General features: G+C 63.1%; 174 protein-coding genes, 2 tRNA genes, 1 other RNA gene and 4 pseudogenes (1 of these 181 only partly in view). 66 read left to right on the top strand and 115 right to left on the bottom strand.

What is annotated here, in order from left to right:
* The first annotated feature begins 304 nt into the window (after window positions 1-304).
* The gene (locus tag NKH23_RS04540; RefSeq protein WP_352909872.1) at window positions 305-1789 is read left to right on the top strand and encodes a carboxypeptidase M32; all 1485 of its coding nucleotides are present in this window, start codon (window positions 305-307) and stop codon (window positions 1787-1789) included.
* A 206-nt stretch (window positions 1790-1995) separates the two neighbouring features.
* Window positions 1996-4023: a DUF3857 domain-containing protein gene (locus NKH23_RS04535; RefSeq protein ID WP_353034252.1), complete on the top strand. Its 2028-nt coding sequence runs from the start codon at window positions 1996-1998 to the stop codon at window positions 4021-4023.
* A 138-nt stretch (window positions 4024-4161) separates the two neighbouring features.
* On the opposite strand, the gene NKH23_RS04530 is transcribed toward NKH23_RS04535, so the two are convergent.
* A complete protein-coding gene (locus NKH23_RS04530) occupies window positions 4162-5964 on the bottom strand; it encodes an ABC transporter transmembrane domain-containing protein (protein ID WP_352909869.1) in 1803 nt (600 codons plus the stop codon).
* A 203-nt stretch (window positions 5965-6167) separates the two neighbouring features.
* Between NKH23_RS04530 and rpmE the strand changes: the two genes are divergently transcribed.
* The gene (gene rpmE, locus NKH23_RS04525; protein WP_006327661.1) at window positions 6168-6389 is read left to right on the top strand and encodes a 50S ribosomal protein L31; all 222 of its coding nucleotides are present in this window, start codon (window positions 6168-6170) and stop codon (window positions 6387-6389) included.
* 67 nt (window positions 6390-6456) lie between these two features.
* Here the strand turns inward: rpmE and NKH23_RS04520 are convergent, their stop codons facing one another.
* On the bottom strand, window positions 6457-7098 hold the full coding sequence (locus NKH23_RS04520; RefSeq protein ID WP_352909866.1) for a TetR family transcriptional regulator: 642 nt from the start codon (window positions 7096-7098) through the stop codon (window positions 6457-6459).
* A gap of 112 nt (window positions 7099-7210) precedes the next feature.
* Here NKH23_RS04520 and NKH23_RS04515 point away from each other — a divergent pair, with 112 nt between their 5' ends.
* Both NKH23_RS04515 and NKH23_RS04510 read left to right on the top strand, forming a co-directional pair.
* On the top strand, window positions 7211-8044 hold the full coding sequence (locus tag NKH23_RS04515; RefSeq protein ID WP_353034250.1) for a Rossmann-fold NAD(P)-binding domain-containing protein: 834 nt from the start codon (window positions 7211-7213) through the stop codon (window positions 8042-8044).
* 1 nt (window position 8045) lies between these two features.
* Window positions 8046-8525, top strand: a complete 480-nt coding sequence (locus tag NKH23_RS04510) for an anthrone oxygenase family protein (RefSeq protein ID WP_352909861.1) — start codon at window positions 8046-8048, stop codon at window positions 8523-8525.
* A 27-nt stretch (window positions 8526-8552) separates the two neighbouring features.
* On the opposite strand, the gene NKH23_RS04505 is transcribed toward NKH23_RS04510, so the two are convergent.
* From NKH23_RS04505 to NKH23_RS04495, 3 genes are all read right to left on the bottom strand, one after another.
* Window positions 8553-8864, bottom strand: coding sequence for an Rdx family protein (locus tag NKH23_RS04505; protein WP_352909859.1), 312 nt, complete (start codon window positions 8862-8864; stop codon window positions 8553-8555).
* Window positions 8861-9610 carry a YebC/PmpR family DNA-binding transcriptional regulator gene (locus NKH23_RS04500; protein WP_023678028.1) on the bottom strand — a complete coding sequence of 250 codons (750 nt, stop codon included), beginning with the start codon at window positions 9608-9610 and terminating at the stop codon, window positions 8861-8863. The genes NKH23_RS04505 and NKH23_RS04500 overlap by 4 nt, the downstream gene beginning before the upstream one ends.
* A gap of 234 nt (window positions 9611-9844) precedes the next feature.
* Window positions 9845-10168, bottom strand: coding sequence for an ArsR/SmtB family transcription factor (locus NKH23_RS04495; protein WP_353034248.1), 324 nt, complete (start codon window positions 10166-10168; stop codon window positions 9845-9847).
* Window positions 10169-10219: 51 nt separating this feature from the next.
* Between NKH23_RS04495 and NKH23_RS04490 the strand changes: the two genes are divergently transcribed.
* The 4 genes from NKH23_RS04490 to NKH23_RS04475 are packed head-to-tail and all read left to right on the top strand — an operon-like array spanning window position 10220 to window position 12040.
* Entirely contained in the window at window positions 10220-10702 is a 483-nt protein-coding gene (locus NKH23_RS04490) for an SRPBCC domain-containing protein (protein ID WP_352909854.1), read from the top strand.
* Window positions 10703-10730: 28 nt separating this feature from the next.
* Window positions 10731-11123 (top strand): VOC family protein, encoded by a 393-nt coding sequence (locus NKH23_RS04485; protein ID WP_352640129.1) that lies wholly within the window; start codon window positions 10731-10733, stop codon window positions 11121-11123.
* Window positions 11124-11178: 55 nt separating this feature from the next.
* Window positions 11179-11541 carry a VOC family protein gene (locus NKH23_RS04480; RefSeq protein WP_352909851.1) on the top strand — a complete coding sequence of 121 codons (363 nt, stop codon included), beginning with the start codon at window positions 11179-11181 and terminating at the stop codon, window positions 11539-11541.
* A gap of 31 nt (window positions 11542-11572) precedes the next feature.
* Window positions 11573-12040, top strand: a complete 468-nt coding sequence (locus NKH23_RS04475; RefSeq protein ID WP_352909849.1) for an SRPBCC family protein — start codon at window positions 11573-11575, stop codon at window positions 12038-12040.
* Here NKH23_RS04475 and NKH23_RS04470 read toward each other — a convergent pair.
* The 4 genes from NKH23_RS04470 to ssrS all read right to left on the bottom strand — a co-directional run bounded on the left by NKH23_RS04470 (window position 12037) and on the right by ssrS (window position 14686).
* The gene (locus NKH23_RS04470; protein ID WP_352909848.1) at window positions 12037-12825 is read right to left on the bottom strand and encodes a TerC family protein; all 789 of its coding nucleotides are present in this window, start codon (window positions 12823-12825) and stop codon (window positions 12037-12039) included. The two genes, NKH23_RS04475 and NKH23_RS04470, sit on opposite strands and share 4 nt — an antisense overlap.
* A gap of 70 nt (window positions 12826-12895) precedes the next feature.
* A complete protein-coding gene (locus NKH23_RS04465; protein WP_352909846.1) occupies window positions 12896-13720 on the bottom strand; it encodes a TIGR00282 family metallophosphoesterase in 825 nt (274 codons plus the stop codon).
* An 81-nt stretch (window positions 13721-13801) separates the two neighbouring features.
* On the bottom strand, window positions 13802-14389 hold the full coding sequence (locus NKH23_RS04460) for a 5-formyltetrahydrofolate cyclo-ligase (protein ID WP_352909845.1): 588 nt from the start codon (window positions 14387-14389) through the stop codon (window positions 13802-13804).
* Between the two features lie 141 nt (window positions 14390-14530).
* Window positions 14531-14686, bottom strand: a non-coding RNA gene (gene ssrS, locus NKH23_RS04455) — 6S RNA.
* 176 nt (window positions 14687-14862) lie between these two features.
* On the opposite strand from ssrS, the gene NKH23_RS04450 reads away from it, so the two are divergent.
* The 5 genes from NKH23_RS04450 (at window position 14863) to msrB (ending at window position 18803) form a co-directional block, all read left to right on the top strand.
* Complete coding sequence (locus tag NKH23_RS04450) at window positions 14863-15702, top strand: AAA family ATPase (protein ID WP_352909843.1); 840 nt, start codon at window positions 14863-14865, stop codon at window positions 15700-15702.
* A gap of 118 nt (window positions 15703-15820) precedes the next feature.
* A complete protein-coding gene (locus tag NKH23_RS04445; RefSeq protein WP_352909841.1) occupies window positions 15821-16267 on the top strand; it encodes a GNAT family N-acetyltransferase in 447 nt (148 codons plus the stop codon).
* 8 nt (window positions 16268-16275) lie between these two features.
* A complete protein-coding gene (locus NKH23_RS04440) occupies window positions 16276-17466 on the top strand; it encodes a vWA domain-containing protein (protein WP_352909839.1) in 1191 nt (396 codons plus the stop codon).
* Window positions 17467-18288: an MBL fold metallo-hydrolase gene (locus tag NKH23_RS04435; RefSeq protein WP_353034246.1), complete on the top strand. Its 822-nt coding sequence runs from the start codon at window positions 17467-17469 to the stop codon at window positions 18286-18288.
* Between the two features lie 110 nt (window positions 18289-18398).
* Window positions 18399-18803, top strand: coding sequence for a peptide-methionine (R)-S-oxide reductase MsrB (gene msrB / locus NKH23_RS04430; RefSeq protein WP_352978950.1), 405 nt, complete (start codon window positions 18399-18401; stop codon window positions 18801-18803).
* Window positions 18804-18806: 3 nt separating this feature from the next.
* Here msrB and NKH23_RS04425 read toward each other — a convergent pair whose 3' ends face one another.
* The 13 genes from NKH23_RS04425 to NKH23_RS04365 all read right to left on the bottom strand — a co-directional run bounded on the left by NKH23_RS04425 (window position 18807) and on the right by NKH23_RS04365 (window position 33394).
* Complete coding sequence (locus NKH23_RS04425; protein WP_352714497.1) at window positions 18807-19121, bottom strand: hypothetical protein; 315 nt, start codon at window positions 19119-19121, stop codon at window positions 18807-18809.
* Window positions 19122-19192: 71 nt separating this feature from the next.
* Window positions 19193-19633: a hypothetical protein gene (locus NKH23_RS04420; RefSeq protein WP_292658543.1), complete on the bottom strand. Its 441-nt coding sequence runs from the start codon at window positions 19631-19633 to the stop codon at window positions 19193-19195.
* A gap of 41 nt (window positions 19634-19674) precedes the next feature.
* Window positions 19675-19935, bottom strand: a complete 261-nt coding sequence (locus NKH23_RS04415) for a DUF2312 domain-containing protein (protein WP_023719653.1) — start codon at window positions 19933-19935, stop codon at window positions 19675-19677.
* A 160-nt stretch (window positions 19936-20095) separates the two neighbouring features.
* Window positions 20096-23554, bottom strand: a complete 3459-nt coding sequence (gene pyc, locus NKH23_RS04410; RefSeq protein ID WP_353034244.1) for a pyruvate carboxylase — start codon at window positions 23552-23554, stop codon at window positions 20096-20098.
* Between the two features lie 234 nt (window positions 23555-23788).
* Window positions 23789-24919: a branched-chain amino acid ABC transporter substrate-binding protein gene (locus NKH23_RS04405; protein ID WP_352714501.1), complete on the bottom strand. Its 1131-nt coding sequence runs from the start codon at window positions 24917-24919 to the stop codon at window positions 23789-23791.
* A 138-nt stretch (window positions 24920-25057) separates the two neighbouring features.
* The gene (locus NKH23_RS04400) at window positions 25058-25405 is read right to left on the bottom strand and encodes a DUF6867 family protein (protein WP_254816421.1); all 348 of its coding nucleotides are present in this window, start codon (window positions 25403-25405) and stop codon (window positions 25058-25060) included.
* An 18-nt stretch (window positions 25406-25423) separates the two neighbouring features.
* Complete coding sequence (locus tag NKH23_RS04395) at window positions 25424-26152, bottom strand: ABC transporter ATP-binding protein (RefSeq protein WP_254816420.1); 729 nt, start codon at window positions 26150-26152, stop codon at window positions 25424-25426.
* Entirely contained in the window at window positions 26152-27300 is a 1149-nt protein-coding gene (locus NKH23_RS04390; protein WP_352909829.1) for an ABC transporter ATP-binding protein, read from the bottom strand. Before NKH23_RS04390 ends, NKH23_RS04395 begins: the two co-directional genes overlap by 1 nt.
* On the bottom strand, window positions 27300-28928 hold the full coding sequence (gene livM / locus NKH23_RS04385) for a high-affinity branched-chain amino acid ABC transporter permease LivM (RefSeq protein ID WP_352714504.1): 1629 nt from the start codon (window positions 28926-28928) through the stop codon (window positions 27300-27302). The genes NKH23_RS04390 and livM overlap by 1 nt, the downstream gene beginning before the upstream one ends.
* Window positions 28929-28932: 4 nt before the next feature.
* Complete coding sequence (locus NKH23_RS04380; RefSeq protein ID WP_023678052.1) at window positions 28933-29835, bottom strand: branched-chain amino acid ABC transporter permease; 903 nt, start codon at window positions 29833-29835, stop codon at window positions 28933-28935.
* A 336-nt stretch (window positions 29836-30171) separates the two neighbouring features.
* Window positions 30172-31173, bottom strand: coding sequence for a 4-hydroxyproline epimerase (locus tag NKH23_RS04375; RefSeq protein WP_352714506.1), 1002 nt, complete (start codon window positions 31171-31173; stop codon window positions 30172-30174).
* 28 nt (window positions 31174-31201) lie between these two features.
* Window positions 31202-32452 carry an NAD(P)/FAD-dependent oxidoreductase gene (locus NKH23_RS04370; protein ID WP_352714507.1) on the bottom strand — a complete coding sequence of 417 codons (1251 nt, stop codon included), beginning with the start codon at window positions 32450-32452 and terminating at the stop codon, window positions 31202-31204.
* Between the two features lie 48 nt (window positions 32453-32500).
* A complete protein-coding gene (locus NKH23_RS04365) occupies window positions 32501-33394 on the bottom strand; it encodes a dihydrodipicolinate synthase family protein (protein WP_352714509.1) in 894 nt (297 codons plus the stop codon).
* Window positions 33395-33497: 103 nt separating this feature from the next.
* Between NKH23_RS04365 and NKH23_RS04360 the strand changes: the two genes are divergently transcribed.
* A complete protein-coding gene (locus NKH23_RS04360; RefSeq protein ID WP_352909824.1) occupies window positions 33498-34151 on the top strand; it encodes a GntR family transcriptional regulator in 654 nt (217 codons plus the stop codon).
* 14 nt (window positions 34152-34165) lie between these two features.
* On the opposite strand, the gene NKH23_RS04355 is transcribed toward NKH23_RS04360, so the two are convergent.
* Entirely contained in the window at window positions 34166-34480 is a 315-nt protein-coding gene (locus tag NKH23_RS04355) for a hypothetical protein (protein ID WP_352909821.1), read from the bottom strand.
* Window positions 34481-34784: 304 nt separating this feature from the next.
* Complete coding sequence (locus tag NKH23_RS04350) at window positions 34785-35081, bottom strand: hypothetical protein (RefSeq protein ID WP_352909819.1); 297 nt, start codon at window positions 35079-35081, stop codon at window positions 34785-34787.
* 137 nt (window positions 35082-35218) lie between these two features.
* On the opposite strand from NKH23_RS04350, the gene NKH23_RS04345 reads away from it, so the two are divergent.
* On the top strand, window positions 35219-35407 hold the full coding sequence (locus tag NKH23_RS04345) for a hypothetical protein (RefSeq protein ID WP_352909817.1): 189 nt from the start codon (window positions 35219-35221) through the stop codon (window positions 35405-35407).
* Here the strand turns inward: NKH23_RS04345 and NKH23_RS04340 are convergent.
* Window positions 35388-36884, bottom strand: a complete 1497-nt coding sequence (locus tag NKH23_RS04340; protein ID WP_292658506.1) for a CoA-acylating methylmalonate-semialdehyde dehydrogenase — start codon at window positions 36882-36884, stop codon at window positions 35388-35390. The two genes, NKH23_RS04345 and NKH23_RS04340, sit on opposite strands and share 20 nt — an antisense overlap.
* Before the next feature lie 375 nt (window positions 36885-37259).
* Between NKH23_RS04340 and NKH23_RS04335 the strand changes: the two genes are divergently transcribed.
* A complete protein-coding gene (locus tag NKH23_RS04335; RefSeq protein WP_352666100.1) occupies window positions 37260-38141 on the top strand; it encodes a LysR family transcriptional regulator in 882 nt (293 codons plus the stop codon).
* Window positions 38142-38180: 39 nt separating this feature from the next.
* On the opposite strand, the gene NKH23_RS04330 is transcribed toward NKH23_RS04335, so the two are convergent.
* The 8 genes from NKH23_RS04330 to rsfS all read right to left on the bottom strand — a co-directional run bounded on the left by NKH23_RS04330 (window position 38181) and on the right by rsfS (window position 46430).
* Entirely contained in the window at window positions 38181-39431 is a 1251-nt protein-coding gene (locus NKH23_RS04330) for a D-amino acid dehydrogenase (protein ID WP_352909814.1), read from the bottom strand.
* 138 nt (window positions 39432-39569) lie between these two features.
* Window positions 39570-40739 (bottom strand): alanine racemase, encoded by a 1170-nt coding sequence (alr, locus tag NKH23_RS04325; RefSeq protein ID WP_352909811.1) that lies wholly within the window; start codon window positions 40737-40739, stop codon window positions 39570-39572.
* A gap of 29 nt (window positions 40740-40768) precedes the next feature.
* A complete protein-coding gene (locus NKH23_RS04320; protein WP_352714520.1) occupies window positions 40769-41290 on the bottom strand; it encodes an RNA pyrophosphohydrolase in 522 nt (173 codons plus the stop codon).
* Between the two features lies 1 nt (window position 41291).
* Window positions 41292-42488 (bottom strand): divergent polysaccharide deacetylase family protein, encoded by a 1197-nt coding sequence (locus tag NKH23_RS04315; RefSeq protein WP_352909808.1) that lies wholly within the window; start codon window positions 42486-42488, stop codon window positions 41292-41294.
* Between the two features lie 199 nt (window positions 42489-42687).
* The gene (locus NKH23_RS04310) at window positions 42688-44013 is read right to left on the bottom strand and encodes a S41 family peptidase (protein WP_023719673.1); all 1326 of its coding nucleotides are present in this window, start codon (window positions 44011-44013) and stop codon (window positions 42688-42690) included.
* A complete protein-coding gene (locus tag NKH23_RS04305) occupies window positions 44014-45357 on the bottom strand; it encodes a murein hydrolase activator EnvC family protein (RefSeq protein ID WP_352909806.1) in 1344 nt (447 codons plus the stop codon).
* A 151-nt stretch (window positions 45358-45508) separates the two neighbouring features.
* Entirely contained in the window at window positions 45509-45991 is a 483-nt protein-coding gene (gene rlmH / locus NKH23_RS04300) for a 23S rRNA (pseudouridine(1915)-N(3))-methyltransferase RlmH (RefSeq protein ID WP_352714525.1), read from the bottom strand.
* A 61-nt stretch (window positions 45992-46052) separates the two neighbouring features.
* Complete coding sequence (gene rsfS, locus NKH23_RS04295) at window positions 46053-46430, bottom strand: ribosome silencing factor (RefSeq protein ID WP_023678068.1); 378 nt, start codon at window positions 46428-46430, stop codon at window positions 46053-46055.
* Window positions 46431-46669: 239 nt separating this feature from the next.
* On the opposite strand from rsfS, the gene NKH23_RS04290 reads away from it, so the two are divergent.
* Entirely contained in the window at window positions 46670-47527 is an 858-nt protein-coding gene (locus NKH23_RS04290) for a mechanosensitive ion channel family protein (protein ID WP_352714527.1), read from the top strand.
* Between the two features lie 26 nt (window positions 47528-47553).
* Here NKH23_RS04290 and NKH23_RS04285 read toward each other — a convergent pair whose 3' ends face one another.
* The 5 genes from NKH23_RS04285 to obgE form a co-directional block, all read right to left on the bottom strand.
* On the bottom strand, window positions 47554-48843 hold the full coding sequence (locus NKH23_RS04285; protein WP_352714529.1) for an MFS transporter: 1290 nt from the start codon (window positions 48841-48843) through the stop codon (window positions 47554-47556).
* 74 nt (window positions 48844-48917) lie between these two features.
* Window positions 48918-49505 carry a nicotinate-nucleotide adenylyltransferase gene (locus NKH23_RS04280; protein ID WP_352910771.1) on the bottom strand — a complete coding sequence of 196 codons (588 nt, stop codon included), beginning with the start codon at window positions 49503-49505 and terminating at the stop codon, window positions 48918-48920.
* A gap of 250 nt (window positions 49506-49755) precedes the next feature.
* Complete coding sequence (locus tag NKH23_RS04275; RefSeq protein ID WP_352909801.1) at window positions 49756-51042, bottom strand: glutamate-5-semialdehyde dehydrogenase; 1287 nt, start codon at window positions 51040-51042, stop codon at window positions 49756-49758.
* Between the two features lie 13 nt (window positions 51043-51055).
* Complete coding sequence (gene proB, locus NKH23_RS04270) at window positions 51056-52210, bottom strand: glutamate 5-kinase (RefSeq protein WP_352909799.1); 1155 nt, start codon at window positions 52208-52210, stop codon at window positions 51056-51058.
* A gap of 2 nt (window positions 52211-52212) precedes the next feature.
* The gene (obgE, locus tag NKH23_RS04265; protein WP_352909797.1) at window positions 52213-53244 is read right to left on the bottom strand and encodes a GTPase ObgE; all 1032 of its coding nucleotides are present in this window, start codon (window positions 53242-53244) and stop codon (window positions 52213-52215) included.
* A gap of 189 nt (window positions 53245-53433) precedes the next feature.
* Between obgE and NKH23_RS04260 the strand changes: the two genes are divergently transcribed.
* Window positions 53434-54303: an endonuclease/exonuclease/phosphatase family protein gene (locus NKH23_RS04260; protein ID WP_352909794.1), complete on the top strand. Its 870-nt coding sequence runs from the start codon at window positions 53434-53436 to the stop codon at window positions 54301-54303.
* Window positions 54304-54474: 171 nt separating this feature from the next.
* Here NKH23_RS04260 and NKH23_RS04255 read toward each other — a convergent pair whose 3' ends face one another.
* The 3 genes from NKH23_RS04255 to NKH23_RS04245 all read right to left on the bottom strand — a co-directional run bounded on the left by NKH23_RS04255 (window position 54475) and on the right by NKH23_RS04245 (window position 56255).
* On the bottom strand, window positions 54475-55062 hold the full coding sequence (locus NKH23_RS04255) for a GNAT family N-acetyltransferase (protein WP_254820471.1): 588 nt from the start codon (window positions 55060-55062) through the stop codon (window positions 54475-54477).
* Between the two features lie 117 nt (window positions 55063-55179).
* Window positions 55180-55449 carry a 50S ribosomal protein L27 gene (gene rpmA / locus NKH23_RS04250; protein WP_023678077.1) on the bottom strand — a complete coding sequence of 90 codons (270 nt, stop codon included), beginning with the start codon at window positions 55447-55449 and terminating at the stop codon, window positions 55180-55182.
* Window positions 55450-55547: 98 nt separating this feature from the next.
* A complete protein-coding gene (locus tag NKH23_RS04245; protein ID WP_352909791.1) occupies window positions 55548-56255 on the bottom strand; it encodes a 50S ribosomal protein L21 in 708 nt (235 codons plus the stop codon).
* Between the two features lie 338 nt (window positions 56256-56593).
* On the opposite strand from NKH23_RS04245, the gene NKH23_RS04240 reads away from it, so the two are divergent.
* The 3 genes and pseudogenes from NKH23_RS04240 (at window position 56594) to NKH23_RS04230 (ending at window position 58613) form a co-directional block, all read left to right on the top strand.
* A tRNA-Ser gene (locus NKH23_RS04240) sits at window positions 56594-56683 on the top strand.
* Between the two features lie 432 nt (window positions 56684-57115).
* Window positions 57116-57754 (top strand): annotated as a pseudogene (locus NKH23_RS04235) (DUF1326 domain-containing protein).
* A 61-nt stretch (window positions 57755-57815) separates the two neighbouring features.
* Window positions 57816-58613, top strand: coding sequence for a DUF2182 domain-containing protein (locus tag NKH23_RS04230; RefSeq protein ID WP_352721868.1), 798 nt, complete (start codon window positions 57816-57818; stop codon window positions 58611-58613).
* Window positions 58614-58754: 141 nt separating this feature from the next.
* Here the strand turns inward: NKH23_RS04230 and NKH23_RS04225 are convergent, their stop codons facing one another.
* Complete coding sequence (locus NKH23_RS04225; RefSeq protein WP_352721867.1) at window positions 58755-59330, bottom strand: DUF308 domain-containing protein; 576 nt, start codon at window positions 59328-59330, stop codon at window positions 58755-58757.
* A gap of 76 nt (window positions 59331-59406) precedes the next feature.
* Window positions 59407-60000: a TetR/AcrR family transcriptional regulator gene (locus NKH23_RS04220; protein WP_352978943.1), complete on the bottom strand. Its 594-nt coding sequence runs from the start codon at window positions 59998-60000 to the stop codon at window positions 59407-59409.
* A 727-nt stretch (window positions 60001-60727) separates the two neighbouring features.
* Here NKH23_RS04220 and NKH23_RS04215 point away from each other — a divergent pair.
* Window positions 60728-61646 (top strand): annotated as a pseudogene (locus tag NKH23_RS04215) (alpha/beta fold hydrolase).
* A gap of 174 nt (window positions 61647-61820) precedes the next feature.
* Entirely contained in the window at window positions 61821-62075 is a 255-nt protein-coding gene (locus NKH23_RS04210; RefSeq protein ID WP_352909785.1) for a hypothetical protein, read from the top strand.
* A 21-nt stretch (window positions 62076-62096) separates the two neighbouring features.
* On the opposite strand, the gene recQ is transcribed toward NKH23_RS04210, so the two are convergent.
* The 9 genes from recQ to uxaC all read right to left on the bottom strand — a co-directional run bounded on the left by recQ (window position 62097) and on the right by uxaC (window position 71436).
* Window positions 62097-63932 carry a DNA helicase RecQ gene (gene recQ, locus NKH23_RS04205; protein ID WP_353034240.1) on the bottom strand — a complete coding sequence of 612 codons (1836 nt, stop codon included), beginning with the start codon at window positions 63930-63932 and terminating at the stop codon, window positions 62097-62099.
* 362 nt (window positions 63933-64294) lie between these two features.
* Entirely contained in the window at window positions 64295-64633 is a 339-nt protein-coding gene (locus NKH23_RS04200; protein ID WP_352721859.1) for a cupin domain-containing protein, read from the bottom strand.
* A 24-nt stretch (window positions 64634-64657) separates the two neighbouring features.
* Window positions 64658-65425 (bottom strand): 2-dehydro-3-deoxy-D-gluconate 5-dehydrogenase KduD, encoded by a 768-nt coding sequence (gene kduD / locus NKH23_RS04195; protein WP_352909782.1) that lies wholly within the window; start codon window positions 65423-65425, stop codon window positions 64658-64660.
* Window positions 65422-66279, bottom strand: coding sequence for a 5-dehydro-4-deoxy-D-glucuronate isomerase (gene kduI / locus NKH23_RS04190; RefSeq protein ID WP_352909780.1), 858 nt, complete (start codon window positions 66277-66279; stop codon window positions 65422-65424). Before kduI ends, kduD begins: the two co-directional genes overlap by 4 nt.
* A gap of 28 nt (window positions 66280-66307) precedes the next feature.
* Entirely contained in the window at window positions 66308-67084 is a 777-nt protein-coding gene (locus NKH23_RS04185) for a FadR/GntR family transcriptional regulator (RefSeq protein WP_352909777.1), read from the bottom strand.
* 10 nt (window positions 67085-67094) lie between these two features.
* The gene (locus NKH23_RS04180) at window positions 67095-68375 is read right to left on the bottom strand and encodes a TRAP transporter large permease (RefSeq protein ID WP_292656436.1); all 1281 of its coding nucleotides are present in this window, start codon (window positions 68373-68375) and stop codon (window positions 67095-67097) included.
* Between the two features lie 5 nt (window positions 68376-68380).
* A complete protein-coding gene (locus NKH23_RS04175; protein ID WP_023719697.1) occupies window positions 68381-68908 on the bottom strand; it encodes a TRAP transporter small permease in 528 nt (175 codons plus the stop codon).
* Window positions 68909-69011: 103 nt separating this feature from the next.
* Window positions 69012-69989 (bottom strand): TRAP transporter substrate-binding protein, encoded by a 978-nt coding sequence (locus NKH23_RS04170; RefSeq protein WP_352909774.1) that lies wholly within the window; start codon window positions 69987-69989, stop codon window positions 69012-69014.
* A gap of 37 nt (window positions 69990-70026) precedes the next feature.
* Window positions 70027-71436: a glucuronate isomerase gene (gene uxaC / locus NKH23_RS04165; protein WP_352721853.1), complete on the bottom strand. Its 1410-nt coding sequence runs from the start codon at window positions 71434-71436 to the stop codon at window positions 70027-70029.
* 176 nt (window positions 71437-71612) lie between these two features.
* Here uxaC and NKH23_RS04160 point away from each other — a divergent pair, with 176 nt between their 5' ends.
* Both NKH23_RS04160 and uxuA read left to right on the top strand, forming a co-directional pair.
* The gene (locus tag NKH23_RS04160; protein ID WP_352909771.1) at window positions 71613-73091 is read left to right on the top strand and encodes a mannitol dehydrogenase family protein; all 1479 of its coding nucleotides are present in this window, start codon (window positions 71613-71615) and stop codon (window positions 73089-73091) included.
* Window positions 73088-74266 (top strand): mannonate dehydratase, encoded by a 1179-nt coding sequence (uxuA, locus tag NKH23_RS04155; RefSeq protein ID WP_352721849.1) that lies wholly within the window; start codon window positions 73088-73090, stop codon window positions 74264-74266. Before NKH23_RS04160 ends, uxuA begins: the two co-directional genes overlap by 4 nt.
* A 2-nt stretch (window positions 74267-74268) precedes the next feature.
* On the opposite strand, the gene lepB is transcribed toward uxuA, so the two are convergent.
* The 7 genes from lepB to NKH23_RS04120 all read right to left on the bottom strand — a co-directional run bounded on the left by lepB (window position 74269) and on the right by NKH23_RS04120 (window position 81141).
* Window positions 74269-75012 carry a signal peptidase I gene (gene lepB, locus NKH23_RS04150; RefSeq protein WP_352721879.1) on the bottom strand — a complete coding sequence of 248 codons (744 nt, stop codon included), beginning with the start codon at window positions 75010-75012 and terminating at the stop codon, window positions 74269-74271.
* A 323-nt stretch (window positions 75013-75335) separates the two neighbouring features.
* Complete coding sequence (locus tag NKH23_RS04145) at window positions 75336-75743, bottom strand: F0F1 ATP synthase subunit epsilon (RefSeq protein ID WP_352648928.1); 408 nt, start codon at window positions 75741-75743, stop codon at window positions 75336-75338.
* A gap of 119 nt (window positions 75744-75862) precedes the next feature.
* On the bottom strand, window positions 75863-77428 hold the full coding sequence (gene atpD, locus NKH23_RS04140; protein WP_352718290.1) for a F0F1 ATP synthase subunit beta: 1566 nt from the start codon (window positions 77426-77428) through the stop codon (window positions 75863-75865).
* Between the two features lie 67 nt (window positions 77429-77495).
* Entirely contained in the window at window positions 77496-78380 is an 885-nt protein-coding gene (locus tag NKH23_RS04135) for a F0F1 ATP synthase subunit gamma (protein ID WP_352909767.1), read from the bottom strand.
* Window positions 78381-78408: 28 nt separating this feature from the next.
* Window positions 78409-79938 carry a F0F1 ATP synthase subunit alpha gene (gene atpA / locus NKH23_RS04130; protein WP_352489181.1) on the bottom strand — a complete coding sequence of 510 codons (1530 nt, stop codon included), beginning with the start codon at window positions 79936-79938 and terminating at the stop codon, window positions 78409-78411.
* Window positions 79938-80498 carry a F0F1 ATP synthase subunit delta gene (locus tag NKH23_RS04125; protein WP_352465625.1) on the bottom strand — a complete coding sequence of 187 codons (561 nt, stop codon included), beginning with the start codon at window positions 80496-80498 and terminating at the stop codon, window positions 79938-79940. Before NKH23_RS04125 ends, atpA begins: the two co-directional genes overlap by 1 nt.
* A gap of 247 nt (window positions 80499-80745) precedes the next feature.
* Window positions 80746-81141, bottom strand: a complete 396-nt coding sequence (locus NKH23_RS04120; RefSeq protein WP_352569521.1) for an AGROH133_08824 family phage infection protein — start codon at window positions 81139-81141, stop codon at window positions 80746-80748.
* Window positions 81142-81355: 214 nt separating this feature from the next.
* On the opposite strand from NKH23_RS04120, the gene NKH23_RS04115 reads away from it, so the two are divergent.
* Together NKH23_RS04115 and NKH23_RS04110 are read left to right on the top strand one after the other, a co-directional pair.
* Complete coding sequence (locus NKH23_RS04115; RefSeq protein ID WP_352909762.1) at window positions 81356-81601, top strand: type II toxin-antitoxin system Phd/YefM family antitoxin; 246 nt, start codon at window positions 81356-81358, stop codon at window positions 81599-81601.
* Window positions 81598-82053, top strand: a complete 456-nt coding sequence (locus NKH23_RS04110; RefSeq protein ID WP_352909760.1) for a type II toxin-antitoxin system VapC family toxin — start codon at window positions 81598-81600, stop codon at window positions 82051-82053. The genes NKH23_RS04115 and NKH23_RS04110 overlap by 4 nt, the downstream gene beginning before the upstream one ends.
* Before the next feature lie 9 nt (window positions 82054-82062).
* Here the strand turns inward: NKH23_RS04110 and NKH23_RS04105 are convergent, their stop codons facing one another.
* On the bottom strand, window positions 82063-84246 hold the full coding sequence (locus tag NKH23_RS04105; protein WP_352909757.1) for a primosomal protein N': 2184 nt from the start codon (window positions 84244-84246) through the stop codon (window positions 82063-82065).
* Window positions 84247-84336: 90 nt separating this feature from the next.
* Between NKH23_RS04105 and fsa the strand changes: the two genes are divergently transcribed.
* On the top strand, window positions 84337-84990 hold the full coding sequence (fsa, locus tag NKH23_RS04100; protein ID WP_352465621.1) for a fructose-6-phosphate aldolase: 654 nt from the start codon (window positions 84337-84339) through the stop codon (window positions 84988-84990).
* A gap of 157 nt (window positions 84991-85147) precedes the next feature.
* On the opposite strand, the gene NKH23_RS04095 is transcribed toward fsa, so the two are convergent.
* Together NKH23_RS04095 and leuS are read right to left on the bottom strand one after the other, a co-directional pair.
* On the bottom strand, window positions 85148-85729 hold the full coding sequence (locus NKH23_RS04095) for an LPS assembly lipoprotein LptE (RefSeq protein ID WP_352909754.1): 582 nt from the start codon (window positions 85727-85729) through the stop codon (window positions 85148-85150).
* Window positions 85716-88340, bottom strand: a complete 2625-nt coding sequence (gene leuS / locus NKH23_RS04090) for a leucine--tRNA ligase (RefSeq protein WP_352978941.1) — start codon at window positions 88338-88340, stop codon at window positions 85716-85718. Before leuS ends, NKH23_RS04095 begins: the two co-directional genes overlap by 14 nt.
* A 144-nt stretch (window positions 88341-88484) precedes the next feature.
* Between leuS and NKH23_RS04085 the strand changes: the two genes are divergently transcribed.
* Window positions 88485-89147 carry a YggS family pyridoxal phosphate-dependent enzyme gene (locus NKH23_RS04085; RefSeq protein ID WP_352718302.1) on the top strand — a complete coding sequence of 221 codons (663 nt, stop codon included), beginning with the start codon at window positions 88485-88487 and terminating at the stop codon, window positions 89145-89147.
* Window positions 89148-89256: 109 nt separating this feature from the next.
* Window positions 89257-90306 (top strand): aldo/keto reductase, encoded by a 1050-nt coding sequence (locus tag NKH23_RS04080; protein ID WP_352909748.1) that lies wholly within the window; start codon window positions 89257-89259, stop codon window positions 90304-90306.
* A 58-nt stretch (window positions 90307-90364) separates the two neighbouring features.
* Here NKH23_RS04080 and NKH23_RS04075 read toward each other — a convergent pair whose 3' ends face one another.
* Window positions 90365-91273, bottom strand: coding sequence for a LysR family transcriptional regulator (locus NKH23_RS04075; protein ID WP_352909745.1), 909 nt, complete (start codon window positions 91271-91273; stop codon window positions 90365-90367).
* A 137-nt stretch (window positions 91274-91410) separates the two neighbouring features.
* On the opposite strand from NKH23_RS04075, the gene NKH23_RS04070 reads away from it, so the two are divergent.
* Both NKH23_RS04070 and NKH23_RS04065 read left to right on the top strand, forming a co-directional pair.
* Window positions 91411-92592, top strand: a complete 1182-nt coding sequence (locus NKH23_RS04070) for an MFS transporter (RefSeq protein WP_352909743.1) — start codon at window positions 91411-91413, stop codon at window positions 92590-92592.
* Window positions 92593-92648: 56 nt separating this feature from the next.
* Window positions 92649-93683, top strand: a complete 1035-nt coding sequence (locus NKH23_RS04065) for an aldo/keto reductase (RefSeq protein WP_352909741.1) — start codon at window positions 92649-92651, stop codon at window positions 93681-93683.
* Window positions 93684-93728: 45 nt separating this feature from the next.
* Here the strand turns inward: NKH23_RS04065 and NKH23_RS04060 are convergent, their stop codons facing one another.
* Window positions 93729-94001, bottom strand: coding sequence for an usg protein (locus NKH23_RS04060; protein ID WP_352909739.1), 273 nt, complete (start codon window positions 93999-94001; stop codon window positions 93729-93731).
* A gap of 305 nt (window positions 94002-94306) precedes the next feature.
* On the opposite strand from NKH23_RS04060, the gene acs reads away from it, so the two are divergent.
* Together acs and NKH23_RS04050 are read left to right on the top strand one after the other, a co-directional pair.
* A complete protein-coding gene (gene acs / locus NKH23_RS04055) occupies window positions 94307-96262 on the top strand; it encodes an acetate--CoA ligase (RefSeq protein WP_352909737.1) in 1956 nt (651 codons plus the stop codon).
* 1 nt (window position 96263) lies between these two features.
* Window positions 96264-97010, top strand: a complete 747-nt coding sequence (locus NKH23_RS04050; RefSeq protein WP_352909735.1) for an MOSC domain-containing protein — start codon at window positions 96264-96266, stop codon at window positions 97008-97010.
* On the opposite strand, the gene NKH23_RS04045 is transcribed toward NKH23_RS04050, so the two are convergent.
* The 3 genes from NKH23_RS04045 to NKH23_RS04035 all read right to left on the bottom strand — a co-directional run bounded on the left by NKH23_RS04045 (window position 97011) and on the right by NKH23_RS04035 (window position 101225).
* The gene (locus tag NKH23_RS04045) at window positions 97011-98279 is read right to left on the bottom strand and encodes a class I SAM-dependent methyltransferase (RefSeq protein WP_352978937.1); all 1269 of its coding nucleotides are present in this window, start codon (window positions 98277-98279) and stop codon (window positions 97011-97013) included.
* A 386-nt stretch (window positions 98280-98665) separates the two neighbouring features.
* The gene (locus NKH23_RS04040) at window positions 98666-100027 is read right to left on the bottom strand and encodes a pilus assembly protein TadG-related protein (RefSeq protein ID WP_353034237.1); all 1362 of its coding nucleotides are present in this window, start codon (window positions 100025-100027) and stop codon (window positions 98666-98668) included.
* A gap of 328 nt (window positions 100028-100355) precedes the next feature.
* A complete protein-coding gene (locus tag NKH23_RS04035; RefSeq protein ID WP_352909729.1) occupies window positions 100356-101225 on the bottom strand; it encodes a transglutaminase-like domain-containing protein in 870 nt (289 codons plus the stop codon).
* A gap of 180 nt (window positions 101226-101405) precedes the next feature.
* Here NKH23_RS04035 and NKH23_RS04030 point away from each other — a divergent pair, with 180 nt between their 5' ends.
* Window positions 101406-102077 (top strand): HAD-IA family hydrolase, encoded by a 672-nt coding sequence (locus NKH23_RS04030; RefSeq protein WP_352909726.1) that lies wholly within the window; start codon window positions 101406-101408, stop codon window positions 102075-102077.
* Between the two features lie 17 nt (window positions 102078-102094).
* Here NKH23_RS04030 and NKH23_RS04025 read toward each other — a convergent pair whose 3' ends face one another.
* Window positions 102095-102307: a DUF1674 domain-containing protein gene (locus NKH23_RS04025; protein ID WP_352909723.1), complete on the bottom strand. Its 213-nt coding sequence runs from the start codon at window positions 102305-102307 to the stop codon at window positions 102095-102097.
* Window positions 102308-102424: 117 nt separating this feature from the next.
* On the opposite strand from NKH23_RS04025, the gene htpX reads away from it, so the two are divergent.
* From htpX to purH, 4 genes are all read left to right on the top strand, one after another.
* On the top strand, window positions 102425-103441 hold the full coding sequence (htpX, locus tag NKH23_RS04020) for a zinc metalloprotease HtpX (RefSeq protein WP_352909721.1): 1017 nt from the start codon (window positions 102425-102427) through the stop codon (window positions 103439-103441).
* Window positions 103438-104820: an RsmB/NOP family class I SAM-dependent RNA methyltransferase gene (locus NKH23_RS04015; protein WP_502908372.1), complete on the top strand. Its 1383-nt coding sequence runs from the start codon at window positions 103438-103440 to the stop codon at window positions 104818-104820. Before htpX ends, NKH23_RS04015 begins: the two co-directional genes overlap by 4 nt.
* Before the next feature lie 146 nt (window positions 104821-104966).
* A complete protein-coding gene (locus NKH23_RS04010) occupies window positions 104967-106715 on the top strand; it encodes a heparinase II/III family protein (protein ID WP_352909715.1) in 1749 nt (582 codons plus the stop codon).
* 84 nt (window positions 106716-106799) lie between these two features.
* Window positions 106800-108416 (top strand): bifunctional phosphoribosylaminoimidazolecarboxamide formyltransferase/IMP cyclohydrolase, encoded by a 1617-nt coding sequence (purH, locus tag NKH23_RS04005; protein WP_352909712.1) that lies wholly within the window; start codon window positions 106800-106802, stop codon window positions 108414-108416.
* 125 nt (window positions 108417-108541) lie between these two features.
* Here the strand turns inward: purH and NKH23_RS04000 are convergent, their stop codons facing one another.
* Window positions 108542-109918, bottom strand: a complete 1377-nt coding sequence (locus NKH23_RS04000) for an MFS transporter (RefSeq protein ID WP_352465602.1) — start codon at window positions 109916-109918, stop codon at window positions 108542-108544.
* A 188-nt stretch (window positions 109919-110106) separates the two neighbouring features.
* The gene (locus NKH23_RS03995) at window positions 110107-114891 is read right to left on the bottom strand and encodes an NAD-glutamate dehydrogenase (RefSeq protein WP_352909709.1); all 4785 of its coding nucleotides are present in this window, start codon (window positions 114889-114891) and stop codon (window positions 110107-110109) included.
* A 134-nt stretch (window positions 114892-115025) separates the two neighbouring features.
* Here NKH23_RS03995 and NKH23_RS03990 point away from each other — a divergent pair, with 134 nt between their 5' ends.
* Window positions 115026-115589 carry a peroxidase-related enzyme gene (locus NKH23_RS03990; protein ID WP_352909706.1) on the top strand — a complete coding sequence of 188 codons (564 nt, stop codon included), beginning with the start codon at window positions 115026-115028 and terminating at the stop codon, window positions 115587-115589.
* A gap of 137 nt (window positions 115590-115726) precedes the next feature.
* Window positions 115727-116050 (top strand): YciI family protein, encoded by a 324-nt coding sequence (locus tag NKH23_RS03985; RefSeq protein WP_023678126.1) that lies wholly within the window; start codon window positions 115727-115729, stop codon window positions 116048-116050.
* Window positions 116051-116059: 9 nt separating this feature from the next.
* Here the strand turns inward: NKH23_RS03985 and NKH23_RS03980 are convergent, their stop codons facing one another.
* Window positions 116060-116674 carry a LysE family translocator gene (locus tag NKH23_RS03980; protein WP_352909703.1) on the bottom strand — a complete coding sequence of 205 codons (615 nt, stop codon included), beginning with the start codon at window positions 116672-116674 and terminating at the stop codon, window positions 116060-116062.
* Window positions 116675-117069: 395 nt separating this feature from the next.
* Between NKH23_RS03980 and NKH23_RS03975 the strand changes: the two genes are divergently transcribed.
* Complete coding sequence (locus NKH23_RS03975; RefSeq protein WP_352909700.1) at window positions 117070-117696, top strand: DUF1062 domain-containing protein; 627 nt, start codon at window positions 117070-117072, stop codon at window positions 117694-117696.
* A gap of 59 nt (window positions 117697-117755) precedes the next feature.
* Here the strand turns inward: NKH23_RS03975 and typA are convergent, their stop codons facing one another.
* Window positions 117756-119585, bottom strand: coding sequence for a translational GTPase TypA (gene typA / locus NKH23_RS03970; RefSeq protein WP_352465599.1), 1830 nt, complete (start codon window positions 119583-119585; stop codon window positions 117756-117758).
* 198 nt (window positions 119586-119783) lie between these two features.
* Here typA and NKH23_RS03965 point away from each other — a divergent pair, with 198 nt between their 5' ends.
* The gene (locus NKH23_RS03965) at window positions 119784-120065 is read left to right on the top strand and encodes a hypothetical protein (protein WP_352909698.1); all 282 of its coding nucleotides are present in this window, start codon (window positions 119784-119786) and stop codon (window positions 120063-120065) included.
* A 41-nt stretch (window positions 120066-120106) separates the two neighbouring features.
* Here NKH23_RS03965 and NKH23_RS03960 read toward each other — a convergent pair whose 3' ends face one another.
* Entirely contained in the window at window positions 120107-121681 is a 1575-nt protein-coding gene (locus NKH23_RS03960; RefSeq protein ID WP_352909695.1) for an alkaline phosphatase D family protein, read from the bottom strand.
* 280 nt (window positions 121682-121961) lie between these two features.
* Window positions 121962-123245: an MFS transporter gene (locus NKH23_RS03955; RefSeq protein ID WP_352718341.1), complete on the bottom strand. Its 1284-nt coding sequence runs from the start codon at window positions 123243-123245 to the stop codon at window positions 121962-121964.
* A gap of 82 nt (window positions 123246-123327) precedes the next feature.
* On the opposite strand from NKH23_RS03955, the gene NKH23_RS03950 reads away from it, so the two are divergent.
* Window positions 123328-123933 carry a TetR/AcrR family transcriptional regulator gene (locus NKH23_RS03950; RefSeq protein WP_352718344.1) on the top strand — a complete coding sequence of 202 codons (606 nt, stop codon included), beginning with the start codon at window positions 123328-123330 and terminating at the stop codon, window positions 123931-123933.
* Window positions 123934-124030: 97 nt separating this feature from the next.
* Window positions 124031-124621: a hypothetical protein gene (locus tag NKH23_RS03945; RefSeq protein WP_352718348.1), complete on the top strand. Its 591-nt coding sequence runs from the start codon at window positions 124031-124033 to the stop codon at window positions 124619-124621.
* Window positions 124622-124638: 17 nt separating this feature from the next.
* Here the strand turns inward: NKH23_RS03945 and ppa are convergent, their stop codons facing one another.
* The 6 genes and pseudogenes from ppa to NKH23_RS03915 all read right to left on the bottom strand — a co-directional run bounded on the left by ppa (window position 124639) and on the right by NKH23_RS03915 (window position 129124).
* Entirely contained in the window at window positions 124639-125169 is a 531-nt protein-coding gene (gene ppa / locus NKH23_RS03940; protein WP_023721304.1) for an inorganic diphosphatase, read from the bottom strand.
* Window positions 125170-125285: 116 nt separating this feature from the next.
* Window positions 125286-125792: a GNAT family N-acetyltransferase gene (locus tag NKH23_RS03935; protein WP_023678138.1), complete on the bottom strand. Its 507-nt coding sequence runs from the start codon at window positions 125790-125792 to the stop codon at window positions 125286-125288.
* A gap of 117 nt (window positions 125793-125909) precedes the next feature.
* A complete protein-coding gene (locus tag NKH23_RS03930) occupies window positions 125910-126548 on the bottom strand; it encodes a TPM domain-containing protein (protein WP_352458086.1) in 639 nt (212 codons plus the stop codon).
* A gap of 10 nt (window positions 126549-126558) precedes the next feature.
* Window positions 126559-127402, bottom strand: a pseudogene (locus NKH23_RS03925) (TPM domain-containing protein).
* 52 nt (window positions 127403-127454) lie between these two features.
* On the bottom strand, window positions 127455-128252 hold the full coding sequence (locus tag NKH23_RS03920; protein WP_502909184.1) for a TPM domain-containing protein: 798 nt from the start codon (window positions 128250-128252) through the stop codon (window positions 127455-127457).
* A 233-nt stretch (window positions 128253-128485) separates the two neighbouring features.
* On the bottom strand, window positions 128486-129124 hold the full coding sequence (locus NKH23_RS03915) for a LemA family protein (protein ID WP_352718354.1): 639 nt from the start codon (window positions 129122-129124) through the stop codon (window positions 128486-128488).
* 163 nt (window positions 129125-129287) lie between these two features.
* Here NKH23_RS03915 and NKH23_RS03910 point away from each other — a divergent pair, with 163 nt between their 5' ends.
* The 3 genes and pseudogenes from NKH23_RS03910 (at window position 129288) to NKH23_RS03900 (ending at window position 131292) form a co-directional block, all read left to right on the top strand.
* Window positions 129288-129539: a hypothetical protein gene (locus NKH23_RS03910; RefSeq protein WP_023678142.1), complete on the top strand. Its 252-nt coding sequence runs from the start codon at window positions 129288-129290 to the stop codon at window positions 129537-129539.
* A 9-nt stretch (window positions 129540-129548) separates the two neighbouring features.
* Window positions 129549-130433 (top strand): pyridoxal kinase PdxY, encoded by an 885-nt coding sequence (gene pdxY / locus NKH23_RS03905; protein ID WP_352977070.1) that lies wholly within the window; start codon window positions 129549-129551, stop codon window positions 130431-130433.
* Window positions 130430-131292: pseudogene (locus tag NKH23_RS03900) on the top strand (DUF429 domain-containing protein). Before pdxY ends, NKH23_RS03900 begins: the two are co-directional and overlap by 4 nt.
* Window positions 131293-131323: 31 nt before the next feature.
* Here the strand turns inward: NKH23_RS03900 and NKH23_RS03895 are convergent.
* Complete coding sequence (locus NKH23_RS03895) at window positions 131324-132526, bottom strand: aromatic ring-hydroxylating oxygenase subunit alpha (RefSeq protein ID WP_352909689.1); 1203 nt, start codon at window positions 132524-132526, stop codon at window positions 131324-131326.
* A 420-nt stretch (window positions 132527-132946) separates the two neighbouring features.
* Here NKH23_RS03895 and NKH23_RS03890 point away from each other — a divergent pair, with 420 nt between their 5' ends.
* Complete coding sequence (locus tag NKH23_RS03890) at window positions 132947-133351, top strand: hypothetical protein (RefSeq protein WP_023678146.1); 405 nt, start codon at window positions 132947-132949, stop codon at window positions 133349-133351.
* A 90-nt stretch (window positions 133352-133441) separates the two neighbouring features.
* Here NKH23_RS03890 and NKH23_RS03885 read toward each other — a convergent pair whose 3' ends face one another.
* Together NKH23_RS03885 and NKH23_RS03880 are read right to left on the bottom strand one after the other, a co-directional pair.
* Window positions 133442-135529, bottom strand: a complete 2088-nt coding sequence (locus tag NKH23_RS03885) for a PAS domain S-box protein (RefSeq protein ID WP_352977069.1) — start codon at window positions 135527-135529, stop codon at window positions 133442-133444.
* Between the two features lie 39 nt (window positions 135530-135568).
* A complete protein-coding gene (locus NKH23_RS03880) occupies window positions 135569-136348 on the bottom strand; it encodes a response regulator (protein WP_352492215.1) in 780 nt (259 codons plus the stop codon).
* 46 nt (window positions 136349-136394) lie between these two features.
* Here NKH23_RS03880 and NKH23_RS03875 point away from each other — a divergent pair, with 46 nt between their 5' ends.
* Window positions 136395-137081 (top strand): response regulator transcription factor, encoded by a 687-nt coding sequence (locus NKH23_RS03875; RefSeq protein WP_292663715.1) that lies wholly within the window; start codon window positions 136395-136397, stop codon window positions 137079-137081.
* Window positions 137082-137157: 76 nt separating this feature from the next.
* Here the strand turns inward: NKH23_RS03875 and NKH23_RS03870 are convergent, their stop codons facing one another.
* A complete protein-coding gene (locus tag NKH23_RS03870; protein WP_352909684.1) occupies window positions 137158-137325 on the bottom strand; it encodes a hypothetical protein in 168 nt (55 codons plus the stop codon).
* Window positions 137326-137926: 601 nt separating this feature from the next.
* Here NKH23_RS03870 and NKH23_RS03865 point away from each other — a divergent pair.
* Window positions 137927-138391, top strand: a complete 465-nt coding sequence (locus NKH23_RS03865) for a L,D-transpeptidase (RefSeq protein WP_023721319.1) — start codon at window positions 137927-137929, stop codon at window positions 138389-138391.
* Window positions 138392-138453: 62 nt separating this feature from the next.
* Here NKH23_RS03865 and NKH23_RS03860 read toward each other — a convergent pair whose 3' ends face one another.
* The gene (locus tag NKH23_RS03860) at window positions 138454-141537 is read right to left on the bottom strand and encodes an efflux RND transporter permease subunit (RefSeq protein ID WP_352909682.1); all 3084 of its coding nucleotides are present in this window, start codon (window positions 141535-141537) and stop codon (window positions 138454-138456) included.
* Window positions 141534-142811 (bottom strand): efflux RND transporter periplasmic adaptor subunit, encoded by a 1278-nt coding sequence (locus NKH23_RS03855; protein WP_502908374.1) that lies wholly within the window; start codon window positions 142809-142811, stop codon window positions 141534-141536. Before NKH23_RS03855 ends, NKH23_RS03860 begins: the two co-directional genes overlap by 4 nt.
* 150 nt (window positions 142812-142961) lie before the next feature.
* Here NKH23_RS03855 and NKH23_RS03850 point away from each other — a divergent pair, with 150 nt between their 5' ends.
* The 5 genes from NKH23_RS03850 (at window position 142962) to NKH23_RS03830 (ending at window position 147578) form a co-directional block, all read left to right on the top strand.
* Complete coding sequence (locus tag NKH23_RS03850) at window positions 142962-143498, top strand: TetR/AcrR family transcriptional regulator (RefSeq protein ID WP_292663723.1); 537 nt, start codon at window positions 142962-142964, stop codon at window positions 143496-143498.
* Window positions 143499-143642: 144 nt separating this feature from the next.
* Window positions 143643-145247 carry an inorganic phosphate transporter gene (locus NKH23_RS03845; protein ID WP_353034232.1) on the top strand — a complete coding sequence of 535 codons (1605 nt, stop codon included), beginning with the start codon at window positions 143643-143645 and terminating at the stop codon, window positions 145245-145247.
* A gap of 72 nt (window positions 145248-145319) precedes the next feature.
* Window positions 145320-146345 carry a transporter gene (locus NKH23_RS03840; RefSeq protein WP_352718369.1) on the top strand — a complete coding sequence of 342 codons (1026 nt, stop codon included), beginning with the start codon at window positions 145320-145322 and terminating at the stop codon, window positions 146343-146345.
* 167 nt (window positions 146346-146512) lie between these two features.
* Window positions 146513-147157: a carbonic anhydrase gene (locus tag NKH23_RS03835; RefSeq protein WP_352718371.1), complete on the top strand. Its 645-nt coding sequence runs from the start codon at window positions 146513-146515 to the stop codon at window positions 147155-147157.
* A gap of 10 nt (window positions 147158-147167) precedes the next feature.
* Entirely contained in the window at window positions 147168-147578 is a 411-nt protein-coding gene (locus NKH23_RS03830; RefSeq protein ID WP_352670458.1) for a nuclear transport factor 2 family protein, read from the top strand.
* 117 nt (window positions 147579-147695) lie between these two features.
* Here the strand turns inward: NKH23_RS03830 and NKH23_RS03825 are convergent, their stop codons facing one another.
* Entirely contained in the window at window positions 147696-148124 is a 429-nt protein-coding gene (locus tag NKH23_RS03825) for a hypothetical protein (RefSeq protein WP_353034230.1), read from the bottom strand.
* 216 nt (window positions 148125-148340) lie between these two features.
* Between NKH23_RS03825 and NKH23_RS03820 the strand changes: the two genes are divergently transcribed.
* The gene (locus NKH23_RS03820) at window positions 148341-150389 is read left to right on the top strand and encodes a M3 family metallopeptidase (RefSeq protein ID WP_352977066.1); all 2049 of its coding nucleotides are present in this window, start codon (window positions 148341-148343) and stop codon (window positions 150387-150389) included.
* A 381-nt stretch (window positions 150390-150770) separates the two neighbouring features.
* Here NKH23_RS03820 and NKH23_RS03815 read toward each other — a convergent pair whose 3' ends face one another.
* The 4 genes from NKH23_RS03815 to NKH23_RS03800 form a co-directional block, all read right to left on the bottom strand.
* Window positions 150771-152078: an LGFP repeat-containing protein gene (locus NKH23_RS03815; protein ID WP_353034228.1), complete on the bottom strand. Its 1308-nt coding sequence runs from the start codon at window positions 152076-152078 to the stop codon at window positions 150771-150773.
* 254 nt (window positions 152079-152332) lie between these two features.
* Complete coding sequence (locus tag NKH23_RS03810; protein WP_353034226.1) at window positions 152333-155545, bottom strand: AfsR/SARP family transcriptional regulator; 3213 nt, start codon at window positions 155543-155545, stop codon at window positions 152333-152335.
* Window positions 155546-155666: 121 nt separating this feature from the next.
* Window positions 155667-156125: a hypothetical protein gene (locus tag NKH23_RS03805; RefSeq protein WP_352912936.1), complete on the bottom strand. Its 459-nt coding sequence runs from the start codon at window positions 156123-156125 to the stop codon at window positions 155667-155669.
* A 171-nt stretch (window positions 156126-156296) separates the two neighbouring features.
* A tRNA-Ala gene (locus NKH23_RS03800) sits at window positions 156297-156372 on the bottom strand.
* Window positions 156373-156536: 164 nt separating this feature from the next.
* Here NKH23_RS03800 and NKH23_RS03795 point away from each other — a divergent pair.
* The 3 genes from NKH23_RS03795 to NKH23_RS03785 all read left to right on the top strand — a co-directional run bounded on the left by NKH23_RS03795 (window position 156537) and on the right by NKH23_RS03785 (window position 158165).
* Window positions 156537-156827: a YggT family protein gene (locus tag NKH23_RS03795; protein WP_023678162.1), complete on the top strand. Its 291-nt coding sequence runs from the start codon at window positions 156537-156539 to the stop codon at window positions 156825-156827.
* A gap of 13 nt (window positions 156828-156840) precedes the next feature.
* Window positions 156841-157161: a DUF167 family protein gene (locus NKH23_RS03790; RefSeq protein ID WP_352912937.1), complete on the top strand. Its 321-nt coding sequence runs from the start codon at window positions 156841-156843 to the stop codon at window positions 157159-157161.
* Between the two features lie 611 nt (window positions 157162-157772).
* Window positions 157773-158165: an HAD family hydrolase gene (locus tag NKH23_RS03785; RefSeq protein ID WP_352912938.1), complete on the top strand. Its 393-nt coding sequence runs from the start codon at window positions 157773-157775 to the stop codon at window positions 158163-158165.
* A gap of 16 nt (window positions 158166-158181) precedes the next feature.
* On the opposite strand, the gene NKH23_RS03780 is transcribed toward NKH23_RS03785, so the two are convergent.
* From NKH23_RS03780 to NKH23_RS03750, 7 genes are all read right to left on the bottom strand, one after another.
* Complete coding sequence (locus tag NKH23_RS03780) at window positions 158182-159150, bottom strand: ABC transporter ATP-binding protein (protein WP_352912939.1); 969 nt, start codon at window positions 159148-159150, stop codon at window positions 158182-158184.
* Complete coding sequence (locus NKH23_RS03775; RefSeq protein WP_352718531.1) at window positions 159150-160160, bottom strand: ABC transporter ATP-binding protein; 1011 nt, start codon at window positions 160158-160160, stop codon at window positions 159150-159152. Before NKH23_RS03775 ends, NKH23_RS03780 begins: the two co-directional genes overlap by 1 nt.
* The gene (locus tag NKH23_RS03770) at window positions 160157-161074 is read right to left on the bottom strand and encodes a dihydrodipicolinate synthase family protein (protein WP_352718390.1); all 918 of its coding nucleotides are present in this window, start codon (window positions 161072-161074) and stop codon (window positions 160157-160159) included. The genes NKH23_RS03775 and NKH23_RS03770 overlap by 4 nt, the downstream gene beginning before the upstream one ends.
* An 18-nt stretch (window positions 161075-161092) precedes the next feature.
* Window positions 161093-161995: an ABC transporter permease gene (locus NKH23_RS03765; protein ID WP_352718392.1), complete on the bottom strand. Its 903-nt coding sequence runs from the start codon at window positions 161993-161995 to the stop codon at window positions 161093-161095.
* On the bottom strand, window positions 161995-162954 hold the full coding sequence (locus tag NKH23_RS03760) for an ABC transporter permease (protein ID WP_352718394.1): 960 nt from the start codon (window positions 162952-162954) through the stop codon (window positions 161995-161997). The genes NKH23_RS03765 and NKH23_RS03760 overlap by 1 nt, the downstream gene beginning before the upstream one ends.
* 66 nt (window positions 162955-163020) lie before the next feature.
* Window positions 163021-164601 carry an ABC transporter substrate-binding protein gene (locus tag NKH23_RS03755; protein WP_352718397.1) on the bottom strand — a complete coding sequence of 527 codons (1581 nt, stop codon included), beginning with the start codon at window positions 164599-164601 and terminating at the stop codon, window positions 163021-163023.
* 32 nt (window positions 164602-164633) lie between these two features.
* Window positions 164634-165347 carry a FadR/GntR family transcriptional regulator gene (locus NKH23_RS03750; RefSeq protein WP_352669398.1) on the bottom strand — a complete coding sequence of 238 codons (714 nt, stop codon included), beginning with the start codon at window positions 165345-165347 and terminating at the stop codon, window positions 164634-164636.
* 100 nt (window positions 165348-165447) lie between these two features.
* On the opposite strand from NKH23_RS03750, the gene NKH23_RS03745 reads away from it, so the two are divergent.
* From NKH23_RS03745 to NKH23_RS03735, 3 genes are read left to right on the top strand one after another with little or no spacing between them, the layout of a single operon-like run.
* Window positions 165448-166419 (top strand): Gfo/Idh/MocA family protein, encoded by a 972-nt coding sequence (locus NKH23_RS03745; protein ID WP_352912941.1) that lies wholly within the window; start codon window positions 165448-165450, stop codon window positions 166417-166419.
* Complete coding sequence (locus NKH23_RS03740) at window positions 166416-167411, top strand: Gfo/Idh/MocA family protein (protein WP_352912942.1); 996 nt, start codon at window positions 166416-166418, stop codon at window positions 167409-167411. The genes NKH23_RS03745 and NKH23_RS03740 overlap by 4 nt, the downstream gene beginning before the upstream one ends.
* On the top strand, window positions 167401-168351 hold the full coding sequence (locus NKH23_RS03735; RefSeq protein WP_352912943.1) for a dihydrodipicolinate synthase family protein: 951 nt from the start codon (window positions 167401-167403) through the stop codon (window positions 168349-168351). The genes NKH23_RS03740 and NKH23_RS03735 overlap by 11 nt, the downstream gene beginning before the upstream one ends.
* A gap of 36 nt (window positions 168352-168387) precedes the next feature.
* On the opposite strand, the gene NKH23_RS03730 is transcribed toward NKH23_RS03735, so the two are convergent.
* Together NKH23_RS03730 and NKH23_RS03725 are read right to left on the bottom strand one after the other, a co-directional pair.
* Entirely contained in the window at window positions 168388-169335 is a 948-nt protein-coding gene (locus NKH23_RS03730; RefSeq protein WP_352912944.1) for an LLM class flavin-dependent oxidoreductase, read from the bottom strand.
* A gap of 130 nt (window positions 169336-169465) precedes the next feature.
* Window positions 169466-169621 carry a hypothetical protein gene (locus NKH23_RS03725; protein WP_023678176.1) on the bottom strand — a complete coding sequence of 52 codons (156 nt, stop codon included), beginning with the start codon at window positions 169619-169621 and terminating at the stop codon, window positions 169466-169468.
* Window positions 169622-169888: 267 nt separating this feature from the next.
* Here NKH23_RS03725 and NKH23_RS03720 point away from each other — a divergent pair, with 267 nt between their 5' ends.
* Window positions 169889-170656, top strand: coding sequence for an SDR family NAD(P)-dependent oxidoreductase (locus NKH23_RS03720; RefSeq protein WP_352912945.1), 768 nt, complete (start codon window positions 169889-169891; stop codon window positions 170654-170656).
* Between the two features lie 14 nt (window positions 170657-170670).
* Here NKH23_RS03720 and NKH23_RS03715 read toward each other — a convergent pair whose 3' ends face one another.
* From NKH23_RS03715 to NKH23_RS03670, 10 genes are all read right to left on the bottom strand, one after another.
* Window positions 170671-171615, bottom strand: coding sequence for an ABC transporter permease (locus tag NKH23_RS03715; RefSeq protein WP_352718417.1), 945 nt, complete (start codon window positions 171613-171615; stop codon window positions 170671-170673).
* Window positions 171612-172667, bottom strand: a complete 1056-nt coding sequence (locus NKH23_RS03710) for an ABC transporter permease (protein WP_352912947.1) — start codon at window positions 172665-172667, stop codon at window positions 171612-171614. The genes NKH23_RS03715 and NKH23_RS03710 overlap by 4 nt, the downstream gene beginning before the upstream one ends.
* Complete coding sequence (locus NKH23_RS03705; protein WP_502908311.1) at window positions 172667-174178, bottom strand: ABC transporter ATP-binding protein; 1512 nt, start codon at window positions 174176-174178, stop codon at window positions 172667-172669. Before NKH23_RS03705 ends, NKH23_RS03710 begins: the two co-directional genes overlap by 1 nt.
* 179 nt (window positions 174179-174357) lie before the next feature.
* Window positions 174358-175389: a BMP family protein gene (locus tag NKH23_RS03700; RefSeq protein WP_352912948.1), complete on the bottom strand. Its 1032-nt coding sequence runs from the start codon at window positions 175387-175389 to the stop codon at window positions 174358-174360.
* 152 nt (window positions 175390-175541) lie between these two features.
* Window positions 175542-176747, bottom strand: coding sequence for a 3-oxoadipyl-CoA thiolase (gene pcaF / locus NKH23_RS03695; protein WP_352912949.1), 1206 nt, complete (start codon window positions 176745-176747; stop codon window positions 175542-175544).
* 144 nt (window positions 176748-176891) lie between these two features.
* Window positions 176892-177653 (bottom strand): SDR family NAD(P)-dependent oxidoreductase, encoded by a 762-nt coding sequence (locus NKH23_RS03690; protein WP_352912950.1) that lies wholly within the window; start codon window positions 177651-177653, stop codon window positions 176892-176894.
* 12 nt (window positions 177654-177665) lie between these two features.
* Window positions 177666-178478, bottom strand: a complete 813-nt coding sequence (locus NKH23_RS03685) for an ABC transporter permease (protein WP_352912951.1) — start codon at window positions 178476-178478, stop codon at window positions 177666-177668.
* A complete protein-coding gene (locus tag NKH23_RS03680) occupies window positions 178478-179341 on the bottom strand; it encodes an ABC transporter permease (RefSeq protein ID WP_352912952.1) in 864 nt (287 codons plus the stop codon). Before NKH23_RS03680 ends, NKH23_RS03685 begins: the two co-directional genes overlap by 1 nt.
* Before the next feature lie 77 nt (window positions 179342-179418).
* Complete coding sequence (locus NKH23_RS03675) at window positions 179419-180582, bottom strand: ABC transporter substrate-binding protein (RefSeq protein WP_353024815.1); 1164 nt, start codon at window positions 180580-180582, stop codon at window positions 179419-179421.
* The gene (locus NKH23_RS03670) at window positions 180563-181693 is read right to left on the bottom strand and encodes an ABC transporter ATP-binding protein (protein WP_352912953.1); all 1131 of its coding nucleotides are present in this window, start codon (window positions 181691-181693) and stop codon (window positions 180563-180565) included. The genes NKH23_RS03675 and NKH23_RS03670 overlap by 20 nt, the downstream gene beginning before the upstream one ends.
* A gap of 114 nt (window positions 181694-181807) precedes the next feature.
* Here NKH23_RS03670 and NKH23_RS03665 point away from each other — a divergent pair, with 114 nt between their 5' ends.
* Window positions 181808-182620 (top strand): helix-turn-helix transcriptional regulator, encoded by an 813-nt coding sequence (locus NKH23_RS03665; protein WP_352912954.1) that lies wholly within the window; start codon window positions 181808-181810, stop codon window positions 182618-182620.
* Window positions 182621-182627: 7 nt separating this feature from the next.
* On the opposite strand, the gene NKH23_RS03660 is transcribed toward NKH23_RS03665, so the two are convergent.
* The 5 genes from NKH23_RS03660 to NKH23_RS03640 all read right to left on the bottom strand — a co-directional run.
* Entirely contained in the window at window positions 182628-184697 is a 2070-nt protein-coding gene (locus NKH23_RS03660; RefSeq protein WP_352912955.1) for a 3-hydroxyacyl-CoA dehydrogenase NAD-binding domain-containing protein, read from the bottom strand.
* 122 nt (window positions 184698-184819) lie between these two features.
* Window positions 184820-185767 carry an ABC transporter permease gene (locus NKH23_RS03655; protein WP_023678189.1) on the bottom strand — a complete coding sequence of 316 codons (948 nt, stop codon included), beginning with the start codon at window positions 185765-185767 and terminating at the stop codon, window positions 184820-184822.
* A gap of 2 nt (window positions 185768-185769) precedes the next feature.
* Window positions 185770-186744 (bottom strand): ABC transporter permease, encoded by a 975-nt coding sequence (locus tag NKH23_RS03650; RefSeq protein WP_352912956.1) that lies wholly within the window; start codon window positions 186742-186744, stop codon window positions 185770-185772.
* Between the two features lies 1 nt (window position 186745).
* The gene (locus tag NKH23_RS03645; RefSeq protein ID WP_352977060.1) at window positions 186746-188266 is read right to left on the bottom strand and encodes a sugar ABC transporter ATP-binding protein; all 1521 of its coding nucleotides are present in this window, start codon (window positions 188264-188266) and stop codon (window positions 186746-186748) included.
* A gap of 47 nt (window positions 188267-188313) precedes the next feature.
* Window positions 188314-188551, bottom strand: the 3' end of a protein-coding gene (locus tag NKH23_RS03640; protein WP_352468173.1) for an ABC transporter substrate-binding protein. 776 nt of this gene lie beyond the right edge of the window; the window shows 238 of its 1014 coding nt (coding positions 777-1014); its start codon lies off the right edge, out of view; it ends in the stop codon at window positions 188314-188316.

Below are 188551 nucleotides of genomic sequence, written 5' to 3'. Positions count from 1 at the left end.
AACTTTTTTGTTCTCCTTTTTGTTCCCCCCCCCCCCCCCCCCCAAAACCCCCCCCCCCCCCCCCCCGTTGTCTTTTAATAAATTTTTTTCCCGGCCCCCCGGGCCCCCCCCTTTGGGGCGGCCCCCCGGCGACGCAGATCAGGAAGAAGACTTTGAACTAGAAACCGGCGCACGCCACCGCTTCCGCAAGATGCCTTTCGGCCGTTGCGGCCGGCAGTCAATGCATCGGTCGCGGAGGGCTTCAGGGGTTGCCAACAGTTTTGCATTGGTATCTTTTCCCGCCGTCAAATCAGCGGAACCCACAATGTCCTTTCAAAAACTCGACGACCTCGGCCACAAGCTCGAAGCGCTGGAACATGCGCTCGCCATCCTCGGCGCCGACGAGGCGACCCATATGGCGGTCGGCGGCGGCGAGAAGCGCGCGGAGGCAATGTCGGCGCTTGCCGGCATGCACCATGCCCGGGCGACTGCGCCGGAGATTGCCGACTGGATCGCGGCGGCCGAGCAGGAAACGCTGAACGAAGAGCAGCAGGCCGCGGTCAGGGAATCCCGCCGGCAATACACCAACCTGACCTGCCTGCCGGTCGAGTTCGTCGAGCGTCAGACGACCGCGCGCATGCGCTCCGAGCAGCTCTGGCGCGACCTGCGCGCCAAGAACGACTGGGCCGGCTTCCTGCCGGCGCTGGAAGGCGTCGTGGCGCTGGTCCGCGAGGAGGCGGCACTTCGCGCCGAGGTGCTCGGGCTCGAGCCTTACGACGCGCTGATGGAGCAATATGACCCGGGTAATCGCACCGCCGACATCACGCCTGTGTTTGACGAGTTGAAGGCCTTCCTGAAAGGCTTCGTGCCGGAGGCACTGGCCGTGCAGGAAGAGCGGCTGGCGAAACATCCGCTGAAGCCGCTTTCCGGCAGCTACCCCTTGGACAAGCAGCGCGAGCTTGGCCTCGCCATGATGGCGGCAGTCGGCTTCGACCTCACCCACGGCTCGCTGTCGGTTTCGCACCATCCGTTCTGCGGCGGCGTGCCGAGCGACGTGCGCATCACCACCCGCTACAAGACCTCGGATTTCCTGTCGGCGCTGATGGGCGTGCTGCACGAGACCGGCCATGCGCTGTACGAGCAGAACCTGCCGAAGGCGTGGGCGCACTGGCCGCTCGGCAAAGCGCGCGGCATGGCGGTGCATGAAAGCCAGAGCCTGTTCGTCGAAAAGCAGATCGGCCGCAATCCAGAATTCTGGCGCTGGGCGCTGCCGGTGGTCGAAAGGCACCTCGGCGAGAGCTGGACGATCGACGACATCCTGCCGCATGTGCACCGGGTCGAGCGTGGCCTGATCCGCGTCGATGCCGACGAGGTCACCTATCCGCTGCATGTCATCCTGCGCTACGAGCTGGAGCAGGAGCTTGTCTCGGGACGGCTTGAGGCAGCCGACCTGCCCGAAGCCTGGGATGCCAAGATGCGCGATTATCTCGGCCTGTCGACATCAGACAATCCGGCTGATGGTCCGATGCAGGACGTCCACTGGCCGGGTGCCGCCTTCGGCTATTTCCCCTCCTACACGCTCGGCGCCATGATGGCGGCGCAGCAATGGGCGGCGCTGACCAGGGATCATCCGTCAGCCGACGAAGACCTCGCCAAGGGAGATTTCGCCGCGATCAACGACTGGCGCCGCAAAAGGATCTGGTCGCAAGGCTCGCGCTGGTCGACGCCTGAACTGCTCGAACGCGCCACCGGCGAAAAGCTCAATGCCGTGCATTTCACCGACCATCTGAAGAAGCGGTACGGGAACTGAGGCGCTTCATCTATTTCTGGTCTTTGCCGCAGTGACCGCAGAAATCCGCGAGACTGGCCTTTACTTTGGTGGGAAAGCCTCTGAAAAAGGAGTTCTTCCAAGTTGGGCGAGCGTAGATGTCTGCCTGTTACAGTTTTCATGGGATGAAGTCCTTCTGGCCCCGCTTGGTACTTTTCATCTTATTGATCGGCCTGAGTTCTCCCGCCATGTCCGACGACATGGTTCTCAAGGGTCCGGCAGAAAGCTGGGTAAAGCAGCTTGATATTCCGGCTGCCGATCCCACCCGATCGGATCAAATCAAGAAGGGCGTTTCATGGCTGCTCTCGGACGACCAGATCAAGCATCGCGCCGGCGGCTATGTCGAGTACTCGCGCACCGTCTATAAGATCGTCGACCGTCCCGGCCTGGATCGTGGCGCGAGTATCGATCTGCAGTTCGATCCGTCCCGGCACAAGGTCACGCTCAACCATCTTCACATCATCCGCGATGGCGCCGTTTTGGACCGGCTGGAAGGCGTCGAATTCGACATCTTCCGCAGGGAAAGAGATGCCGAGAAAGGCGTCTTCGACGGCTGGCTGACAGCACATGTCAACATCGATGATGTGCGTACCGGCGACATCGTCGATTACGGGTCGACCTATGAAATAACACCGCTGGTCGGCAAGGATCTCTTCTTCAAGAATTTCTCCACCGAATGGGAAGAGCCGGTAGCGCTTATCCGCACAAGCATCATTTGGCCTTCGGGCCAGCCGCTCGAGATCAAGACCAGGGGAACCCGACTCAGGCCCTCGATCTCCCCGACTGGGCCGGACACCACCTATCTGTGGGAAATTCCAAACCCGAAACCGGTCAATGTCGAGGATAACCTGCCCGTGACCTATCCAGGCTGGGGCTCCATCGATGTCGCGTCTACCGCGAATTGGCAAAGTGTGGTCGAGGCCGTTGCGCCCTATTACAAGCCAGCGACCGTTTTTCCCTCGGCTTTTGCCGCAAAGCTCGACGACATCGCTCTGCGGCATCCGGTGCCCGAAGACCGGATGGTCGAGGCAATGCGGTTGGTGCAGGACCAGATCCGCTATGTAAGCCTGTCGATGGGTGCCGGTTCCTACGTTCCGCGTGATCCCGCGACGGTCATCCTGAGCGGGTTTGGTGACTGCAAGGACAAGGCACTGCTGCTGGTTTCGTCGCTTGTGCGGCTTGGCATTGCTGCAGAGGTCGCCTTGGCCGATCTCGACGAGGGACGGGCCCTGGACCAGCATCTGCCGGCGCTTCGCGATTTCGACCATGCCATCGTCAAGGCAAGGATCGGAGCAAAGACATATTGGCTGGACGCCACGAACTATCTTCAGGGCGGCAAGGCGCACAATCTCGCACAGCCGGACTACGGCTTCGCGCTGCCGCTTTCCAGCACCGGGGGGTTGGAGAAGATGCCGAGTCCTGTGCTTACCAGCCCATCGATCCAGATCGTCGAGGACTTCGACTTTCCGCGGAAACCGGGCGATCCCCTCGTGCTGACGGTCTTCTCGACATATGAGGACGCCGATGCCGATTGGATGCGCGGCAACTTGGCCAGCCGGTCGCTGAGCGAGGTGTCGGACGCCTACCTGAAATATTACAACAAGCAATATCCGGGCATCCAAACCGTCGCCAAGCCGGAAATCGTGGATCGCCGCGACGGCAACATAGTGAGCGTGAAGGAAAGTTATCGCTTGCCGGCGGAGGCGCTGGCGGCCAACGATCTGGCAAAGAATTTCCCGATCCGCGCGGCCGATCTCGGCAACAACTCTCTTCCAACCCCGACAATCGTCGACCGAACCGGGCCCGTCTCCCTCGGCCCCCAGTTCTACCGGCGTCACAAGGTGACCGTGCGCAACCTCAAGGCGAGGTTTTCCGGCGAGTCGATGAAAAACGTCGTGACGCCCTATCTGTCTCTCAAGGCGTCCTGGTCCAACACGCCCACCGAATTTCAAGTTGAATGGAACTTTCAGACGCTGGCAACCGAAGTGCCGGCCAAGGCGATTGCCGACTATCTGAAAACCGTCGATGACGTCGCAGACGAAATTCGGTGGCAGTACGATTTTACCTATGAAGAGCCGCCTGCCGATGTGCAGCTCAGCGATCCGGCAAAGGAGCAGCGACAGACCGTCGCCAGCATGCTTTTGTTGTCGCTGCTTGTCGGCGTTCCCCTGTTCATCGCCTATCGACGCGGCAAACGCCGAGCTTTCGGTGGCTGAAGAATCCCAGCGGCCGCGGGCGGACAATGATGCCGAAAAGCGGATGCCGGTTTTCGGAAAAGATCACGGTCAAATGAGAAGATAGAGCCCGACCCCGATGTCATCGGTATGGAACAGGCTCTGGCTCGGTAGCCGATGCTACTCGGCCGCGCCCCTGAAAGCATTCGCCCCGGTATCGAACTGCAGCTTGGCCAGCCGCGCATAGATGCCGCCCTTGGCGACCAGGCTCTGATGCGTGCCTTCCTCGACGATGCGGCCGCCATCCATGACCAGGATGCGATCGGCCTTCAGCACGGTTGCCAGCCGATGGGCGATGACGATCGTGGTGCGGCCCTGCATCAGCCGGTCCAGCGCCGTCTGCACCAGCGTCTCGCTTTCGGCATCTAGTGCCGAGGTCGCCTCGTCGAGCAGCAGGATCGGCGCATCGCGCAAAATGGCGCGGGCGATGGCCACGCGCTGGCGCTGGCCGCCCGACAGCGTCACACCGCGCTCGCCGACCTGGCTGTCATAGCCCTTTTCGAGTTTTAGGATGAACTCGTCGGCAAGCGCGTCCTTCGCCGCCGCCTCGATCTCGGCCTGGGCGGCCCCCGGCCGGCCAAAGCCGATATTGTCGCGCGCGCTTGCGGCAAAGATGGTGACGTCCTGCGGCACGATGGCGATGCGCGCGCGGATCGCGGCCGGATCGGCCTCGCGCAGATCGACCCCGTCGATGACGATCCTGCCGGCCTCCGGATCGTAGAAGCGCAGAAGCAGCGAAAAGACGGTGCTTTTGCCGGCGCCGGATGGCCCGACGATCGCCACCGTCTCGCCGGGTTTGACCTGAAAGCTGAGGCCGTGGACGGCGGCGCGGTCGGGCCGGGCCGGATAGGAGAAGGAGACATCGTCGAAGCTGATCGCGCCTCTCGCCTTTGCCGGCAGCGGCTTCGGATCGGCGGGCGCCTGGATCGCGGGTTTCTCGGCCAGGATCTCGGTCAGCCGTTCGGCAGCGCCGGCTGCCTGGGCAAGTTCACCCCAGACTTCCGACAGGGCGCCGAGCGCGCCGGCGGCGAACACCGAATAGAGCAGGAATTGGCCAAGCGTCCCTGGCGACAGCGTGCCGTCGAGCACGTCGCGCGAACCGAACCACAGCACCGCCACCACCGAAGAAAAAATCATGAAAATGGCGAAGAAGGTGAGAAAGGAGCGGGCAAGGATCGAGGCCCGCGCCGCTTCGAACGCTGCTTCCACGGCGGATGAAAAATACCCGGTTACAAGCTTCTCGTTGGTGAAGGCCTGCAGCGTGCGCACCGCGCCGATCTGCTCGCTGGCGTAGGCGGTGGCATTGGCCAGAGTATCCTGCGCCAGCCGTGACTTGCGCCGCACCGAGCGGCCGAAGGCGACCAGCGGCAGCACGATTACCGGAATGGCCGCGATGACCAGGCCGGACAGTTTTGGGCTGGTGAAGACCATCATCGCCACGGCGCCAAGGCCGAGGATGACGTTGCGCAGCGCCACCGAGGCGGTAGCACCGACGGCCGATTTGACCTGTGTCGTGTCGGCGGCGAGCCGCGAGACGATCTCGCCCGACTGGGCCGTGTCGAAGAAGGAGGGCGACAGCGTGGTGACGTGGGCAAAGACATCGCGGCGGATATCGGCAACGACGCGCTCGCCAAGCGTGATGACGAAATAGTAGCGGCTGGCTGATGCCGCCGCCAGCACGGCGGCCATCACCACCAGCATGGCGAAATATTCGGCAATGAAGCTGGAGTCGGAAGCGGAAAAGCCGTGATCTATCATCCGCCGCACGGCCAGCGGCAGCGCAAGCGTCGTCGCCGCCGCGACGGCCAACGAGACGATCGCGCCAATGACCATTTTGCGGTAATGGGTGATGTAGGGAAACAGGCGCTGCAGCGGCCTCAGCGAGCGCCTGCGCTCGTCTGCATCGCCGCTGATGTTCGCCATGACCGTTTCCTTTGGCCGTTTGAGGTTTGCGCCATCAATATGCGCTTGCCGCGGCTTGTGATTCAATTCCGGCTGATGTATAGGCTCGCCGACCGTTTTAGAAGCCGTGGCTCCTCAATAGCTGCGGCTTCGAGTTTTAAAAAGGGGCGCATCGACGCAGGCTTCAGCCCGTCGGCAGCACCCGGCAAGCCAGGAACAGAACCATGAAGACCGACATCCATCCCGACTATCACACCATCAAGGTCGTCATGACCGACGGCACCGAATACATGACCCGTTCGACCTGGGGTAAGGAAGGCGATACGATGAACCTCGATATCGACCCGACCACCCATCCGGCCTGGACCGGCGGCCAGCAGACCCTGCTCGACCGCGGTGGCCGCCTGTCGAAGTTCAAGAAGCGCTTCGAAGGTTTCGGCCTCTAAGCCAACGACCTTTCGTACATCGAAAACCCGCCCCTCGTGGCGGGTTTTTTGTTGCCTAGGTGCGGTCCTACCGATCGAGCAACTCCCTGAGCGCCATCCGCTTGTAGGCGGCAACCAGCCTGTCGCCTTCCTGCCGCCCGACCGAGATCGCCAGCCGCATTGCGGCCTCGCCCATCTGCCAGATGAGAAACGCCGTCGTTTCCAGCGCTTCCGGATCGGCGGACGGCCGCAACCGCTTCAGCACCGCAGTGAGGAATTCGGCGTTGGCCCGGCTGTCGGCAAGCTCAAGCTCGCGCAATGCCTTGTCGGCCTGTGTCCCCGACCAGATGTCGCGCATCACCGGCTCGGCCAGGAATAACCGGTAGTAGATATCCACCAGCTCCGAAAATGCGTGGCGCAAGCCGTCGGCGTCACTGACGTCGGCAAGTGCTGCCGCAATGCAGGCCTGGCTTTCGGCGGTGTGGCGTTCGGCCAGCGCCCAGATGATCGCCCGCTTGTCCGGGAAGAACTGGTAGAGCGAGCCGATCGACACGCCGGCCCTCTCGGCCACCTCGCCCATGCGCATCGCATCGCTGCCTTGCTCGGCGATCAGCGCCGACGCGGCGGCCAACATGCGCTCGACCCGCTCGCGGCTGCGCTGCTGGCTCGGTGCCCGGCGCGGCGATGCGATCTGGCCATCCTGTGAATCCGATACGGCAGAGCCTTCCATCACTGTCTCCAGACGAACAATCAACAAATTGGCTTGACTCGCAAAATACGAGGGTTTATCACGTTTTGCAAATGTGAGGATTACTCACATTTGTAAACTGAGGAAAATCGACATGAACCCTACTGTAACGAAACCAACTTTGATCCTCGGCGGCACCGGCAAGACCGGCCGCCGTCTCGCCGAGCGGCTGACGGCGCGGGGCCTGCCGGTGCAGATCGGCTCGCGCTCGGGTACGCCGCCCTTCGACTGGGAAAATAACACGACCTGGGAACCCGCGCTTGATGGTGTCGGCGCCGTCTACATCAGCTACTATCCTGATCTTGCCGTTCCCGGCGCGGCGGAAACGGTCGGCGCCTTCGCTAATCTTGCCGTGGAGTGTGGTGTGCGCCGGCTGGTACTGCTGTCGGGGCGCGGCGAAACGGAAGCACAGCGCGCCGAAGAGATGCTCAAAGGTTCAGGCGCCGATTGGACGATCCTGCGCTGCGCCTGGTTTTCCCAGAACTTCAGTGAAGGCTTCCTCGTCGAATCTTTGCAGGAGGGCGAGGTGGCGTTGCCGGTCGGCAGTGTGGGCGAACCATTTGTGGATGCCGACGATATCGCGGAGGCCGCCTTTGCCGTACTAACCCAGCAAGGACATGTCGGAGAGCTCTATGAGCTGACCGGACCGCGGCTGCTGAGCTTTGCCGACGCGGTCGCCGAGATCGGCAGGGCGGCCGGCCGCGACATCCGTTTTATCAGGATTTCGCATGCCGAATTCACCGCCACCACAGCGGAGCACGAATTGCCGGCCGAATTCGCGTGGCTGCTTAACGAGCTGTTCACCGAAGTGCTTGACGGCCGCAACGAGTCGCTGACCGACGGCGTCCAGCGCGTGCTCGGCCGCGCCCCAAAAGACTTTTCCGCCTACGCAACCGAAACCGCCGCCACGGGCATCTGGAGGAACTGACATGATCATGAAGCTGCTTCCCACCCTCACCTTCGTCGCTGCCATTGGCTCAGGCGTTGTCGGCGGCGTTTTCTTCGCCTTCTCCAACTTTATCATGCCGGCGCTCGCCCGCTTGCCCGCCGGAGGCGGCATCGCCGCCATGAATTCGATCAACATCACCGTGATTACGCCTGCATTCATGACCGCGCTTTTCGGCACCGGGCTGGTCTGCCTTGTCCTTGCCGCCGGCGCTCTTATCGGCTGGAGCCAACCGGGTGCATTCTGGCTCCTCGCCGGTGCCCTAATCTATGTCGTCGGCAACCCGATCGTGACGATGATGTTCAACGTGCCGCTCAACAACGCCCTGGCGGCCATCGATCCGGCAAGCGCCAACGGCACCGCGGTATGGGCCACTTATCTCAGGGACTGGGTGATGTGGAACCACGTCCGCACCATCACCGCCATCGTGGCGCTGGGCTGCTTCATCTTCGCATGGCGGTGAATGCAGGACGGAAGTGTAAAAGGCCGGTCAGGCAGGGTCTTTTGACTTATGGCCCTTGCGGTCGGCGTGGCCGAGATCGCGATCCGGATCGATGACGTCGCGAACCAGTTGCTTGAGCTTTGCGGCGTCGGGAAAACCGCCGTCACGCTTGCGGTCCCAGACCAGCGTGTCATTGCAGGAAATGGTGAAGATGCCGCCGGTGCCGGGCACCAGCGTCACTTCGCCGAGATCGGTACCGAAGGTGGACAACAACTCCTGCGCCATCCAGCCGGCCCTGAGCAGCCATTGGCACTGGGTGCAATAGGTGATGCGGACGGTGGGCAGCGCGTGTTGGGTCATGCCGCGCTGAGCTTCGCCAAGGTCTCCTCGTCGACCTCGAAATTGGCGTAGACGCTCTGCACGTCGTCGTCGTCTTCGAGCGTCGCGACCAGCTTCATCAGCGATTGTGCCCGCTCCTCGTCGACCGCGATATTGGTCTGCGGCTTCCAGATCGGCTTCACCGATTCAGCCTCGCCGAGTGCGCCTTCCAGCGCCTTCGACACTTCGCCAAGATTCTCGAAGGCGCAATAGATCGTGTGGCCTTCCTCGTCCGACTGGACGTCGTCGGCGCCGGCCTCGATCGCTGCGTCCATCACCTTCTCGGCGCTGCCGGCCGATGCCGGATAGTAGATCTCGCCGACGCGGTCCCACATGAACGAAACCGAGCCGGTTTCGCCCATCGCCCCGCCGGCCTTGGTGAAGGCAGCGCGCACATTCGACGCCGAGCGGTTGCGGTTGTCGGTCAGCGCCTCGACGATCAGCGCGACGCCGCCTGGCCCGTAACCTTCGTAGCGAACGGCTTCGTAGGTCTCGGCATCGCCCATCGAGGCCTTGTTGATGGCGCGCTGGATATTGTCCTTTGGCATCGACACCGCCTTGGCGTTCTGCACCGCAAGGCGCAGGCGCGGGTTCATCGATGGATCGGGCGTGCCGCTCTTGGCGGCGACGGTGATTTCGCGCGCCAGCTTGGAAAACATTTTCGACCGCACCGCATCCTGGCGGCCCTTGCGGTGCATGATGTTCTTGAACTGTGAATGGCCAGCCATGGCACCCCTGTCGTCTTCTCGGCTAGAGCATCTGCCGCCTGGTGAACCACCCGGCATCTTGCAAAATGCTCGAATTCAAAATTTCAGAACGTCCTGCTGCGTCCGGACGGACGTACGGCGCTCTCTGTCGGAATGGCCGGCTTATAGATAAATCGGCTCAATTCGTCCAGCCGCGCCATTGCGTCGGCACGCAAGGGTTTCAAGACCCGAAAATCGGCAGGCCTCGGCAACCTTTCATCCCTCAAGATCGGATTTCAGCCGGTCGAGGATGCTGATCGCGTGCGTGGCATATTGGCTGATCCAGCGGTCGTGGATGTGCTTGATCGGCAGCGCGTTGAGATGGTTCCAGCGTTCGCGGCCCTCGCGCCGCGCCACCACCAAGTCGGCCTCCTCCAGCACCTTCAGATGCAGCATGACGGTGCAGCGGTCCATGTCTGGAAAGGCGTCGCTCAACGTGCCGGTGGTCTGCGGCGCATCCTTCAGCCGGTCCAGCAACGCACGCCGGCGCGGATGCGCCAGCGCCTTGAAAACATTGTCGTCTCGCGAATGGCTTGACATGTTATGTTTCTATAACATATCGTTGAGCCATTCAAGGAAGGAGCTGTGGATATGTCGCTTGGATTCAGGGTTTCTGGCCGTATCGGCAAACCGATCGCAGAAGTCTTCGACGCGGTCGTCAATCCGAAGAAGCTTAGCGGCTACTTCACCACGATCGGCGGCGCCAGCGCACCGCTGGTGGCGGGCGCCACCGTCATCTGGTGGGGCAAGGTTCCCGTGGAGGTCGACAAGGTGGAGAAAGACAGCCGCATCGTGCTGCGCTGGGATGCCACCGACGCCGACGGCAAGCCAGCCTACAAGACCCGCATCGAGATGGATTTCGAACCGCTCGACGATGGCGGCACCTTCGTCACCATCGCCGAGACCGGCTGGCACGAGGACGCGGTCGGCCTGAAGAAATCCTACCTCAATTGCGAGGGCTGGTCGCAGATGCTGGCCTGCATGAAGGCCTATGTCGAATACGGCATCAATCTGCGCGACGGCTATTACCGCAGCGAGATGAAGGGCGAGCCGGCCAATGAGAACAACATCTGAAAAACCACCAAGATGACGGAGGCCTGCGATGAAGCAAGTGACGCCATTTCTGATGTTTGAGGGCAAGGCCGAAGAGGCAATGACCTTCTATTGCGAGACGATCCCCGACAGCAGCGTCCTTGACGTCACACGTTACGGCTCCGGCGAAGACGGGCCGGAAGGAACGGTCAAGCTGGCGCGCGTGTCCATAAGCGGTCTGGAAGTGATGGTCTACAACAGCCCCGTGCACCATGCCTTCACGTTCACGCCGTCGGTCTCGCTGTATGTGGATTGCTCCACGGAGGCAGAGCTGAACGGCATTGTCGAGGCGCTGGCCAAGGACGGCAAATTTCTGATGCCGCTGGACAATTATGGTTTCAGCCGCCGGTTTGCATGGCTCAACGACAGGTTCGGAGTCTCCTGGCAAATCAATTTGGCATAGCGAGTTCTGGACCGAACCGGCCAATCGAACCTGAACACGGGAATGGAGCCAGCAAATGACCCCGAAGATCGCCGGCGGCATCAACATCGCCATGAAGGTGCCGCCACATCAATACCAGGCGACGATCGCCTTCTATCGCGACGTCGTCGGCCTGAAGCCATTCACGGCCAAGCCGCCGGCCGTCGGCTTCGAACTCGGTCCCAATCGGCTGTGGATCGACGAGGCGCCGATGATGAGCCAGGCCGAGATCTGGCTGGAACTGTTCACCGATGATTTTCCGGCCGCTGCGGAGCATCTCGCCAAGGCCGGTGTCGTGCGCTGCGACGCCATCGAGGCACTGGGTGAAGGCTTTCGCGGCGGCTGGATCACCAACCCGGCCAACATCATTCACCTGGTGCGCGAACCCGATGCCTGGTGAAAAGGCGTCGGTGCCGTGAAAGGAGGACGCTATGGAAATCTGTGAAACACCGACCGCCGAAGCCGGCATGCTGATAAGGCGGCCGGTCGCCGACGTATTCGAAGCCTTCATCGATCCGGCGATCACGACGAAGTTCTGGTTCACCCATGGCAGCAACAGGTTAGACAGCGGCAAGGAAATCCGTTGGGAATGGCGCATGTATGGCGTCTCGACGACGGTCAATGTCAGTGAGATCGTCGAAAACAAGAAGATCGTCATGCAATGGAGCGATCCGCCGACCACGGTGGTGTGGACTTTTACCGAAATGCCGGGCGGCACGACCTTTGTCGAGGTCCGCAATTTCGGCTTTGTCGGCAGCCCCGATGAGCAGGTCAAGCAGGCGATCGACTCGACCGGCGGTTTTGCGCTGGTGCTCGCCGGCGCCAAGGCGTGGCTCGAGCAAGGCCTGACGCTTGGCCTGACCGGCGACCGCCATCCGAAAGGCGTGCCGGGGCATTAGGTCAGCCGCGGTGGGCCATCCTCAGTGGCCGCCGCCTTTGCCTTCTTCCGCCGCCGCGCCAGCATGTTGAGCCCTTCGACCAGTGCCGAAAAGCCCATGGCAGCGTAGATATAGCCTTTCGGCACATGGTAACCCATGCCGTCGGCGATCAGCGTCATGCCGATCATCAGCAGGAAGCCGAGCGCCAGCATGACGATGCTGGGGTTCTTGGCGATAAAATCCGCCAGCGGCCCGGCCGCCAGCATCATCACGCTCACCGCCACGATCACCGCGATGTACATGATCGCGATTTCGTCGGTCATGCCGACGGCGGTGATGATCGAGTCGATCGAGAAGACGAGGTCGAGCAGCAATATCTGGAAAATGGCGCCGGCCAGCGACAGCTGCAGTGTCTCGCCCATCATCGTGTCCTGGTGATCATCGAGATCGACCGTGTGGTGGATCTCCTTGGTCGCCTTCCAGACGAGAAACAGGCCGCCGGCAATCAGGATCAGGTCGCGCCAGGAAAAGCCATGGCCGAAGGCCGTGAATATCGGCGTCGTCAACTGGACGATGATCGAGATGGTGGCCAATAGGATCAGCCGCATCACCAGCGCGGCGGAGATGCCGAGCCGCCGGGCGCGGGCCCGCTGCGCTACCGGCAATTTGTTGGTCAAAATCGAGATGAAGATCAGATTGTCGATGCCGAGCACGACCTCCAGCACGATCAGTGTCAGCAGCGCGACCCATGCCGTCGGATCGGAGACAAAGGCGAAATGCGGCGCCAGGAATTCGACTAGCTGCATGGAGGTCGTCCCCTCTACGATCTAGAGCAGTTTCGCCGGCAATTGGGTATTGCAAGCGTCTATATCAATGTCATGACCAGAAGGATGGAGCCGTTTCCTCCAGCCGCGGGCCGCGGCGAAACGGCGCGATCCGTTCGGTCAGGCCGCTACGGTCGGAAATGTCGACGCCGACGCCGCACAATGTCGCCGGTCCGGTCGACGCCTCGAAGCGGCCTTTCGGCACTTTGGATAAGAACCGGTTGAGCGGCTCCTCCTTGTCCATGCCCAGCGAGGAATCGTAATCGCCGCACATGCCGGCATCGGAAATATAACCGGTGCCGCCATTGAGGATCTGGTGATCGCCGGTCGGCTGATGCGTATGAGTGCCGACAACAAGGCTGGCACGGCCGTCGACGAAATGGGCGAAGCACATTTTTTCCGAGGTCGCCTCGGCATGGAAATCGATGACGATCGCATCGGCCTGCTCGCCAAGCGGACAAGCGGCAAGTTCGCGCTCGCCGGCCTGGAACGGATCGTCGAGCTCGGGATGCATGAACACCCGGCCCATGATATTGGCGACCAGCACGCGCGCGCCGTTCCTGGCGATGTAGACGCCTGACCCGCGCCCCGGCGTACCCTTGGGGAAATTGGACGGACGCAGGAAGCGCTCTTCGCGCGGCGCGAAAACCAGCGCATCGCGCTGGTCCCAGACATGGTTGCCGGTGGTGACGACATCGGCGCCGGCCGAGATCGTCTCGCGAAAAATCTCCTCGGTGATGCCGAAGCCGCCAGCGGCGTTCTCGCCATTGACGATGACGAAGTCGAGTTTGAAATCCGAGATCAGGCCGGGCAGTTGATCCCATACCGCCGTACGTCCTGTCTTGCCGACCATGTCGCCGAGAAAGAGAAGTCTCATATAAGCGTGATCCTGAACTGAAGGTCAGCGAAGCAAAAAGCTGCATGACTTTCGGAAAAGACCATGCGTCCAGGAACTTATCTACAATTTCGACGCGAACCGGCGCAACCCGCTCTCGGTGAGTATTTCCGGAATGATCATGTCATGCGGCTCGTCCGGCACCAGGGCCACCTCCTGGCAGTCGAAGGCAATGCCGATCAGCCGCGGCTGCTGTCCCTTGTCGACCAGCCGCGCGATAGCCCGGTCGTAATAGCCTGCGCCGTAACCGATACGGTGGCCGCGCGCATCGAAGGCGGCAAGCGGCACCAGCATAACCTGCGGATCGAGCACCTCGGCTTCCTCATGCGGCCCGACGGTGCCGAAGCCCATGTCGATCATCGGGGCGCCGCGCACCAGTTCGCGAAAAACGATGGTGGTCTTGTCCAGGATGGCCGGCAGGCAGAGCCTTGCCCCCTTCTCGCGCAAGGCGAACATCAGCGGCCGGACGTCGACTTCCGAGCGCATCGGCCAGAAACCGGAGACGATCTGGCCCGGCTCGACCGTGATCTGGTCGCGCGTCGTCTCGGCCATTTCGAGTGCTGCCTCCACCCGCCAGAACGGATCGAGCGCGTCGCGGCGCCCGAGGGCTTGGTTGCGGAGATTTTTTTTCAGGTCTTTTGGGGAGGTCATGCGCCGACGGTAGAAAAGGTCAGATTTGGATGGAGTTTTACGAGCGACGTTTTGGAGGAGCGGAGCGAACTTTTCGTTCGTGAGAGCACCGCACAAAGCGGCGCGACGACAAGATCCGCCAGATATGGCCTTTTCGATAGGTGACGATCCACACAACCGGTGGAGAGAGCGATCCCGGGAACCTACAAAGTAGGTGGGCGCCGTATGAGAAAACCCACGGGTCTTCCCAGGGACAGCTCCCTAGGGATCATTAAGGCCCCGGGGAAAATGTTCTCCTGCCGGGAAGCGCAGACCGTCATACCCAATATAGGCTGACGCCAGACCATGCGCCAGAGAGACGACATGTTTCGACGCTTAATTCGACGCAGAACCCCTCGACGAGGTCAGCGCCCGCAAGATCCCCGTTTCGCCAGCGGCGCCTTGCACAGCGAAGGCCGCGTCCTTAGGGTCGCGCGATGAACCCGGGAGCAAAAATGCGTTTCGAAGGCACGGCAGCCTATGTTGCCGACAAGGATCTGATGGTGGCGGTCAACGCGGCGATCGCGCTGGAGCGGCCGTTGCTGGTCAAGGGCGAGCCCGGCACCGGCAAGACCGAACTTGCCTGCCAGGTGGCGGCGGCGCTCGACCTGGATCTGATCGAATGGCACGTCAAATCAACGACACGGGCGCAGCAGGGCCTCTATGAATATGACGCCGTCTCGCGGTTGCGCGACAGCCAGCTCGGCGACGAGCGCTTCAACGACATTCGCAATTACATCAAGCGCGGCAAGCTGTGGGATGCCTTTGCTGCCGGCAAGAAAGTCGTGCTTCTGATCGACGAGATCGACAAGGCCGATATCGAGTTCCCCAACGATCTGTTGCAGGAACTGGATCGGATGGAGTTCTTCGTCTACGAGACCGGCGAGACCATCCGCGCCACCGTCCGGCCGATCGTCATCATCACCTCCAACAACGAAAAAGAGCTGCCGGACGCCTTCCTGCGCCGCTGCTTCTTCCATTACATCCGCTTTCCCAACGTCGAGACGCTGCACAAAATCGTCGACGTGCACTATCCCGGCATCAAGCAGAACCTGGTGCGCGCCGCACTCACGCAATTCTATGAAATCCGCGACGTGCCGGGCCTGAAGAAGAAGCCGTCGACCTCCGAGGCACTCGACTGGATCCGCCTCTTGGTCGCCGACGACATCGCGCCCGAGGACCTGCGCGCCGACCCGAAGAATGCGCTGCCGAAATTGCATGGCGCGTTGCTGAAGAACGAACAGGACGTGCATCTGTTCGAGCGCCTAGCCTTCATGGCGAGACGGCAAGGGTGAAGGGCCGGTCAGTCGGAAGCCGACGAAAGCCCCCGGACAGCGCTTTCCCGTCGCTGGACCGTTGCCCTTGGCCAGGCACGGAGGCAGCTTCGGGTTGCCGACTTCAGAGGGAAACGAAATGACCGAGATCACCGTCCGCCCATTGGCGCAATCCGACCATGCCGACTGGCGACGTCTGTGGACCGCCTATCTCACCTTCTACGAAACCAAGCTGCCGGAAGAGGTTTACGCCGTCACCTGGAAACGGCTGTTCACGGCGGGCGAGTTCGAGCCAAAGGGTTTCATCGCCACCCTCGACGGCAAGGCCGTCGGCCTGACGCACTATCTCTACCATCGCTCCTGCTGGTCGGAGATAAACAACTGTTACCTGCAGGACCTGTTCGCCGACCCCGATGTGCGCGGCAAGGGCGTCGGCGCCGCCCTGATCGAAGCGGTCAAGCAGAAAGCCGGCAAGATCGGCGTCAAGAACGTCTACTGGATGACCCACGAGACCAACACCACCGCACGCAAGCTCTACGACCACGTGGCGCGCAGGACCGGCTTCATCGAGTATGATCTGCTGTAGACCGTGAGATGTTCATCCCCTTCTTCCTCGAACTGAAGGCAGCGCGGGTTCCGGTCTCGCTCCGCGAATATCTGTCGCTGCTGGAGGGGCTGGAGGCCGGGCTGGTCGACTATGATGTCGAGGGCTTTTACTATCTCGCCCGCGCCGCTCTGGTGAAGGACGAGCGCCACATCGACCGCTTCGACCAGGTCTTTTCGCACATCTTCAAAGGTGTCGAGGCGCTGGCCGGCGAAGACCCGGTCGATGTCGCAAACATCCCGGAGGAATGGCTGCGGAGGCTCGCCGAAAAGCACCTGACCGATGAGGAGAAGAAGCTGGTCGAGGCGCTGGGCGGCTTCGAAAAGCTGATGGAGACGCTGAAGAAGCGGTTGGAGGAGCAAAAGGGCCGGCATCAGGGCGGTTCGAAATGGATCGGCACCGGCGGCACTTCGCCCTTTGGCGCCTATGGCTACAATCCCGAAGGTGTGCGCATCGGCCAGCACGAAAGCCGCAACCGCCGCGCGGTAAAAGTCTGGGACAGGCGCGAGTTCAGGAATTTCGATGACGCCGTCGAACTCGGTACCCGCAACATCAAGGTCGCGCTGAAGCGCTTGCGCCGCTGGGTGCGCGAAGGCGCCGAAGAGGAATTCGACCTGCCTGGCACCATCCACGCCACCGCCGAGCACGGTTATCTTGATGTTAAGACACAACCCGAACGTCGCAATGCCGTGAAGCTGCTGATGTTCTTCGATGTCGGCGGCTCGATGGACGACCATATCAGGAGTGTCGAGGAGCTGTTTTCGGCCGCCCGCGCCGAATTCCGCCAGCTCGAGTATTTCTACTTCCACAACTGTCTCTACGAAGGGGTGTGGAGGGACAATCGCCGCCGCCATGCCGAGGTGATTCCGACCTTCGATCTCCTCCATAAATATGGCCCCGACTACAAGGTGATCGTCGTCGGCGACGCCTCGATGAGCCCTTATGAGATCGCCCAACCCGGCGGCTCGGTCGAGCACTGGAACCAGGAGGCCGGCGCCGTCTGGCTCGGCCGGTTGCTGCAGCAATGGCCAAACGCGGTATGGCTCAACCCCGAAGCCGAGAAGAATTGGGGTTTTACCCATTCGATCGCCATGATCCGCGATATCTTTGGCGGCCGCATGTTTCCGCTGACGCTCGCCGGCCTCGAAGCCGCGACGAAGCAACTTTCAAGGAAGCACTGAATGGATCCGCGCAAAACAGGACGGTCGACCTGTTTCCTTTGCCTGCAATGCGGTGTCCAGTTCGCGGCGACAGCGGCGCCGCCGCGACATTGCCCGATCTGCGAGGACGAGCGGCAATATGTGCGCTGGGAGGGCCAGGCCTGGATCACGCCGGAAGAGCTCGCCGCCGGGCATCGGGTCGTGATCAAGGATGATGCCGGCGTGCTCGCCTTCGGCATCGAGCCGCGCTTCGCCATCGGCCAGCGGGCGTTGCTGGCGCAAACGCCGCATGGCAATATGCTGTGGGACTGCATCTCGATGGTCAGCGACGAGGCGGTGGCCGAGATCAACCACCGGGGCGGCCTTGCCGCCATCGCCATTTCGCATTGCCATTATTATTCGGCAATGGTCGAGTGGAGCGAGGCGTTTGGCGGCGTGCCGATTTATCTGCACGCCGATGATCGTCAGTGGATCATGCGGCCGCATCCGGCGATCATCAGCTGGGAAGGCGAGACGCGCGCCATAAACCCGTCGCTGACGCTCATCCGCTGCGGCGGCCACTTTGCCGGTGGCCAGGTGCTGCACTGGAAGCGCGACGGCGGCAATGCCATCCTGGCCGGCGATATCCTGCAGGTGACGCCGACTCGCCGTCATGTCAGCTTCATGTACAGCTATCCGAACTATATCCCGCTCAACGCGACGAAAGTGCACGGCATCAAGGCCGCGCTGGAGCCTTTCGCGTTCGACCATATCTACGGCGCGTGGTGGAACCAGAACGTCATCGGAGATGCAAAGGCGGCATTTTCAGCATCGGTTGCGCGCTATCTCGCTGCCATCGGCTGAGGAATTCTTCGCAGCAGGAATTGGAAATACGGGCAAACGCCGTAACAAATGCCTATTTCAGGCGAAGTTGGGAAGGCAACCCAAATAGCGACATAAGCTAAGAGGAAAAAATGGACAGCCACACCTACCCCGTTACCCGCACCGATGCCGAATGGCGCGCCCGCCTGACGCCTGAGCAATATGCGGTGATGCGCAACCACGGCACCGAGCGGCCGGGAAGCTGCGCACTGCTGCACGAGAAGCGCCCCGGCACCTTCTCCTGCGTCGGCTGCGACCAGCCCTTGTTTGAATCCAAGCTGAAATTCGAGAGCGGCACCGGCTGGCCGAGCTTCAACGATCCCGTGCCGGGCTCGGTCGAGACCACCGTCGACCGCAGCTACGGCATGGTCCGTACCGAGTGCCATTGCGCCCGCTGCGGCAGCCATCTCGGCCACGTCTTCGACGACGGCCCGCCGCCGACCGGTCTGCGCTATTGCATCAACGGCGTGGCGCTCAAATTCGAGCCGGCCGCCTGATCGTCAGGCCACAACCACCAGAATCAGCCACAACGTGGCGCCAAGCGTCATCAGCGAGGCCTTGACACCACTCGATTTTCCGGCAGTTCGCCAAACGGCAAAGGTCAGGAAGATATTGTAGGGCACCGGCGCGAAATGCACCGCCAGGACGAGCGCAAGCGGCAGCTTCAGCCCAAGCAGAATGAGCGCCGCCACCGACGACGCGACGTTGATCGCTGTGCCGACAACGACCAGGTCGCGCCAGAACAGCCGATCGAGCGGCACGCCGCCCAGCCAGCGTGAGCGGAAGAAGGCGGCAACGCGCGACATGATCGTCATCGATCCACCGGCTCCCTCGCTCTGCTCACCAGAGCAATCCTTCCACAAGGATTGCGTCTGGAAACTCTGCTTTATTCCTGACCCAGAACTTCGGCAATCGCACGCTCGAAACGTGAGGCTTCCGTCACCAGCCAGTCGGTCATCGCCGGCCAATTGTCCTCGGCGAAACAATTCACCCGCCACATCGAATTGATGCCGAGGCCGTCGCAACTTTGTTCTGGCCTGAGCTTCAGCCTGTCTTCGATGGCCGGCTGGAACGGCTTCAACCGCGACCAGGCTTGCGTGGCACCGAACTTCTCGTTGCGGCCGAAGAAAACGCCGACATGATTGTGCGCAGGCGCGACATACATTGAAAGGACCAATGCGAAGTCGGGCAGCCCACGCTGCCAGAACCACGGTCCGCGCCTCGCCAGCAGAGCCCTTTCATCCGGATGCCGTTCCGCGAACAGCGTCCAGAAGCTGCGTTGGCGGAATTCAGAGGCGCGGCGGGCGCCAAAATCGAATTCGCTCATGGTTCGATGCCCGCTCCAGCATCAGGCCGAGACTGTTGTCTCTACACCATTCCAAGCGCGGCCTTGTACAGATCGAGAATGGATTCCTCTTCCTGCCGCTCGGCCTGGTCCTTCTTTCGCAGCCGGATGATCGACCGCATCGCCTTGGTGTCGAAGCCGGTGCCCTTGGCCTCAGCGAACACTTCCTTGATGTCGTCGGCAATCGTCTTCTTCTCTTCCTCGAGCCGCTCGATGCGTTCGATGAAGGCGCGCAGCTGGCCGGCGGCAACAGTCTGGCTGGTCTCGGTGATGTCGTCGGCCATAGTCTTCTCTCCGCGTCGTTTCTCGCCGCGACTCGGGGTGACCCGAGCGGCGAATTGCAGCGGTTCGATGCCCGACCGGGCGCGGCGGGTCAAGGTGCTATCGATGCGGCATGAAGGCCTGCTGCCAGGCGCCGACAAGACTCCCTGATGCCGGCCTATTTCAGCCGAACGCGATCAGCAGATCCTTGGCATCGATCTGGTCGCCGGCCTTGACCAGCACTTCGGCTATGGTGCCGTCGCGTTCGGCATGCAACGCCGTTTCCATCTTCATCGCTTCGATCGACAGCAGCACGTCACCAGCCTTCACCGCCTGGCCGGCAGCGACCGCAAGCGCCGAGACGACGCCAGGCATCGGCGCGCCGACATGCGCCTCGTTGCCCGGCTCCGCCTTGCGCCGCGCCTTGGCGGCGGATACGCCATGCGCCCGGTCCGGCACCTTCACGCGGCGCGGCTGGCCATTGAGCTCGAAGAACACGGTGACCATGCCCTTTTCGTCGACATCGCCCAGGGCAAGGCAGCGCACCACCAGCGTCTTGCCTTTTTCGATGTCGACGAAAATTTCATCTTCCGGCTTCATGCCGTAGAAATAGGTCGGCGTCGGCAGCACGCTGACCGGCCCGTAGGTCTCCTGCGCGGCGGCAAAATCGGAAAACACCTTCGGATACATCAGCCACGACGCGAACTCGAACTCACTGAGCTTGCGCTCGAGCTTTTCCTCGACCTCCGCGCGGCTGGCCTTGAGATCCGCCGGCTTGAGCAGCGAACCCGGCCGCACCGTGATCGGCTTTTCGCCCTTCAGCACCTTCTTCTGCAATGGCTTTGGCCAGCCGCCCGGCGACTGGCCGAGATCGCCGCGCAACATCGACACCACCGAATCCGGGAAGGCGATGTCCCTCGCCGGATTCTCGACATCGGCGACGGTCAGGTCCTGGCTCACCATCATCAGCGCCATGTCGCCGACGACCTTGGATGACGGCGTCACCTTGACGATGTCGCCGAACATCAGATTGACGTCGTGATAGGTCTGCGCCACTTCGTGCCAGCGTGTCTCCAGCCCGAGCGAGCGCGCCTGTTCCTTGAGGTTGGTGAACTGCCCGCCCGGCATTTCGTGCAGATAGACCTCCGATGCCGGCCCCTTCAGGTCGCTCTCGAAGGCGGCGTATTGGTTGCGCACCGCCTCCCAGTAGAACGAGATGTTCCTGATCCATTGCGGGTCGAGGCCCGGGTCGCGCTCGGTGCCCTTCAGCGCCTCGACGATCGAACCCAGGCACGGCTGCGAGGTGTTGCCCGATAGCGAATCCATCGCCGCGTCGATGGCGTCGACGCCGCTCTCCACCGCCGCCAGCACGGTTGCCGCCGACAGGCCGGATGTGTCGTGGGTGTGGAAGTGGATCGGCAGGTCCGTCGCCTCGCGCAGTGCCTTGAACAGCACGCGGGCCGCCGCCGGTTTCAAAAGCCCGGCCATATCCTTGACGGCGATGATATGGGCGCCTGCCGCCTGCAATTCCCCGGCCAGGCCGACATAATATTTCAGATCGTATTTGGCCCGCGCCGGATCGAGTATGTCGCCGGTATAACAGATAGCCGCTTCGATCAGTCTGCCCTCGGCGCCGACCGCATCCATGGCGACGCGCATGTTCTCGACCCAGTTCAGGCAGTCGAAGACGCGGAACAGGTCGATGCCGCCGGCCGCAGCCTGCTTGACGAAATGCTGCACGACATTGTCGGGATAGTTGGTATAGCCAACGCCATTGGCACCGCGCAGGAGCATCTGCAGCAGAAGGTTGGGTGCTGCCTCGCGCACCAGCGACAGCCGCTCCCATGGGTCTTCGGTGAGAAAGCGCATGGCGACGTCGAATGTGGCGCCGCCCCAGCATTCGAGCGACAAAAGCTGCGGCAACGCACGCGCATAGGTGCCGGCAATGCCGGCGACGTCATAGGTGCGCACACGCGTCGCGAGCAGGGATTGATGCCCGTCGCGCATTGTCGTGTCGGTGACCAGCACCTCTTTTTGCTCGCGCATCCACGCGGCGAATTTCTCCGGCCCGAGCACGTCGAGCTTCTGCTTGCTGCCTTGAGGCACATTGCCGTTGAGATATGGCACCACTGGTGGCGCCGCATCGGCCTTTGGCTGCGGCCGGCCGCGCGTCTCGGGATGACCATTGACCGAAACGTCGGCAAGATAGTTGAGCAGCTTGGTCGCGCGGTCCTGCCGCTTCACACTGGCGAACAGTTCCGGCGTCGTGTCGATGAACTTGGTGGTGTAGGAATTGTCGGCGAAGCTCGGGTGATTGATGATCGCCTCGAGGAAGGTGAGATTGGTCGCCACGCCGCGGATCCGGAATTCGCGCAGCGCCCGGTTCATGCGGGCGATGGTCTCGGCCGGCGTCGGCGCCCACGCCGTCACCTTTTCCAGCAGCGGATCGTAGAAGCGGGTGATGACCGCGCCCGAATAGGCGGTGCCGCCATCAAGGCGGATACCGAAGCCGGTGGCACCGCGATAGGCGGTGATGCGGCCATAGTCGGGGATGAAATTATGCTCGGGATCTTCAGTGGTGATGCGGCACTGCAGTGCGTGACCGTTGAGCCTGATGTCCTTCTGCGCCGGAACGCCCGATTCCGCCGTGCCGATGGCAAAGCCGTCGACGATATGGATCTGCGCCTTGACGATGTCGATGCCGGTCACCTGTTCGGTGACGGTGTGCTCGACCTGGATACGCGGATTGACCTCGATGAAATAGAATTTTCCGGTATCGGCATCCTGCAAGAACTCGACCGTGCCGGCGCCGATATAGCTGGTTTCGCGCGCGATCCTCAGCGCGTAGCCGCAAAGCTCCTCGCGCTGTGGCATTTCAAGATACGGCGCCGGCGCCCGCTCGACCACTTTCTGGTTGCGGCGCTGGATCGAACAATCGCGCTCGAACAGGTGCACGGCGTTGCCTTGGCGGTCGCCCAGCACCTGCACCTCGACATGGCGTGCGCGCTCGATCAGCTTCTCGAGATAGACCTCGTCCTTGCCGAAAGCCGCCTTCGCCTCACGCTTGCCTTCCATCACCTCGCGGGCGAGATCGGCCTCGGAGCGGATGGCGCGCATGCCGCGGCCGCCGCCGCCCCACGACGCCTTGAGCATCACCGGGTAGCCGATCGTCTTGGCGAGTTCCTTTACCGCCGCCATGTCGTCCGGCAAGGGATCGGTAGCGGGAATTACCGGCACACCGACTTCGATTGCGAGATTGCGGGCGGCGACCTTGTTGCCCAGCCGGCGCATCGTATCGGGCTTTGGTCCGATGAAGATGATGCCGGCCTTGGCACAGGCCTCGGCGAATTCCGGGCTCTCCGACAGCAGCCCGTAACCCGGATGGATGGCATCGGCGCCCGAAAGCCTGGCGACGCGGATAACCTCCTCGATCGACAGATAGCTTTCGATCGGCCCCATATCCCTGGTCAGGTGCGGCCCGCGGCCGACCTGGTAGCTTTCGTCGGCCTTGAAGCGATGCAGCGAGTATTTGTCCTCCTCTGCCCAGATCGCCACAGTTTTGAGGCCGAGCTCATTGGCCGCGCGGAAGACGCGGATGGCTATTTCGGAGCGGTTGGCGACAAGAATCTTCGAGATTGCCAAGGACAAGGCTCCGGACGCGGAGGGTAAGGAAACTGACGACATGATTAACGCGAAAATGCTGCAGTGCAAACAAAATCGAAAAGAGGATTAAATCGATTTAGTTTGATCTATCGCGTCGACGCATTGCGTGTCGATCCGGAGAACGCCTGGGCAGTTCCGATCCAAGCGTTCGGGAAACCCCCATGAAAAATGCCCGGCGCGAGGCGCCGGGCATTTTCATGTAGCAACGTCCGGTTATTTGCCGGGTGCGTTCTCGACATAGGTGTACTTGCCGTCGTCACCCTTCTTCCAGGTGTACATGACGTAGTCCGGACGGGTGATATCGCCCTTTGCGTCGTAGCCGATCTCGCCGATCGCGGTCTTCCAGGGGCCGGCCGACTTGATGGTCTCGGCTACCTTCTGAGCGTCGTCGGCTGAACCGGTCTTGGTGATGGCGGCCGCGATGATTTCCATCGCGGCGTAGGAGTAGAGGGTATAGGCCTCAGGCTCGAAGCCGGCCGCACGGAACTTCTCGACGAGTTCCTTGGCGTTCGGATTCTTGCGCGGATCCGGAGCGAACGTCATCAGCGTGCCCTCGACGGCGTCGCCGGCGATGGAGGCCAATTCGTTCGACACGATGCCGTCGCCGGACATGAAGGTTGCCTTGAGGCCCTGGTCAGCGAGCTGGCGTATGATCAGGCCGGCTTCGGTGTGCAGGCCGCCATAGTAGACGACCGAGACGCCCGCGTCCTTCATCTTGGCGATGAGGGCCGAGAAATCCTTGTCGCCGACATTGATGCCTTCATACATGGCCTCAGTCACGCCGTTGGCTGCGAGCGCCTTCTTGGTTTCGTCGGCGAGGCCCTGGCCATAAGGCGTCTTGTCATGGATGACAGCGATCTTGGCATCCTTGAAGTTCGCGGCGAGATAGTCGCCAGCGACCTTGCCCTGCTGATCGTCGCGTCCGCAGGTGCGGAAGGTGTTCCACATGCCACGTTCGGTGAGCTTCGGATTGGTCGCGGCCGGCGTGATCTCAAGGATGCCGTTCTCGGCGTAGACTTCCGACGCCGGAATCGAGACGCCGGAGTTGAAGTGGCCATCGACGTACTTGACGCCGTCGGCGACGAACTTGTTGGCGACCGAGATGCCTTGCTTGGGATCGGAGACGTCGTCGCCGACTTCAAGCTTCAGCTGCTGGCCAAGAACGCCGCCCGCCGCATTGATATCGGCGACTGCCTGTTCGGCACCCTTCTGAAGCTGGGCGCCGAACGCTGCGTTCGGACCGGTGATCGGACCGGCAACGCCGATCAGGATGTCAGCCCACGCGTTGCCGCTGAACGCGACAAGCGCGGCCAGGGCGACGGCGGACAAAAGTGACTTTTTCATTGAAACGCTCCCATTTACCGAGTGGGCGTGGATGTTGCTTTCATGCGATGCCCACTCTTGCTCGCAGAAAGAGTACTTTGCCGATTTTCAGGCACTTGTCACGCCGATTCATCCCTGAAACGCCGTTAATGATAAATGTCAACCTTTTGGTTTCCAGCTCAAAAGAGAGGCTCTTTCGTAAAGCCAATTATACTGCGTTACCATCTGGTTGGTGCGCGTGTATTGGTAGCCAATGAAGCCCAATATCATCAGCACGATGGTGTCGACCACGTAGTAATGCAGCGAAAACATCGTTCCGCCGAACAGCGCATGATGGATGAATCTTACGCCGATGCCGAGCCCCAGCATATAGGCGAATAGCTGGGCGAAGCTGCGCCATGTTTGGGCACACGCCTTGCCCGTCATCCAGGCCGCCCAGCCACCGAGCAGGCAGGTGACGAAAAAGAACTGCCAAATCGAGGGTTCCTCATAAAGAATGCCCTGCATGATGAAGACTCCTGAAACTCAGTGATGGCCGCCCTCGAGGTAGGCGGCGCGCACTTCCGGATTGGCGAGCAGTTCCTTGCCGGTGCCGCTCATCGTCACATTGCCGTTGACCATGACATAGCCGCGCGTGGCGAGCTTCAGTGCGCCGAAGGCGTTCTGCTCGACCAGGAACACGGTCAGTCCCTGCGTGCGGTTTAGCTCGCGAATGGCGTCGAAGATCTGCTTGACGATCAGCGGCGCCAGGCCTAGCGACGGCTCATCCAGCAAGAGCAGCTTCGGCCTTGCCATCAGCGCGCGGCCGATCGACAGCATCTGCTGCTCGCCGCCCGAAAGCGTGCCGCCACGTTGGCCGACGCGTTCCTTGAGCCGCGGGAACAGCGTGAAGACCCTTTCGACGTCCTCGTCGTAATGCTTGAGACCGTCGAGGCTGGCGCCCATCTGCAGGTTTTCCATCACCGTCATGCGCGGAAAGATGCGCCGGCCCTCCGGCGACTGCGCGATACGCATGCGCGCGATCTCGTGGGTCGGCATCTGGGTGATATCGGTGCCGGCGAAAGTGATAGTGCCGGCACGAGCGCGCGGAGCACCGAAAATGGTCATCATCAGTGTCGACTTGCCGGCGCCGTTGGCGCCGATCAGCGCCACGATCTCGCCCTGTTTGACGGTGACGTCGACGCCGTTTAGCGCCCTGATGTTGCCGTAGTAGGTCTGGACGCCCTTGATATCGAGCAGCGTTGTGCCGGCCATTATTTCCGCCCCCCACGCCGATTAGAGGTGCCGGGAGTTTTCGACTTCGCCGGAGCCTTGCCCGGCTTTGCCGTGGAAGATTTCGCGGCCGATTTGGCTTTGGCCGGCGATCCGGACTTTGCAGCAGCGCTCGACCTTGCATCGATCTGCCCGGCCTTCGAAGCGCCCTTTGACACTGTGACGCGTTCGCCCTCGCTATGGCCGACCGTATCGGCCACCGGTCCGGCAAGATAGGAAGACGATGTGCCCGGTCCATGCGCGGCATCCGGACCGGTATCCAATTGCTCGATGACGTCCTCGTCGCCGACTTCGGTCAGTACCGTCTCGACGTCCTCGTCTTCAACGCCGAGATAGGCGGCGATGACGCGCGGGTCGGTTCGTACCGATTGCGGGTTGCCGTCGGAGATCTTGCGCCCGTATTCGAGCACGACGACATGGTCTGAAATCTGCATAACCACCGCCATGTCGTGCTCGATCAACAGGATCGACGTACCGGTGTTGTCCTTGATGTCCATCAACAGCGCATTGAGCGCCGCCGATTCCTTCGGATTAAGGCCGGCAGCCGGCTCGTCGAGGCACAGAAGCTCAGGGCCGGTGCACATGGCGCGAGCAATTTCGAGCCGTCGCTGCGCGCCATATGGCAGATCGCCGGCAGGATCGTCGGCGCGGTCGACGAGATCGGCCTTCTCCAGCCAGTGCTCGGCCAGTTCAACCGATTCCGCCGAAGCCTGTCTGTATCCGCTATAGCCGAACAGGCCGAGAATAGTATAGCCGGACGCCTTCATCAGCTTGTTGTGCTGGGCGACCAGAAGGTTCTCCAGCAGCGTCATGCCCGAGAACAGGCGGATATTCTGGAAGGTGCGCGCCACCTTGGCACGCGCCGGGATCTCATGGTTCGGCAAGCGTTCGAGCAGGAAGGTCGAGCCGTCGCGCCGGTTGAGCGTGATCATGCCTTCCGACGGCTTGTAGAAACCGGTGATGCAATTGAACACGGTGGTCTTGCCGGCGCCGTTGGGACCGATCAGAGCGGTGATCTCGCCACGTTTGGCCTGGAATGACAAATCGCCGATGGCGACGAGACCGCCGAACTTCATCGACAGATGCTCGACCTGCAGGATGGCATTGTTCACGGAGGGGCTCGCGTTCATCAGCCGTGTCCCTCCTTGGTGAAGGACCCGGACACCGCCCTGCGCACCTTGAGGAAGGCCGTCGGCTCGCGGCTGCCGACGAAGCCACGCGGCTTCCACAGCATGACGATGACCATGGCCATGCCGAACAACAGCATGCGATAAAGTTCCGGCGTGAAGTCGGGGCCAAACCCGGGTATGACCTTGATGTTGCCCCAACTCAGGCCGGTCTTGAGGAAATCCAGTTCGCGCAGGATTTCGGTGCCGCCGATCATCACCATGGCCGCGACGGCAATGCCGACCAGCGAGCCCATGCCGCCAAGCACGACGATGGCAAGGATGATCGCCGATTCCAGGAAGACGAAGGATTCCGGGCTGACGAAGCCTTGCCGCGCGGCGAAGAACGAGCCGGCGAAGCCGCCGAACATCGCGCCCGTGGCAAAGGCCGTGAGCTTGGTGGTGGTGGTGTTGATGCCGAGCGAGCGGCAGGCGATCTCGTCTTCGCGCAGCGCTTCCCAGGCGCGGCCGACCGGCAGCCGCCTGAGCCTCACCGTGACGAAGGCGGTCAGCAGGCAGAGTCCAAGGATTAGGTAGTAGAGGAAGATCTTGTAGTAGGCGCCGGACTGCGCGATGCCGAGCACCTTGGAGATGTAGTTCGGGTCGGAGACGTTGAACGACATCAGGCCGAAGAACGAGACCTTCGGGATGCCGGAAATCCCGGCCGAGCCGTTGGTCAATTCGCGCCAGTTGATGATCACTAGCCTTATGATCTCGCCGAAAGCGAGCGTCACGATCGCCAGATAGTCACCGCGCAGGCGCAGCACCGGGAAGCCCAGCATGACGCCCCAGAATGCAGCCATCATGCCGGCGGCGGGCAGCAGGATCCAGAAGGAAAGGCCGTAATGCGTGCCGAGCAGCGCATAGGCATAGGCACCGACAGCGTAGAAGGCGACATAGCCGAGGTCGAGCAGGCCGGCCAAGCCAATAACGATATTCAACCCCCAGGCCAGCATCACGTAGATCAGGATCTGGATGCCGAAATTGTCGACATACTTCAGCGAACCCTGGAAACCGACCGCCATGGACCCGGCATATAGCGCCAGCACCAACACCACGACGATCGGGTAGAGCGCCAGTGCGGTTATGCCCAATGCCGAGAAATGAGCATGAATGAAGGCCCGGAAACGATAAATCAGCCAGGCCAGCGCATAGATGATTGCAAGCGCCCGCAGGAACCGCACAAAATCGGAAAGTTCCGGCCCTAAGGCCTCGGTCAGGAAGCCGCTGAGCGCCAGCAGAATAACGGCGACGGCGACCGCCACGATGAACGCGGGAAGGCGGAAGAATCGCGAAGCCAGGCTGACCGGCAGCAGGCCGGTGGCGACGTCGATGATCTTCTGGTTCGCCAGGAAAGGTTGGCCATAGGCGACGTAAAGGAAGCGTCCGGCCATAGTGGCGATCACGACGCCGGCGAGCAAGCCCCAGCGCTGCAACAGGATCAGTTCGTTGGAGATGTTCTGGTCGGTCTTCAGGCCGATGAACAGCACGAACAGGCCAAGCGAGATGGCGCCGGCATAGAGCGCTTCGCGAAAAGCGCGCTGGACCGGGGTGGCGACGACGGTGTTTTCCGGAGATACGGTGACCGCCATGAACTCAGACCTTTTCGACTTCTGGCCGGCCGAGAATGCCGGAAGGCAGGAAGATCAGCACGATCGCCAGGATGGAGAAGGCGGCGACGTCCTTGTAATCGATCGAGAAATAAGCCGACCACATGCTTTCGATGAAGCCAATCATCAGCCCGCCGAGCACGGCGCCGGGCAGTGAGCCGATGCCGCCGAGCACCGCGGCAGTAAATGCCTTCACACCGGGCGTAAAGCCGTCGGAAAACACCACCACACCGTAGTACATCAGGAACAACGTGCCGGCGACGGCGGCAAGGGCGGCGCCCATGATGAAGGTGATCGAGATGGTGCGGTCGACGTCGATGCCAAGCAGCGCCGCCATCTTGCGGTCCTGCTCGCAAGCGCGCTGCGCCCGGCCGAGCGAGGTCTTGTTGACCAGGTACCAGAACAGCGCCAGCAGGACTATGGTGACCAGGACGATGATGATCTGCTTCAGCGAGACGCTGATGCCTTCGATGTTGTAGACCTTGGACACCATTGGCGGGACCGGCTTGTTGCGCGGCCCTTGCGTCACCTGAACGAAATTGGACAGCGCAATCGACATGCCAATCGCGGTGATCAGCGGCGCCAGCCGGAATGAACCGCGCAAAGGCCGGTAGGCGACCTTCTCGATCGTCCAATTATACAGGCTGGTCAGCAGCATCGCGACGATCATCATGATCAGCAGCGCAACGACGATCGGCAACGAATAGAACAACGCACCGAGGATAAGGAAAACGATGAGCGCGGTGAAAGCGCCGATCATGAAAATGTCGCCATGGGCGAAATTGATCATGCCGATGATGCCGTAGACCATCGTATAGCCGATCGCGATCAGCCCATAGATCGATCCCAGCGTCAGCCCATTGATAAGCTGCTGGACAAAATACTGCATGCTGTCGTGGCTCCCCTGGAATGTCGCCCATGCAGACGCATTCCTTTTCGTATTTCCCCTAGTCGTAAAGTTTCGAGCCCGGATTGCAACGTGATTTTTCGATGGTTATGCGTGTTTTCGCCGCACGCCATCCGATTGCCCGTTTTGTTCCCGTCCGACCCCTGGACTATCGAGGACCCTACCATTGGCCTAACGCAATGTCTTTGACGATTCAATCGCAGCATGCACTCCATTTCGAAGAAATCGCCGTCAAAATAAGTTGATGAGCGGGATCGTTGCGCCGTTGACGTCAATCCGCTTGCGCTCTCTTTCTTTCCCCTGCGTCAGCGATTTTCCTTATTTGACGACGAAGCCGTGCGCGAACGGGTCGCGGTCGTCGATGAAGATCGTGTTCAATCCGGTCATTCGTGCCCAGCCGCCAATCGACGGAATGATTGCCGGCTTGCCGGCGACGGTGACCTCTTTCTCCACCCTGCCCTTGAACAGCGAACCGATGATCGATTCATGGACGAAGTCGTCGCCTACCCCAAGCTTGCCCTTGGCGTGAAGCTGCGCCATCCGCGCCGAGGTGCCGGTTCCGCAGGGCGAGCGGTCGATTGCCTTGTCGCCGTAGAACACGGCGTTGCGGGCATCGGCTTGCGGGTTGGTCGGCGCACCGGTCCACAATATGTGCGACAGCTTGTCGATGCCGGGATTCTCCGGGTGGACGAAGGAATATTTCTCGTTGAGCCGCTGCCGCACCACCGGGCTCCAGGCGATCAGGTCGCCGGCCGAATGATCGGCCATGTCGCGATAGTTCTTTTGCGGTTCGACGATGGCATAGAAATTGCCGCCATAGGCGACATCGACGCTGATCTCGCCGAGCCCGGGGCATTCGACCGTCAGTCCCTCGGCATAGAGGAACGACGGCACATTGGTGATGCGCACCTCCTCGACATAGTCGCCGACCTGCTTGTACTCGGCGACGACCAGGCCCGCCGGCGTATCCAGCCTGAGCACGCCCGGCGTCTTCGGCTTGATCAATCCATTTTCGACGGCAAAGGTCACAGTGCCGATGGTGCCGTGGCCGCACATCGGCAGACAGCCCGAGGTCTCGATGAACAGGATGGCGATGTCGCAATCTTCACGCGTCGGCGGATAGAGGATCGAGCCGGACATCACGTCATGGCCGCGCGGCTCAAACATCAGGCCGGTGCGGATCCAGTCATATTCGGCCAGGAAATGCGCTCGCCGCTCCATCATCGTCGAGCCGTTGAGCAGCGGTCCGCCGCCGGCGACCAGCCGCACCGGATTGCCGCAGGTGTGGCCGTCTATGCAGAAGAAGGAATTCTTGGCCATGCCGGCTCCCAACTGAATATCGTCGAACTCAAAACCGTTGCGGGCTGAACGGGCCGAGATCGAGCGATGGATTCTGCCCGAGAACGAGCTCGCGGATCAAGCGCCCGGTCGCCGCAGCCTGGGTCAGCCCGAGGTGACCATGGCCGAAACCGTACACCACCGACGGCGTTTGTTGCGAACGTCCGACCACCGGCAGCGAATCCGGCAGCGACGGCCGGAACCCCATCCATTCGCGGCCATTGGCCGGATCCAGTCCCGGCAGGAATTTCTGCGCCTTTTCGAGCAGCGCTTTCGAGCGCGCATAATTGGGCGGCCTCTCAAGGCCGCCGAGTTCGACCGCACCACCGACCCGCAGGCCCGTATCGAGCGGCGTGATGACGAAGCCATGCCCGGAGAAGATCAATTGTCGCTTTACGTCGAAGGCAGTCTTCGGCAACGTCGTGTTGTAGCCACGCTCGGTCTCCAGCGGGATTCCGTCGCCGAGATGTCTCGCCAGCAGATGCGACCAGGCCCCGGCAGCGATGACGAGATGCTTCGCCCCTCGCCGCGTGCCGTCGGCCGTGGTCAGGATCGCGCCGTCCTGTCCCGCCTCGACACGCTCGATCCGGGCCTTTTCGAACCCCGCGCCCAACCCCTCGGCATAGGCCCACAAGGCCTTTCCAAGCAGCTTGGGATCGGCGACGGTTTTCCACCCCGGCACGAACGTTCCCTTGACGAAGCGCGGCGACAGACCGGGCTGCAAGGCGGCGAGAGCGCTGCCCTCGACATGGCTGAAGCCGATGCCGAAGCGCTGTCTTGCCGCCCAGCCGGGCAGCGACGCCTTGAACTCGGCCTCGCTGTCATAGAGTTCGAGCGAGCCGTCCTCGTGCAGCATCGGCCGTGTGCCGGAACGGTCGAGCAAGCCCATCCATTCCGCCTCGGCGAGCTTCATCATCCCGGCCTGCGCAGCAAGGCCGGCTTCATAGCGGTCGCTTCGGCCGGCGCGCCAGAAGCGGACCAGCCAGGGCAACAGCTTCAGCAAATAGGCGGGCGGAATGCTGAGCGGGCCGAGCGGGTCGGCGAGCCATTTCGGCAACTGCCTGATCATGCCCTTGTGAGCCAGCGGCAGCACATCGGAGAAGGCAAAGGCAGCGGCATTGCCGGAGCTGGTTTCCTCGCAGATCCCCGTCCGATCGAAAATCGTGACGTTTCGGCCCGCCTCGGCCAGAAAGGCGGCGGCGCAGATGCCGATAATGCCGCCACCAATGATGGCAACATCGAGCGTAGCATTATCATTCATTGCCATGCGCCGCGCTGCACATCTGCAAATACCCTCGAAGGGACTGGATCAGAATGTCGGCAGCTCTGGCCGCACCGCCAGCGCGTCCCTGACGATCTTTTCGACAGCCTTGCGCCGCTCGCCCGCCAACGGCTGGCGCGGCATGCGCACGCGGTCGTTGGTGTTGATCGCCAAGACTTCGGCGAGCTTGATGTTCTGCACCAGATAGGTCGATACGTCGAGATCGAGCAGCGGCCGGAACCAGCGGTAGATCTTCAGCGCCTCCTCGCGGCGGCCCTGTCTCATCAGCTGGTAGATGGCGACCGTCTCGCGCGGGAACGCGGTGACCAGGCCCGCCACCCAGCCAATGGCGCCGACCGACAGCGCCTCGAAGGCGAGATTGTCGACGCCGGTGAACAGATCGTAGCGGTCGCCGAGGCGGTTGATGATCTCGGTCGAGCGACGGATGTCGTCGGAGGACTCCTTGATGGCAGCGAAGCGCTGGTCCTTCGCCAGCTCCTCCATCTGGTCGACAGTGACGTCGACGCGGTAGGCAAGCCGGTTGGAGTAGATCATCACCGGCAGGTCGCCGGCCGCGGCGACGGCGCTGAGTGCCGCGACTGTCTCCTCGGCATTGGTATGATAGATCGGGCTCGGCACCACCATCAAACCGTTGGCGCCTTCTTTTGCGGCGCGGCGTGCGATCGCCGCCGCCTCGCGTGTGCCGGCTTCGTTGACCGTCAACAGCACCGGTTTGTTGCCGGCGATCTTCTGCGCGGTCTTCAGCACCGCGATCTTTTCGTCATGCGACAGCATCGGTCCTTCGCCAAGCGAGCCACAGACGATGATGCCGTCGCAGCCGGCCTCCATCTGCAGCGCAAAGCAGCGCTCCATCTCGGCATGGTCGAGGCGGTCATCCTCGGTGAACTTGGTCGTAACGGCGGGGAAGACTCCGGCCCACATGTCGGTCGCTCCATCTGATATATCAGCTGTATATTTCTTAAGAAGCCGGCTGTCAACATTGAATCTGATATGATATATCAACAATATATCAGGAGACGCCGCATTGGTATATGACAACCCAGGCTCCGAGCCGGCGACTGCAAAGGCCTACCGCAGGCTCGAGCACATGATCGTAACGCTCGAACTGGCGCCCGCGAGCTTCATCACCGAGGGGGCGCTGATCGACAGGCTCGGCCTCGGCCGCACGCCCGTTCGCGAAGCAATCCAGCGGCTGGCATGGGAGGGGCTGCTTGAGGTCCGGCCGCGTGCCGGCATCGCCATTGCGCCGCTTCACCCTGGCGACTGGCTACGCGTCCTCAACGCCCGCCGTGGCGTCGAGGTCGTGCTTGCCCGCTCGGCCGCCCGCTTCGTCACCCGCGAGGCCGCCGACCTGTTTCATGACGCTGCCCTTGCCATGCAAAAGGCGGTGATTTCGGAAAATGTGTTTTACTTCATCCAGGCCGACAAGGCGCTCGACGAAGCGCTGGCGCTGGCTGCCGACAACCCGTTCGCCGCGCGCCTGGCGGCACCCTTGCAAACCCACAGCCGTCGCTTCTGGTTCCGCTACAAGGCCGACACCGGCTTGGCCGAATCCGCCGAGCACCATGTTGCGCTGATCCGCTCGATCCTCGCCGGCGACGAAGAGGCCGCGGCCAAGGACGCCAAGCGGCTGATGACACTGCTGCGCGGCCATGCCGAGGCGGCCGCGACGCGCTGACGCCGCCCGCTCCCTCATGAGTTTTGGCCGGGCAGGGCCTCCACGCTTTCCCAATTTTCGCCGGCTGCGACAATGCAGCTTCTGCCGGCGACGTCGGTCACGATGACCGTCCAGCTTCCGCTATCGGCGACAAAAACTTCCATGACCGCCTCCTGACCGATCAGTCCGAGAGCAAACTGTTTTTCCTGGAAATTCTCAGTCAGGTGGGCGACGAGGTCGGCATGTTCAACGCAGTATTGATATTGGGCGCTCGCGGCATTCGTACCCACCGCGAATAAGCCAGCAAAAGCTACGGTCTTCACCCATCCTAACAGCGATTTGCGTGCCATAGGGCACCTCCTTTGCCATCACGATCCGGCAAAGGGAGGTGATTGACGGCCTCATTTTGCCGGAGCGATCCAGGCCGGTTCCGACGTCATCATCGCGTCGCTCCTTTCCGTGTTCCGGTCTGCCGTCAGCGATCAATTCTAGATGTTCTCGCTATGTTCCCATATATGGTATCGCTATCGAAAAATAGCAAGCCGTGCGCGCCTCAAGCGGGCGCGGGGAGATCCGTTTCAAAGTCGCCGAGAATAAGGCCGCAGCCCGGCTGCCGTGCCGAGGCTGCGGCCAGGTGAATAGGAAAGGCCTACTTCAGATACCGGGCAGCGCCGCTATCGTCATCGCGCTCTCCCAGCCTTCGCCGACTGAAATCACGCAGCTTTGACCTTTTGTATCGCTGGCGAGGATGGTCCAGGTGCCCTTGTCGGAAACGAAAACTTCAAGCACCACATTCGGATTGACGACGCCGACCGCGCTCGGGTTTTCATGAAACTTCTCGCCGAGCGCCTTGACCATATCGGCGCGTGCCGCACATTGCTCGGCAGCCGTTGCCGGGGCGGCGGAAAGGGCCATTGCCGCGCAAGCTATAGTCGCCATGAGACGTGTCATCTGACACCTCCTTTGCGCCGGACGATATGCCCCGGAGCCGTCACCAGCGCCGTTGGTTGATCTGCCAGCGTCTCCTTCGCGGCAGGACTGGAACCTAAGAAGATTGCTGCCTTCTTGGTTCCATCACATTAGTGTTCATGCCGATGAAGACCGCGACAAAAAAGGCCCGGGTCGAGCCCAGGCCTTCTTTTGCTTTCCGCGATCTGGATCAGTTCATCGTCGGGATGACGAACTCGGCGCCATCCTTCACGCCGGCCCGCGCGCGCGCCGCCGAAGGCGAGGACGCGCAGACAGAAAACCGTCCGGCTAATTCATCGTCGGAATGACGAACTCGGCGCCATCCTTCACGCCGGACGGCCAGCGCGACGTCACCGTCTTGGTCTTGGTGTAGAAGCGGAACGCGTCCGGCCCGTGCTGGTTGAGGTCGCCGAAGGAGGACGCCTTCCAGCCGCCAAAGGTGTAGTAGGCGATCGGCACCGGGATCGGCACGTTGATGCCGACCATGCCGACCTGGACCCGCGAGGCGAAGTCGCGCGCCGCGTCGCCGTCGCGGGTGAAGATGGCGACGCCATTGCCCATCTCGTGCTCGTTGGCGAGCTTGATGGCGTTCTCGTAGGTCGGTGCGCGCACCACCGATAGCACCGGCCCGAAAATCTCTTCCTTGTAGATGCGCATGTCGGCGGTCACATTGTCGAACAGGCAGCCGCCCATATAGTAGCCGTTCTCGTAGCCCTGCATGGAAAAGCCGCGGCCGTCGACGACCAGCTTGGCGCCTTCCTTGACGCCGGTGTCGACATAGGACTTGACCCGCTCCAGCGCCTGCGCCGTGACCAACGGGCCGAAATCGGCGGAAGAATCCGTCGACGGACCGACCTTCAGGCTCTCGACGCGCGGCACCAGTTTTTCCATTAGCCGGTTGGCGGTGTCGTTGCCGACCGGGACGGCCACCGAGATCGCCATGCAGCGCTCGCCGGCCGAGCCGTAGCCGGCGCCGATCAGCGCGTCGACGGTCTGGTCCATGTCGGCATCGGGCATGATGATCATGTGGTTCTTGGCGCCGCCGAAGCACTGCACGCGCTTGCCGGCCGCGCAGCCGCGCGAATAGATGTACTGGGCGATCGGTGTCGAGCCGACGAAACCGATAGCCTTGATGTCGGGATCGTCGAGGATGGCGTCGACCACTTCCTTGTCGCCGTTGACGACATTAAGGATGCCGGCCGGCAGGCCGGCCTCTATGAACAGTTCGGCAATCCGCATCGGCACGCCCGGATCGCGCTCCGACGGCTTGAGGATGTAGGCATTGCCGCAGGCGATGGCCGGCGCGATCTTCCACAACGGGATCATCGCCGGAAAATTGAATGGTGTGATGCCGGCGACGACGCCGAGCGGCTGGCGCATCGAATAGACGTCGATGCCGGGGCCGGCGCCATCGGTGAACTCGCCCTTCATCATATGCGGCGCACCGATGCAGACCTCGACCACTTCGAGGCCACGCTGGATGTCGCCCTTGGCGTCGGCGATGGTCTTGCCGTGTTCGCGCGCCAATATCTCGGCCAGCGCGTCATACTCCTTGGCGACCAGCTCGAGGAATCGCATCAAGACGCGCACGCGCCGCTGCGGGTTGGTCGCCGCCCAGCCGGGCTGTGCCGCCTTGGCGTTTTCGACCGCCGCGCGCAATTCCGCCTGCGAAGCCAACGCCACCGTGCCGCGCACCGTGCCGTCCATCGGCTGCATGACGTCCTGCTTGCGGCCGCTGGTTCCTGCGACACGCTTGCCGCCGATGAAATGACCATATTCGATCATGATCTCTCTCCCTGGTTCGTGATGAGGCATTGTCCGCCTTTGCGGGAGCGATGGCAACGCGAGCGAAAACGCAACCGTTGTGCATAAAATAGAGTGCGAGAGGTGCCTGTGCATCAAATGGCGCAAATGGTAGGGAGTGTACTCCTATCGCTTGGATTGCTGAGTTGAGTTTCTTCACACCCCCCTCTGTCCTGCCGGACATCTCCCCCGCAAGGGGGGAGATTGGCGGCTTCGGCCTTACCGCCCTTTTTGCGACGTTGGAGATTGGCGAAAGCCGACCCGGCATCCGATCTCCCCCCTTGCGGGGGAGATGGCCGGCAGGCCAGAGGGGGGTGGGCGGGAACGCGGCGCTCCCTATCGAAACGGACCATCCCCATGAACTGGGATGACGCTCGCATCTTCCTTGCCGTGGCGCGGGCCGGCCAGATCCTCGGCGCCGCCAGGCGGCTGGAGCTCAATCACGCCACCGTCTCGCGCCGCATTGCCGCCCTCGAGGATGCGCTCAGGACAAAACTGTTTCGCCGGCTTACCACCGGCAGCGAGCTGACGCCGGCAGGCGAGCGTTTCCTCGAGATCGCCGAACGCATGGAGGGCGACATGATCGCCGCGCGCTCGACTGTTTCAGGCGAAGGCGACGACGTCTCGGGCACCGTGCGGATCGGCGCGCCGGACGGTTTTGGCGTCGCCTTCCTGGCCAGGCGCCTCGGCGCGCTGACCGCTCTGCACCGTGAACTCACCATCCAGTTGGTGCCGGTACCGCGCTCCTTCTCGTTATCCCGGCGCGAGGCCGACATTGCCATCACCGTCGAACGGCCGACGGAAGGCCGCCTGGTGGCGGGAAAGCTAGTCGACTACACGCTCGGCCTGTTCGCGTCGCGGGCCTACGCCGACACGCATGGCCTGCCCGGAACCGCCGCCGAGCTAGGGCAGCACACGCTGATCGGCTACGTGCCGGACCTGATCGTCAGTCCCTCGCTCGACTACGCGGCCGAATTCAGCGCCGACTGGCGCACCAGCTTCGCCATTTCCTCAGCGCTCGGCCAGGCCGAAGCGGTGCGTTCCGGCGCCGGCATCGGCATCCTGCACACCTTCGTTGCCCGCTCGATGCCGGAGTTAGTGCCTCTCGATATCGTCGCACCCATCCGCCGCGCCTACTGGCTGGTCTATCATGAATCGGTCAGACCGCTGCGCCGCGTCCAGATCGTCTCAAGCTTCATCACCAAGGCCGTCGAACGGGACAGGGGTTTGTTCGCGTGAAGCGTATCGGCCGTTGGCTGTCTTAAGCTGCTGGGGGTCTTACTTGGCGTATCGTCCCGGCCCGAGATCGCCGACGTCTGGCACCCGGCTGGAGATGATGTCGGCTAGAACCTTGGCCGAGCCGCAGGCCATGGTCCAGCCGAGTGTCCCATGGCCGGTGTTGAGATAGAGATTGGAGAAATCGGTGCGGCCGATCAGCGGCGGCCCGTCCGGTGTCATTGGCCGCAGCCCGCACCAGAAGGTCGCCGATCGCATGTCGCCGCTGCCCGGAAACAGGTCGCCGACCGAATGTTCGAGCGTGCGCCGCCGCGATTCGTGCAGCCGCAGGTCGAAGCCGGAAATCTCCGCCGTGCCGCCGACCCGGATACGGTCGCCGAGCCGGGTGATCGCTACCTTGTAGCTCTCGTCCATGACGGTCGAGACCGGTGCCGCGGCGGCGTCCTTGATCGGCAGGGTGATCGAATAGCCCTTGACCGGATAGACCGGGATGGGCCGCTTCAGCATGCGCATGAACCGCGCCGAATAGCTGCCCATCGCCATCACATAGGCATCAGCGACCATCCAGCCCTTGCTGGTGCTGATGTTGGTGATGCGATCACGCTTCTTGACGACGCGCCGTATCTCCGTGTCGTATTCGAAGGTGACGCCGCGTGCCGCGCAAAGCTCGGCAAGCCTGTCGGTGAACATCTTGCAGTCGCCGGTTTCGTCGCCGGGCAACCGCAGGCCACCGACGAATTTTTCGCGCACGCCGGCCAGCCCAGGCTCGGCCGCAATGCAGCCGTCGGGGTCGAGGACCTCGTAGGGGACGCCATAGGCCTTCAGCACCTCGACATCGCCGCCGACGCCGTCGAGCTGCTTTTGCGTTCGGAAGAGCTGCAGCGTGCCCTTGGCGCGCTCGTCGTAGGCGATGCCGGTCGCCTCGCGCAGCGCCTTCAGCGTGTCGCGGCTGTACTCGGCCAGCGGCACCATGCGCGCCTTGTTCAGCGCGTAGCGTTCAGCCGTGCAATTGCGCAGCATCTTGACCAGCCATATCCACATATGCGGATCGAGCGCCGGCCGCACCACCAGCGGACCGTGCTTCATCAAAAGCCATTTGATGGCCTTCAGCGGAACGCCGGGCCCGGCCCAGGGCGAGGCATACCCGGGCGAGATCTCGCCGGCATTGGCAAAGCTGGTTTCCAGCGCCGGGCCTTTCTGGCGATCGATCACCGTCACCTGATGGCCGGCCTCGGCAAGAAAATAGGCGGAGGTGACCCCGATCACGCCGCCGCCCAGCACGAAGATCTTCATCGTTTGGTTCTCCGCAACGACGTCTCGTCAGGGTCCGAGACCGGGATCATCGCCGCCTTCTGTCTGCCGGATTCTGCGGCGTCAGCCAAGTGCCGATGCTTAGGGAAAAGACATGCGTAAGGACAACAAGCTTGCGTCCTAGCCATTCACATAGCGCCGATGGAAACGGTGGCCGAGGCTGGTCAAGACCTCGTAGCCGATGGTGCCGGCATGGCCGGCTACCTGGTCCACCGTCTGCGACGACGGCCCGATGAGTTCGACGAGGTCGCCGGCCTTCAGCCTGCCGGGCGGCAGCGCGGAAATGTCGAGGATGATCGTATCCATCGAAATCCGGCCGACGAAGGGCAGCCGCACATTTTCGAACCAGGCGGAGGAAGCGGCGCGTCGATGCCAGCCATCGCCATAGCCGAGCGAAATCGTCGCCGCGGCAAGCGGAGCCTTGGCATGGAAAGTGTGACCGTAGCCGACACCGGCGCCGGCCTCCAATATCCGCGTCTGGATGACCTTGGCTTGCAATCGCACCACCGGCAGCATCGGATTGTCCTTCGCCGGCGTCGGATTGATGCCGTAGAGAGCGGCACCCGGACGGACGAGGTCGTAGTGATAGCGCTGCCCGAGAAAAATGCCTGATGAATTGGCAAGGGAAGCCGGCGCTTCCGGCAGCATCCGGCGCAGCCGTTCGAATTCCAGCCGTTGCCGTTCGTTGGCCGGTTGCTCGGGTTCGTCGGCGCAGGCGAGATGGCTCATCACGAAGGTCAGTTCGACACCGTCGAAGGCCTGCGGATCCCGCGCCACCGCTTTCACCTCCGCCGGCGTCATGCCGAGCCGCGACATGCCGCTGTCGACCTGGACGGCGGCCGGCAACTTACGCCCCACCCGCCCGGCCATCTCGCGCCATGCCGCGAGTTGGCTGGCGCTGTTGAGTACGGTGCAAAGCCCTGCCGCAACCGCTTCCCTTTCCGCACCCGGCGGAATGCCGTTCAGCACATAGATGGCCGGGTCTGAGCTGAGCGCCTTGCGCAGCAAGATGCCGCCGGCCAGATGCGCGACAAAGAAGATGTCACAGCCTTCAGCCATCAGCGCCGCCGCCACCGGCGCCGCGCCAATCCCGTAGCCGTCGGCCTTGACCACTCCAGCACAGCTGACGCCGCCCAGCCGCGCCTTCAGCCGCCGGTAATTCTCACGGACGGCGCCGAGATCGATGGTCAGGATCGCCCCCGCCGCCGCTTCGCTGATCGGCTCGCTCGGGGCGCCAGCCTGCGGTACAGAGACGGTCTGCGGAAGAGATTTGCTGGAGATATCGTTCATGCCGACCTGTTTTAGCGGAAGGCCGACGGCTACGCCACCAGGTGCCGGAACGCTGCCACCACGTCTTCGTAAACCTTGCGCTTGAACGGCACGATCAGGCCCGGCAATTCCAGCATCGGCCGCCACGCCCACCGGTCGAACTCGGCCTTGTGGCCACCCGGCGGCGGATTGATCTCGATCTCGCTTTCGTCGCCGTGGAAGCGGAAGGCAAACCATTTCTGCGTCTGGCCGCGATATCGTCCCTTGAAGGCGACACCGACCAGATGGGCCGGCAGGTCGTAGTTGATCCAGTGCGGCGCCTCGGCCAGCAGCGACACCGAGCGCATGCCGGTCTCTTCGTAGAGTTCACGCGCCGCCGCGGGCAGCGGCTCCTCGCCATCGTCGATGCCGCCCTGCGGCATCTGCCAGAGCTGTGTCGTTCCGGCGAACTCGCTGTCCGGCTCGGCAATGCGGTGACCAACCCAGACCAGGCCGTCGCCATTGAGGACCATCACCCCTACGCAGGGCCGGTAGGGCAGTGTCTCGGCGTCAACGAGCTTGTTCTTTGCCATCTCAGCCTTTTTCCGGATCTATCGCCACCGCCGAAACCGGCACGATCTCGATGCCGCGCTTCTTGGCCTCGGTCACCCAGGAAGACACGGTATCCACCGTCAGGTCGAAGGCCGAGCCGATGCCGACGGCAAAGCCTTTCGCTCGCGCCGTCGCTTCCAGCCCATCCAGTTTCTTCAAAATGGCGCCGCGGTCCTGCACCGCGTCGATCGCCGTATCGCCGCCGACGAACGGCACGCCGTCCTTCAGTGCCAGTTCGGGTGCCAAGCTGCGCGCCGAGGAACCGTCATCGACATAGGCGAGACCACGCTTGCCAAGCTCGGCCATCAATGGCCCCATCGCCGTCGCGTCCGCTGAAAAGCGGGCGCCCATATAGTTCATGACGCCGGTGTAGTTGGTCGTTCGCGACAGCGCCCAGCGTAGATTCTTCAAATTCTCGTCCGGCGTCGCAGCCACGGTCAGCGTGTTGCGGCCGGGATTGACGTTCGGATAGTCGAACGGCTCGAGCGGCACCTGCATGATGACCTCATGGCCGCTCTGCCGCGCCATCTGCATCCAGCGGCCAATGCTGTTGCCTTGCGGCGCGAAGGCCAGCGTCACTTCCGCCGGCAGCTTGGCGATGGCTGCCTGCGTGCCGGTCTGCGACACGGCAAGCCCGCCGATGACGAGGGCCACGCGTGCACCGCGTGCGCCCGACCACGGCCGCGCATAGACATCGAACGGGCGCCGGCCGTCGGCGGCGCGGATCGGCAACAAACCGGTTTCGCTGGCCTCGATCAGCGCCTTGTCGGGAATGTGCGCGATCCTGAGGTTCTGGCCGATCGTCGAAGGGTCGCGGATGACGATGGCCGCATTGGGCGGACCGTCGCCCTCTTCGGTCTGGACATGGATGATCTGCGGACCGCCCGTCTTCCCGCTTGTCGTTTGTTCGCTTGCGTTGCTTGGCGCTTCCGTTGCGGGCGTCGCCTTGGCCGGCGCCGCGGCGGTTTCGGCCGCTGCCGGCATCTTCGGCGCCGAAACGGCGACTTCTTGCGGCTTGCGGAATGGCTTGTCGCGCAAAGCGATCGCGCTGGAAACGCCGACCACGGACAGCACGACAAGCGCGGCCGCGACCGCACCGGCGCTGATCCCGCTGCCTGAGCGCGGCGGCCGGATCGCCTGTCCGAGAGGTCGTTCTATGTCCTTGCCGATATCAGCCAAGCCCGCACCCCCGGCGTGCATCCCCGAAGTAAACCTTCTCCGGAGGCGCAAAATCCAAAATGTCGGCGCGTCCCCTTGCTTCACTGACGCGCAGCATGCCGGCCGCAGCCCCGAATCAAACTGCCGGAGCCTCGCGGCCCCGGCAGCATCGCATCGCTTCGCTCAGGCAGCCAGACCTGTTTGGCCCGGCTTGCCGCCCTTACTGGTTCAACACGGCCTTTTGCGGATTCGGCGGGAACGCCGGATCCGTCTTCTGGCCGCGCAGCAGCTGCTCGGCATAGATGAGCTGCAAATCGTCCTTCGGTTCCGGCGGCACATAGGCTGCCGAACCCGAACCGGTCGTGCCTTCGTCGGCGCCCTTGATGTGGCCCTTGAGGTCGGATTCGCCGCGCGTCAGGTCCCTGCCCTGCAGTTCCGCCGGCAGCGGTTGGTCGACCTTGATGTCGGGCGTGATACCCTTGCCCTGGATCGACTTGCCGGACGGCGTGTAATAGAGCGCCGTCGTCAACCGCAGCGCCCCGTTCTCACCAAGTGGGATGATGGTCTGCACTGAACCCTTGCCGAAGGATTGCGTGCCGACCACCGTGGCGCGGCGCAGATCCTGCAGCGCGCCGGCAACGATTTCCGATGCACTGGCCGAGCCGCCATTGACGAGCACGATCAGCGGCTTGCCGCCGATGTCATCGCCGGCGCGCGCGTCGAAGCGGGTGACGTCCTTCGGATCGCGGCCGCGCGTCGAGACGATCTCGCCACGGTCGAGGAAGGCATCCGAAACGCTCACCGCCTGGTCGAGCAAACCGCCCGGATTGAGGCGCAGGTCGAGCACATAGCCCTTGAGCTTGTCGTTCGGCACCTGCTTCTTAATGGTGTCGATGGCATTCTCGAGATCGTCATAGGTCTTTTCGGTAAAGGAGGTGATCTTCATGTATCCGATGTCGTTTTCGACCCGGAACTTGACCGCCTTGACCTTGATGATGTCGCGCACCACCGTCAGTTCGATCGGCTTGTCGGCGCCCTGGCGCAGGATAGTGAGCTTGATCGGCGTGTTGACCAGCCCGCGCATCTTCTCGACGGCGTCGTTGAGCGTCAGGCCGCGGACCTCCTCGCCGTCGATCTTGGCGATATAGTCGCCGGCGAGTACACCAGCCTTGGCGGCCGGCGTATCGTCAATCGGCGTGATCACCTTGACCAGATCGTTTTCCATGGTGACCTCGATGCCGAGGCCGCCGAACTCGCCCTTGGTTTGCACGCGCATGTCCTGCGCTTCTTCGGCGTTCATGTAGGAGGAGTGCGGGTCGAGCGAGGACAGCATGCCGTTAATGGCATTTTCAACCAGCGACTTGTCGTCGGGCGGCGTCACATAATTCGCCCGCACCCGTTCGAAGATATCGCCGAAGATCGCCAGTTGCTTATAGGTCTCGGAGCCCGCAGCCTTCGCCGTCGAGCCGGGCGCGCCATAGACCAGGCTCATCGCCGATGCACCCATCAGCGCACCGGCAAACAGAAGCGACAGTTTCCGCATCATTCACGTCCTTCCAGAAAAACGGTCCGCCCACCATGGGGCCGGATCGACGGGTTTTCCATCCTTGCGGAACTCGACATAGAGCTCCGGCGTGGCATTTCCATTCTTCGATGCCGAGGTGCTCGCCACCCGGGCCTCTCCCATCGCGCCGACCGGCTCTCCTGCGAGCACCGACTGGCCAGACGCGACGCTGATTCTGCTCATCCCCGCCAGGACGACATGATAGCCGTCACCCGCATTCAGGATCAAGAGTTGACCGTAAGAGCGGAAAGGCCCCGCATAAAGCACATTTCCATCCGCCGGCGCTGTGACGATGGCTCCCGATTGTGTCGCAACCATGTCACCGAGCATCACCGCGCCGTTACCGTCGTTGGCGCCGAAGCGCCGCTTGATCCTGCCGGTGACCGGCAGCGCGATCTGCCCTTGAAGCGCGGAAAACGGCGCAGCAGCGGTGAGCCTGTTGCTCTCCGGCACCGGCAGCGAGGCCAATTCCGTCGGGGCCGGGGTTGATGCCGGGCCCTTGTCGGCGTCCGCCGTCTTTTGCTCGGCTGCCTTGGCCGCATCCGCCGCCTTGCGGGCCCTATCGGCCTCGAGCGAGGCGATCAGTTCTTTCAGGCTGCCGGCCTTGGCCGCCAGCGTCGCGGACCGCTGCTTTTCGGCGGCCAGCGCGGTTTGCGTATCGGCGGCGAGCTTCTGCTTGGCTTCGAGCAGCATGCCGAGCCGCTTTTTTTCCGCCGCCTGCTCGCCGACCGCTGCCGTCAGCCGCGCCCGCTCGGCCTCGATCGAGCCCGTCACCCGCGACTGCTCTTTGAGGTCGGCCAGCAACATGTCGGTCTGCTGGCGCAGTTCCGGCACCACGGCACCGAGCAGGATGGCGCTGCGCACCGACGACAATGCGTCCTCCGGCTTGACCAGGATCGCCGGCGGCGGGTTAAGCCCCATGCGCTGCAGAGCGCCGAGCACTTCGGCCAGAACATCGCGTCTAGCCGCCAGTGAGGCGCGGATCTTCTGCTCCTGCGCCTTCAGCCCCTCGAGCTTGCCGCCAATGTCCTCGATGTCCTGGCCGAGCTTCTGCTCGGTCATCGCCGACTGGATCAGCGCGGCTGTGATCGAGGCGTGGTCCTTCTTGACCGCCGCTATGTCGGCGGCGAGCTTGGCCAGCCGCTCGGACGACAGCGTGATCTCTTTCGATACTTTTTCGTATTCGGCGCGGCTCTGGTCCGGGTCGGGCGCCAGGTCGAGCGTGTTCTCGGCCCGCGCGACGCCGAGCGAAAGCGCGATCGTCGCCACGGCGATGCCGCAGCGCACGCGCCAGGAGCCCGTTCGTGATTTCCAGTCTTCAGACATTGAAGCCTAACTCTATGCGCGGCTTCGTTAACGAACCATCAACCATGTTCGAGCCCCGGCCGCCATCCGCAAACCCCGTGAGCCCAAACTGTCGATGAGCATTGGGGCAAAAATCCGGGCGACTGGCGTCAATTCGCCGACCGAGTCGACTTCATGAACGATGGTAGGGGTGGCCGGAAAGGATCGTGGCCGCCCTGTAAAGCTGCTCGCCCAGCATCACGCGGACCAGTTGATGCGGCCAGGTCTGTGCGCCGAGCGACACCGTCAGATCAGCCAGGTCGCGCAGCGACTGGTCATGGCCGTCGGCGCCGCCAATGGCGATCACCAGCGCCTTGCGCCCGCCATCGCGCAGCGAGCCCATGCGGCCGGCGAAATCCTCGGAGGAAAGGTTCTTGCCGCGCTCATCCAGCAGCATCAGCGCCGTGCCCGGTTGCAAGTGCGTCTGCAGCTTCTGGCCTTCCTCGCGCCGGCGCTCATTGGCCGTCTGCGCGCGGCCTTCGGAAATCTCGACGATCCCGGCGAATTCGAGGCCTACGGCAGGGCCGCTCTTGGCAAAACGCTCGAAATAGCGGTCGGCCAACTGCTTCTCGGGGCCGGCTTTCATTCGGCCCACGGCATGAACGGTAATCTTCATCCCTGCCTCGAAGAGCCGCTGATGCATGTCGGACAACGACATGCATCAAGACGAATACGGCTCAGTGGAGGGTCTCCTCCTCGAGATCAGGCGCCTGCCACATCTTTTCGAGATTGTAGAAGTCGCGGACCTCGGGGCGGAAGACATGGACGATGATGTCGCCCGAATCGATCAGGACCCAGTCGGCGCCAGCCAGCCCCTCGACGCGCGCCGTGCCGAGCCCGGCATCCTTGAGCGCCTTGAGGAGATGATCGGCGACAGCCGAGACATGACGGTGCGATCGGCCCGATGCAACGACCATGTAGTCGCCGAGGCTCGATTTTCCCTGGATGTCGATTGAGACGATGTTTTCGGCCTTGGAGTCTTCCAGACTGGCAAGGACTGTCTTGATGGCGCGGGACACGGCGTCGTTTACGCTGATCCCGGCCGGCGAAGGCACGATGTCGGCCTTCTTCCGCAGTGCTGTTCTCAGTGTATTTCCTTTCGCAGCAAGAACAACCAAATCACCTCTGAAATCAGGTGACACTGCTTAGATAGGCAGAGTTAGGTTGCAGTTTCAAGACACCGCTCGCAAGCAGGCGCCCGGCAGCGGCCGAATATCCGGCTTTTCGGGCCAGAAATTCGGAACCGCCTCGCCCCGCAGCGGTTATCGGCTCATCCACGAACCGGAATCCCGACATGCCAATCGATCCCCAGAACGCTCTCCTCACCGTGCAATCCGGCCTTGCGCAGCTCAGCATGCTGATCGTTTCCTACTCGCTTTCGGCGGTCGGCGCCGTCATCCTGCTGGTCATCGGCTACATCGTCGCCGGCCTCGCCGAGCGTTCGATCTATGCCGGCCTCGGCCACGTTCACGGCTTCGACGAAACGCTCCGCCATTTCTTCTCGCAGGTCGTCCGCTACGCCATCCTGGGGCTTGTCGTGATCATGGTTCTCGGCCAGTTCGGCGTGCAGACGGCTTCGATCATTGCCGCTATCGGTGCCGCCGGCCTGGCCATCGGCCTGGCGCTGCAAGGCACGCTGCAGAACATTGCCGCCGGTATCATGCTCCTGGCGCTGCGGCCGTTCCGCATCGGCGAATATGTCGAAGTCGGCGCCATATCCGGTACCGTCGAGGAGATCGGGCTGTTTGCCACAACGCTGAGGACGGTCGAAGGCGTCTACGTGCTTGCACCCAACTCGACCCTGTGGAACCAGCCGGTCCGCAATTTCACCCGCAACGGCGTGCGCCGCGGCGACATCACGCTCAACATCGGCTCGTGGAACGACATCGATTTCGCGCAAAAGACCATGCTTGGCGTCGCCGCCGCCGACCGGCGCGTCAGGCGGCAGCCGGCGCCGATCGCCTTTGTCGCGACCGTCGGCGACAGCACCGTCGCCATCACCTTGCGCTACTGGACGGCGGCCGCCGATTTCTTCGTCGCCCAGATCGACCTCACTAAGAGCGTCAAGCAGGCATTCGATGCCGAAGGCCTTTCAATACCAGCGCCGGCGCCGCAGGCGCCTCAGCCGGATGCCTCAGCCACGCGGCAATAGAGCATTTGAAACCAGCTGGAGGGTGTTCAAAGTCCTTCGCGCCGGCGCTGATCTTCGGGCGCGAAGGCGAGATCGACAGGCAACGGCGCCTGCGCCGTCATTGGCGCGAAACTGCCGGTCTCGGTGGCGGGCACCGGCCGCACCACGACGACGCGCCAGAGAACGAACAGGCAATAGGCGGCGGCAATGACGATCGCCACATAGATGAAGGCTTGCGTGCCGTAGATGGCGGAAAGCCCGGTCACAATGCCGGGCACGACGAAGCCGGATAGCGACCAGGCAAACAAAAGCGAGCTCGACAACGCCACCATGTCGTCCTTGCCGGCGCGGTCGCCGGCATGGGCGCTGGCCAGAGAGTAGATCGATTCCGAGGCGCCGTCCCAGACCACGTAGATGACGAGCAGCGCCGCCAGCGCGCCACCGTCGAAACCGAGGGCAAACAGGCCCGCCGCGGCGGCAAGCGCCGACGCCGCGATCAGCACAAAGCGCCGGTCGGTGCGGTCGGAAATCCAGCCGAGCGGGATCTGCAGGATCAGCGTGCCGACCGGCATTGCCGAAAGCAGCAAGGCGACGTCGGCCTGGCTGTAGCCCTTGGCGGTGGCATGGATTGGCGCAAAACCCGAAATGGTCATCGACAGGCCACCGACGGCAAGCATGCCGGCAACGCCGACCGGTGAGATCCGCCAGGCCCTGCCGAGCGCCACCGACGCCGCTTGCGGCGCCGGCGGCTGCGCGAGCCGCGTCAGCCCGACGGGAAGGATCGACAGCGCGGTGAAGGCAATCCCGATCAGCGGCGCGTCAGCCGCGCGGATATCGATCAACGCCAGTGTCGAGTAGCCGACGCCGAGCCCGGCGACATAGGCAACGTAGAAGATAGCCATGACCCGGCCGCGGATGGCGTTGGCAACGACATCGTTCAGCCAGCTCTGCGCGACGATGAACAGGCCGCATATGGCAAAGCCGTAGAGCGCCCGTGCAGCGATCCATGGCAATGGGTGCGGCCCGGCGCCGACCGCAGCGTTGGACAGCACGATCAGTGCCGACAGCACCATGAACACGCGGGCATGGCCGACACGCCGCACCAGCGGCCCGGTCAGGATACAGCCGGCGAGGCCGCCAGCCGAAAGGCCGGTGACGATCAGCCCCGCCCATGTCGGATCGAAGCCCTCGGCGCCGAGCCGAACTGGGATATAGGCGAACATCAGCCCATTGCCGACGGCGATCAGCGCCATCGACAAGAGGATGCTGGCAATGGCGATCGACGGCGCCGGCTGCCCTAGACCGTTCTTGTCCTGGTCGCGCTCGAGAATCGTCATTACCGAGGATCGCCCATCAAGCAGATCAAGGCAGCGGCAAAAGCGACATCACCGGTCTTGCCTTCCGTGTTGGCTCAGCCCTTTCCCACCTTGCGGATCGCGCTCGACGACAGCGACGAACGCGGGCCGTGAATGAAGGTCCAGGCCGGCGCCGTCATGCGGGCGAGCCGCGGTGCGTCGCCTTCGTCGACGCGGGCATAGTCGAAGGTCTTGGCGACCACCGACGACAGGAACGACAGCGTCGCGCCTGGCCGGTCGACCACCGCGATCGGGAACGTCATGACGATGCGGCGCCAGCGCTGCCAGCGGTGGAAGTCGCGAAGCGAGTCGGCCCCCATGATCCAGACGAAATCGACGCCCGGGTTACGCGCCTTGACCAGCGCCAGCGTGTCGGCGGTGAAGCGGACGCGGTGGGCCGCCTCGAATGCGGTGACCTTGATCTTCGGGTTCTTCGCGATCTTTTCGGATAGCTGCAGCCGCTCGGCCAGCGGCGCCAGGTCTCCGGCATTCTTGAGCGGATTGCCGGGCGTCACCATCCACCACAGCTGGTCGAGCGCAAGGCGTCTGAGCGCGATCTCGGCGACCAGCGCATGGCCGGCATGCGGCGGGTTGAACGAACCGCCAAACAGCCCGACCGCCACGCCTTTCCCGGCATGCGGCATCTTGAGGTAATAAGAGGATATGGCATGTTCGGACAAGGCAAGCATGCGTCAGGCACCCCCCTCTGCCCTGCCGGGCATCTCCCCCTCAAGGGGGGAGATTGTCAGCTTCATCCCTGGCGCCCTTAGTGCGACATCGAAAATTGGCGAAAGTATATGCGACATCCGATCTCCCCCCTTGCGGGGGGGATGTCCGGCAGGACAGAGGGGGGTGGCTGGGCGCACGCCTCTCAGGCTCTGACTGCGAACGGATTCAAGGCCTCACCTGTCCCGACCCGCGTACGCGATATTTGAAGGACGTCAGTTGTTCGACGCCGACCGGCCCGCGTGCATGCATCTTGCCGGTGGCGATGCCGATTTCGGCGCCCATGCCGAACTCGCCGCCATCGGCAAACTGGGTCGAGGCGTTGTGCAGAAGGATCGCCGAATCGATCTCGTTGAAGAACCGTTCGACGGCCTTTGCATCCTCGGCGATGATCGCCTCGGTGTGATGCGAGGAAAACGTCTCGATATGCTCGATGGCGCCGCCAATGCCGTCGACCAGCTTCACCGCAATGATGGCGTCGAGATATTCGGTCACCCAGTCTGCATCGGTCGCCGGCTGGGCATCGGCATAAAGCCTCAGCACCCCGGCATCGGCATGGATCTCGCAGCCTGCCGCCCGTAGGGCCTCGAGGATCGGCACCAGGTGCGTGCCGGCGACGGCACGGTCGACCAGCAGCGTCTCGGCAGCACCGCACACCCCGGTGCGCCGCATCTTGGCATTGACCGCGATCTTGACCGCCATGTCGAGATCAGCCGATCGGTCGATATAGAGATGGCAGATGCCCTCGAGATGCGCGAAGACCGGCACCCGTGCCTCGTTTTGCACACGCTCGACCAGGCTGCGGCCGCCGCGCGGAATGATGACCTCGAGATTGCCGGAAAGCCCTTTCAGCATTTCGCCGACGGCGGCGCGATCGGTGGTCGGCACCAATTGTATGGCATCCTCCGGCAGCCCGGCTGCCTTGAGCCCCTCGACCAGGCAGGCATGGATTGCCGCGGAAGAATTCACCGAATCCGAGCCGCCGCGCAGGATCACCGGATTGCCCGCCTTGAGGCAGAGCGCACCGGCATCGGCGGTCACGTTCGGCCGGCTCTCATAGATGACGCCGACGACGCCGAGTGGCGTGCGCACCCGTTCGATATGCAACCCGTTCGGCCGCTCCCATGCGGCAATGACATCGCCGACCGGATCGCGTAACCCGGCGATCTCGCTGATGCCGTCTGCCATGGCGCGGATGCGAGCGGGATCGAGCTTCAGCCGATCCATCGACGCTGCCGATAGGCCAGCCTCCTCGCCATTTCTGATGTCGATGGCATTGGCGTCGAGGATATCCTGCTCATGTCGAAGGATCGCCTGAGCCATGCCGAGCAGCGCCGTGTGCTTGCGCTCGGCCGCAGCTATGGCCAGCGGTCGGGCTGCGGCACGCGCGCGGCGGCCGATATCGGCCATCAGCGCCACGGTATCATCCCGGGATTTTTCATGCAGCGTCAGCATGGCTCATCCTCCGCTATGTAAGCCGGTCACCGACTATTTGCTCGCCACCGGCATGGCTCACCACAAGGTCATCGCGGTGGATCATCGCCGAACGCGCCTCGTAGCCGAGCACGGTTTCGATCTCGGTCGTCCTTAGGCCAGCGATCCTTACGGCATCGGCGGCATCATAGGCAACCAGTCCGCGCGCTATCTCGCGGCCCTCGGGCGACAGGATCGCCACCGTGTCGCCACGCGCAAAATTGCCGCTGACCAGTTTGACGCCGGCCGGCAGCAGCGACTTGCCGGAGAGCAGCGCGCCGATGGCGCCGGCGTCGACGGTCAGCCGCCCCGCCGGTTCGAGCTGCCCGGCGATCCAGGTCTTATAGCCCTTGACCGGATTGGCGCTCGGCCGGAAGAACGTGGCGCGCTCGCCGCGCTCGATTGCCAGCAGCGGCGACAGCCGCGTGCCCGATGTGATGATCATGGCGGTGCCGGCGGCGGTGGCGATCTTGCCGGCGTCGAGCTTGGTGCGCATGCCGCCGCGAGATAATTCCGAAGCGGCAGCACCCGCCATCGCCTCGATATCGGGGGTGATGCGGTCGACGACCGGAATGAACCGGGCTTGCAGATCGCGCGCTGGCGGTGCCGTGTAGAGCCCGTCAATGTCGGAAAGCAGCACCAAAAGATCGGCGCCCATCATGGTGGCGACACGCGCCGCCAGCCGGTCGTTGTCGCCATAGCGGATTTCCGACGTCGCCACCGTGTCGTTCTCGTTGATGACCGGCACTGCCTTCATCTTGAGCAGCGTCGAGATCGTCGCGCGCGCATTCAGGTAGCGGCGGCGCTCTTCGGTGTCGCCGAGGGTCAACAGGATCTGGCCCGATTTCAAACCATACTTGCCGAGCGCATCCGACCAGCCGCCGGCCAATGCGATCTGCCCGACGGCAGCAGCGGCCTGGCTCTCCTCGAGCTTCAGCGCTCGCTTGCCGAGGCCGAGGATGGTGCGGCCGAGTGCAATCGCCCCGGAAGACACGACGAGAATTTCGGCGCCGCCATTGGCCAGCACGGCGATGTCGTCGGCAAGCGAGGCCAGCCAGTCGCGCTTCAGGCCCGTCGTGCGGTCGACAAGCAGCGCCGAGCCGATCTTGACGGCAATGCGCCGATAATTTTTCAGCGATTGCGCGGCCATGGCTACGTGTTCCAGCGCGTCTCGACCGGCGCAGCGACAGCCTCGCGCGCATCGGCCACCACAGACATCAGCGCGCGCAACACCGCTTCGACGCCTTCGCCGGTGACCGCCGAAAGCAGCATCGGCGCGCGGCCAGCGGCGCGTTTCAGCGAGGCGGTCTTTTTCTTGCGTGCGTCGGCATCGAGTATGTCGACCTGGGAAAGCGCGACGATTTCGACCTTGTCGGTCAGCCCGTTGCCGTAGGCTTCGAGCTCGGCGCGCACGGTCTTGTAGGCCTTGGCCGGATTTTCTTCCTGCGCCGAGACAAGATGCAGAAGGACGCGCGTGCGTTCGACATGGCCGAGGAAGCGGTCGCCGATGCCGACACCTTCATGCGCGCCTTCGATCAGGCCGGGAATGTCGGCGATGACGAATTCACGACCGTCGATGCGGGCCACGCCAAGGCCCGGATGCAGCGTGGTGAAGGGATAGTCGGCGATCTTTGGCTTGGCCGCGGTGACCGCCGCCAGAAAGGTCGACTTGCCGGCATTGGGCAGCCCGACCAGGCCGGCATCGGCGATCAGCTTCAGCCTGAGCCAGATATTAAGCTCTTCGCCCGGCAGTCCGGGATTGGCGCGGCGCGGCGCCTGGTTGGTCGAGGTCTTGAAATGCTGGTTGCCGAAGCCGCCATTGCCGCCCTTGGCCAACAGGAAGCGCTGGCCGACGACCGTCAGATCGCAGATCAGTGTCTCATTGTCCTCGGCAAAGACCTGTGTTCCGGCTGGCACTTTCAGCATCACGTCGGCACCCTTGGCACCGGTCATGTTGCGGCCCATGCCGTGCGTCCCGGTCTTGGCCTTGAAATGCTGCTGGTAGCGATAGTCGATCAGCGTGTTCAGCCCATCGACCGCCTCGACCCAGACATCGCCGCCGCGGCCGCCATCGCCGCCGTCCGGGCCGCCGAACTCGATGAACTTTTCGCGCCGGAACGACACCGAACCGGCGCCGCCGTCGCCGGAGCGGATGTAGACCTTGGCTTGATCGAGAAATTTCATCGGATTGTATGGTTTCTGCTATTGGCTTTGCGGGATTGCTCTAAACCAAGGCGGGTCAAAGGGCGAGGGCCGTTTTTGCTACTGTAACGTCGCGCGTATCTCTGGACGCGTAGCATTTGGTTGACGCGTAGCATTTGGTTGACCCTTGCCGAAAATCGATCTTCGGCTTTCCAAGCGCGAGATGTCGGAATGAAGCTGGTAACTTACAATATCCACTACGGCGTCGGTCTCGACGGCCGCTATGATGTCGGCCGTATCGCCGATGCCGTGCGCGGCGCCGACGTGATCGCGCTGCAGGAGGTCACCCGCGCCAACCCGAAGAATGGCGGCCGCGACATGGTGGCCGAGCTCGGCGAGGCGCTGTCCGAATACTTCTCAGTCTACGGCAGTAATTTCGAGGCCGACGCCGGCTCGCACGTGGAGAACGGCCGCGCCATCACGACCACCTTCCAGCTCGGCAACATGGTGCTGTCGAGAACGCCGATCCACCTGTCGCGCAATCTCCTTTTGCCGCGCAGCCGCAGTTTCGAGGCGATGAACTTCCAGCGCGGCGCGCTGGAGGCGCTGATCGAAACACCGCTTGGCTTCGTCCGCTTCTATTCCACCCATCTCGACCATCGCAGCCCGGTCGAACGCCTGAGCCAGATCCGCTTTCTGCGCCTGCGCCTGTTGAACTACCCGCTCGAGGGCGGCGGGCTCTCCGGCGTCGCCGAGATCGGCTTGCCGGAGCTGCCTTGTCCCGATGCCTTCGTCGTCATGGGCGACTTCAACATGCTGGCCGGATCGCCGGAACATGTCGAACTCGCCGGCCAGCCTGACCATGAATTCGGCATGCCGGTGACCGCCGACCTCGCCGTCGATGCCGCCGCGCGCCTCGGCGCTGCCGGCGCCGATCTCGTCACCTGGGTCGACCCCAAGCGGCCGGACGATGCCAGCCGCCACAAGTGCATCGACTACATCTTCACCAGCGCTTCGCTTGCCAAATCGCTGAGGCGCCTGTGGGTCGACCGGCAAGCGGCCGGTTCGGACCACTTGCCGGTCTGGGTCGAGATAGCGTGACGTCAACGTTGGTCCGCAATCTTTCGCGCCGAGGTGTGTCGAGATTCAGGTCAGACCGTGCCGAGAGTGGTGGCTTCCGAGAACCGGAGCGGAGCGTACTTAAAGTACGTGAGCACCGGAAGCGCAGGAAGCCGCCATTTGCAGGCCGGCATCACCTGAAATCGGCATGCCTCAGAAATGCACCCAGTTCCGCAGGCTGGTCCAGGTCTTGCGATCGAGGCGATAGCGCTCGACCGGCACCTGACCGGCAACGATCGAATTCAGCATGCCCTGGCCGGCATACTGGAAGCCGCATTTGTGGATGACCCGGCGCGAGGCCGGATTGATCACCCGCGTCGAGGCGTGCAGCACCTGGATCGTGGTTCTCTGGAACGCAAGGTCGACCAGTGCGTGCGCCGCTTCCGTCGCGTATCCGCGTTTCCAGTACGGCTCGCCGATCCAGTAGCCGAGCTCCAACCCGCGATCCGTGGTGTTGAGCCCGGCACAGCCGACGAAGGTCTCGGTGCCGGCCAGCGTCAACGCATAGGCAATTCCGGCCCGGCGCGATGCCGTCATGGCCAGGAAAGCGCGTGCCTCCGCCTCGCCATAGGGATGCGGCATGCGAGCCAGCATTTCCGCGACATGGCGGTTGTCGGCGAGCGCCACCAATTGCTCGATGTCGCTTTCACGCGGGGCACGCATGACCAGCCGCTCGGTCGCGAGCACCGGGCAATCTATCGTGTAACTTTCGTCGTCTGAGTCTTCCGCTTCGGCAACCATGTCAAAGTCCTCCAGGCAAGAAAAAAGGGAGATGGAAACCCATCTCCCCTGATCCTTTTCCTGGCTTGGCCAGACACCGGTCCCGAGATGGGTGCCGGTGTTCTCGTGCGGAACCGGCTACTCCGCTGCCTTCGTCATCGGGTTCACCGATACGTAGGTTCGGCCATTGGCTTTTTTGTTGAAGGTGACTGCGCCAGCTTCCAGCGCAAACAGCGTGTGGTCCGTGCCAATGCCGACATTGGTGCCGGGATGCCACGTCGTGCCGCGCTGACGAATGATGATGTTGCCCGGAATCACGGCTTCGCCGCCGAACTTCTTCACGCCGAGCCGCTTGGAATGGGAGTCGCGACCATTGCGCGACGATCCGCCAGCTTTCTTGTGTGCCATCTAACTACTCCGATGCGCCGTGAGGCGCCTAAACGATCTTATGAACGCGTTCGCGTTCCGTTTCAAGTCCGATCCGGCGACGATTGCGCCGGTTCGTTCTACTTCTTCGCCAATTCCTTGGCCTGCTCGCGCCAGTCCTTGATCTGGTCGGCGCTGAACGGCATGTGCTCGTCGATCTTGGCGACATCCTTGTCGGACAGCTTGGCGATCTGGGCGAAGGTGGTGATGCCCTGTTCGTTGAGCTGGCCGGCGGCAACCGGGCCGATGCCCTTGATCACCGTCAGATCGTCCGGCTCGCCCTTCGGCGCCTTGAACAACGGTGCGGCGGCTTCGGCAGTCTTGTCCTCGGTCGTCTCAGCCTTGGCTTCCTTCTTCGGCGCAGCCTCTGCCTTCGCTGCGGCCTTCGGCGCGGCTTCAGCCTTCGCCTCGGTCTTGGCTGCAATCTCGGCCTTCGCTTCGGTCTTGGCCGCGGCCTTCTTCGCTGGCTTGGCGCCAGCCAGCAGGATCTCGGCGATCCTGACGGTGGTCAAAAGCTGGCGATGGCCGATCTTGCGGCGCGAATTCTGCCGGCGGCGCTTCTTGAAGGCGATGACGGTGCGGTTCTTGCCCTGCTCGACGACTTCGGCGGTGACCATCGCACCATCGACGAACGGCGCGCCGAACGTGACGTTCTCGCCCTCGCCATGCGCGAGCACATTACCGATTTCGACGATGTCGCCGACATTGGCTTCGAGTTTTTCGATCTTCAGGAGATCGTTGGCGGCAACGCGATACTGCTTGCCGCCCGTTTTGATGACTGCGAACATTTTTTGCCTTTCGCTGTTCGGTCGGCCTTGATGAACCGCTTCAGGCGGTTCGGCCGTCTTTTTGTCAGTCTGCGGGTTCAAAAAACAAGCGGCGCGGAAGATCCCTCCACGCCGATTGCGCGCTGTCCCTAACCGAAGGTTCGGCTTGAGTCAAGGCAAGCGCCGCGGGCAAGCGGCGAATGAGTTGAGCCCAGTCCGGCAAATATCGAACAGCGGCTACCGGAGCCTTGAAGAAAGCACGAACGGGAACCTGCGGCGCCGGGGCAGATTGGCCCTTGTAACCTGCCTGTCCAGCCGTTATCTAGTGCGCCGCGCCGGCAACGGCGGACCATGACCGCGGAGAGGTGGCAGAGTGGTCGAATGCACCGCACTCGAAATGCGGCATGGGTGCAAGCCCATCGGGGGTTCGAATCCCTCCCTCTCCGCCAGTGATCCTAATTTCATTCTCTTGATTTTTGCCTGCCTAACTCAGCCATAAATGCTCGTGAAGCCGCGGAGCTCAATTGCAGCCGGCGTTAACCCTTGGCCCGCTAGATCGTTGACGAAGCAGCCGAGCGGTGTTGCGGAAGGTTGTCAGTTCGCAGTGTGGGTCAAGCGAGTGTCAGCCGGATCGTGTATTTGGTGATCGACCCGTCGCGAACCTACCCACGACCTCATCGATCACATGGAACGGAGCAAGAAACCACCTCCGTGGTCGCACTGGATGGCGGCTGGGTTCTGTTGCGAGCAGTTGCTGATCAAAACGCGGTGACTTCGGTCTGGGGCGGCAAGTCCACCAAAATCAGCGAGCGATGCACTAACTGCTGGAGTGCGCCCCGCCTTCGACGTATAAATGGCGCTACATTCCGGGAGGAAGAGCCATGAATGCAGTGCCTCAATGGCGGCTCGCAGGCGACTGGTTCGACATCTGCAGCTGCGATATCCCTTGCCCTTGCGAGTTCGCCCAGCGGCCGACCGGCAATCACTGCCAGGGCGTGCTCGCCTAGCATGTACGCGAGGGTCAGTATGGCGACGTGAAGCTCGACGGCCTGTCGCTGGTGGCGCTCGGCGAGTTCGAAGGCAATCTATGGGCCGGCGAGGCAAAGGCCGTGATGGGCATGTACCTCGACGAGAAGGCGAACGAGCGGCAACGTGAAGCCCTGCAGGCGATCTTCGGCGGGCAGGCTGGCGGCTGGCCGGCGGGTTTTGCCGCCAACATCGGCGAGATGCGTGGCATGGAGTTCGTGCCGATCACTTTCGAGGTGGCGGGCGACCTTGCCACCTGGCGGGTCGAGATTCCTGGCCTCGTCGTCGGGCATGCGGAAGCGCTTTCAGGTCCCACGACACCACCCGGCAAGCGGGTGCAGACGATCAACCCGCCGGGCTCGGAGGTCGGCCCGGGCCAGGTTGCCACCTGGGGGCGTTCGGTCGAGGTGAGCACCAAAGGCTTCGGGCTCGACTGGACGGGCACGGCCCGCTCGAGCAAACACATTCCGTTCGACTGGACCGGCCCGAACTAGGGACGTGCCGATGCCTGACGCGTTCCCCGGGAAATCGTGGCGGCTCCGGAATTTGCGTGGCATGCCGCTCGGCCTTCTCGCATCGCTCGTCGTGCTAACAGCGGCGGCGTGGGCGCTGACCCTCAGCATGGATATGCCTATGGGCATTGCGGTGCGCGGCGGGATGGAGGGTATGGAAGGCATGGCCGGCATGGCGACGGCCGGAATTGCCGCCGACGGTTGGTCACTCGCCGGCGCCGCCGCCTTTCTTGCTGTATGGACGGTGATGATGGCTGCTATGATGCTGCCGGCGGCCGCGCCCATGATCTTTATGTTCGCGGCGGCGCAGGCTAGGCGCGAACAGCACGTCGCCATCCCGGCGTGGATATTCGTCGCCGGCTACATGCTCGTCTGGGCGGCGGCGGGCCTTCTTGTGTATGTCCTGGTCCAGCTAGGAAGCGAGTTTGCGTCGAGCCTCGATCCGCCTCAGCGTTCGAAATGGGCGCCGCTCGCGCTCGGTATGACGCTTGGCGTGGCCGGACTCTACCAATTCACGACCCTCAAGCACATTTGCCTCAGCCATTGCCGTTCGCCGCTCGCTTTCGTTGCGCAGCATTGGCGCGACGGGCGGGTTGGCGCACTCGAGATGGGGCTGCGGCACGGACTCTATTGCTTTGGTTGCTGCTGGGCTCTGTTTGCCGTGCTGGTCGCGGTGGGCGTCTTGAGCGTCGCCTGGATGCTGCTGTTGACGCTGGTCGTCTTCGTCGAGAAGCTGCTGCAGCGCGGCCGCCGCTTCGAAGTTGCTTTGGGCATTGCGCTGATGGCCCTCGGGATCGCTGTATCGTTCGGCGCGATCGAGATGCCTTGGATGAGCGGCTAGCCCCAGCCGGGTGGTGAAATTCCAAACACATCGGTCTCATTTTCAGTCCTTAGGGGTAAGGGTGGGTCGTTCTGTTTGGCGAACCGATGCTAGCAGCTGACAGACCTCTGATCGGGCGCGGTGCTGGCTCAAGATGAAGAGCTATGCAGCTTTCCGCCGCAATTGGCTCACGCTCAGCCAAACCGCCGAAACCAGGAAGTAGAGGGCGCCTACTGCGGCATAGCCGGCCACGTTGGTGATGGATGGCGGCATCGGCATCCGCGCCTGCGCGATGAAAAACGTGCCTGCCAGTGCTGATTGCCCTCCGCTCAGGACCATCGCCCACTGCGCACCAGAGCTCTTCCAACGGCGGACTGCGGTGCCGAGTTGAAGCAAGCCAGACAGGATCGCCCATAGACCGAAGACCCCGAGCACCCAATTCATGCTCATCTTCAGCGCAACAACGACCGCAAGCGTTGTCGCCACACTGACCACGACGTTGATGGTCTGCGTGCGATTCCGTCCCAATCCTCCGCTGCGCGATGCGTCGACAAAATTGGCGAGGGCATCCCATGCAGGATAAGTCACGAGCAACACCGCCGCGATCACCCCGGAATTCTGTCCCACCGTAAAGGCAGCCGCCACCCAGACAGCCGAGAACGCCGTCCGAGCGAAGTAATAGAGCTTGAGCCATTGTTCCTGGCTGGCGCGGGAAAGATCGCCACTGTGAACCGTCATTGGATCGTCCTTTCGACTAGTAGGTAGAGGCTCTCGACGAACGTCGCAGAGCGATTGCATTACGGTTATTTGAGATCTAGGGCCGTATCTTGGGGGCGCGGAGCCGCTCCAGTGCCGAGCCTGTCACGACGCCGAATATCTTCGGATCGCCATAGGCCCGTGCCGAAAGCATCGCGCCGTGAACAGTCGCCATGAACGCTTCGGCCTCGGCACGAGGGGTACTCATCAGTTGAAATTGGCCGTGCCGCGCGCCGCGCTCGAGCACGGATGTCAGCCAAGCCGACAGGGAGCGGAAATGCGCCCGGACCTCAAGGCCAACTTCCTCGGGCAGCACGGGGAGCTCGCTTGCCAACAGCGCGCAGATACAAAACGGGGCGCTGGCGTCCGCAATACAGGCTTCCCAATACCCGGCATAGATCCGCAACTGTTCGAGCGGATCGGATTCGTGAAGTTCGACATTTGCCATCCCCGCTTCAGCTTCTTCCCGATACCGCGCAACCAGCGTTCGGACCAGATCGACCTTGCTTGGGAAATGGTGATGGATGCTCGCCTTACGGATCCCGACCACATCAGCGATGTCGGCATAACTGAAACCGTTGTAGCCGCCAGCGACGATCAGTGAACGCGCACAAGCCAGGATGTCGTCAGAGGTGGTAGACAAGTTGCTCATGCCCTTACCTACCTTCTGGTAGGATGGCAGTCAAGCCTCCTTGCGACGCGAGTAGCGTGAAATTGGGTGGCTATGGCGTAGACGGTCATTCGATCTTCATTGTTTTCGGCCCGCCATCCATTCAGAAAGTTCCGGGTGTTTGTCGATCGAGGTAGCCATCCCACTTCGAGGACGAGGCAACACCCGCCGGCCGACCGGACCACCGCTAATCGCCGCGCGGCTCTGGGCGTTTGCACCGACTGCGCTATCTCCCCATCGTTAGCCTTGTTCTATCGCTGGTTGAAGATCGGGAGGTTTCCATGGATCGGCGACTATTTTTGACAGGAATGTTTGGCATTGCCGGGGCTGCGGCCCTTGCAAGCACAGTTCGGCCAATCAACGCAGTGGCCGGCGTTCCAACTGCCAGAAGCGGCATTCTCGATGAACTCGAGGCGCCGGATGTCGAGACCTTCGACGACGACGAAACTCAAGCAGAGTTGCAACCAGTCTATCATCGCCGGTGGCACCGGCCGCGTCGCCGCCGCCGGCGCGGTTGGAGAAGGGTCTGTCGCGTTTACTGGCGAAACGGCTATCGGCGCAGGCGGTGCTTCCGCAGGCGCGCCTGGGTCTGGTTTCGATTCTAGCAACTAGCCGGCTTGAACCCTTGCCATCGCGACCGGGGTTTTCGCCTCAGGCGACCGTTAGCGCCCTTAGAGAGCTTGTCTAAGGACGCCCGAGGAGGCTGACGGTGTTTGCAGGTTTCAGAGCCACCAGCTTGCGACTGGACGATACGACCATTTTCGCAAGGGTCGGTGGCACCGGTCCGCCGCTGCTGCTTCTTCACGGTTTTCCAGAAACGCATCTGATGTGGAGGGATGTCGCCGCAGCCTTGGCGCCCCGCTTCACGGTGGTCGCCGCCGACCTTCGAGGCTATGGGCAAAGCGGATGCCCGGTTTCCTCTGCCGATCATAGCCCATACGCCAAACGCGCCATGGCCGGCGACATGGTTCAAGCCATGAAGCAACTGGGGTTTGAGCGGTTCATGGTTGCCGGGCATGGTCGTGGCGGGCGGGTTTGCCTATCGCCTGGCGCTCGACCATCCCGACAAAGTCCTCAAAATCGCGGTCCTCGACATCATCCCCACCGCCGCAACATGGGATCGGGCGGATGCCAGACTGGCTCTCGGCTTCTGGCCGTGGAGCCTTCTTGCCCAGCCGGAGCCCCTGCCGGAACGTCTGATAGGCGCGGCTCCCGATGCCGTCGTCGACGATGCAATAACGCAATGGGGATCGTCGGCGAAAATGGTCTCCAAAGAGGTCAGGAACGCCTATGTTGATGCGCTTCGCGATCCGGCGCATATTCATGCCATCTGCGAAGAGTATCGCGCCGCTGCGACGATCGATCGTGAACATGACGCGCTGGACCAGGCAAACGGTCGTCGCATCGAGTGTCCGCTACTGGCGCTATGGAGTGGCGAAGGCGCCCTGGAGAACTGGTATGCGCAAGAAGGCGGGCCGCTGGCCATCTGGAGGAAATGGACCGACAGAGTGGAAGGACGCGCTGTCCAAGGCGGGCACTTTTTCCCGGAAGAGCACCCCGAAAGGATCGCAGCGGTTCTCTCGGAATTCTTCGAAGACAAACAGGACGGTCAGCACAGAGTATTGTAGAGGTCACATGCTTCAGTTACGCGGAACCTCGGGAGCGCTTCGCGGCCCGAGATCGAGAGCCCTCCGGAAATCCGCCCGTCCGGCATCAACGTGCCTGATAAGGGAATGAAGGCGATCTCCACGGCCGCGCCTCTGATATGCAGCCTGATGTTTGTCGGAAGTTGCGCATCGCCTTTGCCGGCATCCTTTGGTGCTGCGAAATACGACAAGATGAGTTGCGTCGAGCTTAACGTGGCGATGGGCGCGGTCGCTGACGAAATGTCGGCAACGGCCATTGCTCGCGGCAAAGTCGTCCACACCAACATTCCGGGCTGGCTGTTGGGAGGGCAGCGTGTCGCCTCGACCGTGGCTGCCCGCCAGAGTGCGAAGATCGAGCGCTTGCGGCAGCAGGAGGCTGCGATTGCAGCGGCGAGACGAAGCCGGTGCTGATTGCGTCACTGAAGTGGGTCTTCAGCCCGCCACACCGGATTGATGCGCAGCGATCGCGCCGAGGAATATCTCGCCGAAAACCTTGAGCTTGGCGGCGCCGACGCCGTTGACCGCGGCGAAGGCGTCCAGATCGCGCGGGCAGCGTTCAGCCATATCGATCAGTGTACGATCCGAAAAGATCACGAAGGCCGGCACCTGGCGTTCCCGGGCAAGACGCAGCCGTACAGCCTTGAGCGCGGCCAGCAGCGCCGAATCCAGACCTTCCGTGCCTGCTGCGGTATCCTCAGGACGTATCTTGCCTCGCGATGACTGGCGCGCGTCCAAGCGATACCGGAATGAAGCCTCGCCCCGAGCCAGCGCACGGCCCTTCTCGGCAATGGCGAGGCTGCCATGGCCGGCTGAGTTCAATGTCAGGAACCCTCCCGCGACGAGTTGGCGGAGCAGCGACAGCAAGAAACTCTTTTTATGCACCACACCGGTGCCGAAGCTGGCAAGCCTGTGGTGGTTCCTGTCCAGGACCTTCTCGGTCTCATGGCCGAGCAGGACATCGACGACATGGGCGGCGCCGAAGCGCTCGCCGGTCTGTGCGATCGCCGCCAGGATGATCCGCGCCTCCGCCTCGCCATCCGCATGCGGCGCCTGGTCGAGGCAGTTGTCGCAATTGCCGCAAGGCGAAGCACTTTCGCCGAAATAGCCAAGCAGGATCTGACGGCGGCACTGCGTCGTCTCGCAATAACCGATCAGCGTATCGAGCCGGCCATGCGCGCGCCTTTTGTGCTCAGCCGGCGCATCCTCGTCTTCGATGAAAAGCCGGCGCATGCGTATATCGCCGAGACCGAAGAGCATATGTGCCTCGGCCGCCCGCCCGTCGCGGCCCGCCCGCCCGATTTCCTGATAATAGGCCTCCAAGCTGCCCGGCAGGTCGGTGTGGAAAACATAGGCGACATCCGGCTTGTCGATCCCCATGCCGAAGGCGATGGTCGCCACCATCACCACGCCGGACAAGGTCATGAAAGCATTTTGATTCGCTTCACGCGCGTCCTTGCTCATGCCGGCATGATAGGCGAGCGCGCGTACGCCGTTCCGCTCGAGGAACGCCGCCATCTCTTCGGTCTTTTTGCGCGACAGGCAATAGACGATTCCGCTGCGGCCCGCATGGCGCTGCACGAAACCTAGCAATTGGCGCTTGCTGTCCTGCTTGGGCTCGATGCTTAGCTTGATGTTCGGCCGGTCGAAGCCGAGCACCACGGTATCGACGCGCCCGTCGAACAGTTGCGCGGCAATGTCGGTGCGCGTCGCCTCGTCCGCCGTCGCCGTCAACGCAATGATCGGCACATCGGGGAAGATGCCGCGCAGCCGTGACAATTCTTCGTATTCGCGCCGGAACGCCGGTCCCCATTGCGAGATGCAATGTGCCTCGTCGATGGCGATCAGCCGGACATCGAGCTTGGTCAACGCCTCGAGCATTCGCACCGTCATGAGCCGCTCCGGTGCAAGGTAGAGCAGGCGCGTCTGGCCTGCCGCGACGCGGCGCCATGCAGCGACATTGGCATCGCGGTCGAGTGAGGAATTGATCGTATCGGCCGCCACGCCGGCAAGGCGCAATGCGGCGACCTGATCCTGCATCAGCGCCACCAGCGGCGAAACGACAATGGTGAGCCCGCCCAGGACCAGCGCCGGGACCTGGTAGCAGAGCGATTTGCCGGCGCCGGTCGGCATGACAGCCAGCACATGGCGCTCGGCCAGCAGCGCCTCCATCACGGCCGCCTGGCCGAGACGAAAGTCATCGAAGCCGAACACATCCTTCAGAATGCGCCGCTTGGAATCCTCTGCCGGGATGCTCGCTGCAATCTGCATTACAGAACTTTCGGGGATACGACCTGCCGAAATTCCCCGGCGAATCGCCAGGTGATTGCCTGGACAGCAGATTCGAACATTTATCGACCCCTCTGGTCCCGCCCTCGGCACCGCCTGAAGCGACCTTCTCTCTCATTGGCCGATATCGGACCGCCGTTCCAGCCCCTATTCGCCTTGACTGTGAATATCGCGCCGCCTCGGAGCGGTTAATCCTATCTTCACCATCATTCGGCAGGTTCAGGTTCTGCGGTGATGTTTTGAGTACCGCGGCGCCACAAGCGCCCAGGCAACACGCCCGCGTCTCTCCGGAGGCGCGGGTTTTTCGTTATGAGAACCGGCTGCCTGATCTTCGGGCCCGCAGCTCAGTCGAGGAAATCCGCGCGGTACGGCGTAAAGCTGTCGACCAGTCGTCCCGCCTCCAGCGCCTTGACGCCATGGACAAGGTTGGAAGGAACGATGAAGCTGCTGCCGGTCTCCAGGACCTCGGTCCTGCCGTCGATGGTGACCTCGAAGCGACCTTCGGCGACGTAGCTCGCCTGGACGTGCGGGTGTGAGTGCAGCGCGCCGACGCCGCCCTTGTCGAAACCGAACTCGACCATCATAAGTTCATCCGTGTGCAGGAGCACGCGTCTGCGGTTGCCATCCGGCGTCGGCGTCCACGCACCCTCGCCGGCATGCGAGAAGATTTTGGTTCCGGTCATCGCCAAACTCTTATCATTTGCTGCTTATCGCGCCAGCCAGCCGCCATCCACCGGCACCACCGCGCCATGCATGTAGTTCGACGCCGGCGCCAGCAGGAATACGGCTGCGTCGCCGATGTCTTCCGGCGCACCCCAGCGTCCGGCCGGAATACGCGCCAGGATCGAAGCGCTGCGGTCGGGATCGGCGCGCAGCGCCTCGGTGTTGTTGGTCTCGATATAACCGGGCGCAATACCGTTGACGTTGATGCCCTTTGCCGCCCACTCGCAGGCAAGCAGCCGGGTGATGCCGAGCACGCCATGTTTGGAGGCGGTGTAGGAGGCAACGCGGATGCCGCCCTGGAAACTCAGTACCGAGGCGATGTTGACGATCTTGCCGCGCCGTTCCGGATCGGCAAGCACGCGCCTGGCAAAACTCTGGCTGAGGAAGAATACCGTCTTGAGATTGACGTCGATGACGTCGTCCCAGTCGGCTTCGGTGAGGTCGACCGCATCGGCACGCCGGATGATGCCGGCATTGTTGACCAGGCCGTCGAGCGGCCCCGTATCGTCCCAGACGCGGTCAAGCATCGCTTGGGCGGCTGCATCATCGCCAAGATCGCAGCGGACCGCCTCGAAGCGGCCGCCGGCCGCCGCAATCTTCTCCGCCGTCTCGTCCATCGCCGAGCGGCCGACGCCGACGACCGCGCCGCCGGCGCGCGCGATCGACACGGCGATGCCCTGGCCGATGCCGGTATTGGCGCCGGTGACGAGGATACGCTTGCCAGCAAGGCTGAAGGCCGAGAGGTCGCTCACTTGAGCTCCTCCATCGTTACTAGGTCGACGTCGGTATAATCGACATTGTCGCCGGCCATCGCCCAGATGAAGGCGTAGTTCGAGGTGCCGGCGCCCGAATGGATCGACCATCCCGGCGACAGCACCGCCTCCTCGTTGCGCATGACGAGATGGCGCGTTTCGTCCGGTTCGCCCATGAAGTGAAACACCCGCGCCGCCTCCGGCAGGTCAAAATAGAGATAGGCCTCCATGCGCCGGTCATGCACATGGCATGGCATGGTGTTCCAGACCGAACCGGAGGCAAGCTGGGTCATGCCGACGACAAGCTGACAAGTCTTTACGCCGTCGGCATGGATGAACTGGAAGATCGAGCGCTCGTTGGAGGTTGCGTGGCTGCCGAGATCGAGCCGCTTGGCATCGCCGATGCGGATCAGCCGGTTGGGATGGCTCTGATGCGCCGGCGCGCTGAGCAGGTAGAATTTAGCCGGCTCATCCGGATCGGTCGCAGCGAACGATACCTCATCCGTGCCCATGCCGAAATAGAGCATGTCGCGCGCCTGCAGCTCGTAGGATTGACCGCCGGCTGTCACGATGCCCGCGCCGCCGATGTTGACGATGATCATCTCACGGCGGTCGAGAAAATTCTTGGTCCCGGTCGGCTTGATCGCCTGCAGCGGCAGCGGTGTGCCGGCGGGCATGGCGCCGCCGACGATCATGCGGTCGTAATGGGTGTAGGTCAGGCTGATGCGGCCGGGCTGGAACAAGTCCTCGATCAGGAAATTGTGACGCAGTTCGTCCGTTCCCATAGCTGCGGCAGAAACAGGATCGACGGCGAACCGGGAGGTGAAATCCGTATGATTGTCAGTGTGATTCATTGCTGTCCCATGGGGCTGCCTCAATTGCTTATTCAGTTGCCGCGGCCTTGACCGAGTCGGCATAAAAAACCTGGCGCGCGTGCAGGCGCTCGCGATAGCGCTGCTGGCTGGCACCGAGATGCGCGCGCATCGCCTCCCGGGCCGCCTCGGCATCGCCTGCCGAGATGGCATTGAGGATCACCAGATGCTCACGCTGCAGGCCGCGCTGATAGGCGTCCGATTGGGCGATCTCGGTCGACCAGGGCGAGGTCACATCGCAAGGGATGGCGCGGCGGCCGAGCACGTCGAGCATCTCGACATAGAATGGATTGTTGGTGGCGCTGGCGATTGCGCGGTGGAAGGCAAGGTCGGCCGGTCCTGTCGGCTCGCTGTTGAGGAGCAGCCGTTCGAATTCGAAGAAGGCTTCCTGGATCGCCGCTTCCTGCGCGGCGTTGCGGCGGATGGCAGCGAGCCCGGCGGATTCGATCTCGATCGCCAACCTGACTTCGAGCACGTTGAGGGCGATCGAATCCTTGCTGCCCATCTCTGCTGCCAGCGCACCGAACGCTGTCGAGATATGCTCGGTGACGAAGACGCCCGCGCCTTGGCGCGGTTCGACCAGGCCGTCCGCGGCAAGCTTGGCCAGCGCCTCGCGTATTACGGTGCGGCTAACCCCGAAGGTCTCGGTCAACTGACCCTCGGTCGGCAGCTTTTGCCCCGGCTGGATCTCGCCCGCCTGCAGCTGTTTGCGGATCGCCGCGACGACGACTTCCGAAAGCTTCGGTCTTCGTTCGACACGGAGGTCGACTGCGGTGTCCGAGGCCATGTCGCACCCCCTATTTGAAGACGCTCGGCAGCCATAGCGAAATGGCCGGAATGTAAGTGACGAGCGCAAGCACAACGAGACCTGCCGCATAGAACGGCCAGATCGAGCGCATCGATTCCCAGACGGATATCTTGCCCACTGCACACGCCACGAACTGCACTGCGCCCACCGGCGGCGTGTTCAGCCCGATGCCGAAATTGAGGATCATGATGACACCGAAATGCACCGGGTCGACGCCGTAGGCCTGCGCCACGGGCAGGAAGATCGGCGTGCAAATGATGATCGTCGGCCCCATGTCCATGAACGTGCCGAGGAACAGCATCAAGAGGTTGAGCAGGAGAAGCACGACCAGCGGATCGTCCGAGATCGCGTTCATGGAGGCGATGAGCGCTGCCGGCACTTTCAGGAAGGCCATCAGCCACGAGAACGCCGCCGCCATGCCGATGATGAGCAGCACCATGGCCGTGGTGCGCACGGCGCCATGGGTGGCATGAACGAACCCTTCCCAGGTCATCTGCCGGTAAACGAAGACGGTCACGAGCAACGCATAGATGACGGCGATACAGGAACTCTCGGTGGCGGTGAAGACGCCCGATCGCACGCCGCCGAAGATGATCGCGATCAGCAGCAGGCCGGGCACCGCAACGGCGAAAAGATGCGCGACGGCGGTGAAGCCCGGAAACGCCTCGGTCGGATAGCCGCGGGAGCGCGCCACGATATAGGCGGTGACCATCAGCGACAGGGCCAGTAGCAGGCCCGGGATGATACCGGCCGTGAACAGATCGGCGATGGAGATCTTTCCGCCTGCCGAGATCGAGTAGATGATCATGTTGTGCGACGGCGGCAGCAGCAGTGCGATCAGTGCCGCCATCGACGTGACGTTGACGGCGTAGTCCGCTCCATATCCACGCGCCTTCATCTGCGGGATCATCAGGCCGCCTACCGCCGCCGCCTCCGCAACGGCTGAGCCGGAGATGCCGCCGAACAGTGTAGCGGTCGCGATGTTGACCTGGCCGAGGCCGCCGCGCAAATGGCCGACGAGCGAGCCGGCGAAGGCAACGATCTTGCTGGCGATGCCGCCGCGCACCATCAAGTCGCCGGCATAGATGAAAAACGGAATGGCCAGCAGCGAAAAGACGCTCATGCCGGAATTCAGGCGCTGGAATACGATGAGCGGAGGCAGGCCCATATAGAGGACGGTGGCAAGGCTTGCGACGCCGAGGCAGAAAGCGATCGGCGTGCCGATAAGCATCAGCAGGGTGAAGACGCCGAAGAGAATCCACAGTTCCATGGGCGTCAGACCTTCACGTTGGCAGTGTCGAGTTCGGCTGCTACTTCGGCCGGCGGCAATTCATCGAGGGCATCGTCGATCGGCGCGCCGGAGAGGCGAAGCACGATGCGCTCCAGCGTGAAGAGCACGATGAGCGCGCCTCCGGCGACAAGCGGGACGTAATCCCAGCCCCCCGATATGCCGAGTGACGGCAAGACGGAGCCCCACGTCAATGCGACCAGCTGGCTGCCATACCAGATCATGCCGATGCCGAAGGCGAGCGCGACGAGGTCCGAAATCATCCGCAGCCAGCGCTTGCCGCCTTTCGGCAGCACGTAGAGCAGGACGTCGAAGCCAAGATGGTAGTTCTCGCGCACACCGACGGCCGCGCCGAGGAAAATGAACCAGCTCATCAGCATCACCGAGCCCGGCTCGGTCCAGCTCGGCGAGCGGTTCAGAACATAGCGGCCGAACACCTGCCAGGCGACGAAGGCGGTCATCAGCACCAGCCCGATGCCGGCGATCGACAGTGCCGCCGTGCTGACGCGCGACATCACTTGCGCGACGCCGGACAGGAGCGGTGTTGGTTTTGGGCTGGAAGTCACCGGTTTTCTCCCCAGGAGGATGGCGGCGCGGAATGTCCGCGCCGCCGCTTGATCACTGCACGGCCTTGATGGCTTCGACCATGGCCTTCAGCTTGTCGTCCTTGACGTGCTTGTCGTAGACTGGCCCCATCGCGTCGATGAAGGGCTGCTTGTCCGGCGTCGTGATCTGCGAACCGGCCGCCTCGACCTTGGCGCGCGATTCCTTGACCTTGGCGGTCCACAGCTCGCGCTGCTTGGCGACGCTTTCCTTGGCGGCCGCCTTGAAGATCGCCTGGTCTTCCGGCGTCAGCTTGTCCCAGCTCGACTTCGCCATGACGAAGGCTTCCGGCACCATCGTGTGCTCGTCGAGCGAATAGTACTTGGCGACTTCCGCGTGCTTGGCGGTGTCGTAGCTCGGAAAATTGTTCTCCGCGCCGTCGATGACCCCGGTCTCGATCGCCGAATACACCTCGCCATACGGCATCGGCGTCGCGTTGGCGCCGAGTGCCGCCACCATGTCGACGAAGATGTCGGACTGGATGACGCGGAACTTCATCCCGGCCATATCGGCGACGGTGTTGATCGGCTTCTTCGAATTGTAGAAGGAGCGCGAGCCGCCGTCGTAAAAGGCGAGCAGCACCAGCCCGACCTGGTCGAACGCCGCCGCGATCTGGTCGCCGATCGCCCCGTCCATGACCTTGTGCATATGCTCTTCAGAACGGAAGATGTAGGGCAGCGAGGGCACGGTGGTCTCCGGGATGAGCCCGTTGAACGGCGCCATCGAGACGCGGTTGAGATCGATCACGCCGGTGCGCACCTGCTCGATCGTGTCCTTTTCCTCGCCGAGTTGCGCGGAAGGATAGATCTCGACCACATAGCGGCCGGCCGTGCGCTCTTTCACGAGCTCGCCGAAATATTTGACCGCCTCGACCGTCGGATAGCCGTCCGGGTGTGTGTCGGACGAGCGCAGAACCGTCTGGGCGCTTGCCGTTCCGGCCAGCAGTGCGGCGGCAAGTAGCGTAGCTCCCGCCAGTCTTGAAAAATGCAGCATTGGTTTCCTCCCGTTTGAACGATGGCGGCAAGCGCCGTTAGAGCCGGTACGCCTTTTTCGCGAGCGTATAGGCAAGTTCCTGCGCCAGCTCGTGCGCCTCGTCTTCGCCGAGTCGATGCTCGGCGACGAGACGCGCCAGATATGCGCAATCGACCCGGCGCGCCACATCATGGCGGGCCGGTATGGATGGAAAGGCGCGGGTGTCGTCGTTGAAACCGACGGTGTTGTAGAAACCGGCCGTTTCGGTGGTCATCTCACGGAACCGGCGCATCCCTTCGGGGCTGTCGTGGAACCACCAGGCCGGCCCGAGCTTCAATGCCGGGTAGACGCCGGCGAGCGGCGCTAGCTCGCGCGCATAGCTGGTCTCGTCGAGGGTGAAGAGGATGATGGTGAGGTCGCGCTCCAGCCCGACACAGTCGAGCAGTGGCTTCAGCGCCGTCACATAATCGGTCCGCGTCGGAATATCGAAGCCTTTGTCCCTGCCGAACTTTTGAAAGATAGCCGGCGAATGATTGCGCCAGGAGCCGGGATGGATCTGCAGGACCAGCCCGTCGTCGCGGCTCATCTTGGCCATCTCGGTCAGCATCTGGGCGCGAAACAGTTTTCGCTCCCGCTCGTCGTCCGAGCCACGGCGGATGCGGTTGAACAACTCCTCGGCGGCGGCATCCGAGAGATTGGCGGTTTCGGCCGTCGGATGGCCGTGATCGGAGGAAGTCGCACCAAAGCTCTTGAAGAAGGCGCGCCGCTGACGGTGCGCCTCGAGATAGCCGGTCCAATTGCCGGTATCGCACCCGGTTATCTCGCCAAGCCGGTCGAGATTGGCCGAGAACCCTTCGAAATCGGGATCGACGACCGCGTCCGGCCGATAGGCGGTGACGACGCGGCCCTCCCAGCCGCTGTCGCGGATCATCTGGTGCCATCTGAGATCGTCGAGCGCACCTTCGGTCGTCGCGATGACCTCAATGTTGAAGCGCTCGAACAGCGCTCGGGGGCGAAAATTCTCCCACTGCAGCAAGGTCGAGATCGTGTCGTAATGACGGTCGGCGGTTGCGGCCGTCAGCGGCTCTTCGATGCCGAACAGATGGGCAAGAATATGGTCGAACCACAGCCTGGTCGGCGTGCCGCGGAACAGGTAATAATGCTCGGCGAAGCGCCGCCAGATCGTCCTGCCGTCGGTCTCCACCGGCGAGCTATCAAGCGTCGGTACGCCAAGCTCCTCAAGGCGAACGCCCTGGCTGAACAGCATGCGGAAAATGTAGTGGTCCGGCACGATCAGCAATTGCGCCGGATCCGGAAACGCCTCGTTGAGCGCATACCAGCGCGGGTCGGTGTGGCCGTGCGGGCTGACGATCGGCAGGTCCTTGACCGCGGCATAGAGATCGCGGGCCAGCGAAAGCGGGCGCGCCTCGGCGGGAAACAGCAAATCCGGATCCGTCAATGCGGCCACGTAAATCCTCCCAATCCGGACATCGGTAGGGTTGGAAAGAAATAATGTCAACATACAAAAACTGGGTTGTTGTATGATGACTTTTCGTCGGTCATTGCCCATTGTGCATGACGGCATCGGGTGTTACGCCGCCTGCCAGCAGCGACCCAACAATCTCGTCAGACACGCGTGGCGCAATGACCAATAGACGCCTTTCCAACAGCACGCTGAAGGCACTGCCGGCTTCGGTCGCGGTTCCGCGTTATGCCCGCAGCGGCATCGCACCGGGCATCGTCCATCTCGGCGTCGGCGCGTTCCATCGCGCCCACCAGGCGGCCTATGTCGATGACTGCCTGGCGGCGGGAGAGGCGGACTGGGGCATTGTCGGCGTGTCCTTGCGCAGTCCAGACACGCGCGACGCACTAGCGCCGCAGGATGGCCTCTACACGCTGGCGATCAGGAGCAGCATGGGCGAAGAGCTGCGCGTCGTCGGTTCGATCCTGACGCTGCTGGTGGCGCCGGAAGATCCGGCTGCCGTGCTCGCCGCCCTGACCGATCAGCGCACCCGCATCGTCACGCTCACGATCACCGAAAAGGCTTATCTGAGAGCAGCCGGCGGCGGTCTGGACAGCACCCATCCGGACATCGCCCATGATTTGGCTAACCCACAAATGCCACGGACGGCGCATGGTTTCCTGACCGAAGCGCTGTCGCGCCGCCGTGCCGCCGGCATCCAGCCTTTCACCGTGCTCTGCTGCGACAACCTTCCGGCCAATGGCGCCACCCTGCACCGCCTGCTGGTCGAATTCGCAGCACTGCGCGATCCGAGCCTCGCGGGGCACATCGCCGACGGCGTCGCCTTTCCGTCGAGCATGGTCGACCGAATCGTACCGGCGACCACCGATGCCGACCGGGCGCGTATCGCCGTCGAGCTCGGCGTCGAGGATGCCTGGCCGGTGATGACCGAGCCGTTCTGCCAATGGGTGGTCGAAGACGATTTCCCGGCTGGCAGGCCGGCCTGGGAAAAGTTCGGCGTCACCATGGTCGGCGACGTCGGGCCCTTCGAGGACATGAAGCTGCGGCTGCTCAACGGCTCGCATTCCGCAATCGCCTATCTAGGCCTGCTCAGCGGCTACGACACGGTCGACCGCGCCTTCGCCGATCCGGCGATCCGGCAATTCGTCGACGGGCTATGGGCCGAGGCCATCCCGACGCTGCCGCAGGACGCCGGGCTCGATACGGCCGGCTACACGGCCCAGCTCGCCGAACGCTACTCGAACACCGCGCTCGCCCATCGCACGGCGCAGATCGCCAATGACGGCAGCCAGAAGCTACCGCAGCGCATCGTCGCCTCGGCCCTCGAGCGGCTGGGTGCCGGTGACCCGCCCGCCCATCTCATGGCGGTAGTGGCCGCCTGGATCGCCGCTTGCGAAGCGCGCGGCAAAACCTTGCCGGAAGCCCATTTCACCGACCCGATCGACACTCGGCTTACGGAGCTCGGCAGCCGGCCGGCTGTCGAAACGGTGACGGCGATGTTCGATCTCGCCGGCTTCGCCAAGGACCATTCACATCGCATGACACTGATCGATCTGACGGCAGCCCATCTCGAGCGCCTGCGGCGGGGCGGGCCTGCCGCCGCCTTCGCGGCGCTTGGCATAGGGAGTGAGAAGCCATGAGACAGACCTGGCGCTGGTTCGGGCCCGACGATCCGGTGACGCTCGCCCATGTCCATCAGGCCGGCGCCGTTGGCATCGTCAGCGCGCTGCATCACCTCAATGACGGCCGCGCCTGGCCGGCGGACGAGATCGCCAGGCGCAAAGCCGAGATCGAGGCAGCAGGCCTGACCTGGGACGTGGTCGAGAGCATCGTCGTCCATGAGGACATCAAGACCCGCAGCGGCGACTGGCGGACCCTGATCGACAATTACAAGGCCTCGATCCGCGCCGTCGCCGCCGCCGGCATCAACACCGTCTGCTATAATTTCATGGCGATCACCGACTGGACGCGAACCGACCTCGATTATCCGATGCCGCATGGCGGCACGGCGCTGCGCTTCGATGTCGTCGAGCTCTGCGCCTATGACGTCTTCATCCTCGAGCGAGAAGGGGCGGAGGCCGATCACCCGCCGGCCCGCGTCGAGGCCGCGCGGGCGCGGCTGCAAGGGATGAGCGAAAGTGACAAGGCAAGGCTGGAGCGCAACCTGATCGGCTGGGTGCCGGCGCGCGAATTCATCTTCGACCGGGCAAGCTTCCGCCGCGCCCTCGACCTCTACAAGGACGTCTCCACCGAAGGCCTGCGCGAAAACCTGTTTGCCTTCCTGCGCGAGATCGTGCCGGTGGCCGAAGAGGCCGGCGTCAGGATAGCGATCCACCCCGACGATCCGCCCTTTTCGTTGTTCGGCCTGCCGCGCATCGTTTCCAGCGCCAATGATGCCCGCGCGCTGCTCGACGCTATCGCTTCGCCGGCTAACGGGTTGACGCTGTGCACCGGCTCCTATGGCGCGGGCGCGCAGAACGATCTGCCGGCAATGGCGAAGGCTTTCGCCGAGAACATCCATTTCGCCCATCTGCGCAATGTCACCAAGGAGCCGGACGGCTCCTTCCACGAAGCCGAGCACCTCGACGGCGACACCGACATGGTGGCGGTCGTGTCGGCGCTGATTGGCGAAGAGCGGCGGCGCAAGGCGGCAGGCAGGGCGGACTGGCAGATTCCGATGCGTCCGGACCATGGCCATGCCATTGTCGACGACATCGGCAAGAAGGTGAACCCCGGCTATTCCTGCATCGGCCGCCTGAAGGGCCTCGCCGAACTGCGCGGCGTCATGCGCGCAGTAGAAATGCTGACGAGCTGAGGCTATCTGCTCGCCTGGCCGTTCAGCGTCTGTCGAGATGAATAATCGGTGCCCTTGGAATTCCAGAACAACCGCACAGCCTTGCCGACCAGATTTTCATAGGGAACAAACCCGACACTGAACCGGCTGTCGGAGGCATTGTCGCGATTGTCACCAAGCACGAAGTAGTGGCCTTCGGGCACCTCAAACACGCGCGTATTGTCACCAATCGAGTTGTCGGTAAGGTCGAGGACGGAATGGGTGACGCCCCCCGGCAGAGTTTCGCGTTGAAGTTTGGCTTTCGAGAACTCTTCGGACGAAAAAGTGCCGATATCGTCGAGTCCCACCGCGACATCGTTGATGTGAAGCACCCCGTCGATGATCTGGATCCTTTCGCCCGGAAAGCCGACGATCCGCTGGATGTAGTCCACGCTCGGATCGGGCGGGAACTTGAAGACAACCACATCTCCCCTTTTGGGTTCCGCGCCGAACAGCCGCCCGTCAAATGAAAGAACGTTGAAGGGCACGCTGTAGCGACTGTAACCGTATGCGGATTTGGAAACGAAGAGATAGTCGCCCTCCTGCAACGTCGGCACCATGCTGCCGGAGGGAATCGAAAACGGCTGGAATAGGAACGCGCGCGTGGCAAATGCGGCCGGATACGTGGTCAGAAAGACGAGCACCAGCACCCAAAGCCCGTGCGCATACCATCTGTCCGGCTTAAATCGGCGCGCGAACGGCACGACAAGCGCTGCCCACAGGATCATCAAGCCGATACTTGAAAGATCGGCCAGCCAGGCAAGATCGACGCCGGGTAACACCGGAAATCCGATATAGACAAGCGCGAAAACGACGGCGCCGATCACTAGCAGGCTGGCAACCGCCAGTTTGCCGCTGCCGATCCAGAGGAACCCGCCAAACGGGCCGCCAAAGGCCGACACCAGGGCCGTCGACCATCTGGATCGCGAGATAGTTTCTTGTTGCACTGCTTGTTCTGTCATCGGCCACCCCCACGCCAAGGCAGCCAGACTGTCCACCAAACAAAAAAGCGGGGCAAGCCCGCTTTTTCAGTCAGTCATTTGAGCGAACCTCAAGCCGGCAGGATGGCGCCTTCTAGCGTGGTGAGTTGGCTAAGGAACTGCTCGGCCTTGCTGCGGGTCTGGTCGTCCTTGGCGTCGGCGGCGTCTTCCCTCGCCTCCTGGATGCGGCGGGCAAGGTCGGCGCGATCGATGTCGCCGACGGCCACAGCCGATTCCGCCAGCAGCGTGCAACCGGCCGGAACGATGTCGGCAAAGCCGCCGAACACCACATAGCGCTCTTCCTTGCCTTGCGCGGTCTTCAGCGTAACGACGCCCGGCTTGATTGTGGTCATGACCGGCGCGTGATGCGCCATGACAGTCATTTCGCCCTCGGCGCCCGGAATGACGACGGATTCGACCTGCTCGGAAACCAAGAGGCGCTCCGGCGAGACCAGTTCGAATTTGAAAGCTTCAGGCATGATCAGTTTAGCGACTGGTGAATGGTGAATGGTGAATGGTCAGAAAGAATGACCTTCACTCAGCCCCGATTTCCTATCCGCTACTCCCCATTCACAAATTCACTATTGACCATTCACCATCAGGCCGCTTCGGCGGCCAGGCGCTGCGCCTTCTCGACCGCTTCCTCGATGCCGCCGACCATGTAGAAGGCGGCTTCCGGCAGATGGTCGTAGTCGCCGTTGCAAAGGCCCTTGAAGCCCTTGATGGTGTCGGCGAGGTCGACCAGCTTGCCCGGTGCGCCGGTGAACACTTCGGCGACGAAGAAGGGCTGCGACAGGAAGCGCTCGATCTTGCGGGCGCGGGCAACCGTCTGCTTGTCCTCTTCCGACAGCTCGTCCATGCCCAGGATGGCGATGATATCCTGCAGCGACTTGTAGCGCTGAAGGATCGACTGCACCTGGCGGGCGACCTGATAGTGCTCTTCGCCGACGACCATCGGGTCGAGCATGCGCGAAGTCGAATCGAGCGGATCGACCGCCGGATAGATGCCCTTCTCCGAAATCGCGCGGTTGAGCACGGTCGTCGCGTCGAGGTGGGCGAACGAGGTCGCCGGTGCCGGGTCGGTCAGGTCGTCGGCTGGCACATAGATCGCCTGCACCGAGGTGATCGAGCCCTTGGTCGTCGTGGTGATACGCTCCTGCAGGGCGCCCATGTCGGTGGCCAGCGTCGGCTGGTAGCCCACGGCCGAAGGAATGCGGCCGAGCAGCGCCGACACTTCCGAGCCCGCCTGCGTGAAGCGGAAGATGTTATCGACGAAGAACAGCACGTCCTGGCCCTGGTCGCGGAAGTATTCGGCAACCGTCAGGCCGGTCAGGCCGACGCGGGCGCGGGCGCCCGGCGGCTCGTTCATCTGGCCATAGACGAGCGCCGCCTTGGAGCCTTCGCCGCCGCCCTTCTTGTTGACGCCGGACTCGATGAACTCGTGATAGAGGTCGTTGCCTTCGCGGGTGCGCTCGCCGACGCCGGCGAACACCGAGAAGCCGCCATGCGCCTTGGCGACGTTGTTGATCAGTTCCTGGATCAGCACCGTCTTGCCGACGCCGGCGCCGCCGAACAGGCCGATCTTGCCGCCACGGGCATAGGGGGCCAGCAGGTCGAGCACCTTGATGCCGGTGACCAGGATCTGCGCTTCCGTCGACTGCTCGACATAGGTCGGCGCCGGCTGGTGGATCGAGCGCATTTCGATGCCGTTGACCGGGCCTGCCTCGTCGACCGGCTCGCCGATGACGTTGATGATGCGGCCGAGCATGCCCGGACCGACCGGCACGGTAATCGGTGCACCGGTATCATAGACATCCTGGCCGCGGACCAGACCTTCGGTCGAGTCCATGGCGATGCAGCGCACGGTGTTCTCACCCAGATGCTGGGCAACCTCGAGCACCAGGCGATTGCCGACATTGATCGTCTCAAGCGCGTTCAGGATCGCCGGCAGATGTTCGCCGAACTGGACGTCGACAACGGCGCCGATGACCTGGCGAACCTTGCCTGCCAGGCCGGTTTTCTTGATGGTAACGGCCGGCGTATTCACAGCGGCGGCCTTGGTTGCTGCCGCCTTCTTGGCCGGAGCGGCCTTTGCTGCCGCCGGAGCCTTCGCTGGTGCCGCGGCCTTAGGGGCTGCCGTCTTGGGGGTCGCTGCTTTCGCCATCGTCTTTACCCTTTTCGTCTCTTTGTTTCTCACACGCTTGAGGTCGATGACCTCCTTGTGAGCGTGCCTAGAGCGCCTCGGCGCCCGAAATGATTTCGATCAATTCCTTGGTGATCTGCGCCTGCCGCTGGCGGTTGTAGGTGATCGACAATTTGTTGATCATGTCGCCGGCGTTGCGCGTCGCATTGTCCATGGCGCTCATCTTGGCACCCATCTCGCCGGCAGCATTCTCGAGCAGCGCGCGAAAAACCTGCACGGAAATGTTGCGCGGGATGAGATCGGAGAGGATTTCGCCCGGCTCCGGCTCGTATTCGTAGACGGCGCTGCCGCCGTCCTTCACTTCTGCGGCAGCCGAAGGCGCGCCCGCCGGGACAATTTGCTGCGCCGTCGGGATCTGGCTGATCACCGACTTGAACTGCGAATAGAACAGCGTGCAGATGTCGAAGCCGCCTTCGTTGAACAGGTGGATCAACTTCTTGGCGATGGCGTCGGCATTGACGAAGCCCAGCGTCTTGACCTCGCGCAGGTCGACACGCTCGATGATCAGCGCCCCGTAGTCGCGGCGCAATATGTCGAATCCCTTCTTGCCGACGCAGATGATCTTGACCTGCTTGCCGTCGGCCAGAAGCTTGCGGATGTGGTCGCGGGCAAAACGGGCGATCTGCGAATTGAAGCCGCCGCACAAGCCGCGTTCGGCCGTGCAGACGACAAGCAGATGCACGTCGTCTTTGCCGGTGCCGGTCATCAGCGCCGGGGCGTCGCCGCCGCCACCGATCGCCTGGGTGATGTTGGCCAGCACCGCGCCCATGCGCTCCGAATAGGGACGCGCCGCTTCCGCCGCTTCCTGCGCGCGACGCAGCTTCGCCGCGGCGACCATCTGCATCGCCTTGGTGATCTTCTGCGTCGCCTTGACCGAGGCGATACGGTTACGAAGGTCTTTTAACGAAGGCATGCTTCAAACCTGATCCCGTCCGTCCTGCTCAAGCAAAGGTCTTGGCGAAGGCGTCAATCTCTGCCTTTAGCCTGGCGCGCAGATCGTCGGACAGCGCCTTCTCCTTGCGGATGCCGTCGAGCACGTCCTTGCCGGCCGAGCGCATATGCGACAACAGACCATGCTCGAACTTGCCGACCTGGTTGATCGCCAGCTTGTCGAGATAGCCGTTGACGCCGGCGAAGATCACCGCGACCTGCTCCTCGACCTTGAGCGGCGAGAATTGCGGCTGCTTCAACAGCTCGGTCAGGCGCGAGCCGCGGTTGAGCAGGCGTTGCGTGGCGGCATCGAGATCGGAGCCGAACTGCGCGAAAGCAGCCATTTCGCGGTACTGCGCGAGCTCGCCCTTGATCGACCCGGCAACCTGCTTCATCGCCTTGATCTGCGCCGAGGAGCCGACGCGCGACACCGACAGGCCGACATTGACCGCCGGACGGACGCCCTGGAAGAACAGATTGGTTTCCAGGAAGATCTGGCCGTCGGTGATCGAGATGACGTTGGTCGGGATGTAGGCCGAAACGTCGTTGGCCTGCGTCTCAATGATCGGCAGGGCCGTCAGAGACCCGCCGCCGTTTTCGTCATTGAGCTTGGCGGCGCGCTCGAGCAGGCGCGAGTGCAGGTAGAAAACGTCGCCGGGATAGGCTTCGCGGCCCGGCGGGCGGCGCAGCAGCAGCGACATCTGGCGGTAAGCGACGGCCTGCTTCGATAGATCGTCGTAGCTGATCAGCGCGTGCATGCCGTTGTCGCGGAAATATTCGCCCATGGTGCAGGCGGTGAACGGCGCCAGGAACTGCATTGGCGCCGGATCGGAGGCGGTCGCGGCGATGATGATCGAATAGTCGAGCGCGCCGCGCTCTTCCAGGACCTTGACGAACTGCGCCACCGTCGAGCGCTTCTGGCCGACGGCGACATAGACGCAGTACAGCTTTTCCTTCTCAGGGCCGTTGTCGTGCACCGATTTCTGGTTGAGCATGGTGTCGAGGATGATCGCGGTCTTGCCGGTCTGGCGGTCGCCGATGACCAGCTCGCGCTGACCGCGGCCGACCGGGATCAGCGCGTCGATGGCCTTGAGGCCGGTCGACATCGGCTCGTTCACCGATTTGCGCGGAATGATGCCGGGCGCCTTGACGTCGACGCGCTTGCGTTCGGTGGCCTGGATCGGGCCCTTGCCGTCGATCGGGTTGCCGAGCGCGTCGACGACGCGGCCGAGCAAGCCCATGCCGACGGGCGCATCGACGATGGCGCCGGTGCGCTTGACGGTGTCGCCTTCCTTGATGTCGCGGTCGGCGCCGAAGATGACGACGCCGACATTGTCGGCTTCGAGGTTGAGCGCCATGCCGCGGATGCCGCCGGGGAACTCGACCATCTCGCCGGCCTGGACATTGTCGAGGCCGTAGACGCGGGCGATACCGTCACCGACGGACAGCACCTGGCCGACTTCGGAGACCTCGGCCTCCTTGCCGAAATTCTTGATCTGGTCTTTCAGAATTGCGGAAATTTCCGCGGCGCGGATGTCCATCAGCCGACCTCTTTCAGTGCAAGCTTGAGCGAATTGAGTTTGGTTTTGAGCGACGTATCGATCTGGCGCGAGCCGATCTTGACCACCAGTCCGCCGAGCAGCGACGGATCGACGGTGACCGTGATCGCAACGTCCTTGCCGGCGACGCTTTTCAGCGCTGCTTTCAGCTCGGTTTCCTGGGCAGGCGTCAGCGCATGCGCCGAGGTGACCTCGGCGGCAGTCTCGCCACGGTGTTCGGCGGCGATCTGGCGGAACGCCTTGATCATGCCGGGCACGGCAAACAGCCGGCGATTCTGGGCAACGACGCGCAGGAAATTGCCGGTGAGGCCGGTTATCCCCGCTTTGTCGGCGATCGCGGCGATCGCCTTGGCCTGGTCCTCGCTGGAGAAGACAGGGCTCCTGATCAGCCGCGAAAGGTCAGCGCTGCCTTCGAGCATCGTTTCGAACCTGTTGAGGTCGGCCTCGACGCTGGCGACCGAATTGGTCTGCAGCGCGAGTTCGAACAGCGAACCCGCATAGCGTTCTGCGACACCTGAGATTGGCGATGACGATTGGGCCACGGACCGTCTTTTCTCTTTGTCTGACAGGCCGCAGATTGTTGGCGCGAGCAAAAACTCTGGCTAAATCTTTGACCTTACTGCATTTTTCCAAGCACGGAGGCGGGGCTTCCGCTATCCCCGGTCGAAAGTCGATTGCCGTCTAGCACAGGCATTTTCAGACCGCAATGCGTCGTCCGGCATGGTTTTCAGGCACTATTGTCGCATCCGCTGGCCGAGTTCAGCAACCAACCCCGGATTGATCCCTGATTCAGGGCAAAAAGCCGAAGGCGAAGGCAAGCGGCAGCGCTGCCAGCACCAGCTCGACGACAATGGAAGCCCAGTTGAACGGCGTGTTGGCGCCGTCCGACATCATTGACAGCAGCCGGCCGAAGGCGGTGAAAAGCCAGGAGAAGCCGAGCGCCATGTAGAGCAGCGGCTGCGCCAGGAGGATGCAGCACAAGCTGACGCCGAGATAGAAGCCCGACATCCGGCCGCGCCCCTCGGCGATCGCCGCTGCCTTCTCCGGTCTGACCTGCAGCCGCAGGATCCGGAACGCCAGTCCTGGCGCCAGGAACAGCAGCAGGCCGAACAGCAGGGTCACCACGGCGCTCGACCATGCCAGCCACTCGCCCTGGCTCATCGGCCACGGAAACGCAAATTCCATCTTGTCCCCTCTTAAATGCATATTCAAAATTTCGGGCATTCTAGCGAAGCAACTGACATGCGCCAGATGGGCCGCCGGCAATTTGCAGGGCGCGTCAGCCCAACGCGAGCGCGACCGTTGTCTCGACCGGGCTAACAGGACGTTACACAACGGGCTGTTTTTTTCTGCACAATTCCTATATTGTGACTACATGAGACCACAAGAGGTTCCGCGCATGAAGACGATGCAACTACGAGAGGCAAAGGCCAGCCTTTCCGCGCTCGTGGAGGCTGCTGAGAACGGTGAGCCCACGGTTATCACCAAGCACGGCAAGCCCGCGGTCATGGTGGTGCCAATCGGTGAGGGACGGAAACTTTATCCGCAGAACAGCCAAAAAGACTTCGTGGATTTCCTGCTTCAGTATCCAGGCGGCATCGAGCTTGAGCGAAACGAAACGCCGTCGCGGGAAGTGGAGTTTTGACCGGCTATCTGCTTGATACGTCTTTTCTCTCGGCATTTGCACCTGGTCGGCCTCTGCTTCCGTCACACGTGCAGAACTGGGTTGCCGAACAAGGAGAACGCGGCTCTTGGCAGCTCTCATCGATCGTCATCTTGGAGTTGGAACGAGGAATCGCGAAACTGAAGCGGGCGGGCGGGCATATGAAGGCAGAGCGCATCAATGAGTGGTTCGAAAGGTTGCTTCTAGAGTTCAACCAGCGCATCCTTCCCATCGATTTAGCAATCGCGCGAGAAGCCGGAAAACTGGAAGACGCCACTATCGCCAGAGGCGCCAATCCGGGGCTGGCGGACGTTCTGATCGCAGCTACTGCCCGTTTGCACGGCCTGTCAGTTTTGACGGCCAACACCCGGCATTTTGCGATTCTCGACGTGCCTTACCTGAACCCATTCACCGAACGCGTCTCGAAAGGGTAATTCGACACCTTACAAAAAGCTTTGCGGGTCGATATCGACCTGGACCCGCACCGAACCCCTTATCTTCGGCCCCTCGGCCAGCATGGTGCGAATGAACCCTTGCATGTCGGCGCGCCGTTCGCCTTGGATCAGCAGGCGAAAGCGATGGCGGCCGCCGATCAATGACAGCGGCGCCTCGGCCGGGCCGAGCACGAACAGGTCGGTGGCTTGCGGCGCGGCGCGACGCAGGCCACGGGCGTGCCCTTCGGCTTCGGCCCGTGTCGCCGCGCTGACGATGACGCCGGCGAGCCTGCCGAAGGGCGGTAGCCCCGCCCGCTCGCGCTCGACGATCTCGCGCTCGTAGAAGGCCTCGGCATCGCCGGAGACGATCGCGCGCATCACCGGATGGTCCGGCTGGAAGGTCTGCAGCAGGCCGAGGCTCTTCTTGCCGGTGCGGCCGGCGCGGCCGGTCACCTGGCTGAGCAGTTGGAACGTGCGCTCGGCGGCGCGCGGATCGCCATTGGCAAGGCCGAGATCGGCATCGACCACACCGACCAGCGTCATGTTGGGGAAATTATGGCCCTTGGCGACGAGTTGCGTGCCGATGACGATGTCGGCCTCGCCATTGGCGATGGCTTCGAGCTCGAGCCGCAGCCGCCGCACGCCGCCCATCAGGTCGGACGACAGTACGATGGTGCGGGCATCGGGGAACTGCGCGACGACCTCCTCGGCGATGCGCTCGACGCCCGGCCCGCAGGCGACCAGATGGTCGAGCGTGCCGCATTCGGGGCAGGCCTCTGGCCGGCGTTCATTGTGCCCGCAGTGGTGGCAGACGAGCTGGCCGCGAAAGCGGTGCTCGACCAGCCAGGCCGAGCAGACCGGACAGCCAAAGCGGTGGCCGCAGACCCGGCAGAGCGTCAGCGGCGCATAGCCGCGCCGGTTGAGGAACAGCAGTGACTGTTCCTTTCTTTCCAGCGTCTGCCGCATATGGCCGAGCAGTACAGGCGACAGGAAGCCGCCGCGTGCCGGCGCCGCGCGGCGCATGTCGACCGTCTTGAGATCGGGAAGTGCCGCCTCGGCAAAGCGCCCCGAAAGCACCGCCCTGCTGTAGCGGCCCTGGCTGGCATTGACCCGGCTTTCGACTGACGGCGTCGCAGAGGCGAGCACGACCGGAAAGCCGCCGATATGGCCGCGCACCACGGCCATGTCGCGGGCGTTGTAAAAGACGCGATCCTCCTGCTTGTAGGCGGGATCGTGCTCTTCGTCGACGATGATCAGTCCAAGTTCCCTGAACGGCAGGAACAGCGCCGAACGTGCGCCGGCGACGACCCGCACGCCGCCTTCCGTTACTTGCCGCCAAACCTTTTCGCGCATCCTTGGCGGCAGGTCCGAGTGCCACTCCGCCGGCTTAGCGCCGAACCGCTCCTGGAAACGTTCGAGGAAGGCGTGGGTCAGCGCAATTTCCGGCAGCAGGATCAACACCTGCGTGCCACGGTCGAGCGCGGCCGCGACCGCCTCGAAATAGACCTCCGTCTTGCCGGATCCGGTCACACCGTCGAGCAGGGTGACACCGAATGTGCCGGCCGCGACATTGACGCGCAGCGTCTCGGCGGCATCGCTCTGGTCGGGCATCAGTGCCGGCACGGCGTAGCCGGGATCGGGTGCTGCGACCACCGGCCGCGGCGGGATCATCACCGTCTCGAATACGCCCTGCGCCCGCAGCCCGTCCACCACCGTCGACGACACGCCTGCCGCATGCGCCAGGCCGGACCGCGTCCAGGCAAGGCCGCCTTCGGCCGTTTCCAGCACGCGCGTCCTCGCCTCCGTCATCCGGTCGGGCTTGGCGAAGGTGCGCTGCAGCCCTTCGATCCACGGTTCCGGGTCGAACGCCTCCGGTGCCCTGAGCAGCATGCGCGCCACCATGCCGGGCGGCGACAGCGTGTATTGCGCCACCCAATCGACAAAACGCCGCATCGCGCGGTCGATCGGCGGGCAGTCGAAAACCTGCTCGATCGGTCGCAATTTCTTCGCGTCGACCTTTTCGACGGCGCCGTCCCAGACGATGCCGGCGACCTGGCGGGGCCCAAGCGGAACGCGCACGATCGAGCCCGGCACCACGCGCATGCCAGCCGGCACGGCATAGGTGTAGGGGCGCTCGGCGGGCATCGGCACCAGCACCGGTGCGGCCGCGACAAAGGGCGAATCTTCGATCATGAGGCGTGACCTTGCCCCGACTTTGGTCTAGATCAAAGTCCGACCCCAAATGTGCATGACGTGCACATGAAAAATCTTCAGGAGACCGCCATGAAATTTTTTGTCGACACCGCCGATGTCAAGGAAATCCGCGAGCTGAACGATTTGGGGCTGCTCGACGGCGTAACCACCAATCCGTCGCTTATCCTGAAATCCGGCGGCAAGATCGCCGACGTCACAAGAGAGATCTGCGAGATCGTCAAGGGCCCGGTCTCGGCCGAAGTCGTCGCCACCGAATACAAGGACATGATGGCGGAGGCCAAGATCCTGGCCAGAATCGCCGACAATGTCTGCATCAAGGTGCCGCTGACGCTCGACGGCCTGAGAGCCTGCAAGGACATCCGGTCGGACGGCCGCATGGTCAACGTCACGCTGTGCTTCTCGGCCACCCAGGCGCTGCTCGCCGCCAAGGCCGGCGCCTCCTTCATCTCGCCCTTCGTCGGCCGCATCGACGACAGCGGCTGGGACGGCATGGAGCTGATTGCCGATATCCGCACCATCTACGACAATTATGATTTCCAGACCGAGATCCTGACCGCTTCTGTGCGTACTGTGAACCATGTCAAGCAGGCGGCGCTGATCGGTGCCGATGTCATCACCGCCCCGCCAGCGACGCTCAAGGCGCTGGTCAAGCACCCGCTGACCGACAAGGGCCTGGAGCTGTTCCTCGCCGATTGGGCAAAGACTGGCCAGACGATCGGCTGAAGCGAAGGTCGGCGGCGGCCATAACGCCTTCGTCATTCCCGGGGCGAAGCGAACGCGAAGCGGAGCGCAGACCCTGGGATGACGAAGCGAAAGATGTTTCGGCCAATGTCGAAGGCTTGCCGCTGAAAGATTTATCGACGACCGCCGTGCCGAGGTTCTAACCCGCCACTGTTTTGCCGTGCTTGATCAGATCCTGGGCGATCGACAGCCGCAGCACATCTGCCAGTTCGCGCGCCGCACGGTTCTCGGCGTCGATCTGCGCCCGGTATGACGCGAATTCCTGGCGCGGCCTGTCGTACGACGACGGAATCGAGCGCTTGCCCCTCGCTATGACCGTGCCCGTCTTGGCATCGCTGAGCACATAGTTCGCGGTCAGCGTCACTGTGCCGGCGGTCGGCTCGTCCTCGTCGGTCGTGACCTGCTCGATTGCCGCCGATTCGACGAGTTCGGAGACGCCGAGATCAAGCGAATAGACCGGCGAAGCCGGCTCGCCGGCGCCCTGGCCGAGCGCGAAGATCAAATTGTTGCGGACCTGCTGGGCGTAGCGGGTCTTGACCGGCTTGACCGAGATCGATGCCAGTTCGGCAGCAGCGCCGACCTGCGAGCCGGCGACCAGCGGCGCGCTTGAATAGAGCGGCCGCACCGTGCAGGCGGAAACCAGCGCCACCGACGCGAGCAGCCCGCAAAGCACGACACGGCGCAGCGTCAGCTCCGCTTTTTTCGGATCAGGCAACAACATTGACGATCCTCTGCGGCACGATGATCACCTTGCGCGGCGCCTTACCTTCGAGCGCTTTCTGCACGAAGTCGAGGGCCAGAACCGCTTTTTCGACCGCACCTTGGTCCGCGTCGCGGGCAATTGTCAAATCGCCGCGCTTCTTGCCGTTGACCTGGACCGGCAGCACGATCTCGGCGTCGACGACAAGCGACGGATCGTAGTCCGGCCAGGGCCGTTCGGCGACAAGGTCGGTGCCGCCGAGCGTCTGCCAGCACTCTTCGGACAGATGCGGCATGACCGGCGCGATCAGGTGCACCAGGATCTCGACGGCCTCACGGCAGGCCGCTTGCAGCGCCGGACCGGCCTTGCCCTCTGCCGCCTCGTTGAGCGGCACGGTCAAGGCATTGGCGAGCTCGTAGATGCGCGCGATGGCGCGGTTGAAGGCGAGCTTTTCGATATCCTCGCCGACCGATTTCAGGATCTTGTGCGCCGCCTTGGACACTGTCCCAGCCTCGCCGTCCTTCGCCGCCTCTGGCCGAACTCCGGCGAGCGATTCGGCAGCCGTCGACACCAGGCGCCAGATGCGCTGGATGAAGCGGTGCGCGCCGGCGGCGCCCTCGTCGGTCCATTCGACATCGCGCTCGGGCGGCGAGTCCGACAGCATGAACCAGCGCGCCGTATCGGCGCCGTAGCCGTCGGTGATCTCTTCCGGGCTCACCGTATTCTTCTTCGACTTCGACATTTTTTCGAGCGGACCGATCACCGCCTCTTCGCCGGTGGCGATTTCGAAGGCGCGGCGCTTGCAGTCGGCGTCTTCCAGCCTGACCTCGCTTGGCGCAAGCCAGCGGCCGTTCGAGGCGCCACCGACCCGATAGGTCTCGTGCACCACCATGCCTTGCGTGAACAGGCCCCTGAACGGCTCGGCGAGATCGACATGGCCGGTCTCGCGCATGGCGCGGGTGAAAAAGCGCGAATAGAGCAAATGCAGGATCGCGTGCTCGATGCCGCCAATATACTGGTCGACCGGCAGCCATTCAGTCGCGGCCTTGGGATCGGTCGGATCGTTGGCCCAGGGCGCGGTGAAGCGCGCGAAATACCACGAAGAATCGACAAATGTGTCCATCGTGTCGGTTTCGCGCCGCGCATCCTTGCCGCAACGCGGGCATTTGACGTGCCGCCATGTCGGATGGCGATCGAGCGGATTGCCAGGCCGGTCGAACTCGATGTCATCCGGCAGCTTGACCGGCAGGTCGGCTTTCGGCACCGGCACCACGCCGCAATCCTCGCAATGGATCATCGGGATCGGGCAGCCCCAATAGCGCTGGCGCGAAATGCCCCAGTCGCGCAGGCGGAAATTCACCTTGCGCTCGGCCATCGGCCGGTTGCCGATGGTCTTCTGTTCGAGCAGCTTCGCCACCTCGTCGAATGCCTGATCCGGCTTCATGCCGTCGAGGAAGCGCGAATTGATCATCACGCCGTCGCCGACATAGGCCTCGTCGATGATCTGGAAGCTTCCTTGATTCTCGCCTTCCGGCATCACCACCGGAATGACCGGCAGGCCGTATTTGTTGGCGAAGTCGAGGTCGCGCTGGTCACCGGACGGGCAGCCGAAAATGGCACCGGTGCCGTAGTCCATCAGCACGAAATTGGCGACGTAGACGTGCAGCGTCCAGTTCTCGTCGAACGGATGGATGACGCGGATGCCGGTATCGAAACCCTTCTTCTCGGCCGTCTCCAATGCCGCCACCGAGGTGCCCATATGGCGGACCTCGTCGATGAACTTTGCCAGCGCCGGATTGTCTTCGGCGGCCTTTTTGGCTAGCGGATGGTCGGCCGCAATCGCCATGAAGGAGGCGCCGAAGATGGTGTCGGGCCTGGTCGTATAGACTTCGAGCTCATGCTCGCCGGCGACTGGCTTGGCCAGCGGCCAGCGGATCAGCAGGCCTTCCGAACGGCCGATCCAGTTCGCCTGCATCAGCTTCACTTTTTCCGGCCAGTCGTCGAGTTGATCGAGCGAATCCAGCAGATCCTGCGCGTAGTCGGAGATCTTGAAAAACCACTGCGTCAGCTCGCGCTGTTCCACCAGCGCGCCCGAGCGCCAGCCGCGACCGTCGATGACCTGCTCGTTGGCAAGCACCGTCATGTCCTCCGGATCCCAGTTGACCTTGGAGGATTTTCGCGTCACCAGCCCCTTCTCGACGAAATCGAGGAACAGCATCTGCTGGCGGTGGTAATAGTCGACATCGCAGGTGGCGAATTCTCGCGCCCAATCGAGCGACAGGCCCATGACCTTGAGCTGCTCGCGCATGGCGGCAATGTTCTGATAGGTCCAGTCCTTGGGGTGGACCTTGTTCTGCATCGCCGCGTTTTCGGCTGGCATGCCAAAGGCGTCCCAGCCCATCGGGTGCAGCACGTTGAAACCCTTGGCCCGCTTGTAACGTGCCACCACGTCGCCCATCGTATAGTTCCGGGTATGGCCGATATGGATGCGCCCCGACGGATAGGGGAACATCTCCAGCACGTAGTATTTCGGGCGCGGGTCGTCGTTGTCGGCTTCGAACAGCTTCTTGGCGTCCCAGGCCTTCTGCCATTTGGGCTCTGACGCGCGCGGATTGTATCGTTCGGTTGCCATCGGGTGTTTTTCACTTAAAAGCATGCACGAGCCGCCGGACAATGCCCGTGCGGCTCAAAATGTCGTCGCGGTGTTCACCATGGATTACCGGACCCGTCAACTGCGGCGATCCGGCGAAAAGCCAAACACAGGCAGGATATAGGCATGGCGAGCGCCGTCGAACAGCTTTTCACCATCAAGGCAAGGATCGCTGCCGCCGAGCGCGAGGCCGGACGCGACGCCGGAGCTGTGGCACTGGTCGCGGTCTCGAAGACCTTCGATGCCACCGATATCCGCCCGGTTATCGAGGCCGGCCAGCGCGTCTTCGGCGAAAACCGCGTCCAGGAAGCACAAGCCAAATGGCCGGCCCTGAGGGCGGTGTTTCCCGACATCGAGCTACATCTGATCGGTCCGCTGCAATCGAACAAGGCAAAGGAAGCGGTCGCGCTGTTCGACGTCATCGAAACCGTCGACCGGGAAAAGATCGCCGCCGAACTCGCCAAGGAAATCGCCAGGCAGGGCCGGTCACCAAGGCTCTATGTCCAGGTCAACACCGGCTCCGAGCCGCAAAAGGCCGGCATAGAGCCGCGCGAGGCCGTCGCGTTCGTCGCCCGCTGCCGCGATGTCCATGGTCTCTCCGTCGAGGGCCTGATGTGCATCCCACCGGCCGACGAGAACCCCGGCCCACATTTCGCGCTGCTGGAGAAGCTCAGCACCGAGGCCGGCGTCGACAAGCTCTCGATGGGCATGTCCGGCGACTACGAGACCGCGATCGCCTTCGGCGCGACCAGTGTCAGGGTTGGATCGGCGATTTTCGGCGCCAGATGAGGCGCAGCCGGCCTTAGGCCACAGACCGACATTGACTAAGCCAGCGTATAGAAACGGAACGTTTCGTTCCTATATGGGTCGAGTTATTCTCAACCCGTCTGGAGCCACCATGCGTTACAATCAACTTGGAAATACCGGGATGTTCGTCTCCGAACTTTGCCTCGGCACGATGACGTTCGGCGCCGCTGGCGAGAATGCCCAATGGGGCCTGATCGCCAGCCTCGACCAGAAGGGCGTCGACGAGATCGTCGCCCGCTCGCTCGCCGCCGGCGTCAATTTCTTCGACACGGCGGATGTCTATTCCTTCGGCGCCTCGGAACGGCTTCTCGGCCAGTCGCTCAGGAACCTTGGCGTCAACCGACAGGACGTGATCATCGCCACCAAGGTTCATGGCGCCATGGGCGGCGGCCCGAACCAGCGCGGTTCCTCGCGCGGCCACATCATGGATTCGGTCGAGAGCAGCCTCGAGCGGCTACAGCTCGATCACATCGATCTCTACCAACTGCACGGCACCGACACAGTGACGCCGATCGACGAGACACTGCGGGCGCTCGACGACCTGGTTGCCGCCGGCAAGGTCCGCTATGTCGGCGTCTCGAACTGGCAGGCCTGGCGCATTGCCAAGGCGCTGGGTATTGCCGAGCGCAAGGGCTTTGCCCGCTTCGAGACCGTCCAGTCGTATTACTCGATTGCCGGCCGCGATCTCGAGCGCGAGATCGTGCCGCTGCTCAACGAGGAGAAGCTCGGGTTGATGGTCTGGTCGCCGATGGCTGGCGGCCTGCTCTCCGGCAAATACGGACCGGGCGCCCCCGGCAATGGCGAGGGCCGCCGCGCCAGCTTCAATTTCCCGCCGGTCAACGAGGACCGGGCCTGGGCAGCGGTCGCCGTCATGCGCGAGATCGCCGCCAAGCACGGCGTCAGCGTCGCCACGGTGGCGCTCGGCTATGTCCTGGCCAAGCCATTCGTGATGAGCGTCATCATCGGCGCCAGCCGCATGGAGCAGCTGGAACAGAACCTTGCGGCCACCGAGTTGCAGCTCGATGCCGATGACCTTGTTCGGCTCGACGAAGTCAGTGCCCTGCCCGCCGAATACCCCGGCTGGATGCTGGAGCGTCATGCGGCCGGTCGGCATCCGGCGCCCTTTGTGCCGAAAAAGTAGTTAATCTTACTTTCGATTTGATGCTTCGGGAGCCGGCAGGCTCCCGATCGTTTTGGGCTCAGGTCAGCCGGACAGTCTCGACCAAAAAGTCCAAAAAGGCCCGCACCCGCGCCGGCAGATGCTTGCCTTGGCCGACATAGACGGCGTGGGTGAGTTCCTCGTCGCCGGGGTTGAACTCTTCCAGCAGCGGCAGAAGCCGGCCGGCGGCAATGTCGGCTTCCACGTGCCAACGTGCCAGCCGGGCGATGCCCGCCCCAGAGAGCGCCACCAGCCGCATCGCCTCGCCGTCGCTGACCAGCGTATTTCCGATGATCGACAGGGTGGTCGGCTTGCCGGCCGCGTCGATAAAAGGCCAGCCCTCGAGGTGACGTACGAAACGGAAGCCCATCCGGTTGTGACGATCGAGATCGGCGGGCGTCTTGGGCGTGCCACGCGCTTCGAGATACGATGGCGCCGCAACGACGACCACCCGGCTCTGCCCGAGCTTGCGCGCCACCAGCCGTGATTCGCCGAGCGGCCCGGCGCGGATGGCGACGTCAGCGCGCTCCTCCATCAGGTCGATGACATCGTCGGTCAACACCAGATCGACCGAGATTTCGGGGTAGCGCTCCAGAAAACGCGGCAAAAGCGGGATCAGCCGATGCTGTCCGAAAGGCACGTAGCTGTTAATCCGCAGCCGGCCACGCGGCGCGGCACCCGCCGCTGCCTCGCGCTCGGCCGCTGCCATGTCGGCCAGGATACGCACTCCGCTGTCGAAGAACGCCGCCCCCTCCGGCGTCAGTTGCAGCTTGCGCGTCGAACGGCTGACCAGCCGCGCGCCAAGCCGCGCCTCCAGCCGCGCGATCAGCTTGCTCACCGCCGACGGCGTCATCCGTAACGCGCGGGCAGCGGCCGAAAAGCTGCCCGCCTCGACGACGCGGACGAACACTTCGATCTCGCCGGAGCGATTGATTTCGGGCCTGGCCATTGGTGAATCTATTTCACAGACGATGTGCCCGATGCAAGGCTGGTTCACAGCACATCGCGGCACGATCTTCCGGATTGGGGCGTGGGAGGACACGGCGCCCGTCGTCAAAACCGGTCGTCATCGAAGTGGGAACCGCCATGCCCCTCGCTCTTTACGCTCTTGCCGCCGGTGCCTTTGGCATCGGCGTCACCGAATTCGTCATCATGGGCCTGCTGCTCGACGTCAGCACCGACCTCGGCGTCTCGATCTCAGCTGCCGGCCAGTTGATTTCCGGCTATGCGCTCGGCGTTGTCATCGGCGCGCCGCTGCTGACGATCGTAACCGGCCGCTGGCCGCGCAAAACCGTGCTTCTGGCGCTGATGGCGATCTTCACGCTGGGCAACCTCGCTTGTGCACTTGCCCCAGACTACTGGACGCTGATGGGTGCGCGCGTGCTGACCGCCTTCGCCCACGGCACCTTCTTCGGCGTCGGCTCGGTCGTGGCGACCGGACTGGTGGCGCCCAACAAGAAAGCCTCGGCAATCGCCCTGATGTTCACCGGCCTGACCATCGCCAATATCCTCGGCGTGCCCTTCGGCACATGGCTCGGGCAGGCCTTCGGCTGGCGCGCGACCTTCTGGGCGGTGACCCTGGTCGGCATCGCCGCCTTCGCCATCATTCTCCTGCTGGTGCCGCGCAGCCGAACAGAGCCTGAGAAGAGCAATTTGCGCGCCGATCTCGCCGTGCTCGGCCGCACGCCTGTCCTGCTTGGCTTTGCCACCACCGTGCTTGGCTATGCCGGCGTCTTCGCCGTCTTCACCTACATCGCCCCGTTGCTGACCGAGATCACCGGTTTTGAGGAAGCAGCGGTGTCGCCTATCCTGCTGGTCTTCGGCGGCGGCCTCATCGCCGGCAACCTCGCCGGCGGCAAGTTCGCCGACCGCTGGCTGGTACCTTCCGTTCTCGGCAGTCTCGTCGTCCTGGCACTGGTGCTCGGCACCATGACCTTCGCCCTGCACAGCCAGGTCATGGCCGTTATCTATGTCGGCCTGCTCGGCGCCGCCGCCTTCGCCACCGTGGCGCCGCTGCAGATGTGGGTACTGGAAAAGGCACAAGGCGCCGGCCAGAGCCTAGCTTCATCCTTCAACATCGCCGCCTTCAACCTCGGCAATGCGGCCGGCGCCTGGCTCGGCGGCTTGGTCATCGCCCATGGTCCCGGCCTCGGTGCCGTCACCTGGGTCGCGGCCCTGTTACCGCTTTCAGCGCTCGCCGTGGCGGCGTTTGCGCTGCGCCTCGACCGAGATCCCGTCCTCGCCACACCGGAAATCGCTCGGTCATAGAACGGCAAAGCTCAACCAATCTTTGAAACAGCCATCCTTCCACAAGGAGCAAACCCATGGATTATCGAAATCTTGGCGCATCGGGCCTGAAGGTCCCGGCGCTCTCGTTCGGCGCTGGAACCTTCGGCGGTTCAGGCCCGCTGTTCGGCGCCTGGGGCAACAGCGATGCGACGGAAGCGCGACGGCTGGTCGACATCTGCCTTGAGGCCGGCGTCAACTTGTTCGACACCGCCGATGTCTATTCGAATGGCGCTTCCGAACAAGTGCTCGGCGCTGCCATCAAGGGCCGCCGCGACGCCGTGCTGATCTCGACCAAGACCTCGCTGCCGATGGGCGACGGTCCCAACGATGCCGGCTCGTCACGTTCACGCCTAATCAAGGCAGTCGAAGACGCGCTGAGGCGTCTTGACACCGACTACATCGACCTGCTGCAACTGCACGCTTTCGACGCCGCAACACCGATCGAGGAGGTGCTGTCGACGCTGGACAGTCTCGTGCGCGCCGGCAAGCTGCGTTATGTCGGCGTCTCCAATTTTTCCGGCTGGCAAGTGATGAAGTCGCTCGGCCTGGCGGATAGACATGGCTATCCCCGATACGTCGCCCATCAGGTCTATTACTCGCTGGTCGGACGCGATTATGAATGGGAGTTGATGCCGCTCGGCCTCGATCAGGGCGTCGGTGCGTTGGTGTGGAGCCCGCTCGGCTGGGGCCGCTTGACCGGCAAGATCCGCCGTGGCCAGAAGCTGCCTGAGAAAAGTCGGCTGCACGACACGGTAAGCTTCGGACCGCCCGTCGAGGACGAGCATCTCTATCGGGTGGTCGACGCGCTTGACGTTATCGCCGAGGAAACCGGCAAGACCGTACCGCAGATCGCCATCAACTGGCTGCTGCAGCGGCCGACCGTCGCCTCCGTCATCATCGGCGCGCGCAACGAGGAGCAGTTGCGCCAGAATCTCGGCGCCGTCGGATGGTCATTGACAGCCGAGCAGATGGAGAAGCTCGACACGGCAAGTGAGGTCACCGCACCCTACCCGTATTTTCCCTATCGCCGGCAGGAGGGGTTTGCCCGGCTGAACCCGCCCGCAATCTGACGCTCCAAAAGCTGGGCGGCGGCTCCCAGGCTGCCGCCCGCCCGGCTAATGCAGCACGAACTCGCCGTCGACCTTGCGCCATTCGTTCGGCGCGATCAGCTTGTGGTGCGTGTAGCTGACCGAATGCAGCGGGCCTTCGAGCTTGGCCTTCCAGAACTCGATGAAGCGGATCAGCACCGGAAATTTCGGGGCGATGTCGTAATCCTGCCAGATGAAGCTCTGCAGCAGATGCGGATGATCGGGAAAGTGATAAAGAATCTTGGCCGTGGTCAAGCCATAGCCCTTGAGCATCAGGTCCATTTCGGAATGGTCGCGCATTGCGGTCCCTTGGTTGATTCTCCTTCCTCCCAGCCTGAAATTGTGCACCCGATTTGCTTAATCGTCTATTGATATTTCTATGATCGAACCAGATTTCTCCCGCAAAAACATGCGCTTAGCAGCCGCCTAACGAGAGTGCTGACACCGCCTGGTAAAGCGCCTGCGGCATCCCGCCGCGCGAATCCAACGTCTAATGTTGCCGTCGCGGCCGAACTGTTAATAATGCGCGCGAATTCGCGGCCGCATCGCTGCGATCCTGCCGGCAGTCAAGCCGGCGGTTTGGTTTTGGGGAGGAAGGCGAAGAAATGTCCGATGTTCATGTCCATCGCGTCCAGCCGGCGTGGAAGAAGAACGCGCTGATTGACAGCGACACCTACCTGAAATGGTACGCCGACAGCGTCAAGAACCCGGACAAGTTCTGGGGCAAGCACGGCAAGCGCATCGACTGGTTCAAGCCGTACAGCAAGGTCAAGAACACGTCCTTCGACGGCAAGGTCTCAATCAAATGGTTCGAGGATGGCCAGACCAACGTTTCCTGGAACTGCATCGACAGGCATCTGAAGAAGCGCGGCGACCAGACCGCTATCATCTGGGAAGGCGACAATCCCTACGACGACAGGAAGATCACCTATAACCAGCTTTACGCGCATGTCTGCCGCCTCGCCAATGTGATGAAGAAGCACGGCGTCAAGAAGGGCGACCGCGTCACCATCTACATGCCGATGATCCCGGAGGCCGCTTATGCGATGCTCGCCTGCACGCGCATCGGCGCCATTCATTCGGTCGTCTTCGGCGGCTTTTCGCCGGATGCGCTGGCCGGACGCATCGACGACTGCAAGTCGACCTTCGTCATCACCGCCGACGAAGGCCTGCGCGGAGGCAAGTCGATCCCGTTGAAGGACAACACCGACAAGGCGATCGAGATCGCCGCCAAGGCCGGAACGAAAGTCGAAAAGGTCTTGGTAGTACGCCGCACCGGCGGCAAGACCGGCTGGGCCGTCGGGCGCGACGTCTGGTACCATGACGAGGTCGCCACGGTTAAGGCCGAATGCAAGCCCGAGAAGATGAACGCCGAGGACCCGCTCTTCATCCTCTACACATCCGGCTCGACCGGCAAGCCGAAGGGCGTGCTGCACACCACGGCCGGCTATCTCGTTTATGTCTCGATGACCCACCAATATGTCTTCGACTATCATGACGGCGATATCTACTGGTGCACCGCCGATGTCGGCTGGGTCACCGGCCACAGCTACATCGTCTACGGGCCGCTCGCCAACGGCGCCACCACGCTGATGTTCGAAGGCGTGCCGAACTACCCGTCGCAGTCGCGTTTCTGGGACGTGATCGACAAGCACAAGGTCAACATCTTCTACACCGCACCGACCGCGCTGCGCGCGCTGATGGGCGCCGGCGATGCCCATGTCACCAAAACGTCGCGCAAGTCGCTGCGCGTGCTCGGCACCGTCGGCGAGCCGATCAATCCGGAAGCCTGGGAGTGGTATTTCAACGTCGTCGGCAACGGCAAGGTGCCGATCGTCGACACCTGGTGGCAGACCGAGACCGGCGGCATCATGATCACGCCGGTTCCGGGCGCCACCCACCTCAAGGCGGGTTCGGCGACGCGGCCCTTCTTTGGCGTCAACCCGCAGCTGGTCGATGCCGACGGCAAGGTGCTGGAAGGCGAAGCCAGCGGCAATCTTTGTATTGCCGACTCGTGGCCGGGCCAGATGCGCACCGTCTATGGCGATCACGACCGCTTCGTGCAGACCTATTTCTCGACCTACAAGGGCAGGTACTTTACCGGTGACGGCTGCCGCCGCGATGCTGACGGCTACTACTGGATCACCGGCCGCGTCGACGACGTCATCAACGTCTCCGGCCACCGCATGGGCACCGCCGAGGTCGAATCGGCGCTGGTTTCGCATGAGAAGGTCTCGGAGGCCGCCGTCGTCGGCTACCCGCACGATATCAAGGGCCAGGGCATTTACTGCTATGTCACGCTGATGGCCGGCGAGACGCCAAGCGAGGAACTGCGCCAGGAGCTCGTCGCCCATGTCCGCAAGGAGATCGGCGCCATCGCTTCGCCTGACAAGATCCAGTTCGCGCCCGGCCTGCCGAAGACCCGTTCCGGCAAGATCATGCGGCGCATCCTGCGCAAGATCGCCGAGGACGATTTTGCCACGCTCGGCGACACCTCGACGCTGGCCGATCCGGCGGTCGTCGACGACCTGATCGCCAACCGGCAGAACAAGAGGGCCTGAGATGCCTGCCTCGACGGAGATCGGCACTGTCAGCGAGCTCTGGCGCTATCCGGCGAGTTCGCTCGCCGGCGAACGCCAGGACGTGATCTCCGTCGGCCCTGAAACCATCGACGGCGATCGCCTGTTCGGCCTTGTCGACGCCTCTGACGGTGAGATCGCGCGGCCTGACCGCGAGGCGAAATGGCACAAAGTGCCGCTCATTCGGACCCGGTTGTCGCGAGCCCGCCAACTCGAGATTGCTACACCGCAGGGCGATTGGCTGCCAGCGCCCGGAGCCGAATGTGACCGAGCCGTTTCCGCCTTTCTCGGCTTCGCGGCCTCGATCCGGCCGTTTCGCCAGAAAGATGCGCCGGACTACGCCGGCCTTCTGACCGGCGAGAGTTACCGCAAGGCGCCCATCCACCTCCTGACCACCACTTCGCTGGCGCGCCTGAAGGCGTTGCATCCGGAAGGCGCCGCCGACCCGCGCCGCTTCCGCCCCAACATCGTCGTCGATATGCCGGAGGTCGAGGGGTCGTTCCCCGAGACGGAATGGATCGGGCGCAAGCTGGCAATCGGCGACCTGCTCCTGACCATCTCCGAGCCGTGCCGCCGCTGCGGCTTCACCATCATTGGCCAGGACGGGTTCGACCACGACCCGGCAATCCTGCGCAGCCTGGTCCGCCACAACGCCCATAATCTCGGTGTCTACTGCACCGTCGATCGATCGGCTCGCGTCGAGATCGGCGCCACGATACGCCTTCTGTAGTTATCGATATAAATCTGCCCGCGTCGGCGGCAGCCCGCTCGGCCCACGCGCGCGCCTTGTGGCGACGGTCTGGAAAATCTGCGCCGAGGCGCGTTCGAAGGTAATCGAGCAGCCGGTGAGATAAAGCAGCCAGAGCCGCGCCTTGGCTTCGCCGACCTCGGCGATGGCTTCGTCAAAGCGTGCGTGGAGACGCTCTGCCCACAGCCTGCAGGTGCGCGCATAGTGCTCGCGCAAATTTTCGACGTCGTAGACGAGGAAGCCGTGCGCCTCGAGATTGCCGAGCGTCATGCCGATCGTATCGAGTTCGCCGCCCGGAAAAATGTATTTGATCAGCGCCTTGAATTCCGGCCCCTTGCGCAGCGTCTTCTTCATGTTGCCCTTGTCGCGCCGAGTGATGGCGTGGTGCAGATAGATGCCGCCGGGTTTGAGCAGGCGATGGATCCTCGAGAAATAGGCCGCATGGTTGGCAAGCCCCAGATGCTCGAACATGCCGATCGACGAGATCTTGTCGAAGGAGCCGGACAGCTCGGCATAGGACTTGATCTCGATGGTGATGCGGTCCTCCAGCCCCTCGGCGCGGATGCGTTCGCGGGCGAGCTCGGTCTGTGCCTCCGACAGCGAGACGCCGTGGCCGACGACGCCATAATTCTTCACCGCATGAATGAGCATTGCTCCCCAGCCGCAGCCTATGTCGAGCAGTTTTTCGCCGGGCTTCAGCCGAAGCTTGCGGCAGATATGGTCGAGCTTGTCTCTCTGGGCCTGATCGATATCGTTGGCGAAATCCTTGAAGTAGCCGCAGCTATAGACCATGCGCTCGTCGAGGAAGAGCCGGTAGAATGCGTTGGAAATGTCGTAGTGATGCTGGATCGCCTCTTTGCTCGAACCGCTGACGTAAGGATTGCGGCCGGAAAGATCGGTTCGCGCGGTCATCTGTTTTCGCGAAAACAGCACCGCCGGCAGGTCGCGCAGGATCGCCAGCTTCGGCAATGTCTTGAGCTTGGTCCTGAGCTTGCCATGCGTGGGCAAGGCGTAGAAATCGAACAGCGATCCGTTTTCGACGTCGACCGCCTTGGCAATCCACATCTCGATCAGCGTCGATAAAGAGGGCCGACGTACGATCTGCCAGACGATGTCCTGGTCGTTGATGGTGAGCACCGGGCCGGTAGCCGGGCCGATCCGCTCGCCTGTCCACAGCCTCACCGCGAAACCCGGCTTCAGCGTTTCGATGACCGTCCGAACAATCCGGGCCGCTCTCTCGGCTGCTTCCATCCCCGTCCTCCCTTACCCGGCAAAATAGTGGCCCGGAACAATAGCGGCTCGATCTTGCCTGCCCGATCGGCGGGCCGCAAGCCGCTTGGGCGCGCAAGCACGCTTGTTCAGGATTTTCGGGTGCCGCGCCTTGCCATTTGCCGGATGACACCCCATCATGAGGAAGTGTTCAACAAATCGAAAGGAGGTGATCCGATGTCGAGTGATTTCGTTTTCCAGAACGTGGCCTCAGCGGATCGCACTTTCGGGAAGCAGTCTTCCCGTTAAGGCGCGAGATGCGCGGCTGGCGACCAGTGTCGCAGCCAGGAGCCGCGCCATGGACGGAAACACGGAAGGCCGCCGGCTTCGCGAGAAGCGGCGGCCTTTTCTTTTTGGGCTGTTGTCCCTTATTTGGTTACGGTCAACATCTCGACGTTGCGGGCTATATCCTGGAAAGCCTGGTTGAGTTCGGTTCCATTGGCCGCCTGATAAAAGTGCTTGATCTTGGCGGTGTCCGGGCTCGCGCAATCCTGGAGCGTCGCCTTGGCATTCGTTTCGTTTAGGTCAAACCCGATGGTGAATATCTCGATGCCCTTGTTGCGCATCGCAGCGCAGAGTGTCTTGGCCGCCGTGCGGGGCGGCTCCTTGCCCGCGCTATTGTAGACGTCACCGACGGTGCTGGCGTCGAAATAGGACAGGTTGAATTCGCCATCGGTCATCAGGATCGCGATCTTGGCAACCTTCTTTGGATCCATCTTGGCCGGCCGTTCCGAGGCTTTCATCACACTGCCCCAGTTTTCCGAAAGCATGTACCAGCTCCACTGCACGCCGACATGGCCGGCGGTGCCACCCGACGCGACAAAGGTCTTGATGACGTTCTTGAGCGCCGTGGCGTCCGCCGTCAGCGGTTTCAACGCGGCGGCAGGGCAGGCAGCCGTGCCGGTCTGCCAGGCGAAGGATGACAGCAGGTAGTCGCGATTGACCATGCTGACGTCGGGGCCTGCATCCGAATACTGATAGGTCCCTTTGCGCTCGGTGGCACAATTGTCCGGACGCACAAAGCCGGAGACATACTGTACGGCGCCATTGCCGGGCGCCTGCTTGCGCTGGCTGGTGGAGGTTTCGACATAGACGCTGCTGGCGGCAAGCGCGCCGGCATTCACCGAATTCGCGTAGGGCACGATGGAGACGCGCACTCGCGGGTTGGCAGGGTCCTGGCCGCCCAGGAAGCTGTCGACGGCATTCGCCGCAGCCGTCCGCAGATCGATGATTTTCTGGCCGGCCATCGACCCGGTCACGTCCAGCATCATCGCGACTTCGATCTGCTTGTCCGAATAGAGCGCCGTCGTAGATGCGGGGACGCGCTGCATGCCACCCGTGCTGAAAAGCGGGAAATAGTAGTTGACGTTGACATGGGAGTCCGCCTGGACAGTCTTGGCTGTCCTGTCGACAACCAGATTATCGAGAACGATCTGGTTGTCCTGCAGGATACCCGCCATGCTGTTGGCGTCGAGAAAGGCCTGCACCGATTTGCTGGCGTCGGTCTCGCTGATGACGCCGGTTGTCAAGTCGCGGGCCGTCGAGGTGACCGCCGCATCGACCACGCCCTGCAGGCTCGATTTCACATTGTAGAGTTGGGATAAGTTGACGGCAAAGCCGACACTCAGTGCCAACACCGAGCCGATTATCCCAAACAGCACCGCGAAATTTCCGCTGCGATCCCCGGCAAAGCCGCCGATCGCCTGAACAAGACCCCCGAAACGCCGCATTCCTTCCGCCTCCATTCGCTACAGCCTGCAGCTGTCCGAACGTGCATTGCAGGAATCCGGCCGGATCGCGCCGCCGGGCGCGGGAAAGCGACCGGCTCCCGCCCACGCATTGTTTCCAAACGGTTTCGAGCGGCGGCAAGGTAAACAGCGGGTAAACGAAAGCTGCGTCGGCGCGGCTTTGTTGACAAAGCGCTTACCAAGATCAGGCTCGCAATTCAGGACGACTGGACTGCGTCCCAATCCGGTACAGACGAGATGTATCGAACCGGTTCAGCACGACCGCGGTGGCGGGAAATGGAAACACGGACTGTGAATGTGTCCCGAAAGACTAGGCCAGCATCCGTGCGCTGACGGTCTTGTCGACGCCACGATAAGGCGGCTTGAACAGATTGCCTTCCTGCTCGTGCGTCCAGACCTTGAACAGGCTGAGCCGATGCGGGCCGAAACTGTGCAGCAGCGGCACGTCGGTGGCGTCGCGGCCGCGGGCGATGACGACGCGGCCGATCCTCGGCACATTGTGGCGAGGATCGAAAGTGTACCATCTGCCCTCGAGGAACACTTCCACCCACGCCGAGAAATCCATTGGCGCCGGATCGGCGGGCACGCCGATATCGCCGAGGTAGCCGTTCACGTAACGGGCCGGGATGTTCATGCAGCGGCAGAGCGTGATCGCCAGATGGGCAAAATCGCGGCAGACGCCGACGCGTTCCTCATGCGCCTGCGCCGCCGTGCGGGTCGAGCGCGCATAGCCGTAGCCGAACGACAGCCGGTTGTGGACATAGTCGACGATCGCCTGCACCCGCGCCCAGCCCGGCGGACGCTGGCCGAAAAGTTGCCACGCCAGATCACCGAGATGATCGGTCTCGCAGTAACGGCTGCCGAGCAGATAGCCGAGCACCTCGTCCGGCAATTCGGCGACCGGGACTTCCCTGGCCAGCGTGTTGACTTCGTCCGGCTCGCCGCTGTCCTCGACCACCGCGTCATAGAGGATGCGAAAGCTTCCGGCCGGCGCCGTGAAGCGGCGGCAGCTATTGCCGAAAAGATCGTGGTAGACCCTGGTTGGAACCGACGGCGACGTCAGCACGCGCGTCTGCCGCTTGATGTCGGCCTGGCGATCCCTGTGGATCTCGAGCAGCGAAACGACCGGCGTGGCTGCAGCGCATTCAATGGCAATTTCATAGCCGAGCCTGATCAGCATCGCCGTCCCCCTACGATCGTCATGGAAGATAGTGCTGGTCAACGCAGGAGAGTGTGCGGCGGTTCCTTGCGAACGTCGAAAACGACGCCCTCGCGGCTTCCCATACGGACGCGGCAACGTTACGGTCGATCGACACGCGTCTTTCGAAATAATCCCTCCAAGATGACCCCGGAAAAACCGATGTTTGCAGGCAGAAAATTCGCGGCCTTCCTGTTCGATATGGACGGCACGATTCTCAATTCGATTGCCGCGGCGGAAAGGGTCTGGGCAGCTTGGGCGCATCGGCAAGGTCTTGACGTCGCTGCATTCCTGCCGACCATCCACGGCGTGCGGGCGATCGAGACCATCGGCCGGCTGGCGCTCCGAGGCGTCGATCCTGCCCGCGAAGCCGATTCGCTTCTGCAGGCCGAGGCGGCCGATGTCGAGGGCATTCGCCCGATTGCGGGCGCCGCGGCCTTCCTGGCGTCGCTGCCGCCCGGAAGCTGGGCGATCGCCACCTCGGCACCGCGCGAGCTCGCCCTGCTGCGCCTGCAGGCCGCCGGTATTCCGGCTCCCGCCGTGATCGTTGCGGCGGAGGACGTATCCCGCGGCAAGCCGGCGCCCGACTGCTTCCAGCTGGCGGCCGAACGGCTCGGCGTCGATGTGGGCGACTGCCTCGTCTTCGAGGACGCGCCGGCCGGCATTGCGGCGGCCGAAGCCGCGGGCGCCGCAATCGTGGTGATCAGCGCCACGCACCGGCATCCGTTGGAGACGCCACATGCCACCATCGCCGGCTATGAAGCGATCGGCATCGCCGTCGATTCCAGCGGCTGGATTGCCATCGAAGTGGAGCGGGCCGCGCTGCCTGTTTAACTAGCACCCTGCCTGGGCTAAAAGTCGCTGGTCAGGCCCTTGACCTCCCAGTCGCCGTAGCGGCCGGGCTCCTTGCCGCCGCGCCCGCCGATCTCTCTCGGTTGTGCGGCTTCCTTCTCGCGATATTTCTCCCGCCGGGCCTCGGCCTCGGCCAAGGCACGCCGTGCTGCTGGCGTCAGCGGCTTTTGCGGCTCGCCGTTAGCATTCGTTGTGCTGGTTTCGTCGATCATGCGATCTTCCGCTAGATTGAAACAGGCCCCCGATTGAAACGGGAACCGCTGTTTCCCATCATATAGCGATGGGCCCACAAGGATCGACCCCTTTGTTGGGCCAGAACGGAGCAGACGATGAACACCCTTCGCACCGCCATGCTTTTGGCCGCAATGACGGCCCTGTTCATGGGTGTCGGCTATCTGGTCGGCGGATCCGGCGGCATGATGATTGCCTTGCTGATCGCCGCCGGCACCAATTTGTTCAGCTATTGGAACGCCGACAAGATGGTGCTGTCGATGCACCGTGCGATCGAGGTCGACGAACGCAACGCGCCTGAATATTACGCCATCGTGAAGGGTCTCGCGCAACGTGCCGGCCTGCCGATGCCGAGAACCTATCTCATCGACAATCCTCAGCCCAACGCCTTCGCCACCGGCCGAAATCCGCAAAATGCCGCTGTCGCCGCCAGCACCGGCCTGCTCGAGCAGCTCTCGCATGAAGAAGTCGCGGCGGTGATGGCGCACGAGCTTGCCCATGTGCAGCACCGCGATACGCTGACCATGACGATCGTCGCCACCTTTGCCGGCGCAATTTCGATGCTCGGCAATTTCGCCTTCTTTTTTGGCGGCAACCGCGACAACAACAATTCCTTTGGCATCGTCGGCGTGCTGGTGGCGATGATCGTCGCGCCCCTGGCCGCCATGATCGTGCAGATGGCGGTGAGCCGCACCCGCGAATACGAGGCCGATCGGCGCGGTGCCGAAATCTGTGGACACCCGCTGTGGCTCGCCTCGGCACTTGACAAGATCGCGCGGGGCGCCGAACGCATCCGCAACCCGGATGCCGAGCGCAATCCGGCAACCGCCCATCTCTTCATCATCAATCCTCTTTCCGGCGAGCGCATGGACAGTTTGTTTTCCACTCACCCGAGCATAGAAAACCGCATCGCCGCGTTGCAGAGGATGGCGAGCGAAATGGCCGGCGCACCCGAAGCGGCCGCGACGCCAATGCCGGCGCCGGAAGGGACCGGGCAGCAGCCGTCTGGTCCGTGGGACAGGGCCGCGCGGCCCGAGAGGCCGCCTGAGCCGGCCAAGCCGAGACCCAATCCCTGGGGACGCAATCCGACCGGACCCAAAGGCCCGTGGTCGTGAGTTCAGCGAAGCGCGGGCACGGAATTTCAGGCGATCGTGAACACAATTCGGGCGGCGAGGCTGTTGCCGGCCTCGCCGCGCGCAAGGCAGCCGCGCGCCTGCTTGCCGCCGTCATTGACGCGAAAACGCCACTCGACGGGCTGACCGACCATGAGAACGGCCATCCGCAATACAAGGCGCTCGACTTGCGCGACCGCGCCCTGGTGCGTGCGATTCTGGTCACCGCCCTGCGCTACCGCATGACCATATCAGGCCTTTTGGCCCGCCGCCTGGAAAAGCCGCTGCCGCCCAACGCCACGGCGCTTTCGCACATCTTGCATGTGGCGGCGGCGCAGATCCTGTTCCTCGATGTTCCCGACAGCGCCGCAGTCGACCTCGCCGTGACGCACGCCAAGTCCGATCCGCGCACGGCGCGCTTTTCCGGCCTCGTCAACGGCGTGCTGCGCACGCTGGCGCGGGCCAAGCAGGAAGAGCTCGCGGCCGCACTTGCCGCTACCGACGAGGCGCCAAAATGGTTTTCCGACCGTTTGAAAACGGTCTACGGCCTCGACAAGGCCAGGCAGATACTGCTCGCCCATCGCCATGAGGCACCGGTCGATTTCTCGGTCAAGTCGGACCCGGCGCTGTGGGCCGAACGGCTCGGCGGCTTTGTCTTGCCGACCGGCACGGTGCGGGTGGAAAAGCTCAGCGCTTCCGTTACCGAACTGCCCGGTTTCGCGGAAGGCGCCTGGTGGGTTCAGGACGCGGCGGCCAGCCTGCCGGCCCGGCTGTTCGGCGACGTCAATGGTTTGCGAATCGCCGACCTCTGTGCCGCCCCCGGCGGCAAGACCGCCCAGTTGATCCTCGCCGGCGCCCACGTCACCGCGCTCGACATGTCCAAAACGCGGCTGGCACGGCTGACGCAGAACCTCGAACGGCTCGGTCTGGCCGCCGAGATCGTCCAGGCCGATCTGCTCAAATACGAGCCGAAGGACCTCTTCGACGCCGTCCTCCTCGACGCACCTTGCTCTTCGACCGGCACGGTGCGGCGGCATCCCGACGTCCCCTGGACGAAGACGGCGGCCGACGTCGAAAAACTGGCCGACCTGCAACGCCGGCTGCTTGCCCGCGCCGTCACCTTGGTCAAGCATGGTGGACGCATCGTCTTTTCCAACTGCTCGCTCGATCCGCTGGAAGGCGAAGAGCTCTATCGCGACTTTCTCGCCGGCAATGCGGAGATTGTCGACGACCCGCTTCGGCCGGGTGAGATCGCCGGCATCGACCCGTTCCTGACGCCGCAAGGCACGTTGCGCACCACGCCTGCCGATCTGGAGCTAGAGTCGCCGGGCCGCTCCGGGCTGGACGGCTTCTTCGCCGCCCGCATGCGCAGAGCCGGCTAAGGGCCGATCTTGAAGCGCCATCCGACTTCTTGGGGCGAGGAGGCATGGAAAACAGGCTGAACGGCCACGCTGCCGCGGAATTCGCCTTCGCACAAGTTCTTGAATCATATAAACTTGTGCTTGGGTGAGGACGATCAGGAGGGGTTTTGGCAATCGCTGCCGGTAACACGACGCGTCTGTGGACGCTTGTCGCGAGGGAGTTCTGGCGCAAGACGCGCCGGCGCTTGCGTGCCGGGCCACTCTATCGCTGGCGTTACTCAGGCCGCACGCCCGAGCGCGTCCTGATTGCCCCGCCGGACCTGCGCCTCGCCGATCCTCAGATCGCGCTCGAGATCTATTACGGCCGCTATCCGCTTTCGGGGCATCTGGTCGAGACCGGTGGCAAATCGCCCTTCCAGATCGACGTGCCCAACCCCGGCTGGCAAAAGACGCTGCATGGCTTTCGCTGGCTGCGCCATATGCGCGCCGCCGGCACCGAACTCGCCGCCGCCAACGCGCGGGCGCTGGTTTCCGACTGGATTGCAATCCATGGCAGCCATATTTCCGGCGTCGCCTGGGAGCCCGGCACGACGGCCAAGCGTGTCATTGCCTGGCTGCAGCATTCCTCGATCGTGTTGCAGGGCGCCGAATTTCCGTTCTACCGCGCCTTCCTGAAATCGCTCGCCGTCCAGATCCGCTATCTGCGCGCCATGGCGCGCGAGATGCCGGACGGCAAGGACAGGCTGCGCGCGCGCATTGCGCTGGCCTTTGCCGCTTTGTCGCTGCCGGCGCCGGCCTCGGCGCTGCGCGGTGCCACCCGCAATCTCGCCGAGGAGCTCGACCGCCAGATCCTGCCTGACGGAGGCCATATCTCGCGCAATCCGATGACCGTGCTTGAAATCCTCGCCGACCTTCTGCCGTTGCGCCAGACATACGCCAATCAGGCCGAGACGCCGCCGGCCGCCCTGATCGGCGCCATCGACCGGATGCTGCCGGCACTGCGCTTCTTTCGCCATCAGGATGGCAGCCTTGCCCGCTTCAACGGCATGGGCGCCACCATTCACGACCGTATCGCCAGCATCCTGCATCACGACGACACCGCCGGCGCACCGTTGCTGCACGCGCCGCATTCGGGTTATGAGCGCCTGTCGATGGGCGGTGTCACGGTGATCGCCGATACCGGCCCGCCACCCCCCGTCGACGTATCCAATGCCGCTCACGCCGGATGCCTCGCCTTCGAATTGTCGTCGGGCCGCCAGCACTACATCGTCAATGCCGGAATAGACACTTATGGCGCCGCCGAGTTCCGGCCGCTTGCGCGCGCCACCGCCGCCCACTCGACCGCCACCATCAACGACACGTCGTCGGCGCGCTTCAACCACTCCCTGCGCGTCAACGACCTGCTCGGCACGCCTTTGATCGGCGGACCGCAGCATGTACCTTGCAAGCGCACCGACCAGAGGGGCAGCCAAGGCTTCATCGCTCGCCATGACGGCTATGTGGCGCGCTTCGGCTTCCTGCATGAGCGTGAGCTGAAATTATCGACCGAGGGCAATGTGCTTGCTGGCAGGGATCGCTTCCTGCGGCCGGGCGGCGCTTCTATCCGCAACAATGGCCGTGATTTCGTTACGGTGCGTTTCCATGTCCATCCCGACATAAACCTGCTCCAGGATGAGCATGACCGTCTGGTGCTGGCCGCCGACCACGCCGACACCTGGGTGTTTACCTCTACCGAAGTGGCGCCCGAGGTCGAGGAATCGATCTATTTCGCCGGACTCGGCGGCCCGCGCCGCAGCCGCCAGATCGTGCTTGCGTTCAAGGCCTCGGAAATTTCCGAGGTCCACTGGCAATTGACGCGCACCATCATCGCCGGCCGTCCGGAAAAAGCTGAAGCCGGTGGCAACGGCAGACACTGATCAAGCCTTGCGGCTTGATTTCCGGGCCTCATATGCTACGGCCCGCGGACGCTCTCCAACCAGAACTGGAAAGGCCGCCAGCCCATGGCCGTCGCCGCCAAGAATATTCCCGCGCCCGACCTTGTACCCATCCGTCGCGCGCTGCTCTCCGTCTTCGACAAGACCGGCCTGATCGATTTCGCCAGGGCGCTGGTTTCGGCCGGCGTCGAGCTGGTCTCGACCGGCGGCACCGCAAGGGCGCTTGCCGAGGCAGGCATGGCGGTGCGCGACGTGTCCGAGCTCACCGGCTTTCCCGAGATCATGGACGGCCGCGTCAAGACGCTGCACCCGTCGGTGCACGGCGCACTGCTCGGTGTTCGCGACGATCCCGAGCACGCCGCGGCGATGCGCGACCACGGCATCGAGCCGATCGATCTCGTCGTCTCCAATCTCTATCCGTTCGAAGAGGTGCGTCGCTCCGGCGCCGACTACGCGGCGATAGTCGAGAACATCGACATCGGCGGCCCGGCGATGATCCGTGCCTCGGCCAAGAACCACGCCTATGTCGGCATCGTCACCGACCCCGATGACTATGCCTCGGTGCTCAACGCGCTGGAGATGAATTTCGGCTCGTTATCGCTGGATTTCCGCAAGAAGCTGGCAGCCAAGGCCTTTGCCCGCACCGCCACCTACGATGCGGCGATCTCGGGATGGTTCGCCGAGGCGCTTGAGATCGAGCATCCGACATGGCGCGCCTTCGGCGGCAAGCTGCAATCGGTGATGCGCTATGGCGAAAACCCGCATCAGGGCGCCGGCTTCTATGTCAATGGTGACAGGCGGCCGGGCGTCGCCACGGCGCGCCAGCTTCAGGGCAAGCAGCTTTCCTACAACAACATCAACGACACCGACGCTGCCTTCGAGCTGGTCGGCGAGTTCGATCCGTCACGCTCCGCAGCAATTGCCATTATCAAGCACGCCAACCCGTGCGGCGTCGCTGAGGACGCTTCGCTGCACGCGGCCTATGCCAAGGCGCTGGCCTGCGACCCGGTCTCGGCCTACGGCGGCATCGTCGCCATGAACCGCATCCTCGATGCCGCAACCGCCGAAGAGATCGTCAAGACCTTTACCGAGGTGATCATCGCACCGGAGGCGTCCGAAGAAGCAATCCGCATCATTGCCGCCAAGAAGAATCTACGCCTGCTGGTCACCGGCGGCCTGCCCGACCCGCGCGCGGCGGGCCTTGGCTTAAAATCGGTTGCCGGCGGCTTGCTGGTCCAGGGCCGCGACAATGCGGTGGTGGATGACCTCGACCTGAAAGTGGTGACCAGGCGCGCTCCGACGCCGGCCGAATTGGCCGATCTGAAATTCGCTTTTCGCGTGGCAAAGCACGTCAAGTCGAATGCCATCGTCTATGCCAGGGATGGCGCCACAGTCGGCATCGGCGCCGGCCAGATGAGCCGGGTCGATTCCTCGCGCATCGCCGCGCGCAAGGCGCTCGACGCGGCCGAGGCTGCCGGTCTGACGGAGCCTTTGACCAAGGGCTCGGTCGTCGCCTCGGATGCCTTTTTCCCGTTCGCGGATGGGCTTTTGTCGGCAATCGAAGCCGGCGCCACTGCCGTGATCCAGCCTGGCGGCTCGATGCGCGACGACGATGTCATCGCCGCTGCCGACGCCCACGGCATTGCCATGGTCTTCACCGGAGTGAGGCACTTCCGGCATTGAACTCCCTCCCTTCCCCCTCGTGGGGAGGGTAGGATCTTTGCGAAGCAAAGTTCGTGAGACGGGGTGGGGCAGCGCCGCCCCCACCCCGCTCCGCTTCGCGGATCTACCCTCCCACGGGGGTAAGCTCACTCCGCGGGCCGATCCGCCGGATAGGGCGTGCCGATCAGGATCGCCATGCCGGCGCCGAGGAACAGCACAATCGCCGCCATGCCGAGCCGCGCTGAGCCGCTGGCCAGGGTGATCGTGGCCACCATGAAGGGTGCGGCAAAACTCGTTGCCCGGCCGGCCAGCGCATAGATGCCGAAATAGCGGCCCGATTCGGCAGCGGTGACGCTGCGCGCCATGTAGGAGCGCGACGATGCCTGCACCGGCCCGAAGGCAAGCCCGATCAGCAGGCCGTAGAAAATGTAGGCTTTTTCAGCCGCCGTGCCGAACAATCCCCCGCCGTCCAGTCCGGGCATCACCCAGGCACCGAACAGCGTATAGCCCGGGCCGGTCGAGACGATGCCGATGGTGGCAATGCTCAGCATGACAAGCGAAATCATCACTATGGTCTTGGACCCCAGTGCTGTGTCGAGGCGTGCGGCAACCAGGCAGCCGACGATGGCAACGACGTTGAGGATGATGCCGAACAGGCCGATCTCGGTAATCGACCAATGGAACATTGCCGCCGCAAACGTTCCGCCCAGCGCCAGCAGTGCGTTGACGCCGTCCTGATAGATCATGCGGGCGACGAGAAAGCGAAAAATGCCGCTACGCTTGCGCACTTCGGCCAGCGTCGACTTCAGTTCCGATAGTCCCTCGCGCACCGCCGGCCCGATTGGAATGCCTTTGATCGCATCAGGCGTGAAGAAGAACATCGGCAGGATGAACAGGAAATACCAGGCCGCCGACAACGGTCCGGTGGCGCGCGCGTCCTCGCCTAGCCTGGGATCGAGGCCGAAGATCGGGTCGAGCCCAACGACGGTCTTGCCGGTTTCAGGCGAGCCGGCCATGACGGTAACGACGAAGATCAGCGCGATCATGCCGCCGAGATAGCCGAGCCCCCAGGCCATGTTCGAGATCCTGCCGATGTCGCTCTTCGGCACCAGGCGCGGCATCATCGAATCATTGAACACGGTCGAGAATTCCGCCGCGACCGACGCCAGCGAGAACAACGCCACGACCAGAAAAAGATTAGAGCCGGGCGCGGCGAACCACAGCAGAGTGAGGCAGGTGATCTTGACCGCGGCGAAGAAGGCTATCCACGGTTTGCGTGGTCCGGTCTGATCGGCGATCGAGCCGAGGACCGGCGACAAAACGGCAATGACGAGGCCGGCGGCGGCAATGCCGTAGCCCCAGGCCGCTTGCCCGGTCTCCGGATTGCTGGCCATGCGCGAGACGAAATAAGGACCGAAGATGAAGGTGGTGACGACCGTGAAAAACGGCTGTGCCGCCCAGTCGAACAGCATCCATCCCCAGATGCCGCGTCCCGATGCCCGCTGCACTGCCATCTCAGCCATGTCCCCTCCGCTGGAGCTTGCTCCATGCCGATCGAATCGGAATGATGCTCCGTCTTCTGTTGAGCACGATCTTGTCCAAAAGCCGATCGTCACTTTTTGGGATCATGCTCCGGCGCCCCCCAAAGCAGGGCGCCGTTCGCTCTATAGCGCAGTTCTTCCCGGCAATCCCGCGCGATGTGGAAGACGTCTCACAGCCCCGTCAGATCGCTCATCAGGCCGGACGCCACCGACAGCCGCGACACGGTGATGTCGCCGCCCTCGGTCAGAGCCTGCAGCCGCTCGCGGATGCGTCCGACCCGTTCGCCGCCGGCGTCCAGCCATGCCGTCACCGGATCCGCCGCCTCGGCATGACTGGTGAGTGCCGCCACGGCGATGCCGCGCCTGGCCGCGCCGATCGTGTCGGTGGCGCGGGAAAGCGCCAGTTGATCGTAATAATCCGAGGGCGTGATCGAGCGCGCCGCATCTTCGACGCGCGGGATGCGGAAGACATCGCTGACTGCAAAAAACGCCTTGGCGGCAGCGACGATGCCGGCATTTGACGTCCGCGCTGTCAGCGCAATGTCGGGGATGAGTTCCGCCACATCGGTCAACGCCAGCTGTTCGGCAACGCTCTCCGGCGCGCCGCCCTTTGACAGGCTGTGCCGCCGCTCCTCGATCCGCTCGCGCGAGAAGGCCGGCAGCAGCGAAACGAGCTTCGGCTCCAGCGCCTTGCGCGCATCCTGCAACTCGGTGATCCGCTGCCCAAGCGGTGCGGTGTCGGCATCGTTCTTCAGGTACCAGCCGCTGGTCACATAGATCAGCCGGCTGACCGCCTGATAGAGGTCGAGCTGGATCTGCCCGTCGATCTGGTTGTCGAGCGCGTCGATCTGGCGATAGAGCGCCGGCAGCGCAAAGCCATCCCGCACCACGGCGAACGTGCGCACGACATCGGCGGCACTGCGCCCGGTCGCTTCCTGCAGCCTGTTGACGAAGGACGGGCCGCCGCGATTGACCAGATCATTGGCGACGACACGGGCGATGATCTCGCGGCGGAGGCGATGGCCGTGGATTTCCGCAGCATATTTCTTTGCCATGCGGTCGGGAAAGTAACCCATCAGGTCGCGGTCGAAATGCGGATCGTCCGGTACGTCGCTTGCGACGATATCGGAAAACAGCACGATCTTGGCATAGGCAAGCAGCACGCCGAGCTCAGCCCGGGTCAGCGGCTCGCCGCGCGTCTCGCGCTCGGCAAGGGCCGCCGATGACGGCAGCGTCTCGACGGCACGGTCGAGCAGCCCGCGCGCCTCCAGCGCCGCCATGAAACGGCTCTGATGGGCAATGTCGGCAAGGCCGCGCTTGCGGGCAAGGGACAGCGCCAGCGTCTGCTGGTAATTGTTGGACAGCACCAGGGCGCTGACCTCATCGGTCATCTCGGCCAGCAATTTGTTGCGCGCTGTCCGGGTCAACGATCCCTTGCGCATGGCGGAAGCCAGCGCGATCTTGATGTTGACCTCAACGTCGGAGCAGTTCACGCCGCCCGAATTGTCGATCGCATCTGAGTTGCAGCGGCCGCCATTCAATCCGAATTCGATGCGCGCCCGCTGCGTGACGCCGAGATTGGCGCCCTCACCGATGACTTTGGCACGCAGGTCGAGCGCGGTAATGCGGATCGCGTCATTGGCACGGTCGCCGACGTCCTGGTTGGTCTCGCCCGATGCCCTGACATAGGTGCCTATGCCGCCGAACCACAAAAGGTCCGCCGGCGCCTTGAGGATGGCACTCATGATCTCGACCGGCGTGGCCGTTGTCTTGCCGAGGCCGATCGCTGCAGCCGCGGCGGCCGGCAAGGTGATCGACTTCTGGCTGCGCGAGACGATGATGCCGCCTTCTGACAGCTTCGTCTTGTCGTAATCCTGCCAGCTTGAGCGGGCGAGAGCGAACATACGCCGGCGCTCGGCCATCGAAGCCGCCATGTCGGGATCGGGATCGATGAAGATGTCGCGATGATCGAAGGCAGCGATCAGCCGGGTCTGCTCCGACAGCAGCATGCCGTTGCCGAACACGTCGCCCGACATGTCGCCGACGCCGACGACAGTGAACGGCGTGGTTTGGATGTCGCGGTTCATCTCGCGGAAATGGCGCTTGACCGCTTCCCAGGCGCCCTTCGCGGTGATGCCCATCTTCTTGTGGTCGTATCCGGCCGAACCGCCGCTGGCGAAAGCGTCATCGAGCCAGAAGCCGTGCTTTTCGCTGATGGCGTTGGCGGTGTCCGAGAAGGTCGCCGTGCCCTTGTCGGCGGCGACGACGAAATACGGATCGTCCTGGTCGCGCCGCACCACGCCGCCCGGCGGGATGACGCCGTCCAGCCCGATATTGTCGGTGATCGACAACAGGCTGGAGACGTAATTCTTGTAGGCGGCCGTGCCGGCCTCGAAAATGGCGTCGCGCCCGGCGCTCATCGGCAGCTTTTTCGGGTAGAAGCCGCCCTTGGCGCCAACCGGCACGATCACCGCATTCTTGACCTGCTGTGCCTTGACCAGGCCGAGCACCTCGGTGCGATAGTCCTGGGCACGGTCCGACCAGCGCAGGCCGCCGCGCGCGACCGGGCCGAAGCGCAGATGCACACCCTCGACCTCGGAGCCGTAGACGAAGATCTCCCGCCATGGCCGCGGCGCCGGCAGCCCGTCGACCGATTGCGAATCGAGTTTGATCGCCAGCGATTGGCCCTTCTCTTTCGTATCGGCAACGAAATGATTGGTGCGCAGCGAGGCCTCGATCAGGTTCAGATAACGGCGGATGATGGTATCATCATCGATGTTGGGAACGTCTTCCAGCGCATCCGTGATCTTGGCCTTCAGATGTTTGGCCTGGACGACGCCTTCCGTTTCAGCCGTCGGGCCGAGGCGGGCGACGAACAGCGCATGCAGGCCGCGGGCGATCTCGGGATAACGGTTGAGTGCGGCGGCGATGAAATCCTGGCTCTGCGGGATACCGGCCTGCTGCAGATAGCGGCCATAGGCGCGCAGGACGCTGATCTCGCCCGACCACAGGCCGGCGGTCTGGGCAAGGCCGTTATAGCCGTCATTGTCGACATCGCCGCGCCAGACGGAAAGGAACGCATCCTCGAACAGCGCGCCGCCATTGCCGAGGTCGATCGGCCTGCCGTAGCTGTTCTCGAGTTCCATGTCGTGGATGAAGACCATGCCGGATTGGTTGTCGCCGACCCCGAAAGTGCGCTCGCTGATGACGCGGAAACCGATGTTTTCCAGCACCGGCACGCGCCGCGACAGCGCCACCGGGCTGCCATGGTGATAGATCTTCAGCGCCGCCTGATGCGGCTTCTGGTCGGCATGACGGTAATAGTCGATGGCGATCGGATTTGACGCATCGAGCTTGGCGATGCGCCCGGCGTCGGCCAGCGCCACGCCCGGCGAAAAACTGTCGCGATAACTTTCCGAAAAACGCGAGGCGATGGCCGTGAGTCTCGCATCGGCGCCGGTCTCGGTCGCGGTCTCGCGCAGTGCATCGTCCCAGGTCCGTACGATGTCGCGGATCGCCGCCTCGATCGTCGCTTGCTCGACCTTCGGCGTCTTGCCGCCGGAGCGACCGATGATGAAATGGACGCGCGCCAGCCCGCCTTCCGGGAAGGCCGGATAATAGGCCGACAGCCGGCCTTCGAAGACGGTCTTCAGATAGGTGCCGATCTTCTCGCGCACGACGCTGTCGTAGCGGTCGCGCGGCACGAAGACGAGCACGGAGACGAAGCGGTCGAACTGGTCGACACGCACCAATGCCCTGACGCGCGGCCGCTCGATCAAGCCCAGGATGGCTTCGGCATGCTTGCGCAGGATCGGCACCGGAACCTGGAACAGCTCGTCGCGCGGATAGCTCTCCAGCACGTTGATCAAAGCTTTGCCGGAATGGTCGCTTGGATTGAAGCCGGATTTGGCAATGACGGTTTCCGCCTTCGAGCGCAGATAAGGGATTTTCATCACCGAGCGCGTATAGGCAGTCGAGGTGAACAGGCCGACGATGCGCAGCTCGCCTGAAAGCACGCCTTTGCCGGTGTAGGTCTTGATGCCGATGTAGTCGAGGTAGATGCGGCGGTGCACCGATGACTTGGCGTTGGCCTTGGTGACGATCAGCGGTTCCGGCCCATGCAGGAAGGCGCGGATTTCCGGCGTCGTGCTCACCGCTTCGGTGCCGCGCCTGAGCACCAGCACGTCGGGATCGGAAAGGATGCCGAGGCCGGGCTTTTCGGCGCGCTCGAGCATGCCGCTCGTCTCACCGCCGGTGTAGTTGAATTCGCGCATGCCGAGAAAGGTGAAATTGTCGTCGCGCAGCCATTCGAGGAACGCGATCGCCTCGGTGACATGGGCCTTGTCGAGCGGCACTGGCGAGTAGCGGAATTCCGAGATCGCCTGGTCGAGACGGGCGAGCATCGGCTTCCAGTCGGTGACGGCGGCGCGCACGTGGCCGAGCAGCTTCGTCAGGCGTGCGGCCAGGCCTTCGGCCTGCTCGGCCGAAAGGCGGCCGATATGGACATGGATGACGCTCAGTCGGTCATGGCTGTGGTCGCCCTTGGCATAACCGCCATCGCCGAGGATTTCCTCGACGCCGTTCTTGCCGTGCCTGACGACTATGACCGGGTGGGTAACCAGCAGCGGCTCGCCGGCGCTCTCGGTGATCTCGCCAAGGACGGAATCGAAAAGGAACGGCATGTTGTCGTTGACGACGGTGATCACCGTCATCGGCCGGCCCTGGCGGACGACTCCGGAATCGACGTCTATGGCAACGACGCAGTCGTCCTTCTTGTGCCTGGCCACGGCGCGGCCGGCGAGTTCGGCAGCACGTTCGAGATCGATGACGTCGTAAGCGGCGACATCTTCGGCCGGAGCTCGGGCCAGCAAGTAGTCGGCAAGCCTGCCGGGCTTTTCGCTACCCTTGGCCGCGCTCATCTTTTTCAACTGGCTTGCGGATTTCAGGCCGGCCATGAGCTAATTCCCTCCCGTCATGTTTTTACAACTATCGTAGCAGAAGACGGGTATTTGGCGACAAAGGTTTGACGGCTTGCGACGAAATGTCGGAATTCACCGGCAGCCTGGCGAAAAACGAGGAGAAATCCGCCATGACGGACAAAATCACCGCGCTTGACCTGGCACCGGCGGAGCTGAGCGACGCGACCAAGGCTTATTTCGCCAAATGCCGGGAGAAGCTCGGCCTCGTTCCCAATGTGCTGCTCGCCTATGCCTTCGACGAGAAGAAGCTGCGCGCTTTCACCGACATGTACAATGATTTGATGCTGGGTGAATCCGGCCTGTCGAAACTCGAGCGCGAGATGATCGCGGTGGCCGTCTCGTCGGTCAACCATTGCTACTATTGCCTGGTCGCGCATGGCGCGGCGGTGCGCCAGCTTTCCGGCGACCCGGCCTTCGGCGAAATGATGGTGATGAATTTTCGCGCCGCCAAGCTGTCGGACAGGCAACGCGCCATGCTCGAATTCGCGGTGAAGCTGACCGGACAGCCGGCAAAGATCGTCGAAGCGGACCGGGCGGCGCTGCGGCAAGTCGGCTTTTCCGACCGCGACATCTGGGACGTCGCCTCGACCGCGGCGTTCTTCAACATGTCGAACCGGCTGGCATCGGCGATCGATATGCGGCCGAACGATGAATACCACGCGATGGCGCGATAGGGCGCCGCTGATGGAATCCAACCGCACATTATATTAGCTACTTCGCATTCTCGTTGCTTGTTTGCCGGTTTGGTCCGATGATCGGCATGCGGCATGACCGCGTGCCGGTTCGATGCCGCCGATCAAAGGAGGAGAACATGGCGAAATTTCTCTACGTCTATCACGGCTCGGGCAAGATGCCGACCGAGGAGGCCGAACGGAAGGCAGCGATGGATGCCTGGAACGGCTGGTACGGCAAGCTTGGCTCAGCCGTGGTCGACGGTGGCAATCCAGTCGGCATGTCGAAGACCCTGCTGCCCGGCGGCAAGGTCGAGAACAATGGCGGCAGCAATCCGACCGCCGGTTACACCATCATCGAAGCGAAAGACATCGACGATGCCGTCGGCAAAGCCAAGGATTGTCCTATCCTGACGGACCCGGGTTTCAGCGTCGAGATTGCGCCGATAATCGAAATGGGTTGACGCGCCGGCTCAGGACCGCGCGGCGATCGCCGCTGCAGCGCCGGCCATGGTACCGGCGCTGACGCGGTTGGCGATCTTCATCGCCCGCTTGCTCCTCAAGAGCTTGCGCGCCTGCGATGCAGCGAGCACCCAGGTCAAATCGATGGCGACCAGGACCACGGCCATGGTCGCCGTCAGCTCGACCCAGCCGACCATGCTGACCGAACCGAGGTCGATGATGGTCGGCAGCAGCGCCAGATAGAACATCATGATCTTGGGGTTGCCGAGCGTCACCGCCATGCCGGCAAAGAACAGCTTAGCGGGAGAATCTTCGCGCGGCAGCGAACCTTCCTTTGCCTCGACCGGTGCCGTCCACATCTTCCAGGCAAGCCAGCCGAGATAGCCGACACCGACCCACTTCACGACGACAAAGGCAAAATGGAACGTCTGCGCCACCACGGCGAGGCCGAACACCGCCAGTGACAGCCAGATCGCTTCGCCGATCCACATGGCAAGCAGGAACGGAAACACGTCGCGAAAGCCCTTTGCGATGACCCGCGCCACAAGAGCGGCGATCGATGGGCCGGGCGAGCCGGCGGCAACAAGCAGGGCGCCGGCAAAAATCAGCAGCGACGTGAAATGCATGACGCGGATCTCGTTTGAAATGTTTGGGTCGTTCAACATAACCCAACTGTTCCGGCGACGGTAGCGTCCACCGAAACAAGGCTTGTCGGCCAGGCACCTCACGGCTAGAGATGTCGTCCCGAAATCCTTTCCGAGCTTCACTTTGCCTACGTAACCGCCGGTCTCGTCAACTCCCCCAACACAGAGCAGGGCGTCGCAGTCGCGGTGCCTGTTTTCACATCATGTGTTCCTCAGGGCGGCGGTTCGAGACCGGTTTGGCACTGCTGAACCGCTGTCGCGCATAACCACCCGCGACACCTGATTTCCAACTGCCGCAGTCTCTCGCCACGCCGTGCCCGCAAGGGTTCTCGATATCGCCGATCTGACGAACTTCCCGACGGGAAGGGCTTTTCGGCATGCCTTCGATACTGCGTATCCGCTGGGCGATCGCGCCCAAAACCGCACCTCGACCTCACCTCAACTGCAATCGCTGCGGCGGCCTGAAAGCCTATCGCTGCAGCGGCAAATTCCGCGTCAACGCCAATGGCAAACGCATTGACGCCTGGTTGATCTACCGCTGCATCGACTGCGACAATTCCTGGAATTTCGGCATTCTGGAGCGCTGCAGCCGCCGCGATATCGAACCGGCAATATTGCAGGCGCTCGAAAGCAACGATCCGGTCCTGGCGCGGCGCCATGCTTTCGATGTTGCCGCATTGCGAAGCAGGATTGGGCGCGTTGAGGAGTTTCCTGAAGCCATCGTTCATAAGCAGGTGCTCGGGGACAGGCCGGAAAATACCAGCGCTCTCGAACTTCAGCTCTGGCTCGAAATGCCGACAGCCTTGCGGCTCGACCGGTTGCTGGCCAGCGAACTCGGTGTCTCGCGATCGCGGCTTCAGGCTTGGGAAGAGAAGCGATTGCTGGTGGTTGGTCCGGACGGGGCCAAAGCCTTGCGCAGGCCGGCTCGGGCGGGAACGGCGATCCGCATCCACCTGTCTGGCGAACCAGACCGGGACGGCATTATCGCGGCTGCCGGCGGGTAAGATAAAAAGGGAGGAAGCACGCACGTGCTCCCTCCCTCATAATGGCTGAGAAAAGTGGCTTATGCCGCGCCGACCACTTTCGCTGATTTTTCAAAACGCTTGCGCTCGTTCGGGTCGAGATAGAGCTTGCGCAGGCGGATGGTCTTCGGCGTCACTTCGACCAGCTCGTCGTCCTGGATCCAGGCCAGCGCGCGTTCCAGCGTCATGCGGATCGGCGGCGTCAGCTTCACCGCCTCGTCCTTGCCGGCGGCGCGGATGTTGGTCAGCTTCTTGCCCTTCAGCACGTTGACTTCGAGGTCGTTGTCCCTGGAATGGATGCCGATGATCATGCCCTGATAAACCTTGACGCCGGGGTCGATGACCATCGGGCCGCGGTCTTCCAGGTTCCACATGGCGTAAGCCACCGATTCACCCTGTTCGTTGGAGATCAGCACGCCGTTGGTGCGGCCCGGCAATTCGCCCTTGTAGGGTTCATAGGCATGGAACAGCCGGTTCATGACAGCGGTACCGCGCGTGTCGGTCAGCAGCTCCGACTGGTAGCCGATCAGGCCGCGCGTCGGCGCGTGGAAGACGATGCGCTGGCGATTGCCGCCCGACGGGCGCAGTTCGACCATCTCGGCCTTGCGCTCCGACATCTTCTGCACGACGACGCCGGCATGCTCCTCGTCGACGTCGATGACGACTTCCTCTACCGGCTCCAGCAATTCGCCGTTCTCGCCCTTCTGCATGACGACGCGCGGCCGCGACACGGCGATCTCAAAACCTTCGCGGCGCATCGTCTCGATCAGCACGGCCAACTGCAATTCGCCGCGGCCGGAGACGAAGAACGAATCCTTGTCCGGCGATTCCTCGATCTTCAGCGCGACATTGCCTTCGGCCTCGCGCAGCAGGCGGTCGCGGATGACGCGGCTGGTCACCTTGTCGCCTTCGGTGCCGGCCAGCGGGGAATCGTTGACGAGGAACGACATCGTCACTGTCGGCGGATCGATCGGCTGCGCGTGCAGCGGCTCGGTCACCGACAGGTCGCAGAACGTGTCGGCGACAGTGCCTTTCGACAAGCCGGCGATGGCGACGATGTCGCCCGCCTGCGCTTCGTCGATCGGCTGGCGCTCGAGCCCGCGGAAAGCGAGGATCTTCGAGATGCGGCCGGTTTCGACCTGGGTGCCGTCATGGTGCAGCACCTTGACCGCCTGGTTGGATTTCAGCGTGCCGGATTCGATACGGCCGGTGATGATGCGGCCGAGGAACGGATTGGCTTCCAGAATGGTGCCGATCATGCGGAACGGGCCGGGATGAACGGTCGGCGCCGGTACGTGCTTGATGACGAGGTCGAACAGCGGCGCCAGAGCCTGGTCCTTCGGACCTTCGGGGTTTTCCGAGACCCAGCCGTCGCGGCCTGAACCGTAAAGGATCGGGAAGTCGAGCTGCTCGTCGGTCGCGTCAAGCGCCGCAAACAGGTCGAACACCTCGTTGACCACTTCGACGTGGCGGGCATCCGGCCGGTCGATCTTGTTGATGACGACGATAGGCTTCAGTCCGACCTTGAGCGCCTTGCCGACGACGAATTTGGTCTGCGGCATCGGCCCCTCGGCGGCGTCGACCAGCACGATGGCCGAATCCACCATCGACAGGATGCGCTCGACCTCGCCGCCGAAGTCGGCGTGGCCGGGCGTGTCGACGATATTGATGCGGGTATCCTTCCAGTCGACCGAGGTCGCCTTGGCCAGAATGGTGATGCCGCGTTCCTTTTCGAGATCGTTCGAATCCATGGCGCGCTCGGCGACGCGCTGGTTGTCTCGGAACGAGCCGGACTGTTTCAGAAGCTGATCGACGAGGGTGGTTTTTCCATGGTCGACGTGCGCGATGATCGCGATGTTGCGGATTTTCATGTTTTGGTCTCGGGAGCGTTGCAGGCAGCAGGCCAAAAGGCGCTGCCTCTTTCGGTTGGGCGGCTCATACAGGGTTTTTCGCAATTGCGAAAGAGGAGGCGAGCCACCAAATAAAGTCACAAAATCTTAAATGTCTTGGTGTGAAGTGGAATTATTAACCAAGGCGGAACCTTTCATGGTCCGGGCAGTTCGAATTTCATGATCGACGCAGGCATCAGACTCCGGCCGATTTTGGCATGTACCGCACTCGCCGTCCTCCTCGCGGCAGGCGCGGCGCAGTCGGCCGCGTCGCTCAAAGAGACGCGGCCTGCCCTGCAATCCGACACGCCTTCGGCCGAGCAGCTTTTTGCCGATGCTCCCGATGGCGTCGACCCGGTTGTGACCGGGCCAGTCAGCGCCGCCTTCAAGCAAAGGCAGCAAAACGCTGGATGCGACAGCGCCGTCTGGCCCAACATTCCCGTCGTTTGCTATCCCGATTGATGCCACCCTTTGGGTGATCCCAGGGTAACCTCACAGTAGCCTCACGCCGACCGCACCGGATCGAGCGTGACCTTGTAGAGTTCATTGTCGTCGCGATCCATCAGCCGCACCGTCAACTGCTCGGTGATGCCATCGATGTCGACAAGGCCGAAGAACTGCAGGCCGGCCGACGGTGGCAGGTTCTGGCCCTGTTCGGCAGTCGGTGCCTTGATGAACTTCAGCTCCGGGCCGAAGGTCATGTCGAAACCATTCGGTCCGAACGTACCGGAATGGATCGGACCCGAAACGAATTCCCAGAACGGATTGAAGTCCTGGAACTGCGCCTTGTCCGGATTGTAGTAATGCGCGGCTGTGTAATGCACGTCTGCGGTGAGCCAGACAGTGTTACTGATACCCACATTCTTTATATAGCGAAGAAGGTCGGCAATTTCCAGCTCACGCCCCTTGGCCGGGCCATTGTCGCCATTGCTGACTGCCTCGGCCCCGACCTTCTTGGTACCGTCATTCCAGACCACGAGGCCGAGCGGCATGTCCGCGGCGATGATTTTCCAGGTTGCGTTGGAATTCGCCAATTCACGCTTCAACCACTTGATCTGCTGCTCGCCGAGGATGCGCGATTCAGGCGTCATCGTCTCCTGCATGTCCGAACCGTTGGGGCCGCGGTAGGAACGCATGTCGAGGAAGAACACGTCGAGCAGCGGACCATAGGCGATCTTGCGGTAGACGCGGCCGGGCTCCGACGGTTCGTAGCGGATCGTCGTCATCTCGTGGAAGGCGCGCGCCGCACGTGCCGCAAGCACATGGATTGACTTTTCGGTGTAGCGGTCGTCGGCCGACAGGTCCTTCGAGTCCGACCAGTTGTTCAGCACCTCATGATCGTCCCACTGATAGAAAGTCGGGCAGATGGCGCTGAGCGCAAGAACGTTCTTGTCCATCATGTTGTATTTCCACTGCGCCCGGTATTCGTCCAGCGTCTCGGCAACCTTGCGCTTTTCGTCGATCAGCACTGTGTTTTTCCACTTGCCGCCATTGGGCAGGTCGACCTCGTCCTTCATCGCGCCATCGGCATAGATCGTATCGCCCGAATGCAGGAAGAAGTCGGGCGTGTGCTTCGCAATCGTGGCATAGGTCTTCATGCCGGTGTCATCGATGCCCCAGCCTTGGCCGGCGGTGTCGCCCGACCAGGCGAAACGAATGTCGCGCTTCGAGGCAGGTGCCGTGCGGAAGCGGCCGACGATCGGCTCGGAAACGGCGTTGATGTCGGAAAGATCGGCCGCGACCATGCGGTAGAAGATGTCCTGGTCGGAGGCGAGATCGGTAAGCAGCCGCTTCACCGTATAATCGCTGGCCGGCGAGGTGTCGAGCGGCGCCAGGCGGACGGCATTGGCGAAGCTTTCCGTCGACGACACTTCGAACATGACGCGCGACGGCCGGTCCGTGCGCGTCCAGACCATGCCGCTGGTCGCGTCGACGTCGCCGGACTGAATGCCATGGGTGAAGGCCGGGCGCTGATTGGCGCGCGAGTAATAGGGAAGGGCGAGACCCGAGGCGCCGACCAGGCCAACGGCGCTGGCCGACGTGACGAAAGCGCGCCGTGTCATCGAAATCTTGTTCATGGCTGTCTCCTGGATGGCGTTGAACGTCGCCGCCAAGCTCCAGCTTCAATGTTTCAGGCACATTTCGAAACGATGAAGGTTTTCTGACGATCAACAGGCTGGCGAATCTCCCTCCTTGAGGGGGAGATGTCGCCGAAGGCGACAGAGGGGGTTGTCTCGCATGGAGCGCCGACCTCCTGCGCCTGCGATAAGGGGCCGAGCCCGGTCGGACCGACCCCCTCTGGCCGCTTCGCGGCCATCTCCCCCTCAAGGGGGGAGATTAGCGCTCAGCCGTCGCAGCTCAAGCCGCCTGCGGTTCCGGATCAAACGCCGGGCGGGCGGTGTTGATCAGCAGCGAGATGCAGGCGGCGGCTATTGCCGTCATGCCGGCGATCAGGAAGGCAAGCTCGTAATTGCCTTGCAGCTCGCGCATGGTGCCGCCGAAAAAGGCCGCTGTCGCCGCACCGACCTGATGGCCGGCGACGATCCAGCCGAAGACGATCGGCCCGCTGCGGTCGCCGAACGCCTCGTTGGAAAGCCTGAGCGTCGGCGGCACGGTGGCGATCCAGTCCAGTCCGTAAAACACGGCGAAGATGATCAGGCTGGTCGCCGAGAAGCCGGAATAAGGCAGATAGATCAGCGACAGGCCGCGAATACCGTAATAGACGCCGAGCAGCTTGCGGGGGTCGAAACGGTCGGTGAGCCAGCCCGACAGTGTCGTGCCGATAAGATCGAAGATGCCCATCATCGAGAGCAGGCCTGCGGCCTGCACTTCGCCGATGCCCATGTCGCCGCAAAAGGCGATCAGATGCGTGCCGACCAACCCGTTGGTGGTGAAGCCGCAAACAAAGAAGGTGGCGAACAGGTACCAGAACACGCGCGTACCGGCAGCTCGGCGCAACGTGCTCAGTGTATGCGCGAGGAAATTGCCTTGCGCGGCCGGCGGCGCCGGCGGCACGTCGTCGGCCTCGGCACCGTAACGCATCATGCCGATCGAGGCCGGGCGCTCCGGCACCAGCATGTAAACCAGCGGCACCAAGGCGGCGGTGGCCACGGCAATGGCAATGGCGACCGGCTTCCAGCCGCCCGACTGGGCGAGCGAGGCGAGCAGCGGCAGGAAGACCAGCAGACCGGTGGCGCTGGACGCCGACATCAGCCCCATCACCAGGCCGCGATTGGTCTTGAACCAGCGGTTGACGATGGTTGCGCCGAGCACGGTGGCGACAGCGCCCGAACTGATGCCGGAAAACACGCCCCAGGTGAGGAGCAGATGCCATGGCTTGGTCATCAGCAGGCTGAGCGCGGTCGATCCGGACATCAAAAGCAGCGCGGCAAGCAATGTGCGGCGCAGCCCGATCCGCTCCATCAGCGCTGCGGCAAAGGGCCCGGTCAGGCCATAGAGGAAGATGCCGGTGGCCGCCGCCAGCGAGACGACGTCGCGCCGCCAGCCGAAACTGTTCTCCAGCGGCAGCATCATGACTGCCGGCGCCGAACGCAGGCCCGCCGCGATGAGCAGGCAGAGGAAGATGACGGCGACCACGACGAAAGCGTAGCGCTGGCCAAACGGACGGGATTGAGCTATCATGTTACTGACCGGTACGTTGCAGGAGCGCGAAACATACGTACCGACCGGTAACATTGTCAACCAGGCAATCGGCAGACCAGGCATGAAAAACATTGAACCAACGATCAAAGCCAATGACGCACCGCCGCCTCGCGCCGCCGAACGGATCCTCCAGGTGGCGCGCGATCTGTTCTATAGGCAAGGCATCAGGGCAATAGGCGTCGATGAGATCGTGCGGCGTGCCGGCGTCACCAAACCCAGCCTCTACCGCAGCTTTCCGTCCAAGGATGAGCTGGCCGCATCCTACCTCCGGCACTATGACCTCGAATTCTGGGAACGCTTCGACGTGGCGGTGAATGCCCATCCCGGCGATCCGCGCGCCCAGATCGTCGCCTTCCTGACGCGTGTCGGCAAGCGCACGCAAAGGCCCGACTATCGCGGCTGCGGCATGACCAATGCGGCCGTCGAGTATCCCGAACATGGCCACCCGGCCCGCGTGGTGAGCGAGGCCAACAAGCAGGAATTGCGCCGACGCCTGCGCGCCATGGCGGCGGCAATGGGTGCCCGCGACGCCGACACGCTGGGCGACGGGCTGCTGCTTCTGATCGAGGGTGCCTATATCAGCGGGCAGCTGTTCGGTGCCGGCGGACCGGCGAAGTCCGTGGCCCGCAACGCCGACCTTCTGATCGAAGCAAGCTTGAAGAAATAGCGTTCCGTTTACCAGATCACTGTGAGCAGCCTGAGTTCGTCTAGGCTGCCGCTAAATTTGACGGTACGCTGCGGCAGCCCAAACGGAGTTGTCCGCCATGCGCGCTCTTTTGATCCCATTTGCCTTCGCTGGCTTCTGCAATGCCGCCCGGGCTGGCGACATATCCAGCGTCTATAGCGATCTCGTCTGGGAGAAGGACTGCGTGACCTATGCCCAGGCGGAGGAAGGCGACGGCGACTGGGCCGACCTCGCCTGTTCGGGCTATGGCGGCTACCCGGTGATGGTTTCCTACGACGATGCGCGGGAATCGCTGTTCTACGGCTTTCCACCTGGCGATATGACCACGGTCTGGGAAAGCTTTTCCGGTCTCAATTCGGCTGGACCCAAAGTCGAGTGGCGGATCGAAACCAACGGCAAAACTGTCGTCCCTTTCGCGGTCATCCATCGTCGCTCGATCAGCGATAGCGAGGGCGAGAACAAGTCGACGGAAGTCCTGATCGTCGCCAAGGTTGCCCAGCCTGACGCCCACGAAGGCTGCACGATCGCCCTTGTGCTCGCCACCGGCAATCCCGCCGCCAACGATCAGGCGCGCAAGCTTGCCGACGAGAAGGCCCGCACCTTCGCCTGTGGCAAGGACAAGCGTGTGGTGATCGGCAACACGCCCGATTTCGGCCGCGTCGATAACTGATTATTTGCGCCCGTTAATTACTTGCGCTTGGCCCGCTCGATTGCCTCGACGATCATCTTCTTGGCATAGGCGGCGTCGTACCAGCCCTCGATCTTGACCCATTTGCCGGGTTCGAGATCCTTGTAGTGCTCGAAGAAGTGCTGCACTTGCTGGCGGGTAATGTCGGGCAATTGCGTGTATTCGTGAACGTCCTCATAGCGCAAGGTCAGCTTGGGCGAAGGCACCGCGATGACCTTCTCGTCCTGGCCGGCATTGTCCTCCATCACCAGCACGCCGATCGGCCGCACATTGATGACACAGCCCGGCACCAGCGCGCGTGTGTTGCAGACCAGCACGTCGATCGGGTCGCCGTCGCCCGACAGCGTGTGCGGCACGAAACCGTAATTACCGGGATAACGCATCGACGTGTGCAGGAAGCGGTCGACGAACAGCGTGCCGGCCTCCTTGTCCATCTCGTACTTGATCGGCTCGCCGCCGATCGGCACCTCGATGATGACGTTGACGTCCTCGGGCGGGTTCTTTCCGCTGGCAATCGCTTCGATACGCATCGCTTTATCCCTCTCTCGATTGGAGATCGATAGCGGGCCACGGCGAATGGTGCAATGCGGCGAATGGTACGGGGAGATCGTCCGAACCGAAAACCGGCCGGATCATGCGCTGGCCGTCATTCCCAGACGAAAGCGACCTTCTTCAGCGCTTTCTGCTCGAATATCTCGACGCCCTCGGCAACATCGCGGCCACCGGCGCCGGCATAGAAGGCAAGTGCGTTCTGATTGTCTTCCAGCGCCCAGACCACCATGCCTTTCAGGCCATGGTCGGCCAGCCGTGCCCGTGCGGCCGAGAACAGCCGGCTGCCGAGCCCGATGCCTTGATATTCCGGCCGCAGGTAAAGTTCGTAGATCTCGCCCTGCTGCCTGAGTTCGCGGGCGCGGTTCTTGCCGATCGTCGCATAGCCGGCAATTTTGCCGCCGATTTCGACGACCAGGACGGTGGCAGCGCGGCGAATGGCATTCGCCCACCAGTCGGCGCCGCGGCGGTTGATCATCGATGTCAGCGTGCGGTGCGGGATGATGCCCGAATAGGCGCCGCGCCAGGCCTCGAGATGCACGTCGGCGATGGCGGCTGCATCGCGCGGTTCGGCTTTCCTGATGTCGATGCTCAGCGTATTCATGATTGGTTAACCATAAACCCGCTGCGCCCGATTGCAAGAGTCCGGTCAGCCGCCGCGATGCTTTCACACAGCCGGACGGTGCGTCCTTGAGACGCTGCAAAACCGCTTTTGGCGAGATCAAATCTCGACCAGATGGTCGTCCAGTTCGTTGCTGTCGCCGGTCGAGACCGGAAAATGCTCGGCCAGTACCGCACCGACCGCTTGGATCGCCTTGACGAACCCCTCGGCAAGCCGATCGTCGCCGGCATGCGCCGTAAGGTCGCGGACGACACCGTCCCAGACATGCTGGCCGACACGAGAATCGATCCCGCTGTCGGCGACCACCTCGGCATAGCGCTCCGCAATCGAGACGAACACCAGCACGCCGGTGCGCGCCGTGGTGCGGTGGACGTTGCGAGCGAGGAACTGCTTCATCGCATTGGCGTGGGCGGCCTGGTAGCGCAGACGCCTCGGCACCAAATGGATGCGCAATGCGGGCAGTGCCCACAACAGGATGAGCACACTGGCAAGCGCCAGAAGCTCGGCGATGACGAAATGCGGCAAGCGGATCGACAGCCACCAGGCTTCCAGCCCGTAACCGACGCCGAGACTGACGACGAGCATGCCGAGCATCGCCATGAAAGCGGCCGGGAAGAAATAGCCGTCGCTGGCGTGCGCCACGACGCAGTAGATCTCGCCGTCGGTCTTTGATTCGGCAGCGCGGATCGCATCGGCGATGCGCTCATGATCCTCGGGGCTGATCGGTCGTGTTGCCATGATTGATGTCTCACCAGCTTCCTGAAGAACCGCCGCCGCCGGACGAACCGCCGCCGCCTGAAAACCCGCCGCCGGAACTTCCGGACGACCAACCGCTGCCGGAACTTCCAGACGACCAGCCACTGCCGGACGAGGTCCCCGACGTCCAGCCCCCGCCACCGGAGGGTGACGAACCTGGCCCACGGCCGTAGCGGAACGTCATGCCCAGCCATTTGTACACGCCCGGCGACAGTTTCGTGCCGAAGATCGGCGGCAGGAACGCCATTGCCAAGCCGCCGAAGAACATCGTCGCCCACAGGACGATGAACAGCACGAAGATGGGATCGACAGGGTTGTCATTCGCCGGATTGCGCTTGCCGCGCGCCTCCAGTTCTTCGGGATTGCCTTCCAGCACCATGATCATGTCGTCGACGGCCTTGCTGATGCCGCCTGAGAAATCGCCGGCACGGAAAAGCCGGCACCATGTCGTTTTCGATGATCAGCTTGGTGTGCAGATCGGTCAGCGTGCCTTCCAGCCCATAGCCGACCTCGATGCGCATCTTGCGGTCGTTCGGCGCCACCAGCAAAAGCACGCCGTTGTTCTCCTTCGCCTGGCCGAGTTTCCAGGCGCGAAACAGCCGGTTGGCGTAAGGCTCGATCTCCTCGCCGTCGAGGCTGGGGATGGTCGCGACGACGATCTGGTCGGACCCCTTGGTCTCGAAATCGGCAAGCTTCTGCGTCAGCGCCGCCTTGGTCGCGGTATCGATGATGCCGGCATTGTCGACGACCCGTCCGGTCAGCGCCGGCAGTTCGGCGGCGAAGGCCGCGAAGCCGACCAGCAGCACCGCCATGGCCATAAGCGCGGTGTCGATCATTTTTATGAAACGGCCGGATTCCACCGGGCTGATGGCGTGTCTTGTCATCTCGTCACCAGCTCCCCGAGGAGCCGCCGCCGCCGGACGAACCGCCGCCGCCGGAAAACCCGCCACCGCTTGAACCCGACGACCATCCCCCGCCGGAACCTCCCGACCAGCCGCCGGACGACCGCCGGCTTGGCTCGAAGGTCATGCCCAGCCAGCGATAGCGGCCGGGACCGATCTTCTGGCCGAAGATCGGCGGCAGGATGGAGGCTGCGAGGCCGCCGAAAAAGATGATTGCCCAGATGGCTATGAAGATCGTGAAGAACAGATCGTCGCTGTTGAACGGCGGCTGCTGGTTGCGTTCGCCGCGCGCCTCCAGCTCTTCGGGATTGCCTTCCAGCACCATGATCATGTCGTCGACGGCCTTGCTGATGCCGCCGGAGAAATCGCCGGCGCGGAAGGCCGGTACCATGTCGTTTTCGATGATCAGCTTGGTGTGCAGGTCGGTCAGCGTGCCTTCAAGCCCATAGCCGACCTCGATGCGCATCTTGCGGTCGTTCGGCGCCACCAGCAAAAGCACGCCGTTGTTCTCCTTCGCCTGGCCGAGTTTCCAGGCGCGAAACAGCCGGTTGGCGTAAGGCTCGATCTCCTCGCCGTCGAGGCTGGGAATGGTCGCGACGACGATCTGGTCGGACCCCTTGGTCTCGAAATCGGCAAGCTTCTGCGTCAGCGCCGCCTTGGCCGCGGCATCGATGATGCCGGCGTTGTCGACGACTCGTCCGGTCAGCGCCGGCAGTTCGGCGGCAAGAGCGGTAAGCGGGAGAAAGAGGCTAAGGCAAAGAAAGATGATCCGCAGTGATGCCAGGCTGGCGTTCCTTCGCGCCCCTCTCTGTCCTGCCCTCTTTGCCAAAACTTGGCATCTCCCCCACTTGCGGGGAGATCGACTACGGCGCTGGCTTTCGCTAGCTTTGAATGTTGCAGGAGTGGACAGGACGCAGAAGACTGCCAATCTCCCCACTTGCGGGGGAGATGTCCGGCGGGACAGAGGGGGCGCGACGGAGTGCAAGGCCAGCGGAGACCGCGCTCACCAGGTGTTCTTCACCCGCCCTGCTGCGTGCCGAAATCGACCTTCGGCGGCTGCATCTTATCCTCCTCGATGGTGAAATTCGCAAACGGCTGGTTGCCGCGGAACCACAAGGTCGCCCAGATCACCGAGGGGAAGGTCCTCAGCGTCAGATTGTACTCTCTCACTGCCTGGATATAGTCGCGGCGGGCGACCGTGATGCGGTTCTCGGTGCCTTCGAGTTGTGCTTGCAGTGCCAGAAAGTTCTGGTTGGCCTTGAGATCGGGGTAGTTCTCCACCACCGCCAGCAGGCGCGACAGTGCGCTGGTCAGGCCGGCCTGGCTGTCCTGGAATTTCTTGAAGGCTTCCGGATTGTTCAGCGTTTCCGGCGTCACGGTCACCTGCGTCGCCTTGGCGCGCGCTTCGACGACGGCATCGAGCGTGTCCTTCTCGTGCGCGGCGTAGCCCTTGACCGTGTTGACCAGATTGGGGATGAGATCGGCGCGGCGCTGGTATTGATTCAACACCTCGCTCCATGCTGCCTTGGCGTTTTCCTCAGCCGTCGGGATGGTGTTGTAGCCGCAGCCGGCAAGCAGCGGCAGCATGACGGCCATGACCAGGAACGCAGCTAAATTACGGAAGATTGGCGGTGAAGAAAGGCGCTGGACAAGCATGATAAGGTCCCCTCGATAGCATTGGCACGGGAAGCATTAGCACAATCCTTGCGCAAGAAAATGACTTCGGCCGAGAAGTGTTACTGGTTTTCTACCATTCGCCGTCGGGCCCTGTGACAGACGAGGCGAACGGGTTAAGCTCGGCATAAAACGGGACATCACCATGGCGAAACGCCACGACAGCGACGCGGAATCGCGCCGCATCATCGAACGGGTGGCACGCGAGACCGACCCGGGCGGCACCTCGTTCCTTGCACGAACCACTAAAGGCGCGCGCGACCACGTCACCGCGGCCGATGCCGACCGGTCGGACCCGATCGAATATTGGGGCACCCGCATCGGTCGCGCAGCGGGCTTGCTTATTGCCATCGGCCTGTTGATCTGGCTCGTGCTTTTCGTCACCAGGGGCAGTTAGGAAAAATCAATGAGTGCCGAAAAAGCCGACGCGCCGCGCGCGGTCATCGTCGTCTCCAGCCATGTCGCACGTGGCTCGGTCGGCAACCGTGCCGCCGTCTTTGCGCTGGAGACGCTCGGCTTTCCGGTTTGGGCGGTGCCGACCGTCATTCTGCCCTGGCATCCGGGGCATGGCCGGGCCACCCGCATCGTGCCGCCGCTGGACCAGTTCAAGGCGCTGATGACCGACCTCGAGCGCGCGCCGTGGCTGGGCGAGGTCGGCGCCGTGCTGTCCGGCTATCTCGGCGAGGCTGGCCAGGCCGAAGTCGTCGCTTCGCTGGTCGGTGCGGTCAAGGCGAAGACGCCGGACGCCCTCTATATCTGCGACCCGGTGATGGGCGATTCGGGCGGGCTCTACGTACCTGAGCCGACCGCAATCGCCATGCGCGACCGGCTGATGCCGATCGCCGATATTGCCACGCCCAACCGCTACGAGCTGGAATGGATGGCCGGAGCGCCGCTGCCCGACTTGAAATCGGCAATGGCTGCAGCCCTGCAAGCCGGCCCACCGGCAATGCTGGTCACTTCGGCACCAGCGATGATGGCCGGCGGCACGGGCAATTTACTGCTCACCGGCAGAGAGGCACTGCTTGCCGAACACCGGCTCATCGACAAGCCGCCGAATGGGCTCGGCGACCTGACGGCGGCCGTCTACCTGGCGCGGATCCTGTCCGGCCAGCCGGCCACCAAGGCGCTGCAATCGACCACGGCAGCGGTCTACGAGATCCTGGCGCGCACCGCCAAGCGCGGCGGCGACGAATTGCAGCTCGAGACCGATGCCCAGAGCCTGTCGCACCCGATGGCGATGGTGCAGCTTCGCCATCTCCTGCATCCGGAACGGGACCGCCGGGCGTGAGGCAGGCCGAAGACGGTGCGCCCCAGGATGATGCGCCCAAGGATGTTGTGCCCGATCATGTTGTGCCTGGGGATGTTGCGCCCAGGGGTGTTGTGCCCAGGGGTGTGGTGCTTGTCGGCGTCGACGGTTGCAAGGCCGGCTGGATAGCCGTCCGCCGCGATCCCGGTGCGGCACCGTCGACAGCCGTTTTCCCAAGCTTCGCGGCGTTGCTCGACCGACTGCCCGTCAATGCGATCGTGGCGGTCGATATGCCAATCGGCCTGCCCGATTTCTCCCAAAGAGGCGGCCGCGGCCCGGAGGCACTGGTGCGGCGGCTGCTTGGGGCCCGGCAGTCCAGTGTCTTTGCCATCCCCCTCCCGCGCCGCGCTCTACGCGGAGATCGAGGCCTTCACCACGGTCGACGCCTGGTACGCCGCACATCGCAAGGCAAGTGAGGTGGCCAAGACGACATCAGATCCGCCGCGCGGCGTCTCGATCCAGGCCTTCGGCATCTTCGCCAAGATCCGCGAGATCGATTCGCTGCTGATCGCGCGCCCCGAACTGCGCAGCCGCGTCTTCGAATCGCATCCGGAAGTTGCCTTCTGCAAACTGAACGGCAACCGGGCGATGCGCCTGCCAAAGAAGATCAGGGGCAACATCAATCCGGCCGGCATGGCCGAACGCAAGGCGCTGCTTGCCCAGCATGGTTATAGCCAGGATTTTCTCGACCAGAGGCCGCCGCGGCGCGGGCGCCGACGATTTCCTCGACGCCGCGGCGATGATGCTGATTGCCGGACGCATCGCCAGAGGCGAGGCAATGCCGTTTCCGGATCCGCCGGTCGCCGATCGTTACGGCATTCCCGTCGCCATCTGGGCCTGAGGACCAAGGCTAACATTTTGGGCAGCATGCGTCAGGAGCGTGATCTGAGCGCCTCATTGAGCGACCACATATCCTTCTCCTCGGGCGCGGTCTCCAATCCGAGCACGGGAATTTGCTTGCGCAAATGGTCGTGGTGGGTGCGCACCCCATATTCGAGATCGGAAAAGTAAAAACCTCCGAAGGCTTCGGACAGCATGGATTCGTTGGACCATATCGAAAGCTGTACATCCTCAGCCAGCGTGTCGCGGTCGATGCGGTAGGATAGGTAACGGGCAGCCGCCTGCTCCCTGGGCTCGTCGCGATAGCGGTAGATGGCGCCGCGCAGCAGCGTCTCACCCGTCGACAGCGGGAATTCCTGATAGAACTGCACCGATTCCGGCATGATCGACAGCGCGTTGTTCGGGAAGATGCCGTAGTAGATCCAGGCCTTGCGCAGGTACTCCGGCAAGTGCTTCGCCTCGGGTGCGAGCTTGATGTATTGCGCGACGCTCCAGCGCCGTCCGGCATGCGGATTGTAAGTGGCGAACGAGCGCGACACGCCGTTGACGAACGGCTCGTCGAAATAGGTCGCACCGTAAAGATCCTGCAGCGCCGGATGCGCCATGGCGACGTGGTAGCCTTCATTGTCGACATCGCGCACCGACTTCCAGTTGACCGGCGTCTTTTGGGTCCACATGCCCCAGGACGGCACCATCTCGGCCACGCCGTAATGAGCAATCTCGGCTTCGATCGGCTTCAACAGCTCGGCCACAGATGGCTGCGGCCCACCCTTGCGGAAGCGGATGAAGATGAAGCCCATCCAGATTTCGAGCTCGAGCGGCATCAGGCCGAATTCGGTCTTGTCGAGGTCGGGGAAGGAACGCGGGCGGGCAGCACCGCGCAGCGTGCCGTCGAGATTGTAGACCCAGCCATGGAAAGGGCAGACCAGCGCATTCTTGCAAGTGCCCTGGCTGTCGGCAACGACGCGACTGCCGCGGTGGCGGCACATATTGTTGAAGGCGCGCACCACGCCATCCTTGCCGCGCACGATCAGCGCCCGTTCGCCGACCACATCCATCGTCAGATAGTCACCGGCGTTCGGCACGTCGCAGACATGGCCGGCGATCTGCCAATGGTTGCGGAAGACGTGCTCTTTCTCGAGCTCGAGCAGGGCGTCGGAATGATAGCTCCAGCCCGGCAGGCCCCGCCGATCCCAATCGTTGGGGATTGCCACGTCACGCAGATGCGGGTTCATAAAAAGCTCTTTATTTATTGAATGATCGTTCAATAAAAGCATATTTTCCGTTGAAATGCAATGGCTTGTGAAAATGGGGCGAATTCTTGACGGGAAATCGAGCGGGATTTGAGAGCCGAGTCCGAACGATCGAAGCCGGGAAAATCCCGGGAATTCCAGACGTTAATCCCCTCACGCGTGTTAAACGCCCGACGCTCTGTGGGCCTGGAAAGGCGACGTGGATCTGGTGCCGTGGATAGCGGAAAGCGAGCACAGAATGCCACCGGTGCTGCCAGCTACGCCTGATCGGTTTGCCCAGGAATGGCCCCGGGCTTGGTTTCATGCCGGTTACACAATCGTTAATCCATCATCGTTGGCCGGTTACAAGGTGCGATTAAGTTCGTTTCAACAGGGAAAAGAAGAAGACCGAAGGAAACGACGATGCGTACGAAAATCCAGATCACCGATACCGACCTTCGCCAGCAGGGTCCCCAGCGTAACGACCGGCGCCCGAAGCTGGCGCTGCGCCAGCGCGCCAGTGATCATCCAATGGCGATGTTCATGCTGCTGGCGGCTGCCGCATTTGCCGGCATGGCGCTGACGCCAACCGTCGGTCCGGCCTTCGCCTCACTGAACCCGCCGGCCAACCTCATCGATGGCGCGACAACCACCACCAAGACGGCGCGCCTGCCGATGCCGGAGATCGATTTTGCCTGCAAGGGGCAGGCCTGGGGCGCCGAGAGCCTGGATTGCCTGCGCGTCATCGCTGCCCAGTCGGGCAAGGCACGACCGGTCCGCATGATCGCCAATGCCGCCCCGCTGGCTGATACGCCGAACGTTTTTTGATTTTTTGCGAGCGCCCTCCAGCACTCCAGTCAGGCTCCCGCCGCAATGTCGGCCGGGAGCCTTTTTTCTTCCGGGGAGAGATCGCGGAGTCTAGCCGCCCAGAGCGACCTGCTCGGCAATGGCCGAGAGCACGCCGCGCACATCCAGCGTGCTGAACGGTTTTTCGAGGATTGGCGGTCGCTGCTGCGCCGGCAGCGCTTCGATCTCGCCTTTCGCGCCGATCAGATCGCCGGTGACAAGCACGAAGCGCCGCGCCAGACCCGGCAGTTCGGCGAGTAGCTCGCGATAGGCGGCTATGCCGCTGGTGCCGGGCATGCGCAAATCGGAAAACACGATGTCCGGCGGCACATGGCCGCTCAGCGTCGCGTCGGCCGAGACCCAGGCCGGCACGATCCGCGACTTGATGCCCATCAACTCCAGAATGTCGGACAGCGACGCCGCGACATCCGGCTCATCGTCTATGATCAGGGCGTGACGCAAGCCGCTCGACCGTGACGGAGCTTCGCCGGCGGCGGCGGCGACGGCCGCGATAGCCGGCAGCTGCACGACAAAACGCACACCTCTCGGCGAAACCTCCTCGAACCAGATATTGCCATTGTGCCGCTCGATGATCGATTTCGAGATCGACAGGCCGATGCCGGTACCGACACCGACCGGCTTGGTGGTGAAATAGGACTCGAATATGCGTGAACGTATCGCTTCCGGCACGCCTGGGCCGTTGTCCTCGACCGAGAATCCGGGATTGCCGCGGTCGCTGCGAAACGTCCGGACCTTGATCCGCCGGTCGCCGGCAATGCCGGCCAAGGCGTGCTGGCTGTTGATGAGGAAGTTGGCGGCCACCTGCGTCACGTGGTCGGCATCGGCCATCGCCAGCAGCGGGCCGCTGGCGAAATCGGTGTCGATGATGATGCCGCTCGACCGTGCGCCATAGGCGGTCACTTCGAGTGCGGCGCGGATCACCTGGTTGAGGTCGGTTTCGGCCTGCGCGGCCGGGTGCAGGCGGACCATCGACAGGAAGCTCTTGACGATACGGCCGCAGCGCTCGGCGGCGGCGCGTACCTTTTCGGCGCGCACCTTGGTCTGCGGATCGGCGGCGAATTCGTGCAGCAGCGTCGACTGGGCGACAACCACGGCCAGCGGATTGTTGAGCTCGTGCGAAACGCCGGCAAGCAGCGAGCCCATCGCCGCCATCTTCTCGTTCTGGTGCAGTTTTTCGCGCTGGCGGTTGATTTCCTCCTCAGCCCGCAACTTATCGCGCAGGTCGCGGATGGAGCCGAAAATCAGCTGGCGATCGGCGACGCGCATCTCGGTTGCCGTCAGCTCGATCGGAAAAACCTCGCCGGCGGCATTCTGGGTGACCGTTTCGAGCCGCTGGCCGACCATCGGCGCGCCGCGGCCCGACATGTACTCGGCGCCCGACGCATAGCCCTTGCGGTAATATTCCGGGACGACCGTGTCGAGCAGGTCCTTGCCGAGGATATCGCTGCGTCGATAGCCGAACATCTTCTCGGCGGCCGGATTGAATTCGATGATCGAGCCGGTCTCGTCGATGACGATGATGGCGTCGAGCGAGGCCTGCAGCATGGTGCGGCGAATGACGTCGCTGGCATGCGCGTCGGAGGGCGACCGTTCGATGGCATCGCCGATGGCGAGTGCCACCATGTGCAGCGCCGCCTCTTCCTGGTCGGTCCATTCGCGTTCGTTAACGCAGTCGTTGACCGCCAGCGTGCCCCACAAATTACCGTGCGAAAAGACCGACACCGACAGGAACGACTTGATGTTCTGCTTTTCGAAATCGGTCCGCAGAAAGCCTTCGAGATCGCGTGTGTGCCCGGCGAATATCTTGCCTTGGCGCTCGTCCTCCGCCAGCTGTTCCAGCAATGGGTCCGAATCGACGACCGACTGCATGATGACGGTCGGTGACGCCAGTTCGCCGGCAAACCGGGAGGCGATCCAATAAGCGGCGACCGACTGGGCGAAGCCCTGGCCGGGCAGTTCGCGCAGGCGAAACAGGATGCCGCGGTGACAATCCATGGCTTCGCAAAGCGTCTGGAGGATGCCCTCCATCTCGCGCTGCCAGTCGCCGGCTTCGCGCAGCCGGCGAACCACATGCACGGCCGCCATCGCCGCGCCCTGCCTGGCGCCCTGCGTGTCCGCGCGTGCTGTTTCAGCCGTCATGGTCATTTCCTGGCCGTGGCTTGCTCAAGCCGCCGCGCCTTAGTTGTTTTCACCGGCTGGCAGCGAGAAGATATAGCCTTCGCCGCGCACCGTGCGCAGGAATTTCGGATTGGCCGGATCCGCCTCGATCTTCTTTCTCAGCCGCATGATGCGGATGTCGACGGCGCGGGATGATTCCGGGTCCTCGACGAAACCGATCGCCTCGGAGATCGCCGCCCGCGTCAACAGCCGGTTGGCGCGCGTCAGGAACACCTCCAGCACGTCGAACTCGCTCTTGGCCATGTCGATGACCGCGCCGTTGGCGCCGGTGACGAGCCTGCCGTCAAGATCGGCGTGAAAGGGTCCGAAGCTCACGGACCGGCGGCCGCCGGATGTTTCAGCCTTGGCCTTTTGTGGCTCGGTCGGCTCCGGAACGCGACGCAGCACGCTGCGCACCCTGGCTAGCACTTCGCGCAATTCGTAAGGCTTGACGATGTAATCGTCAGCGCCGAGCTCCAATCCGACGATGCGGTCGAGCGCGGTACCGGCGGCCGTCGCATAGATGATGCCGATCGGCATTTTCGACCGCATCCAACGGCCGAGCGACAGGCCGTCCTCGCCCGGCATGGCGATGTCGAGAATGGCCAGATGGAAGGACTGCGTTTCCAAAAGGTCCCGCGCCGCCGCCGCACTTTCGGCCGTGGCCACATCATAGCCGCTGGCGCCGAGATATTCGGCGACCGCATCCCTCAGGTCTGGCTCGTCCTCGACAATGACAATTCGTGCCCGCACGATGCTTTCGCTCCCGCTTTCAGCGGAAAGTAGATTGGGTATAAACATGATGTCCAGCACTCTTCTTGGGTTGCCGTTTGCGGGGTAGAAAAACATGGCTGCACGTTCCGTCATCGCGCTTGTTTCCGTCGCTGAAGTAATTGCGACCGATCTCGCCGATCATCTCGAGCGGCGCGGTCATGACGTCCGTGCGGCGCGACAGCCGTGGGAAGCCGAATCGCTGCTTTCGGAAAAGGGCATCGACGTCGTGGTTGTCGGCGACAGCGTCAGCCAGGCGGAGGGGCGCGACCTGCTCAGGCGACATGGCGGCGAAGGTGGACCGGATTTCATCCTGATCTGCCGACCGGCCGATCTGGTCGACAAGGTTCTCGCGCTCGAACTCGGCGCCGCCGACGTCGTCGAAAGCCCGCTCAATGTCAGGGAGCTTGCCGCTCGCGTCGGCGGCCTTCTGGCTCGGCGCGGCAGGAGCGCCGGGGAACTGATCGTGCTGGAGAACGCGACCGTCGATCTTAGATCGGCCATCGTCATGCACCGCTCGGGCACGGAAGAACAGCTGTCCCCGGGGCAGGTGGCGCTGCTCAGGCTGTTCCTGGCCAGCCCGCGCAAGGTGCTGACGCGGGACGACATCATCGCCGCCGCACCCGCCGAAAATGCCGAAGCCTTCGACCGGTCGATCGATTCGCGCATCGTGCGGTTGCGCCGCAAGCTCGATACCGAAACCATCACCACCATACGAGGTGCGGGTTACCGGTTCGATCCGCCTACGCAATTCGCCGATTGAATGCAGGGCACCCACCCTTTTGTTTTGAGCATCGGGTTTTCCCAAAACCGGTTTCCACTTTGGGGTCCGATGCTCTTCAGCGCACCACGAGAAGCGACGGGCCGGACGGCATGTCATTGTTCGAGCTGACCTCGCCGGCATGGGCACGTTCCTTCAGCAGCACGGTGGCGAGGCCGGCAATGCCGAGCAGGCCCTGCACGTAGAGCAAGGCAGAAAGCACGGAAGCGGCGAATTTCGTTTTCATCCTGTTCGTTCCTCAAAATTGGAATTTGCGGGCACTTCAGGGGACCCCCCGAAGCGCCCGCGCCGCCAGCGGAGCCCCCCGTTGCGGCGCGGGCCTTCGGTCCTCTCGGCTGCAAGTTGCCGGAGGCGCCGCGCATCCTCAACGGCTCTAAGCCGCCCCCGCCAGAGGGGCTTGAGCCGGTCGACGCGCAGGCTGGAAACTGTCCAGACCAATCCAGACCGTAGCGAAAACAGTGTAGGCTTCCGATCGTTCGTTGCCGGCTGTTTTCGTTAGGTCAACTTTGCCTGTTCGCTGTATCCGGATCATGCCGCCAAGGCCGCGCTTTGTTGCAGCTCGGTTTCGGAGTCAGGTGAATTCCTCTCAAACGAAAGGCAATCGCGTATTCGTGCCGCGGTTTGGCCGATCTGCTTAGGCAAACACGCCACCGTCATGACAACGTCGCGCAACTGCAAGCCGCTTTGCACGGACCTTTTTCTGTTAACCAGGGGAAACAGAATCGAAACAGAAACGAGCATCCAACGAAATCAGCTTGAAACATGACGCCCCGATAAGCCGGTCATCGAATTGAGCCGGTCCCGACCGGCAGAATAGGGGAGACATCATGTACACTGCCATTTCCGCCAAGCTCATCAACATCGCCGCCGCCGTCATCACCGGTGCTGCCTTGCTTGTCAGTGCCGGCAACAGTGCAGCCCACGCCGCCGCCAACAAGATCGTCGCGCGTGTGTCGCTATCGCAGCAGACCATGGAAATCCTGGTCGACGGCCGGCCGACATTCGCCTGGAAGGTCTCGACCGGCGACAGGACGCACGTCACGCCGACCGGTTCGTTCAAGCCGACCCGCATGCATGAAATGTGGTATTCGAAGAAATACGACAACGCCCCGATGCCGCATTCGGTGTTCTTCAGCGGCGGCTACGCCGTACATGCGACAAGCGCCATCAAGCGCCTCGGCCAGCCAGCCTCGCATGGCTGCGTGCGTCTGCATCCGGACAACGCCGCCGATTTCTACCAGCTCGTGGAGGTCTTCGGCCCGGCCAACACCAGCATCGTCATCGTCAAATGAGCGATGCTTCTCGTCGCTCCCAGGAAAAGGCCGGAAATCCGGCCTTTCTTTATTAGCGCAGTCTAATTCGGCATTACCGGCATCAGCTTCGGATCCGGCTTTTCGGCGTGATGCGGCAGGTCCTTGCTGGCGATAAAGGTGTAGAACATCGGCACCACGAACAGCGTGAACATGGTTCCGACCAGGATGCCGGTGAAGATCACCAGGCCCATCGAATAGCGTGCCGCGGCACCCGCGCCGCTGGAGATGATCAGCGGCACCACGCCGAGCGCCATCGCCGCCGTCGTCATCAGGATCGGCCGCAGCCGCACCTTGGCCGAGGCGATGATCGCATCACGCCGCCGCATGCCGTGCATTTCACGCTGCTGGTTGGCGAACTCGACCAGAAGGATGCCGTGCTTGGTGATCAGGCCGATCAGCGTGATCAAGCCGACCTGGGTGTAGATGTTGAGCGTGCCGAGCCCGATATTAAGCGGCACGATCGCGCCAAAGATCGAGAGCGGCACCGCCATCATAATGATCAACGGATCGCGGAAGCTTTCGAACTGCGCCGCCAGCACCAGGTAGATGACGAGCACAGCCGCCGCGAAGGCGATGATGATCGTGTAGCCCTGTTGCTTCTCCTGCCTCGACTGGCCGGTATAGTCGATGAAGAACGTGTCGGGCAGACTTTCCCTGGCGATGTCCTCGATGGTCTTCAGCCCGTCACCGGTGGTGACGGTGGGCAATGGCAGAGCGGAAATCGTGGCGGAGTTCAACTGGTTGAACTGCTCGATGGCGGCCGGCGACGCGTTGGTCGAGATCTTCACCACCGCCGAGAGCGGCACCATCTCGCCCGACACGCTGCGCACGAAATACTCCCCCAGCTTTTCGGGATTGTCGCGGAATTGCTGCGGTACCTGCGGGATGATGTCGTAGCTGTTGGATTCGCGGTCGAATTGCGCCACCTCGGCGCCACCGACCAACAGGGTCAGCGTCCGGCCGATGTCGGCGATCGGCAGGTTGAGCGCGGCGGCGCGATCGCGGTCGATCGTCACCGTCACTTCCGGCGCGTCGTAGGACATCGAATTCTGCACGGCGAGGAAGCGACCGGAGGCCTGCGCCTTGTTCTTGATGTTCTCGGCCGCCTCGTACACCTGGGAGGCCTCGCCGGTCGAGCGCACCACCATTGTGATTGGCAGGCCGCCGCCGGAGCCGGGCAGCGTCGGCGGCGCGAAGACGAAAGCCTCGACGCCTGCCACCTTGGCAAGGCGGGCAGTGATGTCTTCCTGAAGTTCCTTCGAGCTGCGCGCGCGCTCGGCCCAGTCCTTGAACGCAAAGCCGACGAAAGCGCTGTTCGTCGGGCCTTGGAACGCGACGGCGGAGAACCGCGCCCTGGTTTCGGGGATATCATTCACCAGCCCGAGAATCTGGTTCACATAGGTCTCGGTGTAGTCCGACGTCGCATAGCGCGGCGCGTTCACAATAGACAGCAAGAAGCCCTGGTCTTCTTCCGGCGCCAGTTCGCTCGAGGTCTTGGTGAACATGAAACCGGTGGTGGCGACCAGCGCGAGGACGATCATCAGCGTCACCGGGCGATAGTTCAACGAACCGGTGACCAGCCGCTCATAGACGTGTTCGACGCGCCCGAACGTATTGTCGACAATGCGCTGGAAGCGGCTGTGCGAGCCGGACCTCAGGATACGTGCCGACATCATCGGCGTGATGGTGAGGGCGACGACACCCGAAAGCACCACCGAGCCGGCAAGCGTCACCGCGAATTCGCGAAACAGTGCGCCTGTCAGACCGCCGGTGAAGGCCAGCGGCGCGAACACCGCGGCCAGGGTTATCGTCATGGCGACGACGGCGGACGAGATCTCCCGCATGCCGTTGAAGGCCGCCTGCATCGGCGACAAGCCGTCTTCCTCCATGTGGCGGTGGATGTTTTCCACCACCACGATAGCATCGTCAACAACCAGTCCGATCGCCAGCACCATGGCCAGCAACGACAATAGGTTGATCGAATAACCCAAAGAAAACAGCAGGAAACAGACGCCGATCAGCGACAGCGGAATGGTCACGATCGGCATCAGCACCGAGCGGAACGAGCCGAGGAAGAGCAGGATGACGACGATGACGATGGCGACCGCCTCGCCGATGGTCTTGAACACCTCCTCGATCGACGCGCTGATCTGCTCGGTCGAATCATAGACGATCTCGATCGTCATGCCGAGCGGCAGCGTCTCCTGGATGGTCGGCACAATCTTGTGGATCGCCGCCGCGGTGGTCAGCGGATTGGCGGCCGGCGTCGGAAAGATGGCGAGAAAGATGCCGGGCTTGCCGTTGAAGGTGACCCTGGTGTCGGTGCTCACCGCGGCGAGCTCGACGCGGGCCACGTCGCGCAGTCTCACCACATTGCCGTCTTTCGAGCGGAGCGGAAGGGCAGCGAAAGCCTCCGGCGTCTGCAGGGTCGAGCGAACCGTGATCGAGGAAGCCACATATTTGTTTTCGGTATCGCCGGGCGCAGAGAGGAAATTCGATTCGTTGATGGCCGTCAGCACTTCCGCCGCCGTCACGCCGCGCGCCGCCAGTTTGATCGGGTCGATCCAGACACGCATCGAATATTCGGCGGCGCCGAAAATCTGCACGTCGGCGACACCTTCGACCGTCGAGATACGCGGCCGCACGACACGCTCGATATATTCGGTGAGCTGTTCCGGCGTCATGTTCGGGTTCTGCATCGAGATGTACATCATCGCGAACTGCTGGCCGGTGCCCTTGACGATCACCGGGTCTTTGGTTTCGTCCGGCAGATCGCCGCGAACGCTCTGAACCTTCGACAAGACTTCGTTCAGCGCGACGTCGGGGTCGGAGCCGAGCTTCATCTGCACTGTCACGGTGCTGGAGGACGGCCGGCTCGACGACGTGACATAATCGATGTTTTCGGTCGAAGCGACGGCACGCGCGATCGGCGCGGAAATGAACCCCTGGATTAGGTCGGCGCTGGCGCCGGGATAGGCCGTGGTGATCGTGATGGCCGTTTCTTCAACCTCTGGATACTGCCGGATCGAAAGGTTGAAAATGCCCTGAAAACCCAGAAGCAGGATCATGCAGGCAAGCACGGTCGAAAGGACCGGGCGGCGGATGAAGAGGTCGGAAAAGCTCATTGCTGGGCTGCCTGCTGGTTCCCTGGCTTGCTCGGATCGATCGTGTTGTCGACGGCAACGGACATGCCGTTCGAGAGCCGGTTCTGGCCGGCGGTAACGACTTCGTCGCCGGGCTGGATGCCTTCCAGGATCTCGACCAGGCCGGCGTTGTGGCGGCCTGGCTTGACGAACACCTGGGCGAGCACGAGCTGTGGCTTCTGTTCTTCCGCTGCCGGTTTGGCTTCCGCTGCCGGTTTGGCTGGGGTAGCGGCCGGCTTTTCTTCGGGTTTTGCCGCGGGTGCTTCGGCTGCGGGCTTGGCAGCATCTGCAGCCGGCTTTTCCTCCGGCTTCGCCTCGGGAGCCGCCCCGTTGGCTTCGGCGGATTTCGCCGCGCGCACCACGAAGACGAAGTCGCCGTACAGGCTGGAAGTCAGTGCCGTCTGCGGCAGCGCCAGCACGTTGTTCTCCTCGGGCAGTTCGATGCGCACCTGGACGAACTGGCCCGGCGTCAGCTTGCCTTCCGGATTGCCAACCTCCGCCCTCACCGTCACCAGCCGGCTCGTCGGGTCGATCTTCGGATCGATACCGCGGATGCTACCGGCGAACGGCATGTCGCCGCCGCCGACGCCCAGCCGCACCGTCTGTCCGATCTTCAGCTGCGGAAGCTGCTGCTCCGGCACGGTGAAATCGACACGCATCGTATCCATGTCCTGCAAGGTCACCACAGCGGTGCCGGGTGTGAGATACTGCCCAAGGTCGATTTTCGGAATACCGACGGTACCCTTGAAGGGGGCCGTCAACTGCTTTTGGTCGAGCACCGCTTGCAGCTTGTTTACCTGCGCGGCGGAGACCGATGCTGCTGCCTGCGCCGTGTCGAGCGTAGCGTCGGTGCCGACCCCGCGCTTCTGCAACTCAAGAGCGCGCATCAGCGTCGTCTGGTCGGATGTGGCTTGCGCCTTCGACGCAACGAGATCGGCTCGCTCGACGGCATCGTCGAGCTGCAGCAGCACGGCGTTGGCGGCGACCTTCTGATTGGCATGGAACAGGATGTCCTTGACGATGCCGGCAGTTTCGACCGTGAGGTCGACACCGCGTACGGCACTGACAGTGCCGATCGCCTCGATGCCGGGCGTCCAGGACATAGGTTTGACAATGACCGTCGACACGGTCGCGGCTGGCGGCTTCATGGTGGCGAAGAACTGTTTGATTGCATTGTCGCGGAACAGGTTGAAGCCGACGATGCCGCCGCACACCAGCACGAGCAGAATGAAGGCGATGATGAAGCGCTTGATCACGAACAGTCCCCTCGGCCATGGCCCAGCATAACGGTCGGACGACCGGAACACATACCTGTGACTGGTCCCAATTTCAAATGACGGCGATCTTACTGTACCGTCTGGACGGTCTTGTCAATTCCGCCTAAGCTAATGAATGGGGAACGCTTGATGAAGGCCCGCAGAGCAAATTCGCGCGAGAAGATTCTCGCCGCCGCCGCCGACGTGGCGCGCGAGACGGGTCCTGGCAGCCTTTCGCTGGATGCGGTCGCCAGCCGTGCCGGCGTGTCGAAAGGTGGTCTTCTCTACAATTTCCCGACCAAGGCGAAATTGATGCAGGCGCTGGTGGAGGATTACCTCAGTGCGTTCCAACAGGCGCTTGAGGCCGCCCGCACCAACGGTGTCAGCGGTGAGAGCCCGCTTGCGGCCTATATCAGGCTTTCGGCCGAGCATGCGGAGGAGTCGAAACCGTCTGCGTCCTGGATATTTTCGGCGATTGCCGAGGATCCCGATTTCCTGACGCCGATAAAATCGTTCAGGCGGCAGCTGTTCCAGCGGCTGAAGGGGGAGACTCCTAACCTCAGGGCGCTGCTGGTCTGCTATCTCGCCATCGAAGGGCTTCGCAGCATGAACCTGTTCGGTTCGGACATTCTCTCCGCCGAAGAGCGCCGGCTGCTGATATCGACGCTGCTGGAGATCGCGGAATAGTCCAGGAATGCGCCGGCCGGGTTCAGTTGCCTCGGTCGCTTCGATCGCCCGTTTGCGTCGACCCAAAGTGCCTGCCGTCACACAGGCTTCATTGTGCCGACATAGCGTCCTCCCATTCTTTGCTGCAACGCAGGAGGAGTGGGTATGGTCGATATTGTTTCAAGCGAGGCAGGAATTCCAAGGCCGGAGCATCCGCTCGACCGGCCAAGCGGCACCGGCAAATGGTTTCTGCCGGCCTTTGCCGTCATTGTTCTGGGCGGCCTTGCCTATGTCGGCTACGCGCTCAGCCAGGACCTGACCAGCACCGTCGCGGTGCCGTGGATCCTGCTTGGCCTGGCGCTGCTGATCGCGCTCGGCTTCGAATTCGTCAACGGTTTTCACGACACCGCCAATGCGGTGGCAACCGTGATCTACACGCATTCCATGCCGGCCGAGCTTGCGGTGATGTGGTCCGGCTTCTTCAACTTCCTCGGCGTGCTTACCGCCAGCGGAGCGGTCGCCTTCGGCATCATATCGCTGCTGCCGGTCGAGCTGATCCTTCGGGTCGGCTCGAGCGCGGGGCTAGCCATGGTTTTCGCGCTGCTGGTCGCAGCGATCATGTGGAACCTCGGAACCTGGTATCTCGGCCTGCCTGCCTCGAGCTCGCACACGCTGATCGGTTCGATCATCGGCGTCGGTCTCGCCAACCAGTTCATGGCCCCGGCCGGCTCCGTCACTAGCGGCGTCGACTGGTCACAGGCATCCAATGTCGGCCTGTCGCTTCTGATCTCGCCGCTGGTCGGATTCGGCCTGGCCGCGCTGCTGCTTCTGGTGATGAAGCTGCTGGTCAGGAACCGCGAGCTCTACGAGGCGCCCAAGTCGAGCGCTCCGCCGCCACTGTGGATTCGCGCGCTGCTTATCTTCACCTGCACCGGCGTGAGCTTTGCCCACGGCTCCAATGACGGGCAAAAGGGCATGGGCCTCATCATGCTCATCCTGATCGGCGTGGTGCCGACCGCCTTCGCGCTCAACCGCACACCGGACGTGAACTATCTCGAAGCTTACAAATCCGCGGCGACCCAGGTCGAAACGGTACTCGGCAAATACGTCAAGCCCGGCGTCGCTGTGACCGACGCGGCGACCGTGGTCGGCGACGCCGTTCGCACCAAGACCTGGAAGGACGAGACCACGCCTGCCCTGCAGAGCTTCGTCCACGACACCAGCGCCATGTTGTCGCCCTATCCGTCCGTGGAAAAGCTGCCGACAACGCTGGTCAGCAACGCCCGCAACAACATCTATCTTACCGGTGAAGCGCTGAAGCTGATCGACAAGAGGAAGCTGCTGCCGATGCAGGCAGACGACCTGAAGGCGGTGACGACCTATCATAAGGCCGTCGACAACGCGACGAAGTTCATCCCGCTCTGGGTCAAGGTCGCCATCGCGCTGGCGCTCGGCCTCGGCACCATGGTCGGCTGGAAGCGCATCGTCGTCACCGTCGGCGAGAAGATCGGCAAAAGCCATCTGACCTACGGCCAGGGCGCGTCCGCCGAGCTTGTCGCGATGGCGACGATCGCATCGGCCGACTATCTCGGCCTGCCGGTCTCAACCACCAATGTGCTGTCGTCGGGCGTTGCCGGCACCATGGCGGCGAATGGTTCGGGCCTGCAATGGTCGACGGTGCGCAACATGCTGATGGCCTGGATACTGACCCTTCCGGCCTCCATCTGTCTTGCCTTCGTGCTGTTCGTCATCTTCCGCCAGGTATTCTGAGCGGGGGCAGGGTTTGACCAGAATGTCGCGGCGCCGCCCGGATCATCTGAACGTGCATCGTTTCGGCCGGCCATGAATGACGCATCGCATCTGACATTGCTCGCCGCGGACGATCAGCACCATACTCCTGGGCTGGTCTGGGCCTATCATGCCGCTCCCGGCAAAGCTCCCGAACCGCTGGCGCCCCGAGACATAGAACCCGCGCTGGCCTCAGCGGACGGCTGGGTCTGGCTGCATGTCGACCTAGTCGACCGGCGCGCCCATTCCTGGGTCAGCCACGCCTGCGCGCTGCCGGCGTCGGCTCATGCGATCCTCGAAGGACATGAGGACAGCCTGGTGCTGGCGCATGAGAATGGCGTCGTTCACGGCATTTCGGCCGACCTGCATGGCGAGATCGCCCATCAGTCGACGACCATCGGCAGATTGCATTTTGCGGTCTCGGAGCGGCTGCTGGTCACCGGCCGCCGGCATCCGCTGGCGGCGGTGGAGGAAGTGCACACTGCCCTTGCCGCGGGGCTGCGGCCGGCCACGGCATTCGAGCTGTTCGAAACGCTGGTCATGGCTTTTTGCAAGACCACCAGCCTGCGGCTCGCCGCGGCGACGAAGCGCCTGGACGCAGTCGAGGATCATCTCGTGACCGAGCGGCTTGCAGACGAAAGACGGCAGCTGAAGGATGTGCGCCGCCTTGCCGTATCCCTGCATCGGCCGATCTCGGCCCTGGCAGCGCTTTTCCAGGATGAAGACCGTTCCGCGTGGAACCTTTCCGCCGGCGCACATGAAGTTCTGCGCCGGCTTGCTGCGCGCCTTGAACGGCTCGACCGCGAGGTCGTCATGATCAACGACCGGGCAAGGCTGCTGCAGGAGGAGCTTGCGGCTGAGCTTGCCGACGAATCGAACCGCAGCCTCAAGGCGCTGGCGGTGATGAGCGCGCTGCTTTTGCCGGGAACGCTGATCGTCGGCATTTTCGGCATGAACACTGGCGGGCTGCCATTCACCGAGAGCCCCAGCGGCTTCTTCCTGGCGATGCTGCTCGCGGTCGGCGCGACCGCCCTGTTCTACTGGCTTCTGCTGCGCGCCGGCGCCAATCTGCGGTTCTGAGGCCGATTAATGGCGCCGTTCGTTCACCTGTATGCAAAGTACGGGCTGGCACGTCGAAACCACGCCATCCCGCCTTCCGAAAATCGGTTCCGATTTTCGGGCCGATGCGCTAGAGCCTTTCGGGATTGAACCGTGCCTTTAACCCGGAAAGGCTCCCGCCGCTGCCCATGCCCCACCTTCCCGAGCATCTTCTCACCGGCTATCGCAGTTTCATGAGCGGTCGGTATCTCACCGAAAGCGGGCGTTATCGCGCGCTGGCGCGGGAGGGCCAGGCACCGGAAACGATGATCGTCGCCTGTTGCGATTCCCGCGCCGCGCCTGAAGCGATCTTCGATGCCGGGCCAGGCGAGTTGTTCGTGCTGCGCAATGTCGGCAATCTGGTGCCGCCCTATGCGCCCGACGATCAGTTCCACTCGACATCGGCGGCGCTCGAATTTGCCGTGCAGAGCCTCAAGGTCAAGAACATCGTGGTGATGGGTCACGGCCGCTGCGGCGGCATCCGCGCAGCACTCGACACCACGGCCGCGCCGTTGTCGCCGGGTGATTTCATCGGCAAATGGATGAGCCTGATCGCGCCGGCGGCCGAGACCGTATCGTCGAGCACCTTCATGACCGCGACCGAGCGCCAGACGGCGCTGGAGCGCATCTCGATCCGCTATTCCATCGCCAATCTGCGCACCTTCCCTTGCGTCTCGATCCTCGAAGGCAAGGGGCGGCTGTCGCTGCACGGCGCCTGGTTCGACATCTCGACCGGCGAGCTTTGGGTGATGAACAAGGACACCGGCGATTTCGAGCGGCCCGACACGGAGTAGGAGGCTGGGCATGGTGCGACTTCGGGACGCGTTCGCGGCTGCGGCACTGCTCTGCTCGGCAGATTTCGCCCGTGCCGACGACAGCGCGATCATCGACCGCTGGTATTCGGCACTGCTCGTCGCCGACCGCAGCGAATTGTCGGACCTGCTCGCCGACAACGTCCGCATCAAGCTCGATGACCTCGGCGTCGTGCAAAGCAAGCAGGAATTCATCGCCTCGATCGCCGAGTGGCAAGGCGCCGTCGCCGGGGCCGAAATCCGCCATCGGATCGAGAAATCGGAAGGCGGCGTCACCACTGTGATCGCCTGCTATGATTTTCCCAGCAACGACATGCTGATGCAGGAGACCTTTGCGGTCGCCAACGACCAGATCACCGCCAGTTCGCAAGCCGCGATCGCCGAAAACTGCGACGGTTACTGACCGAGTTTTCCGCCCAGGGCTTTTTTGGTGACGGGCGCTGGAATTGCCGATGTTATTTCGCGTCTAAAAAGCGCACTGTCATCGTAGTTCCCGTAATTCCACCCAATATCGAGGTCTCTAAAACGATATAGACGACACGATTGCTCGGGCAACGTCCAATTCTTTCAGGCAATCTGTATCATTAGCCATACCAAGGTATGTCATGAATACAACATCATTCCCATTCGACAAATACCAGGCAGACAACAATTGATCATCGGTGTCGGACAATACGCCAACAGAGATTATGTTTTCGGACTCGTTCTTTGTGATATTCCCTGCATCTATGGAATTATTCTGACAAAACTGGAGCATAAACGTTCTCAGAGCGTTAAAGTCTACGTTTGGTTTTTCTCCGCCACGATACTTCGCAATTGAGAATTGAATCGCGCCGCAGCCGTCCGTTTCTTTGGCTAAGGTAGGTGGCGATCCCTCAGGAAGATCGCCGGCTATGTCTACCCATCCGGCAGGCAGGTCGAAGGTGAGGCCATGGAATTCTACTCTCATTAAGGTTCCTTTGGATGGTGTCAGGATGCGAGTGGAAGCCTCCGTCGAAATAAAATGCATGTTACAAGATAATATCTTGGTAGGCATTGAATTCGGCTCGAACGATACTCGCAGCACCATGTGGCCACGCTTTAGCACTACCAGGCGCTGTTGCGTGGAGCCGGCCGCCGCCTTACATCGGTGACGATCCACCTCCCACTCAGCGAAAGTTTGTCCATGCCGTCCACCGTCGACCTCGCCGCCCATCCGCTGACCGCATGGCAAGGGCCGCTCGGCCTGCCCGATTTCACGCGCATCGGCGATGGCGATTTTTCTCGGGTCTTCGACGCCGCCCTGAAGGCGCATGAAGCCGAGATCGAGGCGATTGCCGGCAACACCCGGACGCCGACGATCGAAAACACGCTTGCCGCACTTGAGCTTGCCGGCGAGGCGCTCGACCATGTCTCCTCGATCTTCTGGTGCCGCGCCGGCGCCCACACCAATGAGGCGATCCAGGCGCTGGAGCGCGACATCTCGCCAAAGATGTCGCGGCATTTCTCGGCGATTTCGATGAACGAGCGGCTGTTTACCCGCATCGACGATCTCTATCAGCGCCGCGATGCCTTGAAGCTCGATGCCGAAACGCTGCGAGTCTTGGAAAAGACCTGGAAAAACTTCGTCCGCTCCGGCGCCAGGCTCGACGCCGAAGGCAAGAAGCGGCTCGCCTCGATCAACGAGGAATTGTCGTCGCTCGGCACCAATTTCGGCCAGAACGTGCTTGCCGACGAGCGCGACTGGGCGCTGTTCCTCGATGAGGCTGACCTTGCCGGCCTGCCGGAATTCCTGAAAAGCTCGATGGCGGAAGCCGCCGAGATGCGCGGCCAGAAGGGCCGCTACGCGGTCACTTTGTCGCGTTCGATCTACGAGCCGTTCTCGACCTTCTCAGAACGCCGCGACCTGCGCGAGACAGCGTTCCGCGCCTTCATCATGCGTGGTCAGAATGGCGGCGCTACCGACAACACGGAAGTGGTGCGCGACATGCTGCGCCTGCGCGCCGAGAAGGCGAAGCTGCTCGGCTATCCTTCCTACGCCGCATTGAAGCTCGACGATACCATGGCCAAGACGCCGGAGGCGGTGCACGCGCTGCTCGATCCGGTCTGGGAAAAGGCGGTGGAAAAGGCCGCAAGCGACCAGGCCGGATTGCAGCGGCTGGCGGCCGAGGCCGGCAGCAACGAGAGATTCGCCGCCTGGGACTGGCGCTTCTATCAGGAGAAGCTGCGCGCAGAGAAATTCGCCTTCGACGAGGCCGAGCTGAAGCCGTATCTGCAGCTCGACCGCATCATCGAGGCCTGTTTCGACGTTGCAACGCGATTGTTCGGCATTTCTTTCGAGGAAAAGAAGGGCATTGCCACCTGGCACCCGGACGCTCGGGTTTTCGTGGTGAAGAATGCCGACGGCAGCGAGCGCGGCCTGTTCCTTGCCGATTATTTCGCGCGACCCTCGAAGCGCTCCGGCGCCTGGATGAGCGCGCTGAAATCCGGCTACAAGCTTGGCGATGGCTCCAAGCCGGTCATCTACAACATCATGAATTTCGCCAAGCCGCCGGCCGGTGAGGCAGCGTTGCTATCGGTTGACGAGGCCAAGACCCTGTTCCACGAATTCGGCCATGCGCTGCACGGCATGCTCACCGACGTTACCTGGCCATCGGTCGCTGGCACCTCGGTCAGCCGCGATTTCGTCGAGCTGCCCTCGCAGCTCTACGAACACTGGCTGACGGTGCCGGCAGTGCTGGAAAGGCATGCGCTGCATGTCAAGACCGGCAAGCCGATGCCAAAGGCGCTGGTCGACAAGATGCTGGCGGCGCGCACTTTCGGCGCCGGCTTCGCCACGGTCGAGTTCACCGCCTCGGCCTTGGTCGACATGGCCTACCATGCGCGGCGGGATGCGCCGCAAGAGCCGCTTGGTTTCGAAACCGAAACGCTCGAAGGGCTCAACATGCCCGACACCATCGCCATGCGTCACCGCACCCCGCATTTCGGCCATATCTTTGCCGGCGATGGCTATTCGGCCGGCTACTATTCCTACATGTGGTCGGAAGTTCTCGACGCCGACGCTTTCGCCGCCTTCGAGGAAACAGGCGATCCCTTCAACCCGGCGCTGGCCGAGCGGTTGCGCAAGAACATCTACGCCGCCGGCGGCTCAAAGGACCCGGAAGAACTCTACACCGCCTTCCGCGGCAAGATGCCTTCCCCGGAAGCGATGATGGCCAAGCGCGGGCTGGTGTGATGCATGCCCGCTCTTGTCACCGTTCTCTTTCCATCTGATTGATGTCGGCTGTCATGGCGTCGGGTTGCGCACCGCCTGATCCGGTTTCCGCCGGTCCCGCTCGGCCTCGTTGGCTGCGGCCGCGTCGTTGAGGTGACTGCCTTAACGCGGTCTCCATCGTTCCGGCCGAAGGAGCCGGGTTGATGGCGGCGCTACGGGCTGTGCGGGGGATGGCAACGACAGCTTGCCCGCTATGCTGATCGGCGCTGCCGCATCTGGACCGAGCCTTGCGACGACCGCTACGGAAATAAATCTCTCAGTCGCGAACTGTCAGCCCCGCCAACGGAAAGGCGGGGCTGGTAAGTTGATTGTCCCGGCAAGCTTTTTGCCGGGGCGATTGGCCTAGGCAGGCACAAAGCCAAAATAGGCTTTGTAGGAAGCCCCGTCGCCGGAAATCAGGGGTGTTTCCACTTTGAACCCAATCCCATTGAAGGTGGTATTGTTCGTGCGTGCCGCGAGCAACACCATCTGCTTTGCGGAGATGGTCACTGTCGTGCTCCCGATCCTGTCATCGCCCCAGTCGAAGAGATCGCTGATGGCGCCGCCGATCGATGGCATCAAGGTTCCTAGGGCCGGGCCGGCGATAGCAGCAATGATAGGTCCCGCTACCGGAATGAGGCCCAAAGCAAGCGTACCGGCCGTATGGACGCCCATGACGATCTTCTGCACCTCGTCCTTGTATTTGTTGGGATCGCCAAAATCGTTTTCCATCAGCACCGTACCGATATTGATGCCGTAGGGCTTGCCTCGATAGATTTCCATAAGGTCGGGTCTTGTATCTCCGGCATCGACGTCGCCGTAGACCTGGCTGCGCTTGGTGTCGGCGATCTGCGGCGTTGTCACGCTGACGATGACATATGGTTCATCCGCACTCGATCCCTGATCCCAGTCGGTCTCGCCGAAGCAATGGAGGCCGGTATAGTGGACGACGACATCTCGAAGGTCGATCGCGCCGGTGTCGGGCCACCAGTATATGCCGCCGTTTTCAAACAAATTGGCGCGGCCTGCTTCGGCAAATTCGGTCTCGTCGGTGGTTGGGTACCCCAGATATGACCGCTCCCAGCCCAAGCTTTCCCACTTCTTTCGAATGTCGCCGTAAACCACGTTGGCTCCTGTGTTCGGCGTCCAGTAGATCGAGCCGGCGTTGGCAAAATGGTTGTAGCGCCCGACGCCGTCGGGAGTTCCGGTTTCGTCGGTGACCGGATAGCCGAGAACAGAGCGCTCCCAGCCCATTGCTGCCCATTTGCCGCGAATTGCCCCCCAAATCGCTTGAGCACCGGTATTCGGCGTCCAGTAGATTGAGGCAGTGTTGTTGTTGAAGTGATTGTATCGGCCGACGCCGTCGGGAGTTCCGGTTTCGTCGGTGCAGGGAATCCCCCACGCGAGACCGCCAAGTGCGATCCATTTCCTATAGATTTCGCCATGGATCTCAAAGGCGTTGTGCATGGCATCGTTGTAGCAAATGCATAAGCCATTCTTGAGATACCAGGCTTTTCCAGTGTCCTTCCGGTCGATCTCAGCGAAGCCGGCGCCTCCAAGGGAGTTGTACTTTTGCTGTATGACGGCTTCCGGCGAGAGGAGCGACCAAGGCCCGATCCTGAGCTGATCGGAAAGTCTTGTGGCTCCAGCGCGGGCGGCGCCGGCACGCACTCTCGAAGTTGCTCTGGCAGTATACGGCATGACCTTTTTCCTTCCTGTGAGTGTTGGTATCGGGGGCTTCAGGCCTCCGGCGATCGGTTGTGATCGACGGGCCGAGGTTCCCAGACCGCGACTTACGGACGGCTTACGGAGTTCCGAGCTGCGCCAGAGCAATTCCAGGAAAAGTGTGAAACGGTTTTCCGTCCGGGATTGCGCAAAAATAAGAGATAGAGCGGTTCGGCGTTTCCGTGAAACGATGAACCGGTCTAGAGAAACGGGCGCACGAGCGAACGCAGCAAAGGCGAGGGCTCGTCATCGCCGGTCGAAGCGAGCGCGCGTTCATAGCGCCGGTAATCCTCGATGGCGCCGGCATGGTCGTTCCTGGAGAGGCTCTCCTGGATGAGCGTGCCATGGAGTTTGGCCGATTCCGGGTAGAAATCGAGGGCACGCCGGCACGCCTGGCGTGCCCGATCCGCGTTGCCTTGGCTCTGCCAGTGTTTGGCGATCCGCACGGCAAGCTCCACAAACCCGTCCCGCACCCGGTCGGCCGCGGCGTTCGACCAGGCGGGCGTCGGGCCATTCGAGAAAAGCGGGCCGACAAAGCCTTCCAGCAGCATCTCCTGCTCCTCGATTGCGCTGTCTCTTCGGCCCGACAGGACGCGTTTCAGCCGGTCTTCCCAATCCTGCAGATCGATCCAGACCTTGTCGGCAGCGAGCCGCAAACGGCCTTCTCTCAGCGTTACGAGTTCGCCTTGCCCGAGCAACTTGCGCAAACGATGTAGCGCCTGCTCCAAGGCCGCTTTGGCCTGGTCGCCGTCGAGGTCGGGCCAGAGCCAATCCTGCAGGGTTTCCACAGAACAGACCTGGTCCCTCGACAGGCAGATAATGCGCAATATGTCGAGCGCGCGGGTAGGTTTGGCACCGGGCGCGACCTCGGCGCCATCGATCTCGAGGCGGAAGCCTCCCATCAAGTGGATCCTGAGCGGCCAAGGCCACTGGGCGGGTCGGCCAGCGGGCGGGACCAGATATCGCGCCCGAACGACGCGGCGGCAGAGATCGATGTCGATCTTTCGCTCCAGCGCGTCGGCGACCAGATCGGCCAATAAGTCCGGCAGGTTGAGCAGGATTGCGGAGGGGTTTACCTCGCGCAACGCCTCCATGAATTCAGCCAGACGAGCGCCATAGGGCGCGCCGCCGTTCCACTTCTGCTCCAGGGCCTGGGCGGCCAGAATGCTCAGTTCGACACGCTGGCGGGGGCCGCCGCTCAGCCTTTCGACGATTTCCTGAAGTAGCGCAATGGCCTCCGCCGGACGCCGATCGGCCAGCAGAACCTGGTATTTGGTGACGTAATGCGGCCAGCGTTCGATCATCGGCTCGTTCGCCCGCTCGATGGCATCCATGAAGACATCGCAGTCGAGATAGGCCTTATCGAAGTCGCCATTGCGCGTGTGCATCGCCGCATGGCAATCGGCGACCACCGCGACCTGGGTTGTGAACCTGCTGTCCGCAATCTCGCCCAGGCGGGAAACCAGCGCATTGAACTCCGAGAAGTTGTTGTGAAGCTTCATCAGCAATTGAAGCTGATAGAGGGCGCTGAACTCGACGCCCCGCAAGGCATGTTGCTCCCCTATGGTCGTGGCTCGTCGCAAGGCATCCTCGGCCGAGTCGTAGACAAAGCCGCGCCGCGAATAGGGGAAGTAACGGCCGCTGGCCGAGCCAAAGGACACCAGCCACATGCCGAGCACCAGCGGCGGGATATCCGGATGTTCGAGATCGGCGGCAACGCTGTCCACGGCATTGGCAAAAATGTCGCGATGCCCCGACGAGGTCGCGTAGTCGATGAGCGCTTCGCTTGCCAGCAGGCGCAACTCGACCGAATCCTCGATCGGCAGACGTATCAGGCGCTGCTGGATATCATTCACGAGGCGCTTCGCGTCGTGGGCTTCGAATTCGCCAGGTTCGGCGAAATCGATGGCCCGCAGGATGCCGAGCCTGACCATCATGAGTTCCTCCGGATCCAAATCCGGCAATCCCTTGGCAAGAAGCTGTGAGGCTCGGCGCGTCCACTCCGCCAGCCCCTCATGCGTACGCCAGCTGGCGGTCTTGACCACGACCGCCCGCGCGACGGTCAGGCATTGGCCGCGCATGTCGGTGTTCTCGAATGCTTGCCATGCCTTGGAGAAGTGCGGTTCGGCCTTCGCATCGTCCGATGCGAAGGCAACGCCCAGCCAATAATGGACCCACCCGTCCATCTGGTCGGACGGCAGCCTGTTGCACCATTCGACGAAGCTGGCCCGGCGCCCTTGCGAGAGAACGCCGTTAGCGCACTCCAGAATGAGCTGGCGTGCCAGCGGCCAGGCGCTCGCCTGCAACGCCAGCAAGATTGCCGCGTCGGTTTTGCCTGCCTCGTGCAGGACCTTTGCTGCCTGCTCGCGCAGCCTGGAACGGTCCGCTTCCGTCACGCGCCAGTCCAGCAGGCCGGCAAGGTATTCGCGCAACAAGTCATGCAGCTGGAAGGCGGCGCCGCCCGGACCGTCGCGCGTGATCAGCAGCTGGCGATGCTGCAGCCGCTCCAGCAGGCGAGCAGCCTGCGGCGAGCCCAGGAACGCATCGGCAAGCTCCGTGCTGATCTCCGGCAGAAGGTTGAGCCTGATAAGCAGATCCTGGTCCTCCGGCGCGATGTCGCGCAGGAAATAACGTCCGACAATCTCCCGAAGGCCGGCGCCTCCGGCAAGGCCGGTCTGCGAAAGCGGGTAGTACATTCCGGCGTTGGCCAGCAGGAGAAGGCCCACCGCCCAGCCGCGCGCCTCCGAAATGTCGCCGACCTCGGACGGCGATTGCGAGCGGGCGGCGACGAGGTTGCGTGCCTCCGCAGGCGAAAACTCCAGCAGCGTTTGGTTGAGGACCGGCAACTGTCCCGACAGCACGAGGTCGGCGACATCGCCCTCGGGCAGCATCCGCGATGTGCAGATGCAGCGGATGGTGTTGGGGCGTTCGCGCAACAGGATCGCCAGCGTCCGGCGGAAGCCTGGCGCGTCGGCACGATGCAGATCGTCGAGGACCAGGATCGTGCCGGGATCAAGCCGCGAGAAATAGGTGCGGAAGAACAGCCGCGCGAAATCGTCGGAATTGTCGGCATATTCCGGACCGAAGACGGGCATGCCGGCATGCCTGCCGTCGAGCGACAGCGTCAGATAGTGGAAAAGGCGCGCAACGTCCTGGTCCTCGGTGTCGACGCGATACCAGTTGTACGCCGATTCGCCTTGCTTCAGCCCGCCGTGTTCCAGCCCGCCTTGTTCCAGAAAGTCGATCACCGCGGTGGTCTTGCCGTATCCACCAGGCGCCGCCAGCCAGCATGCACCGCTGTCGAGGGCCTGCGAGAGCAGCGCCACTACGCGCGGACGGCTGACAATTCCCACTGGCCGGGGTGCCGAGAGCTTTGCTATCTCGCGCGGCGCGTCCCGGAAGGATTTATCCATTGTGAGGACTCTCGCAGCGCAGTCGCCTCGCGAAAACAGGTAATCGATTCGCCCGCAACAACAAATCGCCGGCCGGCGTTGTGCTCGCCTGACGTGCCGTGCTCGCCGGCAAGGGTCGCGGTTATCCCTTGTGTGACATGATATGCGAAACCCCGATACTCACGTCGGCGGTGTGTCTTGCCATCACTGCGTTCATTCGCATTGCAATCGTCGCATAGCCGTTTCGTTCCTGGTCGGTAACTTCCGAGGGCTTGAAGAGCCAAGGAAGGGGTGCAACCTGCGCGTCCTCGAAATTGGCCGGCAGATTCGATGGCAAGGCCTTTTTTCCTAAAGGCAGCTCTAGCCCAAGGTCACTAAATTCCTCCTCGAGGCTGGCGTGCAGATGAGAAAGCACCACATAGATCGCCAGCTTTGATCTAGTCCTTTCTGTGTTGTTTTGACTGTACTCTTGAAGAGCCTCGTCGAACGATGGCGATACGTCGGTTTCAGCAGCGGTAGCTCGTGTTGCAACAGCACCGACCAGGGCAGTCGCTGCCACTCCTGTAAGACCTACAAAATCACGTCTTGTCGTGCTGGTCATAGTGAATTCCCCTCGGTTTTGAAGACGGGCCAAGTCTGGCAAGGATGAGGCGCAGTGGCAATAGGCCGCATACTCTACTGGTGTAGAGGACCTTTACGTCGCCGATGTGAATCCACCCGGCGATGAGCGGGTCTTCGGCATGCAAGCAGGCAAGGGATTCGAAAAATCCGCTGGTGGAGCTGAGGAGGATCGAACTCCTGACCTCGTCATTGCGAACGACGCGCTCTCCCAGCTGAGCTACAGCCCCGTCCAGCGGATGGGGCTTTTATCGGCCGCTGCGGTTTCCTGTCAAGGCTGCGCTTGCTGCCGAAATGCCGTTCGGCCGTTGGTCCGGCTTCGCCATGCGGCGGAAGGCGGCTCTTGCCGCTTTCCCCCACAGTGGCTACATGTCGGCAACAATCGGAGACCGGCATGATCGCCCTCATTCAGACCATTGTCATGGCGCTTGACCTTTACTGGTGGATCATCATCGCCTCGGCGATATTTTCCTGGCTCTACGCCTTCAACGTCGTCAACTCCCGCAACCAGTTCGTCGATACCATCAGCAACATGCTCTATCGGCTGACGGAGCCGGCGCTGCGGCCGATCCGCCGCTTCATGCCCGATCTCGGCGGCATCGACATCTCGCCGATCATCCTGCTGCTGATCCTGTTCTTCATCCGGCAGTTCCTGCTCACCACCGTGCTTTCGCTGGTCGTCTGAGTTCAGGCGTCCCATGAGCGCGCCGTTCCGCACGCGCACCGACGGCATCGACCTGTTCGTCCGGCTGACGCCGAAAGCGGCGATGGACAGGCTGGAGGGGATCGAGACATCGGCGGATGGGCGAAGCTATTTAAAAGCCCGCGTCCGCGCCGTGCCGGAAAACGGGGCCGCCAATCGAGCGCTGGAAAGGCTGGTCGCCAAGGCGCTTGGCGTGGCCGCTTCAGCGGTCTCGATCGTCGCTGGCGACACCGCGCGGTTGAAGACGCTGCGCGTGGTTGGCGATCCCGCGGCGCTGGCGAAACGCATCGATACGCTGGGCACGCCTGGCCCATGATCTCGGCTCGCTCACCCACCCCCGCAGAAAAAAGGCCGGGCTGCAAAGCCCGGCCAGATATGAAGGTCGAAAACCTTCAGAGGGGAACGCGCCGGACGAATGGGAGGAAACATCCGACGCGGATTGCATATGGGTTGGCGTCGACGTCGTTTCAATGAGGTCGGGGAACCACCGTCGCGACAGGCTTTTAAACATCTCGATTATCTGATCAGCAGCTCGACGAGGCCGATCCGTCCTATCGCGACCGATGCGGCAGGACACGCACCGCAACCCCGACCGGGAAGCTCAATATGACCACTACTCGAGTCCTATTCTTCGATGTTCTGGGAACCGTCGTTGACTGGCGCAGCGGTATCGCAAGGGAGGCCGGCGCCTTCCTAGCGCGAAATGGTGCACAGCAGGTCGATCCTGGGTGAATTCGCCGATGCGTGGGCGTTGCGCTATGACGCCTCGACCGAGGCGGTGCGGACAGGGCACCGGCCTTTTGTTTCACTCGACGTGATCAACCGGGAGAATCTGGACGCCACTCTCATCCAGTTCGGGCTGACCCCATCCGCGCTGCCAGCCACCGAACTTGAGGAACTCAATCTCGCCTGGCACCGGCTGGAGCCGTGGCCCGATTCGCTGAAAGGCCTTGCGAGGCTGAAGGAACGCTTCATCATCGCGCCCTTTCGGGGGGCAATACCCGGCTGTTACTGGATATGGCCAAGCGCGCCGGCCTGCCTTGGGACACCGTCCTTGGCTCGGATGTGTTCGGCACCTACAAGCCTGCGCCACAGGCTTATCTCCGCGCAGTGGAGATCCTGGGGGTGCGACCTTCGGAGGCCGTGTTAGTCGCCGCGCATAATAACGACCTGGCCGCGGCACGAAGGTGCGGTATCGGAACCGCCTTTGTTGCTCGGCCAAGAGAGCATGGCCCGGCGCAGACGACCGATCTCTCGCCTCTTGAGAGCTGGGACTTCGTGACCGACGACCTTGTCCATCTCGCCCAAGTTCTCCCGTAGGCAGAGGGCAGAAAACCTAAGCGATGTCGTCGCGGATGCAGGCCTTCAGATGGCCCTCGGCTGTCGCCCTCAGCGGCGGCACAGCCCCGGCGCAAGCCTCCAGCGCAAACGGGCAACGGGTCCGGAAAACACAGCCCGACGGCGGGTTCGCCGGACTGGGAATATCGCCTTTGAGCACCTGCCGGCCTTGCCTGGCCAGCGGATCGAGCGACGGAATGGCTGACAGCAGCGCGCGCGTGTAGGGATGCTGCGGCCGGGCATAGAGTTCGGCCGCCGGCGCAACCTCCATGATGCGCCCGAGATAGAGCACGATGACCGTGTCGCAGATGTACTCGACGACGGCCAGATCGTGCGAAATGAACAGCATGGTCAGGCCGAGCCGGAGCTGCAGGTCGCGCAACAAATTGATGATTTGCGCCTGGATCGAGACGTCGAGTGCCGAGACCGGCTCGTCGGCGACGATGAATTCCGGCTCGAGCGTCAGCGCACGGGCGATGCCGATGCGCTGGCGCTGGCCACCCGAGAATTCATGGGCGTAGCGGTCATAGGCGTCGACCGGCAACTCGACCGCGGCAAGCGCCTTCTCGGCCTTCGCCCGCCGCTCGGACTTCTTGCCAATGCCTTGAATGTCCAGGCCTTCGGTGAGGATCTGCCCGATCGTCATGCGCGGCGACAGGCTGGCGAAGGGGTCCTGAAAAATATACTGCATCTTGCGGCGCTGGCGGCGCAACTGGGCGGCACCCAGCCTGGTGATGTCGGTGCCGTCATAGCTGATTTGGCCGGATGTCGGCTCGATCAGACGCAGCACCGAGCGGCCGATCGTGGTCTTGCCGGAGCCGGATTCGCCAACCAGGCCGACCACCTGGCCGCGCGCGACATCAAAGGAAATATCGTCCAGCGCCCTGACCACCGGGCCACGCGAGAACGCTGTCGGCGCAAAATGCTTGGTCAGGTTTTTGACCGAAAGGAAGGGGGCGTCCACCATCAAAGCTCCTCCCAACGCAGGCAGCGGCTTTGCTGGGTCGGCGTCGCCGCAAACAATGGCGGGACCGCGGCGCGGCAGGCAGCGATAGCCATCGGGCAACGCGGCGCGAACGAACAGCCCTTGGGCAGCAAGGCGAGCGAGGGAACATTGCCGGCAATGGTCGGCAGCGGCGTTCCCGCCGCCTTCAGCGCCGTGGCCTGGCCGAGCCGCGGCACCGAGCGCATCAACCCCGCGGTATAGGGATGACGCGGACGGGTGAACACTTCGCTCACCGGACCTGTTTCGACGATACGCCCGGCATACATCACCGCTACCCGGTCGGCGATTTCGGCTACGAGGCCGAGATTGTGAGTGACGAACAGGATGCCCATGCCGCGCTGCGCCTGCAGCTCGGCCAAAAGATCGAGAATCTGGGCCTGGATAGTGACGTCCAACGCGGTCGTCGGCTCGTCGGCGATCAGCAAGCCTGGATCGCAGGACAGGGCCATGGCGATAGTGGCGCGCTGGCGCATCCCGCCTGACAGCTCGTGCGGATACTGCCGCGCCCGCCGCTTCGGATCGGGAATGCCGACCTGCTCCAGCAGCCGCACAGCGTCTGCTTCTGCCTCGCGGTGCGATTTGCCGAGATGGATGCGGATCGGTTCGGCGATCTGCTCGCCGATCGTGTAGACCGGGTTGAGGCTGGTCATCGGCTCCTGGAAGACCATGCCGATCTCGTTGCCGCGTATCTTGCGCAACGACTCGCCATCGAGGCTGGTCAGCTCGGTGACCGTGCCGCTCTTGCTCCGTAGCGCGATCGATCCCTCAGCAATATGTCCGACCCTTTTCGGCAACAGGCCGATGATCGACAGGCTGGTGACGGATTTGCCGGATCCGGATTCGCCGACGAGCGCCACCGTCTCGCCGGAGCCGATCGTCAGGTCGACGTCCGCTACCGCCGCGATGTCGCGCCCCGCAATGCGGAACACCGCGCGCAGGCCGGAAATCGAGAGGATCGGCGCGACACTCAGCGGAGCAGCCCCACATCGCGAAGGATCATGTCGATCTTCGCGGTTTCCTCCTCGTTCAGGCTGCGTTGCGGCCGCGCCATGGTGTTCGAGGCGATGATGCCGAGGCTCTTCATCGCTGCCTTGAAGGCGCCGACGCCGGCCGAGCCGGCGCTTGTCCTGCCAAGCGATATCCAGACGATCTCGAACAGCTTTAAAAGCCGCTCCTGTTCCACCCGGGCCTCGGCATGCTGGCCGGCCTGCATCAGCTTCCACAGCCTGACGTAACCATGCGGGTCGACATTGGCGAGGCCCGGCACGACGCCATGCGCACCCATGGCCAGCACGCTGTCGACCAGGATCTCGGAGCCGGTCATGCCGAAGAAACCCGGGTCATCGGCCATGTCCTTGAGCACGTAACGCAGATTGCCGTCATCGCCGCTGGAATCCTTGATGCCCGCGATGGCGCCTTCCCTGGCGAGGCCGACCGTGGTCTTGCGCTCCAGCTTGATGTGAACGCAGACCGGGATATCGTAGGCGATGACCGGAATGTCGATCGCATCCTTGATATAGCGGAAGTGATCGCCGATCTCCGACTGGCTGGTGCGGGTATAAAACGGCGCGGTGACGACGATGGCGTCGGCGCCGGCCGATCTGGCGATGCGGGCGTGGTTGATGACACGATCGGTCGTCGGATCGATCACCCCGACGAAGATCGGAACCCGGCCGTTATTGACCTTCACCGCGTGCTCGATGATGGCCCTGCGGCCGGCCTCGTCATGGAAGACCACCTCGCTGGTCGAGCCGAGCACGAACAGCCCGTGAACGCCGCCGTCGAGCAGGTTTTCGATCGTCCGGGTGAACGACGCAAAATCGATGCTGAAGTCGGAATTGAGCGGAGTAACGACAGGCGGCACGACGCCGGTAAACAGGGGCATTTTGATGAACCTTTGAGGTCAGTTGAGATCGGAACGAGGGTCGAATGCGTCGCGCAAGCCGTCGCCAATGAAATTGATGGCGAGCACGGTGAGCACCAGTGCGGCGCCGGGGAACATCCATTGCCACGGGTATTGTTCGAGCACGACGGTGGAGCGGGCGAGATTGAGCATGTTGCCCCAGCTGGCTTCGGGCGGCGCGATGCCAAGGCCGAGGAAGGACAGGCCGGCCTCGAGCAGGATGGCGTTGGCGATCTGCAAGGTGGCGTAGACGACCAGGATATCGATGCAGTTGGGCAGGCCGTGCCGGAACAGCAGATGCGGCAGCCCCGCCCCCATGCCGCGGGCGGCGACGACGAAGTCGCGCTCGCGCAGTTCGAGCAGCCGGGCACGCACCATGCGCGACAGCACCGGCCAGGAGAGCAGCGAGATCACCAGGATGGTCGGGGCGATGCCGGTGCCGGCAATCGAAGCCAGCACTAGCAGGAAGATCACCGGCGGCAGCGTCATCGCCAGATCGACCAGGCGCATCACCATTCCGTCGACGAGACGCCCGCCAAAGCTGGCGACGGCGCCGACCAGGAAGCCGATGACGGTCGAGATAGCGACCGAACAGATGGCAACCAGCAGTGAGATCCGCCCGCCTTGCAGCAACCGGGCCATGACATCACGCCCGACGCCATCGCTGCCCAGCCAATGAATGGCGGACGGCGCCTTGTTCATCGCCCTGAGGTCGATGGCGTTCGGGCCGAACGGCCACCACAGAGGATAGGTCGAAACCGCCAGCAGGACTGGAATGACGATCAAAAGCCCGGCGCGCGCCGCACGGTTTTCAAAAAAGCGGTCGAACGCGCGGCGAAGCGGGCCTTTGGTTTTCGACACGGCGGCCGGGTCGACCGATGGGTCCGGCGCGGTGATTGCCATCAAGCCACCTGAATGCGCGGGTCGACGACGGCATAGACGACGTCGGTCAAGAGGTTGACCAGGATGACGCAAACGCCGATCACCAGGGTGGCGCCCATAATCACCGGGTAATCGCGGGTGCCGACGGCGTTGACCAGAAGCAGTCCCATGCCCGGCCAGTTAAACACGCTTTCCAGGAAGATGGCACCGCCGATGGCGATACCGACGGTCGAGCCGATCAGGGTAATGACTGGCAAGAGCGCATTGCGGGTCGCGTGCTTGATGATCACCCAGAACTCGCGCACGCCCTTGGCACGCGCCGTCCGCACGTAATCCTGGTTGAGCACTTCCAGCAGCGAGGCGCGCATGTAACGCATGATCAGCGCGGCATGGCCGATGGACAGCAGGCAGGCGGGCAGGACGAGGTGCGCAAGCACATCCGTCGCCGAGAACGGCGCACCGGCAGTCTGCATGCCGCCGGACGGCGCCCAGCGCAGCAGCACCGAGAAGAAATAGAGGCCAAGCAGCGCCGTCAGGAAAGCCGGGCTGGAGATGCCGATGAACGACAGCACCGACAGCGCGATGTCAGACGGTTCGTTGCGGCGCACCGCGCTGAAAATGCCGGCGGAAATGCCGAGCACGATGGCGATCGCCAGGCCCGTGCCCATCAGCAGCGCGGTCGGGCCGATGCGATCCATGACCAGTGGCAGCACGGCAACGCCGCTGCGCTGGATCGAATAGCCGAAGTCACCGCTCAGCGCCGCACGCAGCCAGGCGAGATATTGCACGGGAAGCGGCCGATCGAGCCCGAGCCGTTCGCGCAGGCCCTCGAGGTCGGAAGCCGACATCGGCACAGAGGGATTGATGTAGGCGTCGATCGGATCGCCCGGCGCCAGCCGCAACAGGATGAAGATGAGGACGCTGAGCGCGACCAGCATCAGCAATCCTGTGGCGCTGCGGCGGGCGATGAAGCTCAACATGGGCTTTCCGTGGCGGTGGCAGGCGGCGCCAAAGTGGTCCCGCCTGCTCGCTTGGTTGCGGGGTTCTTACTGGATGTCCCAGCGCTCGGGGTGAGCTGCGTAGGGGCCGCCGCCCGGCGCCGGCGTCCAGACGAAGTCACGCAGCTTGTTGGAGGCCACGCCATAGCGGTTGGCCACCCACAACGTCGCCCAGGGCAGCTCCTTGTTCATCACCTTGCAGACCTCCTGCCAGGAGGCGTCGAGCTTGGCCGGATCGGTCTGGCCGAGCGCGGCGTCCAACGCGGTGCTCAGGTCGTCGAACTCGATACGCATGGTGTTGAAGCCTGCCGGCGGGATCTGCGACTTGTTGAGGCCGGGATTGAGGCCGGCTGGATTGGGGCCGTTCTGCAGGCCGGCATAGACCATCGGAAATGCGTTCCAGTCCGGCGTGCCTTCCTTGTAGACGATGCCGTTATAGGTCGGCGTATCGACAACCCGCGGCACCACATTGATGCCGACCTCGGCCAGCATCGACTGGACAGCGGCCATCACATTGGCCGCTTGTGGCGAGCCGTAATAGGTCAGCAAGGTGATCGGCTTGTCGCCGTTGATCTTGTCCCAGCCCGCCTCGGCCAGCAGCGCCTTGGCCTTTACCGGATCGTAAGCATAGGGTTCGAGGCCTGCGGGAACCAGATGCGGCGCGACATAGCCGCAATTGGCCGGCTTGGCGGCACCGCCATAGAGGCTGTCTATGATCGCGTTGCGGTCGATCGCATACATAATCGCCTGGCGGACACGGATATCCCTAAACAGGTCGACCTTCTGGTTCAGGCCGATATAGTTGACCACATAGGAGGCACCTTCGATCACCTTGAAATTGCTGTCGCTCTTGAACGATGCCGCATCGTCGGGCTCGACATAGGTGAACTGGATCTCGCCGGCGCGGAGCGCGGCGACGGCCGCCGCCGGCGACTCGAAATAGCGGTTGATGAGCACGTCTACCTTCGGCTTGCCGCCGCGATAATCGTCATCGGCTGCCAGTTCAACGTATTGGTCGGTCACGTAGCGTTTGAACTTGAACGGGCCGGTGCCGACCGGAGCGGTCGACCACCAGGTGCTTGTCGCCAGCGATTCCGGCGGCAGAGCGGCCAGGGCATGCTCCGGCAGGATCATCAGCTGCGAGAGGATCGATAGAAACGAGCCGTTCGGTTTCGATAGCTTCACCACTGCGGTGTGGTCATCCGGTGCATCGACCGAGGCGATGTTGGCGAGGCGGGCGGCAAACAGACTGCCGGAGGCCTTGTTCTTGGCAAGCTCGAGGGTGAACTTGACGTCCTTCGAGGTGAACGGTTTGCCGTCATGCCAGGTCTCGTTGACCAGGTTGAACGTATAGCTCAGCTGGTCGTCGCTGATCTTGTAGTCCTTGGCGAGGTCGCCTTCGATATCGGTTAGCCCGGCATTGTAGATGACCAGCGGTTCAAAATAGGTGCTGAGCCAGGTGTAGCCGCCCGTCGCGACCAGCGGGTTGAAGTTCTTGGGAAAACCGCCGGGGCCGACGTCGAAGCCGCCCGCAATGGTCTTGGCGCTTTGTGCCTGGACACTGGTCAATGGGGCAATGCTGGCGAGCAGCAGCCCGGCGACTGAGAATGCGATAGTCCTGATGCGCATGGTTTCCTCCCTTGGCATAGTCAGGTTGTTCTTCAGCTTGCTCGGTTTTTGGCGATAACCTGCTGGATTCCCCGGTAATGGTCGTCGAGCCGCCCACGCGCCTGGTCGACATCCTTGGCGGCGACAGCCTCGACGATCTCGTGATGGTCGCGCCATGTCGCCAGCGGCGTCGGATTGTCGAGATTGGTGAAATTCGAGGCCTTGTTGAACGCTATCCAGAAGATGTCGATCAGCGCGCTCAGCATGTGATTGTTCTGGCAGCGGAACAGCAGCTGATGGAATTGCTGGTCCTCTTCGGCGAAGCTCTCATGGCGCTCGGCACGTTGCCGCATGCGCTCGGTCAACTGGCGCAGCGCCTCGATGTCCTCGGCGCTGATCATCTCGATCGTCTTGGCGATGAGGCCGGTTTCCAGCACGCGACGGATTTCGCGCAGCTCTTCGACGTCGCGCAGCGAATCCTGCAAACCGTATGCCAGGTTATCCAGCAGCGGCTTGAACGAGAACTCCTTGACGAACACGCCGATGCCGCGTCGCGTCTCCAGGATGCCGATCGATTCCAGCGCCTTGATGGCTTCCCGCACGGAGTTGCGGCCGACGCCGAGCCGCTGCGCCAGGAACGTCTCCGGCGGCAAGGGATCGCCGGCCTTGAGCTGGTTGCTTTCGATATAGGCCCTGAGGCTTTCCTGCACGGTGACGTGAAGGAGCGGCGGTCTGCTCAACGGTTCGATCGACTTCAATTCCGCCATCCCACTGCTTTCATCGTCCGCCGGATTAGCCTGCCCGCCGCTTGTCGTATAGCTACTTGTAGGATATCCTGCAAGCCCATAACAAACCTGCTGCCTCCGAATGAAGATTGCCCTCGCCGGCTCGAGCCACTGGCACGCCGAAATGCACCTCGACGCCGCACGCTTTTACGGTGCGGAGATCGCCGGCATCTGGGACGAGGATCCTGGCCAAGCGCATGCGTTCGCCGCGAACCGCGACCTGCCGTTTATCGAAGATTTCGCGGAGATACTCTCCAGCCCGCCGGATGTGATCCTGTTGATGGGGCACCCTTCGATGGTGCCGGCGCGGGCACGCGCGATCATCGAGGCAGGGATACCGCTGATCCTGGAGAAGCCGGCGGCCAGCCATACGAGGGAACTGATAGCGCTGCGCGAGATTGCCAGACAGCAGCAGGCTTTTGTCGCTGTTCCCCTGCCCAACCGTTTCGGACCGGCCGTCACGGCATTTGAACGGCTGCGCCGGCAAGATCGCGCCGGTGCAGTGGCACATTGCCAATTCCGGCTGGTCAATGGCCCGCCGCAACGCTACATCGCCGACGGTGTCGCCTGGGTCCTCGACCCGGCGGTTGGTGGCGGGGGTGCGTTGAGGAATCTCGGCATACACGGCGTCGACGCGGCACTCAGCCTCGCAACCGGCAAGCTCGGCCTGAAAAGCGTTTCGATCGCGAACCGCATCCATCCCGGCCCGGTCGAGGATCACGTACTTCTGGTGCTGGAAGACGAGGCCGGAGCGCTGTTCATCGTCGAGGCCGGCTACACCTTTGCTTCGATGCGCCCCGGCGGTGACTTCGAGTGGCGCATCGTCAGTGCCAATGCGACCCTGGTCGATCATGGCGACCATGCCATCTGCGCAACGCTCGACGATGCGGCAATCGTCGACTTGCCGGTCGAGCTGCCGGCAACGCGCTATCGTCTGTTCATGCGCGATACGCTTGACCGGCTGGCGAGAAACGCGCCTCCGTCCGCGTCCATCGAGGATTATGTTGCGGCGGTGTCGCTGATCGACGCCGCTTATGAAAAGGCAGGACGATGATTGGAATAGGCATTATCGGCGCCGGCGATTTCGGCGCAGCCCATGCGCGGGCAATCCGTGAGGTTGGAGGCATTCGTCTCGTTGCCGCCTCTCGTGGAAATGCCGATGCGCTGCAGCAATTCACCGTCGAACATGGCGGCCGCGGCTACGCGGACTGGCGAAGGCTGCTGGACGACAAGGAGGTCGACGCGGTCCTCATTGCCAGCCCGCACCATCTCCATGCCGAAATGGCCATCGGCGCTGCAAAGGCCGGCAAGCATATCCTGCTCGAAAAACCGATGGCGCCGACGGCGGCCGCCTGCGATGCGATCAATGCCGCCGTGGCCGAGAGCGGCGTCAAGCTGATGGTCGCCCACCTCATGCATTTCGCCCTGCCCTGCATGGCTGCCAGAGAAAAGCTGGAGGAAGGAGCGCTTGGCCGGCCGCTCGCCGGATCGAGCTGGATCATCAAGCTGTGGATGGAGCACAATCGCCGCGATTGGCATCTGCGCAAGACGACCGGCGGCGGCATGCTGTTGACGGCCGGCATCCACGCGCTCGACCGCCTCGTCTGGCTGATGGATGACGATGTCGTGTCGGTGAGCGGCATGCTCGGCGCCAAGTTCCATGACCAGGAAGCAGACGACAGCGCCCTGCTTGGATTGCGTTTCGCCGGCGGCGGCATCGGCCAGGTGCAGAGCGTCGGCTATCGCACCGGCGCCACCACCTACGCCATGGATCTGGTCTGCGAGCGGGGAACGCTGCGCATCGACATGGATCGCGGCACGATGCTTGGCCGCGAGACGGTCTGGACCGAGCTGCCCGGTTCCTTTGAGCCGAACTGGATGCATAACGCGCTGGTGCGCGAATGGAGCGCAATGCGCGATGCCATTGCCGACGACACGCCGGTGCCGGTCGACGGTATCTATGCACGCAAGATCATCGCCATTATCGAGGCTGCCTTTGCGTCGAACGAAACCCGCCGCGAACACGAGATCGCCGGTGCACGCTGACCTTAACAACCACCTGGCCTGCTTGCCCGCACACGCGCCGCGCGGCGTCTGGGGCGCAGTGATGCTGGCCATCGACCATCGCGGAGCGATCGACTGGCAGGCGACGGAAGAGACGATCGCCCGGCTCTGCGCCTCAGGCGTCGACGGCGTCTATTCCAATGGCACGGCCTGCGAATTCCATTGCCAGACCGAGCCCGAATTTGACCGGCTTTGTGAGTTGGTCGCAACCATAGCCGGCCGCGCGCGCCTTCCTTTCCAGATCGGCATCAGCCAGTCCAATCCGCGCGTCGCGCTGGAGCGGCTGACGCGGGTCGCCGCACTTCGCCCGACGGCGGCTCAATTCACCTTGCCCGACTGGTGGCCGCCCAGTGACGACGAGATCATGCGCTTTGCCGGCGGCCTCTGCGAAGCTGCGCCCGAGACGCCCCTGGTGCTCTACAACCCGCCGCACGCCAAGCGCCGCCTGACGCTCGACGCCATCGCCAGGCTGCGTGCGGCCGTGACATCGCTGGTCGGCGCCAAGCTGCCGGGCGGCGACGCCGGCTGGTATGCCGATATGCGTCGCAAACTGGACGGATTTTCCGTCTTCGTCCCCGGCCACACGCTGGCAACAGGCTATGCTGGAGGGGCCCATGGCAGCTATTCCAACGTTGCCTGCCTCAACCCGAAGGGCGCGGTACGATGGTGGCAAATGATCCGCACCGACACGGCCGCCGCTGCCGAGGTCGAGGCCCGCATACAGGCCTTCCTCGCCACACATGTCCTACCGTTTCGCACCCGTTACGATGTCGGCGATGCAGCACTCGACAAGGCGATGGCGGCGGCCGGCGGCTGGGCGCCGCTCGGCCCGCGACTGCTCTGGCCCTACAGCTCCGTTCCCGATCAGGAAATCCCGACGCTGGCCAGGGCCGCTCACGCGGCTTTCCCGGAATGGTGGTAGGGTCCGTCAGCCAAGGTGCGTGACGACGGTGGCTCTTCAGCACTCGGCTCGCGGGCCCGGTATCGCGCGTGACGCAAACGTCCCTGACGCAGGGGCATCCGCCTCGCGCCATGCCAGCGAGTTGCGCAGCAGTGCAATCGCCTCGCGGCCGGCAGTCGCAATCTCGCGCGGCCTGTCGACGCCGACGATCATGAACTCCTTGATCCCCAAAGCGGCGTAGGAAAGCAGCGACAGCGCGACCTGCGCCGGCGGCTCGGCAAGTTCGACCACCTTCTGGCAGGAGGCGGCCGGTTTGTCTTCCGAACGGATCCGGACGGGAAGCGCGAACCGCAGCTTGCCGGCCCGACCGTGTTCGGCGGCAGCGCCGCGTACGCGCTCCATTGACTGGCGGATTTCTGCAAGCGAGCCCGGCGCCAGCTCGAACACATCCGCATGCCTGCCCGCGACCCTGAGCGCGGTGCCCGACTGCCCGCCCATGCGGATGGTCACGTCGGCACCATGCGGCCCCTTGTGCGGCACATAGCCGCCTTTGACGCTGTAAAAGGCGCCTTCATGGTCGAACGGCCTGTCGTTCGACCACAACCGCTTCAGCAGCACCAGATATTCGTCGATGCGTTGCCAGACCACCGTATGGCCGGCCGGACGTGCCTCGGCATCGTCGTCGCTCAGCGGCTCGCTGAGCATCCTGAGCGACAGCCGGCCACCGCTTCTCTGGTCGAGGGCAGCAAGCTGCCGCGCCGCCACGGTTGGTTCGATCACGCCCGCCCAATGCGTGAGCACGACCTCCAGGGAGGAGGTACGGTCCAGCGTCTGGGCGGCAAGGTCCATATTGGTCAGCAGCCCGGCCTGGTCGTCGATGACGATCCTCTGGAATCCGGCATCCTCGATCAGTGACAGCTTCGTCGCGGTCTCGACAAAGTCATAGAAAAAGCTGGCGTCGGCAGCGTGGATCTTACCGGGAACATGCGTGAACTCGATCGGCATTGCCATCTCCTCCATCACGTTGGAATCAGGGCGCGCAAAAGCGCACCGGCATTCGGTTCATCAACTCCGGAATTTCTGCAAACGGCAGGCCGCTATCCCGAGGAAGCCTCGATGATCAGAGCCTTGACAATCAGGGGATCAGCCCCAGTACCACTGCCCCGGTGAATACAAACGCAAGGGCAAAGACGAGATAGGCGAAAGCGCCGGCGTAGGCCGGCCGCCACACCTGGTCGGAACCCAGCCTTTGGCCTTTGCGGGCAGTCTGAGCGTTCTGGCTATAGGACATATCGACCTCCGTCTCGGCGCTTAATCTATAAAATCAGTAGACTTTGTCGAGTGCTATTTTCGCGCGATCCTTAGAACAATTTTCTCCAAACGGCGGACAACTTAGTGCTTTTACTGCTTAGCGCTGCCTTTTGAGGCACGCCGGGATGACGGCAGAAAATGTCAGGTCCACGTGTCTGTGGCTCCTTGGCGATCCAATGGACGAAGGATAGCATCGCTGCTTCAGCGGAAAGCCGGGACGTCACGGCAAGGCAGCAGGGAGCAAAAGATGGGCACAAGACTGGCCGGCAAGGTCGCCATCATTTCGGGCGGCGCGACGGGCATGGGCGGTGCGGCCTCGGAGCTTTTCGCGGCCGAGGGCGCCAAGGTGGCGATCATCGACCGCAACGGCGAAGCGGCTGCCGCCACCTCAGCGGCAATCAGGGAACGCGGCCATGTCGCCGAGCACTGGGTCGCCGACGTATCGGATGAGGCGCAGGTCGAAGCGGCGGTGACGGGCGCGACGGAAAAATTCGGCCCGGTCACGGTTCTGTTCAACCACGCCGGCACCATCGTCATCAAGCCCTTCCTGGAGACCACGCTGCAGGAATGGGACTGGCTGCATGCCGTCAATGTGCGTTCGATGTTCCTGATGACGCGCGCCGTGCTGCCCGGCATGATCGCCGCCGGCGGCGGTTCCATCGTCTGCACCTCGTCGATCTCGGCGGTGGCGGCAACGCCGATGGAGGTGCTTTACGACACTACCAAGGGTGCCTGCCACATGTTCGCGCGCGCCATTGCCGTCGAGTTCCGCGACCGCAACATCCGCTGCAATGCGGTCTGTCCAGGCTTCATCAGGACACCGCATGGCCTGCGCGAGGTCGCCGATCTCGACAAACTCGGCGTCGATGTCTCCGACGCGGCAATGGCGGCGCAACAAGGACGGATCGGCGAGCCGGAAGAGGTCGCGAAGGCAGCCCTGTTCCTGGCCAGCGACGAGGCCAGCTTCGTCAACGGCGCCCATCTGTTCGTCGACAACGGCTTCACCGCGATGTGAAAGGCGAAGCGCCGCTACCGCTCTTCGCGCCGGAACGGCTTGAGCAGCGCCGACGGGGCTACCGCATTGCGCGACATCACCGCCATAGCGACGATGGTGAAGATGAACGGCAGCATCAGGAACGCCTCGTAAGGAATGTGTCCGAGCCCACTCGCTTGCATGCGCAACTGCAAGGCGTCGACGAAGGCAAACAGCAGTGCCGCGCCTGCCGATCGCCACGGATCCCAGCGGCCGAAAACGACGAGTGCGATTGCCACCCAGCCCCGCCCCGAAACCACGCCGAAGGTGAACGCGTTGAACTGCGCCATCGACAGGAAGGCACCGGCCAGCCCCATCAAGGCACCGCCGAGAATCACCGCCTGGAAGCGCGTAGCGATGACGCTGACGCCTGCCGAATCGGCGGCCCGCGGGTTTTCACCGACCATGCGAACCGACAGGCCCCACGGTGTGCGGTAGAGCACGACGGCGGCCAGGGGAATAGACAGCATCGCCATGTAGACCAGCGAAAACTGGTTGAACACCGCCGGCCCAAGCACCGGAATGCCGGACAGGATCGGGATCGGCAGCGTCTCGAACCCCTTGATGTTCGGTGGCACCGATTGCTGGCCGAAGATCAGCCGGTAGAGGAAATAGGCAAGGCCCGACGAGAACAGCGTCACGCCGATGCCGCAGACATGCTGGCTGAGGCCGAGCGCCACCGTGAACAGCGCGTGCACGGCGCCCATCAGCGCCCCGGTCAGCACCGCCGCTAGCACGCCAAGCCAGAGGCTGCCGCTGAGGCTCGCCGCGGTGAAGCCGGTCATTGCCGACAAAAGCATGATGCCTTCGATACCGAGATTAAGCACCCCGGCGCGTTCGGAAAACATTTCGCCCAGCGTCGCGAAGGCAAGCGGCGTGGCGATGCGGATAATCGCGGCCAGGAAGCCGACCTGGAATATCTGCTCCAGCACCGCGCTCATTTGGCTGTTCCCACGCGGCGGAGGCGATAGGCGGTGAACAGCAGCGCCACCAGCATGGCGAGCAGCGCCGTTCCCTGAATAACGTCGCTGAGGAAGGCCGGAACGCCGGTCGCCCGCGACATCGCCTCGGCGCCGGTCATCACCGCGGCAAGGAAAATCGCCGCCGGCACCACGCCGAGCGGATTGAGCCTCGCCAGCATGGCGACGACGATGCCGGAATAGCCATAGCCCGGCGAGATGTCGCTCATCACCTGGAAATGCACGCCGCCGACCTCGCCGACGCCCGCAAGGCCGGCCAATGCGCCAGACAGCAGCGCCGTCGAAATCAGCACCCGCTCGACATTGATGCCGCCATAGCGTGCCGCCTCGGGGTTTTCGCCGATGACCCTGATGCGGAAGCCGAGCGTCGTACGCGCGACCACGAACCAGATCAGGGGTGCTGCGACCAGCGCCGCGACGACGCCGAGATGCAGCCGCGTGCCTTCGAGCAGCACCGGAAAATTGGCCGTATCCTCAATCGGCGGCGAGATCGGGTAGCCGCTGAAACTATCCTTCCATGGCCCCTCGATCAGCGCCATCAGTGCGTAGAAAATGACCGAATTGAGCAGCAGCGAGCTGACCACGTCATCGACCCTGAATTTCACCCGCAGCGTCGCAGGGATCAGGGCGACGGCCGCGCCGGCGGCGGCGCCCGCCAGCGCCATCAGCAGCATGGCGAGCGGACCCGGCATCGGGCTGGCGCCGACGGCACAGCTCGCCACCGCACCGGCCAGCAATTGTCCTTCGGCGCCGATGTTCCAGAATTTGGCGCGGAAGGCGACCGCCACGGCAAGCCCGGTGAAGATCATCGGAGTGGCACGCACCAGCGTTTCGGTGATGGCATAGCTGTCGCCCAGCGACGCCGAAAACATCACGCCGTAGGCCTCAACGACACCGGCGCCGGCCAATGCGATCAGGCCGCTGCACAGGATCAGCGCCGCCCCGATGGCGAGCAGCGGCAGCGCCAGATTGAACCAGGTGGGCGTTGAGGTGCGGGCCTCGAGACGGAACATCAAGCCTTTCCCTCCGCCCCAGTCATCATCAACCCGAGTCTGGCAACGCTGGCATCGGCGCTGTCCAGCGTGCTGACGATGCGGCCCTCATACATCACCGCGATACGATCCGAGAGCATCAGCAACTCTTCCAGATCCTCGCCGATAACGATGATGCCGCAGCCCTTGGCGCGCATGTCGAGGAATTTTTCGTGGATGAAGCGCGCGGCGCCGATATCGAGGCCGCGAGTCGGCTGCGAAACAACCAGCACCTTCGGATCGAAGGCGAGTTCGCGCGCCAGAAGCGCCTTTTGCAGATTGCCGCCGGAAAGCGCCCCGGCGCGCGTCATCGGCCCGGGGCAACGTATATCGTAGGCCTTGATCTGCGCCTCGGCGAAGGCGCGGATCGCATCCGGCTTGAGCAGGCCGTTGCGGCTGAACGCCGCCGTGCCGATGCGCGGCAGCACCATGGAATCGGCGAGCGGCAGATTGGTGACCAGCCCTGTCGTCATACGGTCTTCCGGGATGCGGCCGAGGCCGAGCGCCTGCACGTCGCGCGGCGAGAACCGCGAAACTGCTTTGCCGGCTATCGTCATCTGTCCCGCATCGGGCGCTCGCACGCCGGAGATAACCTCGGCAAGCGCGCGCTGGCCATTGCCGGAGACGCCGGCGATGCCAAGGATCTCGCCGCCACGTACAGACAGCGACACGTCGCGCAGCGCCATGCCGGAATGCTGCGATGTCGAGATGCCGTCGAGCGTCAGTACCGCCGCACCCGGCGTCGATGGCCCCCTGGCCGGCGGCACGATCTCGTGGCCGCACATCAGCCGCGCCATCTCCGAAGATGTCGTGCTGGCCGGCGCATCGACGCGGCCGGCAACGCGCCCGTGCCTGAGCACGACGCAGCGATGCGTCAGCGCCCGCACCTCGTTGAGCTTGTGCGAGATGAAGATGATGCCGAGCCCCTGTGCCGCCATAGAGCGCAGCGCCGAAAACAGTCCGTCGACCTCGGTTGGCGCCAGCACCGCTGTCGGCTCGTCGAGGATCAGCAGCCTTGCGCCGCGAAACAGTGCCTTGACGATCTCGAGCCGCTGTTGCTCGCCCACCGACAGCGCCGCGACGGGGAGGTCCGGGTCGAGCGTCAGCCCGTGCTGGCGGCCGATCTCGGCAAGCCGCGCCAGCCCGCCGGGCCGGTCGATCCGGCCCGATCTGCCGGGAATGCCGATCAAGAGGTTTTCCAGCACCGAAAGCCGCGATGCGAGATGAAAATGCTGGTGCACCATGCCGATGCCGGCGGCAAGCGCATCGGCCGAGCTGTTGATCGCCACCGGCCGGCCCTGCACCAGGATCTCGCCGGCGTCAGGCGCATAGGCGCCGAACAGCACATTCATCAGCGTCGTCTTGCCGGCGCCGTTTTCGCCGAGCAGCCCGAGGATCTCTCCCGGCGCGACGCTGAGATCGACGGCTTCGTTCGCCTTGACGGCGCCAAAGCTCTTGGAGATGCCGCGCATTTCGATGAGAGGGGCGGGCAAGATGGCTCCCGGTGGGTTGATGGCGCGGATACCCCTCCCCTTGAGGGGAGGGTACCGAGCGAAGCGAGGCGGGAGGGGTCACCTCAGCTGCCTCGACTTTGACTTAAGACGATGGAGCGCGTCGCTGAGGACCCCACCCGGCCCTGCGGGCCACCCTCCCCTCAAGGGGGAGGGATCTCTCAGTCCGAGACCGGCGTATTCTCATCCACGTCGACGCGGAAATTGCCATCGAGGATCTCGGCCTTCTTCTTCTCGACCAGTTCCTTGACCTCGGCCGGCAGCGTCTTGTCGAATTTATGGTAGGGCGCGAGGTAGGAGCCCCCCTTGGCCATGCGCGAGAAATCGCCGTAGTCCTGCGCCGTGAAGACGCCGGCCTTGACCAGCTTGATCGCCTGCTCGACGGTCGGATACATATCCCAGACCGGCCCGGTGATCACCGTGTCGGGGCCGAGGCTCGACTGGTCCGACATGTTGGAGATGGCGAGGATCTTCTTCTCCGCCGCCGCTTCGATGACGCCGAAGCGCTCGGCATAGATGACGTCGACGCCGGCATCGATCTGGGCGACGGCCGCTTCCTTTGCCTTTGGCGGATCGAAGAACGAGCCGATGAAGGCGACCTTCTTCTTGATGTTGGGATTGACCTCCCTGGCGCCGGCAAAGAAGGCGTTGACCAGCCGGTTCACTTCCGGAATGCCCATCGCCGCGACGGTGCCGATCGTGCCCGATTTCGACATCTTTCCGGCGATCATCCCGGACAGATAGGCCGGCTCGTGGATCCAGTTGTCAAAAACGCCGAAATTCGGCTCGGCCGGGCCAGCGCCGGAGCCGAACAGGAAGGCCGTTTTCGGAAACTGCTTGGCGGTCCTGCGCGATTCGCGCTCGGCGGCGAAGGCATCGCCCAGCACCAGCTCATAGCCGCCTTGCGCATATTCGCGCATGACACGGCTGAAATCGGCGGTCTGCACCTTCTCCGACCATTTGTATTCGATGCCGAGTTCCTTCTCGGCCTTCTGCAGGGCGACGTGGATCTGGTTGTCCCACGGCTCCTCGATCGGCGTGGCGAAGATCGCCGCCACTTTCAGCTTCTTTGTCTTAGCGAAGGCGCTGCCCGGCAGCATCGCCGCCGCAAGGCCGAGCGCGCCCAATTCCAGCACATTGCGGCGCGAAAGTCCTTCGCGTTTCGATTGGATTCTGCTCTTCCCGTTGTCCATTGCATGCCCCTCTGATTGGCGCCGTGTCGAGCCGGCTCTCTTCTCTGGAATATCGGCGAAGGAACTATGGAGCGGTGCCCGGCTTTTGTCCACATGGTCAAATTTGAGTGGGCGGAACGCGCCATTAAATGGCCCGGCAAACCCACGCTTGCTCACAATCTCTCGAGCGCCACCGCAATGCCTTGGCCGACCCCGATGCACATGGTCGCGAGGCCGTAGCGGCCGCCGCGTTCGCGCAGTTCCAATGCCGCCGTGCCGGTGATGCGCGCCCCGGACATGCCGAGGGGATGGCCAAGCGCAATGGCGCCGCCATTCGGGTTGACGTGCCCCGCGTCTTCGGCGATGCCGAGCTGGCGCAGCACGGCGATGCCTTGGGAGGCAAAGGCCTCGTTGAGCTCGACGACGTCGAATTGCTGCGGCGTCAGGCCGAGCCGGGCACATAGCTTTTGCGTGGCCGGCACTGGGCCGATGCCCATGATGCGCGGCGCCACGCCGGCAGTGGCACCGCCGAGGATACGGGCGATCGGCGTCAACCCGTATCTTTTCACGGCTGCTTCCGAGGCGACGATCAGCGCCGCCGCGCCGTCGTTGACGCCCGACGCATTGCCGGCCGTGACCGTGCCGCCTTGCCGGAACGGCGTCGGCAACTTGGCCAACGCTTCGACGGTCGTACCCGCGCGCGGATGCTCGTCCTTTGATACGACCACCGGATCGCCCTTGCGCTGCGGGATCGTCACCGGCGTGATTTCCTTCGCCAGGCGGCCATTGGCTTGTGCGGCGACCGCCTTGTCCTGGCTGCGCACGGCAAACGCATCCTGGTCCGCGCGGGAGACCGCGAACTCTTCCGCCACGTTCTCGCCGGTCTCAGGCATCGAATCGACGCCGTATTGCTTCTTCATCAGCGGATTGACGAAGCGCCAGCCGATCGTGGTGTCGTAAATCTCGGCATTGCGCGAAAAGGCGGTTTCCGCCTTCGGCATGACAAACGGAGCACGGCTCATCGATTCGACGCCGCCTGATATCATCAGCTCCGCCTCGCCGGCCTTGATGGCGCGGGCGGCAATCATCACTGCATCCATTCCCGAACCGCAGAGGCGATTGACTGTCGAGCCGGGAACCTCCTTGGGCAGGCCGGCCAACAGCAACGCCATGCGCGCCACATTGCGATTGTCCTCGCCGGCCTGATTGGCGCAGCCATAGACGACGTCGTCAATGGCAGCCCAGTCGACGCCGGGATTGCGCTCGACCAGCGCCTTCAGAGGGATCGCGCCAAGATCGTCGGCGCGGACCGCAGACAACGAACCGCCGAAGCGTCCTATCGGCGTGCGGATGTAGTCGCAGATATAGGCCTCGGCCATTATGAAGCCTTCCCTTTTGCGCTGACGATTTCTGCTCCCGGCCCAGCCATGTTGGCCGCATTCTCCTTGAGACGAAAGCACATCTCGCCGCCGGCCGTTAGGCCAAGAGGATATCTTCCGCTCCTAAATGCGGGGAGCGGCGGATCAGCCGACGCTTTCGCCACCGTCGATCACCAGCGCCTGGCCGGTCATGAAGGACGAGCGGTCGGAGACGAGGAACAGGATCGCTTCGGCGATTTCCTCCGCGCTGGCCCAGCGCTGCATGGGGATCTTGGTGCGGACATAGTTTTCGATCGCCGCCCGCCCGCCCATCTGCGTGATGAACGGTTCGTTGAAGGGCGTATCGACCCAGCCGGGGCACAGCGCGTTGATGCGGACATTGTGTTTGGCATAGTCGAGCGACATCTGCCGGGTCATCGCCACCACTGCATGTTTTGACGTTGCGTAGGCGATCATTTCGCGGTCGTAGAACACACCCGAATTCGAGGCGGTATTCAGGATCACCCCGCCGCCTTGCGCGATCATCGACGGCATGACCAGCCTGGCCGCGAGGAACTGCGCCCGCACATTGATCCGCCAGGAGGCATCCATGCCGTCGGCGCCGACTTCGGTCAGCGTGCCGCCGACCTGGATCCCGGCATGATTGTGCAGGATGTCGATCCGCCGATGCCGGCCCAGCGTTCCTGCAATGAGCTGCTCGACCGCCGCATCCTCGCCGACATCGGTGGCGACTGCCTCGGCCCGACCGCCGGCCGCACGAATGTCGGAAGCGGTTGCTTCCCCCGCCGCCTGGTCCCTGTCGGCGATCACCACGAGCGCGCCTTCCCTGGCCATCATCATGGCGCCGGCACGCCCGATCCCCGACCCGGCACCCGTCACCACGGCGATGCGATCTCTCAGAATCATGTTTTTTATCTTTCAGTGTGATGGTTTTCGTTGCCGCAGTTGCCATCGGGCAAGCACCACGAGCAGAACGGAGGCGACAAGCACGATCGTCGCGATGGCATTGATCTCCGGCGTGACCCCGCGCCGGATCGAGGCAAAGACATAGATCGGCAATGTCGTCTGTGCGCCGGCGACGAAGAAAGCGACGATGAAATCGTCGAAGGAGAATGTGAAGGCGAGCAGGAAGCCGGCGATTACCGCCGGCATGATCTGCGGCAACACGATGCTGCGGAACGTCGTCAGCGGGGTGGCATAGAGGTCGCTCGAGGCCTCGACCAGGTTGCGGTCGAGGCTGCCGAGGCGCGTGCCGACAATCATCGCCACCAGCGCCATCGAAAACAGCCCGTGCGCGGCGATGATCGAGCCATAGCCAAGCGCCAGGCGCGGTGGCTGGTCGTTCGGCCACAGCGAAGCGACAAACGGGTTGACGAGCCCAAACAGCTGGACCAGCGCGACCAGTGTCGAGATGCCGATGACCACGCCCGGAACGACGATCGCAGCCCCCAGGAGGGCATCGAAGACGGCTCGTGTTCGGGCGCCAACACGCGCCAGGCCTAGCGCCGCCGCCGTGCCGCAGAGTGCCGCCAGCAAGGCGCTGGTCGTGGCGATGAACAGGCTGTTCTTCAGCGCTTCGACCAGGAAAGGGTTTGCCAGTGCCTTGCCGTACCACTGCACCGAGAAGCCGGTGAACTCGCTGGCGTGGTGGCCGGCGTTGAATGAGAACAGCACCACCAGCGCGATCGGCAGGTAGAGAAAGGCGAAGACCGCAACGACGAAGGCACGCATCAGATCAGGTCCACCCGGCGGGCACCCGAAAGCCGGGTCGAAATGCGGTTCGCGGCAAGCAGCACGACCACGGAAACCGCCACAAGCGTGATGGCGATTGCCGACCCGAATGGCCAGTTGCGCGATTGCAGGAACAGATCGACCAGCGCGTTGCCGATGAAGAAGACCTTGCCGCCGCCGAGCAGTGTCGGGATCAGATATTCGCCGAGCAGCAGGATAATGACCAGCGAGAAGCCGGTCATCACACCCGGCAAAGAGAGCCGCAGCGTCACGCCGAGGAATGTCGAGAGCGGCGTCGCGCCGAGATCGGCGGAGGCCTCCAGCAGCCGGCGGTCGAGCCGCTCGAGGCTAACATAAATCGGCAGGATCATCAGCGGTAGGTAACCATAGACGATGCCGAGCAGAACCGCTCCCGGCGTGTTGATCAGCCGCACGTCCTCGACCCCGACATAGGCCAGCAGAGCCGGGATGCCACGCCCGCCAAGCACATACATCCAGGCATAGGTTCGCATCAGCAGGCTGGTCCAGAACGGGATGACGACAAGCGCCAGCAGGATCAGTCGCCACCGTTCCGGCGCGCGCAAAGCGAGGTAATAGGCGGCCGGATAGGCAACGAGAAGGCAGGCCAGTGCACCCGCCGGCGCCAGCACCATGGTGTTCCAGAAGGCGGTCGCCCGCGCCGGAAGATTGGCATACTGCGCCAAGGTGAAAGCGGCCTGATATCCGCCTTCCGGCGCCCGCTCGCCGACACTGAAGACGGTGATCGCGACGAACGGCAAAACTAAAAACACCAACAGCCACGCGGTCGCCGGACCGAGCAGCAGGGCGGTCAGGAGATTGTGACGAAAAACATTGCTGCGCATTGAAAAAACCGCCCCGGTGCCGGCGGACATCTGCCCGCCGGGGGAGTTGCCTGCATCGGACCTATGGTCCGCCCCGGTCAAGCCGACTTGAAGCGTGCCATCAATTCGGCCCGGCCCGGATCGGTCAAGGTCGCGGCTGCACCGAATTCGAGTGGCTTCAGCAGATCCGCCGCCGGATAGAGGATCGGATTTTCCAGCACCTCCTTGGGCAGCAGCGCATTGACCCGCGCATCGGTGGAAGGCGCACCATTGGCCAGGTGCTCCTTGACCGCGACTTTCGGGTTCATCAAATAGTTGAGCAAGGCATAACCGGCAGGCTTGTTGGGCGCATCCTTGGGGATTGCGTAGAAGTCGGTCCAGATCTCGCCGCCTTCCTTGCCAAGCACATAGGCGATTTCGGGGATGTCGCGGTGGAGCTGCGCCCCGTCATTGGTCCAGCACATCGTCATCCAGGCGTCGCCGGCACGCATCGACGGCTGGTAGTCGCTGGAGACCGCGAACAGATGCGGCTTGACCTTCAGCAGCAATTCCTCCGCCTTGGCGAGTTCGTCCGGCTTCAGCGAGTTGAACGAGAAGCCGAAATATTTCAGCGCGTTGCCGATCGTGGTCAGCTGGTAATCATGAACCATGGTCCGGCCGTCGCCCTCCGCCATGGCCGTGTCCCAGAATTCCTTCCAGCTCGTCATCGGCTTGGCCAGTTTCTTGGTGTTGACGGCAAAGCCGGTGGTGCCCCAATTCTTCGGCACAGCGTAGGTCACGCCGTCGATGGTGCCTTCCCCAGTGAAGCGCGGGTCTTCTTGCGAGCCGTCATAATTGGCAAGCTTGGCCATATCCAGCGCTTCGATGATGCCAAGCTTCTTGTAAGTCGAGATCGTGTAGTTGGTCGGAACGAAAAGGCTCCAGCCCGAGGCGCCGGCCTGCAGCTTGGCCAGCATCTCCTCGTTTGACCCGAACACGTTGACCTCGACGGCAACACCGGTCTCGGCCTTGAAATTCTCGAACGTCGCCGGGTCGTGATAATTGGGCCAGGTGGCAATCGACATGCGGTCGCCAAGCCCCTCCTGGGCGAAGGCTGGCGACGGCATGATGCCGAGTTCGCGGGCCATTACCGCGGTAGCGAGACCAAGGCCGGTAAGGCCAAGGAACTCGCGGCGGCCGATGGAACCGCGCTTGAGGCGCATCAACTGGTCGACGAATTTTTCAGGGCTTATCGGCAGTCCGTCACGATACGATTTCGACATTTTTGTTTTCCCACTGGTTGGTCCCGTTATTCTCCGGAAACGCCAGCGGCGTTCCGGCTGTAAAGCCGACGGCGACGGGTTCACCCGGCTTGAAGAGATTTCCACCGCCGACCAGATGATCGGCCTTGGCGAGCAGTGTCCCGATGCCCTGGACCTCGATTGCATATTCCGCGGTCGAACCGAGAAAGATCCGGTTGCGGACAAGCCCGTTCAGCCGGCCGCTTCCGGGCGCGCCGAGGCTTAGCGATTCAGGGCGCAGGCTGACCGAAACGGCTTCACCCTGAGCTAGCGGAGTCCGCTTGCGCGCTGCAATGACAGTGCCGTCGGCAAGCGCCACCTCGACGAGCTTGCCCGAGAGCCCGACGACCTTGCCGCTCAAGAGATTGGTCTTGCCGACGAAGTCGGCGACGAAGAGGTCGGCGGGTTCGTCATAGATTTCGCTCGGCTGCCCAAGCTGGACGATGCGCCCGCCATTCATGACGCAGACGAAATCGCTCATCGACAGTGCCTCTTCCTGATCGTGGGTGACCAAGACGAAGGTGATGCCGATCTCGCGCTGCAGATTCTGCAGCTCTATCTGCATGTCGGTGCGCAGCTTCTTGTCGAGCGCCGCCAGGGGCTCGTCGAGCAGCAGCACCGCCGGCTTGTTGACCAGCGCCCGCGCCAGGGCGACACGCTGCTGCTGGCCGCCGGAAAGCTCATGGATCTTGCGGCGTCCATAGCCGGCAAGCCGAACCATGGCTAGCGCCTCGCCTGCCTTCAGGCTGATCTCCCGCGACGACAGGCGCGGCCGCGCCTGGCGGAGGCCATAGGCGACGTTGTCCTCCACATCCAGATGCGGAAACAACGCATATTGCTGGAACACCATGTTGACCGGCCGCCGATAGGGCGGCGTGCCGGCCATGTCGCGGCCACGGATGAATACCACACCTTCGCTTGGCTGTTCGAAGCCGCCGATCATGCGCAAGCAGGTTGTCTTGCCGCAGCCGGACGGCCCGAGTAAGGCGACAAAGGCAGACGGCGGGATGACAAGATCGATGCCGCTGACCGCGGTCACGCTGCCGTAGCGTTTGGTGACCCCGCGAAACTCGACATCGGGCACTGCGGTCAAAGCTGCGGGCTCCTGCGGGTAGCTAACCTCGAAACGCTATCAGAGCCAATGGCAGCTAGTATATACCTCCCAGGTGGTATATTTCGTCTATTTTCTCGTTTGGAGGGGTATGAATTGAGCGTTTCGCGCAGCGATGAATACAGCCGGCTCGCTGCGCTCATCGCAGCGACGCGGGAGACGAGCGGCGAGCTTTTCGGCAAAGCAATGGTCGCCTGGCTCCGCCAGCATGTCAGCTTCGATCATTGCGTGATCTTCGGCTATCGCGGCGCCTCACGCCCGCCGCTGCTGTTCGAGACATTCTCGCCGGCCGAAAGCCACGTCTTCGTCGCGCTCTATCAGGAAGGGCCTTATCTGCTCGACCCGTTCCACCATGCGGCAGTCGAGCGCAAGGAAGGCTTTTGGCGCATGCGCGAATTGGCGCCGGACCGCTTCTATGCCAGCGAATATTACCGCTCCTATTACAGCCAGACCAGGCTTGCGGAGGAGGTCGGCTTCTTCGTGCCGCTGCCGGGAAAGGACGCGCTGGTGCTCTCGCTAATGCGATTGCGCGCTTCGGGGCCGTTCGGAACCGCCGATGCCAGGTTGCTGCGCGACATGGCGCCTGCGGTGATCAGCCTCATCAGGCTGCGCTGGCCTATCCTTCCGGCTGACGGACCGGTTGGGACGAAGCAAGACGAGGCGATTGCTCCGGTCAGCGAGTTCGAACGTGCTCACATCTGGAAGAGCCTTTCGCTCACGCCGCGCGAACAGCATGTCGTCGATCTGGTGCTTCAGGGCCATTCCACGGAATCGATTGCCAGGGCGATGCGCATCGTGCCGGGAACCGTAAAAGTTCATCGCCGCAACATTTACCGCAAGCTCAAGATCAAATCGCAGGCCGGCCTGTTCGCACGTTTCGTCGAGATCATGGACGCGCGGATTCGGTAGTCCACATTTATCCGGCAGCACCGTCCCAGGAACCGGTTTCGGCCATCTGCCTGAGCAGAGGTGCCACCCGAAAGACGTCCTTGCCGGTCTGCTGGTGCCAGTGATCCAGCCGCCGGATGATCTTGTCCACGCCTTCGAGGCTTGCCCAGAACATCGGTCCGCCCTTGCCGACCGGGAAGCCATAGCCGTTGACCCAGACGACGTCGATATCGGACGCGCGGGCGGCTATTCCCTCCTCCAGGATTTTCGCGCCCTCGTTGATCATCGGATAGAGCGTCCGCTCGATGATCTCCTCGGTGCCGATCGGGCGCGGTGCAATGCCGCGCTCGGCAGCCTTGTTGCGGATTAGCGCCTCGACCTCGGGATTGGGCAGCGGCGTGCGCGAACCGTCATCATAGCGATAGAAGCCGCTGCCGGTCTTCTGGCCGAAATGCCCCTGTTCGCACAGTGCATCGGCGATTGCCGCCGTCTGGCCGCGCGCCTTGCGGTTGCGCCAGCCTATGTCGAGGCCGGCGAGATCACTCATCTCGAACGGCCCCATCGGCCAGCCGAAATCGGTGAACGCCTGGTCGACCTGGCGCGGCATTGCGCCCTCGAGCAGAAGCATCTCCAGTTCCGCACCGCGCGCAGCCAGCATGCGGTTGCCGACGAAGCCGTGGCAGACGCCGACGACGACCGGCACCTTGCCGATCCGCCGCGCCAGATCGACGATGGTCGTCAGCACGTCGGGCGAAGTCTTGTCGGCGCGGACGATTTCCAAAAGCTTCATGACGTTAGCCGGCGAAAAGAAGTGCATGCCGAGGAGATCTTGCGGCCGCGACGTCGAAGCGGCGATTTCGTTGACGTCGAGATAGGAGGTGTTGGTGGCGAGGATCGCGCCCGGTTTGGCCACGGCATCCAGCCTGCCGAATACCTCCTTCTTGACCGCCATTTCCTCGAACACAGCCTCGACGATCAGGTCGCAATCGGCGAGGTCGGCATAGTCGGTGCTGCCCCTGAACAAATCCAGCCGTTCGCGCTTGGCATCTTCGCTCAGGGAGCCGCGGATGACGGAAACGGCATAATTCTTGTCGATCGTCGCCAGCCCGCGCTGCAAGGCTTCCTGTGTCGCTTCCAGCAAGGTCACGGGGACGCCGCCATTGGCGAATGCCATGGCGATGCCCCCGCCCATCGTGCCGGCGCCGATGACGCCGACCCGGGCGATCTCGCGCTTGCCGACATCCTTGCCCGGGATCTTTGCCGCCTCACGTTCGGCAAAGAACAAATGACGCTGGGCGCGCGATTGGTCGCCGGCGACAAGTTTGAGGAACAGGTCGCGTTCGGCCGCCAGCGCTTCGTCGAAGGGCAGCGTCAGGGCGTTGCGGACCGACTGCGCACAGGCTATCGGCGCCTTGAGGCCGCGTGCTTTTTTGGAAAGAGCTGCCGCCTGCTTGTCGAAGGCCGGCAAGTCGGCCTGGTCGAGGCGATCATTGCGGTCGCGCACCGGCGTGAACGGACCGCCTTTGGCGACCATGTCGGCCGCAAAACTCACCGCTTGCGCGATCAGGTCGCCATGGAAGACGGCATCCACCAGGCCGTCGGCGAGCGCCTCGGCCGCAACGATCGGCGTTCCCGAAACGATCATGCTGAGCGCCTTCAGCGGACCGACGAGACGCGGCAGGCGGACCGTGCCGCCGCCGCCCGGCAGCAGGCCGAGCTTGACTTCCGGCAGGCCGAGCCTTGCCCCTTGGTCGGCAACACGGAAATGGCAGCCGAGCGCCAGTTCCAGGCCGCCGCCGAGCGCAGTGCCATGAATGGCGGCGACCGTCGGCTTGGCGATAGTTTCCAGCACGGCGACCAGGGCGCGCAGGTCCGGTTGCCGCACCGGCTTGCCGAACTCGGTGATGTCGGCGCCGGCGACGAAGGTCCGGCCAGCGCAGGCGATGACGATTGCCGCCACCGAAGGCTCGTCGCGCAGCGAGACAAGCGCCCGCATCAACGGCTCGCGCACATGAAAGCTCAGCGCGTTGACCGGCGGATTGTCGATGCTCACCAGCGCGACGTTGCCGTGCCTTGTAGTGCTGACGAAATCGGACACGCAAACCTCATACAATGATGTTGGCCAATAGCGCGACGGGATTTACAGCGCTGGCATGCGGATGGGAACCACGTGTTTTGCGGACTGGACCGATATACTCGCGCCCCGGGTCGGGCCTTGCCTTAGCGCAACGCCTTCTGCCCGCCGGCCGCGGTGATGACGCCGACGATGATCAGCCCTGTCAGCACCAGGCGGACGCCGACGCTGACGCCGAACGTGTTGAGCATGGTCAATAGCAGCACCAGGAACAGCGCTGCGCCCCAGACCCCCGGCACATTGGCCTTGCCGCCCGCCACCGACGTGCCGCCGATGACGACGACAGCGATCGAGGCCAGCAGATACTCATTGCCGATATCGACGTTGGCGCCGCGGAAATAACCGGCGAGCAATGCACCGTCGAGGCCGCCGAGCGCGCCCGACAGCGTGTAGGTGAGGAAGCGGGTGCGGCCGACATTGACGCCTGCCAGCCAGGCGGCGCGGATGTTCTGGCCGATCGCCAGCACCGAGCGTCCGTAGATCATGCGCTGCAAAACGATGCCGGCGCCGATGGTGAACAGCACGGTGAGGATCGCCAGCACCGGGATGCCGAACACCTGCCAGTTGGTGAAGTCGGCAAAGCCCGGCGGCGGCTTGATCTGCAAGCCCCGCCCATAGCTGATATCGACTGACTGGATGACGAAGCTGGCCGACAGCGTGGCGATGATCGGCGGAATGCGCAGCGCCCAGATCAGGAGGTAGTTGACGGCGCCGATCGCCATGCCGCAGGCAAGTGCGGCCAGCAGTCCGACCGCGATCATCGCATCATTGCCGTCCATGACCTTCATGGCAACGGCGCTGGCAAGGCCGATATTGGCCGGCAGCGACAGGTCGACATTGCCCGGCCCGAGCGTGATGACGAACATCTGCCCGACGCCGACGATGACGGTGAAGACGGCGAGCGACAGCGCCGCCGTGATCATGCCGCCGCCTCCATAGCCGCCCGTGAAGGCGATGGTCGCCAGCCATACCAGCAGCGCCCCGAAGAACGACCAGATCCAGGGTCTGGCGAGCAGTGTCCGCAGCGAGGCCATGCTCACCTCTCCCTGCGGCTGATCAGCACCCGCGCCGCCAGCACGATGATCAGGATGGCGCCATTGGCGGCGACCTGCCAGTCGGGTGGAATGTGCATGAACGTCAAGAGCGGCGAGGCGGCCAGGGCCAGCGTCAGCGCGCCGATGACGGCGCCGATCGGCGACACCCGGCCGCCGACGAACTCGCCGCCGCCGAGGATGACGCCGGCGATCGAAAGCAGCGTGTAGCCATTGCCGATATTGGCATCGGCCGAGGTGGTGATGCCGATCAGCGCCATGCCGGACAAAACGCCGAACAGGCCGGTCAGCGCAAACAGTGTGATCTTGGTGCGGAGCAGCGACCAGCCGGCGCGCTTCAGTGCAGCTGAATTGCCGCCCGATCCGCGCAGGATGACGCCATAGGACGTGCGCATCAGGCCAAAGTGGACGACGGCTGCGATCAGCAATGCCGCGATGATCGGGAACGGAATGAAGGGTGGCTTGAAGGCCATCAGCGCCAGCAGCCAGTCCGGCGCCTTGCCGCCGGGCTTCGGCAGGATCAGGATGGCCAGGCCCTGCCAGACAAAACTCATGCCGAGCGTCACCACGATCGAGGGCAGGTTGCGCAGATGGATCAGCGCGCCGAGCAGCGCGTAGACGCCGATCGACCCGAGCAGGATCACGACGCCGAGCAGTGGCGCGTCCTTCAGCCACGTCGCCGTCACGCAGCCGACGAAGCCGACAAAGGTGCCGATCGACAGATCGAGCTCGTTGCCGGCGATGACGAACATCTGCGCGATCGTCGCCAGCGCGATCGGGATCGCCAGATTGAGCATCAGGCTGAAGCCAAAATAACTGATGGCGCGCGGATTGAGCCAGGCAATGGCGATGAGCACCAGCGCCAGCGACAGTGCCGGCAGCAGGCTGCGCAGCGTGCGCGCCCGCCTCGTGGCGCGAGCCGAAGATTTTAGCCCATTCTCGATGGATACCGCTGTCATCTCAGGCCGCGTCGCCGAACGAGGACTGGATGATCTTTTCCTCTGTCAGTTCGTCGCGGCGAAGGTTGGCGACGATCCGGCCGTTCTTGAACACATAGATGTGGTCGCAATTGTCGAGCTCTTCGGTTTCGGTGGTGTACCAGAGGAATGTGCGGCCATGGCGAGCCTCTTCGCGCACGAGGTCGTAGACTTCGAGCTTGGTGCCGATGTCGACGCCGCGCATCGGATCGTCCATCAGCACGATCTTGGCGTCGGAGCCGAGCGCCCGCGCGAACAAGGCCTTCTGCTGGTTGCCGCCGGACAGCGAGAAGATGTTGTTGTTCATGTCGGGCGTGCGGATGCCGATTTTCCGCTGCCACAGCTCGGCGAGCTCAGCTTCGCGCTGCGGCGAGATCAAAAGGCCGTTGCGCAATCGCGCCAGCGAACGGATGCCGATGTTCTCGGCGATCGACCATTGCGGAAAAATCCCGTCCGACTGGCGGTCGCCGGCAACCAGCGCCACCGGCGCGGTAACCTCGATGCCGGTCTTGGCGCGGGAAGCCGCGGCAAAGATCGCCAGCAAAAGATCGGTCTGCCCATGCCCGGCAAGCCCGGCAAGCCCGATGATCTCACCGGCACGGGCGACAAGCTCGTTGCCGTCCTGCTGTCGCGCCGGACGCGCCCGGACCCGCAGCGGACCGGGCTCCGGCTTGCCGCTCGCAATCTCGGCCGCGGCCTTCTCGCGCGCCTCCGCTCCGCCCATCGCCGTCACCAGCCTGTCGCGGTCGAATTGATCGGCCTGCCCGGCGGCGACGACCTTGCCGTCACGCATCACGACGATGCGGTCGGCGTTTCCGAGCACTTCGCCCAGCACATGCGAGATTAGGATGCAGCTCTTGCCGGCGGCTATGAAGCGGCGCACGAACGCCAGCAGCTGGCCGGCGGTATGCGCATCGAGCGAGGATGTCGGCTCGTCGAGGATGACCAGTTCGAGCGGCTCCTGCGTGACCGTGAAGGCGCGCGCCACTTCCACCATCTGCCGGCTGGTGATGGAAAGGTCGCCGACGATGTCGGATGCCGAGATGCTGTGGCCGGGGAAGATCTCGTCGAGCTTGGCGGCGATCAGATCGGTCGCCTTGCGCCGCCAGCCGAAGCCATTAAGCGAGGCGTGGTTGATCCGCGTGTTTTCGGCGACGCTGAGGTTGGGGCAGAGCGACAGTTCCTGGAACACGCAGCGTATGCCGAGCTGCTGCGCGCGCGGCACCGAATAACTTGCCTCGACGCCGCCGCGGACCGCGATCTGCCCGCCGTCCGGGGTAAGCGTGCCCGCCACCATATGCATGAGCGTCGATTTTCCGGCGCCGTTATGGCCGACAAGACCGACGCATTCTCCAGCACGAACGCTGAAATCGACACCGGCGAGCGCCCTGACGGCGCCGAAATGTTTTTCGGCTCCGTCCAGTCTTATGATGTCCAAACTGACGGCGCCGAAATGCTTTTCGGCGCCGTCAGGCCTGATGATGTCTGCACTGGCCTCGGGCATCCCTTAACGATACCCGGTTATCTGTGGCGGCAACAATAGTGCCATGCTCACTTGATGTTGGCCTTGATCGCCGCGACGGCGTCTTCCTGCGTGTATTCGTGGCTGGCGACGCCGCCCTTCGGAATCTTCGGCAGCGCGGCCTCGAAATCGTCCTGGGTGAAGGCAAGATAGGGGACCAGCAGGTCGTGCGGCACGTCGGTGCGGCCGTCGAGCACCTGCTGCGCCACCCAGAAGGCAAGCGTCGATACGCCCGGTGCGATCGATGCCGACCAGGTCTGGTAACCG

It is taken from the genome of Mesorhizobium sp. M1328, assembly GCF_040318075.1.
Classification (GTDB): domain Bacteria; phylum Pseudomonadota; class Alphaproteobacteria; order Rhizobiales; family Rhizobiaceae; genus Mesorhizobium.
The sequence above is the reverse complement of the archived record's forward strand: the minus strand, read 5'-3'. Positions and strand labels throughout refer to the sequence as shown.

Excerpts from the sequence above, each read along its gene's own strand:
- NKH23_RS04445 (WP_352909841.1), top strand. The coding sequence starts at position 15,821 with ATGACCGAGATCACCGTCCGCCCATTGGCGCAATCCGACCATGCCGAC.
- pdxY (WP_352977070.1), top strand. The coding sequence starts at position 129,549 with ATGAGTGCCGAAAAAGCCGACGCGCCGCGCGCGGTCATCGTCGTCTCC.
- NKH23_RS03820 (WP_352977066.1), top strand. The coding sequence starts at position 148,341 with ATGCCGTCCACCGTCGACCTCGCCGCCCATCCGCTGACCGCATGGCAA.
- NKH23_RS03740 (WP_352912942.1), top strand. The coding sequence starts at position 166,416 with ATGATTGGAATAGGCATTATCGGCGCCGGCGATTTCGGCGCAGCCCAT.
- NKH23_RS03720 (WP_352912945.1), top strand. The coding sequence starts at position 169,889 with ATGGGCACAAGACTGGCCGGCAAGGTCGCCATCATTTCGGGCGGCGCG.
- NKH23_RS04115 (WP_352909762.1), top strand. The coding sequence starts at position 81,356 with ATGAAGACGATGCAACTACGAGAGGCAAAGGCCAGCCTTTCCGCGCTC.
- NKH23_RS04475 (WP_352909849.1), top strand. The coding sequence starts at position 11,573 with ATGGAAATCTGTGAAACACCGACCGCCGAAGCCGGCATGCTGATAAGG.
- NKH23_RS04075 (WP_352909745.1), bottom strand. The coding sequence starts at position 91,273 with ATGGCCAGGCCCGAAATCAATCGCTCCGGCGAGATCGAAGTGTTCGTC.
- NKH23_RS04490 (WP_352909854.1), top strand. The coding sequence starts at position 10,220 with ATGTCGCTTGGATTCAGGGTTTCTGGCCGTATCGGCAAACCGATCGCA.
- NKH23_RS04470 (WP_352909848.1), bottom strand. The coding sequence starts at position 12,825 with ATGCAGCTAGTCGAATTCCTGGCGCCGCATTTCGCCTTTGTCTCCGAT.
- NKH23_RS04035 (WP_352909729.1), bottom strand. The coding sequence starts at position 101,225 with ATGCTGATCAGGCTCGGCTATGAAATTGCCATTGAATGCGCTGCAGCC.
- uxuA (WP_352721849.1), top strand. The coding sequence starts at position 73,088 with ATGAGACAGACCTGGCGCTGGTTCGGGCCCGACGATCCGGTGACGCTC.
- typA (WP_352465599.1), bottom strand. The coding sequence starts at position 119,585 with ATGAAAATCCGCAACATCGCGATCATCGCGCACGTCGACCATGGAAAA.
- NKH23_RS04160 (WP_352909771.1), top strand. The coding sequence starts at position 71,613 with ATGACCAATAGACGCCTTTCCAACAGCACGCTGAAGGCACTGCCGGCT.
- NKH23_RS04425 (WP_352714497.1), bottom strand. The coding sequence starts at position 19,121 with ATGACGATCATGTCGCGCGTTGCCGCCTTCTTCCGCTCACGCTGGCTG.
- NKH23_RS03680 (WP_352912952.1), bottom strand. The coding sequence starts at position 179,341 with ATGCGCAGCAATGTTTTTCGTCACAATCTCCTGACCGCCCTGCTGCTC.
- NKH23_RS03960 (WP_352909695.1), bottom strand. The coding sequence starts at position 121,681 with ATGAACAAGATTTCGATGACACGGCGCGCTTTCGTCACGTCGGCCAGC.
- NKH23_RS04170 (WP_352909774.1), bottom strand. The coding sequence starts at position 69,989 with ATGCTGCATTTTTCAAGACTGGCGGGAGCTACGCTACTTGCCGCCGCA.
- proB (WP_352909799.1), bottom strand. The coding sequence starts at position 52,210 with ATGGCCGCGCAATCGCTGAAAAATTATCGGCGCATTGCCGTCAAGATC.
- NKH23_RS03700 (WP_352912948.1), bottom strand. The coding sequence starts at position 175,389 with ATGGACAACGGGAAGAGCAGAATCCAATCGAAACGCGAAGGACTTTCG.
- NKH23_RS04530 (WP_352909869.1), bottom strand. The coding sequence starts at position 5,964 with ATGGCGAACATCAGCGGCGATGCAGACGAGCGCAGGCGCTCGCTGAGG.
- NKH23_RS03865 (WP_023721319.1), top strand. The coding sequence starts at position 137,927 with ATGTACACTGCCATTTCCGCCAAGCTCATCAACATCGCCGCCGCCGTC.
- NKH23_RS04535 (WP_353034252.1), top strand. The coding sequence starts at position 1,996 with ATGTCCGACGACATGGTTCTCAAGGGTCCGGCAGAAAGCTGGGTAAAG.
- NKH23_RS04480 (WP_352909851.1), top strand. The coding sequence starts at position 11,179 with ATGACCCCGAAGATCGCCGGCGGCATCAACATCGCCATGAAGGTGCCG.
- NKH23_RS03760 (WP_352718394.1), bottom strand. The coding sequence starts at position 162,954 with ATGTTGAGCTTCATCGCCCGCCGCAGCGCCACAGGATTGCTGATGCTG.
- NKH23_RS04280 (WP_352910771.1), bottom strand. The coding sequence starts at position 49,505 with ATGCCGCATGCCGGGAAAGGCGTGGCGGTCGGGCTGTTTGGCGGTTCG.
- rlmH (WP_352714525.1), bottom strand. The coding sequence starts at position 45,991 with ATGAAGATTACCGTTCATGCCGTGGGCCGAATGAAAGCCGGCCCCGAG.
- NKH23_RS04245 (WP_352909791.1), bottom strand. The coding sequence starts at position 56,255 with ATGTTCGCAGTCATCAAAACGGGCGGCAAGCAGTATCGCGTTGCCGCC.
- NKH23_RS04065 (WP_352909741.1), top strand. The coding sequence starts at position 92,649 with ATGGATTATCGAAATCTTGGCGCATCGGGCCTGAAGGTCCCGGCGCTC.
- NKH23_RS04500 (WP_023678028.1), bottom strand. The coding sequence starts at position 9,610 with ATGGCTGGCCATTCACAGTTCAAGAACATCATGCACCGCAAGGGCCGC.
- NKH23_RS03895 (WP_352909689.1), bottom strand. The coding sequence starts at position 132,526 with ATGAACCCGCATCTGCGTGACGTGGCAATCCCCAACGATTGGGATCGG.
- acs (WP_352909737.1), top strand. The coding sequence starts at position 94,307 with ATGTCCGATGTTCATGTCCATCGCGTCCAGCCGGCGTGGAAGAAGAAC.
- NKH23_RS04135 (WP_352909767.1), bottom strand. The coding sequence starts at position 78,380 with ATGCCTTCGTTAAAAGACCTTCGTAACCGTATCGCCTCGGTCAAGGCG.
- NKH23_RS03885 (WP_352977069.1), bottom strand. The coding sequence starts at position 135,529 with ATGACGGCTGAAACAGCACGCGCGGACACGCAGGGCGCCAGGCAGGGC.
- NKH23_RS04145 (WP_352648928.1), bottom strand. The coding sequence starts at position 75,743 with ATGCCTGAAGCTTTCAAATTCGAACTGGTCTCGCCGGAGCGCCTCTTG.
- NKH23_RS03745 (WP_352912941.1), top strand. The coding sequence starts at position 165,448 with ATGAAGATTGCCCTCGCCGGCTCGAGCCACTGGCACGCCGAAATGCAC.
- NKH23_RS04495 (WP_353034248.1), bottom strand. The coding sequence starts at position 10,168 with ATGTCAAGCCATTCGCGAGACGACAATGTTTTCAAGGCGCTGGCGCAT.
- NKH23_RS03985 (WP_023678126.1), top strand. The coding sequence starts at position 115,727 with ATGGCGAAATTTCTCTACGTCTATCACGGCTCGGGCAAGATGCCGACC.
- NKH23_RS04350 (WP_352909819.1), bottom strand. The coding sequence starts at position 35,081 with ATGACACGTCTCATGGCGACTATAGCTTGCGCGGCAATGGCCCTTTCC.
- NKH23_RS04305 (WP_352909806.1), bottom strand. The coding sequence starts at position 45,357 with ATGTCTGAAGACTGGAAATCACGAACGGGCTCCTGGCGCGTGCGCTGC.
- NKH23_RS03840 (WP_352718369.1), top strand. The coding sequence starts at position 145,320 with ATGAATGACGCATCGCATCTGACATTGCTCGCCGCGGACGATCAGCAC.
- NKH23_RS03870 (WP_352909684.1), bottom strand. The coding sequence starts at position 137,325 with ATGAAAACGAAATTCGCCGCTTCCGTGCTTTCTGCCTTGCTCTACGTG.
- NKH23_RS04515 (WP_353034250.1), top strand. The coding sequence starts at position 7,211 with ATGAACCCTACTGTAACGAAACCAACTTTGATCCTCGGCGGCACCGGC.
- NKH23_RS04405 (WP_352714501.1), bottom strand. The coding sequence starts at position 24,919 with ATGAAAAAGTCACTTTTGTCCGCCGTCGCCCTGGCCGCGCTTGTCGCG.
- NKH23_RS03915 (WP_352718354.1), bottom strand. The coding sequence starts at position 129,124 with ATGCTTGTCCAGCGCCTTTCTTCACCGCCAATCTTCCGTAATTTAGCT.
- NKH23_RS03910 (WP_023678142.1), top strand. The coding sequence starts at position 129,288 with ATGGCGAAACGCCACGACAGCGACGCGGAATCGCGCCGCATCATCGAA.
- NKH23_RS04255 (WP_254820471.1), bottom strand. The coding sequence starts at position 55,062 with ATGGTTGCCGAAGCGGAAGACTCAGACGACGAAAGTTACACGATAGAT.
- recQ (WP_353034240.1), bottom strand. The coding sequence starts at position 63,932 with ATGCAGATTGCAGCGAGCATCCCGGCAGAGGATTCCAAGCGGCGCATT.
- NKH23_RS04335 (WP_352666100.1), top strand. The coding sequence starts at position 37,260 with ATGAACTGGGATGACGCTCGCATCTTCCTTGCCGTGGCGCGGGCCGGC.
- NKH23_RS03995 (WP_352909709.1), bottom strand. The coding sequence starts at position 114,891 with ATGGCCGGCCTGAAATCCGCAAGCCAGTTGAAAAAGATGAGCGCGGCC.
- fsa (WP_352465621.1), top strand. The coding sequence starts at position 84,337 with ATGAAATTTTTTGTCGACACCGCCGATGTCAAGGAAATCCGCGAGCTG.
- NKH23_RS03730 (WP_352912944.1), bottom strand. The coding sequence starts at position 169,335 with ATGCCGATCGAGTTCACGCATGTTCCCGGTAAGATCCACGCTGCCGAC.
- NKH23_RS04380 (WP_023678052.1), bottom strand. The coding sequence starts at position 29,835 with ATGCAGTATTTTGTCCAGCAGCTTATCAATGGGCTGACGCTGGGATCG.
- NKH23_RS03890 (WP_023678146.1), top strand. The coding sequence starts at position 132,947 with ATGCGTACGAAAATCCAGATCACCGATACCGACCTTCGCCAGCAGGGT.
- NKH23_RS03945 (WP_352718348.1), top strand. The coding sequence starts at position 124,031 with ATGCGCGCTCTTTTGATCCCATTTGCCTTCGCTGGCTTCTGCAATGCC.
- NKH23_RS04070 (WP_352909743.1), top strand. The coding sequence starts at position 91,411 with ATGCCCCTCGCTCTTTACGCTCTTGCCGCCGGTGCCTTTGGCATCGGC.
- NKH23_RS03965 (WP_352909698.1), top strand. The coding sequence starts at position 119,784 with ATGATCGACGCAGGCATCAGACTCCGGCCGATTTTGGCATGTACCGCA.
- NKH23_RS03830 (WP_352670458.1), top strand. The coding sequence starts at position 147,168 with ATGGTGCGACTTCGGGACGCGTTCGCGGCTGCGGCACTGCTCTGCTCG.
- NKH23_RS03935 (WP_023678138.1), bottom strand. The coding sequence starts at position 125,792 with ATGAATACGCTGAGCATCGACATCAGGAAAGCCGAACCGCGCGATGCA.
- NKH23_RS03770 (WP_352718390.1), bottom strand. The coding sequence starts at position 161,074 with ATGCCCCTGTTTACCGGCGTCGTGCCGCCTGTCGTTACTCCGCTCAAT.
- NKH23_RS03790 (WP_352912937.1), top strand. The coding sequence starts at position 156,841 with ATGAGCGCGCCGTTCCGCACGCGCACCGACGGCATCGACCTGTTCGTC.
- leuS (WP_352978941.1), bottom strand. The coding sequence starts at position 88,340 with ATGGCAACCGAACGATACAATCCGCGCGCGTCAGAGCCCAAATGGCAG.
- NKH23_RS04540 (WP_352909872.1), top strand. The coding sequence starts at position 305 with ATGTCCTTTCAAAAACTCGACGACCTCGGCCACAAGCTCGAAGCGCTG.
- htpX (WP_352909721.1), top strand. The coding sequence starts at position 102,425 with ATGAACACCCTTCGCACCGCCATGCTTTTGGCCGCAATGACGGCCCTG.
- NKH23_RS04355 (WP_352909821.1), bottom strand. The coding sequence starts at position 34,480 with ATGGCACGCAAATCGCTGTTAGGATGGGTGAAGACCGTAGCTTTTGCT.
- NKH23_RS04390 (WP_352909829.1), bottom strand. The coding sequence starts at position 27,300 with ATGAACGCGAGCCCCTCCGTGAACAATGCCATCCTGCAGGTCGAGCAT.
- lepB (WP_352721879.1), bottom strand. The coding sequence starts at position 75,012 with ATGATCCTGTGGGCAGCGCTTGTCGTGCCGTTCGCGCGCCGATTTAAG.
- NKH23_RS04030 (WP_352909726.1), top strand. The coding sequence starts at position 101,406 with ATGTTTGCAGGCAGAAAATTCGCGGCCTTCCTGTTCGATATGGACGGC.
- NKH23_RS04370 (WP_352714507.1), bottom strand. The coding sequence starts at position 32,452 with ATGAATGATAATGCTACGCTCGATGTTGCCATCATTGGTGGCGGCATT.
- kduI (WP_352909780.1), bottom strand. The coding sequence starts at position 66,279 with ATGAATCACACTGACAATCATACGGATTTCACCTCCCGGTTCGCCGTC.
- NKH23_RS03685 (WP_352912951.1), bottom strand. The coding sequence starts at position 178,478 with ATGCGTGCCTTCGTCGTTGCGGTCTTCGCCTTTCTCTACCTGCCGATC.
- NKH23_RS04520 (WP_352909866.1), bottom strand. The coding sequence starts at position 7,098 with ATGGAAGGCTCTGCCGTATCGGATTCACAGGATGGCCAGATCGCATCG.
- obgE (WP_352909797.1), bottom strand. The coding sequence starts at position 53,244 with ATGAAATTTCTCGATCAAGCCAAGGTCTACATCCGCTCCGGCGACGGC.
- NKH23_RS03715 (WP_352718417.1), bottom strand. The coding sequence starts at position 171,615 with ATGAGCGCGGTGCTGGAGCAGATATTCCAGGTCGGCTTCCTGGCCGCG.
- atpD (WP_352718290.1), bottom strand. The coding sequence starts at position 77,428 with ATGGCGAAAGCAGCGACCCCCAAGACGGCAGCCCCTAAGGCCGCGGCA.
- NKH23_RS03835 (WP_352718371.1), top strand. The coding sequence starts at position 146,513 with ATGCCCCACCTTCCCGAGCATCTTCTCACCGGCTATCGCAGTTTCATG.
- NKH23_RS04045 (WP_352978937.1), bottom strand. The coding sequence starts at position 98,279 with ATGGAAGCAGCCGAGAGAGCGGCCCGGATTGTTCGGACGGTCATCGAA.
- NKH23_RS03845 (WP_353034232.1), top strand. The coding sequence starts at position 143,643 with ATGGTCGATATTGTTTCAAGCGAGGCAGGAATTCCAAGGCCGGAGCAT.
- NKH23_RS03810 (WP_353034226.1), bottom strand. The coding sequence starts at position 155,545 with ATGGATAAATCCTTCCGGGACGCGCCGCGCGAGATAGCAAAGCTCTCG.
- NKH23_RS04485 (WP_352640129.1), top strand. The coding sequence starts at position 10,731 with ATGAAGCAAGTGACGCCATTTCTGATGTTTGAGGGCAAGGCCGAAGAG.
- NKH23_RS04120 (WP_352569521.1), bottom strand. The coding sequence starts at position 81,141 with ATGGAATTTGCGTTTCCGTGGCCGATGAGCCAGGGCGAGTGGCTGGCA.
- rpmE (WP_006327661.1), top strand. The coding sequence starts at position 6,168 with ATGAAGACCGACATCCATCCCGACTATCACACCATCAAGGTCGTCATG.
- NKH23_RS03780 (WP_352912939.1), bottom strand. The coding sequence starts at position 159,150 with ATGGTGGACGCCCCCTTCCTTTCGGTCAAAAACCTGACCAAGCATTTT.
- NKH23_RS04415 (WP_023719653.1), bottom strand. The coding sequence starts at position 19,935 with ATGGCCGACGACATCACCGAGACCAGCCAGACTGTTGCCGCCGGCCAG.
- NKH23_RS04420 (WP_292658543.1), bottom strand. The coding sequence starts at position 19,633 with ATGAGCGAATTCGATTTTGGCGCCCGCCGCGCCTCTGAATTCCGCCAA.
- NKH23_RS03675 (WP_353024815.1), bottom strand. The coding sequence starts at position 180,582 with ATGTCGAAATCGTATCGTGACGGACTGCCGATAAGCCCTGAAAAATTC.
- NKH23_RS03750 (WP_352669398.1), bottom strand. The coding sequence starts at position 165,347 with ATGGCGGAATTGAAGTCGATCGAACCGTTGAGCAGACCGCCGCTCCTT.
- NKH23_RS04400 (WP_254816421.1), bottom strand. The coding sequence starts at position 25,405 with ATGCAGGGCATTCTTTATGAGGAACCCTCGATTTGGCAGTTCTTTTTC.
- NKH23_RS04375 (WP_352714506.1), bottom strand. The coding sequence starts at position 31,173 with ATGGCCAAGAATTCCTTCTTCTGCATAGACGGCCACACCTGCGGCAAT.
- NKH23_RS04080 (WP_352909748.1), top strand. The coding sequence starts at position 89,257 with ATGCGTTACAATCAACTTGGAAATACCGGGATGTTCGTCTCCGAACTT.
- NKH23_RS03875 (WP_292663715.1), top strand. The coding sequence starts at position 136,395 with ATGGCTGCACGTTCCGTCATCGCGCTTGTTTCCGTCGCTGAAGTAATT.
- NKH23_RS04040 (WP_353034237.1), bottom strand. The coding sequence starts at position 100,027 with ATGCGGCGTTTCGGGGGTCTTGTTCAGGCGATCGGCGGCTTTGCCGGG.
- NKH23_RS04050 (WP_352909735.1), top strand. The coding sequence starts at position 96,264 with ATGCCTGCCTCGACGGAGATCGGCACTGTCAGCGAGCTCTGGCGCTAT.
- atpA (WP_352489181.1), bottom strand. The coding sequence starts at position 79,938 with ATGGACATCCGCGCCGCGGAAATTTCCGCAATTCTGAAAGACCAGATC.
- NKH23_RS04285 (WP_352714529.1), bottom strand. The coding sequence starts at position 48,843 with ATGACGATTCTCGAGCGCGACCAGGACAAGAACGGTCTAGGGCAGCCG.
- NKH23_RS04345 (WP_352909817.1), top strand. The coding sequence starts at position 35,219 with ATGCCGATGAAGACCGCGACAAAAAAGGCCCGGGTCGAGCCCAGGCCT.
- NKH23_RS03975 (WP_352909700.1), top strand. The coding sequence starts at position 117,070 with ATGCCTTCGATACTGCGTATCCGCTGGGCGATCGCGCCCAAAACCGCA.
- livM (WP_352714504.1), bottom strand. The coding sequence starts at position 28,928 with ATGGCGGTCACCGTATCTCCGGAAAACACCGTCGTCGCCACCCCGGTC.
- pcaF (WP_352912949.1), bottom strand. The coding sequence starts at position 176,747 with ATGGCCGAGGCCTATATCTGCGACTACATCCGCACGCCGATAGGACGC.
- NKH23_RS04220 (WP_352978943.1), bottom strand. The coding sequence starts at position 60,000 with ATGAGCAACTTGTCTACCACCTCTGACGACATCCTGGCTTGTGCGCGT.
- NKH23_RS03850 (WP_292663723.1), top strand. The coding sequence starts at position 142,962 with ATGAAGGCCCGCAGAGCAAATTCGCGCGAGAAGATTCTCGCCGCCGCC.
- NKH23_RS03655 (WP_023678189.1), bottom strand. The coding sequence starts at position 185,767 with ATGGCCTCGCTGCGGACACTGCTCGCCAGACCCTGGATCTGGTCGTTC.
- NKH23_RS04340 (WP_292658506.1), bottom strand. The coding sequence starts at position 36,884 with ATGATCGAATATGGTCATTTCATCGGCGGCAAGCGTGTCGCAGGAACC.
- NKH23_RS04310 (WP_023719673.1), bottom strand. The coding sequence starts at position 44,013 with ATGATGCGGAAACTGTCGCTTCTGTTTGCCGGTGCGCTGATGGGTGCA.
- NKH23_RS03710 (WP_352912947.1), bottom strand. The coding sequence starts at position 172,667 with ATGTTCCGTCTCGAGGCCCGCACCTCAACGCCCACCTGGTTCAATCTG.
- NKH23_RS04095 (WP_352909754.1), bottom strand. The coding sequence starts at position 85,729 with ATGTTGTTGCCTGATCCGAAAAAAGCGGAGCTGACGCTGCGCCGTGTC.
- NKH23_RS03805 (WP_352912936.1), bottom strand. The coding sequence starts at position 156,125 with ATGACCAGCACGACAAGACGTGATTTTGTAGGTCTTACAGGAGTGGCA.
- NKH23_RS04260 (WP_352909794.1), top strand. The coding sequence starts at position 53,434 with ATGAAGCTGGTAACTTACAATATCCACTACGGCGTCGGTCTCGACGGC.
- NKH23_RS03650 (WP_352912956.1), bottom strand. The coding sequence starts at position 186,744 with ATGACAGCGGTATCCATCGAGAATGGGCTAAAATCTTCGGCTCGCGCC.
- NKH23_RS04510 (WP_352909861.1), top strand. The coding sequence starts at position 8,046 with ATGATCATGAAGCTGCTTCCCACCCTCACCTTCGTCGCTGCCATTGGC.
- ppa (WP_023721304.1), bottom strand. The coding sequence starts at position 125,169 with ATGCGTATCGAAGCGATTGCCAGCGGAAAGAACCCGCCCGAGGACGTC.
- NKH23_RS04105 (WP_352909757.1), bottom strand. The coding sequence starts at position 84,246 with ATGATCGAAGATTCGCCCTTTGTCGCGGCCGCACCGGTGCTGGTGCCG.
- NKH23_RS04320 (WP_352714520.1), bottom strand. The coding sequence starts at position 41,290 with ATGGCAAAGAACAAGCTCGTTGACGCCGAGACACTGCCCTACCGGCCC.
- NKH23_RS04000 (WP_352465602.1), bottom strand. The coding sequence starts at position 109,918 with ATGGCTGAGATGGCAGTGCAGCGGGCATCGGGACGCGGCATCTGGGGA.
- NKH23_RS04365 (WP_352714509.1), bottom strand. The coding sequence starts at position 33,394 with ATGTGGGCCGGAGTCTTCCCCGCCGTTACGACCAAGTTCACCGAGGAT.
- NKH23_RS04465 (WP_352909846.1), bottom strand. The coding sequence starts at position 13,720 with ATGAGACTTCTCTTTCTCGGCGACATGGTCGGCAAGACAGGACGTACG.
- NKH23_RS04200 (WP_352721859.1), bottom strand. The coding sequence starts at position 64,633 with ATGACCGGAACCAAAATCTTCTCGCATGCCGGCGAGGGTGCGTGGACG.
- alr (WP_352909811.1), bottom strand. The coding sequence starts at position 40,739 with ATGAACGATATCTCCAGCAAATCTCTTCCGCAGACCGTCTCTGTACCG.
- NKH23_RS04060 (WP_352909739.1), bottom strand. The coding sequence starts at position 94,001 with ATGCGCGACCATTCCGAAATGGACCTGATGCTCAAGGGCTATGGCTTG.
- NKH23_RS04440 (WP_352909839.1), top strand. The coding sequence starts at position 16,276 with ATGTTCATCCCCTTCTTCCTCGAACTGAAGGCAGCGCGGGTTCCGGTC.
- NKH23_RS03725 (WP_023678176.1), bottom strand. The coding sequence starts at position 169,621 with ATGTCCTATAGCCAGAACGCTCAGACTGCCCGCAAAGGCCAAAGGCTG.
- NKH23_RS04175 (WP_023719697.1), bottom strand. The coding sequence starts at position 68,908 with ATGTCGCGCGTCAGCACGGCGGCACTGTCGATCGCCGGCATCGGGCTG.
- NKH23_RS03645 (WP_352977060.1), bottom strand. The coding sequence starts at position 188,266 with ATGCCCGAGGCCAGTGCAGACATCATCAGGCCTGACGGCGCCGAAAAG.
- NKH23_RS03765 (WP_352718392.1), bottom strand. The coding sequence starts at position 161,995 with ATGGCAATCACCGCGCCGGACCCATCGGTCGACCCGGCCGCCGTGTCG.
- NKH23_RS04330 (WP_352909814.1), bottom strand. The coding sequence starts at position 39,431 with ATGAAGATCTTCGTGCTGGGCGGCGGCGTGATCGGGGTCACCTCCGCC.
- NKH23_RS03930 (WP_352458086.1), bottom strand. The coding sequence starts at position 126,548 with ATGGCAACACGACCGATCAGCCCCGAGGATCATGAGCGCATCGCCGAT.
- NKH23_RS04025 (WP_352909723.1), bottom strand. The coding sequence starts at position 102,307 with ATGATCGACGAAACCAGCACAACGAATGCTAACGGCGAGCCGCAAAAG.
- NKH23_RS04230 (WP_352721868.1), top strand. The coding sequence starts at position 57,816 with ATGCCGCTCGGCCTTCTCGCATCGCTCGTCGTGCTAACAGCGGCGGCG.
- NKH23_RS03795 (WP_023678162.1), top strand. The coding sequence starts at position 156,537 with ATGATCGCCCTCATTCAGACCATTGTCATGGCGCTTGACCTTTACTGG.
- NKH23_RS03825 (WP_353034230.1), bottom strand. The coding sequence starts at position 148,124 with ATGAGAGTAGAATTCCATGGCCTCACCTTCGACCTGCCTGCCGGATGG.
- NKH23_RS04460 (WP_352909845.1), bottom strand. The coding sequence starts at position 14,389 with ATGACCTCCCCAAAAGACCTGAAAAAAAATCTCCGCAACCAAGCCCTC.
- NKH23_RS03755 (WP_352718397.1), bottom strand. The coding sequence starts at position 164,601 with ATGCGCATCAGGACTATCGCATTCTCAGTCGCCGGGCTGCTGCTCGCC.
- msrB (WP_352978950.1), top strand. The coding sequence starts at position 18,399 with ATGGACAGCCACACCTACCCCGTTACCCGCACCGATGCCGAATGGCGC.
- NKH23_RS04180 (WP_292656436.1), bottom strand. The coding sequence starts at position 68,375 with ATGGAACTGTGGATTCTCTTCGGCGTCTTCACCCTGCTGATGCTTATC.
- NKH23_RS04275 (WP_352909801.1), bottom strand. The coding sequence starts at position 51,042 with ATGCTGACGCTGCATGAAAAATCCCGGGATGATACCGTGGCGCTGATG.
- NKH23_RS04505 (WP_352909859.1), bottom strand. The coding sequence starts at position 8,864 with ATGACCCAACACGCGCTGCCCACCGTCCGCATCACCTATTGCACCCAG.
- NKH23_RS03690 (WP_352912950.1), bottom strand. The coding sequence starts at position 177,653 with ATGATTCTGAGAGATCGCATCGCCGTGGTGACGGGTGCCGGGTCGGGG.
- NKH23_RS03860 (WP_352909682.1), bottom strand. The coding sequence starts at position 141,537 with ATGAGCTTTTCCGACCTCTTCATCCGCCGCCCGGTCCTTTCGACCGTG.
- NKH23_RS03955 (WP_352718341.1), bottom strand. The coding sequence starts at position 123,245 with ATGATAGCTCAATCCCGTCCGTTTGGCCAGCGCTACGCTTTCGTCGTG.
- NKH23_RS03980 (WP_352909703.1), bottom strand. The coding sequence starts at position 116,674 with ATGCATTTCACGTCGCTGCTGATTTTTGCCGGCGCCCTGCTTGTTGCC.
- NKH23_RS04290 (WP_352714527.1), top strand. The coding sequence starts at position 46,670 with ATGCCAATCGATCCCCAGAACGCTCTCCTCACCGTGCAATCCGGCCTT.
- NKH23_RS03990 (WP_352909706.1), top strand. The coding sequence starts at position 115,026 with ATGACGGACAAAATCACCGCGCTTGACCTGGCACCGGCGGAGCTGAGC.
- NKH23_RS03950 (WP_352718344.1), top strand. The coding sequence starts at position 123,328 with ATGAAAAACATTGAACCAACGATCAAAGCCAATGACGCACCGCCGCCT.
- NKH23_RS04185 (WP_352909777.1), bottom strand. The coding sequence starts at position 67,084 with ATGGCCTCGGACACCGCAGTCGACCTCCGTGTCGAACGAAGACCGAAG.
- NKH23_RS03880 (WP_352492215.1), bottom strand. The coding sequence starts at position 136,348 with ATGTTTATACCCAATCTACTTTCCGCTGAAAGCGGGAGCGAAAGCATC.
- purH (WP_352909712.1), top strand. The coding sequence starts at position 106,800 with ATGGCCGTCGCCGCCAAGAATATTCCCGCGCCCGACCTTGTACCCATC.
- NKH23_RS04450 (WP_352909843.1), top strand. The coding sequence starts at position 14,863 with ATGCGTTTCGAAGGCACGGCAGCCTATGTTGCCGACAAGGATCTGATG.
- NKH23_RS04395 (WP_254816420.1), bottom strand. The coding sequence starts at position 26,152 with ATGGCCGGCACAACGCTGCTCGATATCAAGGGCGTCCAGACCTACTAC.
- NKH23_RS04085 (WP_352718302.1), top strand. The coding sequence starts at position 88,485 with ATGGCGAGCGCCGTCGAACAGCTTTTCACCATCAAGGCAAGGATCGCT.
- rpmA (WP_023678077.1), bottom strand. The coding sequence starts at position 55,449 with ATGGCACACAAGAAAGCTGGCGGATCGTCGCGCAATGGTCGCGACTCC.
- NKH23_RS04225 (WP_352721867.1), bottom strand. The coding sequence starts at position 59,330 with ATGACGGTTCACAGTGGCGATCTTTCCCGCGCCAGCCAGGAACAATGG.
- NKH23_RS04435 (WP_353034246.1), top strand. The coding sequence starts at position 17,467 with ATGGATCCGCGCAAAACAGGACGGTCGACCTGTTTCCTTTGCCTGCAA.